The sequence below is a fragment of the Thermus islandicus DSM 21543 genome (genome assembly GCF_000421625.1).
GTDB classification, from domain to species: domain Bacteria; phylum Deinococcota; class Deinococci; order Deinococcales; family Thermaceae; genus Thermus; species Thermus islandicus.
Window position 1 is genome coordinate 215,955 of sequence record NZ_ATXJ01000001.1, and the last position, 215,854, is coordinate 431,808.

The following is a 215,854-nucleotide window of genomic DNA, read 5'->3' on the forward strand; positions in this document are numbered from 1 at the left end:
AGGCCGAGGCCCAGGAGGAAAGGGGTAAGGAGGGCGAGGAGGCGGCCTCTCACCCCGGCGGGGCGGCCGAAGATCAGGCCCAGGGCGTAGGTCAGGGCGGCGAAAAAGCTGCTCCCCGACCAGAGGAGGAGGAGGCCGCTCCCCAGGGTGAGGGGGAAGGCGCCCCGGGTGAGGAAGTCCAGAAGGCTTTGGGCCATCTCCGGGCGGGCGGGAAAGAGGGCCAGGGTGAGCTCCGTAAGGGCCTGGAAGACCTGGGCCCTGAGGAGGGGATTCCCGGAGAGGAGGAAGCCGAAGAGGCCCACCAGGAGGAAGAGGAGGGGCATGAGGGAGAGGAGGGCGTAATAGGCCAGGGCGGCGGCGAAGAAGGGGACGTGGGCCTCCTGGTAGCGCCGGTAGAACCGCCTAAGCAAGGCCCTCCACCTCCTTCGCCCCTTGGGGATCGCCGGCCTTAAGGAAGAGGCGGATGGCCGCCTCCTTGTGCCTTTGGGCCTCCTCCTCTTGGCCGAAGCGGAGGCTCCACTCCAAAAGGCCCCGGTGGGCACAGGCTTGGGCCCTGGGGTCAAGGGAGGCCTCGGCCTCGGCGAGGCTCTCCCGGAGGAAGGCCAGGCTTTCCCCCTTTTCCCCGAGGAGGAGCCGGGTGTAGCCCCGCTCGTAGAGGTTCACGGAGCGGGCCAGGGGGTCAGGGGGAAGGCGGCGGGCTTCCTCCTCAAAGACGGCGAGGGCCTCCTCCAGCCTACCCGCCATGCGGAGAACCATCCCCACCTGGTGGAGCGCCCGGTGGCTCCCCGATTCCCGGTAGAGGGCCCGGTATAGGGCCAGGGCCTCCTCGTGCCTTCCCTGGAAGGCGAGGGCATACCCCAGGGCAAAGCGGGCCTCAGGGGAAGGGTCTCCCTGGAGGAGGGCTTCCGCCTGCTGGAAGCGGCCCCCCTCCATGAGGGCCCAGGCCCGGGCCAGGCGGGTTTCCTCCCTCCGTTTCTTACGTGAACCCTTCCCCACGGCTTTAGCTGGTTTTCCCCCATGCTGGCGCATCGGCACGGGGTGGGATCACGCCCGCTCCTGCCCCTCCCCCAGGGCCACCCACTTGAGGGTGGTGAGCTCCATGGGGCCCATGGGGCCGTAGGCGTGGAGCTTAGAGGTGCTGATGCCGATCTCTGCCCCCAGGCCCAGCTCAAAGCCATCGTTGAAGCGGGTGGAAGCGTTCCAGAGGACCAAGGAGGCGTCTACCTCCTCCAGGAAGCGCCAGGCCGCCTTGGGGTCCTCGGTGCAGATGGCCTCGGTGTGCCGGGAGCCAAAGCGGGCGATGTGGGCGAGGGCCTCCTCCAGTGACGAAACCACCTTGACCCTGAGGACGAGGTCCAGGTACTCCCGGTCCCACTCGTCCTCCCGGGCGGGAACCGCCTCCTTGAGATGGGGAAGGGCCCTAGGGCAGGCTCTAAGCTCCACCCCCTTTTCCCGCATGGCCCTTTCCAGCATGGGGAGGAAGGCCTCCGCCACCTCCTCGTGGACCAGAAGGGCCTCGAGGGCGTTGCATACGGCGGGGCGCTGGGTCTTGCCGTTCAGGGCGAGGCGAAGGGCCATACCGAGGTCCGCCCTCCGGTCCACGTAGAGGTGGTTCACCCCCTTGGCGTGGGCGAGGACGGGAACCCAGGCCTCTCTCTGCACGAGCCGGATGAGCTCCTCGCCCCCCCTCGGGATGAGGAGGTCCAGAAGCTCCAGGCGGCACATCTCCAAGATGGCCTCCCGGTCCGTGGTGGGGACGAGGCTCACCGCCTCCTCGGGGAGGCCCGCCGCCCTCAAGGCCTCATGCCACAGGGCCACCAAAGCGCGGTTGGAGCGGAAGGCCTCCTTGCCGCCCCTTAGGAGCATGGCGTTCCCCGCCTTCAAGGCCACGGCCACCGCCTCCACCGTAGCCCCGGGCCTCGCCTCGTAGACGAAGCCGATGAGGCCCAGGGGCACCCGCATCCTCCCCACCCTCAGGCCGTTTGGCCTTTTGGCCAGGCCCTCTATGCGCCCCAGGGGGTCGGGGAGGCGGGCGATCTGGCGGAGGCCCTCGGTGAGGGTTTTGAGGTCCTTCTCCTTCAGGGCGAGCCGATCCAGCTTGGCCTTGGGGAGACCCGTCCGCTCCGCCTCCTCGAGGTCCTCCCCGTTGGCCCGTAAGACCTCCTCCCAGCGGGCCTCCAGGAGGTCCGCCATGGCGAGGAGGGCCCCGTCCCGGTTCCCCTTGGCGATCTCGGCAAGCCTTCTTCGCGCGCGCTCCGCCATTTCCTGCAGGCTCGTCATGCCTCCTCCTTCAGGGCCAGGTGGTCCCGGTGGACCACCTCCTCGGTGTAGCGGTAGCCCAGGAGCTCCTCAATCTCCGCGCTCCTTCTTCCCCGGATGCGGGCGATCTCCTCCGAGGCGTAGTTGGCCAGGCCCACGCCCACCTCCTCCCCCTCCTCCGAGAGGAGGCGCACCGCCTCCCCCCGGGAAAACCGCCCCCGTACCTCCTTGACCCCGGCGGGAAGGAGGCTCGCTCCCCGCTCCTTTAAGGCCCGCACCGCCCCCCGGTCCAGGACGAGTTCCCCCTTGGGGCGGAGGAGGCCATAGAGCCAAGCCTTCTCCCCGCGGTAGCGCCTTCTGGCGTGGAAATAGGTGCCGAGGGGGGCCCCGGCTAGGGCCTCGAGGAGGGCGCCGGGCCTCCTTCCGGGGAGGAGAAGGGTGGGGATCCCCACCCGGCCGGCGATGCGGGCAGCAAGGAGCTTGCTTTTCATCCCCCCACTCCCCAAAGGGTTGCCCTCCCCAGCATGGCCCAAAACGGCCTCCACCGACTCCACCTCGAGGATGGGCCTAGCCAGGGGGTTTTGCTTGGGGTCCTCCTCGTAGAGGGCGTCCACATCGGAAAGGAGGAGGAGAAGCCCCGCCTCCACCAAGGCGGCCACCCGGGCGGAGAGCTGGTCGTTGTCCCCAAAGCGGATCTCCTGGAAGGCCACGGTGTCGTTCTCGTTGATGATGGGAATCACCCCGAGGTCCAAGAGGGCCCTTAGGGTGGCCTTGGCGTTCAGGTAGCGGCCCCGGGCGGAGAGGTCCTCGGCGGTGAGGAGCACCTGGGCCACGGTGAGGCCGTGGGGCCGGAAGGCCTCCTGCCAATGGGCCATGAGGAGGGGCTGACCGATGGCGGCGAGGGCTTGCTTCAACGGCATGTCCTTGGGCCGCTCCTTAAGCCCAAGGCGCCGCATCCCCGCCGCCACCGCGCCGGAGGAGACCAGGACCACCTCTCGCCCCTCCTGAGACAACCGCGCCAGCTGGCGGGCAATTTCCCCCACGGCGCGCTGGTCCAACCCCTCTTCCCCGGCCAAGACGGCGCTTCCCACCTTCACCACCAGGCGTTTCGCGGAAAGCCCGGGCCGCATTAAGGCCCAGAATAGCACGCTCATCCAAATCTCCTCTGGACCCTGGTAAAGTGGCCCGCGATGGGTCTTGGTTTCAGGACCATCCCCCTTTTACTGGCCCTAGCCCTCTTCCTCGCCGCCTGCACTGGGCCTCTCTCCTATTCCCCTTCCCCCAAAACCTTCGCCCTTAGCCTCTCCCCCACCTCCGTGAGCTTGACACAAGGGGATAGGGCCACCACCACCCTCACCCTGACCCCGCAGAACGGCTTCACGGGCACGGTCTCCCTCTCCCTGGCAGGAGCCCCCCAAGGGGTGAGCCTCAGCCCGCAGAGCGTCCAAGTCCCAGGTGGTCCTGTGACCCAGGACCTCACGGTAAGCGTGGGCCAGGGCGTGGCCCCGGGAACCTACCAGGTTAGGGTCCGGGGCAGCGCGGGGAACCTTACGAGGGAGGCAGGCCTCACCCTTACGGTGAGCGCACCGAGCGCCGATTTCAACCTGACGCTGGAAAGCTCAAGCCTTTCCCTGACCCAGGGGGGTACCGGTTACGTGCGCCTCTCGGTCACCGGCACCTACCCAGGCCAGATCACCCTCTCCCTGGTGGACGGGGCCGGGAACCCCTTCCAGGGGGTAAGCCTTTCCCCCGCCAGCACCTCCGTACCCTCGGCGCCCATGCTGGAACTCACCGCCTCCCCCAGCCTGGCCCAAGGAACCTACAGCCTGAAGGTGCGGGGCTCCGGTGGGGGCCTCGTGCGGGAAGCCCCCTTGACGCTCCGCGTTTCTGCCCCCTCCGCCCAAAACCTCCGCCTGGTCAAGGCCGAGTGGGGGCAGACTGTCCTAAAGGAAAACCTGCGCCTAGTGGCGGGCAAACCCGCTCTCCTGCGGGTCCATCTGGTGGCGACGCCCAACCCCATCTCCCTTGCCCAGGCACTTTCGGGCGCAGTCTACGTGGGAAACGCCTTCCAGGGCAACCTGACCTTCACCTGCCCCAACCCCATCCCCCTCACCACCCAACCGGGAAACCTCGCCACCACCTGCAACGCCACCCTGCCCGAGGCCTGGGTGACCCCCGGGCTTCGGGTGGAACTCCGGGCCGACCCCAACAACCTGGTGGCGGAAAGCGACGAAAGCGACAACCTTCTGACCCTGAACCCCTCCGTGGGCCAGGGAACCGTCCTGTCCCTTACCGCGGTCCCCGTGGTGCACCAGGGGCAGACGCCCACGATACCCAACTTCAGCCAAACGCTCTGGCGTGTCTGGCCACTTAGGGAGATTGCTTCGTTTACCCGCGCGCCCTACACCTTCTCAGGTACCCTCACCCCCTCCGACGCCAACGCCTGGGCCCAGCTCTTGGACGAGCTCCGTGCCTTGCGCCAGGCAGACGGAAGTAGGCGCTACTACTACGGGTTCGTAAAGGTGGGCTACACCTCTGGCATCGCCGGGATCGGCTACATCGGTTTCCCCGTAGCGGCGGGCTGGGACTATTCCCAAAGTGCTCCGGCGGTGATGGCCCACGAGCTTGGGCACAACTTCGGCCGGGAACACGCTCCCTGCGGCACTACCGGAGACCCGTACTATCCCTACGCGGAGGGGAAAATCGGCACCTGGGGGTACGACCTGGCCAGCGGCGCCCTGAAAGACCCGGTTACCTACTACGACCTCATGAGCTACTGCGGTCCTCAGTGGGTCTCCGACTACAGCGACGAAGGGGCCCAAAGCTTCCTGGAAAGCTACCCGCCCTCACCCCAGTCCCTACCCCAAGGGGAAGGCCTCCTCTTCTCAGGTCGCATCCGGGGGGACGAGGTGGTCTTCAACCCGCCCCTCTGGCTCCAGGCAGCCCCCGAAGGAAGGGCCTCCCCTTACCACCTCGAGGTGGACGGCCTCTCGTTTCCCGTCTACCTCCTGGAAGACTCCCAGGGCACCCTGCACTTCCAGGCCTTAGCCCCAACAGGCACCTATCGCCGGGTAGCCCTCTTCCGGGACAGGGTCTTGCTCAAGGAACGGGTCCAGGGTCTAACGCCCCAGGCCGAGCCTCAGGTGGAGCTTCGGGAGGAGGGCCCTTCCCTAGGGGTCCGCTGGCAAGGAGCCCCCTTCCTCTCGGTGCTCCACGTGGCCGAGGACGGAACCCGCACCGCCTTGGGCCTCTGGCACACCGGCGGGGAAGCCCGCTTCTCCCTAGAGGGTCTCCCCCCCGGAGGGGTCTTTGAGGTCCAGCTCTCGGACGGGTTGGTGGTCAAGAGGTACCTCTTCCCCCGCTAGCCGGAAGCGCCCCTCCTCAAAAGCCACCCGCCCCTCCCCCTTGAGCCGCACCAGAAGGGCGAAGAGGCGGGCCTTGGTAAGACCCGGGTGGAAGGGCCTGAGGGCAGCGTGGAGTTCCTCCAGGGTGTGTTCCCGTGCCAGGACCTGAAACAGAAGGGCTTCCAGGCGCCGTTCCCGCACCCTTCCATTATTGACAAGCCCCCTTGGGGCGTGGTATGTTTTAGCTTGGCTTGGGCCCGTAGCTCAGTTGGATAGAGCGGCTGACTACGGATCAGCAGGTCAGGGGTTCGAATCCTCTCGGGCCCGCCAAAGGGTCCCCGGGGCACTCCCCGGGGTCCTGCCTTTGTGGGGGCTACAATGGGGCCATGAGGATCTACACCCGGACGGGAGACGCGGGGGAAACAGGCCTCTACGGGGCCGAGCGGGTGGTGAAGGCCCACCCCAGGGTGGAGGCTTACGGCACCGTGGACGAGGCCAACAGCGCCCTCGGCCTCGCCCGAAGCCTCCTTCCCCAGGGGCACCCGGACCTCCACGAGCTTCTGGAGAGGGTACAAAACGCCCTCTTTGACCTCGGGGCTGACCTGGCTACCCGCATGGGAAGCCCCTACGAGAAGAACATCGCCCGCATGGACGCCGAGGACGTGGAAGGCCTGGAGAAGGCCATTGACCGCTACCAGGAGGAAAGTCCCCCCTTCCGGGGCTTTGTCCTTCCCGGGGGGCACCCGGCGGCGGCAGCGCTTCACCTCGCCCGCACCGTGGTGCGCCGGGCGGAGCGGAAAGTAGTGGCCTTAAGCCGCGAGGAGCCGGTGAACCCCGAGGTCATCCGCTACCTGAACCGGCTCTCCGACCTCCTCTTCGTCCTGGCTCGGGTGGTCAACGCCAGGGAAGGGGTCAAGGAGGAGGAGTGGCTCGTGAAGAAGCGGCGCTAGGGCCAGGGCTTCCCGTAGACCCGGACCTCCGACTGGGGAAAGGCTGTTTCTAAAAGTTCTTTCAAAAACTGGGTGGCGCTCGGCAGAAGCCCGCCGCAGGGGCCCTCCATGTAGAGAAAGAGGTAGCGGGGCCTGCGGGGAGACTGGGAGAAGCCCAGACAACCCTGGTACTCGGGGAAGTACTCGTAGAAAAGCTCTAGAAGGTCCTCCACCAGGTCCCTGGCCTCCGGCAGAGCCTCTATGGAGCTTTGCGGCTTGACCCAGAAGGTCATGGCCTTCACGTTCCCATTATGGCGCTCCGGGGGGTCCGGAGGAGGTTGCTTGCAAAATGATATCATTGTGTTATAATCCCCTCATGGTCCGAGCGGAAGGGCTTTCCAAGCGCTACCGCCACGGGTGGGCCGTGGAGGGGCTTTCCTTCCGGGTGGAACCCGGGGAGGTCTACGCCCTTCTAGGCCCCAACGGGGCGGGCAAAACCACCACCCTGCGCATGCTCGCCACTCTCGTGCGCCCGAACGGGGGGGAAGCCTGGGTGGCGGGGTTCTCCGTCCTCCAGGAACCCCTACAGGTGCGCCGCCACCTGGGCCTGGTAAACGGGGGGATGCGGGTCTACGAGCGGCTTACGGGAAGAGAGGTGCTGGAGTTTTTCGCCGGTTTCTACGGGCTAAAGGGCCGGGCCTTCCGGGAGGCCCTGGACTGGGTGGCGGCCCTGCTGGAAATGGAGGAAACCCTGGACAAAAGGGTGATGGAGATGTCCACGGGCATGCGGCAAAAGGTGGTCCTCGCCCGGGCCATCCTGCACCGCCCCCAGGTCCTCCTCCTGGACGAGGCCACGGCGGGCCTGGACGTCTTCGCCCGGCGGGCCCTTTTGGAGTTTGTAAAGGCCTACCGGGAACTGGGGCATGCGGTGGTCTACTCCACCCACGTCATGGGCGAAGTGGAGGAGGTGGCCGACCGGGTGGGCTTCCTCCACCGGGGACGTCTGGTTTACGAGGGAAGCCGGGACGAGGCTCTGGCCCTGGGAGAGGGAAGCCTGGAACGGGCCTTCGTCCGAAAGGTGCGGGAGGGGTGATGGAGACCATCCTAAGGATTTTCCGAAAGGAGCTGGTCCAGGTCTTTCGTGACCGAAAGCTGGTCTTTTCCACCTTGATCCTTCCTGTCTTGCTGATGCCGGTTTTTACGTTCGGTCCTAGCCTCTTCCTAAACCGGCTCATGCAGGGAGCAGCGGAAAAGGTCCAGGAGGTGGCGGTGGCGGGGCTTCCCCAGGAGGCCTTAAAAGCCCTGGAGGAGGCGCGGCTTAAGCCCGTATCTACCCCGGACCCCGAGGAGGCGGTGCGCCAGGGGAGGTACCCGGCCGGGGTGGCCTTCCGGAATGGGGTTTACCGGGTCTACGGCCGCCTGGCCTCCGGCCTCACGGAAAGCCAGGTGGCCGTGGAGAAGGTCAAGGGAGCCTTGCAGGCCCTCAAGGAGGCCCGGGCGGCCGAGACGCTGAGGCGGGCGGGGTTTTCCCCTAAGGTCCTCTCCCCCTTCGCCGTGGAAGTGGTGGACGCTTCCCCCGAGGGTGAAAGGAGGGCAGGGCTTTTGGGGTTCCTCCTCCCCTTCTTCCTGGTGGTCTTCGTCCTCAGCGGGGGCCAGGTGGTGGCCGTGGACGCCACCGCGGGGGAGAAGGAGAAGGGGACCCTCGAGGCCCTCCTCGCCGCCCCCGTGCCCCTCCTGCAGATCGCCTTGGGCAAGACCCTGGCCACGGTGGCCATGGCCCTCCTCTCGGGGGCGGCGGGCCTTCTGGGCCTGGCCTTGGCTGGAGCCTTGACCGCTCGCTTCGGCGGCCAACTTTCCGGACGAGAGGGTCAGGTCATGGCCTTGGGGGGCCAGGTAAGCCTGGACTGGGGGAGCTTTCTGGCCCTCTTCCTCACCGCCCTTCTCCTAGCCCTCTTCATGGGAGCGGTAATGGTGAGCCTGGGGCTTTACGCCCGGAGCTTCAAGGAGGCCCAGAGCTACGTAGGGCCCCTGCAGCTTTTGGTCTTTCTACCCCTGCTATTCCTGCAGTTTAGGGGTTTCCTGGAGCTAACGACCTGGCACTACCTCCTCCCCCTTTTCAACGTGGCCCTGCTCATGGATGCCCTCCTCAAGGGGAGCGCCACCCCCTTGCAGGCGGGGCTCACGTGGCTTTCCACCCTGGTCTACGGAGGGATGGCCCTGAAACTTGCGGTCCTCGCCTTCGGACGGGAGGACGTGGTCTACCGGAACTAGGAGGATGGGTATGCGCGAGGTAAAGGAGTTTCCGGCGTGGCGGGCGAGCGGCTTTTTGGGGCTTCTTCTCCTCCTTTTGGGCCTTCTCTGGCTCCTTTGGGCAGGAACGGGGCTTTTCCGGGAAAGGGAGCTCTTCTACCTGGGGCACTTTGCACCGGCCCTCCTGACCTGCCTTCTGCTCTCGGCAGGCCTCTTCACGGTCCAGCCCAACGAGGCCGTGGCCCTGGTGTTTTTGGGAAGGTACGTGGGGAGCGTCCGGGAGGAGGGCTTCCACCTCGCCAACCCCCTCGCCCAAAGGAAGCGGGTTTCCCTGAGGGTCCACAACTTCACCTCGGACAAGCTCAAGGTGAACGACGCCCAAGGCAACCCCATTGAGATCGCCGCGGTGGTGGTCTTCCGGGTAGTGGACACGGCCAAGGCCCTCTTCCAGGTGGAAAACTACCAGGCCTTCGTGGCCATCCAATCGGAGGCGGCCATCCGGGCCCTGGCGAGCCGCTACCCCTACGACGCCGAGGGGAAGTCCTTACGGGGAAGCCCAGAGGAGGTGGCGGAGGAGCTGAAGGCCGAACTGGAGGAGCGGCTTCAGGTGGCGGGGGTGGAGGTCCTCGAGGCCCGCCTCACCCACCTGGCCTACGCCCCCGAGGTGGCCCAGGCCATGCTCCGCCGCCAGCAGGCCCTGGCGGTGGTGGCCGCCCGCAGGCTCATCGTGGAGGCGGCGGTGGGGATGGTGCGGGAGGCCCTGTCGGGCCTGGAGGAGGCAGGGCTTTCCCTGGACGAGGAAAGGAAGGCGGCCATGGTGAACAACCTCATGGTGGCCCTGGTCTCCGAGGCCCAGGCCCAGCCGGTGGTGAACGTGGGCACCCTTTATGCCTAATACCCTCCCATGCGGGCTTGGGCCCGGATGGGGGCCCCGGTAGAAAGTCCCCGCGAGGTTTTTGGGCAGGAACCAAAAGCAAAGGGTATAATCCATGGTCCTGGGCTAGGAAAGAGCAAGCGGTGAAGGGGAAACCGGAGGGAAAGAAGGCGTTTTTGCTGAGGCTGGACCCGAGGCTTTACCGGGTGCTGGAGAAATGGGCCCAGGACGAGCTCAGGAGCGTGAACGCCCAGATAGAATACCTCCTCAAGGAAGCGGCGAGGAGAGCGGGGAGGTGGCGGGATGAGGCTAACCCCGAAGAGGGACGGGAACCCTAAGGGGCTCTTTCTGGCCATCTACCTGGCCTCCCTCCTGGCGCTTTTGGCCGTGGCCGCCATGGCCGAGGCCTCCGAGAGACCCTTCTTCCTTGCCCTGGTGGCGGCGGATGGGCTCGTCATGGGGGCCCTCTTCCTCTGGCTTAAGGGCTTCCCGGAAAGACTCTTCTACGAGCTTCAGGGGCCCTTCTTGGGGGTTCACCACCCCTTGGGGAAGCGCCAGGTCCACCGCTCGGAGGTGGCGGCCGCGGGCCTCACGGCCTACGCCCTGCCCCTCTTCGCCTTCGGACCCAAAGCCGAGATGCCTGGCTACTACCGGGTGCGCTTCCACCTCAGGACCCCCGCCTTCCCCCAAGGGCTTCCCGTGGAGGCCTTCGTGGGGGCAAAGCGAGGCGAAGGGGTCCTCCTGGTCCTCAAGGACGGCACGGGCCTCCTCCTGAACCCGGAGGACCCCCGGCCCCTCCTCGCCTGGAAGGAGGGCGGATGAAGGCCCTCTACCTCACCTTCGGTCTCTGCTGGGGCCTGGCCCTCCTGGGCTACGCCCTGGGGGTGAGGCCGGAGACGCCCGCTTACCTGGTCCTGGGAGGGGCCTACATGTGGACTCCGGGCCTCGTGGCCCTCCTCTTCGCCCGGAGGGAAGGACTTTTTCTTCCCCTTTCCTTCCGCCCAAATCGCTTTTGGCTCTTCGCCTGGCTCTTCCCCGTGGCCCTCACCCTCCTCTCCCTCCCCCTAAGCCTTCCCTTCGCCCCCTGGAAGGGGCTGGCCTGGACCCTGCCGGAAGGCCTGCCTAGGCCCCCCGAGGCCGCCTTGTGGGCCCTCGTCCTCCTCCAGGGGCTTTTCGCCGGGGCCACGGTGAACCTCCTCGCCGCCTTGGGGGAGGAGCTCTTTTGGCGGGGCTACCTCTGGGAGAGGCTAAGGGAGTGGGGCTTCTGGCCCGCGAGCCTAGAGATCGGCCTCTACTGGGGGCTCTGGCACGCGCCCCTGATCCTCCTCTTCGGCCACAACTACCCGGACCACCGCCTCCTGGGCGTGGGCATGATGGTCCTCTTCGCCCTGGCCCTCACTCCCGCCCTCCTCTACGCCCGAGAGAAGGGGGGCTCCCTCTGGGCCCCCGCCCTCCTCCACGGCACCCTGAACGCCGTGGCCGGCCTCTCCCTCCTCGCGGTGGAGCGCACCCACGATCTCCTCGTGGGAGTGGTGGGGCTTCCCGGCCTCTTCCTCCTCGCCCTCTTCAACCTTTGGCTCAGGCGGCGGGTATAGTCAGGGAGATGGGCTTTCTCGTGCTTTCCGGACTTTCGGGAGCGGGCAAGACCACGGCCCGGGGGTTTCTGGAGGACCTGGGCTACTTCATGGTGGACAACCTTCCCCCGGGCCTCTGGAAACCCCTTCTGGAAGAGCTTTCCGCCCGGGGGGTGGAGCGGGCGGGGGTGGTGCTGGACGCCCGGGCCCTGGCCTTCTTCGGCGATCTGGAGGGGGCCCTCGAGGCCCTCCGGCCCACCGTGGTCTTCCTCGAGGCCCGCCCCGAGATCCTCCTCCGCCGCTACAACCTCACCCGGAGGCTCCACCCCCTGGGGGCGGGGAACCTGATGCGGGAGATCGGCGAGGAGCGGAGGATGCTCGCCCCGTTGCGGGAGAGGGCCCACCTCGTCCTGGACACCTCCGAGCTCTCCCCGAGGGCCCTTAAAGAGGCCCTGGCCCGGTTTTTGGGGGAGGAGGCGGGCTTCACCCTGAGGCTCCTCTCCTTCGGCTTCAAGTGGGGGCCGCCCCAGGAGGCCGATCTCGTCCTGGACGTGCGCCCCCTGCCCAACCCCCACTACGACCCTGACCTTAAGCCCAAGACGGGCCTGGACCCGGAGGTGAGGGCCTACGTTTTCCGCGAGGAAACCGAGGCCTACTACCGGGCCCTCCTGGCGGTGGCGGGGCTGGCGGCGGAAGGGGCGAAGAGGGAGGGCCGGGCCTTCTACACCGTGGCCGTGGGGTGCACCGGGGGGCGGCACCGGAGCGTGGCCGTGGCGGAAAGGCTCGCCGAGGAACTCTCGGGCCGGTTCCGCGTGGAGGTGAGCCACCGGGATGTGGACCGGGAAGGCTAGGTCCCTCCTGCGCCACCCTGCGTGGCGCTGGCTTTACCCCGGGATGCGGGTCAAGCGCTACGCCCTCCTCGCCGCCCTCGGGGCCCTCCTCCTCGGCCTTGGCCTAAAGGACCTCCTCCCTTCCCTAAGCCTGGACGGGGCCTGGCCCTGGGCCCTCCTCCTTGGGGGGGGGCTTTTGGTAGGCGGGATCTGGGCCATGAACCGCAGCATGCTCTCCGCCTTCACCGACCCCCGCGAGGTGCCGGTGCGGGTCTACGTGCGCCGCCGCCTGGAGGCCGGTCCCCGGGTGGTGGCCTTCGGGGGGGGAACGGGGCTTTCCCGCGTCCTCCGGGGCCTCAAGGAGCGCACGGCCAACGTCGCGGCCATCGTGGCCGTCACCGACGACGGGGGGTCCACGGGCCGCCTGCGCCTGGCCTTCGGCCTCCCCGCGGTGGGGGACCTGGTGGACTGCCTCTCCGCCCTCTCCGACCACCCCGCCCTTCCCCGGCTCCTCGCCTACCGCTTTGACCGAGGGGAGCTCCAGGGGCACACCTTCGGCAACCTCTTCCTGGTCACCCTGAACCAGGTCTCCGGGGACTTCGCCGAGGCCATCCGGGAGGCCAACGCCATCCTGAACCTGAGGGGCCAGGTCCTGCCCGCCACCCCCGAGGCCGTGCGCCTGAAGGCGCGCTTCTTGGACGGGGAGGAGGTGGTGGGGGAGGTGGCCATCCGAAGGCATCAGGGAAGGGTCCGGGAGGTCTGCCTGGTCCCCGAGCCAAAGGAGGTGATGGCGGAGGCCCTCGAGGCCATCCGCAGGGCGGACCTTCTGGTCCTGGGGCCCGGGAGCCTCTACACCAGCGTCATCCCGAGCTTCCTTCCCAAGCCCCTAAAGCAGGCGATCCGCGAGACCAAGGCCCTCCTGGTCTACGCGGTGAACCTCATGACCGAACCCGGCGAGACGGACGGCTACACCGCCTACGACCACTACAAGGCCGTGGCCTACCACCTGGGCCGCAGGCCCGATGCGGTCCTGGTCCACACCGCCCCCATTCCCGAGGCGGTCCTCGCCCGCTACGCCGAGGAGGGGCGCCACCCCGTGGCCTTTGACCCCAGGCCCTTCGCCCTGGACGGGGTACGGGTGGTCCAGGGGGACTTCCGGGAGGAGGGCCCCTTGGCCCAGCACGACCCCAGGAAGGTAGTGGAAGCCCTCCTGAACCTGGTATAACCGTGGGCGTGTTCTTCCTCTTCCAGGACCCTCTGGGCGACGACCACGGCCTCGCCTACCAGTACCCCCAGGCCGCCCTCTACCGTGAGGCAGGGGAGGGCTTCGCCGACCTCCTCGCCCTCGCCGGGGAGGCCCGGGAAGGGCATCTGGTGCTTAAGGTGCGCCTGGCCCGCTACCCCAATCCCCTGGAGGGCCCCTTGGGCTTCAGCCTGGCCACGGTGGCCCTCTTCCTGGACACGGGGGAAGGGGGGGAGGAGGAGCTTCTTCCCAGCCTCCACACCCCCAAGGGCGAGGGGTGGGAGGTGGCCTACCTCCTCACCGGCTTCGGGGCGGAGCGCCGCACCCCTAAGGGCGAAAGGGCACCGGTCCGGGCCTGGCGGGAGGGAGACTGGGTGCTCCTGGACACCGGGCTTCCCCCGGGGCGGTACGGGTTCTACGGGGGAGCGGGCCTCTTTGACCCCTTCGCCCCCTGGTACCTCCGCCCCACCAGCCCAAAGGGCAGCCCTTGGACCCTCATGGCCCCGCCGGGAAGCCCTCCCCTTGTGGACCTGCTGGCGGAACGCCCTCTGGACCAGGTGCGGGCCTACGAGACCGGGGTGCTGCAGCCCCTTAGGCCTCGAGGCCTCTCTTTGCGGCGGGAAAGCCTCCTGGCCTTTGCCCTTGGGGGGGTATCCCTGGTCTTGGCCTTCCTCCTTGGGAAGCGCTAGGGCGAAGCCGGGGTTAGGGGTTCCTGCGCTCAAAAACCTCGCGGGGACTTCGGGGCCCGCATGGGGTGGGATTAAAGGGGCCTCAGGTCCTCCAGGAGGAGCCAGCCCACCCCCGGGGGCAGGGCCTCGAGGCGCGCCACGAGCTCGGCGGCCACGCTCTGGCTTCGGGGCTTCAGGGCCTCGGGAGGCTCCTCGGTAAGGAGGAGAACGGTGACCTGGTAAAAGGTCTGGGTGGCGGTGGGGGTGCCGTCCTCAAAGAAAGGGGTAGGGGGCGGTACCTCGTCCAGGAGGAGCCGGGCTCCCAGGACCTCCCCCGGGAGGAGGGCCTTTGGGTCCAGGGAAAGCCCCTTCGGGTGCCAGAGGTAGCCCTGGAAGAGCCGCACCGCCTGCACCCTTTTAGCCTACCGCTTCCCAGACCTCTCCTCCCAGGAGGTAGCGGCGGGGAAGCCTCTTGGACAGGTGCACGGCCACCTCGTACGGGAGGGTGCCCCGGGCCTCGGCCCAGGCGAGGAGCCCCGTGGGGCCGAAGTCGGCGGAGACCACCTCAAAGACCGCGGAAAGCTCCACGGGCCCAGGGAGGGCCACCGTGGTCTGGTCCATGGAGATCCGCCCCGCCACCGGGCAAAGCTCCCCCGAAGGCCCCTTCACGAAGCCCACCGCCCCCCAAGGCAGCCCGTCCGCATAGCCCACCGGCAGGGTAGCGAGCCACTCCCCGCCCCTCGCCACGTACACCCCCCCGTACCCCACCCGGTCCCCAGGCCTCAGGCGCTTCACCAGGGTGGGCCGGGCCAGGATCCGGAGGGCGGGCCTCAGGCCAAAGCCTGGGACGAGGCCATACAAGGCGAGGCCCACCCGCACGTTCTCCCCCCCGTGGAGGAGGAGGCCCAAGGAGTTCTCCAAGTGGTAGAAGTACCCCTCCCCCAGGGCCCGGCGCACCTCGAGGAAGCGGGCCCTCTGGAGCTCCACAAAGGCCGCGTCCTCCCCCGCCGTGGCCAGGTGGCTGTAGACCCCCTCCACGCGCACCCCCAGGGCCTCCACCGCCTTTAGGGCCGGGAGGGCCTCCTCCCAGGGGAAGCCCACCCGGTTCATCCCCGTGTCCACCTTGAGGTGGGCCCTGGGGGTAAGCCCCAGGGCGCGGGCCCTTTGGGCGAGGGCCCTTGCGGCCTCGAGGGTGGAGAGGGTGGGGACGAGGCCGAGCCGGAGGGCCTCCTCCGCCTCCAGGGGGTGCAGGCTCCCCAAAAGGAGCACCTCCCCCTTTACCCCCCCCTCCCTCAGGGCCCGCCCCTCGGCCAGGGTGGCCACGGCGAAGCGGGCGACCCCCCGGGCCTCCAGGAAGCGGGCGATGGGCAAGGCGCCGTGGCCGTAGGCGTCCGCTTTCAAGACGGGAACCACCTCTCCCCGGGCCCTGGCCTTGAGGAGGCGGTAATTCTCCTCCAGGGCCCCCAGGTCCACCTCCACCAGCGCGCGGGCCTCCATGCTCCCTAGGATAGGCCCCGAGGCGCCGGGACCCCCTGGGGCAGGCCTCTTGCCGGGGGCCCGCATGGGGTGGCCTCAGCGGGCCGTCCAGCCCAGGTCTATGGGGAAGACCGCCCCGGTGATGGCGGAAGCCTTTTCCGAGGCCAGGAAAAGGGCGAGCTCGGCCACCTCCTCAGGCTCTATGAGGCGCCGGACGGCCGCCTGGGCCAGGAAGACCTTCTCCACCACCTCCTCAGGAGGGATCCCCAGGGTCTTCGCCTGGTCCCGGATCTGGCCCTCCACCAAGGGGGTGCGGACGTAGGCCGGGGCGATGGCGTTCACCGTGATCCCGAAGGGTCCGGCCTCGAGGGCCACCGCCCGGGTGAGGCCCACGAGGCCGTGCTTGGCCGAGATGTAGGCGCTTTTAAAGGGGCTGGCCACCAGGGCGTGGATGCTGGCGATGTTCAGGATCCGGCCCCAGCCCCTTCCCTTCATCCCGGGAAGGAGGGCCCGGGTGAGCTGGAAGGGGGCGGTGAGCATCACCTGGAGCATCTTTTGCCAGGTCGCTAGGGGAAACTCCTCCACCGGGGCGATGTGCTGGAAGCCAGCGTTGTTCACCAGGATGTCCACGCCCATCTCCGCCCCCCGCCGGCCCAGCGCCTCCACCCCCTCGGGGTCCGCGAGGTCCGCCTGAAGGTAGACCCCACCGAGCTCCTCGGCGAGCCTCGAGGCGTCCCGCACGTCGTGGACCAAAACCCTCGCCCCTTCCCGGGCAAAGGCCCTCGCGATGGCGAGGCCGATGCCGCTCCCCGCGCCGGTGACCAGGACGGTTTTGCCCTTAAAGCTCATCGCCGCCTCACCCCCGTGAGGGCCCGCACCCGCTCCGGGTCCTCCCGAAGCGCCCTGGCCTCCCCCTCGTAGGCCACCCGGCCGTCGTCCAGCACGTAGACCCGGTCGGCCAGGTCCAGGGCCAGGTGGGCGTTTTGCTCGGCCAGGAGGAGGGAAACCCCCTCTTTTTTCAGGTGCCTAAGGACCTCGGCCACCAGGCGCACCACCAGGGGGGCGAGGCCCTGGGAGGGCTCGTCCAGGAGGAGGAGCCTGGGGTTCAGGAGCAGGGCGCGGCCGATGGCCAGCATCTCCTGCTCCCCTCCGGAAAGCTGTCGGCCCAGGTGGCGCCGCCGCTCCCAGAGCCTCGGGAAGATCTCGTAAACCCGTTCCAGGCTGAAGGGGCCGGGCCGCTTGCCCTGAACCAGGCGCAGGTTCTCCTCCACGGTGAGGTAGGGGAAGACCCGGCGCCCCTCGGGGACGTACCCCACCCCGAGGAGGGCCACCCGGTGGGGCGGTTCGTGGACCGTCTCCCGGCCGAAGACGAGGATCCGCCCCCGCCGCCGGGGGAGGAGGCCCATGACCGCCTTTAAGGTGGTGGTCTTCCCCGCCCCGTTGCGGCCGAGGAGGGCCACGAGTTCCCCCGCCTCCACCTTAAGCTCCACCCCGTGGAGGATGTGGCTCTTGCCGTAGAAGGCGTCCAGACCTGCGAGCTCAAGCGCCCTCATATCCCGGCACCACCTCCCCCAGGTAGGCCTGCTGCACCCGCTCGTCGGCGGCGATGGCCTCGGGGGTCCCCTCGGCCAGGACCTCGCCCAGGTGCATCACCGTGATCCGCTCCGCCAAGCCGAAGACCACCTCCATGTCGTGCTCCACGAAGAGCAGGGTGAGCCCCTCTGCCTCCCGTAAGAGGCGGAGGAGCTCCACCGTGCGCCAGGTCTCCTCGTCGCTCATCCCGGCGGTGGGCTCGTCCAAAAGGAGGAGCCTCGCCCCCAGGGAGAGGGCGAGGCCGATCTCCACCACCCGCTGGTCCCCGTGGGCGAGCTCCCCTACCGGCCGGTCCGCCTTCTCCTTCAGCCTGAGCCTTTCCAAAAGCTCCTCCAGGCGCTCCGCAAGCCACGCCCGGTCCCGAGCCCTAAGCCAGGGGAAGGGGGAGAGGCCCCGCCTGGCCTCGAGGGCAATCCAGAGGTTCTCCCGCACCGAAAGGCCTGGGAAGACCTGGGAGACCTGGAAGGTGCGGGAGAGGCCCAGCCGGACCCGGGCCTCGGGGGGAAGGGGGGTGGCCTCCTGGCCGAAGAGCCAGACCCGCCCCCGGTCGGGCCTTAGGGCCCCGGAGAGGAGGGCGAAGAGGGTGCTCTTCCCCGCCCCGTTGGGGCCGATCACCGCGTGGACGCTCCCCTGGGGCACCAAGAGGCTCACCCCGTTCACCGCGAGGAGCCGCCCGAAGGCCTTGGTAAGCCCTTCCGCCCTCAGCGCCGGTTCCACGCCCACCTCCTCAGGAAGTCCGCAAGCCCCCCGGGGAAGAAGAGGACGGCGAGGATGAAGAGCGTCCCCAGGAAGAGCATCCACTCTTCGGTGACCGAACTCAAGAGCTCCTCCATGACCCGGAAGAGGGCCGCGCCCAGAAGGGGCCCAAAGAAGCGGTACCGCCCCCCCAGGAAGGCCATCATCACCAGCTCCCCCGAGGTGGACCAGTGGAGCATGGAGGGCTGGGCGAAGTTGATGAGCATGGCGAGGAGCGCCCCCGCCGCCCCCACCGCCGCCCCGGAGAGGACGAAGGCCCCAAGGAGGTAGCGCTCCACCTTCAGGCCCAAGAACCTGGCCCGCAAGGGGTTCTCCCTGAGGGCCAGGAAGGCCCGGCCCAAGGGGGAGTCCACCGTGCGCCAAAGGAGGTAGGCCAAGAGGAGGAAGACCGCGAGGACGAAGTAGTAGTAGGCCTCGCTCGCGGTGAGGTCCACCTTAAGGCCCAGGAGGTGGAGGTCCTGCCGGGCGAAGCCCCGGAGGCCATCGTCCCCCCCCGTGACCTCGTTCCACTGGAAGGCGAGGAAGTAGAAGAGCTGGCTGAAGACGATGGTGAAGGTAGCGAAGTAAATCCCCTTGAGCCGCACCACCAGGGGCCCGAGGAGAAGGGCGGCGAGGGCGGCGAGGAGGGTGCCGAGGAGGAGGGCCAAGGGGGTGCTTGGGGCCAGGTGCTTCAGGGTAAGCCCCGCCCCGTAGGCCCCGAGGCCCAAAAAGGCGGCGTGGCCGAAGGAGACCTGGCCGGCGTAGCCCATGAGGAGGTTGAGCCCCATGGCCGCCAGGCCCCAGATGAGGATGTAGCTCCCCAAGGCGGCGTAGCTTCCCAGGGCCTTGAGGAGCCAGGGCAAGAGGAGGAGGAAGAGGAGGGAAAGGGCGAACCTGGCCTTCATTCGAAGAACCCCTCCTGTCCGAAAAGCCCCCTGGGCCTCAGGAGGAGGACCAGGGCCAGGATGATGTAGGGGGCAAACTCGCTGGCCTGGGCCACGAACTGTCCGGCGAGGCCCGAGGCCATCCCCACCAGAAGCCCTCCCAGATAACTCCCCCCCAGGCTCCCCACCCCGCCCAGGATCAGGGCCACAAAGCTCGGCATGAGGAGACCGGTGCCCATGGTGGGGGAAAGGCCGAGCTGCCCCGCGGCCAGGACCCCCGCCAGGCCTGCCAGGTAGACCCCAAGGGCGAAGGCCAGGGTGTAGAGCCGCCGCACGTCCGTTCCCAAGGCGGAGAGCATCTCCCGGTCCTGGGCCCCCGCCCGCAGGTAGAGGCCTAAGGCGGTGAAGCGAAGGAGGAGGAAGACGAGAAGCCCGGCGAGGGCCGCCATCCCCAGGACGAAGGCCCGGTAGCGGGTGAGGAAGAAGAAGGGCGTGCCGGGGAAGAGGGGAGCGGAAAGCCCCTCGGGGATGCGGAAGGGCACCCCCACCGGGCCGAAGATGGCCCGCACCGCCTCCTCCAGGACCAGGGCCAGGCCGAAGGTGAGGAGGAGGCTCTCCAGGGGGTCGCGGGCGTAGAGGGGGCGGAGGAGGAGGGCCTCGAGGAGAACCCCGAGGAGGGCCAGGAGGAGGGGGGCGAGGAGGAGGGCGGGGTAGAAGCCCAGGAGGCCCGCGAGGACGTAGCCCAGGTAGGCCCCCACCACCAGAAACCCTCCGTGGGCCAGGTTGATGATCCGGGTAAGGGAGAGGATGAGGGCAAGGCCCAGGGCCAAGAGGGCGTAGAAGGCCCCGCTCACCAGGCCGTTCAGGAGCTGGAGGAGGAGGAGGTCCATGCTACCCGGGGTAGGCGAGGCGGCAGCCCGTGTCCTTGGGGTCGGGGGCGGCCTCCTCCCCCGGCACCACCCGCACCACCTCAAAGAGGTCGTCCGGGTCCTGCCCCTGGCGCACGTGGCCCACGAAGACCCCGGTCAGGAGCTGGTGGTCCTCCTTGCGGTAGTAGACCCTTCCGGGCTGGAGGGCCACGTTCCGGGGGAGCTCCAGCCCCTCCAGGGCCTGGGCCACCTTGACCGAGTCCAGGCTCTTCGCCTTCTGGATGGCCAGGGCCAGGCTCCAGATGGCGGCGTAGCCGAACCAGCTCCGGGCCGTGGGCACCTTGCGGTACCGCTTCCTGTAGCGATCCACGAAGGTCTTGACCTCCGGGACATTGGGCTGGAGCCAGTACCACTCAAAGGTCCACCAGCCCATCCGGGCCTCCCTGGGGAGGGCGGCGATGTTCTCCCACTCCTGGAGCCCCCCGGCGATGGCCATCTGCTTGTCCAGGCCGAACTGGGCGATCTGCTTGAGGATGGCCACCGCGTCGTCGCCCGCCTGGAAGGTAAGGAGGACGTCGGGCTTGGCCCGGGCCGCCTTGAGGAGGACCGCAGAGTAGTCCGAGGTCCCCAAGGGTACCCGGTCCGCCCCCAAGACCTTGCCCCCGAGCCGCTCTACCACCCGGGTGAAGGCCTCCTGCAGGGACCAGCCGTAGGCGTAGTCCGGGGTGATGATGTACCAGTTCTTGCCGAAGCGCTCAGCGAGGAGGGGGCCGATGGCCCTGGCCTCCATGGTGGCGCTGGTGGGGATGCGGAAGGTGTTCCAGCGGCAGCTCTTTCCGGTGATGTCGTCCGCATGCCCCCCGGTGACGATGTGGAGCATCTTGTACTCGGCGGCGGCCTGGCTTAAGGCCAGGGAGACCCCGCTGGACACCTCCCCCAGGGAGAACTGGATCCGGTCCCGCTCCACGAGCTTCCTCAGTTTCTGCACCCCCAGGTCGGTCTTGGCGGCGGAGTCCTCGGCGAGGAGCTCCAGCCTGCGGCCCAGCACCCCGCCCCGCACGTTCACGTCGTCCACCGCCATCCGGGCCCCCTCCAGCTCGCTCCGGCCCAGGGCGGCGTAGACCCCGGAGAGGGGGTCCACGAGCCCCACCCGGAGGGTCTCCCCCTGGGCCCGGCCAGTGAAGGCCAGGGCCGCCGAGCCCAGGCCCAGCCTCAAGACACCCCTGCGCGTCAGCCTGTACCTAAGCATGTCCACCTCCCATGGTCACCAACGCCCGCCCCACCACCTCGCCCCGGTCCAGGCGCCGGTAGGCCAGGTCGGCCTCCTCCAAGGGATGCCGCTCCGTCACCTCCGCCCCTACCTGGATGGCCCCGGCCTGGGCCAGCTTGAGGAGGAGGGGCATGTCCCTTCGGGGCCTGGCCCCGTAGGAACCCAGGATCCTGAGCTTCCGCCGCACCAGCCGGGTGATCTCCACCCCGGCCTCCACCCCCTGGGGAGCGATGCCCACGGGCACCATCCGCCCCCCGTCCCGGAGGAGGTCCAGGGCCAGGCGGAAGGTCTCGGGGCGCCCCAGGGCCTCAAAGGCCACGTCCGCGCCCCGCCCTCCCGTGAGGTCCCGGACCCCCTTTGCGGCCTCCTCGGGGGTGAAGGCGTGGGTAGCCCCCAGGGCCTTGGCCTTCGCCAGCTTCTCGGGCCTCACGTCCACGGCCACCACGGGGTAGGCGCCGAAGGCGCGGGCCAGCTGGACGATCCCCAGGCCCACCCCGCCCGCGGCCACCACGGCCACGGCCTCTCCCCCCTCGAGCCCCGCCGTCCGCACCGCCCCTAGGGCGGTGAAGAGGGCGCAGCCCAGGATGGCGGCCTCCTCCAGGGCAAGCCCTTCGGGCAGGGGAAAGACGTCCGTGGCGGGAACCACGGCGTACTCCGCCAGCCCCCCCATGGAGTACATCCAGAGGGGAGACCCGTCCCGGCGGAAGAGGCGGGTGGTGCCGTCGTAGAGCACCCCCTTCAGGCGGTTAAAGGCGAAGAACCGCTCGCAGAGGTCCTCCTCGCCCCGCACGCAGTAGTAGCACCCGCCGCAGGGCATGATGAAGCTCGCCACCACCCGCTGTCCTGGGGTTAGGCCCTCCACCCCCGGGCCCACCTGGGCCACCACCCCCGAGACCTCGTGGCCCAGGACGCACGGGGTGGGAAAGGCCACCTCCCCCTTGATCACGTGGAGGTCGGTGTGGCAGACCCCGCAGGCGGCCACCCGCACCAGGACCTCCCCGGCCTTGGGCTGGGGAAGGGGGACCTCCTCCACCTCGAGGGGCCCCCCCACCCGGTTGAGCACCGCTGCCCGCATCACCACCTTTCCACCACCACCTTCCTTTGGGTGTAGAAGAGAAAGGCGTCGGGCCCGTGGGGGTGGAGGTCGCCGAAGAAGGAGTGCCGCCAGCCGGAGAAGGGGTAGAAGGCGAAGGGCTGGGCCACCCCCACGTTCACCCCCACCATCCCCGCCTGCACCCTCTCCCGGAACTCCCGGGCCGCCCGGCCGCTTTGGGTAAAGATGCAGGCCATGTTGCCGTAGACCACGGCGTTGGCCTGGCGGATGGCCTCCTCCAGGGTCTGAGCGTAGGACACGGAAAGCACCGGCCCGAAGATCTCCTCCCGCCCCACCGCCATCCCCGGGGATACCCGGTCCAACACCGTGGGCCCCAGGAAAAACCCAGGCCCCTCCACCCCGCGCCCGTCCAGGGCCAGCCCCGCCCCCTCCGCCAGGCCCCGCTCTATGTAGGCCACCACCTTCTTTCGGTGCTCCTCCCGGATCAGGGGCCCCACCTGCACCCCCTCCTCCCACCCAGGGCCCACCTTGAGCCTCCTCGCCGCCTCCACCACCCGCGCGAGAAGCTCCGGGCCTACCCCACCCACCCCCACGGCCACGCTCCCCGCCAGGCACCTTTCCCCAGCGTTCCCGAAGGCGGAGTTGAGGATGGCGGGAATGGCCTGGTCCAGGTCGGCGTCGGGCATCACCACCAGGTGGTTCTTGGCTCCCCCCGCCGCCGAGACCCGCTTGCCGTGTTGCGCCGCCAGGGCGTAGACCCTCCGGGCCACGGGCTCGCTCCCCACGAACTGCACCGCCCGCACCTCGGGGTGGGCCACCAGGGCCTCCGCCGCCTCCTTCCCCCCGTGCACCAGGTTCAGGACCCCCTCGGGAAAACCCGCCTCCAGAAAGAGCTCCGCCAGGCGGACCGCCCCCAAAGGCGTCCTCTCCGAGGGCTTGAGGACGAAGGTGTTCCCCGCCACCACGGCGATGGGGAACATCCAGAGGGGGATCATCACCGGGAAGTTGAAGGGGGGGAGGCCCGCCACCACCCCCAGGGGGTAGTGGAAGAGGTTCTGGTCCACGCCCCCCGTGACCTCCCGGAGGGTACGCCCCTGGAGGAGGGTGGGCGCGGAGAGGGCGAAGTCCACCACCTCTATCCCCCTCCGCACCTCCCCCCGGGCCTCCTCCAGGGTCTTGCCGTGGTGCAGGGTGACCAGGCGGGCAAGCTCCTCAAAGTGCCGCTCCAAAAGCTCCTTGAAGCGGAACATGAGCCGGACCCGCTCCAGGAGGGAGGTAGCGCTCCAGCTGGGAAAGGCCCGGCTCGCCGCCCGGACCGCCGCCTCCACCTCCTCCGCCCCCGAGAGGGGCACCTCCTCCAACACCTCCCCCGTGGCCGGGTTGTACACCGGCAGGGCCGGACGGGACACCTCCTTCCACTCGCCCCCGATCAGGTTCTTGAGCATGGCCTCTCCGCTGCTTGCCCCTAGCCTAGCCCAGAAAGCCTACCCCGTCATCAGGGGGTCTCCCAAGAAAAGGGGGGCGGGCCTTGGGCTGGACCACAAGGGGTAGCCTGGAGTATCCTGGCCCCAAGGCGCAGGATGGGAAGCCCCACCCGTTCCCTCCAGGTCTGGGCCCGAACCATGGCCCGGCACTACGCCCGGGAGATCCCGGACTACGCCAGGCTCCACGCCGACCTCCTGGAGCGGGACGTGGCCCTGGTCTCCTACGAGTACCTCCTGGCGGTGTGGAAGGAGGAGGACGAGGGCCTCGAGGCCCTGGCCCTGGCCGTGGGGGAAAGGCGCCAGCGCCAGGGGGTTTCCCTGCCGGGGCTCCTGAGGGCCTACCGCCTCTGGGCCAAGGACGCCCTCGAGGCCCTCAAGGCCGAGGCCCCCGGGCTCTTGGTGGAGGCCGCCCCCCGGGTGGCCGAGGTGCTGGACCGGGTGAGCGAGGCCTCGGCCCTGGGGTACCGGCTCGCCCTGAAGGACGCCTGGCCCCTGGGGCCGGTCACCGGGGTGGGGGTGGCCCTGGGGGACGCCGGGGCCCTGGTCTACGCCCCCCGCCACCTCCCCCTGGGGCCGGAGGGGATGGCCTTCGCCCAGGCCCCCGGCGGGGCCCTTCTCCTCCTCCAGGCCCCCTTTAAGGAGGTGGAGCGGGGGCTAAGGGAGCTGGCCCAGTCCCAGGCCGCCGTCCTCTGGGTAGGGGAAGGGCCCCGGGAGGAGGTCCAGAAGGACCTGGAGGAGGCCCTCCTCCTGGGCCCCCTGCTCCGTCTCCCCCCGGGCCTCTACCCCGTGCGCTTCCTCTGGCCCCTGAGCCTGGCCCTGGAGTCCCGGCGGGGCCAGGAGCGGCTCTTGCGCCTGGTGCAGCCCCTGGAGGGGCAGCCGGACCTCCTCAAGACCCTGGAGGCCTACCTGGGGGCGCGGCTTTCCCTCAAGGCGGCCGCGCGCAGGCTCGGCCTCCACCCCAACACCGTGCTGTACCGCCTCCACCGCGCCGAGGAGCTGACCGGCCTCAGCCTGGAGCGGGTGGAGGACCTCTGCCTCCTCCAGATCGCCCTGCAGCTGCGCGAGGCCCTGAACGCCGGCCCTCCAGGCTAGAGGGCGAGGTAGGCCGCCCGCACCCGGGGGTCTTCCCGAAGCTTCCCCGCGCTTCCCTCCAGCACGATCCAGCCCTCCTCGAGGACGTAGGCCCTGGCCGCCACCTCCAGGGAGAGGGCCACGTTCTGCTCCACGAGGAGCACCCCCACCCCCCCACGGGCCACCTCCTTCAGGGCCAGGAGCACCTCCTCGGCCAGCCTGGGGGAGAGGCCCAGGGAGGGCTCGTCCACGAGAAGGATCCGCGGAAAGCCCATGAGGGCCCGGCCGATGGCCAGCATCTGCTGCTCCCCGCCGGAGAGCGTCCCGGCGAGCTGCCGCCTCCGCTCCGCGAGCCGGGGGAAGAGGGCGTAGACCCTCTCGTACCCCTCCTTCTCCCGCCCTGGAGCCAGGAAGGCGGCCCCCAGGCGCAGGTTCTCCTCCACGGTCATCAGGGGGAAAAGCTGCCTGCCCTCCGGCACGTGCCCCAGGCCCATCCGGGCCCGGCGGGCGGGGGAGAGGGGGGTGAGGTCCTCTTCCCCCAAGAGGACCCGCCCCCGCCAGGGCTTGAGGAGGCCCGAGGCCAGGCGGAGGAGGGTGGTCTTCCCCGCGCCGTTGGCCCCGAGGAGGGCCACCATCTCCCCCTCCCCCACCTCGAGGTCCACCCCGAAGAGGACCTGGGCCTTGCCGTAACCCCCTTCCAAGCGCTCCACCCGAAGCCTCATGCCCGCCTCCCCAGATAGGCCTCCCGCACCCTTTCCTCCTGGGCCACCCGCTCGTAGGGGCCCTCGGCGATGACCTCCCCGTAGTCCAGGACCACCACCCGGTCGGCCAAAGCCCGCACCACCGGCATGAGGTGCTCTATGAAGAGGACGGAAACCCCCCGGTCCCGGATCCGCCGAACGAGGGCCACCGCCTCCGCCGCCTCCTTGGGGCGGAGGCCCGCCATGACCTCGTCCAGGAGGAGGACCTTGGGCCTCGTGGCCAGGGCGCGGGCGAGCTCCAAACGCTTGTCCTCAAGTAGGGAGAGTTCCCCGGCCGGGGCCTCGGCCTTGGGGGCCAGGCCGGTGAGGGCCAAAACCTCCTCCACCCAGGCCTCGGCCTCCCTCTTGGGGGTACCCGGCTTGCCGAAAAGGGCCCCCACCAGGAGGTTCTCCCGCACCGTGAGCTCGGGCAGGGGCTGGACGATCTGGAAGGCCCGGCCCAGGCCCAGGTGGGTGCGGGCCTCGGGGGGGAGAAGGGTGACGTCCCGCCCCAGGAGGAGAACCCTTCCGGAGTCGGGGCGGAGGAGGCCGGAGATGAGGTTGAGGAGGGTGCTCTTCCCCGCCCCGTTGGGGCCGATGACCGCCAGGATCTCCCCCTCCTCCAGGTGGAGGCTCACCCCCTTCAGGGCCTCCAGCCCGAGGAAGCGCTTGGCCACCCCTTGGACCTCGAGGACCCTACCCACGCCGACCTCCCAGAAGGCCGAGAAGCCCCCGCGGCAGGAAGAGGATGGCGAGGACGAGAAGCCCCCCGTAGACCACCAGGTAGCCCTCGCGGATCCAGAGCCTTAGGGCCTGCTCCAGCCCCACCAGCACCACCCCGCCCAGGAGGGGCCCCAGGGTGGTGTAGAGCCCGCCGAAGATGGGGATGACCAAGGCCTCCACCGCCCGCCCCAGGTTGAAGGCCTCGTAGGGGTTGAGGAAGAGGGCCTTCATGGCGTAGACCCCTCCGGAAAGCCCCGCCACCAGGCTCCCCAAGAGGAGGGAGAGGAGCTTCACCCGCACCACCTCCACGCCCAGCACCCGGGCCACGGCCTCCGATTGGCGGCAGGCGGCCTGGGCCAGGCGGAAGGGGCTCCGCTCGGCCCAGAGGCTCAAGGCCACGGCGAGGAGGAAGACGGCCAGGGCCAGGTAGTAGGCCGCCAAGGGGGAGGCTCCCCCGAAGGGCGGGGGCACGGGGAGGCCGATAGGCCCCCCGGTGAAGGGGAGCTTCAGGGCCAGGGTGCGGAGCACCTCGCTGAAGGCAAGGCTGGCGATGGCGAAGTAGAGGCCGTGGAGCCTCAAGGTCACGGAGCCCAGGGCCAGGGCCCCGAGCCCGGCGAGGAGGCTCCCCAGGACCAGGCTGGGGAGGGTGCCCAGGTGGGAGACCAAGAGCCCGGCCCCGTAGGCCCCGAGCCCGAAAAAGGCCCCGTGGGCCAGGGAGAGCTGCCCGGTGCGGGCGACCAGGTCCCAGGAGAGGGCGAGGGCGGTGTAGAGGAGGACGAAGAGCCCTGCATCCAGGAGGAAGGCCCGCCAGACCCCCAAGTGGAGGAGGGGGAGGAGGGCGAAGAGGAAAGGGAAGAGGAGGAGCAGGTTCCGCCTCATGCTTGCCTCCAGGCCCGTAGGGTGAGGGCCAGGAAGAGGACCAGGAAAAAGACCGCCTCCACCAGTCCCCCGCCCCCGGGCACGTAGGTGCTCACCAGGGCCTCGGCTAGGGCCAGGGCCAGGGCGGCCGGGATCACCCCCTTCAGGTTCCCGAGCCCCGCCAGGGCCACCACGGCGAAGGCCTTCAGGTTGAAGAGGAAGCCCACCGTGGGGCTGGCGTAGAGCATCACCGAGAGCATCACCCCCGCCACCCCGGCCAAGGCGGCCGAGAGGCCGAAGGCCAGGAGGTAGACCCCCTCGGCCTCAATGCCCAGGAGGCCCGGGGCGAGGCGGTTCTGGGCCACGGCCCGCATGGCCAGCCCCAGGGGGGCCCGGGTGAGGAAGGCGTGGAGGGCGAGGAGGAGGGCCAGGGAGAGGAGGAAGGCCCCCAGGGGCACCGCCCCCACGAAGAAGGGCCCCAGGTGAAAGGCCGCCCCCTGGTAGGGGGGGGCCACCACCCGGGTGTCCGCCCCGAAGAGGAGAAGGGCCAGGTTCTGCAGGAGGATGGAAAGCCCGAAGGTGAGGAGCATCTGGTTGAGCTCCGGGGCTTTGAGGACGGGCCGGATGAGGCCGTAGTAGGTGAGGCCCCCCACCAGGAAGGCGGCCAGGAAAGCGAGGCCAAGGGAAAGGAGGGGGTCCACCCCCCGGGAGGCGAAGAGGAGGTAGGAGAGGAAGGCCCCCACCATGAGGAACTCCCCGTGGGCGAAGTTCACGATGCCCACCACCCCCAGGGAGAGGGCCAGTCCCGTGGCCACCAGGGCGTAGACCCCGGCCATGAGGACCCCGTTGAGGAGGGTTTGCAGCAGGAGTTCCATCAGCGCAGGTAGTAGCTCCCCGGGTAGCGGAGGGGCCTCGAGGCCTTTTCCTTGGGGAAGACGGGGCGGCGGACCCCCTCGAGGTACTGGAACTGGAACCAGATCTCCGGGCCGAAGCCCTGGTAGCGGGTCTTCCCCGTGTCCGAGGGCTCAAAGGCCAGGGGACCGAAGGGGGTGTTCATCCGGAGGCCGGCCAGGGCCTCGGCCACCTTCGCCTTGTCGGCGCTTCCCGCCCGCTCCAGGGCCAGGGCCAGGCTCTTGGCCACCACGTAGCCCATGGGGGCGAAGTACTCCTCCGTGACCTCCCCGTACTCCTTCCGGTAGGCCTCGAGGAACCGCCGGGACTCGGCATTCCTGAGGCTCGGCAGCCAGGCCGTCATCCCCACCACGTCCTCGGAGAGGGGGTTCTTCTCAAAGCCCAGGGGCCAGGAGGGCGGGGCCCCGTAGATGAGCTTAGGCCTAAGGCCCACCTGCCGGGTCTGCGCGGCGATGGGGAGGGCGTCCACATCGTAGCCGATCCAGTAGAGGATGTCCGGGGCGAAGGCCCGGAAGCGGGTGAGGATGGGGGTGAACTGGCCGCTCCCCGTCTTGTAGGGTTCGGCCTGGACCTCGTACCCCAGCTTTTTGAGCTGCTCCTGGTAGACCTTGATCCCCGCCGAGCCGAAGGGGCCGTCCTCGTAGAGGATGGCCACCTTCTTGGCCCCGTGCTCCCGGTTCAAGTACTGGAAGAACTGGAGGGCCGCGGCCACGTTGTGGTAGTCCCAGGGGTGGTAGTGGAAGAAGAGGGGGTAGCCCTCAAAGGCCTGCTCCACCACGGAGCTCGCCGCCCCCACGCAGAGGAAGAGGGGGCCGTACTGCTTTACGGGGCCGGAGAGGGCGAAGGTCACCCCGCTCGCCAGCCCCCCGATGACGATGTCCACCCGATCCACGGTGAGGAGCTTGGTGAGGGCGGGGACGGCCTTGGCCGGATCCGTGCCGTCGTCGGCCACAGCGAGCTCCAGCCGCACCTTGCCCCCGCGGTTGGCCTCGTCCACGGCGAGCTGGATGCCGTTCAAGGCCGCTTTGCCCGCCACGCTGGAGGCTCCCGAGAGGGGCAGGAGGACCCCCACCTTGACCTGGGTCTGGGCCCAGGCCATGCCCGCTAAGAGAACCAAACCCGCTAAAAGCTTCTTCATTCCCTTCCTCCTTTCTTCCCTAGGGCACCTCGCCCTCGGGTTCCTCGCACAGAACCACCGCCTCGCCTTCAATCACCCGCTCCCCCCGCTGGTTCTCGCAGAAGGTTTCCAAGGTTAGAACGTAGCCCCCCTTTGCCCGCTCCCGCACCGCCTTCACAATGGCGGTGGCGGTGACCGTGTCCCCCAGGTAGGTGGGCTTGAGAAAGCGGAGGGTCTGGGAGAGGTAGATGGCCCCCACCCCGGGGAGCCGGGTGCCGATCACCGTGGAGATGAGCCCCGCCACCAGGATCCCCTGGGCGATGCGCTGGCCGAAGCGGCTCTGCTTGGCGTAGGCCTCGTCCACGTGGAGGGGGTTGGTGTCCCCCACCGCCCCCACGAAGAGGGCCACGTGGGCCTCGGAGAGGGTCTGGGTGTAGCTCGCCCGGTCGCCTACCTGGAACCTCATGCCTCCACCTCCTTCAGGAACGCCTCCAGGATGGCCCGGAGCCGGGGGGGGTCCTCGAGGTTCAGGGAGTGGCCCACCCCCTCCAGGACGAGAAGCCTCCCCCGGGGGAAGAAAGCCGCCGTCTCCTCGGCCATGGCCCGGGAGATCAGGGGGTCCAAGGTACCGTAGAGGACCAGGACCGGCCCCCCGTAGGCCCGGCCCGCCCGCCAAAGGGAGAGGGCTCGGGCGTTCCCCTGGTAGTGGGCGGGGTGCATCCTCTGGGCGCAGTCCACCAGCTCGCCGAACCAGGGGGGCCTAAAGGTGGGGGCCATGGCCTCTAGGGCCACCTCCAGGGCCTTCCGGTCCTGCCGGTAGGACTCCAGGACGGGGTAGTAGGCCTCCGGGGTAAGAAGGCCCGAAGGGGGGGCGGAGTTGAGGAGGACAAGCCCCCTCGTCCTCTCCCCCGCCGCCTCCATGGCCACCGCCCCGCCCAGGGAGTGGCCCACGAGGACCGCTTCCTCCGCCCCCACCTCCTCCAGGAAGGCCCGGAGGGCCAGGGCGTAGCCGGGAATGGAGGGGGTGAAGCCCTCGGGGGCGGGGCTTTCCCCAAAGCCCGGGAGGTCGGGGGCGAGGAGCCGGGCGCCTTGCGGGGGGTCCTCGAGGAGGCCCCGCCACCACTCCTTGCAGGCGAAGTTGCCGTGGATGAGGACCACGGGGGTTCCCTTACCAGCCTCCAGGTAGCTAAGCATACACCTCCTCCAGGAAGGCGCGGACCGCGCGGGCGAAGGCCAGGGGGTCCTCGAGGGGGGCGGCGTGCCCGGTGGGAAGGGCCAAAAGCCTCGCCCCCAGGGCCTGGGCCAGGGCCAGGGCGTAGGGCTGGGGGAAGAGGAGGTCCTCCTCCCCGTAGAGGACCAAGGCCGGGAGGCCCAAGGCCCTGAGCCCCGGCCTCAGGTCCTCCAGGGTGAGGAAGCCCAGGAGGAGGCTCTCCTGGGCCCTTTCCCCCGGGGCCTGAACCAGGAGGGCCCGAAGGCCTTCCTCCGCCAGAAGCTCCGGGTGGGCGTTCAGGAAGCGGGTCCCGTAGACCCAGGGGAGGGCCACCCGGAGCCGAAGGCCCCCCCCGCCGGCCCGGAGGGCGTGGAGCCAGCTTTCCACCTTGGCCCGGAGGGCGACGTCCAGGTAAGGGGTGGTGCAGGCGAGGACCAGGGCCCGGACCCGCTCCGGGGCACGAAGGGCCAGGGTCATGGCCACGATGCCCCCGTTGGAAAGCCCCACCAAAACGGCCTCCTTCCAGCCCAGCCGGTCCAGGAGGCCGCGGAGGTCTTCCGCGTGGGTCTCGGGCGTGTAGGCCCCTTCGGGCGCCTCACTCCCCCCTTGGCCCCGCATATCGTAGCGGAGGAGGGCGAAGCCCGTGAGGTGGGGAAGGACCGGGTCCCAGCTCTCCAGGCGCTGAAAGATCCCGTTCAGGAGGACCACCGGGGGGCCTTCCCCCACGACCTCGTACCTAAGCCGCACCATGCCCCTCCTCCCAAAGCCGCTTCAGGGCTTCCTTGTTGACCTTTCCCGGACCGGTTTTGGGGAGTTCCTCCAGGAAGAGGAAGCCCTTGGGCACCTTGTACCCGGCGAGGCGCTCCCTGAGGAAGGCCTTCAGGGCCTCGGCCTCGAGGCGCGCCCCAGGCCTCAGGGCCACGAAGGCCACCCCCACCTCCCCCCACCTGGGGTCGGGGACCCCCACCACCGCCGCCTCCTTCACCGCCGGGTGGTCGTAGAGGGCCCGCTCCACCTCCACCGGGTAGACGTTCTCCCCGCCGGAGATGAACATCTCCTTCCTCCGGCCCACGATGTAGAACCTCCCCCCCTCGTCCCGGTAGGCCAGGTCCCCGGTCTTGAGCCAGAGCCTCTCCCCGTCCCAGGCGAAGACCTTCTCGTTCTCCTCCGGACGGCGGAAGTAGCCCTTCATCACCGCGCTTCCCGAAAGCCATAGCTCCCCCGCCTCCCCCACCCCCGCCTCCTTCCCGTCCTCCCGCACCAGGCGGGCCTTGAGGTGGGGCATGGGGCGGCCCACGCTCTCCGGGTAGGCCTCGGCCTCCTCCAGCTCAAAGGCGAAGCAGTTCACCCCGCACTCGGTGAGGCCGTAGCCCTGCTTGAAGCGCACCCCCTTCCTCCGGAAGGCCTCGCGCACGGGGGCCGGGCAGGGGGCCCCTCCGGAGATAGCGAAGCGGACCGGGGAGAGGTCCACCCCCTCCCAGGCCTCGGCCTCCAGGAGCATCTGGAACATGGTGGGCACGAGGAAGAGGAGGGTGGGCCGGAAGCGGCGGACCAGCTCCAGGTACTCCTCGGCGCGGAACCGCTCCATGAGGACCACCCGCCCCCCCAGGTAGAGGAGGGGGGTGGCCAGGGCGTTCAGGGCGGCGTGGAACATGGGGGTGGCCAGGATGTAGCGGTCCTCCCGGGAAAGCCCCCAGGCGGCGGCGGTCTCCAGGGCGTTCACCCAAAGCTGCCGGTAGGGGATCAGGGCCCCCTTGGGCAGGCCCGTGGTCCCCCCGGTGAAGAGGAGGAGGGCGGGGTCCTCGGGGCCCACGCGGGCCTCCTCCCGAACCTCCTCCCCTTCCTCCAGGGCCTCGAGGGGGAGGGCCTTGGGGTCCAGGGCCAGGGCGGTCTCCCGGAAGCCCTCCCCGTAGAGGAGGATCCTGGGCTCCGTGTAGGCGTGGAGGGAGCGAAGTTCGGGGAGGCTCAAGCGGTGGTTGAAGGGGGTGAGGACGTGGCCTAAAAGGGGCCCGGCGAAGAGGAGGTCCAGGTAGGCCAGGTGGTTCTGGGCGAGGAGGCCCACCCGGTCTCCCCTGCCCACCCCCAGGGCCCGCAGGAGGCCCGCCGCCCGCCGGGCCCGCCCGTAGAGCTCCCCGTAGGTGAGCCACCGCTCCCGGAAGAAGACCGCCTCCCGCTCGGGGTGGTGGGCGGCAAGCCAGGCGAGCCGGTTGGGCTCAAGCATAAAGCCCCCCTTCCAGCCTGAGGACCGCGGCCCCGTAGAAGTACCCCACCCCCGCCGCCGCCAGGGCCACGAGGCTCCCCTCCTTCAGCCTTCCCTCCCGCCAGGCCAGCTTTAGGGAGAGGATGGGGTCCAGCTGGCCCAGGTGGCCGTAGTCCTCGAGGTAGATGGACTGCCCCTCGGCGAGGCCTAGGCCCTGGAGGACCTTTTGGTGGGCGGAGCGCTTCATGTGGAGGAGGGCCAGGTAGTCCAGGTCCGTCTCCCCGTACCCCGCCTCCTCCAGGGCCTCGCGGATCACCGCCAGGAAGGTGGGGATGGAGGTGGCGTCCAGCCTGGCCTTCATCCCCTCGGGGTCCTCCACTTGGAGGCGGAACTCCCCCAGGTTACCCGGGGTGAGGGGAGCCCGGGTTCCCCCCACGGGCACCTTCACCGCCAGGGCCAGCTCGGGGTCCATGCGGTGGGCGAGGCCCAAAAGCTTCAGTCCCGGCCCCTCCCGGGTGAGGAGGGCGGCGGCCCCACCTGCGGCCAGGTCGTAGAGGAAGCGGGTGTGGGGGTCCCGGTAGTCCACCAGGTCCCCGTTGCGGTACCCTCCGGCCACCAGGACCGCCCCCACCTCCTTCCGGGTGGCGAAGAGGCCGCGGGCCACCTCCAAAGCCCCCAGGAAGGTGGCGCACTTCTGGTTGAGGTCCAGGCCCCGCGCCCCCCGGGCCCCCACCCGCTTGGCCAGGTAGGGAGCCGTGGCCCAGACGGGGTAGTCCTTGTGCTCCTCCACCATGGAAAGGATCCAGTCCAGTTTCTCCGCGGGGAAGCCCGCCAGCTTCAGGGCCTCCTCCGCGGCCCAGGCGGCCATCTCCGCCGGGTGGTCTTCGGGCCCGGGGACAGGCTTCGCCCTCAGGCCGAGCTTCTCCCGCACCACCTCGGCGGGAAGGCCCGAGAGGGCCGCCACCTCCTCCGCCCCCATGCGCCCTTTCGGCAGGTAAACCCCAAGGCTTCGCAGGTACATCTACCCCCAGACTAGCGGGAGGGCGTTACACGCCTGTTACACACCCTTCCCCCAAGGCCTGGGGCAGAATAAGGCCATGCCCTACCCCGTGCCCCCCTCGAGGCTCCGCCCGCCCCGCACCGCCCGTGAGGTGCGGCGCCCCCGCCCCCTGCGCCGGGTGGAGGAGGCCTTCCAGAGGAGCCCGGGGGTGGTCCTGGCGGCGGGGCCCGGCTACGGCAAGACCAGCCTGGCGGCGGAGCTGCCCGGGCTCTACGTGGCCCTGGCGGAGGAGGCCAAGGACCCGGCGGTCTTCCTCTGGCACCTCCTCGCCGCCTACCGCGACCGGGCGGAGGTGGGCGAGGCCACCGCCCTCCTGGAAAGCGGGGCCTGGCCGCGGGCCCTGGAGGCCTTCCTGGAGGCCCTGGAAGCCCTCGGGCCCCAGCTTCTGATCCTGGACGAGGCCCACCGGGCGGAAAGCCCCGGGGTCCTCCGGGCCCTGGAGGGGCTTTTGCGCCTGCCCTCCCTGCGCCTGGTTCTCCTCTCCCGGAAGGCCGCCCCCTTCGCCTTCCTCACGGTGCTCTCCGAGCAGGAGCTGGCCTTTGACCCCGAGGAGGCCTGCGCCCTGGCCAAGGCCCTGGCCCCGGAGCTCCCGGCCTTTGAGGTGGAGCGGGCCCTCTCCCTGGTACGGGGCTGGCCCCTGGGCCTCCGGGTGGTCCTCCTGGCCATGCGGCGGGGGCTTAAGCCGGAGCTGGCCCTGGAGAGCGGGGAGGGCCTCCTGGCCTACCTGGCCTACGGCCTTCCCCAGGACCTCCTCCTGCGGGCGGCCCGGCTGGCCCTCCTGGGCGAGGTGCCCGAGGAGGGGGCCAGGGACCTCCTGCCCTACGCCGAGGACCTGCTCCTGGAGAGGCGGGCAGGGCGGCTCGCCTTTCACCCCCTCGTGCGGAGCGCCCTCAAGGCCCTCCTGCCCGAGGCCGAGGCCCGGGATCTCCTGTCCCAGGCGGCCCAGGAGGCCCTGGCCCAAGGGGAAGGGGTGCGGGCAGCGGAGTTCCTCCTGGAGGCCGGGCGCTTTGGCCACGCGGCCGACCTCCTCCTCCGGGAGGGGCGGACCTGGCTGGAGCGGGGCCTCACCTACACCGTCCTCCGCCTCCTGGCCCACCTCCCCGAGGGGGTCAGGCGGGGGCGGACGGGGCTTCTCCTCCTCGAGGCCGAGGCCCTGCGCCAGGCGGGGCGGTACCGGGAGGCGGAGGCCGCCTACCTGAGGGCCCTCGAGGCGGGAGAGGACCAGGCCCACCTCGGCCTGGTCCGCCTCTTCCTGGACACCGTGGAGCCCGCCCGGGCCAGGCCCTACCTGGAGGAGGCCCTGAGGCGCTTTCCCGAGGAGGCCAGGCCCCTCCTGGCGGAGAACCTCCTGAACGAGGGCCGGCCCGAGGAGGCCTGCGCCCTGGGGCTCGCGGGTCCCCGGGTCCTCCTGCGCCAGGGCCGCCCCTGGGAGGCCCTCTCCCTCCTCCGGGAGGCCAAGGACCCGGGCCTGCACCGCCCCCCCCAGAACCACCGGGAGGGAAGCCTCCTCAGGGCCCTTCTGGAGTGCGTGGCGGGGGATGCGGAGGAGGGCCTGCGCTTCGCCGAGCGGGGCCGGTTTGAGGCCGAGGTCCTGGGGAGCCCCTTCGGGATGAGCCTGGCCGAGGCCCGCAAGGGGCACGCCCTCCTCGCCCTCTCCCGCCTCGAGGAGGCCAGGGCCGCCTACGAGGCCGCCTTGGCCCTGGCCGAGGGCGGCCCTTCCCGGCTCAAGGTGGAGGCCTTGGGGGGGCTCGCCGCCCTGGGGAGCCGGGAAGCCTACGGGGAGATGGTCCGCCTGGCCCGGGCCTCGGGGGACCTTTGGGTGGAGGAGTTCTTGACCCTGGCCGTGGCCCTGGCCTGGCTGCGGCGGGGGGAGGCCTTCCCCCTCCCTCCCCTGGAGCTCCTGGACCCCTTCCTCCGGGAGGTGGCCGAGGCCTACCCCTTCGCCGACGGCTGGGAAGGGCTCCTCCTCCGCTACCCCTTCCTCGCTGCCCCCACCCTCTTCGCCCCGCCCCTCCCCCGCCTGCGCCGGGCCCTTTGGCGGCTGGGCCGGCTCCCCTTGGCCTACCACCCCGGGGTGCGCCTGGAGGTCCGGGCCCTGGGGGCGTTCCGGGTCCTGGTGGACGGCAGGCCCGTCCGGTTCCGCCGGGAGAAGGCGAGGCTCCTCCTCGCCCTCCTCGCTGCCCGGGACTTTGAGAAGGAGGACCTCCTGGAGGCCCTGGAGGCCTCCCCGGGGGAGTTCCGCGTCCTCTGGTGGGAGGTGGTGAACGCCCTGGAGCCCGGAAGGCCTAAAGGGGCCCCCCCCTACTTCCTGAGGACCCGCCCCTACGGCCTCCACCTCGAGGCCCCCGAGCTCTACCTGGACCTCCTGGACCCCAAGGCCCCCCTCGCCCTGCCCTTCGCCGACCTGGACCACCCGGTCCTGGAAGAGCGCCGCTGGGAATACCTCCAAAAGCGGCGGAGGGCCCTCCTGCAAAGCCCGGACCCCGAGGGGTGGCTCGCCCTCCTCCGGCTGGACCCCCTGGACGAGGAGGCCTTCGCCCGGCTGAGGGCCAGCCCCCTCGCCGCCGAGGCGGAAGGGCTGCGCCGGGCTGCGCTCCAGGAGCTTGGCCTCTAGGGCGCCGCGGCGAGCTTCCGCCCTTGCGCCTCGTTGCCCTCACCCTCCCGTGGACCCCGCCCGCCCCACCTGGTACCCTAGGGGTTAGGGATGGAGTACGAGACCCTGGCGGTGCTCTCGGGGTTGCCCCAGGACCCCCACGGGGCGGTGGGGCTTCCCATCTATGCGGTGGCGGCCTACGGTTTTCCCACCCTGGAGGAGGGGGCGCGGCGCTTCGCCACCGGGGAGGGCTACGTCTACGCCCGGCAGAAGGACCCCACCGCCAAGGCCCTGGAAGAAAGGCTCAAGGCCCTGGAGGGGGCCCTCGAGGCCGTGGCCCTGGCCTCGGGACAGGCGGCCACCTTCGCCGCCTTGCTCTCCCTCCTCCGCCAGGGGGACGAGGTGGTGGCGGCCAAGGGGCTCTTCGGCCAGACCATCGGGCTTTTTCAGCAGGTCTTCGGCCTCATGGGGGTGAGGGTGCGCTACGTGGACCCCGAGCCCGACAGCGTGCGGGAGGCCCTCACCGAGAGGACCCGGGCGGTCTTCGTGGAGACCCTGGCGAACCCCGCCCTCTTCGTGCCCGACCTCGAGGCCCTGGCCTCCCTGTGCGAGGAGCAAGGCGTGGCCTTCGTGGTGGACAACACCTTCGGGGCGGCGGGGGCGCTGTGCCGGCCCCTAAAGTGGGGGGCCCACGTGGTGGTGCAAAGCCTCACCAAGTGGGCCTCGGGGCACGGCTCGGTGCTGGGCGGGGCCGTGCTTTCCCGGGAAACCCCCCTCTGGGAACGCTATCCCCAGTTCCTGGAGCCCGATCCCAAGGGGCAGGTCCCCTGGGAGGCCCTGGGGCCTAGGTGCTATCCCGAGCGGGTCCGCACCCTGGGACTCTCCCTTATGGGCATGAGCCTTTCCCCCTTCCACGCCTACCTCCTCTTCCAGGGCCTGGAGACCGTGGCCCTCCGGGTGAAGCGGATGGGGGAGAACGCCCGCTTCCTTGCCGAACACCTCAAGGGCCACCCCAAGGTGAAGGCCCTCCGCTACCCGGGCCTCCCCGAGGACCCGGCGTACCCGAACGCCAAGAAGTACCTGGCCTCTGGAGGGCCCATGCTCACCCTGGACCTGGGAAGCCAAGAGGGGGCAAGCCGCTTCCTTGCGGCCCTCCGCCTGCTCAAGGCACCCAACCTAGGGGACGCCCGCACCCTCTTGGTGCACCCCTGGACCACCACCCACAGCCGCCTCAAGGAGGAGGCGAGGCTTCAGGCCGGGGTCACCCCGGGGCTGGTGCGGGTCTCCGTGGGCCTGGAGGACCCCAAAGACCTCCTCGCCCTCTTTGAGGAGGCCCTGGAGGCGGCGTAGATGCCCTACACCATCGGCGAGCTCGCCCGGGCGTTTGGCCTCTCCCCGGACGCCCTCCGCTACTACGAAAGGCTCGGCCTCCTCGCCCCCGAGGGGCGGACGGAAGGGGGGTACCGCCTTTACGGGGAGGAGGCCCTCAGGCGCCTCCGCTTCATCAAGGAGGCCCAGGCGGCGGGGCTTAGGCTGGAGGACATCGCCGGGATCCTCCGCGCCATGGAGGAGGGCCAGCCCCCCTGCTGCCACGTGCAGGAGATGCTGCGGGCCCGCCTGGAGGAGGTGAGGCGGCGCCTTCGGGAGCTCGAGGCCCTGGAGGAGGCCCTGGCCCGCCGCCTGGCCTACGCCCAGGCCCACCCCGACCCCGCCTGCGACGGGAAGGACCACTGCGTCTACCTGGACCCCCTTGACCCTGGAGCAAGCTCCAGGGTCTAGCCTGGGGGCGTGGAGAAGAACCGGTACCGCATCAAGGTGCCCGGGATCCACTGCGCGGGGTGCATCCGCACGGTGGAGCGTGCCCTGGGCCAGGTGGCGGGGGTGGAGAAGGCGCGGGTGGACTACCCGAGGAAGGAGGTCCACGTGCTGGGGGAGGCTTCCCTGGGGGACCTCCTCGCCGCCCTGGAGCGGGTGGGCTACCCGGGGGAGGCCCTGTGACCTACGACCTCCTCATCGTGGGCTCGGGTTCCGCCGGGGTGGCGGCGGCCCTGGAGGCGAGCGCCCTCGGGGCCAAGGCGGCCGTGGTGGAGGCGGGGGTTTTGGGGGGACCTGCGTCAACGTGGGGTGCGTGCCCTCCAAGTACCTCCTCCGGGCGGCCGACGCCTTCCACCGGGCGGGCCACCCCGCCTTCCCCGGCCTCGCCACGGGGGCCCTTGGGGTGGACTGGAGGGCTCTCCTTTTGGGCAAGGAGGCCCTGATCTCGGCCCTCAGGAAGGAGAAGTACCAGGAGGTCCTGGAGGCGGCCGGGGTCCCCGTGCTCCGGGGGAGGGCCCGCTTCCTGGACGGGGAAAGGATGGAGGTAGAGGGGCGGGAAGTCCTCGCCGGGCGGTACCTTCTCGCCACCGGGGCGAAGCCCTTCCTTCCCCCCATCCCGGGCCTCCGGGAGAGTGCCCCCTGGACCTACCTCGAGGCCCTCTCCGCCCCCACCCTCCCCGAAAGCCTCCTGGTGGTGGGGGGAGGGCCCATCGGCCTTGAGCTCGCCCAGGCCTTCGCCCGGCTTGGGAGCCGGGTGGTGGTCCTCGAGGCCCTGCCCGAGGTCCTGCCAAAGGAGGACCGGGAGCTTGCCCGGCTCCTTCGGGGCTACCTGGAGGAGGAGGGCCTTAGGGTCCACACCGGGGTCCGGGTGGAGGCCGTGGCCCGGGAAGGGTCCTTCCGCGTCCAGACCGACCGGGGGGTTTTTGAGGCGGAAAGGCTCCTCGTGGCCGCGGGGAGGAGGCCGGACCTGGAGGGGCTTGGCCTGGAGCGGGCGGGCATCGCGCGGGACGAGGGGGGCTTCCTCCAGGTAGACCCCACCTTGCGCACCACCAACCCCCGGGTCTACGCCGCCGGGGATGCGGCGGGGCTTCCCCAGTTCGTCTACATGGCCGCCCAGTCGGGCCGGGTGGCGGCGCGGAACGCCTTGGGGGTGGAGACGCCCCTGGACCTCGCCGCCCTCCCCCGGGTGACCTTCACCGACCCCGCCCTGGCCGCGGTGGGCCTCACCGAGGAAGAGGCGAGGGCGAGGGGCCTGAGGGCGCGGGCGGCCTTTCTCCCCCTCTCCCTCCTGCCCAAGGCCCTCACCGCCCGCGACACCCGGGGGGGTTTCAAGATCGTGGTGGACGAAGAGGGCACGGTCCTCGGCCTCCACGTCCTGGCCCACGAGGCGGGGGACGTAGTGCAGGAGGGGGTCCTGGCGGTGAAGTACGGCCTCAGCTACCGGGACCTCATAGATGCCTTCCACCCTTACCTAACCCTGGCCGAGGGGGTGCGGCTCGTGGCCCAGGCCCTGGATACCGACCCCAGGCAGCGCTCCTGTTGCGCATGACACCATGCTACCCCGCGAGCGCCACTTGACACGATGGGAATGGGCCTTCTTTTCACTTCCCAAAAGCGAAGCGATGCGTTGAAGGGGATTTTATGGAGCTTCTCACGGAAGAGCCCTTAGGATTGAGGTGTGGTCCGGTGGCGGGTTGTTCTTCTCCTCGCCCTGGGGCTGGCCCTGGCCGTCAACGCCCCCTGGGCCCTGCAGGGGGTTTACGCCCTGGCCTACCGGGCGTCGGTGGGGCGGCTCCCCGCATTGCCGCCCCCGGGGGCCGGGGAACGCCTCCTGGTCCTTTCCCCCCATCCCGACGACGAAAGCCTGTGCTGCGGGGGGCTCATCAGGGAGGCCCTGGCCCAGGGAGCCGAGGTCTTCGTGGTCTGGCTCACCAGCGGGGACGGGTTTGAGTGGGATGCGGCCCTCCTGGACCGCACCCTGAGGCCGGGCCATGGGGACTACCAGGCCCTGGCCCTGAGGCGGATGGGGGAAGCCCAAAGGGCCGCCCAAGCCCTAGGCCTTCCCCTGGACCACCTCTTCTTCCTCTGCTACCCCGATCGGGGGCTCCTGCACCTCTTCCTGGAACGCCGGGCCGCTCCCTACACCTCCCCCTACACGGGGCTTGGCGCCGTGACCTACCCGGGCTGCTTCTCCCCAGGAGCCCCCTACACCGGCGAGGCCCTGGAGAAGGACCTGGAGGGGGTTCTGGACCGGGTGCGCCCTACCCTCCTCCTCGCCCCCTCGCCCCTGGACGCCCACCCTGACCACCAGGCGACCGCCTACCTGGCCCTACGGGCCCTGAGACCCGGGGTGCGGGCCCTCTTCTGGATCGTCCACGGGGGGTGGGAGTGGCCCCTGCCCAAGGGGTACCACCCGGGCCTTCCCCTGGAACCCCCGCCTCGAGGGCGCAGCCTAAGCTGGCGGCGGCTGGACCTGCCGCCCTCCGCCGAGGAGGCCAAGCGCCAGGCCCTCCTGGCCCACCAAAGCCAGCAGCGCCTCCTCTCCCGTTTCCTCATGGCCTTTGTACGCCGCAACGAGCTTTATAGCCCCCTTCCCCTCCCCCGCCACCCCCTGCCGGAGCCCGGGCGCTAAGGGGGTGGCGGGATCCGCAAGGCCCCGTCCGGAGGTATAGCCTAGAGGGATGGGCGAGGAAGAAGAGGAGATCCGCCTGCTGCGCCGGGTGGCCCTGGGGGACGAGGAAGCCCTCCTTGCCCTCTACCGCCGCTACGCCCCGAGGGTTCACGGGCTCGCCCGGCGCATCCTCCGGGACGGGCACGAGGCCAAGGATGTGGTGCAGGAAACCTTCTTGCGCATCTGGAACAAGGCGGAGCGCTTTGACCCCGCCCTGGGCCGGCCCGCCACCTGGATCCTCACCATCGCCCACAGGCTGGCCCTGAAGCGCCTCAAGGCCCTGGAGCCCCTCGCCCTCCTCGAGGAGGACGGGGCGGAGGAGCGCGTGGGCGGGGACGACCACCTGGACCGGATCCGGGTAGCCCAGGCCCTGAAGGCCCTTTCGCCCGAGGAGCGGAAGCTCGTGGAGCTCGCCTACTTCCAGGGCTACGCCCACAGCGAGCTGGCCCTGCTCTTGGGCTGGCCTCTCGGCACCGTGAAGAGCCGGCTCCGCCGCGCTTTGGCCAAGCTGGAGGGGAAGCTCAAATGACCCACCCAGACCCCGACGACCTGGTGCGCCTGGCCCTGGACCTCCTGCCTGAGGGGGAGAGGAGGGGGCTTTTGGCCCACCTGAAGCGTTGTCCCTCCTGCCGCGCCGCCTACCGCGGCCACCTAGAGGCCCTGAGCGCCCTCATCCTCGAGGCCCCCGTGCCCCCCTCCTGGGAGGCGGAGCTAAGGGAGCGCCTCCGCCCGAGGCCCCATTGGGCCCGCAGGCGGGTTCTGGCCCTGGGGCTTGCCGCACTTCTCCTCACCTTCCTGGGGTCCTTTGGGCTCCGGACCTGGCAGAGGGCGCTCGCCGAGAGGCGCTTTTTCGCCCTGGCGGCCGAGCCCGGGGCCCGGCTCATGCCCCTCCTCTCCCCCTCAGGCCGCCAGACGGGCTGGGCCCTGCGCACTGCCCAAGGAGAGGTTCTGCTCCTCCTCAAGTCCCCCCCGCCCCCGGGCCGGGTCTACCAGGCCTGGCTCATCCAGGAGGGGCGCCGGAAGAGCCTCGGCCTCTCCCCCACCCCCCTCCTGGAGCTGGGCCCTCTGCCCGAGGAGAGCCTGGTGGGGGTCTCGGTGGAGCCCCCGGAGGGCAGCCCCGCCCCCACCACCCCCTCGGTGGGCCGGGCGCGGATCTAAGCACCCCGCTCTGGCTTTCGCCAGAGCGGGGGCCCTCCACGTTGCGCAACCGGGTTGCGGGCCCTTAGGCCCAAGGGAAGGAGAGGGAGCCATGAAGGGAGAGGAAGCCACAAGGGGATGGGAAGCGGGACTGATCGCCTCAGGCCTAAGCCTGCTCCTGGAAGCCCTGGGGCGGAATAACCCCCTCACCGGCCTCTACGGGGCCCTGACCCACTTCCTCGGCACCCCCGAGGCCTTCAACCTCCTCCACCGCCTCTTGGGCTACGGGGAGGCGGCCAAGGCCTTGGCCTTCTTGGCGGCCTTGGGCCTCTTCCTCCTCCTGCACCGGCTCCTTTGGGGCCTGCCCTACCTGCTTTTAGCCCTCTACCTGGCCCTAGCGGGGCCTTGGGGCCTCCTTTCGGGGCTTTGGCTGCTGCTCCCCCGGGGCTGGCCTGCGGGCAGGCGGCGGGTCCTGGGGCTCGGGCTTCTGGCCCTGGCCACCCTTCTCTTGGGGCGGAGGCGGGGAAGCTCTCGTAAAGAAAGCGCTCTGCCCCTCCTGGGCCAGGAAGGCCTCTACCAGGTTTCCAAGAACCCCCCCTTCCTGGACCCCGACCTCCGGGGCCGCCCCTACCGTCTGGAGGTGGAACCCCTTGGCCCTCTCCCTGGAGGACCTCATGGCCCTGCCCGCCCGGGAGCTCGTCCACACCCTCATCTGCATCTCCAACCCCGTGGGCGGGGACCTGGTGGGGTGCCTGCGCTGGAAGGGGGTTTCCCTCCCCGCCCTTTTGGAACGGGCCGGGCCTAAGCGGGAGGCCCGCTACCTCCGCTTTGAGGCCGCGGACGGGTACGTGGAGTCCCTGCCCCTGGCCGAGCTCCCCCAAGACGCCCTCCTGGCCTACGCCGCCTTTGACCCCGAAAGGGGGCGGTACGAGCCCTTGTGGCCCAGCCACGGCTACCCCGTGCGCCTCCTGCTTCCGGGCCGGTACGGGATGAAGCAGCCCAAGTGGCTTACGAGGATCCGCCTGGAGGCGGAAAAGACCCTCGGGTACTGGGCCGAGCGGGGATGGAGCGAGGAGGCCCGGGTGCGGCCCATGAGCCGGATAGACTGGCCCCGTCCCGGGGCCTCCCTAAGGGTGGGGGAGGCCCTCGAGGTCCGGGGCATCGCCTTTGCCGGAGGGAAGCCGGTGCTGGCGGTGGAGGTCTCGGTGGACGGGGGGAAGCGCTGGGAAAGGGCCGAGCTCCTCCCCTCCCTGGGACCCTACGCCTGGCGGCTTTGGCGCTACGCCTGGCGCCCGGAGGTCCCGGGGCGCCAGGCCCTCCTGGTGCGGGCCTGGACCCGGGAGGGTCCCCAGGACCCTACCCCGAGGGACCCCCTCCCGGATGGGGCCACGGGGCTCCACCGGGTGGAGGTCGTGGTGCGCTGAGGCCGCCCCGGGGCAGAGTAGCGGGAAGGAAGGGGGGCGAAACCCGAGGCCAAAGGGGGATCCGCTTCACCCCCTTTCGGGGTATTACCGGGTGGAGGTGAGGGTATGGAGCGTAGAGCGTTTTTGCAGGCCGCAGGTGGGGTTCTGGTTTCGGCCTTGGCCGGCCGGGCCTGGGCCCTGGTTCAGGCCACGGGGGAGGGGATCTTCCGCCGCTACCCCGCGGAGTTCACCGGGTTCTCCGTGCCCCCTGGCCGGCCCTTCGCCGCCCAGGGGGTGGGGGAGACGCCCCTTGGCACCTCGGTCCTCATCCGCACCGTCAAGGAGCAGCCCCTCCACTACCACCGGGAGCGGCTGGAGGTGGCTCTGGTCCTCAAGGGAGAGGGGGTTTTGGTGGCCGGGGGCCGGGAAACCCGCATCGCTCCCGGGCAGGTGGTCCTCATCCCCCCCATGACCGCCCACGCCTTCCTCGGGGAGCTGGACCTCCTTTCCCGCTTCAGCCCCAGGCTCATGGGGGACGTGGTCTTCGTGGACCGGGGCCCCGGGCCCCAGGAAGGGGTTCCCCTCCTCCTCACCCCCAAGCCCCCCGCGGTGCCCCAGGACCGGCCCTTCGCCGCCCAAAGCCTGGCCAACCACCCCCTGGGCACGGTGCTGGCGGTGGCCACCCGCACCGGGCAGCCCTGGCACTACCACCGGGCCCGGGACGAGGCCATCTACGTGCTGGAGGGCGAGGGAACGGCCCAGGTGGAGCTCAAGCGGGAGAGGGTGGGCCCGGGGAGCCTCCTCCTGGTTCCAGCGGGGGCCATCCATCAGTTCCAGGGGACCTTGAGCTTCCTTTCCGTCTTCGGACCGGCCCTGATGGGGGATGTGGTCTTCCTATGAGGATCGGCGCGCTTCTCCTCCTCCTCACCGCCTGCGCCCCCATGCCCCTTAGCGCCCCCAAGGCGCCCGGGGGGGCCGAGGTACGGGTAAGCCTCGTGGACTTTGAGTTCCAGCCCAAGGCCCTGAAGGTCCCCCCGGGAACCACCCTGGTCTTCGTGAACCAAGGCCAGGCCCCCCACACCGTGACCGACAACCAGGGCCGCTTTGACAGCGGCGTGCTGGCCCCGGGAGCCGAGTTTCGCCGCACCTTCACCGAGCCCGGGACCTACGCCATCTACTGCCGGATCCACCCCTACATGGTCTTCAGCCTCGAGGTGGGCCCCTAAAGGGGGCGGACGCGGGGCGGGCCCAGGTGCCGCCACCTAGCGGCCCAGGGCCTCCCTCGGCCCCTGGGGCACGTGGCCGTAGGCCTGGTAGAGGGCGTAGGCCTCCCGCAGGTACCCCTTCCCCTCGGGCCGCCCCTCGCGGGCGAGTAGGAGGCCCAGGGCGTAGCGGGCCAAGGGGTTCTTGGGGTCCAGGGCCAGGGCCTGGCGGAACATGGCCTCGGAACGGGCCAGGCCCTCCGGGGTCTTGCGGCGGTCCCACAGGCCCCCCTTGGCCTGCTCTCCCCGGTAGTAGTAAAACTGGCTGCGGACGAAGGCGTAGGGCAGGGGCGCGACCCGGTCCGGGGGGAGGAGCCTGCCCCCCACCCGGTAGGCCTGGATGCCCCCGTCGGGCCCGTAGAGGGGCTCGGCGAAGCGGTACGCGCCCTCGGCCAGGAGGAAGAGGCCCTGGTGGCGGGCCAGGGGCTCGGGCTCCGAGGGGTCCACCAGGTAGTCCCGTCCCTTAAGCCGGAGGACGGCCACGGCGTGCCCCAGGTTGCTCTCCCGGCCCTCGGGGTTCTTCCAGACCATGTAGACCCCCGCAGGGTAGCCCGCCTCCTCCAGGAGGCCCTGGACCAGCACCCCCTGGAGCAAGCACTGGCGCTCCCCCTTGAGGGCGGCGTAGGCGAACTCGTACCCCTCCTCGAGGCTGAAGCGGGGGAGGAGGCGCTTCACCAGGCGGAAGGCGAAGCGGGCCGCCTCGAGGCCCCCCTCCGCCCTCTCCCTGCGGAGCGCCCGCTCCAGGGGTTCACCGAAGGCCCGGGCGTAGGCCCCTTCCAGCCAGGGCAGGAAGGGCGGGGCCCCCTGCACCTCCCGGTAGGAGTCCTGGACGAGGGCTTGGAACGCCGGGCTGTGCAGGGGGAAGGCTAGAGCCGCAGGGACCAGCCCAAGCGATAGAGCCAGAAGAAGACGAACCACCATCCCAGAATATACAGCGCCGACCAGGCCCAGCCCCCCAAAGCGGCCCCGAACCGAAGGGTGAGGGCGGTAAGGAGGGCCCGCAAGGGGGCCTGGAGGAGGGTTTTCAGGGCAAGGGGCAGGGCGTAGGCGAGAAGGGGGTTCGCCCCCAAGGGGAGGAAGGGCCGGAGGAGCCAGCCCGGAAGCCTCTCCAGGAGGAGGAGGAGAGGGGCGCCCAGCCCTAAGGCGAGGAGGAGGTAGGTGGGGGTCCAGTAGGTCTTGTCGGGGGGGAGAAGGGGGCTCCCCGCCAGGCCCAGGGCCAGGCCCAGGAGGCCTAGGGCCAGGGTCCAGGCCCTCCTCCCCTCCACGAGGGCCTCCCCCAGGAAGGTGGCGAGAAGGACAAACCCCCCGGTAGGGATGGCGGAGAGGAGGCCCCTAAGGCCCAAGGGGGCCAGGTAGGTGCGGTTCAGGTGCAGGGGGAGGTTGGCCTCCTCCCGGAAGACCCCCGCCCCCACCCCGGGGATGGGGACCAGGAGGAGGGCCGCCCCGTACCCCAGGAGGAGCAGGAGGGCCAGGAAGAGGCGCCTTAGGGGGGGAAGGTCGTAGAGCCAGGCCCCCACCAGGTAGGCCAGGGCCAAGAGTTGGAGCACATCCAGGGCGAAGACCGGCCGGCCCGCCCGCAGGCTGGTGAGGCCCAGGCCCAAAAGAAAGAGGCCGAAGGCCCTGCGGAGGACGCGCACCTCGTAGCGCCAAGGGGGCAGGCCGCGCCGGAGGAAGCCCCTGCGGCTGAAGGGGATGGCCGCCCCCATGGCCAGGAGAAACCAGGGAAAGACCCAGTCCGCCAGGTAGTAGCTCCGGCCGAAGGGCCCATGGGCCATCCAGGCGGGGGCCCCGGGGGGCAGGTTGTTCACGAGGAGCATGAGGAAGACGGTGAGGCCCCGGAAGGCGTCCAAAGCGGGGTTTCTCATCGCCGGGCCAGAAGGAGCCCCGAAACGGGGCCCAGGGCGAGCCCCCGGCCCTGGGCCAGCCGGGCAAAGGCCGGCAGGACCTCGAGGGTGGCCCGCACGTTGTCGTGCAGGAGGACGATGCCCCCGGGGCGCAGGTGGGCCGCGAGGCGGGCCTCCAGGACCTGAGGGGGCAGGCCCGCGTAGTCCCCGGGGTCGTCGGTCCAGAAGACCGTGGTGAGGCCGAGCTCCCGGGCCACGGCGAGCACAGTGCGGTCGTACCGCCCCCCGGGTGGGCGGAAGTAGCGCGGGCTTTGGCCCGTGAGGCGGAGGAGGACCTCGCTGCAGGCCAGGATCTCCTCCCGGATCGCCTCCTCGGGGAGGCCCGGGAGGCGCACGTGGTGGTAGGTGTGGTTGCCAAGCTCGTGGCCCTGGGCCACCAGGTCCCGCACGAAGTAGGGGTAGGCCTCCGCGTTGCGGCCGATGACGAAGAAGGTGGCCTTGAGGTCCAGCCGCCTCAGGGTGTCCAGGAGAAGAGGGGTAAAGAGGGGGTGGGGGGCGTCGTCAAAGGTGAGGGCGGCGTAGGGCGCCCCGGGGTTCCCGTGGTACAGGACTCCTCCCCGGAAGCCCAAGCGGCTCGCCCGCACCTGCTCGGCCTTCTCCTTGGCCCGGTAAGCCTCGGGGCCCTCCAGGCGGGGACGGTCCTCCAGGACGGGCTCGGGGGGGCGCCTGGGGACGAGGCCCGGGTTCAGCCAGAGCCGGTCGTACCCCGAAGGGGCCTTCAGGGCGAGGAAGTCCCTGACCCGCTCCCGGGGGACGCTGGCGGTGAAGAGGGGGAATCCCGCCGGGCCCGGGTAGGGGCTCGGGTAGAGGGAGAGGTCCACCTCTCCCAGGCCGGGCCTGGCCGCCAGGGCCAGGCTCAGGGCCTCCTGGGCGAGCCTGAGGAGGGAGGGCGGGGAGGCCTTGTCCTTGGGGACCTCCAGGACCAGATGGGCGGCCTCGAGGTGGCCGTTGGAGAGGTAGTTGGCCCGCACCAGCCCCGGCAGGGAAAGGGACAGGGTGGGGAGGGGCTCCTTGGGCAGGGGCTTGGCCGCCCCCGGGCCCTCCACGTAGGGCAAAGGCGCCAGCATTAGGAGGAAAGGCAACATGGCCTAAGTTTAAGGGGACCGCCCGTCTCCCCGCTCAGGGTGGGCAGGAAACCTGAAGGGCGCCTGAAGCCGACCCGGTCCGGGCCCCTTGAGCCCCTCAGCCCCCGAGGCCGCGGAAGAGGAGGAAGAGGTTGAGGGCGAGGACGAGGAGGGCGGCGGCCCAGGCCAGGAGGCGGACGGCCGGAGGGTTGGCCATGGGGCCCATGACGCCGGGGTCCTCGGTGAGGCGGACCAGGGGGAAGAGGGTGAAGGGGAGCTGGAAGGAAAGGACCACCTGGGAAAGGACGATGAGGGCCATGGGCGAGGCCCCGAAGGTAAGGGCCAGGGTGGCGGGGAGCACCGCCAGGAGCCGGGTGACCAGGCGGAGCCGGGCGGGCCTGGCCCGGGCCCGCAGGAACCCCTCCACCACCACCTGGGCGGCCAGGGTGCCGGTGGCGGTGCTGGAGAGGCCACTGGCCAGGAGGCCCACCCCGAAGGCCAGGGCCGCCAGGGGGCCCAGGAGGGGGGCCAGGGTGCGGTAGGCCTCGGCCAGGTCGGCGATGGCCAGCCCCCTTTCGTGAAAGACGGCGGCCGCCACCACCAAGATGGCCGCGTTCACCAGCCAGGCCCCCGTCAGGGCCAGGGCCGTGTCCACGAGGAGGAGGCGGTAGACCCTCTTTCGCTCCTCCCCAAGCCGGGTTTTCACCTGGGCCGAGTGCAGGAAGAGGTTGTGGGGCATGACCGTGGCCCCCAGGATGCCCAGGGCCACGTAAAGCCCCCCGGGGTCCAGGAGGGTGGAATCCGGAAGGAACGCGTGGCGCAGGAGGGCGGTGAGGGGAGGATGGGCCAGGTAGAGCTCCACCATGTAGGCCAGGCCCACCACCCCCACCAGGGCCACGATGGCCCCCTCCACCGCCCGCACCCCGAAGCGCTCCAGGTAAAGGAGGAGGAAGACGTCCAGGACCGTAAGCCAGGCGGCCAGCACCAGGGGGAGGCCCAGGAGGAGGTTCAGGGCCACGGCCATGCCCATGAACTCCGCCAGGTCCGTGGCCACCATGGCCAGAAAGGCGGTGAGGAAGAGGAAGCGCCCGAAGGAGCCGGGGTACCGGGCCCGCAGGTGCTCGGCCAGATCCAGGCCCGTGGCCACCCCCAGCTTGGCCGCCAGGGCCTGGAAGAGCATGGCCATGGCGCTGGACAGGGTGACCACGAAGAGGAGGCCGTACCCGTAGCGGCTTCCCGCCTCGAGGCTGGTGGCCCAGTTGCCGGGGTCCATGTAGCCCACGGAGACCAGGAAGGCAGGACCTAGATACCACCACCAAGGCCGCCTTTTAGGCAGGCCTAATCCCGTCATGCCCCCACTATACACCCTGGGCCAGGGCGCCGCCCACCTTCAGCCTGGCTTCAGCCCTTGGGCTAAACTGAACCCTGGAGGTGCAGCATGGGCAAGCGAGCGTACGCGTGGGCGCTCTTGGCCCTGGGCCTCGCCTGGGGACAGAGCGGGCAGGGCCTTTACAGCCAGTACTGCTCGGGCTGCCACCAGCCGAGCGGCCAGGGCCTCCCGGGGGCCTTCCCGCCCCTGGCAGGCCACGTCCAGGAGATCCTGGCCAAGCCCGGGGGGAGGACCTACCTCATGGACGTCCTCCTCTTCGGCCTGCAGGGCAGCATCCAGGTGAAGGGCCAGACCTACAACGGGCAGATGTCCGCCTGGGGGCCCCAGCTTAAGGACGGGGAGATCGCCGCGATCCTGAACTACATCAGCACCAACCTGGGCAACAAGCCCCCCAAGGGCTTCAAGGCCTACACCGCCGCCGAGATCGCCAAGGAGCGGGCCAAGAAGCTCACCCCGGACAAGGTCTACGCCCTCAGAAAGAGCCTGAAGCTCTAGATGGCCGCCCTGCTCCTCCTGGAGGACGAGGAGGCCCTGGGCCAGACGGTGGCGGAGGCCTTGGCGCGGCACGGCTTCCAGGTCCACTGGGCCAAGGGGGAGGAGGAGGCCTGGTCCCTCCTCCTCGCCCACCCCCTGGACGCCCTGATCCTGGACGTACGCCTGCCCGAAGGCGAGGAGGCGGGCTTCCGCTTCGCCCGGGCCGTGAGGGAGATGGGCCTCCAGAAGCCCATCCTCTTCCTCACTGCCCGGGACGCCCTCGAGGACCGCCTCCTGGGCCTGGAGGTGGGGGAGGACTACCTCACCAAGCCCTTCCACCTGCCCGAGCTCATCGCCCGGGTCCGGGCCCTCCTCCGCCGGGGGGAGATCCGGCCCAAGCGGGTGGAGGTAGGGGAGGTGGCCCTGGAGGTGGAGAGCCGGAGGGTGCTGAGGAAGGGGGTTCCCGTCCCCCTCACGGCCAAGGAGTACCAGGTCCTGGAGCTCCTTCTCCTGAACCCGGGGCGGCTTTTCAGCAAGGAGGAAATTCTGGAGCGGGTATGGGGACCGGGGTACGAGGGGGAGTCCAACCTGGTGGAGGTCTACATCAAGAACCTGCGGAAAAAGCTGGGGGAGGGCCTCATAGAAACGGTCCGGGGCCTGGGCTACCGCGTCCCCGGATGAGCCTCAGGTCCCGCATTGCGCTGCTCACGGGGCTCGTGGCCTTCCTGGGCCTGGCCCTGGGCCTTTTCCTCTCCAGCCTCCTCCTCTCCCGCCTGGCCCTCCTGGAGGTGGACCGCACCCTGCGCCTCCAGGCCCGCACCCTCCTGCAGGAGGCCCTGGCCACCCCGGACCGGCAGGTGCCCCCCGAAGAGGAGGCCGACCTGCTCTTCGGGGACTTCCCCGCCGCCGCCTGGATCTACGAGGGGGGACGGCTGGTCTGGCAGGGGGGCCTGCCCTCCGCCCCGAACCTCCTCAAGGGCCTGGTCCACGAAAGGCCCGTTTCCCTGGCGGGCTGGCGGGCCCTGGCCCTGGAGCGGGGGGGGCTCAGGGTGGTGGTGGCCCAGCCCCTGGGCCTGGTGGAGCGGCTCGCCCTCCTCTACCTGCGCCTGGGCCTCCCCCTCCTCCTCCTGGTGGGGCTTTTGTCTGGGGCCCTGGCCTACCTCCTCCTCCGCCCGGTCCTGAGTCCCCTGAAGCGCCTGGCCGAGGCCGCCCTTCGCTTTGAGCCCATACCCCCCTTGCCGGGCCGGGATGAGGTGGCAAGCCTTGCCCAGGCCTTCGCCCAGTTGCTCAGGACCCTGAAGGAGGAGCGGGCCCGGGAACAGGCCTTCCTGGCCCTGGCCAGCCACGAGCTCAAGACCCCCATCGCCGCCTTTCGGGTGGGCCTGGAAAGCCTCCTGGCCCAAGAAAGGGTGGACCGGGAGGCCCTGAAGCGGCTCAAGGTGCAGGCGGAGCGCCTCGAGGCCCTGGCGGAAAACCTCCTCGCCCTCTCCCGGGCCGGGGCCCAGGACCTGAGGCTGGCCGAGGTGGACCTTTACGCCCTCGTCTCGGAGGCCTTTGACCGCTTCCAGCCCCTCGCCGTGGCCCTGGGGCGGGAGCTCGTCCTGGAAGGGGTCTCCGCCAGGGTGGCGGCGGACGCCAGGCTCCTGGAACGGGCCCTCAATAACCTTGTGCAGAACGCCCTCCTCCACGGCCAGGGCACGGTGCGGCTTCGGGTGGGCCAGGACGCGGAAGGGGCCTACCTGGAGGTGGAGGACCAGGGACCCGGGCCCTCCTCGAGGGCCCGGGAAGGTCTGGGCCTGAGGGTGGCGCGCCAGGTGGCCCTGGCCCTAGGGGGTTCCCTCGTCCTCGTCCCCGGTCCCCCTTTCCGGGCCCGCCTCCGCTTCAGACCAGATTCAGCCTCATTCCCTAGGCTTCTCTCTGGAGCGCCAAGCTCCGGAGGTGCAGCATGAAACGGATGGCGTGGCTCTTGATGGCATCGGCCCTGGCCCTGGCCGCCCCGGCCACCCAGGGGAAGCTCACGGTGAGCGCGGCCTTCCCGCCTAAGGTCCTGCCGCCCAGCACGGTTCTTATCCTGGAGGACGCCAAGGGCATGGCCCTCTGGGAAAGCGGCAAGGGCGTGGCTCCGGCGGCCGAGGCGCTAGAGAAGGCAGCCTACGTGGTCTTCAAGCTCCCCAAGGCCACCTACCGCTACCCCGTGGTCAAGAAGGGCATGGCCCTGGAGGAGCTCGAGGTCAAGGTGGGGAAGCGGGTCTACACCTTGGGCACGCTGCTCAAGAACCGGAACGTGGCCGTGGGGAAGGACGGGAGCCTCATGCCCCTGAAGGCGGCCAAGCCCTCCTCCAAGAAGCCCTAACCCTGGAGTAGGGGCGGTTTACCCAAGTCCCTTCCTGAGGCCGCTGGCCCCCAGCTTGGGGGCCAGCGGCCTTCCTCGCCTATACGCGTGAGGCACCTCGCAGCTCCACATCTATAAGAATGGCGGTCCATCCCCACGTGCGTGGGGACTACCCTTCGCCCTGGCCGCCTGGGCCGGGTGGGAGCTGTGGCAGGCCTACCGGCGTTAAGATGAAAGCATGATCTTACCCGAGGAGATGGAAAAGGCCCTAGAGCGCTTCAAAAAGGTCTATGGTCCCGGCTGGGAGAAAAAGCTCCTTAGCTTGAAGGGCAGACGAGCTGGGAAAATCCGGTACCGCTCCGGCCAGCTCGTAGCGCCGAAATATTCGCCCTCGCAAGACCATATTCAGGTGGGGACTCTCACATGTATGAGGTAGATATCTCCTGGGGTGCACTTTGAGGGAAGCTTGACTCGGAGGCCAGGAGCTTCTGTTCTCTCCCCGCGCCGGGGCGATGTCTAGAGCGCAAGCACGAAGGGAAAGCGCGGACCAAGAGTGGGGCCCTTACCCCTCGAGGCCCGCCTGGGCCTCGGCGAGCCGAAGGACTGCGGTCCAGTCCTCCTCCCCCATCCCCCTCGCCACCCCTTCCAGAAACCGGTCCAGTAGAAGGTGCCCGAGGGGCAGGGGCGTGTGGGTGGTGTCCGCCGCCTGGTGAATGAGGCGTACGTCCTTGAGCCCCAGCCGGAGCTTGAACCCGGGGGGGCTGAAGCGCCTTTCCAGAAGGATCCGCCCGTAGGCCTCGTAGATCGGGGAGCGGAAAAAGCCCCGCACCACCTCGTAAAAGGCCTCCCGCCTCACCCCGTTCCTCTCCACCAGCACGTAGGCCTCGGAAAGGGCCTCCAGCATGCTGGCGATGAGGAAGTTCCCCCCGAGCTTCACCGCGTGGGCCAGGTGGGGGGCCTCCCCCACCTCGTAGACCTCCACCCCCAGGGCCTTGAGGAGGGGCCTCGCCTCCTCCACGTCCGCGGGCGCCCCCGCCACCACGATCCTGAGCTCCCCCTTGGCCGCCGCCTCGGGCCGGCCGAAGACGGGGGCCGCCAGGTAGCGCTTCCCCGCCTGCCTATGCCTTTCCCAGAGGGCGCGGGAGTAGGGCACCCCCAGGGTGCTCATGGCGATGTGGAGGCCCCCCGGGGGAAGCCCCTCCAGGATCTCGGGGAGGACGGCCTCGGTGGCGGCGTCGTCCGCCAGCATGGTGATGACCACTCCCGTTTCCGCCGCCTCCTTGGGGCTTCCCACCGGGATGAGGCCCTCCGCCTCCTTGGGCGTGCGGTTCCAGGCCAGAACCTCGTACCCCGCTTTGGCCAGGTTCTTGGCCATGGGGAGGCCCATGCTCCCAAGCCCCACGAAGCCGATCCGCCGCATACCCCCATCCTACCCCAGGGGGGGCCCTTAAGCTCGGCTTAAGGAAACGCCCCTTGCTCCCTTTAGCCTCCGGGCTTAGGCTCCCCGGGCGAGGAGGCGAGCATGGACTTCACCCCCCTCGAGGCCGCCCACCTCCTGCGCCGGGCCGCCGCCCGGGGCCGGAAGGAGGAGGCGGAGGCCTTGGCCGAGCTGGGGCTCAAGGGGGCGGTGGAGCGGCTTCTCGCCCCGCCTGCCCTCCCCCCCGACCCCGAGCTCCCGGAGAAGCCCGGGGAGGCCTGGGAGCCCCTCACCGCCTGGTGGCTGAACCACTGGCTCACCACCCCCACCCCGGCCGCAGAAAGGCTCGTCCTCTTCCTCCACGGCCACTTCACCAGCGAGCTGAGGAAGGTGCGCTCCCCCCAGGCCATGAGCCTGCAGAACCAAACCTTCCGCACCCTCGCCTACGGCTCCTTCCGGGACCTCCTCTTCGCCGTGGCCCGCGACCCCGCCATGCTCCTCTACCTGGACAACGCTCAAAGCCGCAAGGAGCACCCCAACGAGAACTGGGCTCGGGAGCTTCTGGAGCTCTTCACCCTGGGGGTGGGCCACTACGGCGAGGAGGACGTGATGGCCGCCGCCCGCGCCTTCACCGGCTATTCCGTGGACGAGAAGGCCCTCAAAGCGGGGAAGCCCCGCTTCCTCTTCCGCCGGGCCTGGCACGACCCGGGCAAGAAGCGCTTCCTGGGGAGGGAGGTGGAGGGCGGGGACGAGGTCCTGGAGATCCTGGCCGACCACCCCGCCACCTACGGGCGCCTCGCCCGCAAGCTCCTCGCCTTCTACTTTGCCCCCAACCCCGAGCCCGCCCTCGAGGCCGAGGTGGCGCGGATCCTCAAGGAGATGGGCTTCCGGGAGGCCCTCGCCTACCTCTTCCAGCAGGAGGCCTTCTACCGAGCACGGGGCCTCTTGGTGCGGAGCCCCGTGGAGCACGTGGTGGGCCTGGCCTACGCCGCCTCCTTGCGGGAGGTGCCCAGGGCCTGGATCCGGGCCCTTCCCGCCATGGGGCAGGCCCCCTTCAACCCCCCGAACGTCAAGGGCTGGGAGGGGGGCCGGGCCTGGCTTGGGGACACCGCCCTCCTCGTCCGGCTCAATTTGGCGGCGGGCCTGAAAGGGCCCTTGGACCTTTTTGTCTTCGCGGACGGGGAAGGCCTCGAGGCCCTCGTCCGCCCCGAGGCCCAGCTCCTTTAGGAGGTGAGTGTGGATCGGCGCGAGTTCGTCAAAAGCGGCCTCTTGGGCCTTGCCCTGAGCCAGGCCCCGACCCTTTTTTGGCGCACCGCCCTGGCGGCGGAGGCCGGGGAGAAGATCCTGGTGGTGGTCCAGCTTTCCGGGGGGAACGACCAGCTCAACACCCTGGTGCCCTACCGGCAGGAGCTCTACTACCGCCTGAGGCCGAGGCTCGCGGTGCCTGCCCGGGAGGTGCTGGACCTGAACGGGCGCCTGGGCCTGCACCCCGCCCTCCGGCCCCTCATGCCCCTCTACGAGGCAGGGGCCTTGGCCCTCCTCCCCCAGGTGGGCTACCCCAATCCCAGCCGGAGCCACTTCGTCTCCATGGCGGTCTGGCACACTGCGGACCCCGAGCGAAAGGCGGCCTCGGGCTGGCTCGGGCGGCTTTTGGACCAGGGAGCGGACCCCCTGTGCGAGACCTACCTGGGGGCCAGCACCCCCTTGGCCCTCACCGGGAGCCAGGCCCTGGCCCCCAGCGTGGAGAGCCTGGAGGGCTTTGAGCTGAGGCTCCCTCCTCCCTTGCGCACCCGCTGGGAGGAGGCCCTCCTCCGCCCCAGGCAGGGGGAGGCGGAGGCGGTGCGCCAGGCCTTCCTAAGGCTCAAGGCCACCTTGGCCCAGGTGGGGCGGGCCCGGGGGGTGAAGAACCGGGTGGACTACCCCAACCACCCCTTTGGCAGGGCCCTGGCCGACGTGGCCCGCATGATCGCCGCCGAGCTGCCCACCCGGGTCTTCTACGTCTCCTTAGGGAGCTTTGACACCCACGCCGACCAGCCCAAGCGGCACGAGGAGCTCCTCGGCCTCCTGGCCCAGGGGCTTGCCGCCTTCCACCAGGAGATGCGCCTTCTGGGAAGGGAGCGGGAGGTGCTGGTCCTGGGCTTCTCCGAGTTCGGGAGACGGGCTCAGGAGAACGCCTCCTACGGCACCGACCACGGCAAGGGAGGGCTGATGTTCGCCCTCGGGCCGGTGAGGGGCGGGGTCTTGGGCCCCGAGCCCGACCTCGAGGACCTGGACGAGGGGGACCTCCGCTTTCAGCTGGACTTCCGCGCCGTCTACGCGGCTGCGCTGCGCTTTTTGGGCCTCGAGCCCGCCTCCATCCTGGGCCCGGGCCCAGCCCCCATTCCCCTGGTCTAGGGCCTACCCTTTTTTGGGCTCTTCCGCCTTGGCCTCCGGGGGTTTGGGGGCCTCGGGGGGCTTGGCCTCCTCCTTGACCTCCTCCACCACCCCCTCCATGCTCCGCTTGAACTCCCGTACGGACTGGCCAAGGCCCCGGGCGAGCTCGGGGAGCTTCCGGGGGCCGAAGAGGAGGAGAGCTACCACCAGGATGGCGATGAGCTGGGCCGGACTGTCAATCATGGCGGTTTCATTGTTAGGGGCCAACCTGAACCGAAGCTGAAGTCCCCGCAAGGCCTTGACTGCGGCCTCGGTCCGGTCGCTGGCCCCAAGCTTCTCCAGAAGGCTTTCCACATGGGTCTTAACCGTGCTAGGGCGGATGCCCAGGGCCTTGGCGATCTCTTTGTTGGAAAGTCCGCGAGCGATGAGCCTCAGGATCTCCCGCTCGCTGAGGAGGGGTGCGGCACCGCTCGCGCCAGGGCATTCCCGCGGCCCCAAGGCCAGGCCGCCTCCCCCAGACCCTCCTCCTCGTTCCCCCAGAGGGGATTTCACCTGGGCCTCAGGCATAGCGGCTAGGCTTCCCCCCATGCCGCGCCCTGCCCGCACCCTAGTTCCGCCGCTCCCTTCTGCCCTACCCCTTTGGGCTTTTCTCCTTTTCCTGCTCCTGGGGGCGCTGACCCGGCACCGCGACGCCCTGCCCCCGGACCTTCTCCTCCTGGCCTTTCTCCACGCCCACCGCACCCCCTTTCTGGACAGGCTGGCCCTCCTCCTTTCCCAATCCGCCTCCTTTAAGGCCCTCCTTCCTCTCCTACTCCTTGTTCCCCTTATCCCTCTGGGGCTGACCCGGGCCTACCTGGGGCGGAGGGCCTGGGCCCCTTGGGTGCTGGCCATAGCCGGGGGTGCCTTCTGGACCGAGGTCGCCAAGTGGGCCTTCGCCCGGGAACGCCCCCACCTCTTCCCCTCCCCGATCCGGGAGGCGGGGTACGGCTTTCCCTCGGGCCATGCCGAGATCAGCCTGGCCCTGGTCCTCTCCCTTTACCTCCTCTTCTCCGGGGTCCCCCAACCCCGGGGGAACCGCTTTCGGCCGGCCTTCTGGGTTCTGGCCCTGGGCCTCCCCTGGGCCTTTCTGGTGGGCCTCTCCCGCCTCTACCTCCAGGTCCACTACCCCTCGGACGTCCTCGGGGGCTGGGCCCTTGCGGTAGCCTGGACGCTATGGGTGTGGCGCTGGACGCCAAGTCACTTCTAGAAACCCTCTCCTACCCCGGCCTTTTCGCCCTTCCCCTGGTGGAGACGGGCCTTCTGTTCGGCTTCTTCCTGCCCGGGGATAGCTTCCTCGTCACAGTGGGCCTCTTCGCCGCCGCGGGGCACCTGGCCCTGGGCCCAAGCCTCCTCCTCCTTTTCCTGGGCTCTTTCCTGGGCCATCAGCTGGGCTACTTCTGGGGACGGCGGCTCGGGAGAGGGCTCAAGGCCCGGATGCGGCCCGAGCACTGGGAAAAGACCGAGGCCTTTCTCAGGCGCCGGGGAGCGCTGGCCCTCCTCCTCGCCCCCCTGATCCCCGTGGTGCGCACGGGCATGCCCTTCGTGGCGGGGGCCTTCGCCTACCCCTACCGCCGCTTCCTCCCTCTCTCCTTCCTGGGGACCCTGCTCTGGACGCAGGGGGTGACCCTCTTGGGCTACCTCCTCGGGCGGGCCCTGCCGGGCCTAGACCGCTACCTCCTCCTGGTGGTGGGCCTGGTGGTCCTCGTCTCCCTCCTGCCTGCCCTTTGGGAGGCGAGGCGGCGGTGAGGCGGGCCGTGGCCTGGGGGCGGGTACCCCGGCTAGGAGGAGCGCTTCTTTTGGTACATGGCCCGGTCGGCGGCGGAAAGGGCCTCCTCCAGGGAGGACGTGCCTACGGGGGAGAAGCCCACGGAAACCCCGGGAAAGCGGCGCTTGACGCGCTCCTCGAGGGAGGCCCCGTCCCTAAGCCCCAGGTGAAGGCCCACGAACTCATCCCCTCCCAGGCGGTAGAGGGCGTCCCCCTCCCGGGACTCCTCCCTAAGGGTGCGGGCGAAGCGCTTGAGGTAGGCGTCCCCGGCGGCGTGCCCCTCGCGGTCGTTGACGGCCTTCAGGCCGTCCAGGTCCCAAAGGGAAAGGGCCAAGCACAGGCCTTCCCGCTGGGCCAGGGCCTGGTAGCTCGGAAAATCCCGCTCCAGGGCGCGGCGGTTGGCAAGCCCTGTGAGGGCGTCGGTGAGGGCCTCGCCCTGGACGATGGCTTGCAGGCTTTGGAAGCGGCGGATGAGCCAGTGGACGCTGAGGCCCGCCACCAGGGCCGGCACGCTGCTGGCGGCGAGGAGGAGCCGGCTCTCCAGGCTGGGCCAAGGAGCGAGGAGGAGGATCCCGAGCCCCGCCGCCAGGCCCGGCCATCCGGCGAAGGCGGCCAGAACGTAGATCCCCATGGTCTGGAAGGCCCCGATCGCCAGCCGCCACTCCGAGGGGGCAAGCCCGGGGGCCACGGCCTGGGGAGGGCTCACCAGGGTGTAGGTGGCGGTGAAGACCGCTGTTCCCAGGTGGAAGGCTATCGCGGCCCCTTCCCGTTCCGGGAAGCGCCAAGCGAGCAGGCGGGCCAACGCCAGGGCGCCCCAGTAGAGGAGGGTGGCCCAGACCATGGCCGGGCCCCCGGACCAGAGGACCACGGGGAGCCAGACCGCGGGGACCAGGGCGAGCCGCCAGTAGAGGCGGAAGAGCCAGGACCAGACCGCCCCTTGGGACCTATTCAAGGTTCCGGGAAGCCCCTTCGGGGGCCGCTTCCGCGCGGCCCCGGACCGCCCGAAAGAGCCTTTCCGGCGTGAGGGGGATGTCCAGGTGGACCAGGCCCAGAGCGTCCAGAACAGCGTTGGCGATGGCGGGCGGGGCGGCGATGGCCCCCGCCTCCCCGATCCCCTTGGCCCCCAAGGGGTTCGTAGGGGAAGGGGTTTCCGTGCGCAGGGCCGCCACCTTTGGGGCCTGCTGCGCCCGGGGAAGGGCGTACTCCAGAAGGCTCGCCGTGAGGTTCTGGCCGTAAGGGTCCAGGGCCACCTCCTCCAGGAGGGCCTGGCCCAGGCCCTGGACCACCCCCCCCTGGACCTGGCCTTCCACCAGGAGGGGGTTCACCACCCGGCCCACGTCGTCCACGGCCCAGTAGCCGAGGAGGCGGACGGCATAGGTGTCTGGGTCCACCTCCACCAGGGCCAGGTGCGCCCCGAAGGGGTAGCTTGCCCCCTGGAGGGAAAAGGTCGCCTTCTCCTCCAGGCCGGGCTCGAGGCCCGGGGGTAGCCGCCTGGGGTCGTGGGCGGCCCGGGCCACCTCGGCCACGGGGAGGGCCAGGGGGGTCCCCCGCACGCGGAAGGCCCCCTCTGAAAGCTCCAGGTCCTCGGGGGCCGCCTCCAGGAGATGGGCGGCGATGCGGCGCATCTTCTCCCGCACCCGCTCCGCGGCCAGGAGGATGGCCGACCCCCCCACCTGGAGGGTGCGGCTTCCCCCCGTGCCCTGGCCCAGGGGCACGGCCTGGGTGTCCCCGTGGACCACCCGGATCCGCTCCGGGGGAATCCCCAGGGTATCCGCGGCGATCTGGGCGAAGGCGGTGGCCGCCCCCTGGCCGTGGGGGGAGGTGCCGGTGAAGAGGGTGGCGCTCCCATCGGGGTGGACCCGGACCACCCCCACCTCGTAGCCGAAGCCCGTGACCTCCACGTAGAGGGCGAGGCCCAGGCCCACAAGCCGCCCCGTCCGCCTGGCCTCCTCCTGGAAGCGCCTCAGCTCCTCGTAGCGGGCGGCCTCCAGGAGGGCCTCCAGGGCCTTGGGGTAGTCCCCGCTGTCGTAGACCGCCCCGGTGAGGGTCCGGTAGGGGAAGGGGCCCCGGAGGAGGTGCCGGCGGCGGAAGCGCACGGGGTCCTCCCCCAGATCCTTGGCGGCAATTTCAAAGATTCGTTCCAGGTAAAAGGTGGCCTCCGGCCGGCCCGCCCCTCGGTAGGCCCCGGTGGGGGTGGCGTGGGTGTAGAGGGCGAGGAGCTCCACCTCCAGAGCGGGCAGGGCGTAGGGCCCCTGGAGCATCAGCACCGTCCCCCCGTGGGGAGGTAGGGTGGTGTCCAGGAGGTAGGCCCCGGCGTCGGCCAGGATCCTCGCCCGAAGCCCCAGGACCTCCCCCTCCTCGGAGAGGGCCAGGGCCACCTCCCCCACCTGGCCGCGGCCATGGGTCGTAGCCAGAAAGGCCTCCCGCCGACCCTCCACCCACTTCACCGGCCGCCCGGTCCTCAGGGCCAGGTGGGCGGCCAGCATCTCCTCGGGGTAGAGGTTGAGCTTGGCCCCGAACCCGCCCCCCACGTCGGGGGCCACCACCCGCACCGCCTCCTGGGGCAGGCCCAGGGCCTCGGCCAGGAGGTCCCGCACCCGGTGGGGCACCTGGGTGCTGGTGTAGACCAAAAGCCCCCCGCCTTCCGGCACCGCCAGCACCCCTCGCCCTTCCAGGGGGGTTGGGGCGAGGCGGGGGATGCGGATCCGGGCCCGGACCACCCGGTGGGCCCGGCGGAAGGCCTCCTCCACCTCCCCCGCCCGGAGGTAGCGGCGGTGGGCCAGGTTGGTGCCGAGCTCAGGATGGACCAGGACCCGGTCCTCGAGGGCCTCCTCCAGGGAGGCCACCTGGGGCAAAGGCTCCAGGTCCAGGCCCTCCGCCAGGGCCTGGAGGGCGTCCTCCGCCTGGGCCCGGGTCTCGGCCAAGACCGCGGCGATGGGCTCGCCCACGTAACGCACCACCCCTTGGGCCAGGGCCGGGTGGAAAGCGGCCTTGGCCCCCTGGGGGGCACGGACGGGGACCTTTAAGGGGACCTCCTCCCCGGTATAGACCGCCACCACTCCAGGAAGGGCCAGGGCCTGGGCCCGGCGGAGGCCCAGGATCCTCGCCGAGGCCACGGGGGAGCGGAGGAGGGCCAGGTGAAGGGTGCCGGGATAGGCCAGGTCGTCCAGAAAGCGGCCCTGGCCCCTAAGAAGCTTCTCGTCCTCGAGGCGGCGCAGGGGGGTACCGATGAGCGCCATGGGGACATTCTAAGGCCTTGCGCCCCAGAGCGCAGGGAAAAGGTCTCCCCTGGGAGGCTACCGAGGGGCAGCTTTCTGCAACCCGTGGTAAAGAGACAGAAAGGAGGCCAAAGCCTTCCTGCTGGGGTGGGCAGCCTTACGGGCCGCCCCCCCCCAAAAGGCTTCTCACGCCCTCGGGGAGGGGCTCTTGGGGAAAGAGGGCCCGGAAGCGCCCGGCCAGGTCCTGAAGGAGAGGCCTTAGGCCCTCTTCCCGCAGGGCCTGAGGATAGAGGTCCCGCATCTCCTGGAGCAGGCTCTCCCGGGCCAGGTGGCGGGCCACCAGGAGGCCTTCCCCCGCTAAGGTGGCCGGTTTCCCCCGCTTTAGGCGCTCCGCCTCCTTGCGCACCGCCGGATCGTGCAGAAGGCGGCGGCAGGTAGGGCAGGGGTGGTCCTCACTGGGGGCCTCGCAGATGGGGCAGGGATCCCCCCTACGCCCCTTCAGGAGGGCCAAGGCGGCCCGGGCCACGGGCTCCCTGAGCCCGGGAGGGGCCTCCTGGGCCAGGGCCAGGGCCTTACGGCTAAGCTCGAGGGGAGGCCCTGGGTTGGGAGCCTGGGCCCTCTCCCCTTCCCTGGCCTCGAGGCGGCCCACCTGGAAGCGGATCTCCCTAACCATCCCCGGGAAGCGCTCCCCATAGCGCCTGAGCAAGGCCAGGCGGCTGTAGGTGAGGTGGTGGGCCACCACGGGATCGGAGACTTGGACCAGGAGAACCCCCTTTTCCAGGGCCACCGCCTCCGTGAGCTGGGCGAGCTCCCGCCCCACCACCTCCCGCCAAGCGGCGAGCACCCGTCCCCGCTTGAGCCGCTCTTCTCCCCCTGCCTGCCTCAAGGCCTCTGGGATGACCTGCTTCAGCCGCCAGGGCACAGGACCACCCCCCTTTGCATGGAGCATACCCGCACCCCCTCCGGGGCTAAAAGCCCCGCCAGGACCGCCTGGGGTAGGGTTTGGGCGTAGGCCAGGACCGCCTTCCGCCGGGCCTCGTCCAGCTCCTCGCTCCACTCGTCCACGAGGAGAAGGGGGGGCTCCCCATAGTGCTCGGCCAGAAGGCGGTGCTCCGCCAGGCGCAGGGCCAGGGCCAGGGCCTTGGCCTCCCCCCGGCTGGCGAAGCGGTGGGCCGGACGCCCCGAGAGGAGGAAGACCAGGTCGTCCCGGTGGGGGCCAAGGAGGGTCTGCCCCTTGAGGCGCTCCTCTTCCCGGCTTTCCTGAAGGGCCCGAAGGAACTCCCCCTGGACGCTTTCCTCCAGCCTAAGCCCCGCCTCCCCGGGGGAAAGGGCGCGGTAGACCTCCTGGAAAAGGGGAAGGAAGCGCCTAAGGAAGCGCCGCCTGAAGGCCATGATCTCCTCCCCGTAACGGGCCAGCTCCCGGTCCCACACCTCCAGCCCCTCTCCCCCCGCCTTCAGGAGGGCGTTCCGTTGGCGGAGGGCCTTCTCGTAGGCGGAGAGGAGGGCGGCGTAGCGCCTGGAAAAACGGGAGAGCAGCCGGTCCAAGAAGCCCCGCCTTTCCTCCTTGGCCCCCAGGACCACCTCCACGTCCTCGGGAAGGACCAGCACCGAACCCGGAAGCTCAAAGAGGGCCCTTAGGCCCACAGGCCTCTCGTTGAGGCGCACTTCCCGGCCCTCCGGGGTGATCCTCTGCTCCGCCCGGTAAACCCCGAACTCCGTCTCCACCTCCGCCTGGAGCCAGGCCTCCTGGGCCCCAAAACGCACCAGGTCCCCCAACGCCCCCCGCACCTCCCCACCGAGGACCAGGTGGAAGGCGAGGAGGAGGCTCGTCTTCCCCTGGGCGTTCCCCCCCACCACGGCGAAGAGGCCTCCCGGGGGGAGAAACTCCGAAAAGGCCAGGTTGCGGAAGTGCTTTTGCCGGAAGGAGAGAAGCCGCATCAGAGCCGAACCCTTCGGAAAAGGGTGGGTAGGCCCAGGAGGACCAGAAGGAGGAGCCCGGCCCCAAGGAGGTAGGGCGCCTCGGGGGCCAGGCGGTAAAGCCCTGTGCCCAGAACGGGCCCCAGCATCCGCCCCAGGGCCTGGGCCGAGCTGTTGAGCCCGGCCACCAGGCCCTGCTCCCCTTCCCCCACCGCTAGGGAGAGGGCCGCCGTCACCCCCGGCCCCGCCAGGGCCGCGCCCGCCCCCTGGAGGGCCAGGCCCAGGGTCAGGACGGGAAAGCTGCGGGCCAGGATCAGGACCAGAAAGCCCGCAATCCCTAAGGGAAGGCCCAGGAGCAGGAGGGTCCGCGGAGGCCAGGAAAGCCTCCGCACCACGAACCCTTGGATGAAGACCGCCACCAGCCCGTAGAGGACCAAGGCCTCCCCCACGGCCCGGGCCGTGGCCACCCCGGAAAGCCCCAGGCGGTCTTGGAAGTAGAAGGCCACCGTCTGCTCCAGGGCCACGCTGGAAGTGTTCAGGGCAAACCCCACGAGGAGCAGGGGGAAGACCCTGGGGTCCAAGGGGGAAAGCCTCCCCCCCTCCCCGCTCCCCCGGGGCCGGGATTCAGGAAGGGCGAGGCGCACGAAGAGGGCGTTCAATAGGGCGATCCCCGCCGAGAAGAACACCGGTGCCAGAAGGCCCAAAAGGGCGGCAAGCCCCGCCCCCAGGGCGGGCCCGAGGATCACCGCTAAGCCGAAGGCCGCTCCCAGGAGGGCCATGCCTGCGGTACGGCCCTCCCGCCCGGTCACGTCGGCCACATAGGCCTGGGCCGTGGGCAGGGTGGCGGAGCTGAAGGCCCCCCCGAGGAGCCGCGAGAGGAGGAGGAGGGGGAAGAGGAGGCCCTGGGGCAAAAGGCCTTTCTGCCCCAGAAGGGCAAAGAACCCGAAGAGGAAAAAGCTGAAGGCGAAGCCCAGGATGCCCAAGAGGAGCACGGGCTTCCTGCCCCTTTCGCTCCGCCTGCCCCAGTAGGGGGAGAGGAGGAACTGCATCAGGGCGTAGCCCGTGGAGAAGAGGCCCACCTGGACCTCGCTTAGGCCAAGCTCCCGGGCCAAAGGCCCAAGGATAGGAAAGAGGATGGAAAGCCCCAGGACGCTGTTGAACAGGGTGAGGAAGAGGAGGGCAAGGGGCGACATGGGCCGATTTTAGCCGAAGCGCCCTGTGATGTAGGCTTCGGTCCGGGGGTCTTTGGGCTTGGTGAAAAGGGTCTCCGTGGGCCCAAACTCCACCATCTCCCCGTTGAGGAAAAAGGCGGTATAGTCCGAGACCCGGGCCGCCTGTTGCATGTTGTGGGTGACGATGACGATGGTGACCTGCTCTTTTAAGGTCAGCAGGAGGTCCTCGATGGCCTGGGTGGAGATGGGGTCCAGGCTGGCGGTGGGCTCATCCATGAGGAGCACCTCCGGCCCCACCGCCAGGGCGCGGGCGATGGTGAGGCGCTGCTGCTGTCCCCCGGAGAGGCCGCTCGCCGGGGCCCTGAGGCGGTCCTTGACCTCCTCCCAAAGGGCAGCCCCCTTGAGGGCCCGCTCCACGGCCTCGTCTAGCCGCTTGCGGTCGCGCACGCCTACGAGCTTGAGCCCCGCGGCCACGTTGTCGTAGATGGACATGGTGGGGAAGGCGGTGGGCTTCTGGAAAACCATGCCCACCCGGCGGCGCACCAGGACGGGGTCCACCCCAGGGGCATAGATGTTCTCCCCGTCCAGGAGCACCTCCCCCTCCACCTTGGCCGAAGGGGTCAGGTCGTGCATCCGGTTTAGGGCCCGGAGAAAGGTGGTTTTTCCGCAACCCGAGGGGCCGATGAGGGCGGTGATCCGGTGCCGGTAGAGGGGCAGGCTCACCCCCCCACCCACCCCCACGCCCAGGCGGGTGCCGTAGCGGACCACGAGCTTCCGGGACTCCATGTGCACGTCCAGGGCTTCCTTGACCATCTAGAACCTCCTCCTCGAGGCCCAGCGGGCGAGCAGGCTCGTCAGGGTGATGAACCCGAAGAGCACGAGGCCAGCGGCCCAAGCCTTCTGGTGCCAGTCCTCGTAGGGGCTAATGGCGAAGGCGAAGAGCCTCAGGGGCAGGGTGTCCATGGGCTTCAGGGGGTTGAGCTCCAGGAGGGGGCTGCCGAAGGCGGTGAAGAGGAGGGGAGCGGCCTCCCCGGCCGCCCGGGCGAAGGCCAGGAGGATGCCGGTGATGAGCCCGGCCCGGGCCGTGGGCAGCACCAGGGAGAGGATGACCCGCCAGCGGGGAAGCCCCAGGGCGAGCCCGGCCTCCCGAACCTCCTTGGGCACCAAGGAGAGCACCCCCTCGGTGCTCCGGGCCAGGATGGGGATCATGAGGAAACCCAGGGCGAAGGCCCCGGAGAGGCCGGAGAAGCCCCCCATGGGCTTCACCACGAGGATAAAGGCCAGAAGGCCAAAGAGGATGGCGGGCATCCCGTTCAGGGTGTCCGAGAGGAGCCTCAGGTAGGGGTTCAGGGGGTGGTCGGGGTACTCGGCGAGGAGGATCCCCGCCGCAAGCCCAAAAGGTAAGGCGAGGAGGAGGCCCAGGCCGTCCACGATGAGGGTACCCACGATGGCCTGCCTGAGGCCCCCTCCCGCCTCCCCCGGGGGGCGCATGTCCTTGAGGAAGAAGTCCAGGTTTAAGGCCCCTAGCCCCTGGAAGAGGGCGTAGACCAGGACCAGGAAGAGGACCAAAAAGGCGAGAAGGGTGCCCAGGGCCACGAGGGCCAGCATGAGACGCTCCACCCGGTAGCGCCGCCTTAAGGCCAGGTCCCTCTCCCGGCTCATAGGACCCCCTTCACCAGGCGCTCCTGGCGCCGGAGCACGTAGGCGGCGGTGAAGTTGACCGCCATGGACACCAGGAAGAGGAGGAAGCCCACCCCGATCAGGGCGGAGAGGTGCAGGTCTTCCACCGCCTCGGTGAACTCGTTGGCAATGACGCTAGGCATGGTGGCCGCCCCGCCGAAGAGGGTGTAGGGGAGCTTGTGGGAGTTGCCGATCACCATGGTCACCGCCATGGTCTCCCCCACGGCCCGGGCCAGGGCCAGGAAGGCCCCGGCGAGGATGCCGCCCCGGGCCAGGGGCAGGATGGCCAGGCGCATCACCTCCCAGCGGGTAGCCCCCAAGGCGTAAGCGGCCTCCCGGTGCTCCCTGGGCACCAAGGCGATGGCGTCCCGGGCCAGGGCGGCGGTGTAGGGAACGATCATGGAGGCCAGGATCAGGACGGCGGTCATCAGGCCGTAGCCCGTGGGGACGCCCAGGAGGGGGAGAAGGCCTGGGGCGTGCTCCGCCGCCCAGAGGTAAAGGGGAAGCTGGAGCTTGTCCCTGAGCCAGGGGGCCAGGACAAAGATGCCCCAAAGGCCGTAGACCACGCTGGGCACCGCGGCCATGAGGTCCAGGAGGAAGTTCAGGATCTGGGCGAGCCACCTCGGGGCGTACTCCGCGGCGAAGATGGCCGCCGCCAGGGCGGGGAAGAAGGAAAGGAAAAGGGCGGAGAGGCTCACGATCAGGGTGCCCAGGATGTAGGGCCAGGCCCCGAAGGTCTTCTCCAGGGCCGGGTCCCACTCCTTCCCTAAGGCGAAGCCCAGGAGGCCGAACCGGCCTAGGGCCAGGCTCCCCCCCCGGTAGAGCTCGTAGGCCATGAGGAGGGCCAGGGCCACCACCCCGAGGGCCAGAAGCAGGAGGACCAGGGCGAAGACCCGGTCGCCGAAGTGGGTGTAGAGCCGCTTCATGGGCAACCCCTCTACAAGATAAGGGGTGGCCCCGGGAAAGGCCACCCTCTAGGAAAGGGGCTCTACCGGCCCACGATCTCCTTGCCCAGGGGCTTGCCCTCGTAGGTCACACGGGCGAGGAGGGCCAAGGCCCGCTGCTGGGCCACCGGGGAAAGGGCCCCGTAGGTGAGGGGCTCGTTGTACTTCTGCCCCTCGGTGAGGATCCACCTCACGAACTCCACCAAGGCCCGGGCCTCGGCCTCGGACTTCACCGCCTTGTTGACGGAGAGGTTCTCGTAGAGGAGGAGGTAGGTGAAGCTGGCGATGGGGTAGCCGTCAGGAGCGGCGGTATCGGTGAGGGAGACCCGCATGTCCCCGGGAAGGGGCACGTTGGCCGCCGCCTTCATGGAGGCCAGGTCGGCCAGAACGAAGCGCCCCGCCTTGTTCCGCACCGCCCCGTAGGCCAGGCTGTTCTGCTTGGCGTAGGTGAGCTCCACGTAGCCGATGGCCCCCGGGGTCTGCCGCACCACCCCGGCCACGCCCTCGTTGCCCTTGCCGCCCACGCCCACGGGCCACTCCACGCTGGTGCCCCGGCCCACCTTTTGGGCCCACTCTCGGGAAACCTTGGCCAGGTAATCGGTAAAGACATAGCTCGTGCCCGAGCCATCGGAGCGGTGGACCACGGTGATGGGGAGGGGGGGAAGCTTCACGCCGGGGTTCAGCTCTTGCAGGGCGGGGTCGTTCCAGGTCTTGACCTTGCCCAGGTAGATGTCGGCCAGGACAGGTCCGGTGAAGCGCAGGGGTTCCTTGACCCCGGGCAGGTTGTAGACGGGGACCACCGCCCCCAGGGCGTAGGCGAGGTTGAGGGCCTGGGTCTTGAACCGCTCCCGAACCTCCTTGAGGCGCCCGTCATCCAGGGGGGCATCGGAGGCGCCGAAGTGGACGGTCTGCTCCAGGAACTGGCGGATCCCGCCTCCGGAGCCGATGGACTGGTAGTTGACGCGCACCTTGCCCCCGGTGAGCCTCGTGTACTCGTCGGCGTACTTGGCCATCAGGGGGTAGGGGAAGGTGGCCCCCGCCCCCACCAGGGTGAGGGTCTGCTGCGCCAAGCCTAGGCCCGCCAGGGCCACCCACGCCAGTAGGACTCCTCTTGCTCGCATCGCTCCAACCTCCCACCCGTACTCTGACCCCCCTCTGTCAGGAGAAGGTCAGGGCCCTCGAGACCTGCCAGGTTGTAAAGCCCCCTGCGGATCACCGCGCCCCCAAGGAGCCTCTCCCCCTGGTAGAAGACGGCGCTCTGCCCCGGGGTCACGGCGAAAACAGGGCTAGCCAGGCGGAGGCGCAAGGGGTTTAGGGACTCCACCCGGGCCCTTACCGGGGGCGTGCGGTAGCGCACCTGGACCTCCACCTCCTCGCCGAGCTCGGCGAGGAGGTTCACCCCTTCCCCCTCGAGGCCACCCCAGTAACAGGCCTCCTTGGGCCCCACGTAGACCACGTTCCTCTCCGGGTCCACCCCCACCACGTACCGCTCCAGGTGGGGCTTGGAAAGCCCGAGGCCCTTCTTCTGGCCCACCGTGTAAAGGCTTGCCCCCTGGTGCTCCCCCACCACCTCCCCCGTCAAGGCGTCCACGAGGGGGCCGGGCCTGGGCTTCAGGCGCTCCTGGAGAAAGCCCTTCACGTCCCCGGCCACGAAGCAGAGGTTCTGGCTCTCGGGCTTTTTGGCCGTGGGGAGGCCCGCCCTCTCGGCGAGGGCCCGCACCTCGGGCTTGGTGAGCCCCCCCACGGGGAAGAGGAGGTGGGGAAGGGCCTCCTTGGGGGTGCCCCAGAGGAAGTAGCTCTGGTCCTTCCTTGGGTCAAGGCCCCGAAAAAGGGCCTCCCCCTCCTTCCGCACGTAGTGGCCGGTGGCCACATAGTCCAGCCCGAGCCTCCGGGCCTGCTTGAGCAGGGCCCCGAACTTGACAAAGGTGTTGCACCGGGCGCAGGGGTTTGGGGTGCGCCCCCGGGCGTAGTCCTCGAGGAAGGGCCGGATGATCGCCTCCTCAAAGACCTCCCGGTAGTCCAGGAGGTAAAAGGGGATGCCGAGGAGGTCCGCCACCCGCCTGGCCTCATAGGCGGCGTCCGGGGTGCAGCAGCTCTCCCAGGCCCGGGGCGCCTTCGCCTCCAGGCTCAGGGGGGGCAGGTCGGGCCAAAAGCGCATCATGGCCCCCACCACCTCGTAGCCCGCCTCCTTGAGGAGGAGGGCGGCCACGGAGGAGTCCACCCCCCCGGACATGGCCACGAGAACCCGCCTCATGCCGCCACCCGCTCGCCCAAAGCGGCCTCGGTGCTCCTTATGGCCACCTCCACCATCTCCGGGGTGGGCTCGGCCACGGTGAGGGCCTGGAAGCGGAAGCCGAGCTCCCTGAGGAACCGGGAAAGGGGGTTCTCGTGCCGCGCGGAGAAGTAGAGGAGCTCAAAGGCCAGGGCCGCCACCAGGGGCAGGAAGAGGACCCTCGCGAGAAGCCGCCACCAGAGGACCTCAGGGGCCGGGATCAGGCTGTAGACCAGGACCGAGACCCCCACCACGAAGGCGAGGAAGGTGGTGCCGCACCGGGGGTGGAAGCGGGGCTGGGCCAGTACGTTCTCCACGGTGAGGGGGAGGCCCTTCTCGTAGGCGTGGATGGCCTTGTGCTCCGCCCCATGGTACATGAAGAAGCGCTGGATCTCCGGCAGGCGGCCGATGAAAAGGAGGTAGCCCACGAGGAGCCCCACCTTGAGGAGGCCGGCCAGGAGGTTGTAGAGCACGGGGTGCCGGGCGGGATCTACGAGGAGCCCGGAAAGGAAGCCGGGGAAGACGATGAAAAGGGCAAGGCCGAGGAGGAGGCTCACCGCCACCGTCCCCCAAAGCGCCCCCTTGGGAAGCTCCTCCCCCGCAAGCTCGGCGCTCCGGGCCAGGGCCCGGTAGCTCACGCTAAGGGCGTCCCAAAGGGCCACCACGCCCCGGAGGAGGGGGAGCCTCGCCCAGGGGTAGCGCTCAGCCAGGGCCTTCTCCTCGTGGCGCTCCACGTGGATCTGGCCCTCGGGCAGGCGCACGGCCAAGGCCCAGGCCCAGGGGGCCTTCATCATCACCCCCTCGAGGGCCGCCGCCCCCCCGAGGGTGGCCTTCTGGGCGAGAAAGAGAAGCCACATCCCTCCCATTCTGCCACGCCCCCGTGGTAAAACGTGGGACGTGATTACCCTGAAGCGCGCCACGACCGGCCTGGCCGACGGACAGGCCCCCCTCAAGGTAGCCTGGGTCAAGGAAGGTGCCCTCCTCCCCCAGGGCGAGGCCCTGGACGCCCGCCTCGGGGGGCTTTTGCGGCGGGCCCTGGCCGGGGTGGGGCTTAAGGCGGGGGAGAGCCTCCTCCTCCACACGGAGGAGGGCGCTGTCCTCCTCTTCGGCCTCCTGGAGGACGCCCGCGAAAGCGGGGGGAAGCTCGCCCAGGCCCTCCTCCGGCTCGCCTTCCCCGAGGCCCTGGTGGAGCCCCTGGAGGAGGCCTACCCCCTGGCCGAGGGGCTCCTCCTCGGGGCCTACCGCTTTGACCGGCACAAGACGGAGAAGGAGGCGAAGGCCCTCACCCTCCACCTCCCGGGCGTCCCCGAGGAGCTTCTTGCGCGGGCGGGGAAGGTGGCGGAAGGGGTCTATTTTGCCCGGGACCTGGTGAACGAGCCCCCAAACCTCCTCACCCCGGAGGCCCTGGCGGAGCGGGCCCTGGAGCTTCGCGCCTTGGGCGTGGAGGTGGAGGTGCTGGACGAGAAGGCCATCAAGGAGCTCGGCATGGGGGCCTTCCTCGCCGTGGCCCAGGGCTCGGAGAACCCGCCCCGCTTCCTCAAGCTCCGCTACGCCCAAGAAGGGGCGAGGGCCCGGCTGGACCTGGTGGGCAAGGGCCTCACCTTTGACTCCGGGGGCTACTCCTTGAAGCCCACGGAGGGCATGGCCACCATGAAGGGGGACATGGCGGGGGCGGCGGCCGTCCTGGGGGCCTTCAAGGCCGCGGCCCTCCTGGGCCTTCCCGTGGAGCTAAGGGGCTACATCGCCGCCTGTGAGAACCTGATCTCCGGGCGGGCCTACCGGGTGGGGGACGTGCTCAAGACCCTTTCCGGCAAGACCGTGGAGGTGATGAACACCGACGCCGAGGGGCGCCTCACCCTAGCGGACGCCCTGGCCTACGCTCAACGGGAGGGGGCCGAGCGCATCCTGGAGCTCTCCACCCTCACGGGAGCGGCCGTGGTGGCCCTGGGGGAGGAGGTGGCCGCCCTCTTCGCCACGGACGGGGCCTGGGGGGAGACGGTGCGGGAGGCGGCGCAGAGGGCGGGGGAGAAGGTCTGGCCCATGCCCCTGGAGAGGGCCTACCGGGAGAAGCTGAAAAGCCCCGTGGCCGACCTGAAGAACGTGGGGGACCGAAACGGCGGGGCCATCACCGCCGCCCTCTTCCTTTCGGAGTTCGTGAAGGTGCCCCTCGTCCACCTGGACATCGCCGGCCCCGCCTTCGCCAAGAAGGCCCACGCCCTGGGCCCGGAGGGGGGGACGGGCTTCGGCGTGCGCACCCTCCTCGAGGTGGCCCAGGCCCTCTGATCCCACCCCATGGGGGCCCCGGTAGAAACTCCCCGCGAGGTTTTCGCTAGGAGCACAGGAACCAAAAGCCAAGGGTAGGAACCCCGCCCGGAAAGGTGGGGGGCGGGCCCGGCCACTGGGGTATACTGGACGGTGAGCGCCCATGAGCCCAGCCGAGGTGCAACGCCTGCTCCAGGCCCTCTCCCAGGCCCAGGGCCAAGCCGTCCTGGCTACCCTCATCCGGGTCAGGGGCTCGGCCTACCGGCGGGAGGGGGCCAAGATGCTCGTCCTCCCCGACGCCACCACGGTCTGCAGCCTCTCCGGCGGCTGCCTCGAGCCCGACGTGGCCCAGCGGGCCCTGGAGGTCCTGAGGACGGGTGAACCCCTCCGGGTGGCCTACGACCTGGAGGAGGACACCGTCTGGGGGCTCGGCCTCGGGTGCGGGGGGAGCGTGGAGGTCTACCTGGAGCCCCTCTCCGACCCCCTCCTGAAGGCCTTCCTGGAGGGCCTAGAGGAGGAGTCCCCCAGCCTCCTGGCCACCGTCCTCTCCGGCGGGAAAGGGCGCCTCCTCTACCGCGAGGGGCGCTGGGAGGGGAGGGTGGAGCCGGAGGCGCTGGAGGCCCAGGTGAGGGCCCACGGGGAAGCCCTCCTTCAGGCCCAAACCCCCCGGGCCTGGCTCCTGGAGGTGGCAGGGGCCGAGGTCTTCCTGGACCCCCACGCCCCGCCCCTGGAGCTCGTCCTCTTCGGGGGCGGGCACGACGCCATCCCCCTAGCCGAGCTGGCCCGGCGCTATGGCCTCAAGGTCACCGTGGTGGACCCCCGGTCGGCTTACGTCCACGAGGGAAACTTCCCCGGTTGCCGCCTGGTCCTGGCCCACCCCGAGGGCCTTCCCGAGGGGCTTCTGGGCCCGAGGAGCTACGCCGTCATCATGAACCACCACCTGGAGCGGGACCGCAAGACCCTGGCCTACGCCCTGCGCTCCCAGGCCCCCTACATCGGCGTCCTGGGGCCGCGGGAGCGCTTCGCCAAGCTCAAAGACGCCCTGGAGGCCGAGGGCTTCCGCTTCGGGCCGGAGGCCATGGCCCGCATCCACAACCCCGTGGGCCTGGACCTGGGGGCCGAGGGGCCGGAGGAGGTGGCCCTTTCCATCCTGGGCGAGGTCCTGGCCGTTTCCCGCGGGTACGAGGGGGGCTTCCTGAGGGCCCGGCCGGGGAAGGTGCACAAGTAGTGCACGGCCTCCTCCTCGCCGCCGGGGGGGCAAGCCGCATGGGGGCCCCCAAGCTCCTCCTCCCTGCCCCGGAGGGCACCCTCCTCCTGCGCCTGGCCCGCCTCCTGAGGCAGAACCTGCCCGGGGAGGTGGCGGTGGTCCTGGGGCGGGAGGCCCTCCTCCACCGCCGGGCCCTCTCGGGGCTCAGAGGGGTGCGCCTCGTCCGGGCCCGGCGGTGGCACCTTGGCCTGGCCGAAAGCCTTAAGGCCGGGCTCAAGGCCCTCCCCGAGGGACCGGTCCTCGTCCTCCCCGGGGACCAAGCGGGGGTGGGAGCGGCGGAGCTCGGGGCCCTCCTCGAGGCCTTCCGCGAGCCCGGGGTGCTTTCGGGGCTCAAGGGGGAGGCCCTAAGCCCCGCCATCCTGGGGACGAGGGCCCGGCGGGAGGCGCTCGGGCTCGAGGGGGACCGGGGGGCCAAGGGCCTCCTCCTGGCCCTGGGGGCCCGGGTGGTGGAGCTGGGGCCGGGCCCTTGGAGCCTGGACGTGGACACCTGGGCCGACTACCGGCGGCTCGTGGAGGCCCTGGGCTGGTCCCTCCCCTACCCTCCCCTTCCCCCCAAGGGCCCCCCCTACCCCGCCCTCCTCCGGCGGCCCCCCCTCTTTCGCCTGGGGCCCGCCCTCCTCCTCTACGGCCGCCCCGGGGCCTACGCCGGTCCCCTGCTGGCGGAGCGGGAGGCCCTCCGCCTCCTGGCCCGGGGAGCGGCCACCCTCCTCAGGGAAGGCCTCTGAGGCGGCGGAGGAAGGCCAACAGCTCCTCCCCCGTGCCCGCGGGGAGCAGGGCGTCCAGGTAGGGCAGGGCGGCCTGCATCCCCCGGGCCAGGGGGGCGTAGCCGGGGAGGCCCGCCAGGGGGTTGAGCCAGTAGATCCGGCGCACCCTCCGCCGCAACGCCCTCAGGGCCCGGGCCACCTCCTCGGGGTCCCCTTGGTCCAGGCCGTCGCTCAGGACAAAGAGGAGGCTCCGCCGGCCAAGCCTTCGGCCCTCGGCCTCGAGGAAGGCCCTGAGGCTCTCGCCAAGCCGCGTCCCCCCGGCGAAGTCCTCGGCCAGGCGGCCAAGCCCCGGCAGGGCCTCGCCCGGGGGGAGGGGAAGGAGGGGGGAGATGCGGGTGAGGCGGGTGCCGAAGGCGAAGGCCTCGAGGGGGAAGCCCCGGCCTTTCAGGGCCTGCAGGAGGAGGAAGAGGGCCCGGGCGTAGGGGGCCATGGAGCCCGAGACGTCCAGGAGGACGTAGTAGCGGTAGGGCTGACGCCGGGGCTTCAGGAAGCGGGGGTCCAGGACCTCCCCTCCCGTCCTCAGGGCCCGGCGCAGGGTAGCGGGGAGGGAGAGCCTTTCCCCCGCCCCGCCCCGGCGCCGCCTTCGCACGGGCCGCCGGGGCGGGGGAAAGGCCAGGGCCAGGAGGAAGCGGGAGAGGAGGAGGGCCTCCCCCGGGGCGAGGGCCTCGAGGGGGCGCCTGAGGAGGCGCTCCAGAGGGCTGTAGGCCCCCCTCAGGACCCCTTCCCCCTCCGCCTCCCCCGGGCCCAGGACGGGGAGGCTCCCCTGGGCCACCTGGTGGGGGAGGGCCTTGGGCCTAAGGAGGCCGAAGTAGCGGCGGAAGGCCCGGTCAAAGGCGGGGTAGTCCTCCTTGCGCCCCAGGAGCAAGGCCCGGGAGGCTAGGTAGAAGGCCTCCCCTTCCCAGGGAACGAGGAGGAGGCCCTGGAGCCAGGCCTGGATCTGGCCCTGGCCCGGCCGGACCCCCTCGGCCCGCAGGGCCTCCAGGAAGCCGAGAAGTCCCCGGAGGAGAGCCTCTTCCATCATCGCCTCCCTAGCCTTTGCTTTTGGTTCCTGCACTCCTGGCAAAAACCTCGCGGGGACTTTCCACCAAGGCCCGCATGGGGTGGGATCAGAGGAGAGGGAGAAGCTCCGCCAGGGCCCCCCGCACCCGCTCCACGTCCTCCCTGGCCTTGAGGAGAGCCCCGAGGGCGGGCTCCAGGACCCCGGGCGTCAGGTCCTCCGCCCCCAGGGCGAGGAGGGCGGCGGCGAGGTCCAGGGTCTCCGCCACCCCCGGGGGCTTGAGGAGGCCCAGGCCCCGCACCCGCTGCACCAGGGCCACCACCCTGCGGGCCAGGGCCTCGGGGAGCTCGGGGAGGCGGGCCCGCACGATCCTGAGCTCCTTCTCCAGGGAGGGGTAGTCAATCCAGTAGTAGACGCACCGCCGCCTCAGGGCGTCGTGGAGCTCCCGGGTGCGGTTGGAGGTGAGGAGGACGAAGGGCCGGGCCCTGGCCTTTAGGGTGCCGAGCTCGGGCACCGTGACCTGAAAGTCGGAGAGGACCTCCAGGAGGAAGGCCTCAAAGGCCTCGTCCGTGCGGTCCACCTCGTCAATGAGGAGGACGGCCTCCCCGAGCTCCAGGGCCTCCAGCACGGGCCTTTTCAGGAGGAACTCCTCCCGGTAGACGCTGGCCCGGAGGCGGGCCGGGTCCTTTTCCCCGATGGACTCCAGGAGGCGGATCTCCAGAAGCTGCCGGGCGTGGTCCCACTCGTAGAGGGCCTGCTCCAGCTCCAGGCCCTCGTAGCACTGGAGGCGGACCAGGGGCACGCCCAGGCCCTCCGCCAGGACCCGGGCCACCTCCGTCTTCCCCACCCCGGGCTCCCCCTCGAGGAGGAGGGGACGCCCCAGGCGGAGGGCCAGAAAGAGGGCGACGCTCAGGCCCTCCTCGGCGATGTACCGCCCCCTCTCCAGGAGGGCGGCCACCGCCGCCGGGCTTTCGGGGGAGAAGGCGGGCTTGGGGTCCATGGGGTTAAGGGTAGCACCCCAAGCCTAGGAAAAGCGCCCTCACCCGCCTAAGGCGCGCTCCAGGGCCCGCCGGGCCAGGACCCGGAGGAGGTGGAGGCGGTACTCGGCGCTGGCGAAGCGGTCCTCGGCCAAGGGGACGGGGGGCGTGTAGCCCTGGGTGGCCTCCTTGGGGCCCATCCCCTGCCTCAGGGCCGCCTCCACTCCCTCGAGGCGGAAAGGGGCGTAGGCGGCCCCGGTGGCCGCAAGGCGCACGTCCTTGAGGGCCTCCCCCTCCTTGAGGACCGCGGCCGCCACCCCCACCACCGCGTAGCCCGAGGCGGGGTGGGGGAACTTCTCGTAGGCGAAGCGGTAGCCGGGAAGCCTCGGCACCTCGAGGCCGAGGAGGATCTCCGTGGGGCCGAGGGCGGTCTGGAACATACCCTGGAAGAAGTCCCGGGCGGGGATCCGGCGCTCGCCCTGGGGCCCCCGGGCCCGGAGCTCGGCCTCCAGGGCCAGGATGGCGGCGGGGTAGTCTGCCGCGGGGTCGGCATGGGCCAGGCTCCCCCCGATGGTGCCCAGGTTGCGCACCATGGGGTCGCCGATCACCCGGGCCACCAGGGGGAGGAGGGGAAGGGAGGAGCGGGCGATCTCGGCGTGGGTGGTGAGGGCCCCCACGAAGTAGACCTCCCCCTCCTCGCGGATCCCCTTGAGCTCGGCAAGGCGGCCGATGTCCACGAGGAGGGCGGGGGTGGCGAGGCGGAGCTTCATGGCCGGGATGAGGGAGTGCCCCCCCGCGAGGAGCTTGGCCTCGGGGTTCTCCTCCAAAAGCCTGAGGGCCTCGTCCAGGTTCCGGGGACGGGCGTAGCGGAAGCTTGCGGGATACATGGCTGGCCTCCTAGTCGGCGGCCACGGGAGCCTTGTCCCGGAGGGCGCGCCAGATCTTCTCTGGGGTGAGGGGGAGGTCCAGGTGGCGGATGCCGAAGGGCCTAAGGGCGTCCATCACCGCGTTGGCCACCGCCGGGGTGGCGGCGATGGTGCCCGCCTCCCCCACCCCCTTGACCCCCAGGGGGTTCACCGGGGAGGGGGTCACGGTGGCGTCGTGCTCAATGGCGGGGAGGTACGGGGCCTTGGGCATGGCGTACTCCATGTAGCTGGAGGTGAGAAGCTGGCCGTTTTCGTCGTAGACGGCCTCCTCAAAGAGGGCCTGGCCGATGCCCTGGACCACGCCCCCCTCCACCTGGCCCTTCACCAGGAGGGGGTTGATCTGGTGGCCGCAGTCGTCCACGGCCACGTAGCGGAGGAGCTTGACCTCCCCGGTCTCGGGGAAGACCTCCACCACGGCCACATGGGTCCCAAAGGGGAAGACGAAGTTCTGGGGGTCAAAGAAGGCGGTGGCCTCGAGGCCGGGCTCCATCCCCTCGGGGAGGTTGTGGGCCAGGTAGGCCTGAAGGGCGATCTCCTGGAAGCTCTTGGCCTTCCCCGGCACCCCCTTGACCTGGAAGCGCCCCTCCTGGTACTCCAGGTCCTCGGGGGCCACCTCCAGGAGGTGGGCGGCGATGCGCCTCGCCTTGTCCAGCACCTTCTCCACCGCCCTGACGATGGCCGAGGCCCCCACGGGGGCGCTCCTGGAGCCATAGGTGCCCATGCCGAAGGGGATGCGGGCGGTGTCCCCATGGATGATCTCCACATCCTCCAGGGGAAGGCCCAGAAGGTCGGCCACCACCTGGCTGAAGGCGGTCTCGTGGCCCTGGCCGTGGCTGTGGGTGCCGGTGTAGACCTCCACCTTGCCCGTGGGGGCCACCCGCACCAGGGCGCTCTCCCAAAGCCCCGCCTGGGCCCCAAGCTGCCCCACCACCTTGGAGGGGGCGATGCCGCAGGCCTCAATGTAGCAGGCGAGGCCGATGCCGATGTAGCGCCCCTCTTTCCGCAGGGCCTCCTGCTCCTGGCGCAAGGCCCTATAGCCCACGAGCTCTAAGGCCCGGTCCAGGGCCCGCTCGTAGTCGCCCGAGTCGTAGACCAGGGCGACGGGGGTGGGGTAGGGGAAGGCGTCCTTGGGGATGAAGTTCCGGCGGCGGAGCTCGGCCGGGTCCATCCCGAGCTCGGCCGCGGCCACGTCCATGAGGCGCTCAATCAGGTAGCAGGCCTCGGGCCGGCCCGCCCCCCGGTAGGCGTCCACGGGGGTGGTGTTGGTGAAGACCCCCGTGACGCGGCAGTGGATGGCCGGGATCCTGTACTGGCCGGAGAGGAGGGTGCCGTAGAGGTAGGTGGGCACCGCCGGGGCGAAGAGGGAGAGGTAGGCCCCCATGTTGGCGAGGGTCCTCACCCTGAGCCCGAGGACGCGGCCTTCGGCGTCCAGGGCCATCTCGGCCTCGGTCTCGTGGTCCCGGCCTTGGGCGTCCATCTGGAAGCTCTCGGAGCGCCGGGCCGCCCACTTCACCGGGCGCCCCAGGCGCCTCGCCGCCACCAGGAGGGCCGCCTCCTCGGGATAAGGGTAGATCTTGCTGCCGAACCCCCCGCCCACGTCGGGGGCCACCACCCGGAGCTTGTGCTCGGGGATGCCCAGGATGAAGGCCGCGTGCATGAGGCGGTGGACGTGAGGGTTCTGGCTCGTGGTGTAGAGGGTGTACTCCCCCGTGCCCGGGTGGTAGTCGGCGAGGGAGGCCCGGGGCTCAATGGCGTTGGCGATGAGGCGCTGGTTCCGAAGCTCCAGGCGCACCACCCGGTGGGCCTTGGCGAAGGCCTCCTCCACCGCCTTCTCGTCCCCGATCTCCCAGGTGAAGGCCACGTTTCCCGGAGCCCCGGGGTGGAGCTCGGGGGCCCCGGGGGCCAGGGCCTTCCGCATGTCCGCCACCGCAGGCAGGGGCTCGTAGTCCACCTCCACCAGGAGGGCGGCGTCCTCGGCCTGGGCCCGGGTCTCCGCCACCACCACCGCCACCACCTCCCCCACGTGGTGGACCTCGTCCTTGGCCACCACGGGCCGAGGGGGGATCTTGAGGGTGGGGAGGAGCCAGCCCACGGGCATGGGCCTGACCCCTTCCTGGGCCAGGTCCTCCCCCGTGAGGACGGCCAGGACCCCGGGGGCCTTAAGGGCGGCCTCGGTGCGGACGGCCCGGATGCGGGCGTGGGCGTAAGGGGAGCGCACAAAGGCCGCGTGCACCATCCCCGGGAGGACGAGGTCGTCCGTGTAGGTACCCCGTCCGGTGAGGAACCGGTAGTCCTCCTTCCGCTTCACCGCCTGACCGATATAGGCCATAGGCCCTCACCTCCCCTAGTCCGCCGCCTGGGCCGCCATCCGCTCCGCGGCCCAGCGGATGGCCTCCACGATGCCCTGGTAGCCCGTGCAGCGGCAGAGGTTGCCCTCGAGGTAGTGGCGGATCTCCTCCTCCGTGGGGTTCGGGTGCTCCTGGAGGAGGGCGTAGGCCGCCATGACCATCCCCGGGGTGCAGAAGCCGCACTGGAGGCCGTGCTTCTCCCGGAACCCCTCCTGGATGGGGTGGAGGCCGTTGTGGGACAGGCCCTCCACGGTGAGGACCTCGAGGCCGTCCGCCTGGACGGCGAAGACGGTGCAGCTCTTCACCGCCTTCCCGTCCAAAAGGACGGTGCAGGCCCCGCACTGGGAGGTGTCGCAGCCCACGTGGGTCCCGGTGAGGCCCAGCGTCTCCCGGAGGTAGTGGACCAGGAGGGTCCTGGGCTCCACCTCGTGCCGGTACTCAACCCCGTTCACCCTGACTTGGATCGGCACCCTTTCCATACCGCCTCCCTAGCTCCGCCTCCAGGTTGCGGAAGAACTGCTCGGCCAGACCCTGGGCCGCCCCCTGGAGGAGCCGCCCCCCAAGCCCCGCCAGGGTGCCCATGAGCCGGGCCTCCCCCTCGTAGCGCACCCGGGTGGCCTCCCCCTCGGGGAGGAGCTCCACCCGCCCCTCCCCCTCGGCCCGGCCCAGGGGGCTCTGCACCTCCAGGCCCAGGGTGAGCCCCTCGGGAGGCCTGCGGTCCTTGACCCGCACCCAACCCTGGAAGCGGCCCCGCAGGGGCCCCAGGGCGAGCTCCAACACGGCCCGGTACCGCCCCTCCCCCTCGGGGACCAGCTCCTTGGCCCCGGGCACCGCCCTCACGAGGACCTCGGGGTCCTCCAGGGCCTGGAAGAGGGCCTCGCGCCCGAACGGTAGGGTCTTCTCCCCTTGCAGATGCATGGCCTTCGCCCTTGCCTCCGATTCTAACCCTGGTTTCGCCCCTGCGGTCAAGGCCGGGCGGGACAATGTGGGCTGGGGTACAAACCAGGAGGGCGTCCCGCATCCAAGGGGACCCTCCCGGGCGTAGGGCTGGGGAGCGGCTGGACGAGCTGGGGGAGGGGCCGGATCCCCTGGCCGTCTGGTCCATCCCTGAGCGGCTGGGGGAGGTGGGAGAGAGGCTCAGAACCCTCCTCCCCCTGGACTGGCGGATCCTGGGCGCGGTGGACGGGGAGCTCTTCCGCATGCCCGCAGAGTTTCTCCTGGATGAGGAGCTCCGGGTGGTCCGGGCCCACGGGGCGGACCGCCTCCCCCTCCCCGAGGTCCTGGCCTGGGCCCGGGCAAACCCCGGATAGGACCCGGACGCCCCTTGCGGCCGCCGGAGGCTTCCGGTAAGGTGGGGGCAGATGGCAAACTACCGCGCGATGCTGGACCTCTCGGGCCGGGGAGCTTTGGTGGTGGGGGCGGCCTCGGGGATCGGCCGGGCCTCGGCGGAGGCCCTCGCCGCCTTCGGGGCCAGGGTCCTCCTGGCCGACCGGGACGAGGGGGGCCTCGAGGCCGCCCTCAAGGCCCTCCGCGAGGCGGGGGGGGAGGCGGAGGCCCTTGCGCTGGACGTGGCCAAGCCCGACGCCGGGGAGCGGGCGGTGGGCTTTGCCCTGGAACGCTTGGGCCGGTTGGACGTCCTGGTGGTCACCCCGGCCATCAACGTCCGCAAGCCCCTCCTGGACTACACCGACGAGGAGGTGGACCGGGTGGTGGACCTGAACCTCAAGGCCACCTTCCGCCTCCTCCGGGCGGGGGGGAGGGCCATGCGGGAGGGGGGTGGGGGGAGCCTCATCGCCCTGGCCTCCATCCGGGCCCTGGTGGTGGAGCCCGGCCAGGGGGTCTACGCCGCCACCAAGGCGGGGATCCTCCAGATCGTCCGCGCCCTGGCCGCAGAGCTTGGGCCCCACGGGGTGCGGGCGAACGCCGTGGCCCCCGGGCCCATAGAGACCCCCCTCACCGCCCCCATCCGGGCCCACCCAGCCTGGTACCGGGCCTACGCGGAGAAGACCGCCCTCCTGCGCTGGGGCAGGCCCGAGGAGGTGGCCATGGCCGTGGTCTTCCTGGCCTCCCCCGCCGCAAGCTACATCACCGGGACCCTCTTCCTGGTGGACGGCGGCTGGACGGCGGTGGACGGCCGCTTCACCCCGCCCCTTTGAACCCCGTGGAACGGGCCCTTCTGGCGGCAGAGGCGGTGGAGGAGAAGGAGGTGGTGGACCTCCTTAAGGCCCTGGTGCGGATCCCGAGCCACCACCCGGGGCCCGGAGAGGAGGGGGTGGTGGCCTTCCTCGAGGCCTTCCTCAAGGAGCGCGGCCTCAGGCCCTTCCGCCAGGAGGCGGCCCCGGGGCGGCCCAACCTGGTGGTGGACCTGGGCGAGGGGGAGGGAGGCCTCCTCCTCGAGGGGCACACGGACGTGGTCACCCCGGGGGACGAGGCCCTCTGGCGCTACCCGCCCTACGCCGGGGTGGTGGAGGGGGGAAGGCTTTTCGGCCGGGGGGCCTGCGACATGAAGGGGGGCCTCGCCGCCCTGGTGGGGGCTTTGCTCGCGGTAAAGCGGGCCCTGGGAAAGCTCCCCCGCCCCTTGCGCCTTGCCGCCCTCGCCGACGAGGAAGGCCTGATGCTTGGGGTGAAGGCCTTCGTGAAGGCGGGCCTCGCCCGGGGCTTCCAGGGGGCTGTGGTGGCCGAGCCCGAGGAGATGGAGGTCTGCCTCGTCCAGAAGGGGGCCCTCCGCCTCCGCCTTCGCTTCCCCGGGCGGATGGCCCATGGGGCCATGCCCTACGCCGGGGAGAACCCCATCCCCAAGGCGGCCCGCTTCGTCCTGGAGCTAAAGGAGGTGGAAAGGCGCCTGCAGGAGCGCTTCCCCCACCCCTACCTGGGCCCCCCCTACCTCACCCCCACCCGCCTCCTGGCCACGGCGGGGGAGGGTCAGCTCAACGTCATCCCCGCCGAAGCCGAGGTGGCCCTGGACGTGCGCACCACCCCGGGGGTGGACCACGCCCATCTGGTGGAGGAGCTCGCCGCCCTCGCCGGGGTAGGGGTGGAGGTCCTGGAGGACCGCCCCCCCGTGGAGACCCCCAAGGAGGACCCCCTGGTCCGGGCGGCGGAGGAGGCCCTAAGGCTCCTCGGCCTTCCCGTGCGGCACGGGGGGGTGCCCGGGGCCACGGACGGCACCTTCCTCCGGGCCTGGGCGGGGCTTCCCGTGGTGGTCCTGGGGCCGGGGCAGAAGACCCTGCCCCACCAGGTGGACGAGTGGGTGGACCTGGAGGAGGTGGTCCAGGCCGCCCGGGTCTACGCGGCCCTGGCGGTCCTTTTTGTGAGCTAGGGCCTTTCCACGCTTCCACGGCGTGGTAGGGTGCACGGAAGAGGAGGGGCAGATGCGGCACTGGATCGGTTTCGTGTGGCTTTTGGGCCTGGCCCTGGCCCAGACCCGGGGCGGGGAGCTTAAGGTGGCCGTCTTGGCCGAGCCCCCGGTGCTGGACCCCACGGCCTCCACCAGCCAGGAGATCGCCCGGATGCTCTACGACAACGTCCTCCAGGGCCTGGTGAAGTTCAACGAGAAGGGGGAGATCGTCCCCGCCCTGGCCGAGCGGTGGCAGGGGAGCCCCTCCAGCCTTACCTGGACCTTTTACCTCCGCAAGGGCGTGCGCTTCCACAACGGGAGCCCCTTCACCGCCGAGGACGTCCTCTTCAAGTTCCAGCGGGCCAAGGACCCCAGGTCCGGCCACACCCACCCGGAGTACTACCGGGACATCGCCGCCGTGGAGGCCAAGGACCCCTATACCGTGGTCTTCCGCCTCCGCCAGCCCGACCAGGACTTCCTCTTCAACCTGGCCCGCCCGGACTCGGTGATCGGGCCTAAAGGTCGGGTGGAGGAGCAGAAGACCCAGCCCATCGGCACCGGGCCTTTCCGCTTCGCCGCCTGGGAGCGGGGGGTGGGGGTGCGGCTGGAGCGCTTTGACGGCTACTACGAGCCCGGCCTCCCCTACCTGGACCGGGTCTTCTTCCGCTTCCTCCCCGACCAGAACGCCCAGCTCGCCGCCCTAAGGGCCGGGGACATCCAGGTCATCGGCCTCGGGGTGAGCCCGGAGAACGCCCTGGTCCTGCAAAAGGACCCCAACTTCAAGGTGGTCTCCGGGTTCACCACCACGGAGATCACCGCCGGGATGAACAACAGCCGGCCCCCCTTCAACGACCTAAGGGTGCGCCGGGCCATCCAGCACGCCGTGGACAAGAAGGCCCTGGTGGAGGGGGTGATGCTGGGCTACGGCACCCCCATCGGCAGCCACCGCTCCCCCGGGGAGCGCTGCTACGTGGACCTCTCGGGGCTTTACCCCTACGACCCGGCCAAGGCCAAAGCCCTCCTCCAGGAGGCGGGCTACGGGCCGGGTAACCCCTTGCGCTTCACCTTCACCCTGGCCGCTCCCTACCCCTACGAGAGGCGGCTTGGGGAGGCCATCGCCGCCCAGCTCGCCCAGATCGGGGTGCAGGCCCGGCTGGAGGTGGTGGAGTGGGCCACCTGGCTCTCCCGGGTCTTTAGGGGCGCGGACTACCAGATGACCATCATCGGCCACTCGGAACCCCACGACATCGGCATCTACGCCAACCCGGGCTACTACTTCCGCTACGACTCCCCCCGCTTCCGGGAGCTCTACGCCCGCTACCTCCGCACCCCCGATCCCGACAAGGCCTGCGAGCTGATGAAGGAGATGCAAAGGCTTTTAGCCCAGGACGCCGTCAACCTCTGGGTGATGAACGCCCCCTACCTGGCGGCCATGCGCAAGGAGGTCATGGGCTGGTGGCCCAACCAGCCCACCCCGAGCCTCAACGTGACCCGGGTCTACCTGGCGCGGTAGATGGCGGCCTACGCCTTTAGGCGCCTCCTCCTGGCCCTGGCCACGTGGTGGCTTGCGGGCACCCTGGCCTTCGCCCTGCTCCTCCTCCTGCCGGGCGACCCGGTGCAGGCCATCCTGGGCCTCGAGGCCTCCCCTGAGGCCCGCGCCGCCCTCGAGCGCTCCCTGGGCCTGGACCGGCCGCCCCTGGAGCGCTACGGGCTCTGGCTTTCGGGCCTCCTGCGCCTGGACCTCGGCGAGTCCATCCGCTACGGGAGGCCGGTGCGGGCGCTTGCGGCGGAGCGGCTCCCCCTCACCCTCGCCCTCGTCCTCCTCGGGCTTGGGGGGGCGCTCCTCCTCGCCCTCCCCCTCGCCCTCCTCGCCGTGCGCTCCCAGACCTTAGATCTCGCCCTGAGCGGCTTCATGGGCCTCCTCCAGTCCCTCCCCACCTTTTTCCTGGGGGTGGTCCTCCTCTACGCCCTCGCCGTCCACCTCCCCCTCCTTCCGGCGGGCGGGTTCCCGGGGTGGGAGGACCCCGGGGAGGCCTTCCGTCACCTCCTCCTCCCTGGCCTCACCCTGGCCCTGGCCCGGGCGGCGATCCTCTTCCGCATGGCCCGGGGAAGCCTCCTCGAGGTCCTCTCCCAGGACTACATCCGCACCGCCCGGGCCAAGGGGGTACCGGAGGGGTGGGTCCTCCTCAAGCACGCCCTGAGGCCCGCAAGCCTCCCCCTGGTCACCGTCTTGGGCCTCGAGGGGGGGTTTCTCCTCACGGGGGCGGTGGTGGTGGAGGCGGTCTTCGCCCTGCCTGGGCTCGGCAGCCTCGCCCTCACCGCCCTCGAGGCCCGCGACTACCCCCTCCTGCAGGGGCTTGTCCTGGTCCTGGCGGGCCTCATCGTCCTCTTCAACCTGGCGGTGGACCTCCTCTACGGCCTTCTGGACCCCAGGGTGGAGTATGCGTAGCCCAAGCCTCTTCCTGGGCACGGCCCTCGTGGGCCTCTTCCTGGCCCTGGCCCTCGCCTCCTTCCTCTACCCCGTGGACCCCAACGCCCCGGACTTCCTCCGGCGCCTAAGCCCCCCCTCCCCCAGCCACCCCCTGGGCACCGACCCCTTCGGCCGCGACCTCCTCGCCCGCCTCCTTCACGGGGCCAAAAACGCCCTCCTGGTGGGCGGGATCGCGGTGAGCGTGGGGTTCTTCCTGGGGGTGCCCCTGGGGCTTTTGGCGGGGTACCTGGGAAAGGGGTGGGACGGCGCCCTGAACCTCCTCACCGAGACCCTCTACGCCCTTCCCGCCCTCCTCCTGGCCCTCCTCTTCGCCGCGCTTATGGGGCCGGGCGCGGGGAGCAGCATGCTGGCCGTGGGCCTCGCCATGGTCCCCGCCTTCTTCCGGGTGGCCCGGGCGGGGGCCCTGAGCCTCAAGGCGGCCCCCTTCGTGGAGGCGGCCCTGGCCCTTGGGGCCACCCCCACCCGGGTCCTCCTCCACCACCTCCTCCCCAACCTCCTGGGGCCCCTTTTGGTCCAGGCGAGCCTGGCCTTCGCCGCCGCCCTCCTGGCCGAGGCGGCCCTGGCCTACCTGGGCCTGGGGGTCCAGCCCCCCGATCCGAGCCTTGGCCGGATGCTCCGCGAGGCGCAAAGCTTCCTCCCCCTCTCCCCCTACCCCGCCCTGGTCCCGGGCCTCGCCCTCTCCCTGGCGGTCCTCGGCTTCAACCTCCTGGGGGACGGCCTCCGGGACCTGCTGGACCCCAGGCGCTAGGCCTGTGGCTCGGGGCGGGCATGCCCGAGGGAGCCTCGCTGACCCTCCCCGCGGTTGACGCCTGCCGGGGCAGCCGGTACAATCGGCGCGACAAAGGGGGGGATATGAACCGCAAGTGGCTTTTGGGCTTGATCCTGGTGCTTTTGGGGCTTACCGGAGCGCTGGCCCAGCAGTCCCGGCTGGACGTGGTCAAGGGACGGGGGCGGCTCGTCTGCGGGGTGAACGCCGTCCTCCCGGGGTTCGGCTTCCTGGACCAGAAGACGGGTAAGTACACCGGCTTTGACGTGGAGTTCTGCCGGGCGGTGGCCGCGGCCCTCTTCGGGGATCCCGACAAGGTGGACTACGTGCCCCTGGACGCCCGGGTCCGGTTCCAGGCGGTGCAGAACGGGGAGGTGGACGTGGCCTTCCGCAACACCACGGTCACCGCCAACCGGGACGGTGCCTTAGGCGTGGACTTCCTGCCCGTCACCTTCTACGACGGCCAGGGGGTCATGGTGAAGAAGGGCCGGGCCAACAGCCTCCGGGAGCTCCAGGACGCCACCTTCTGCACCACCCAGGGCACCACCAACGAGAAGAACATCACCGACTACATTCGGACCCAGAGGTGGCGGGGTGCCAAGGTCCTCACCTTTGAGGACGGGGCCAAGGTGATGAACGCCTTCCTCCAGGGGCGTTGCGACGCCTTTACCGCCGACAAGTCCCAGCTGGTGGGGTACCGGGCCACCGCCCCCAAACCCGAGGAGCTCGTCATCCTGAAGGAGACCATCTCCAAAGAGCCCCTGGCGGGCTTCGTGCGGGAGAACGACTCCCGCTGGCGCGATGCCTTGAGCTGGATCGTCTACGCCACCATCCAGGCGGAGGAGTACGGCATCACCCAGAAGAACCTGGAGCAGTTCCTCAAGAGTGAGGTGCCCGAGATCCGGCGCTTCCTGGGCCTCGAGGGCACCTTGGGCCAGGACCTGGGCCTGCCCCGGGACTTCGTGGTGCGGGTGATCCGGGCCGTGGGCAACTACGGGGAGATCTACGACCGCTTCTTCGGGGCCAAAAGCCCCTTCTACATCCCCCGCACCGGCACCCTAAACGCCCTCCAGCGGTACGGGGGCCTCATGTACAGCCCGCCCTTCCGCTAAGCCCCCGATGCCCCGCCTGCGCGACCTCCTCCTCCAGGGTCTGGTCCTGGGCCTCGTGGCCTGGGGCCTCCTCCTCCTCCTGGCCGAGGCCCGGTCCCGCATGGCCGCCCAGGGCATCCCCTTCAGCTTCGCCTTCCTCTCCCAGGAGGCGGGGTTTAGCCTGAGCGAGGGCCTGACCTACGCCCCCGGGGAGGGACTGCGCCCCTTCTACCCCTCGGACACCTACCTCCAGGCCCTCGTGGCCGGCTTCCTTAACACGGTGAAGGTGGCGTTGCTGGGCATCGTAGTGGCCACGATCCTCGGCCTCCTCGTGGCCGCGGGCCGCCTCTCCGCGAACCCCCTGGCCCGGGCCTTGGCCATGGGCTACGTGGAGGCCATCCGGAACACCCCCCTGCTCCTGCAGCTCTTCGTCTGGTACTTTGCCGTGCTCCTCAAGCTGCCCCCCTGGGAAAAGGCCCTTTCCTGGGGCGGGGTGATCCTTTCCCAGCGGGGGCTCGTCCTGCCCCAGGTGGGCCTGGGGGGCGGGGCCTGGGGGCTGGCCCTCGGGCTCCTGGCCTGGTTCCTCTTGAGGCAACGGCCGCTTTGGGCCTGGGGGGCGCTGGCCCTGGGCCTCCTCCTGGGTTGGGCGCTTTTGGGCCCTCCCCTCGTCTATAGCGCCCCAGAGAGGGGAACCTTTGGCACGCGGGGTGGCCTTCTCCTCTCCCCGGAGTTCGCCGCCCTCCTCTTCGGCCTGGTGGTCTACACCGCGGCCTTCATTGCGGAGGTGTTCCGCGGGGCCATCCTGGCGGTGCCCAAGGGGCAGTGGGAGGCGGCCTACGCCCTGGGCCTCGAGGGCCGGGACGCCTTCCGCCTCATCGTCCTGCCCCAGGCGGTGCGCATCGCCGTCCCGCCCCTCGCCAACCAGTACCTGAACCTGGCCAAGAACACCTCCCTGGGGGTGGCGGTGGGCTACCCGGACCTCTTCTCCGTGTACAGCACCGTGGCCAACCAGTCGGGCCGGAGCCTCGAGGCCATCCTCCTGGTCATGGCCGTGTACCTGACCCTAAGCCTCAGCATCAGCGCCGTCGTCAACACCTATAACCGGCGCGTGGCCCTGAGGTGGCGGCTATGAGGCTCCTCAAGGCCCTCTTCGGGACCCCGGGCAACGCCCTGGTCTCCCTCCTCCTCCTGGCCTTCCTGGGCTGGTTGGGCCAAGCCCTTCTCCTCTGGGGCCTAAGGGCGGAGTGGCGGGTGGTGGGGGAGAACCTCCCCTACTTCTTCGTGGGCCAGCTGCCGCAGGAGCGCCTGCCCCAGGTGCTGGGTTTCCTGGGTTCCCTCGCCTTAGCGCTTCTCGGGTGGCTGGGAGGCCTCCAGGTGGTCCGGGTGCCAAGGCCCCGCCTCCTCTTCCTCCTAGGGCTTCTGGGAAGCCTCCTCCTCCTGCCCTGGCCCCCCACCCTCTGGGGGGGCCTCCTTCTCTCCTTCCTGCTCTCCGGGGCGGCCATGCTCCTCGCCTTCCCCCTGGGGGTGGCCCTGGCCTTCGGGCGGCAGGCCCGCCTTCCCGTTTTGCGCCTCCTTGCCATCGCCTTCATAGAGGGGGTGCGCGGGGTTCCCCTGGTCTCCCTCCTCTTCCTGGCCTTCGTGACCGTGCCCCTTTTCCTACCGGAGGGCCTCCGCCTTCCCCAGGTGGTGCGGGCCCTGGTGGCCTTCACCCTCTTCGCCGCCGCCTACCTGGCGGAGAACGTGCGGGGAGGGTTGCAGGCCGTGCCCAAGGGGCAGTGGGAGGCGGCCTTCAGCCTGGGGCTTACCCCTTTTCAAGCGGTGCGCTACGTCATCCTTCCCCAGGCCCTGAGGGCGGTGGTGCCGGCTTTGGTGGGCCAGTACATCGCCCTCTTCAAGGACACCTCCCTGGTGGCCCTCATCGGCCTACTGGACCTCATGGGAGTGGCCCGGGCCGTTTTGGCCAACCCCCAGAACGTGGGCCTGGAGCGGGAGGTCTACCTCTTTTTGGCCCTGGTCTACCTCCTGGTGAGCGGGAGCTTTTCCTACCTGGGAAGGCTTCTGGAGCGGGGCCTCGGCCTGGGGGTGAGGTGATACCCCTTGCTTTGGGTTCCTGCGCTCCTAGGCTCCAAAAACCTCGCGAGGACTTTCTACCGGGCCCCCATGGGGTGCCCGAAGCGGCCTAGCGGTAGTTCCCCGTATGGCCCAAGGCGTAGCGGCCCGGCTGGGGAAAGTAGGCCAGTCCGTGGGGGTGATCCCCCACCGGGATCCTCTTGAGGAGCTTGCCGGTGGCCGTGTCCCAGACGTAGACCTCCTTGTGGTACCGGCCGGAGAGCCAGAGGGTCTTCCCGTCGGCGGACACCCCGCCCATGTCCGGGCTGCCCCCGCCCGGGATCCGCCACTTGGCCAGGCTCCGGCCCGTGGCCATGTCCAGCACCGAAACCGAGCCCTCGTCCCGGTTGGAGACGTAAAACCTCTTCCCGTCGCGGCTCGGGTACAGGCCGTGGGCCCCCCGGCCCGTGGGGGTGAACCCCAGAAGCCTCAGGGCTTCCCCGTCCACCCGCAGGACCCCGCCCCGGTGCCCCTCGGCCACGTAGAAGGTCCGGCCGTCGTCCGCAAGGCGCACGTCCTGGGGCATACCTCCCACGTGGAGCTTCCCCAGGAGGCCTAAGGGCTCGGTCCTGACCTTGAGGAGGTCCCCGCTCCACTCGCAAGCGGCGAGGAAATACCGCCCGTCCTCGCTGAAGTCCAGGTGGTTCACCCCCCGGCAGGGCACCTTGAGCCTGGCCTGGAGCCGGAAGGTCCTCGGGTCGTGGTAGCGGAGCTCCCGGCGGTTCTCCGCCACCACCAGGGCGTGGGCCCCATCGGGGGTGAAGTACAGGTTGTAGGGGTCGGCCACGGGAATGGGCCGCCCCGGACGGCCCGTCTTGGGGTCAATGGGCACCAAGGCGTTCCCTCCCTCGCTGGCCACATAGAGGGTCTTCAGGTCCCAGCTCGGGACCACGTGCTCGGGATAGGAGGGGACGGGGAAGGTGGTGAGGATCCGGTAGGTCTTAGGGTCAATGACCGTGACCGTGTGGCTCTTCTCGTTGGGGACGTAGACGCGTTCGGGCACCCCCTGCACCGCCGGGGCCAGGAGGCCGGCCTGGGTGTGGGCGTAGAGGCCCTGGGCCATGGCCCCGGGGAGGAGGCCGAGGAGGAGAAGGCTCCAGCGCATGGGACCATGCTGGCGGGGCTTGCTGAATGGAAGCTGAAGCGCGAACGCTTCTCGGTTGCAAATATAACTAATCCGAGCGAAATACTTGACTTTTCTGCCCCGCCGGGATACCCTGCGGGCATGCTGCGCTTTGCCCTGCGCCGCTTCCGCGATCACGACGGGCTTTTCCGGGCCCTGGCCTGGGCCTTGGGCTTCTTTCTCCTCTCCGCCTTCCTGTACCGCCATCTGGCCGTCCGGGGGCCCCTCCACGCCGCCTTGGCCGCCAAGGTGATGGACACCGCCATCCTCATCTTCCGGGAGGGCCTCGAGGCCGTGCTCGTCCTGGCCGCCTTGGCCGCCGGGCTCCTAAGGCAGCGGAGCGCCGCCTTCCGCCCCTTGCTGGCCGGAGCGGGCCTGGCCCTCGGGGTCTCCCTCCTCACCTACCTTCTTCTCGTGCGGGCGGTGGGGATGGCCGAGGCCAGCTTCTCCGAGCTCCAGGTCCAGGCGGCCACGGGCCTTTTGGCGGTGGCGGTGCTCCTTCTGGTGATGAACTGGTTCTTTCACCGGGTCTACTGGACCGGCTGGATCAGCCTGCACAACCAAAGGAAGCAGGCCCTTCTCGCCCAGGGAGCCGAGAGGGGGCTATGGCTTCTCGGCTTCAGCGCCGTCTACCGGGAGGGGTTTGAGGTGGCCCTCTTCCTCCAGACCATCCGGCTCAAGGTGGGGGAGGGGGCGGTCCTCTACGGGGCCCTCCTGGGCCTGGCCCTGACCCTGGCCGTGGCCCTCTTCACCTTCGCCCTCCAGCGGAAACTGCCCTTCAAGCGCATGCTGGTGGTCACCGGGGCCCTCATCGGGCTCGTGCTGGTGGTCATGGTGGGGGAAGAGGCCCAGGAGATGCAGCTCGCCCACTGGCTGCCCACCACCCCCCTTCCCCTGGCCGTCCCGGACTGGATGGGGGTTTGGTTCGCCCTCTTCCCCACCCGGGAAACCCTCCTGGCCCAGGGTCTGGCGGCGGCCCTGGTCCTCGGGAGCTACCTTTTCGCGCGGGGCCGGGCCCTGGGGAAGCCCGCCGGCCGCTAGGGTAGCCCCTCCGGCCCCAGGACCAGGGTGTAGTCGGCGAAGGGGCTTCCCGTTCCCTGGACCGCCACGCAAAGGACCCCGAGGCGCTCGGCCAGGGCCTTGGCCCCGGGCAGGTCCCCGTTGGAGAGGAGACAGGTCCGCTGGGCGGGCTCCACCTGGTAGGCCTCGGCAAAGGCCCTAAGGCCGAGGCTCCTGAGCCTTGCGGCCACCCTTTCGGCCCCGGGGCCCCGCACGGCCACGCGCACCGGCCCCTCGAGGCCCGGCCCTTCCTCCTGGTTCAGGAAGTAGGCGCGGACCAGAGCGTTGGCCCCCTCGGGGTCCATGCGCCAGTAGGAAACGCCCCGAAGGTTCCAAAAGCGCCCGGGCAGGAGGAGGCCCAGGACCTTGGGCCGCTCCTGAAGGAAGCGAGCCACCGCCCCCACCTCCTCGGGCCGCAGGTCGGTCCGGACGTTTTCCGAGAGGGCGGACCAGAGCTCGGGCAGGCGGGCCCAGGTCCGGGGGTCCTTGACCTCCTCCAGCAGGGCCAGAAGGAAGGCCTGCTGCCTTTGGACCCGGCCGATATCCCCTAGGGCATCATGGCGGAAGCGGAGGTAGGCCGCCGCTTCCTTGCCCGTAAGCCGATGCCACCCGGGGGCAAAATGGATCTTCAGCCCAGCGGCCCGGTCCTCGTAGTCCATGCGCTCTGGGATGTAAACCCTTACCCCTCCGAGGAGGTCCACCGCCTGTTCCACGGCGAAGAGGTTGACCAGGACGTACCGGTCGATCCGCACCCCGAGCAAGCCCTCCACGGTGCGCCGCGCTAGCTCCGGCCCCCCGAGGGGGTTAGCGCTGTTCAGCTTGCCGTAGCCCCTTCCGGGGATGAGGGCGTAGGTGTCCCGGGGAAGGGAAAGGAGGACCACGCGCCCAGCTTCAGGGTCTAGGCGGACGAGGATCATGGTGTCGGTGTTGCCGTTCCACCCGTAGCTTGGGGTGGCGGGGCCCGCGTAGGTAATGTCCTCGCCCATCACCAGGAGGGTGAGGGAGGCCGCAAGCCCCCCGGAAAACCCCCTGGCCGCCTCCAGGGGAGCCTTCAGGGGAAGCGGTTTCGGGGCGAGCCAAAGCCCCGTCCCAACTCCCACGAGCATCGCCAAAAGCGCGAACGCCGCCCGCCGCCGCACGGTAGGGCCCCTCCGGAGCCCAGGGGAGTATACCCCGGGCTGGGCCCAGGGGCCAGGTTTTAAGCGATTCCTTCGTGTACTACCTCATAGCTCCACCCCAGCCATCTTCAGGGTCAGCGAAGCTACCTTGTGCACCCGGCTACGGGTTAGCCGTTAGGCTACCTTGCGGAGGTTGTGGACCAGCAAGATGAGGTTCACCCGGGCCACCAGACCCCAGTAGGACCGGACCTCTATCCGGTGAAGCCCCAGAGAGCGTACCTTCACGCTAAACCGGGTCTCAATCCAGTTCCTGACCCTCCCCATCTACCCCGTCCCCACCTTTCCTCCCCTGACCCGATAGGGCAGTGTTCTGACCCCCTGGACCCAACGAAAACCCCGGTCCCCCAAGACCGCGGGCAGATCCCCCAAAAGCTCCCTCCCCCAGGTCTCCCGGGCCTTGCCAGGCAAGATGAGCCAGCGGGTCAGCCCCGAAGGGGCTATGTTCTAAAAGAGGTCCCGCTCGTTCATCACCGGCATGCTGCTTCCCCGCAGGGGAACATCTTGCGGACGTATCCGCCAAACGCTCCCAGGGGGCCCACCCCCACTGCGGCCTCAGGGGTCACGGGCGAAGCCGGTAGCTTGCGGTTGAGGCCGTGGATGCGGTGGCCGTGGGCCAGGGGGATGGGCTTGCGGTCCACCCCCTGCAGAAGGCCTTTTCCCCCGGAAAGCCTTAGGGCGAGGTGGGCCAGCAGTTTCTGAGCCCTTTGAAGAACCCGGTAGAAGCGGGACGGGTGGGGCAGGGAGGGGAAGTAGGCTTTCAGGGTGGTCTTGGCGGCCAGTAGCCTTTGGCGAGGTCCTGGCCCTGGAGGAAGAGGGTCACGGCCGAAGGCCGTATCTTGTAGATGGCGAGGGTCAGGAGCTCGGCCAGGGTGGCCTTCTGGTGCTTTTGCTTTTTGGGGAGCTTGAAACCTTGAGCTTGCAGGGCCTTTAGTTCGTCAGCAAGGTACGGGCTATGCCCGTGACCCACCCAGATGTAGGTAGCCACGAGGGTCAGCTCCGCAGGAGCTATCTTGCGGGTTTCTTCGTCAAGAGGGTAAAGGGGGTGCTCGCGGTCGTGCATAGCACCCCCTCTTTTTTTCACACCCTGGGGGCCCAGATCAAGTAGCGCACGAAGGAAATTAGCGTCGCGTCTAGGGGGTCCGTATCCTCGGTCGCCACGGACTCCATCCTTCGCGTAGGAGCGTATATAAGAGTGTATAGTAGTGGCTAGAGTTGGTCAGGTGGGAGAGCGTGGTAAGGAACAGGGTCGCGCACTGGGGTCTTGGCCTTCTGGTGCTCCTGGGGTTTCCCTGCCGGGCCTCGGAGGGGGTTTTTACACCTCAGGGCTCCGCCTCCATTACCTGGAGGCGGGCAGGGGGGAGCCCGTGGTTCTCCTCCATGGCTGGGCCGTGGACTCCAGCATGTGGAGCCGGGTCGTGCCCCTTCTCGCGCAGGAGTTCCGGGTGATCGCCCTGGACTGCCGCAGGCACGGAGGGAGCGCAAAGCCCCACGACCCTGGGGCCTATGGCCCAGAAATGGCCCGGGATGCCCTGCGCCTCCTAGACCATCTGGGGCTACCCCGGGTTCACCTCGTGGGCTACTCCATGGGCGCCCTCCTCCTTGGCCAGGTGCTCGCCGAGCATCCCGAACTCGTCCTCAGCGCGGTCTTTGCCGGTGGAGCCCCGGTGGTGGAGTGGGACCCGGAAGATCTGCGGGCACAGGAGGGCTTTCTGGAAAGCTGGGCAGGAAGCAGGCTATTCCCATGGATGGCGCGCCTCCTCGGTAAGGATCCGGTGGCCCTGGCCTTAGCCCTGCGGAGCCTGAGGGAGCTCCAGGTTTCCCCGGAGGCCCTCGAGGCCTACCGTGGTCTGGCCTTATTCGCTTACGGGAGCGAGGAGTGACCTTCCACGCGGCGCTATGTGGCCCGGGCCCGCGCGGTTTGGCCCCAGGCCGAGGAGGTGGTCCTCCCTGGGGCCGACCATTTCACCACGCCTTCCCGTCCGGAGTTCGCGGGGGCCGTCCTGGCGTTCCTGCGCCGCGCCCGCCAGGGGGCCTTGCCCGAGGGGGCAGGGAGATGAGGGCCTCCTGGCGGTGGGAAATCCTGCTCCTCGCCTGCCTCCCGGCCTGCGCCCCAGGCCCTCTCCGGGAGCTGGCCCCCTGGGGGCAAGAGGCCCCCTTCGTGGGCCTCAACTACTGGAAGGAGGCCCCTCCCCCGATGGCGGTGGAGCGGGTCCGGGAGCTGGGGGTGGGGTGGCTCCGGGCGGGGGGGCACTACCAGGACGAGCGGCCTTGGACCCCCGCCGAGCTCCTGCGGCTCAAGGCCTTCTTGGAGGGCTCGGGGATCCCCCAGGCCGTGGTCCAGCTTCCCCTCCTGGCCCACCGGGAGGCTCCCGAAGAGGTAGGGCAGGAGGCCCGGCAGGTCCTGGCCTACCTGCGCCCCCGGGCCTTCCTCATCGGAAACGAGCCCGACCTCTACCCGAGGCAAGGCTGGACGGGGCTCACCCCGGAGGCCTACGCCGCGGCCTGGCGACGAGTGGCCCTGGCGGTGAGAGCCCTGGCCCCGGGGGTGCCCCTCTGGGGTCCGGAGCTGGCCTCCCTGGAGCACGACGCCTGGCTGGACTCCTTCTTGAAGGTGAACGCGGACCTCCTGGAGGCGGTGACGCTGCACCACTACCCCTTCCAGAGGGCGGAAAGCCCCAAGGCCCTCCTCGAGGCTCCCGAGGCGGCCAGGAAGGCCCTCCAAAGGGTTAGGGAGCGGGTGGGGCGGTGGGTGGCCCGCCCCCTCCCCCTGGTTATAGACGAGTTCAACAGCTCCTGGGACTGGCGGGGGGAGGGCCCCTTCGGGCCTTCTACGCCCTGGAACGCCCTCTACACAGCCCTCGCCCTGGGGACCTATTTGGAGGAAGGCGTCGCGGCTGCCTTTTACTGGAGTCTGTACGATGACGGCCCCCTCTCCCTTTTGGATGCCTCGGCCACACCCCGTCCCGCCTATTTGGCCCTGGAAGCCTTCCGGGGGTACCGCGGCCTGAGGGCTCTGGCCTGCCCCGGAATAAGGGTCTTCCTCCGGCAGGACGAGGAGGCCCTGGTGGAGGTCAACCCTGGGCCGGTGCTGGACCCCGGGGCCTGCACCCCGCCCGCAGCCCTTCCGTCCGGAAGGCTCCCGCTTCCGCCCTATGCCCTCTTGGCCCTGGCCCAGGGGAAGGGCTGGCTTTACCTGGCCCCGGAGGGACGGCGTCTGGACCTGCGCTAGCTGCTTCCCCGTTAGGAAACACCTTGGGGCCCCTGGCCGCACGGGGGGGCCTCCGCGTGGCTGCTTCCAGGGGGCTTCAGTCCCCATTCAGGTGCCCCGCTAGCCTGGGAGCTGGGGGCCCCAGCCCATGCCCTCCCCGGGCGGTTCTTCCGGGGTCAGCCCCTTAGGGGCTACCTGGAAGCCCCTCGGATGGAATCGGCGAAAGGGCTACCTTCCGGGGCGCCCTCTGAGGATGGGAGAGCATGGGTCCCATGAAGGCATGGCTTCGGTCCCTTTTCCCCAAGGTAGCTTCGCTGACTTTGGCGGGGCTCGCCCTGGCCACGGGCACCTCGGTGGGCCCCGGGTCAGCCCCCAAGGGGCTAGGTCCGGGGGCTATCCCCGTTACCGGCGAAGCCCAGATCCTGAAACCCCCCCTTCTCCCGGACCCCGCCAAGACTCCCGGGGATGTCCTCACCCAGGACCCCCAGGTGGTCTGCGTCAAGGGGTACAGCCGGCAGGTGCGGAACGTGCCTCCCGCCCTCAAGCGGGCGGTCTACCGGGCCTACGGGATAGAGAAGGCCCCCGGGGAGGATTGGGAAGTGGACCACCTGATCCCCCTAGAGCTTGGGGGCTCCAACTCCGTCCGGAACCTCTGGCCCCAGGCGGGCTTCACCCGGCCCTGGAACTACCACGTGAAGGACCGCCTGGAGAACGCCCTGCACCACCTCGTCTGCCGGGGAGAGCTTCCCCTCCCCCTGGCCCAGAGGGCCATCGCCAAAGACTGGATCGCTACCTTCCGGGTGGTGTGCGGCGACCCAGAAACGGGGTGCCGGGAGTTTGCAGGGCGGCGGCCAGGCACGGGCTTCGGCCGTGGCCGGGGGGCCTTCCACCTCCCACCGTCCTCCCTGGAGCGCCTCCGGCAGATCGCGGCTGGTTCCCCGTTAGGGGAACGCCTTGGTCAGCCCCGCGTCAGCCCCGAAGGGGCTGCCTTGCGGGGCTATCTTGAGGGGACACCGTGAGGCTGAAGCTTGGAGAGTACGAGCTGGAGTACACCCAGGTGGGCCCGGATCTGAGGGCCCGGGAGGCCTCCCCTTCCGAAGCGGAGACGCGGGCCCTTCTCGCCCTCCTCCCCCTCCTTCGCGCGCAGGGGCTCTCGCCCCTTTCCGTGGAGAGCCGGGCCTTTCTCCCCCTCTCGGCGCGGGGGCGCTTCCTCTTCCGGGTAGCGGACGAGCAGGGACGCCCCGGGGAGGTGGAAGGGCGGCTCTACCGGGGGAGGCCCCGGCTGGACTAGGGCCGGCGCCTCAAGCAGCTTCTCCCCCGCGAAGGCCGCCAACCGGAGCCTCTATCGGAAGCCCACCGCCTTGCCCCCGTAACCGAGGTGGAGCATGCCCGAGGAATACGAGAACCCCGCGGAGAAGGCCGAGGAGCTGGTCAAGGAAGCCTTGGACCAGGGCCACGGCGAAAGTCCCCGCTCCGATGCCACCCAGCGCCCCCGGTGGACGGAGTACCTGGCGGTGAGCACGGCCCTCTTTGCCGTGCTGGCGGCGGTGGCTTCGTTGCTCGCAGGGGATACGGCCAACGAGGCCCTGTACAAGTCCAACCTGGCCACCCTCTCCCAGGCCAAGGCCGCGGACACGTGGAGCGAGTTTCAGGCCGACAGCGTGAAGAAGTACCTGCAGGCCACGCACGCCGAGACGCTGACCCTTCTGAAGGCCCCTCCCGATCGGATTGAGGCAGCGCGGAGGGAGGCCGCGAGGCGGCAAAAGGTCCAGGACCGGCTGAGGGAGGAGGCGACGCAACAGGACAGGGAAACCAGGGCTTTGCTAGAGGAGTCCCGAAGGCTCCTGGCCCAGCATCAGGTGTTTGCCCTGGGCCTGACCTTCTTTCAGGTGGCCATTGGCCTTTCCGCCATCGCCGCTCTGTTGCGGAAGCGCTGGGTTTGGTGGGCCAGCCTCCTTTTGGGGGGCTTGGGGTTGCTTCAACTGCTCCGTGGGCTCCTCAAGATGTTTCCCTGACGGGAAAGCAGCAAGGTGGTCCCGTAGCCGCTGCGCGCGCGACCTAAGGGCGGTTTCCGGGTCCCCGCCATGGATGCGCCCCGGGGCTTCAGCCTCCCTTCAGCTTGGCCCCTAGGCTTTCTCCTGGGAGGTGCGCTATGGCGATCGCGAAGAGGCTTTTCGGAGTCCTAGGTGCGTTTGGAGTGGTCCTGGCCGCCATCTCCATCCTTCCGGCCCTGCCCAAGCCCTTGGAGGAGATGAAGAGCTGGCCCCAGGGCACCCAGTTCGCCCTGGTGGACGCCAAGGGCCAGGTGGTTTGGCAGCCCGGCTCGGAGCCCACCCAGGCCGCCCTGGCCAAGGCCGTGGCCCTTAGGATCACCTTGCCCAACGGCACGAGCTACCTGGTGGCGGTCAAGGTGGTGGGCAAGGGGCAGGGCCTGGGCGAGGTCCAGCTCACCGTGGGGGGCAAGACGGTACCCCTGCCGGAGCTTCTGCACGCCAAGGGCTTCGCCCTGGAAGGGGGGAAGCTGGTCCGGCTGAAGGGGTCGGAGGAAGGCGCGGACCAGGGCAAGAAGGCCTCGGAGGGGTCTTCCGGTACGGGCAAGGAAGCCTCCCAGCCCGGGGCTAAGGGCAAGGGCAAGTAGGTCAGGCCACCCTTTCCGGGGCGGGGCGCTCCCCCGCCCCGGGGGCTTTAATCTCACCTTCCTCGGCCCCCCACCCAGAGCTCACGCGTCCGGCTCTTCGGGCCAGCGGCCTGAGCCTCCCGCCCAGGCCGGACGGCACGGCCTCGGAAGACCGGGCTCAAGCGGCCCCTGGCCGCATCCTCCCTCTCTACGGTCTACGGCCCTGGAGGGCGGCCTCAGCCTTCCCGGCGGAAGAGGGGGCCGGAAAGAAGGGCAGAGAGGGCGAAGACGGCCAGGAGGACGAGGACCTCCTTTAGGTGGCCGGTCAGGGCCTCCCCCCGCCAGAGGCCGCGCAGGAGGGTCACAGCCTGGGTCGTGGGAAGTGGGGCGGCAAGCCGCCGCAGGCTTTCCGTCAGGAGCTCTTGGGGGAAGCCTGCCCCGGAGAGGAACAGGGTGGGGAAGAAGAGGAGGAAGCTCACCCCCTGGGCCATGCGGGCGGAGGTGGAGAGGCCCGCGAGAAGAAAACCGAAGGCGAAGAGGGCGAGGGCGACCAAGGCGAAGGCCAGAGCCACGGCCAGGGGACTTCCCCTAAGGTGGAGGCCGTAGAGGTGCGAGGCGGCGAGCACCATGAGGACCGTGCCGCTTGCGGTCAAGGCGAAGAGGGCGAGGCCCTCGGCCAGGAGGAGGGCGAGGGGGGCAACCGGGGTCACCGCCAGGCGGCGCAGGATGCGGCGCTCCCGGTAGACGGCCAGGTGGATGGGCAGGGAGATCATGCCCACGGTGGCCGCGATCAGGACCAGATAACCGGGGATCGCGAGGTCCAGGACCCCCAGGCCCGTGCGGGGGTCGGGCCGGTTGCCGTAGAGGCTGCCGAAGAAGAGGACCAGCATGAGGGGGTAGGCCAGGACGAAGAAGGCCGCCCAGGGGTTGCGGAGATAAAGCTTGAACTCCACCCAGAAAAGCATGCCGATGCCGCGCATCCCTATCCCTCCTCCCTCTCGCTCTGGCCCCGGAGGGGTCGGCCGGTCAGGGCCAGGAACACCTCCTCCAGGGTGGGGCGCTCCAGGGTGAGCCCCGCAAGGGGGATCCCCCGGGCGGTCAAGGCCTGGAGCACCCCGCCCAGGGCCGCCTCGTCCGCCAGGACCACGGCCACCTGCCCTTCGGCCGGGCCCACCTCCAGCACCCCGGGCAGGCCGCAGAGCCACGCCCAGTCCTCCCCGGGCCGGGCCTCGAGGCGCAGGCGCACCGGACCGGCGAAGCGGCGCACCAGCTCCGCCGGGGTTCCTTGGGCCACCAGCCGGCCCTCGAGGAGGATGGCCACCCGGTCGCAGAGGGCCTCGGCCTCCCCCATCTGGTGCGTGGTGAGGAGGACGGCCTTGCCCTCCCCGCGGAGCTCCCGGATGAGGGCAAAGACCGCGCGCCGGCCCTGGGGGTCTAGGCCGGTGGTCAGCTCGTCCAGGAACAGGGCCTTGGGGTCGTGGAGCAGGGCCAAGGCCAGAAAGAGGCGTTGCTTCTGCCCCCCGGAGAGCCGGGCGAAGGGGGTACGGACCTCCTGCACGAGGCCCAGGGCCTCCAGGAGGGGCCCCACCTCCCGGGTCCTGGGGTAAAAGGAGGCGAAGAGGGCCACGGCCTCCCCTACCCTGAGCCCGTCGGGCAGGACGGATTCCTGGAGCTGCACCCCCACCTCCTGGGCCAAGGCCACGCGCTCGCGCCAGGGGTCACGCCCAAGCACCGAAATCCGCCCCCCATCGGGGCGGCGCAGGCCGACCAGGCACTCCAGGGCGGTGGTCTTTCCGGCCCCGTTGGGGCCCAAAAGCCCGAACACCTCCCCGGGCCCCACCGCGAAGGAAAGGTCGTCCAAGGCTACCTTGGCCCCGTAGGCCTTGCGGAGCCCCTCAACGTGGATGGCCGGCTCCATCCCCCACCTCCTCTCCCCGCCCCTCAGGCCCGTTCAGGTCCGGGGCCAGGATGGCCCGAAGGGCGGCCAGGTGCTCGGCGAAGGCGTGCTGCCCCAGGGGGGTGAGGGCAAGGTAGGTGCGGGGCTTGCGGCCTACGAAGGCCTTGCGGGAGCGCACGTAGCCCGCCTCCTCCAGCTTGAGGAGGTGGGCGCCCAGGTTACCGTCCGTGAGGCCCAAAAGCTCCCGGAGGTAGGCGAACTCTACCTCGGCGCCAGGAGCCAGGGCGCTTAAGGCAGCCATGATGCGCAGCCGGGTGGGCTGGTGGATGAGCTCGTTGAGAGCGCTCATGGCCGGAAGGCGATCCAGAGGTAGAGGCCCGTGCCGAGCAGGGCGCCACCCCCGAGGGCGGCCATGAGCCAGGCGTAGTAGGTGGGGGCAAGCCATCCCCCGAGGAGGGCCAGGGCCGTGAGGAAGAGGCCCAGGAAGGCCTGGCCCCGCCAGAGCCAGAGCCCTTGGACCACGTACCCCGCCATGAGCCCCACCACCAGGAACATGCTGCCCTGGACGGGGCTTGTGGGGTGGGCGAGGAAGAGGAGGAGGGCCAGATAGGTAGCGAAGGCCACCCAGGACCAGAAGAGCCTGAGGCCGTCCGGATGGGAGACGCGGCGGAAGTGCTGCCGGCCCAGGGCGACGCAGGCGAGGAGGGCGAGGAGGTCCAAAACCCACCAAAGGGGACCTGCTAAGGAGGGGTAGAGGGCGCTTGCGGCAAAACCCACGGCCCAGACCGCCCCCCAGATCATGGCGAAGGGGGCGAAGGCGTCCCGGAGTAGGGCTCGCCGTACCCTCTCCCGGGTGCGGTGGGCAAGATCCAGGGCCTGGTGGGGATCCTCCAGCTGCGAGGGCGCTTCCCTGTTCATAGAGTCCTCTGTGGTATAGAGTACTCCCATCCCCCCAGGGCGTCAACCCCGGGCCCGGAGCGGCCTTCCCCTAGAGGCGGAAGAATTCGGGGGGAAGGAGCGCCCTGAGGGCCATCCTCCCGGGCCCCGGCCTCCCCTCAAGCCAGGCGACCCCGCCCTTCTTCAGGAGGAAGCGCCCCTCCAGGGAGTCCTGCACCGAGGCCCCCAGGAGGAGCCCCACCAGAAGGGCCGTGAGGTAGGGCTCGTGCCCTACCAGGGCCACGCGGCCCTCCTTGGGGATCTCCGCCAGGAGCGCTTCCCCCGGGGGCTGGGCCAGGAGGGGCGTGACCCGGGTCCCTCCCTTGGCGAGCTCGGCCAAAAGCTCCGCCGTCTCCAGGGCCCGGCGCTTGGGGCTCGTCAGGACCAGGTCCAGGCTCACCCCCAGGGCCTTTAGGCCCCGCACCACCTTGCGGAAGCGCCGGATGCCCTTCGCCGTCAGGGGCCTGGCGGCATCCGCTTCCTCCCCGGCCCCTTCCGGGAGAGGCGCAGCTAGGGCGTGGCGCACCAGAAAGAGCTCCATCTTATCCCTCCCAGGCCACCTCCAGGCCCAGCCCAAAGGCCTCCCGAAAGAGCCCCTCCTGCTTCTCTGCCTCCAGGCGGTCCACCCAGGGGTCCTCGGAGGCCTTCAGGACCAGGCGCACCCTTTCCCCCACCTCCACCTCTACCCCCCGCACCCGGCCCGAGCGGGTGCGCTCCAGCATCTCCGCGAGGCGCAGGAGGGTGGCCAAGCGTTTGAGGCGTTTCCGGTCCCCCCTCTGGAAGAGGACCTGGTAGGCCCCGGCCTCCGGCTTTCCCCGCCGGTGGTAGCGCACGGGGAGGGCCAGCAGGGCCTGCTCCCGGTGGGTGCAGCCAAAGAGGGGCTCGGCCAGGACCAGATAGGCCCCGTGCTTGTGGTGCTCGCGGTAGCCGAGGCGCATGCCGATATCGTGGAGGTGGGCCGCCTCCAGGAGAAGCCTCTGCTCCTCCGCCCCGTAGCCGTGGAGGGGCTCAAGCCCCTGGAAGAGGCCCAGGGCCAGGGCCTTTACCCTTTCCCGGTGGGCCTCGGAGAAGGGGTAGCGGAGAAAGAGGTTCTCCACGGCGAAGGCCCGGGGGTCCTCGAGGAGGTGCGGCCTAGGGAGGAGGCGGGTGAAGAGGGCCCCCTCCCGGATCCCCACCCCGCTCACCCAAAACCCCTGGGCCCGGGCCCGGTCCGGCTGGAGCCCTGGAAGCTCTGCCCGGGCCCGGAGGGGCAGGGGGAGGAGCTCCTCATAGAGCTCCTCCACCCCCTCCCTGGGCAGGTAATAGCCGTGGAGGAGGTCCAGGGGGTATCCCCGGCGCCTCTGGTGCAGGCGGGCGAGGGCGCGCAGGTTCCCCCCCAGGCCCACCAGGGGAAGGCCCGGCTCCAGGGGGAGGGCCCGGAGGCGGCGGGCCACCTCCCTTTCCAGGGCCCTGACCTCCCCCTTGGCCGGGGGGTCTGAGGGGAGAAAGGCCTCGGTCAGGCGCAAGGCCCCGAGGGGCAAAGCCCTGCCCCAGAGGAGGTGGCGGTCGCTGAGGAGGGAGACTTGGGCGCTTCCGCCCCCCTGGTCCACCACCAGGGCCTCGGGGAGGGGCAGGGCGTTGGCCACCGCCAACGCCCCGAGCCCGGCCTCCTCCTCCCCGGAGAGGACCCGGAGGGGAAGGCCGAGCCTCCGGGCCTCTTCCAGGATCTCGAGGCCCACCCCAAGGGGCGGGTGATCCTCAAGTGCAACCACCTCACCGACCCGGCGCTCCTCGAGGCCTTGGTCCAGGCCGCGGAAAAGGGGGCCCGGGTGGACCTCCTGGTGCGGAGCACCCTCTCCCTTCTCCACCCCGCCTTCCGCGCGCAAAGCCTCGTGGGGCGCTTTCTGGAACACGCACGGGTGGCGGCCTTCCGCCGGGGAGGGGCCTGGGAGGTCTACCTCACCAGCGCCGACCTCATGCCCCGCAACTTCCAGAACCGCTTTGAGCTCCTCTTTCCCGTCCTGGACAGGGAAGCCCGGGGGAAGGTCCTGAAGGCCCTTAAGCGGTAGCTCAAGGACGACCGCAACAGCTTTCTCCTCACCCCCCAAGGGGAAAAAGAGCTATGGCAGGGCAAGCGCGACGCCCACCGCCCCTGAGGGGACCCCTCCGGAAAGAGGGGTGGCCCGTGGGGTAGAGTAGGGGTGAGGAGGTACCCATGCGCCACACCTTGGGTGAGATGCCTGCGGAGGCCCTGATCGGCGGGACCTGGCGGCCCCTACAGGAGCGCTTCCCCGTGGTCTCCCCGGCCACGGGGGAGAGGGTGGCCGAGGTGGCGGACTGCGGGGAGAAAGAGGCAAAGGAGGCCCTAGAGGAGGCAGTGGCGGCCTTCCTCCTCTGGAGCCGCGCCACGGCCTATGAAAGGGCCCGGGTCCTGAGGCGCTGGTACGAGCGCATCCTGGAGCACCAGGAGCCCCTGGCCCAGCTCATGGCCCTGGAGATGGGGAAGCCCCTCAAGGAGGGAAGGGCCGAGGTGGCCTACGCCGCGGGCTTCGTGGAGTGGTACGCCGAGGAGGCGAAGCGGATCTATGGGGAAACGGTCCCCTCCCAGTTCCCCCACAAGAGGCTCCTGGTGCGCTACGAGCCGGTGGGGCCGGTCTACGGCATCACCCCCTGGAACTTCCCCGCGGCCATGGTGACGCGAAAGGTGGCCCCGGCCCTGGCGGCGGGGTGCACCTTCGTGCTGAAGCCCGCGGAGGAGAGCCCCCTCACCGCCCTCTACCTGGCGCGGCTCTTCCTGGAGGCGGGGGGGCCCCCGGGGGTCTTCCAGGTGCTGCCCACCTCGAGGCCCGAGGAGGTGTCCCGGCCCTTCCTGGAGGACGAAAGGATCCGCAAGCTCACCTTCACGGGCAGCACCGAGGTGGGGGTCAGGCTCTACGAGAAGGCGGCGCGAACCTTAAAGCGGGTCTCCATGGAGCTTGGGGGCGGGGCACCCGTCTTGGTCTTCGCCGACGCCGACCTGGAAAAGGCGGTGGAGGAGACCCTTAGGGCCAAGTTCCGGAACGCCGGGGAGAGCTGCGTGGCGGCGAACCGGATCTTCGTGGAGGCCCCCATCGCCGAGGCCTTCGCCGAGGCCTATGCCAGGAGGGCCTCCGCCCTACGGGTGGGGGACCCCCTTTCCGAGGAGACGGACATCGGCCCCCTGGTGAACGAGGCGGCCCTAAGGAAGGTCCACGCCCACGTGGAGGACGCCCTCTCCCGGGGGGCGAGGCTCGTGGCGGGAGGGGAGGCCAAGGGGCTCTTCTTCGCCCCCACGGTGCTTTTAGACGTGAAGCCGGAAAGCCTCCTTTTCCGGGAGGAGACCTTCGGCCCGGTGGCGCCCCTCACCGTGTTCCGGGAGGAGGCGGAGGCGGTGCGGTGGGCCAACGGCTTCCCGGTGGGGCTTGCCGCCTACGTTTTCACCCGGGACCTCTCCCGGGCCTTCCGGGTGGCGGAGGCCCTGGAGTACGGGATCGTGGGGGTGAACGACGGGGTGCCCTCCACGCCCCAAGCCCCCTTCGGCGGGAGGAAATGGTCGGGCCTGGGGCGGGAAGGGGGGAAGTGGGGCCTAGAGGAGTACCTGGAGGTCAAGTACGTCTCCCTGGGGCTTTAGAAGGAAGGAGGTCGGGACGAGGGCCCTCCCTGCCTTCTCCACTCCACCAAAGTACCCTTGACGATACCCCTCACCTGAAGAACGGGGCCACAAGGTACGGGCTTCGCCCGTGACCCCGGAGGCTACCGTAGGGGTGGGCTCCCGGGAGCCTTTGGGGGATATGTGCCCATGCGGGTAATGAACAAGCGAGGCCTAGGCAAGATCCAGGCTTACGCCCACGACTTTCCGCTGGGCCGTCCTTCCTGGCAACGCCCGGAAGACCTGGGGGGGAAGATTGGAAACAACCCATCCTCAGCCTTGGCGGAGCAAGGCTTCCCGTGGGTCCAGTTGAGGGTTGACAGGTCTTTCCTTGGCCTCTAAAGTGAAGGCGGTATGGTTGCCGTGAAGGCCGAACGGCCTCCAAGTTCCTAGAATGCCGGGCGCGGGTGCCTCCCCGCCCGGCGGAAGGAGGTGCCTGTGCGCCCGGTGGTTTTGCTTCCCCGACCCAACCGCTACGACCTCTTGGCGGGCCTTGTGGCCGTGGCCCTTCTGGGAGGCTTCCTCTTGGCCTCCCGCGAGGCGGTGGGGCCTTACCGGCCCGTGCCGATTTCTATAGACCCCGTCCACCTTCCGGAGTACACCCTCAGGACCGCCTTTCGCATGGAGCTCGGCCTCCTTCTCTCCACCCTCTTTGCCCTGGGCTACGCTCCCTTGGCGGCCAAGACGCGCCTCGAGCCCTTTCTCGTGGCCCTTCTTGACCTCCTCCAGTCGGTCCCTGTCCTGGGCTTCGTGGCGGCAAGCCTGGGTGCCCTTTCCACCCTCTTTCCCGGCAAGGCCCTGGGGTATGAGCTGGCCTCGGTGTTTGCCGTCTTTACCTCCCAGGCCTGGAACATGGCCTTTAGCTTCTACCAGTCCCTCAAGACCCTGCCCCGGGAACTGGACGAGGCCGCCCGGCTCTACCACCTCCGCCCTTTGCAACGCTTCCTGCGCCTAGAGCTCCCCTTCGCCCTTCCCGGCCTCGTGTGGAACGCGATGTTGTCCATGTCCGGAGGCTGGTTTTTCGTGGTGGCCTCGGAAGCCATCAGCGTGGGGAAGACCGAGGTGGACCTGCCGGGGGTGGGTTCCTACCTGGCCCGGGCCTTGGCGGAGGAAAACCTTCGGGCCATGGCCTATGCCATCCTGGCCATGCTCCTCACCCTCCTCCTTTACGACCAGCTCCTCTTCCGGCCCCTGGTGGCCTGGAGCGAGCGCTTCAAGTACGAGGAGCGCCCGGGGGAATACCCGGCCAAAAGCTGGGTCTTGGACCTCCTCCGGCGCACCCGGGCCGCGAAGCGCCTAGGGGAAGGGGTTTGGGAGGCCCTTCTGGAGCGGGCCTTGGCCTGGAAGGGCCCGCAGGGGGTGGGAGGCCTAAGGGCCCTTTCCTGGACCCCTCCCGTCTTCCTAGGACTCCTGGGGGTCCTGGGCCTATGGAGCTTGGCAAGACTCCTTTTACCCCTGGGGGTAGGGGAGTGGCTTCGGGCGCTCGGGCTAGGCTTTCTGACCTTTTTGCGGGTCATGGGTATCCTCCTACTGGCGACCCTTCTCTGGGTGCCCGTGGGCGTTCTTCTGGGCCTAAGGCCCGCGCTGGCGGTCCGGGTGCAGGCCCTCATCCAGTTCCTGGCCGCCTTCCCCGCCAACCTCTTCTACCCCTTCGCCGCCTACCTCCTCCTGCGCTATGGGCTCTCCCTCGAGGTCTTCTCGGCCTTTCTCATGGTCCTCGGCACCCAGTGGTACCTCCTTTTCAACGTAGCGGCGGGGGCCATGGCCCTTCCGGGGGACCTCCTCGAGGCGGCCAAGGCCTACGGCCTCAAGGGGAGCCTGCTCTGGCGCAGGCTCCTCCTGCCTGGGGTTTTCCCCTTCTTGGTGACCGGACTGGTGACCGCCAGTGGAAACGCGTGGAACACGTCCATCGTAGCTGAGGTGTTGCGCTGGGGGCCCACCCGCCTGGAGGCCACAGGGCTCGGGGCCTACATCACCCGGGCCACGGAGGCGGGGGATGAAGGGCGGCTTCTCCTCGGCATCCTGGTGATGAGCCTCTGGGTCCTCACGGTGAACCGCCTCCTCTGGCGGAGGCTCTACCGGCTTGCCGAGGAAAGGTTCCGGCTTTAGGAGGCAGGCGATGGCGCTTTTAGAAGCCCGGGACTTGAGGAAAGCCTACAAGGCGGGGGATGGGGAGCACCTGGTCCTGGCCGGGGTGAACCTGGAGCTTCGGGAGGGGGAGATCGTGGCCCTCTTGGGCCGCTCAGGGGGCGGAAAGAGCACCCTTTTGCGCATCCTGGCGGGGCTGATTCCGCCGGACGGCGGGGAGGTGCGCTTTAAGGGAAAAAAGGTGGAGGGCCCGGTGGAGGGGATGGCCATGGTCTTCCAGACCTTCGCCCTCTTCCCCTGGCTCACGGTGCTGGAGAACGTGGCCCTCGGCCTCGAGGCCCGCGGGCTCCCCAAGGCGGAAAGGGAGCGGAGGGCCAGGGAGGCCATCGCCATGATCGGGCTGGAGGGCTTTGAGAAGGCCCTCCCCAAGGAGCTCTCCGGGGGTATGCGGCAGCGGGTGGGCTTCGCCCGGGCCTTGGTGGTGGAGCCCGAGGTCCTCCTCATGGACGAACCCTTCTCGGCCCTAGACCCCCTGACCGCCGAGGGGCTTCGGGGGGATTTCCTGGATCTGTGGCAGGGCAAGGAGCTTTCCACCCAAGGCGTCCTCTTGGTGACCCACAACATTGAAGAGGCGGTGGCCCTGGCCGACCGCGTCCTGGTGCTCCAGGGGAGCCCGGCCCGCGTGGGCCGGGAGATCCCCATCGCCCTGCCCCACCCCCGCGACCCCGGCGACCCCCGGTTCCGGGCCCGGGTGGAGGCCATCTACGAGGTTCTGACCCAACGGGAGGAGGTGGAGCGCCGCTTGGAGGAGGAGCTCCTCCGCCTGCCCCAGGCCTCGGTGGGGGCCCTCATCAGCCTGGCCGAGGCCATCGCCCGCCTCGGCGGCCGGGCCGACCTGCCCCTTTTGGCGGAGGAGGAGGGCCTGGAGGTGGACGACCTCTTCCCCCTCCTCGAGGCCCTGGAGCTTCTGGGCTTTGCCCGCGTGGAGCACGGGGACGTGGAGCTCACCCCGGCGGGCCTGGCCCTAGCCAAGGCAGACCTCAAGGGACAAAAGGTCCTCTTTGCTGAACACCTTCTGCGCCATGTGCCCCTCCTCGCCCGACTGCACCAGGCGCTTCTGGAACACCGCCGTCTCCCGGAGGAGTGGGTCCTAAAAAGGCTGGAGAACCACCTTTCCCCCAAGGAGGCGCGGAGGGTCCTGGAGGTCGCCAGGGAATGGGGCCGCTTTGCCGGGCTTTTGGCCTACGACGAGCGAGCGCGGCGCTTCACCCTCCCGAAAGAGGAAGGCTGAGGGGCGAGGTGGCCTAGCGGTTGCGGCTTGAGCGCACCTTGCGGACCCGCTTGGGCACCAGGTGGTCCTTGGGGATCACGCTGATGGTGCCGTCCACCTCGAGGACCGCCGCCAGGACATCCTTGAGGTCCATGAGGCCGTGTTCCCTCAAGGCGGCCATGAGCTCCTCCAGGTCCACCCCCTCCCGCGCCAGGTGCTCGGGGATGGGCTTGCCCTCGTGGACAAGCAGGGTGGGCTCCCCCAGCATTCCCCGCCTCAAGGGGCTCCGGGAGATGAGGCGGTCCAGAAAGAGCAAGAGGACCGCACCCAAAAGCCCGCCCAAGAGGCTGTTGTCCGGCCCGATCATGGCGTTTTGCACCGCGTTGGAAAGAAGGAGGAGGGTGAGGAGGTCCACGGGGCTCATCTGGCCGAGGAGCTTTTTCCCGCTCAGCCTGAGGAAGACCAAGAGAACGGCGTAAACGATCGCCACCCGGATCAGGGTGAAGAGGACGGTGAGGGGATCGCCTAGGGCTTCGCGCAGGTGGGCTTCCATGGGAGAGCCGCCAGGGGAGGCTTGATCCCGCAAAAAGGGAGGGCCGAGGCCCTAGACGAACGGCCTCAGCCCCCAAAGCCCTGGTTAGGGCCTATGCCCTTTCCCGTGTCCACCCTTTCCCGGATGGTCCTCATGCGCTTCGTGTGCCTCGTGGTCTTCGTTGGCGGGGTGGTCCTCCTTCTCGTCAGGAGGGCCAAGGGAGGCGTCCTCGTCCTTCCCGGGCTTTTCCTTGACGATCTTCCCGTCCTTTAGGGTAAAGCCCTTGGCGTGAAGGAGCTCGGGCAAGGGGACATTCCGCCCGTTCACGGAGAGCTTGACCTCGCCCAACCCTGCCCCCTTCCCCTCCACCGTTACCGACACCAGGTACGACCGCCCGTCGGGCAGGGTGATCCGGAGGGCCACCGCCCGTTGCAAAAGGCCCGGGTCCAGGGAAGCCCCCGGCTGCCAGACCACACGCCCGTCCTGGTCCACCAGGGCAAACTGCGTTCCCGCAGGCCAGGACCCGGTCTGAAGGTCCTGAGGCAAACTGGGCACAAGGGCAAGACCGGCCAAGGCAAGCCCGGCGGTCAACACCATGGGAAAAAGCCGCTGGAGCATAGGGTTCACCCCCTCGGTCCAAGGATACCAAAAAAAGCTGAACGCAGGCTGAAGGCAGGGCGCATGGGACTTTGTGGAGAAGCCCTTTTGGGCGGGGTACTTAGCCCCCGCCGAAACGGCCCAGGGTTAGGCCCACCAAAAACACCAGGAAGCCTCCCACGAGGACCTGAACCACCGTACGGCCCAAGGGGCTTCCCATGTAGTGGTAGCGAATATAGGCGATGGCGAGAAGCTCCAGGGCCACCACCGCGTAGGCCAGGGCCAAGGCGGCCTGGATGTGGGGGATGAGGAAGGGCAGGGTGTGGAACATCCCCCCGAGGAACGTGGCGAGGCCCGTGACGCCCCCCCGCAAGACGGGGTGGCCCCTTCCGGTCACCTTGCCGTCATCGGAGAGGGCTTCGGCCAGGCCCATGGAGAGGGCGGCCCCCAGGGCGGCGGCCATGCCTACCAGGAAGGTGGCGTGGGGGCTTTGCGTGAGGCCGGCGGTGGCGAAGAGGGGGGCCAGGGTGGAAACGGAGCCGTCCATGAGGCCGAGAAGGGCCGGCTGGACCACCTGGAGGACGAAGCGCTGGTCCTTCGCGTTGGGGAGGCGGAATCCCATACCCAAGAGTATAGGCCCGGGCTTTCCTTATTGCAAGTAGGTATCGCTTATATTAAGCCCATCAGGCTGAGGACGAGGAGCCCCAAAACCCAAAGGGCCACCAAGGCGTAGAAGGCGTCCCCTTCCAAAAGGAAGAGGATGGCGGCGAGGGCTACCCGGGCCACGGGGGTGAGAAGGAGGAGGAGAAGGCCCAGGCGCACCAGGGCCTCTGGGCGGCCTTGCCAGGCCTCGAGCATCAGGGCGAAGGGGGACCCGCTTTGGGCCCCGGGCGCGGCCTGGAGGATGGCCCCCACGGGGGCAGCCCCGTGAGCCCAAAGCTCCCCAGCTCCCCCGAGGAGCACCAGGAGGGCCGAGAGGAGGACGCCCCCCCGCAGAACCAAGCTCAAAAGGAGGGCCACGCCTCACCCCCGGAGCCCCTGGGCGAGCATCTCCAGGCCCAGGAGGGCAATGACCCCGCTGAAAAGAAGCCTGAGGCTCCGCACCTTGGCCCCGGGCAAAACCCGGGCTCCCAGGAGGGCTCCGAGGAGAACCCCAAGCACCACAGGAAAGGCCAAGTCAGGGTGGATGTAGCCGTGCCGCAGGTAGACCCCGGCCCCGGCCGCCGCCGTCACCCCGATCATGAAGTTGGAGGTGGTGGTGGAAACCTTATAGGGGAGGCCCATGATCCGGTCCATGGCTAGGACCTTCACCGCACCCGAGCCTATGCCCAAAAGCCCCGAGAGAACCCCGGCAAGCCCCATCAGGAGGAAGCCCGGAACGACCCGGCGCACCGCATAGGGGATAGGTCCCCTTGGGCCAGGGTAGGTTCCCTGAAGGCGAAGGCGTACCGCCAGAGGGTCCGAGGGACCGGGGTCGGCCCGGTCCTCCTGCTCCCGATCCCGTAAGCCCAGGTAGGCAGCGTGGAGAAGCACCAGGCCAAAGACGCCCGCCACCACTTGGTGGGGTAGGAGAGCCGTGAGGGTAGCGCCCACCAGGGCCCCCGAGGTGGTGGCCACCTCCAGGAGCATGCCGAGGCGCAGGTTGGTGAACCCCTCCCGCACGTACGCGGCGGCCGCGCCGCTGCTGGTGGCGATCACCGAGACCAGGGAAGCCCCGAGGGCGAGCTTCAGGTCCACGCCGAAGAGGAGGGTAAGCATGGGCACCAGCACCACCCCACCGCCGAGGCCGGTGAGGGCCCCGATAAGCCCGGCCAGGGTGCTCCCCAGGAAGAGGAAGAGGGTAAAGGCCAGGAAGCTCATGTTCTAAGCCTATACCCCCATCCCGAGCCGGTCGGAAAGAGCATCCCGGGCTAGGCCCTGCTTATCCGGTAATCCCGCCCTGCCCAGCGCCCCTTCTCCGGATAATAAAAGGTGAACTCCAGGCTCTCAGCCCCCTCGAGGTCCAAAAGCACCCCGTGGAGGCCAAAGGGCAAGGGCTCGCTCGCCACATCCCGAACGCGCTGCCAGCCGTTAACCCCCAGGTGCAGGACAAAGGGTTCCCTCTCCTCCACCAGGAGCCCCTCGCCGGGGGCCAGGGCCCCCAGGGGGACCTCCCGCCGGAAGTGGCGCATCCGGGGCCTTCCTCCGCCCCCCAGGTACCGGGCTGCCACCCGCCCCAGGCGCTCGGGAGGTGCCTTGCCCTCCCGCCAGGCCAGGTAGAGCTTCAGGTACTCCGCGTGGGCCCAGAGGAGGGGCTGAGCGCTCCCCGTGGGCTTTCCCGGGAAGAGGTTCCGCTCGGGGATGGGCTCGGCGTCCCAGACCTGCTCGGGGATGAGCCCCCCGCGGCCCGTGCCGCCCGCCATAGAGCGGAGGTAGGGCAAGGGATCGTCTCCCAAGAGGAAGGCGGCCATCCCCCGCTCCCCGGTGAGGAGGGGCCAGGCCCTTCCCTTGCCTCTGCCGTCAAAGGGGCGTCCGTCCTCGTGCTCCCCGTAGCCGTCCTCGGGATAGCGGTGGTAGAAGAAGCCTGTGGGGGTCTCTACCCGAAGAAGGGCGTCGGCGAGACGGAGGGAGTCCAGGACCCTGGCGTCGTCCGGGGGCCTTAAGCCCAAGCGGACGAGCTCCAGAAACTCAAGCCCCACCAGGGCCGCGGGCTCCAGGCTCACCCCTTCCCGGTTTCTCACCTCCACCCGCCCCCTGAGGCCCAGGGGCCCTGGAGGGGAGAGGCGGACGTAGTGGCCCCGGGTAGCGTGGGCCAGGTCCAGCGCGGTGCCCTCCACGTAGGTCCACTCCTCTATCCGGGCGTTCCAGCAGTCGGCGAGGGAAAGGGCGTACTCCGCCTCCGCCCCCTCCAGGAAGCCGTAAAGGGTGGCCGCAGCCAGGGCGGCCACCGTGGCCGCCAGGGTGAAGGGGGAAAGCCCCGGGTTCTCCTCCCAGCGGTCCTGGGGGCTCACCGGCCCCTCGCGGGCGAGGAAGCCCGCCGCCAGGCGCACCATGGCCCGGGCCGCCCCCTCCGGAAGCCCGCCCCGCTCCTTCAGGGCCGCCGCCAGGAGGACGGGGAAGGCGGCCTCGTCCAGCTGAACACCCTGCCAGTAGGGGCGGCCGTCGGGGAAGAAGTTCTGCGCCCAGTGCCCGTCCCCATCCTGCGTGGCCGCAAGGTAGGCCAGGACGCGCCCCACGTCCTCGAGGCGGCCCAGGGCCAGGAGGGCAAAGGCCGCCTCCACCGCGTCCCGGGTCCAGACCAGGTGGTAGCCCCCGGGGTCGTCCCGGGCGTTGCCCCAAGGCACAGAGAGGCTCGCCACCAGGGCCCCGGGGTAGGTGCGGTCCTCGTGGGCCCTGAGGACCAGGAAAGAGCGGCGGGCGAGGGCCTCGAGGGCGGGTTCGGGGCCCTTCAGGTCCAGATCCCCCAGCTCCCTTCGCCAGAGGGCCTCCACCCGCCTTCGCACCCCTTCCAATCCCTCGGCCAAGGCGCCTTTCGCCAAGGTCTTGGCCCCCTCGGGCGTGGAGGCAAAGGCCAGGGCCAGGGTCCCCTCGGCCTCCCGCACCTCCCCCATCAAGGCCACGTTCCCGTCTTCGGCCCGGGGGAAGGTCCAGGTCATGGCCCCGTTCTTGGCGAAGTCCTGCCAGCCGTCGGAGAAGCCCACATATCCGGCGCTTCCCCGCGCGAAGGGGCCCAGAAGGGCGAGGGCCTCCTCTCCCTTCTTCGCCAGTAGGGCCCCCTCCTCCACCCACGCAGTGTTCCCCCAGCCGCTGCCGCCGAGGTGAGGGGCGAGGAGGGGGTAGAGGCAAAACCCCTCCCCCTCGAGGCGGAAGCCCACGAGGAGGGCATCCCGCCCGGGGTCGGGCACGAGGGCGAGGTGGAGGCGGTACCCCTCCCCCTCGTGCACCACCTCCACCAGGGGGGAGGCGGGGTCCTCCTCCAGAATCCGGTAGCGGGCCTCCCGCTTCACCTCGCGCCAGAAGCCCTCCCGAGCCACGATGAAGCCGAGGTCGCGGATCTGGGGCCGCCCCACCGAGGGCCAGAAGACCTCGTTCAGGATGCCGTGCCCCAGGGTGAACCAGAGGCGGCTCGTCCCCAGGGCGGTGCCCACCCGGTCCTTATCGCTCGTGGCCCAGGTGGGGGGGAGGCCGGGCTTGCCGAAGGCTTCCATCAGACCTCCTGGTCCGTGATGAGGAGGGCGTTGGCCGCGGCGATGCGCCGGGGGGGCAGGTCCTCCCCGGCAATAAGCCGCAGGACCGCCTTCCGCTTGGCCTCGCCCAGGGCCAGGAAGAGCACCTCCTCCGCGGTGGCGAGGGCCTTGGGCGTCAGGGTGAGGCGGAGGGGCGGGGGCTTGGGGCTATCCCGCACCACCTCCACCAGGCGGGGACTCTCCAGGGCGGGGTGGCCCGGAAAGAGGCTTGCCGTGTGCCCGTCCTCCCCCACCCCGAGGAGGGCGAAGCCTAAGGGGAGGAGGCCCTCTAGGCGCGCCTCCATGCGCGCCCGGGCCTCCTCCGGGGGAAGGCCCAGGGGGAAGGGAAGGAGATGGTCGGCCTGGGGGCCCAGGGCCTCGGCCACCTGGGCGAGGTTGGTGCCCCGGTCCCCGGGGGGAAGCCAGCGCTCGTCGGAGAGGACCAGGGTGGTCCTGAACCGGATCCCCCGGAGGGCCCGGTAGAGGGGGAGGGGCGTCCTTCCCCCGGCGAGGGCCCCGCTTGAGGCGTGGACCAGGCGCTCCAGGAGCCAGGCCAGGGCGGCCTCGAGGGCTTGCGAAGGGCTTTGGTAGACCGCCACCCTCATTCCCCCACCACCTCGTGCCCGCCAAAGGCGCGGCGCAGGGCGGCCAAGACCCGGAGGCGGAGCCCCGTCTGGTCCTGGCTCTCCAGCCTGGCGAAGAGGGCCTGGGCAACGGCGGGAAGGCTCACCCGCCTCTCCAGGGCCTCCATGAGGGCCCAGCGGGCCTCCCCCGTCTCGGCCACCACGGGGGCGATCCCCTCCACGCCTTCCGCCAGCACCTCGGCGAGGCGGTCCAGGAGGAAGCCCCGGACGATGGTGCCCTGGCGCCAGGCGGCCACCACCTGGGCCGGGTCCAGGCCGAGCTCCCTACCGGCGGCGAGGAGCTCCACCCCCTCGGCGTAGGCCTCCATGAGGCCGTATTCCACGGCGTTGTGCACCATCTTGGCGTAGTGGCCCGCCCCCGGCCCCCCGGCGTGGACCAGGCCGCCCCCCTCGGGGGCCAGGGCCACCAGGTAGGACCAGAAGGCCCTCACGTGGGCCGCCTCCCCCCCCACCATGAGCCCGTAGCCCTCCACCTCCCCGCGAACCCCCCCGGAGACGCCCACGTCCACGAAGCCCACGCCCCGCTCCGAAAGGGACTGGGCCCGGCGCCTGCTCTCCTTGTAGAAGCTGTTGCCCCCGTCCGCCACCCGGTCTCCCGGACGGAGGAGGGGGATGAGGGCCTCCAGGACCCCCTCCACTGCCTCGTGGGGCACCATGAGCCAGAAGAGCCGGGGGTCGCCCGGGGCCCGGGCCAGGGCCTCGAGGCTATCGGCCACGGGGATTCCCGCCGCCGCAGCGCGGGCCCGGGCCTCCGGGCTCGGGTCAAAGCCCGAAACGGCGAGGCCCTTCCCCCTGAGCCTCCGGGCCATGCCGAGACCCATCCTGCCCAAACCGATGAGCCGCATCATTCCCTTCCTCCTAGGGGGAGCCAGGCGTGGCCGGGCTCCAGGATCCCCTGGGCCGAGGCGGGCCCCTCGCTCCCCTCGGGGTACACCTCGGGCTCCCCCTCCTGCCAGGCCCGCAGCACGGGGTCCACGATGGCCCAGGCCGCCTCCACCTCCTCCTCGGAGGGGAAGTGGCCCAGGTCGCCCCGGAAGACCGCGAGGAGGGCCTCCTCGTAGGCGGTGTGCTCGGGCGCCCGCTCGGGGCGGAAGCGGAGGGTGTGGGGCTCGAGGCCCTCGCCCGCGAGGGACCTGCCGAAGAGGGTGAGGTCCAGGCCCACCTCCGGGTTCATCCAAAAGACCAGATACCCCCGGCCCACCTCCCCAAAGCAGCCCTGGGGCACCGCGCTCAGGGCCAGGGCCACGTAGCCCCTGTCCTGGGCTAGGCGCTTGCCGCTCCGCAGGTAGAAGGGCACGCCCTGGAAGCGCCAGTCGTCCACGTAGAGCTTCAGCGCCGCGTAGGTCTCGGTGCGGCTATCCTTGGGAACCCCTTCCTCCTCCCGGTAGCCTCGGTACTGGCCGCGGGCAGCAAAGCCCTTTGCGCCCTCAGGGATGGGACGCACCGCGCGCAAGGCCTCCAGCTTCCTCGCCCGGAGGGAGCCGGGGGAAAGCCTGGCCGGGGGCTCCATGGCCGCGAGGGCAAAGAGCTGGATCAGGTGGTTCTGGAGCATGTCCCTCAAGGCCCCCGCCCTGTCGTAGTAGGCGGCCCGCCCCTCCAGGCCCAGGGTTTCGGCGTAGGTGATCTCCACCCAGTCCACGTGGCCACCCCGCCACACGGGCTCCAGGAAGCGGTTGCCAAAGCGGGTGGCGAGCAGGTTTTCCACCGCCCACTTGCCCAGGAAGTGGTCCATGCGGAAGATCTGGTCCTCCCGAAAGTGGCGGTGGAGGGTCCGGTTCAGGGCCTTGGCCGAGGCCAGGTCGGTGCCGAAGGGCTTCTCCACCACGAGTCTGCGGAAGCCCGTCCTCTCCTGGGCAAGGCCGAGGGCCCCGAGGGCCTCCGCTGCCTGGGCGAAGAGGGTGGGGGGAAGGGCGAGGTAAAAGATGGCGTCCCCCTCGAGGCCCCTGAGGCTCCGCAGTCCCTCCGGGGTGAGCTCCGCCCTGAGGTAGCGCGTGCGCCGGCGGAGGACGGCCCAGGCCTTGAGGTCAGTACCGGGAAGGGCCCTGAGAAAAGCTTCCAGGCGGTCCAGGACCTCGCTCTCGCTCCAGGCTTCCCTCCCCAGGCCTAGGACCTCGAGGCCCTCCACCTCTCCCCGGGCGAGGAGGCGGAGGAGCGCGGGAACCAAAAACCTCCGGGCGAGGTCCCCCGTGAAACCCAGGATCACCAGCCTCACGGGGCCTCCTTTTCCCGGGAAACCGGGGGCCTTTGGCCCCGCAGCCGGGGGCTCTGGGCACAAGCGCCAAGGGACACCTGCCTTACCTCCAGATACACCCTAGCCCCTATCCCTGAAGGGGGGATGAAAGGCGGATTCAGGAACCCTCCTCTCCCCAGGTGGCCAGGCCCTGGGCCAGGGCCTCCCGTACAGATTCCAGAGGTTCGGGGAACCGGAGGAGGCCCTCCCCAGGTCGCCCAGCCTTGCCCAACTCCTCGTCCAGTAGGCGCTCCAGGGCCGCCAAGACTCCCGCGAGCCTCAGGAGCAGAAAGCGCTCTGGGCGGAAGGCCCGGGAACCTCCCAGGGCCAAGAGGGCGTCCTCCTCCGCCCTCCGAAAGGCCTCCAGCGGCACCCCTAGCCTGCGCCCCACCTCGAGGAGGTCCAGAAGGGCCTCGAGGGGGGGTTCTCCCTTGGGGGGTTCCCCGGGCGCTAGGCGGCGCAGCAGGGCCAGGGCACCCCGGAGCTCTGCCCGGAGACCCGAGAGGTGAAACTCCAGGACCTGTCGGTCCGTCTGGCACTTAAAGAGCTCGTAGCGGAGGACGGCGTTCTCCTTAAGGGCGGGGGAGGCCTCCCGGACCAGCTCGGCGTTTTTCTGGCGCAACAACGCCAAGTCCGCCTCGAGGCGGGCCACCTTCTCCCTCAAAAGGTCTATCTCGGTTTCCAGATGCGCCTTGGGCCCCCTCGGGCTCTTGCGGCGGAAGAAGGCCATCCTAACCCACCCCCCTTCGGGCCAAGGGGACGAGGGAAAGGAGGGCCAGGGCCTCTAGGGCCAGGGCGGCCCAAGCAGCATGGGCGGGGGAAAGGGTGTAGAGGTAGCCCATGAGAAGGCTCCCCAGGAGCCAGGCGACGCCAAAGGCCCCGTCAAAGAGGCCGTAGGCCCAGGCCGAACCCTGGGAGAGGTAGCCTACCCCAGCCCGCATCACGCTCTCCTGTAAGCCCAAGGCCCCTCCCCACAGGGCGCACCCCAGGGCCCAGGCCCAGGGACCCCTCCCCATCAGGACAAGGGGTGTGGCCAAGGCGGCCAGGACGGGCACGAGGAAAAGGGTTTTAAACCCCACCCGTTCAAAAGCCAGGCCCCCCAGCAGGGCGAGGAGGGCATCGGTCCCCATAGCCAAGGCAAAGAGGAGGGAGATCCCTGCCGGGGGCGCCCCCAACCGCTCCAGGTGGAAGGCCAAGATCTGGAAGTGAGCGAAGCCCAAGGCGAAGAGGAGGGCAAAGGCCAGGTAGAGGAAGAAAGTCCGAGGAAGGGGTTCCCGTACAGAACGGGAAGGATCCTCGGGCTCGAGCCCCCGGACCCGCCAAAGGAGGAGCAGGGCTAAAAGAGCCGGCACCAGTAGAGCCGCGAAGCCCAGCCGGTACCCCCCTTGGGCTACGGCCAGGGCCACGAAAAGCGGACCGAGAAAGGCCCCTCCCTGGTCCATGAGCTCGTGAACACCAAAGGCCCGGCCCAGGCCCACCTCTTTGCCCACCCGAGCCAGGAGGGCGTCGCGCACGGGAGTCCTCAGCCCCTTGCCCAGCCTTTCCAGGAAGAGAAGGAGGCTCGCGGCGTAGGGGCTCCCTACCCAGGCCAGAGCGGGGAGGGCAAGGAGGTTGAGGCTGTACCCCAGGTAGAGAAGCAGCCAGGCCCGGCGCCCCTCTCCCACCTGCCCCGAGAGCAGGCGGACGGCATAGCCCAGAAACTCCCCTACCCCCGAGACCGCCCCCACCAGGAGGCTCGTAGCCCCCAAGGTTCCCAGGAAGGCCCCGGAGATGCCCCGGCCTCCCTCGTAGGTGAAGTCGGCCAGGAGGCTCACCAGGCCGATGGCCAACACGAAACGCCAAGCCAAGCTCACCGCTCCTCCTTGGGCAGGTAGCGGACCACCTCTACCCGCTCCAGGGTGACGAGCCCCTCCCGCACCAACCGGTCCAAGGTGGGAAGGAAGGCCCGGATCTTGTCCTCTTCGTCCACGATCTCCACCATGACCGGCAGGTCCTCCGAGAGCTGGAGGATCTTGGCGGTGTGGATGCGGGAGTGGGCCCCGTAGCCCATGAAGCCCTTGAAGACGCTGGCTCCGGCCAAGCCGAAGCGCTTGGCCTCGAGGACGATGGCCTCGTAAAGGGGCCTACCCTCGTACCGGTCCGACTCCCCCACGAAAACCCGTAGGAGCTTGGCCTCGCCTGCAAGCCGCATCCCCCTCACCTTGCCTTCCGGTAGAGCTCAAGAAGCTCCCCCATCTCTTCTGGCCGCAGGGGGAGTCCTTCCAGGGCGCGGAAGAGCTCCTCCATGGGATAGGCCACCCGGTGCAGGCGAACCCGGCCCCCCTCGTAGAGGGCGAAACTGGCCCTTTGGTCTCCGTCCAGGGGCTGGCCCGCCGAGCCCGGGTTGACGAAGAGCTTTCCCCCAATGACGCGCACGAAGGGCAGGTGGGTGTGGCCGAAGACCACTACCTCTGCCCTGAGGCTCTCCGCCGCCTCCAGGAGCGCTTCCTCCCCTGTCTCGGGGTCTAGGCGGTAGTCGTAGAGAGGGTCCTGGAGGCTCCCGTGAACCAAGGCGAACCGGGTCCCGTCGGCGGCCCAGACAAGGTAGAGGGGAAGGCTCCGCAGATAGGCCAGGTCCTCCGGCCGTAGCGCGCTCCGTGTCCACGCCAGAAGGGCCCGCGCCAGATGAGCCTTGCGGGGGGCGGCCTTGGGGTCGGTGCCGAAGGCGGCCGCGTGGTCGTGGTTGCCCCGCACCGCCACCGCGCCCACCCGCTTGAGCCAGGAGAGGACCCCGCGGGGGCTCGGACCATAGTTGACCGCGTCCCCGGCGAAGAGGACAGCGTCCACTTTCCCCACCGCCGACACGATGGCCCTCAGGGCCCAGACGTTCCCGTGAAGGTCGCTCAGGATCAGGACGCGCATCGCCTTATCTCCTCCCTCCGCTCCTCGTAGTCCCAAAGGCCCAGCACCCCACCCCACTCCGCCAGGGCTCGGGCCGCCTTCTCCCCGCGGGGGCCTGGGGGGAAAAGGGGCAGGAGATGGGGGAGGCGCAGGACCTCCTTCTCTTCCAGGGCTTCCAGCACCTCCACCCAGGGGAGGGCTTCCAGGAGGTGGAAGAGGGCTTCTGGAGGCCGGGCAGGGTCTTCCAGCCAGGCCCGGCCTGCCAGGGTGAGCCCTAACGAGAAGCCCTGCTGCCGCCAAAGCCCAAGCTCCTCCCCCAGGGCCAAGGTGGCAAGCGGCTCGTCCACCGTCTGTCGCAGAGCAGGGAGGATCCCGGGCCAGCCTAGACCCTGCTCCACCAAGACGAGGGCCTCGTAGAGGTCCTTGGGGCCCACCGGGATCAACCCCGCCTCCACGGCCACCTCCTTCCCTTGGGCTCGTTCCCTGCTGGCTTAGCGGTAGGGGACGACCAGCGGGGCTCGAGGCCCCGGAGGACCCGACGGTAGCGGTCCTGAACCTCCCGCAGGTCCCGGATCCACGCCTCTTCGGGGGCCCGGGGGAACCAGTAGACGCAGGGGCAAAGGCGCCGCCAATCCGCGACCGCAGGTTCCCGGGCCCAAGAGAAGGTGAAGCGGCAGGCGAAGCGGGCCTCCCCCTCGAGACGAAAGGGGACCAGGTAGAGGCAGGCCCTGGGGTGGGCCAAGGCCTCGGGTATGGGGCAGGCCCCGCATACCTCGGGGGTCACCGGGCGCTCCTCCTCGGCGCCGCAGCGCCCCTCGCGGCGGTAAGGGCATACAGGCCATTTCTCCACGGCACCTCCTCAGTGCACCACCAGCACGGCGCACGGGGCGTAGCGCAACACCCGCTCGGAGACCGACCCCAGCATCCAACGTTGCACGGGGGTAAGGCCCCGACGCCCGAGCACGATGAGGTCAAACCCCTCGTCCTCCGCTACCCGGGCCAGGGTTTCCGCCGGGTGACCCACCTGGCTTCGGGTACGCAAGGGAACGCCCACCCTCTCCGCCTCGCGGTTGGCAAAGTCAAAAGCCTCGGCGAGAGGGCCCTGGACCTCCTCCAGTACCCCTTGCAACTCCACCCCGAGCTCAGCGAACTCCGGGGGTCGGACCACCGCCAAGGCCAAGACCTCACCCCCAAACACCCGGGCCAGCTCTAAAGCGGCCAACAGGGCTTTTTTGGCCATCTCTGAACCATCGTATCCTACCAGAATTCTACGAAACATCCTACACCCTCCTTCCCCTGAGGGCATCCCCAAGCGTGAAGAGGCCGCTCGTCAAGGCCCTTGTCTCCGCCCCTTCCCAGGGCTCAGCAACGAGCGGTCCCCAGTACAAGGGGGCGCCTTCCCGAGCCTTCCCCTCAGGGTCACAGGGGAGCCCTGAGGGCTGGCAGAAAGCGGCTTTCCCGGCGCACCCCCGAACCCCGGTCACAGTTCCACCTCCTCCCGAAGCCTTGCCGCTTCCTCCACGCGGTGGTATGGAAGGAAGAAGCGGTTGGCGATCCAGGTGGGCACCACGGCACTGGCGATGACGGCGGCTACCAGAAGGGAGTACTGGTCCTGGTTGATAATCCCGTGGCTGAGCCCATAGAGGCTGGAAATGGTACCGAAGGTGAGACCTGTGGACATCAGTAGGGTGGTGTAGGCGGCGTCCCGCCTTGGGTAGCGAAAGGCCAGGGTAGCGGGATAGACCCCCAGAACCTTGCTGGCCATCTTGGCGAGGAGAAGCGCCAGGAAGCCCCCGAACCCCGCCAAGAGGGCGGAAAGGCTCACCAGGCTCCCCGCTCGCAGGAAGTAGAAGGGGGTAAGAAGGCCCAGGATAAGGGTTCTTAGGCGCCGAAGAAGGCCGTGATCCTTACCCACGCTCTCTGCCAGGACCATGCCAACGAGATAGGCGGGGAGGACGGCTTCCGAGCCACTCCACACCGCCACGGCCCCCAAGGCGAAGAGGACGAGGAGGAGGACCTTGGCCTCAAACTCGTAGGTACCCCCGCCGTAGCGGGCAAAGAGGCGCCGGATGCCTGGAGGGAGGACGAGGAGGCCGAGGAGAAGGACGAGGGCGAAGATCACCGTCCGCCCTCCAAAAGGAGCAAAGAGAAGGCCCAAAGCCAGAACCGTCCCCAGATCGTTCACAAAGCAGGCAGCCAGGATCACCTTGCCGAAGGGGGTCTTATTGAGCCCGAGCTCCAGCATCACCGCGTAGACCACGGCCACGCTGGTGGTGGAGAGAGCGACCCCAGCCAGCCAGCTGGCCTGGCTGGCCCAACCCAAGAGGGCGTGGGCCAGAAGAGCAGCGCCCAAGAACGGCGCGAGGAAGCCCACTAGGCCAATTCCAAAAGCCTCCTTCCAGCTCCGCCTGAGGGTTTCTGGGTCCAGCTCCGCCCCGGCCAAGAAGGTGAGGAGGACGCTCCCCGTCCCTGCCAGAAAGGTCACCCATGGGGCTCCCGTCTGCAGGAGGTCCTTTCCCAGGAGGGACCCCGCCAACACGCCCACCAGGATCTCCGTGAGGGCCACGGAGAGGCGAACCCAGGTGGAAAGCAGGGTGGCCAGCACCGCAAGCCCCAACCAGATCGCCGCTATGCCCCAATCCATCGGGCTTCCCTCCTTTCTCGGGTGGAAAGCCAAAGGCCCCCACCCCTTCGGGTAGGAGCCATCAGCCCAGCGGGCGGTTTAGGCGGGCTCCATCGCCTTTCTTTTTAGGATAGCACACCTTGCCTCTGGAGGCAACACCCTCATGGGCTCACCTCTCCGAAGACCTGGCGTAGGAGGTCCTGTCCCCAGGCGGTGGGCTCGGGAGGCTCGGGACGGAGGCGGTAGGTGCGGCGGCCGTCCGAGAGGCGCTCGGCTTTGAGGAATAGGGCCTTGGGATCCCCCAGGAAGGCGACCGCCAAGGTGTAGAAGTGGGTGACGAAGGCCACCCGCACCCCGTGCTCCACCAGGGCCCGCACCACCTGAGCGCCCAGCTCCGCCCCTTCCGGTTCGTTGGTGGCCCCGAAGCTTTCGTTGAAAAGAAGGAGCGGCTTTCGGGACAGGTGGTTCACCAGATTGTCCATCCGCCGTAGCTCCTCCTCAAACTTTCCCGCTTCTAGGGCCCGGTCCTCTTCCCGCTTGAAGTGGGTGAAGATCCCATCCACCAGGCTGCTCTCAAAGCCCTCGGCCCCTACGAAGAGCCCGGCTTGCATGAGGAGCTGGGCCAGGCCGAGGCTCCTTAAGAAGGTGGTCTTGCCTCCCCGGTTGGCTCCGGTGATGAGGATGGGGTTCTTGTCGTGCGCCTCTAGGTCGTTCCCCACCGCGCGCCCCTGCCTTAGGGCCAAGCCCACGTCGTAAAGGCCCTTGAAGGCTAGGCGCAGGCCCTCCGTCGGGGTAGGGAAGGTCACGGGAAGGCCTAGGGCCTTGAGCCGCTGGGCCAAGCGGGCAGCCCCCAGGAGGAAACCCACCTCGGCCCGCAAGGCCTCAAAAAAGCGGGCTACCTCCTCTACTGCGGCGGCCAAGGCCTTGGCGGCCTCGAGGATCCCCCGCTCCCGAAGCTCGCCGAGGATGCGGGCCCCCGCCTCGTCCCGGGGATGAAGGGTGAGGAGATAGGTCTTGGGCCGAGGAGCAAAGGGCCGCCAAGGCTTAGGCCCCTCCGGGGGGAGAAGGGTATACCCTTGGCCACGGCCCTCCGGGTCCAGGCCCGCCGCCAACCAGACCCCCTTGGGGAAGCGGAGGCCCTCCAGGTGCTCCTCAGCCTCGCGGAAGAAGACAGGGGTTAAGACCTCCCGAAGCCGGGCCTGCAGGCCTCGGAAGGGAGGGCTCGTGAAGGCGGCGCCCTCGAGGTGGCGGAGGAGCTGCTTTAGCCCTCCGAGGAGGGCCTCCATACCCTTGATGGCCCCATACAGGTCGGGCCGATCCCGCCGGTAAAGGCCGTAGGCCTGCCGTCGCTTGGCCACCAGGGTTTCTCCGCACAGAACATAGATTGTTTCCAAGAGGGTCCGCTTCTCCAGGGCCTCCCGCACGGCCCCCTGGCGATAGAGGATTGTGGAGAGGTCCGAGGTGAGGCCCTGGGCTAGGACCTTCCGGGCCACCTCCTCCAGGTAGTTGTCCCCCTCCGCCATGGCCTCGAGGACCGCCTTAAGCCCTAGGTCCTGTTCCAAGTCCTCCCAGGCGAAGGGGAGCGGGAGGTTCAGCCGCAGATCCCGATCGGGAAAAAGAAGCCCTACCCTCACGGGCCACCTCCTGGGCGCCGCTTCAGGCGTTCGCTGAGAAGGGGATAGGTCAACCGGTACTTCTCAGCTAGGGCGAGGGCGTAAGTCCGGCCATCTGGGGGCTTCTCTTGAACGCGGAAGGTGCGGCGGGCAGGATCCAGCGGATCCACCTCCGCCACCAAGCTCTTGGCCCCAGGAAGACGGGCCAGTTCGTCCAGAAAGGTGACGACCACCGCTCGGCACCTCTTGGCCCGGATCCTCTCCAGGACGAACCGCCCGATGAGCCGGGCATCCGTTAAGGCGGCCGAGGCAAAGGGCTCGTTAAGGATGAGGAGTGAGCGCTCCGTGGCCCGCTCCAAAAGGACCCTGAGCCTATGGAGGTCCTCCTCCAGCTTGCTCCTCAGTTCCTCAGGGTTCTCCCGAACCTCAAAGTGGGTGAGGATGCGGTCGGGAAGGGAGAGACGGGCCTGTGCCCCCGGAACGGGAAGCCCAAGGGCAGCCAGATGGTGGACCTGGCCCACCATGCGGGCAAAGGTCGTCTTCCCTCCCTGGTTAGGCCCGCTGACTACCAGGATCGTAGCCCTGTCGAAGCGGAAGCTGTTTTCCACAGGCCGCTTACCCTGGCCCAACAACTTGGCTGCGAGAACCAGGTCAAAGGCCCTCTCGGCGAAGAAGGGGGGGTCCTCGGCAATCTCGGGATAGGTGAAGGGGAGGCCTGCCTCTCGCATAGGAGCGATGAAGTCCAGGTAAGCCAGGAAGAAGCGCGCCTCCTGCTCCAGCCGCAACAGGAAAGGATCCACGAAGCCCGGGTGGCTCCGGACGAAGGCCTCCAAGAGGGCGAAGGCTTTGGGAAAGAGACGGGCCAGGTGATCCAGGATCCACTCCTCCACGTGATTGAGCCAAGGACCCGGCGGAAGAGCGGGCTCCTGCCAGGCGGGCAGGTTCGGGCCGAAGAATGGGCGAAAGGTCTCCACCACCCGCTCCCCGTAGTCGGGCTCTCCCCCATAAGCCCTCAGGGCCAGGCGGCCCTCGTGCACATGGAGGGTGTAACGCAGGGCGGCAAGGGCGGAGCGGACCTCCCTTAGGTCCCGCAGGAGCCGGATTAGATCGGGATTCTTCTGGTAAATCTCCAAATAGTCCCTATATCCTCGGAGGCCCGCCGAACCTGGGGGGTGACGAGCGAAGCCCTCCTCCAAGGCCCTAAAGGCCTCGAGGTAAGCCTCTACCCCCTGTAGGAAGTAAAGGCGCTTCTGCCAGGGGTGGCGGGCCTCTTTGGCCAAGCCCAAACGTTTCCGCAAAGCCTCCATAGCTTGAAAGAAGGCCCGGAAGGCCTGGGCCAAGGGCTGGGCCTCGAGGTCCCGAGCCACCTCTTGGCGGTGGACCACCGCATCCTTGTGCCCTAAGGGAGCGCGGAAGAAGGCTTCGAGATCCAGCCCCGGGTGGGAGGCAAAAAGGCTTACCTCCAGCTCATCTAGAAGGAGGTCTGGAAAGTAGAGCGGGTTCTCCCCCTCCCCCCTCGGGTCTAGGCCCTTATGGTCCAGCAGGCTCGGTCGGAGCGTCAAGGGGTTTTCCATGCCGACCTCCAAAAGCGAAAACCCCTACCGGATCGCCGGTAGGAGTCATCAGCCCAGTGGGCGGTTCAGGCGGACTCCATCGCCTAGCCTTAGTTTAGCCCACGGGGACTCCTCCATCTAGAGGGCTCGGAGGGGAAGAAAGGGCGCGGTGGGCACCGATGGCGAGCACTCGGCCGTGGGGGTTTCGTTCCCTACAGGGTGTTCGCCCCCGGCCCCTAGGTCCCCCCAGGACTCCTGGGAAGGTCTAGAGAGCCTGCTTGGGGACCCTCTGCGGCCCCACCCCAACGCAATGCTGGTATCAACGCCCCTCTTCTCGCAGCGTATGCCGAACGTGCCCACCGCTCCTCCCCTGGCTTGCCTTTCTCGTTCGCCCTTTACGAACTAGCGCGGAAAAGCCAGCCAGGTGGCGAGGTCTCTTGACGAGGCAAGCCCCCCTGGCTAAGCTAAGTTTTGCGTGCGGGGGCGATTAGCTCAGCTGGTCAGAGCGCACGCCTGATAAGCGTGAGGTCGGTGGTTCAAGTCCACCATCGCCCACCAGCTCCAGGACACAAAGCTTTCCCCCCACGCTACCGTGGGGGGAAAGCTTTCGGGGGCCATTGGGTTCCATTTTGGAGTCTTCCCGAGACCCCTTAGTGACCCGGGCCTAGATGCCCCAGCCTCCGGTGGGGAACCTCAGGCCGAGCCCAAAAGCTTGAGGAAGGCCTCCATAAAGGCAGGAAGGTCCTTGGGACCCTGGGCGGTCACCAGGTTGCCATCCACCACTACCCCCGCTTCCTGGTAGAGCCCCCCGGCGTTTTCCAGGTCGTCCCGGATGGAGGGAAAGCCCGTGACCCTCCTCCCCCGGACCACCCCGGCGCTGATCAGCACCCAGCCGGCGTGGCAGATGGCGCCGAGGGGTCGGTTCCCCTCCGCCACCCGCCGGACCAGGGCCAGCACCTCCGGGCTCCGCCTCAGGTAGTCCGGGGCGAACCCCCCGGGGATGAGGAGCCCCAAAAGCTCCCCCGCCTCCTTGGGGGCCACCTCGGCCTTCCAGGCCAACCCGGACTTGCCCCGGTACTCCCGGGCCTCCGGGCCGATGACAAGCGGGGCCAACCCCGCCTCCTGAACCCGGTAGTAAGGGTAGATCAGCTCCCGCTCGTCAAAGAGGTCCGCCAGCAAAATCCCGATGCGCCGCACGCCACACCTCCAGGAACTCCTTAAGGATATTCCCCGTGACCCCCCAGATGTCCACCCCCCGCCAGGGTAGGTGCCAGACCTCCCTTCCCAGGCGCACCTCGCCCCACGGGGTAACGCCGAGGAGCTCCTCCACGGGGGCCAGGAGCACCTCCGCCACCTCCTCGGGGTTGGGCCGCAGGGGGGGAAGGTCTTCCCGGTAGACCACCACGGGCTGGATCAGGAAGCCCTGGGGGGAAAGGGCGGGGCTGAGGAAACCCAAAAGCTCCACCTCCCCTAACCCCACCTCCTCACAGGCCTCCCGCAGGGCGGCCTCCACCACCCCCTCCCCCGGTTCCACGACCCCGCCGGGGAAGCTCACCTGGCCCGCATGGGTGGGCAGGTGGGGGCTCCTCCGGGTGAGGAGGACCCGGGTCCCCAGAAGGGGTACGGCCACCGCAGCCAGCCGGAAGCCCTCAGGCGGCTCTAACCCCTGCGGCAGGCCCTGAGGGAGCGCCTCCTTAAGGCGCTCTCGGGGTCCAGACCCCTCTTGGCGAAAAGCCCCACCAGGTTCCAAAGCGCCTCCTCGAGGTCCCCCCGCTCCAAGGCCCTCTTAAGCCCCTCCTCGTCCCCCTGGTCCAGGCCCCTCTTCTGAAGCTCGTACGCCCGCAGGAGGGTGGGCAGGGTTTTGGGCAGGCGGCAAGGGTCTTCCACCTTGCCCTCCTGGGCCTTCAGCTCGTCCCAGCGGGCCTTGACCTCCTCTGGGGTCTTGGCTTCGGCTTCCCCGAAGACGTGGGGATGGCGGCGGACGAGCTTTTCCACGATCCGCCTCTCCACCTCCCCGTAGGTGAAGGCACCCTCCTCCTCGGCGATGACGCTGTGGAAGGCCACCTGGAGGAGGACGTCCCCGAGCTCCTCGGCCATCTCCTGGGGGTTTCCCTGCAGAATGGCGTCCGCCGCCTCGCTGGCCTCCTCCAGAAGGTAGGGCACCAGGCTCTCGTGGGTCTGGGCCCGGTCCCAGGGACACCCCCCGGGACCCCTCAGGCGGCGCATGACCTCAAGAAGCCGCTCCATGCCCCCCATTCTCCCTCAGGAGAAGCCCCCCTGCCAGGGAGAGGCCCACGAGGAGAAGGGAAAGAGGGTCCAGGGGGGCGGGCTCCAGGACCCAGCCCCCCACACCGGGCGCGGGCAGGCCCGTGGTGCGGGTCAGGAGGAAAAGGGCCAAGAGCGTCCCTACCAGATACCGCCCCGCCCGAAGCCACCGCGCCCCAAGCCGCTCCCCAAGGAGGGGGAGGAGGAGAAGGGAAAGGCCAAAGCCCAGCTCCAGGGCTAGGAGGAGCATGAAGAGAACCCCGTACCAGAACCCCGGGGCCGTCAGGGCCCATGCGGGGTCCTTCACCCGAAAGACCTCCCCGCAAAGCCCCCCGCCCAAAGGGGTATCCCCCAGGCCGAGAAGCTGCAGGAAGAAGGGCAAGACGAAGAATAGGGCGGCGAGACGAAGCACCTTCCCCATCCTACCTGCTCCCCTGATCCCCAGGGAGGGCTTATACCCTTTAACCCTGCGGGGACTTTCTACCGGGACCCGCATGGGGTGGTATTACCCCAGCCCGGGATGGGTACATTTGTCCCCCCTGGCCTGGTTTAGGCTGGGGGTTGGGGTGGGGTCCCCTGCCCAACCCGGAGGTATGCGATGCGGCGCTTCTGGTTTCTCCTACCCGTCCTCGGGCTCCTCGTGGGCTACCTCTTCCTCTTCCGGGGCAACCATGCCTTTTTCGGCACCCGCCTTTTAAACCCCAAGCCCGTAGACTTCGCCCTGGAAGGCCCCCAGGGAACGGTCAGGCTCCGCGACTTCCAGGACAAGCTGGTCCTCCTCTTTTTCGGCTACACGCACTGCCCCGACGTCTGCCCCACCACCCTCCTCGGCATCAAGCGGGTTTACGAGGGGCTTACCCCGGAGGAGCAAAGGCGGGTGCAGGTGATCTTCGTGAGCGTAGACCCCGAGCGGGACACCCCGGAGATCGCCGACCGGTACGCCAAGGCCTTCAACCCCGCCTTCCTGGGGCTCACGGGAAGGCCGGAAGTCCTCCAGGAGGTGGCCCGCACCTTCGGGGTGTACTACCAGAAAACCCAGTACCGGGGCCCCGGGGACTACCTGGTGGACCACACGGCCACCACCTTCGTGATCCGGGGGGGGAAGCTGGTCCTCCTCCTGAGCGGGGATAAGCTGAACCTTATACAAAATCCAGGGTACCTTCCCCGGGTGGTGGCAGACATTAGGGCGCTCTTGTAAGCTACCCCTATGGCGGATTTCAGGGAGGTCTTGGCCAAGGCCAAGGAGGTGGCCGCTTCGGCGGCCCAGGAGGCGGAGAGGCGCCTCCAGGAGCTCAAAGGGAGGCTGGACCAGGACCAGGACGGCCGTCCGGACGTGGTGGAAAGGGCCTGGAAGGAGGCCGAGAAGGCCCTGCACGAGGCCAAGGCCCGCCTAGCCGAGTTGGACCGGGACCAAGACGGCATTCCCGACGGGCTAAAAGAGGTTGCCGAAAAGGCCCGGAGGGCGGCGGAAACCGCCAAGGCCAAGGCGGAGGAGGCGGCCCGCCTCCTTAAGGAGCGCCTGGGGAGGGGAGAGGGGTAGCCCCACCGCGGCTTTACCCTGGGAAAACCGCGGGCCAGGTTCCTGTCCCCCAGGGGCGAGGGAAGGGACGGGGAAGCGGCTACCCCAGGGCCACGTCCAGGGCCATCATCATGGCGAAGCCCGTCATGACCCCGAAGGTGGACACGTCCCCGTTCCCCTCCGCCTGGCTTTCTGGGATGACCTCCTCCACCACCACGAAGACCATGGCCCCCGCCGCCATGGCCATGAGGTAAGGGAGCAGGTCCATCATCTGGGCCACCAGGAGAGCCCCAAGCACCGCGCCCACGGGCTCCACGATGGCGGAAAGCTGCCCGTAGAACCAGGCGAGGCCCGACCCGATCCCCACCCGCCGCAAAGGCCAGGCAATGGCAAGCCCCTCGGGGAGGTTCTGGAGGCCAATTCCAAGGGCCAAGGCAATGGCCCCGCCCAGGGTGGCCGCCCCCGTGGGGTCCAGCCCCGCGGCCCCGAAGGCCACCCCAACCGCCAGGCCCTCAGGGAAGTTGTGGAGGGTGACGGCCAGGATGAGGAGGGTGGTGCGGCGCCAGAGGGCCTTTAGCCCCTCGGGGGCGTCCTTGGGGCCCAGGTGCACGTGGGGGAGGTAGCGGTCCAGGAGGCGGAGGAAGGCCCCGCCCAACAGGAACCCCACCACGGCGGGCAGAAGGGGGTTTTTTCCCTGGGCCTGGGCCATCTCCATCCCCGGAAGGAGGAGGGAGAAGACGCTCGCAGCCAGCATCACCCCAGCGGCGAAGCCCAGCATCCCGTCCAAAAGCGTTCGGCTGGGCTCCCGGGCGAGGAAGACGCTCGCCGCCCCCACCGCGGTGAGCCCCCAGGTGAAGAGGCCGCCCAAGAGGGCGTGGAGCAGAGGCTCGGCCATGTCCCCTAGTTTAGGCTAACCTAAATCCCGGGGCAAGCCCCCCGTGGAGTATCCTGGGATTAGGTATGCTGGATAAGCTTGCACGCCTAGAGGAGGAGTACCGGGAGCTGGAAGGGCTTCTCGCCGACCCAGGGGTCCTGAAGGACCCGAAGCGCTACCAGGCCCTCTCCCGGCGGTACGCGGAGATGGGGGAGATCCTCGCCCTCATCCGGGAATACCGCAAGGTGCTAGAGGACCTGGAGCAGGCGGAAAGCCTCCTCGAGGACCCCGAGCTCCGCGAGGTGGCCAAGGCGGAGAAGGCGGAGCTGGAGGCCCGCAAGGAGGCCTTGGAACGGGAGCTTGAGCGCCACCTCCTGCCCAAGGACCCCATGGACGAGCGGGACGCCATCGTGGAGATCCGGGCCGGCACCGGGGGGGAGGAGGCCGCCCTCTTCGCCCGCGACCTCCTGGAGATGTACCTGCGCTTCGCCGAGGAGATGGGGTTTGAGACGGAGATCCTGGACTCCAACCCCACGGACCTAGGCGGCTTCTCCAAGGTGGTCTTGGAGGTACGGGGCCCCGGAGCCTACGGCACCTTTAAGTACGAAAGCGGGGTCCACCGGGTGCAGCGGGTCCCCGCCACGGAAACCCAGGGGCGCATCCACACCTCCACGGCCACGGTGGCCGTTTTGCCCAAGGCGGAGGAGTCCGACTTCCAGCTCAACATGGACGAGATCCGCATAGATGTAATGCGGGCCTCGGGGCCGGGGGGCCAGGGGGTGAACACCACGGACTCGGCGGTGCGGGTGGTGCACCTGCCCACGGGGATCATGGTGACCTGCCAGGACTCCCGGAGCCAGATCAAGAACCGGGAGAAGGCCCTCATGATCCTCCGTAGCCGCCTTTTGGAGATGAAGCGGGCCGAAGAGGCGGAAAAGCTCCGAAAAACCCGCCTCGCCCAGATCGGTACCGGGGAGCGCTCCGAGAAGATCCGCACCTACAACTTCCCCCAGTCCCGGGTCACGGACCACCGCATTGGCTTCACCACCCACGACCTCGAGGGGGTCCTCTCGGGGCGCCTTCAGCCCCTTCTGGAAGCCCTGAGGCGGGCCGACCAGGAGCGCCAGCTGGAGGCCATGACGGAAGCGTGATGCGCCGGGAGATCCTGGTGGTGGCAGCCATCCTCCTGGACCGACAGGGGCGGGTGCTCCTGGTGGGCAACGACTGGGGCCGAAAGGGCCAGGTGCGCTACACCCTTCCCGGGGGCACGGTGGAGCCGGGGGAGACGGCCCTGGAGGCTTTGGTGCGGGAGGTGCGGGAGGAGACGGGCCTGCGGGTGAAGGGGATAGAACACCTGGCCTACGCCATCCAGGTGGAGGACCGCCGCAAGAACGAGCGCACCCTGGCCCTGGCCTTCCGGGCCAGCTACGAGGGGCTTTTGAACCCCAAAGACCCCGATGGGCACATCGTGGAGGCCCGCTTCTTCACCCTAGAGGAGGTGGCGGCTAGGCTCTCCGGCCACCGCCCCTTGCAGGAGCCCCTTCTGGACTACCTCAAGGGGGAGCGGGGCCGCTTCTACGCCTATTCCGGCTGGGGCCTTCCGGGGGTGCGGGTCTAGGGACCGAGCTTCCGCTTCAGGTAGGCGGTGAGCTCCTCCAGGGCTCGGCGCAGAGCCCGCTGCTCCTCGGCCAGGGCCTCGAGGGGATCCCTTTGGGGCTCGAGGCCGGCGAAGGTCTTGAAGAGGAGGGTGGGGTTGCCGCACCGGGGGCAGGCCACCCCTGCGGGCCGGACCGAGGGGGCGTAGAAGGTCCGGGCGCCGCACCGGGGGCAGAGGAGGTACTTGGCCCCCAAGGCCTCCCCCTTGCGCACCGCCCGAGCCAATTCCAAGGCCTCCTCCCGGGGAAAGCCCAGGAAGTAGTCCTCCCCCACCTGGACCAAGCCCTCCCCAGGGCCCAGGTCCGGCCGCCTCCCCTCGGGGACCTCCCAGGCCAGGCCGTTCCATCGGAAGTGGCGCAGGTGCCTGCGCCCCTCCAGATCCTCCACCTCCACGATGAGCTGGTGGTTCGGATCCTTGGGGTAGTAGTAAAGGCGCACCGCCTGGACCCCGGAGAGGGCCTGGGTGCGGGGCAGGGTGTAGCTCAGGGGGCCCTCACCCCGGACGGGGTAACCCACCAGGCGCTCCACATCGTAGACGGTGAGGCCAGGGCGGTTCTCCTCCCCTTGGAGGAGGCGCTCCACGTACCTGAAGGCGGCCTCGAGGCCCGGGTCCATGGAAACAGTGTACTCCAGAAAACCAGGGGGGTATCCTACCCCCCAAAGTTCCCGCAAAAAGGGCATCAGTCCTCCAAGAGCCCCACAAAGCGGTGGGGGTCGGGGTCCAGCCTAAACCGGTTACGGTCCAGATGGGAAAGAAGCTCCTCCAGGCGCTCCGTGCTCCCTCTAAGGAGGAGGTGGTAAAGGTAAAGCCCCTTGATCCGGGGCACGGGGGCGGGGGCCGGGCCCAGGACCTCCCCCTCCCGGGCCACCCCTTGGAGGGCGTCCCTCAGGGCCAGGGCGGCCTCGAGGGCCCGCTCCTCCTTGCGGTGGCGGACCTCCAGCTTCACCATGCGGACCCTTGGGGGGTATTGCAGGAGCTCCCTAAGGGCCTTTTCCTGCCAGGGGAAGGCCTCCACGCTCCCCTCCAGGAGGCCCTGGTGGGCGGGGTGGTCGGGGGTGTAGGTCTGGAGGAGAAGGAGGGGCCTCCGCCCGGGCCTGAGCTCGGTGAGGGCCCAGAGGAGGCGGTGGTAGCGCTCCGCCGCCCGGAAGTCCGAGTCCAGGAGGAAGCCGTCCGCATAGGGCAGGAGGACCAGGGCGAGCTCGGGGAGGGACGGCCCCCGGAGGAGGGCGGTGGTGGCCACCACCACCCCGGGCTGCCCCTCGAGGAGGGGGCCCAGGTCGTCCTTGGCCTCCTTGGCGTAGCGGAGGACGGGAAGGGCGAGGTGCCGCCTCAGCTCCTCCACCAGCCACTCCAGGCCCGGCCCCCGGGGCTCCAGAAAGGGCGAGCCGCACTCCGGGCACAGGGGGGGCGGGAGCGCCTCGTGGCCGCACTGGTGGCAGAGGAGGCGGCCCTTCCCCTCCCGGTGGTAGCGCAAGGGAAGGGCGCACTGGGGGCAGGTGGGCCGAAAGCCGCAGTCGGCACAGAGGAGAAGGGCGCTAAAGCCCTTGCGCGGGGAAAGGACCACCGCCTGCCTCCCCCTTTCCTCCACCTGCCTGAGGAGGGCGAGGGCCCGCCCGGTAAAGGGGTGGCCCCTTTCCCGCCTCAGGTCCAGGATCAAGACCCTGGGCTTGGGCACGGGAAAGGTGAGGCCAGGCCGGTCCAGGACCTCCACCGCCGGCACCAGGGAGAGGTAGGTGAGGGGCACGCCGAGAAGCCGGGCCCGCAGCTCGGCCAAGGGGGGGATGAAGGCCCGGCTTCCCGCGGGGAGCTTGTAGCTCTCGCTCCCCTCCTCCACCACCACCATGGACCTGGGGGTAAAGGGGAGGAGAAGCCCCCCGTAGGTGGCGAAGACGAGGCCCCGGGGCGCGCGGAAGAGGGCTTCGCGAAGCCAGGGGGGAAGCCCCCCGTGGTAGGGCTTGGCCTCAGGGAAGTGCTCCAGGAAGCGCAGGAGAAGGCTCACCTCGGGGAAGAGGACCAGGTGGTCCCCCTCGGCCACGAGCCCCTTGAGGAGGCGCAGCCTCTCGGCAAACCGCCCCCCGTTCACGCGCCCGGGGCGCTCGGGAAGGGGAAGGGGTTCCAGCCTCCCCTCCGCCCTGGGCCCCTCGAGGGGGGGGCCGTAGCCCACGTAGCCCCCGTCCAGAAGGCGCTTAAGCCGCCTCACCCCCAGCCCGGTGGCCCGGGCCAGGGCGGCCAGGCTTTCCGCCTGGCCCATCTCCCAAAGGCGCCTAAGCGCCTGGTCCAGGTCAGGCTCCGGGTGGGCCTCCTTCAGGGGGAGGAGGACCCTCTTCCCCTCCTTGAAGGCCACCTCCTCCTCCAAGGCCCCCGCCTCCCGAAGGAGGTCCAGAAGCTTCGGGTCAAAGCCCCGGGCCTCCTGCCAGTCCCGAAGGGCCTCGAGGCCCTTGGGCAGGACCTTGGGGTCCGTCCCGGGAAAAAGGCGCACCCGGTGGCGGACCTCGGGAAAGGGGGGAAGGAGGTCCGCCAGGACCTGGCCCAGGGGGGCAAAGAGGTACCGGGCAGCCTCCTCCAGGAAGCGGATCTCCTCCGGGCGCAGGGAGGGCCCGGGGTCCAGGTAGGCGATGGCGTGGCGGAGGCCCATCCCCCCCCGCCCCTCCTCCTCTCCCACCACCACCCCGAGGCGCACCTCCCCCCGAAAGGGTACGGCCACCCGCCTCCCCACGGGCCCCTCCTCCGCCTCGGCCCCCAAGGGGGGCAGGTAGCTCAGGGGGGGGAGGGGGAGGGGAAGGGCCACCCGGAGCGCCCGCATACGCCTAGGATAAGGGCGTGCGCCTGGCCGTGGTCCTCTCAGGGGTGGCCCTCTACAGCGCCCTCTACGCCGCAGTCCCCCTCCTTCCCCTTCTGGAGAGGCTCTTCGGCGCCCCCCCGGGGGCGGCAGGGCCGGGCATGGGCCTCCCCCTCCTCCTCCTCGTCCTCCTCTCCCCCCTGGTGCCTAGGCTTCCCCTGGCCTCGGGGATGGCCCTGGGTGGGGGACTGCTCCTGGTGGGGCTCGGGGGGATTTTGGGGGCCTTGAGCCCGAGCCTCCTCCTCTGGACCCTCTTCCGCCTGCTTCAGGGCATGGGAGCGGCCCTGGTGCCGGCCCTGGCCATCGCCCTGGTGCCCGTCCTCTACCCGCAGAGGGCCCTGGAGATGGCCGGGGTCTACATGGCGGGCAACGTCCTGGGCGGGGGGTTAGGCCGGGTCCTGGCGGGGCTGTTGGCGGAAGGGGTGGGGGTGCGGGGAGCCCTCCTCCTCCTCTCCCTCCCCGCCCTTCTCCTTGGCCTCCTCGTCCTCCACGCCCCCTCCCGCCTACCCCCTCTGGGCCCGCCCCGCTACGACCCAAGGGGCTGGCCCCTCTACCTGGTGGGGGGCATCCTCCTCTTTCTGAACCTGTTTCTGGCCAACCTCCTCCCCTACCGCCTTCTGGAGATGGGCTTCGGCCCGGGACAGGTGGGGCTCGTGTACCTGGCCTACCTCTTCGGCATCCCAGGAAGCGCCCTCTCCGGCCTCCTGGCCAGAAGGCTGGGCGCGGTGGCCACCTTTCGCTTGGCCTTCCTCTTAGCGCTGCTGGGGATGGGGCTCCTCCTCCTCCCGCCCCCGAGGCTGGTGGTGGGGTTTGCCCTCATGATGGCCGCCCTCTTCACCGCCCAAGGCCTGGCCTCGGGGGCCGCGGGGCGGAAGGGGCCGGGGGTGAGCGGAGCCTACGTGGCCAGCTTCTACCTGGGGGGCACCCTGGCGGGTCTCCTCTACCCCCTCTTCCTCCACAGCTTCCCCCTGGCGGTGGGGTTGGGCTTGGCCTTGGGCCTCCTGGCCTTTCTCTTAGCCCCGGTCCGGTAATACCCCGCGAGGTGTTTAGCGCAGGATCCAAAAGCAAAGGGAATATCCCTGATCAGGAAAGGGCCTGCACCACCCGGAGGAAGGCCTCCCCAGGCCTAGGGGTTTCCCCCCCGTCCTTCCAAGCAAAGCGGAGGTCCTTTAGGGGCCCTTCCCCTACCCCCATGCCCCCGGGAAAGAGGCCCCGCAGGTCCAAAGGCCCCACCTCCTCCCCGCCGAAGGCCTCGAGGAAGCGGGCCACCTCCCTTTCGTGGCCGAAGTGGAAGCCGTAGAGCCACCACTCCCCCTTCTCCTCCAGGGCGAAGAGGAAGCGGGGCCTCGGGTAGATTTCGGGAAAATTTCCTGTAAACGGGCGCCTAAGAAAGAGGCCCGCTCTCCCCGGCCTCAAGCGGAGCACGGCCCGGAGGGGAGTGCCCAGGAGGCCAAAGCTTCCCACAAAGAGGCGCACCAGGTCGTAACCCTGGACGTTTTTCACCACCACCCCTCCCGCCTCCACCCTCCGCCCCCCAGGGGTCCGGAAGGCTACCCCCAGGACCTCGGCGGGAAAGAAGAAGGTTTGGGCGAACCCCCCCCGGAGGAGGAGGCCGCCCACCCCTCCCGGAAGCTCCACGGGGGGGAAGGGAGGGTAGAGGCCCGTGCCCTTAAGGGCCTCGTGGACCTCCATAAGCCCGGTCTCTCCCGGGGCCACCAGGTACTGGTCAGCGGCATGGACCTCCACGAGCTCATGGTACGCTCTAAAGGATGCAGGAGCTGGAACGGGAAGCCCTGGAGGCCATACGCGAAGCCCAAGACCTCGAGGCCCTAAGGACCCTCAAGGCCCGGTACCTGGGCAAAAGGGGCGTCCTCACCCAGGAGATGAAGGCCCTGGCCTCCCTGCCCCTGGAGGAAAGGCGCAGGCGGGGCCAGGCCCTAAACGCCCTGAAGGAGGCCCTGGAAAAGGCCCTAGAGGAGCGGGAGCGGGCCCTGGAAGAGGAGGCCTTGAGGCAGGCCCTGGAAAGGAGGCGCCTGGACGTTTCCTTGCCGGGGGTCGCCCTTTTCGCCGGGGGCCTCCATCCCATCACCCTCATGGAGCGGGAGCTCGTGGGGATCTTCCGGGCCCTGGGCTACCAGGCGGTGGAGGGACCGGAGGTGGAGAGCGAGTTCTTCAACTTTGATGCCCTGAACATTCCCGAGCACCACCCCGCCCGGGATATGTGGGACACCTTCTGGCTGGAGGGCGAGGGCCTCCGGCTGACGGGGCCCCTGGGCGAAGCGGTAGAGGGAAGGCTCCTTTTGCGCACCCACACCTCCCCCATGCAGGTCCGGTACATGGTGGCCCACACCCCCCCTTTCCGCATCGTGGTCCCGGGGCGGGTCTTCCGCTACGAGGAGACGGACGCCACCCACGAGGCCGTCTTCCACCAGCTGGAGGGCCTGGTGGTGGGGGAGGGGATCAGCATGGCCCACCTCAAGGGGGCGATTTTTGAGCTCGCCCAGGCCCTCTTTGGCCCTGAGTCCAAGGTCCGCTTCCAGCCCACCTACTTCCCCTTCGTGGAGCCCGGGGCCCAGTTCGCCGTGTGGTGGCCCGAGGGCGGGAAGTGGTTGGAGCTGGGGGGGGCCGGGATGGTCCACCCCCGGGTCTTCCAGGCGGTGGACGCCTACCGAAAAAGGCTCGGCCTTCCCCCCGCCTACGGGGAGGCCACGGGCTTCGCCTTCGGCCTGGGGGTGGAGAGGCTCGCCATGCTCCGCTACGGCGTCCCCGACATCCGCTACTTCTTCGGCGGGAGGCTCAAGTTCCTGGAGCAGTTCAAGGGGGTCCTATGAGGGTGCCCTTCTCCTGGCTGAAGCAGTACGTGCCCGAGCTGGAAAGCCCCGAGGTCCTCGAGGAGCGCCTCGCGGGCTTGGGCTTTGAGACGGACCGCATGGAGCGCGTCTTCCGGATCCCAAAGGGCGTGGTCTTCGCCCGGGTCCTGGAGGCGAGCCCCATCCCCGGCACCCGGCTCACGCGCCTGGTCCTGGAGGCGGGAAGGGCGGTGGAGGTGGTCTCGGGGGCGGGGAATGCCCGGGAGGGGATCGGCGTGGCCCTGGCCCTCCCGGGTACGGAGCTTGGGGACCTCAAGGTGGGGGAAAGGGTCATCCAGGGGGTGCGCTCCTTCGGCATGGCCCTCTCCCCCAAGGAGCTCGGGGTGGGAGAGTACGGCGGGGGGCTTCTGGAGTTCCCAAAGGACGCCCTCCCCCCCGGCACCCCTTTGGCCGAGGCCTGGCCCGAGGAGGTGGTGTTGGACCTCGAGGTCACCCCGAACCGCCCGGACGCCCTGGGCCTTTTGGGCCTCGCCCGGGACCTCCACGCCCTGGGCTACCCCCTGGTGGAGCCTGAGGCCCCCTTTCAGGCGGAAGCGGTGCCCCTCCCCTTCGGCCTCCAGGTGGACGACCCCGAGGGCGCCCCCCACTTCACCCTGGGCTACGCCTTCGGCCTTAAGGTGGCCCCAAGCCCCCTCTGGCTCCAGCGGGCCCTCTTCGCCGCAGGGATGCGCCCCATCAACAACGTCGTGGACATCACCAACTACGTGATGCTGGAAAGGGCCCAGCCCATGCACGCCTTTGACCTGCGCTTCGTGGGGGCAGGGATCCGGGTGCGCCGGGCCCGGGAAGGGGAGAGGCTCGTCACCCTGGACGGGGTGGAGCGCCTCCTCCACCCCGAGGACCTGGTCATCGCAGGGCTAAGGGAAGGGGAAAGCGTCCCCCTGGGCCTCGCGGGGGTCATGGGCGGGGCGGAAAGCGAGGTGAGGGAGGACACGGAGGCCATCGCCCTGGAGGTGGCCTGCTTTGACCCCGTGGCCATCCGCAAAACCGCCCGCCGCCACGGCCTCCGCACCGAGGCAAGCCACCGCTTTGAGCGGGGGGTGGACCCCCTGGGCCAGGTCCCGGCACAAAGGCGGGCCCTGGGCCTTCTTCAGGCCCTGGCCGGGGCCCGGGTGGCCGAGGCCCTCCTGGAGGAGGGGCGCCCCAAGCCCCCGGACCCCATTCCCTTTCGCCCGGACTACGCCAACCGCCTCCTTGGCACCAGTTATTCGGAAGAGGAGCAGCTTTCTGCCCTGAGGAGGCTTGGCTGCCGGGTGGAGGGGGAGGGCCCGTACCTCGTGACCCCCCCCAGCCACCGCCTGGACCTGAGGCTGGAGGAGGACCTGGTGGAGGAGGTGGCCCGCATCCAGGGCTACGAGACCATCCCCCTGGACCTCCCCGCCTTCTTCCCCGCCCCCGACAACCGGGGGGTGGAGGCCCCCTACCGCAAGGCGGAGCGGCTCCGAGAGCACCTTGCCGGCCTGGGCTTCCAAGAGGTCTACACCTACAGCTTCGCCGACCCCGAGGAGGCCTCCCTGTTCCGCCTCCCCCCCTTCCCCTTGCGCCTGCGAAACCCCTTGGCCCCGGAGAAGGCCGCCCTCCGCACCCACCTCTTCCCCGGCCTCCTTAAGGTGCTCCGGGAGAACCTGGCCTTGGACCGCCCCGAAAGGGCCCTCCTCTTTGAGGTGGGCCGGGTCTACGGGGCCGGGGAGGGCCGGGTGGAGGAGAAGACCCACCTGGCGGGCCTCCTCTTCGGGGAGGGGCTGGGGCTTCCCTGGCAGGGGGAGGGGCTTTCGGGCTTCTTCCTCCTCAAGGGCTACCTGGAGGCCCTCTTCCGGCGGCTCGGCCTGGACTTCCGGGTGGAGGCCCACCCCTACCCCTTCCTCCACCCCGGGGTTTCGGGAAGGGCCTGGGTAGAGGGGGAGGCGCGGGGTTTTCTGGGGGAGCTCCACCCGGAGATCGCCCGCGCCCTGGAGCTTCCTCCCGTGTGGCTCTTTGAACTCACCCTCCCCTTCCCCGAAAGGCCCTTCGCCTTCCAGGACCCCTCCCGCTACCCCCTGGCCCTCCGGGACCTGGCGGTGGTGGTGCCCGAGGCCACCCCCTACGGGGAGGTGGAGGGGGTCCTCAGGGAGGCGGCGGGGCCCTACCTGGAGGCGCTCGCCCTCTTTGACCTCTACCAGGGCCCGCCCCTCCCCGAGGGCAGGAAGAGCCTGGCCTTCCACCTCCGCTTCCGCCACCCCGAGCGCACCCTTAGGGACGAGGAGGTGGACGGGGCCGTGGCCCGGATGGTGGCCGCCCTGCGGGAGCGGGGCTGGGGCATCCGGGAGTAGACTCGGGGTATGCTCACCTGGGTAGACCTCCTGGCCCTCTTCAGCCTGGCCCTGGGAATCGCCCTGGGCTACCGGGGTGGCCTCGTCTCGGCCTTTGCGGGGCTAGGGATCCTTCTCTACCTCCTCCTGGCCCAGCTCGGGCTCTCTGGGCCCGGGTGGGGCCTTGGCCTCGGCCTCCTCGCGGGGATGCTCGCCAAAAGCCTCCCCCTGCCCCCCCTCTCCCAGGGCCTCGAGGCCCTCCTCGGCACCCTGGGGGGCTTCCTCCTGGGGCTCTTCCTGGCCTTAAGCCTCTTTGCGGGCTTTCCCTGGGAAGAGGTGGGGGGCACCCTCCGCTACCCCTCCGCCAGCCTCCCGACCCCCGTGTATGAGGCGGTGAGCCAAAGCCCCTTCGCCCGGGAGGCCTTCCGCCTCGTTTGGACCTCTCCGTGGCTCCGGCAGGCCCTCTCCCTAAAGGGCGAGAACCCGCGATAGGGCCAAGAGGGCCTGGTTGATGTCCTTCTTGCGCCCCACCGCATCCCTTAAGGGGGTGAGCTCCACCTCCCCCTCCACCTCCCCCACCATCACCCCGCTCGTCCCCCCGGCCAGGGCCTCCACGGCCGCCGCCCCCAGGCGGCTTGCCAGGATGCGGTCCTTGGCCGTGGGGCTCCCGCCCCGCTGGATGTGGCCCAAGACCGTGACCCGGGCCTCCACCCGCACGTGCTCTTGGATGGCGGCAAGAAGCCCCGCCGCCCCCCCGGGGTAGGCGCCCTCGGCCACCACCACGATGGAGCTGGTTTTCCCCCGCCTCTGGGACTCCAGGAGGCCCTCGGCGATGGCCTTGGGGTCCAGGGGAGCCTCGGGAACGGCGATCACCTCCGCCCCTCCCGCCAGGCCCACGTCCAAGGCGATGAAGCCCGAGGAGCGCCCCATGACCTCAATGAAGAAGACCCGCTCGTGGCTGGCCGCGGTGTCCCGGATGCGGTCTATGGCCTCGAGGGCGGTGTTCACCGCGGTGTCAAAGCCGATGGTGTAGTCGGTGCCGAAAAGGTCGTTGTCAATAGTGCCGGGCACCCCCACCACGGGAATCCGGTGCTCCTCCAAAAGGCGCATGGCTCCGCGGAAGGTCCCGTCCCCGCCGATGGCCACCAGGCCCTCTATCCCCGCCGCCTTAAGCCTCTCGGCGGCCTTGGCCCGGCCCTCCTCGCCCAGGAACTCCTGGCTCCGGGCGGTGAGGAGGACGGTCCCCCCCCGCTGCAGGATGTTGGCCACGTCCCGCACCCCTAGGGGCACCATCTCCCCCTGGATCATGCCGGCGTAGCCCCGGCGTATGCCCACCACCTCGAGCCCCAGGGCGTAGGCCTGGCGCACCACGGCCCGGATGGCCGCGTTCATCCCCGGGGCATCGCCCCCGCTGGTGAAGACGCCGATCCGCTTCATACCTCCTCCTCCACGCTCAGGCGGTAGGCCTCGTTCCGGGGCACCCCCGCCGCCACCAAGGCCCGGAAGAGGGCCTTCCCGGAAAGGCCCTTGGCCTTCAGCTCCCGCAAAACCGCCTCGGCCCTAAGGGCGGGCGGCCCCTTTGGCCCCAGGACCAGAACGAACTCCCCTCTGGGCTCCTGGAAGTGCTCCAGGGCCTCCCCAAGGGTTCCCCGGAAAACCTCCTCGTGGACCTTGCTGATCTCCCGGGCCACGGCCACGGGGTGGTCCTGCCCGAAGGCCTCCAGGAGGTCCTCCAGGGTCTTCCTTAGGCGGTGGGGGCTCTCGTAGAGCACCGCGGTCCTCCCCTCCCGGGCTAAGGCTTCTATCCGCTCCCGCCGCGCCCTCCCCGCCTTGGGCAGGAAGCCCTCAAAGGTGAAGCGGTGGGTGGGCAGGCCCGAGGCCACCAGGGCGGGAATGAGGGCGGTGGGGCCGGGAAGCGCTTCCACCCGCCAGCCCCATTCTAAGGCCAGGCGCACCAGCTCTGCGCCGGGATCGGAAATCCCCGGCGTGCCCGCGTCCGTGGCGTAGGCCACATAGCCGTAAGGGGCGAGGAGCTCCCGCGCCCGTCCCACCGTGTGCTGGTCCAGGCGCAGGGTGGGGGTAGGGATGCCGTAGTGCCGGAGGAGGAGGCCGGTTCGGCGGGTGTCCTCGCAGGCCACCACCTCCGCCTCCCTAAGCACCCGGAGGGCCCGCAGGGTGATGTCCTCGAGGTGGCCGATGGGGGTGGGGACCAGGACCAGGCGCACGCTAGAGGAGGATAGGCCTCAGCCTCCGCACCGCCTCCCGGAAGGGGAACTGGTAGAGGGCGCCCGAGGGGAGGGTGAACTCCAAGACATCGGGGGCCCCGGCAAAAAGGATCCGGCGCAGGACCAGGGGCCCCTGGTCGCTCTCCAGGTGCACGGTAAGGTAGTCGGGCTCCAGGTTGGGTTCGTCCTCCGCCTCCTTGGGGGCCTCCTCCCCTACGCCCTCCTCCAGGCGCCTCAGCGCCTCCAGGAGCTCGGCCTTGAGGAGGCGCACCTCCTCCTCCAGGGCGCCTTGGGAGAAGGCGAGGACCACCTCCTCCCCTTCCCCGTAGGCCCTCAGCCCCGAGAGGGGCTCGCCCCCACCTTCGGGTCCTTCCACCACCTCCAGGGTGCCATCGGAAAGAAGGCGCAGAACCGCGCCGCAGGCCTCGCAGTCCAATAGGTCCCCCGCCTCATACCCCTCCAGGTCCAGGGGCTCGCCGCACACCGGGCAGAGCATGGCCACCCCTCCAAGGGGATTCTATCCCTTCGCGGGCAGGGGACCCCCTAGCCCAGGTAGCGGGCGATGCAGGCCCTGACCTCTTCCAGGGCAGCGCTGCGGTCCCGCCAGCCCGTCACCCGCACCCACTTGCCCTTCTTGGCCTCGAGGGCCTTGTAGGTCTCAAAGAAGTGCTGGATCTCCTGCTTCACCCCTTCGGGGACATCGCCGATATCCCGGATGTGCTCCAGGCGCTGGTCCTCGGCTACCACGCCGATGATCTTGGCGTCCCCGCCCTTCTCGTCCTCCATGAGGAGGAGGCCCACCACCCGCACCTCCACCACCACCCCGGGCAGAAGGGGATAGGTGGAGAGGACAAGCCCGTCCAGGGGATCCCCATCCTCGGCCAGGGTGGAGGGGATGAAGCCGTAGTCCCCAGGGTAAAACTGGGCTCCGGGGAGGACCCGGTCTAGCTTGATCGCCCCCAGCTCGGGGTCGTACTCGTACTTGTTGCCGGAACCCCGGGGCACCTCAATGACCATGTGGACCACCTCAGGAGCGCCCTTTCCCACCGGCAGGCTCTTCAGGTTCGCCATGGCCCCCATTATACGAGGGCCTCAGGACCAAGGCGTCTACCCCCCAAGCGGCGAGGAGGCGGGCCAGAGCCTCCTTCTGGCCGTCCGTCTCGGGGGGAAGGCTCTTCAGCTCCACGTTGATCCAGGCGCCAGGAAAGGCGCGCAAGACCGCCTCGAGGGGGGGTACGTAGGCCGGAAGCTCCCTCGGGGGGACGCCCTCCAGGGCGAAGTCGTGGTGCACCACCAAGACCCCGTCCCGGGTGAGGTGGACATCCAGCTCAAAGCCGTCCAGGCCAAGCTCCAGGGCCTTTCTGAACGCCTCCAAGGTGTTCTCCCGAACCCCTTGGGGGACGCCTCGGTGGCCTAACCGCAGGGGCACGGGGGAAGTATACAATGGGGGCATGGGCAAGTATGAAGCGGCCTTTGCCCAGCTTGGGGAGCGGGCCCTGGCCCAGCTGGAGGGCCCGGGAGGGTTTTTGGCCGTTACGGAGACCCACCTGGTTTTCCTGGACGAGGGGGGGGTGCAGCGCCTGGAGTTGGCGCGCATCCGCCGCGTGGGCCGGGGGGAGGGCCATACGCTTACGGTGCAGGCGGATCAGGGGGCCTTGGAGATTCCTCTCCGGGCCTTCCCCCTGGAGGAGCTCAAGGCCTTCCTCGAGGGCCTGAAACCCCACGTGGCCCGGGCCCGCAGGGCCACCGCAGCCCCTCCTCCCGCCCCTGGCCCCCAGACCCCGCCCCCGGAGCGTGCCCCCACCCCCGAACCCCCCCGGCCTCCCCTCTGGGAGGAGGAGGCCCCGCCCAAGCGCCCTTCCGTGGAGCTGGCCCCGGAGCCCCGGGAAACCCCACCCCCTGCTCCCCAGCCAAGGGGGGGTGGAAGCCCTTTGGCCCTTCCCCTGAGGCTTCTCGCCCTCCTCACCCTGGGCTATACCGTGGCCTTCGTGGCCCTGAACCCCGGGGCCGACCCCTGGGCCCTGGCCGGGGTGGTCCTGGGTGGGCTCGGCCTGGCCCTGACGGAGTGGTCCTTGGCTACCTCCTCGCGGTAGCCCTGCTCGCCCTCTTCAGCCTCTGGCCCAAGCTCGCTCCGGCACCCGGCCCGGTGCGGGTTACGGCCTTCGCCGAGGCCTCCTTCACGCCCCCGCCTCCGGTGCCGGTGAGCCTGAACCAGGCGAGCCTGGAGGAGCTGGAGGGCCTCCCCGGGGTGGGTCCTGTCCTGGCGCGGCGTATCCTGGAAGGCAGGCCCTACGCGCGGGTGGAGGACCTCCTCAGGGTGAAGGGCATTGGCCCGGCAACCCTGGAGCGGCTCCGCCCTTACGTGCGGCCATGAGACCCGCCCTCCCAGGGGTGGGCCTGGGCCTCGGCGGCCTCCTGGGTGCCCTGGTCCTCCTCCACCCCCTCTTCTTAGCCCTAGCCCCCCTCCTCTTCCTCTGGCAGGGGGCTCCCTCCCTCTTGGGCCTCCTTTTGGTCCTGGGGCGGGGCCTCCTCTTTCCCCTTCCCGAACCCCCCTATGGGGTGCGGGTAGAGGGCGTCTTCACCGTCCGAGAGGGGTTCACCCAGTGGGAGGGGCACCGCCTGCGCCTCAGGCGCTTCCCACCTCTGGCCGACGGGGTTTACCGCCTTAAGGGGTACCTGGCCCCCCCGGAGCCCCGGCGCAACCCCGGGGGGCTGGACGAGAGGACCTGGCTCCTGGCCCAGGGGGTCCGGGGGGTGTTTCACGTGGAACGGGCGGAGGCCCTGGCCCCTCTCCCCGACCCCCGGGCGCCCTGGCGAGAGCGGCTCGCTGAGGGCCTCTCCCCCCTGGTCCGGGAAGTGGTGGAGGGCCTGGTCCTGGGGGACAAAGGGGGCCTCGAGGACGCCTACCCCCTCTTCCAGAAGGCGGGCCTCGCCCACCTCCTGGCGGTTTCCGGGCAGAACGTGGGCTATTTGGTGGTGGCCCTGGCCCTCCTCCCCCTGGGGCGGTGGCGCTACCTCCTCGCCCTCCTCCTTCTCCCCCTCTACCTCTGGCTGGCGGGCCCCAGCCCCTCCCTGCTGCGGGCGAGCCTGATGGCGGCCCTCTCCCTCCTGGGACTCTTCCTCGGCCTGGGGGCTGCGGGGGTCTTCCAGGCCTTAGGGTTAGCCCTCTTCCTCCAGCTCCTCCTCCGCCCGGAGGCCATCCTGAGCCTCGGCTTCCAGCTCTCCTACCTGGCGGTGCTGGGCATGGCCCTGGTCCTCCCCGCCTTGGCCCTTCCCCGGGGGGCCCGGGGCTGGCTCCTCGGGGGCCTCGCCGCCAGCGTGGCTGCCCAACTCCCCCTTATCCCCCTTCTCCTCCACCACTTCGCTTTCCTCCCCCTCCTCGCCCCTGTGGTCAACCTCCTCGCCCTGCCCCTGGCGGCCCTTCTCGTGCCCCTGGGCCTTTTGAAGCTCCTCCTCGGGGGGGTTCTGGCGCCCGTGGTGGAGGCCCTGGCCCGAACCCTCCTGGCCCTGGCCCAGGCCGCCTCCCAGGGACCCCTGCTCTGGTGGGGAGAGGTCTCGCCCCCGGGTTTTGTCCTTTACTACCTGGCCCTCCTGCCCCTCTTCCTAGCCCTCTATCAGCGCCTCCCCTGGCGCAAGGCCCTCCTCCTCAGCACCCTGCCCGTCCTCGCCAGCCTCGCCACCGCCTGGCCCAGACCCCTGGACCTCTGGGCCCTGGACGTGGGCCATGGGGACGCCCTCCTCGCCCGCCTGGGCGGGGCCGAGGTCCTGGTGGACGGGGGACGGCCGGAACGGGGGGACGAGGTGGTCCGGGCCCTGAGGGCCCTCGGCGTGGAGGCCCTCGAGGTCCTGGTGGCCACCCATCCCGACGCGGACCACTACGGCGGGCTCCTCCAGGTGGTGGCCGAGCTCCCCGTGGGCCTGGCCCTCCTCTCCCCAGCCTTTCCCCGGGACCACTCCTTGGTGCAGGCCCTGAAGGCCAAAGGGGTCCCCATCCGCTACCCCGGGGCGGGCACACGGCTCAGGGTGGGGAGAGGGGGCCTCGAGGTCCTCTGGCCCGCGGGCCGGAGCGGGGACGACAACCGGGACGGCCTCGCCCTCCTCCTGGACTTCGGCCGGGGGAGAGCCCTCCTCCTGGCCGACCTGCCCGAGGAGGTGGAGGAGAGGCTCTCCCCCGGGCCCGTGACGGTGCTTAAGGTCAGCCATCACGGCGCCCGCACCGGCACCTCCGAGGCCCTGCTGCAGCGCTGTCGGCCCGAGTTCGCCCTCATCGGGACGGGGAACAACCCTTATGGCCACCCCCACCCGGAAGTCCTGGAGCGCCTAAAGGCCCATGGGGCCCGGGTCTACCGGACGGACCGCGTGGGGGCGGTGCGGGTCTCCTTCGGCTACGCGTGGTAACCTAGCCGCTCCAGGAGGGCCTCCAGCTCCTCGAGGGAGCGGTAGTGGATGACCACCTTTCCCCTTCTGCCCCCCACCACCCTCACCGGCAGGCCAAGATGCCGGGAAAGCCCCAGGGAGAGAGGGGAATCCTCCCTGGGCCTCCGCTCACGGGTGAGGCGTTCCCTAAGCGCCTCCGCCTGGCGCACGGAAAGCCCCTTCTGGAGGATCTCCTTTAGGCCCCAGAGCCGGTCCTCCGGCTCCAGCATGAGGAGGGCCCGGGCGTGACCCGGGGTGATCTCGCCCCGGTCCAAGGCCTCCAGGGCCTCCTCGGGGAGCTGCAGGAGCCTCAGGGCATTGGCCACCGTGGAGCGGGCCTTCCCCACCCGCCGGGCCACCTCCTCTTGGGTCAGGCCCATCCCCAGCAAGGCCTGGTACCCCCGGGCCTCCTCCACCGGGGAGAGGTCCTCCCGCTGCAGGTTCTCCACCAGGGAGAGCTCCAAGGCCTCCCGGTCCGTGAGGTCCCGCACCATCGCGGGTACCTCGGCCAGGCCCGCGAGCTCCGCCGCCCGGAAGCGCCGTTCCCCGGCCACCAGCTCGTACCCGTTCCCCTTGGGCCGTACCAGGAGGGGCTGCAGGAGGCCCTTCTCCCGGATGGAGAGGGCGAGCTCCTCCAGGCTCTCCTGGCGAAAACGCCTCCTGGGCTGGGAGGGGTTGGGGCGGATGGCCTCCAGGGGCAGGCGCACCACGCCCCCACCCCCCTTAGGCAGGAGGGCCTCGAGGCCCCTCCCCAGTCCGCTAGCCTTCTTGGACACGGGCGATCACCTCCTCGGCCAAACGGCGGTAGGCATGGGCCCCCGGGGAGGTGGGGGCGTGCTGGGCGATGGTGCGCCCAAAGCTCGGGGCCTCCGCCAGCCGCACGTTCCTAGGGACCACCGTCCAGAACACCTTCTCCCCGAAGTGGGCCCGAAGCTGCGCCTCCACCTGCTGGGAGAGCAGGGTCCGGCCGTCGTACATGGTGATGAGGATGCCCAAAAGCCTCAGGGCGGGGTTGAAACGGTTCCGCACCTCGTCCAAGGTAGCGAGCAGGCCCGCCACCCCCTCCAGGGCGTAGTACTCCGCCTGCACCGGCACCAAGACCCCCTGGGCCGCCCCCAGGGCGTTCAGGGTGAGGGGGGAGAGGCTTGGGGGCACGTCCAAAAGGGTAAAATCATACCCCTCGTCCTTGAGGACCTCGGCCAGGGCCAAGGGGGTTTCGGCCAGCTCCACCGTGGCCCCCACCAGGTCCGGGGTGGCGGGCAGGAGGTGAAACCCGTCCACGGGGTACACCAGGGCCTCGAGGGGCTCCCCTTGGAGAAGCTGGTACACCCCCCGCCGGGGACGCACGCCCAGGCCGCTGGTGGCGTTCATCTGAGGGTCCAGGTCCACCAGGAGGACCCTTCTGCCCGTGCGGGCCAGGTAGGCCGCCAGGTTGATGGCGGTGGTGGTCTTGCCCACCCCCCCCTTCTGGTTCACCAGGGCGATCCGGCGCACCTCGCCCTTAGCATAAGGGTTTTTTTCCCGGAACCCCGGGGCGGCGGGGATAGGTCCGGGGGGTGGGCGCCACCTTGCCCAGCACCACCAGAGTCCGCCCCTCCTCCAGGAAGGGGAGGTGCAGAGAGCGCACCTCTTCCAGGGAACCCCCCAGGAGGCCCAGGGCTCGGGGAAGAGGTTCCAGCTCCTCCGTCACCCTGGGCCCCTTCTGGGCCACCATCCGCCCCCCCACCCGGAGGAAGGGAAGGGAGAGCTCGCAGAGCGTGCAGAGGGGGGCCACGGCCCGGGCCACCACCCGGTGGTAGGCCTCGCGGTGCTCCGGGCGGTGGGCCAGCTCCTCCGCCCGGCCCCAAAGGGGGTAGGCCCCCTGGAGCCCGAGGGCCTTCACCGCCTCCTGCAGAAAGGCCACCTTCTTGCGGGTCGCGTCCAGGAGAACCACCTCCAGCTCCGGCCGCACGATCTTCAGGGGAAGCCCCGGGAAACCCGCCCCTGTGCCCAGATCCAGGACCCTGAGCGGGCCCTCCCATAGGGGAAGCACAAGAAGGGTGAGGGAGTCCAGGAAGTGCTTGGCCACCACCTCCCGCTCCGTGCGCAAGGCGGTGAGGTTGGTCCTTTGGCTTCCCTCCCTAAGGAGCGCGTAGAGGGCGGAAAAGCGCTCCAGCTGAGGCCTCAAGTCCAGGCCCAGGGCCCTTCCCCCCTCTAGGAGGAGGGCCCGTCCCTCCTCGCTCAGGCCGCCCCCCTGTTTCACGTGAAACCTCACCCTCCCCGCCTCAGGTGCACGAGCAGCGCGGTGAGGTCCGAATCCCGGACTCCGGGCACCCGGGCGGCCTCGGCCAGGGTCCGGGGCCGGAAGCGGGCGAGCTTCTCCACCGCCTCGCGCGAAAGCCCCGGCACCCGCGGGTAGTCCAGCCCCTCGGGGAGGGGATGGGCGGCGAGGTCCCGCATCCTTTCCCTAAGCCTTTCCTGCCGCTCTATGTACCCGGCGTACTTGGCCCGGATCTCCACCTGCTCCGCCTCCTCGGGGGCGAGGGGCACAGGGGGAGGAAAGCGCTCGGCGAGGGCCTGGTAGGTGTTCTCGGGGCGCCTCAGCCACTGGAGTCCGGAAACCCCCTCCACCCGGAGGGCCTCGAGGCGCTTGAGCTCCGCCTCCACCCTCTCGTACTTGGCCCGCACCCCCTCCAGGTCCTCCCTGGGCCTCAGGCCCCAGGCCACCGCCAAGGGGACAAGCCGCTCGTCGGCGTTGTCCGCCCGGCAGAGGAGGCGGAGCTCCACCCTGCTCGTCATCATGCGGTAGGGCTCGTCCACTCCCCGGCCCACCAGGTCGTCCACCAGAACGCCCAGGTAGCCGGTTTCCCGAGGGAGGTGGACCTCGGGAAGACCCAGGGCGAACCGGGCCGCGTTCAGCCCCGCCAGCACCCCCTGGGCCGCCGCCTCCTCGTAGCCGGAGGTACCGTTTACCTGGCCCGCCGCGAAGAGGCCGGGGAGGAGGCGGGACTGGAGGCCCCGGGTCAGCTCCGTGGGGTCCAGGCTGTCGTACTCCACGGCGTAGGCGTAACGCTGGATCACCGCCCGCTCAAACCCGGGGAGGGAACGCACCATGGCCTCCTGAAGCTCCGGGGGGAGGCTTGAGGAGAAACCCTGGAGGTAGACCTCGCTGGTGGAAAGCCCGTCCGGCTCCACGAAGAGGAGGTGGCTTTCCTTGTCGGCAAAGCGCACCACCTTGTCCTCAATAGAGGGGCAGTAGCGCGGCCCGATGCCCTCTATGTCCCCGGCGTAGAGGGGGGAGAGGTGGAGGTTCTCCCGGATCAGGAGGTGGGTCCTCTCCGTGGTGCGGGTCTGCCAGGTGGGGAGTCTTGCGGCGTGGGGCCCGGGACTCCCGGTGAAGCTCCCGGGCGGCACCTCCGGGGGGACCACCTCCAGGCGGCCGAAGTCCACGCTGTCGGCCCGGATCCTGGGCGGGGTCCCCGTCTTGAAGCGCCTCAGGGTGTGCCCCACCGCCCTCAAGCTCTGGGAAAGAAACCGGGCCGGGGGCTCCCCCTGGCGCCCGGCGGGCCTGGACCTGCGGCCGTACCAGACCACGCCGGAGAGGAAGGTGCCTCCCGCCACCACCACCGCCTTGGCGGGAAGGACCCTTCCATCCACGGTGCGCACCCCGCATAGCCTCCCCCCCTCCACAAAGAGGGCGGCCACCTCGCCCCGGACCACCTCAATGGGACGCTCCGCCAAGATCTCCTGGGCCTTCAGGGCGTAGAGATCCCGGTCCACCTGGACCCGGAGGCTCTGCACCGCCGGGCCCTTGGAGCGGTTGAGGACCCGGGTGTGGATGGCGGTGGCGTCCGCGGCCCGGCCCATCAGCCCGCCCAGGGCCACCACCTCCGCCACCAGCTGGCTCTTCCCCGGCCCTCCCACCGCAGGGTTGCAGGGCATCATGCCGATCCTCTCCGGGTTCACGGTGACCAGGGCCACCCGCACCCCCAGGGCCGCGGCCGCCCAGGCGGCCTCGAGGCCCGCATGCCCCCCGCCCACTACCAGGACGTCGTACCCCATCCCGCCCTCCACTTTACCGGAGCCCCTGGCGTAGAATGTTCCTCCGGACGACGGGGGTAGCCTTGACGCACGAGGCGGTCTGGCAACACGTTCTGGAGCACATCCGCCGCAACATCACCGAGGTGGAATACCACACCTGGTTTGAAAGGATCCGTCCCCTCGGCGTCCGAGAAGGCGTTCTGGAGCTTGCGGTGCCCACTTCCTTTGCCTTGGACTGGATCCGGCGGCACTACGCCGAGCTCATCCAGGAGGCCCTGACCCTCCTGGGGGCCCAGGTGCCGCGCTTTGAGCTCAAGGTGGTCCCAGGCGCCGCCGTCCAGGAGGACATCTTTCAGGCCGCCGTAAAACCCGAGACGCCGAAGCCCAGGCTGAACCCCAAGTACACCTTTGAGAACTTCGTGGTGGGCCCCAACAACTCCATGGCCCACGCGGCGGCGGTGGCCGTGGCCGAGTCCCCTGGCCGGGCCTACAACCCCCTCTTCATCTACGGGGGCGTGGGCCTAGGGAAGACCCACCTCATGCACGCCGTGGGGCACTCCGTGGCCAAGCGCTTTCCCCACCTCAAGATTGAGTACGTGTCCACGGAAACCTTTACCAACGAGCTGATCAACGCCATTCGCGAAGACCGGATGGCGGAGTTCCGCGAGCGTTACCGCTCTGTGGACCTGCTCCTGGTGGACGACATCCAGTTCATCGCCGGCAAGGAGCGCACCCAGGAGGAGTTCTTCCATACCTTCAACGCCCTTTACGAGGCCCACAAGCAGATCATCCTCTCCTCGGACCGCCCCCCCAAGGACATCCTCACCCTCGAGGCCCGCCTCAGGAGCCGGTTTGAGTGGGGCCTCATCACCGACATCCAGCCCCCGGACCTGGAGACCCGCATCGCCATCCTGAAGATGAACGCAGAGCAGCGGGGGCTGCGCGTGGGCGAGGACGTCTTGGAGTACATCGCCCGCCAGGTGACCTCCAACATCCGCGAGCTGGAGGGGGCCTTTATGCGGGCGGTGGCCTACGCCTCCCTAAACGGGGTGGAGCTCACCCGGAGCGTGGCGGCCAAGGCCCTCTCCGAGATCTTCGCCCCGAAAGAGGTGGAGGTGGACCCGCAGGAAATTGTGCGGGTGGTGGCCGAGCACTTCGCCCTTCGTCCTGAGGACCTCTTAGGGGGTGGACGCCGGAAGGAGGTGGTCCTGCCTCGCCAGATCGCCATGTTCCTGGTGCGAGACCTGACCCGCTCCTCCCTACCCGAGATCGGCCAGCTCTTTGGCGGCCGGGACCACACCACGGTGCTCTACGCCATCCAGAAGGTGCAGGAGCTTTCCGAAAGCGACCGGGAGGTGCAAAGCCTCCTCAGGTCCCTCCGGGAGAAGCTGGGGTGAGGGCTGTGGATAACCTGTGGATAACCCTGTGGATAACCGGCCTCAGCCTGTGGATAACCTTGTGGACAAGCTGTGGAAAACCTGGGGGGCCTCGAGGCCTGTGGATAACCGGCCAGTTATCCACACCTTGTCCACAAGGAAGCCCGGGTTTTCCACAGGGGTTATCCACAGGGCCTTTTCCCTCTAGAAAGGCGTTTTTCCCCCCTTATCCACATATCCACAGCCCCTACTACTACGACTACGGATCTTTTAAAAATCTTAAAGATCTAAATAAAAACCGTAGTAGCAGAGAGGAGGAAGGCAAATGCATGTGATTATTCCGAAAAACCTTCTGGCCGAGGGAATTTCCCTTTTGGAACGGGTAATTCCCTCCCGAAGCTCCAACCCCCTCCTCACCTACTTGGGCCTCTCGGCCGGGCCCGGCGCGTTGCTCCTCTTCGGGAGCAACGGGGAGGTGGACCTGGAGGTGCGGCTTCCTGCGCAGGTTTCCGGCGAGGGCCGGTACCTGGTGCCCTCCCAGCCCTTCTTCAGCCTGGTGCGCAGCCTCCCTGGGGAAGCGGTGGAGCTCTCCCTCCCCCCCGGCGGCGAACCCCTTGGGGGGCAGGGTACGCCTCAGCTTTCCCTCTCCTCGGGGCGCTTTGCCACCCGGCTCAGCGCCGCCCCCACAGAGGGCTATCCCGACCTCCTTTTCCCCAACCCCGAAGGGGGTGAGGGGGATGAGGTGTTTCCCGACCGGGTTCTTCTCCCGGTGGAGGAGCTCCTCAAGGTCCTCGCCCACGTGCGCTACGCCGCCAGCAACGAGGAGTACCGGGCCATCTTCCGGGGAGTGCAGCTGGAGTTTTCCGAAAGGGGCCTCAGGGCAGTGGCCTCCGACGGGTACCGCCTGGCCCTCTTTGACCTGGAGAGGCCGCAGCCCTTTGCGCGCAAGGCGGTGGTCCCAGCCCGGAGCGTGGACGAGATGGTGCGGGTCCTGCGGAGCGCGGGACCGGGCGAGGCGGGCCTGGCCCTGGGCCCGGGGGTCCTGGCCCTCGAGGTGCGGCAGGGGGGCGAGGGGGCGTTGCGGATGGCGGTCCGGCTCATGGAGGGGGAGTTTCCCGACTACGAGCGGGTGATCCCGAGGGAGTTTCCCTCCAGGGTGGCCTTGGAGGTGGAGCCCTTCCGGGAAGCCTTGAGGCGGGTGAGCGTCCTGGCGGACCGTCAGAACCACCGGGTGGACCTCCTCTTGGACGAGGGGCGGGCCCTCCTTTCGGCGGAAGGGGACTACGGCCGGGGACAGGAGGAGGTCCCCGTGGGCTTGGAGGGCGCCCCTATGGGCCTCGCCTACAACGCCCGCTACCTCCTCGAGGCCCTGGGCCCCCTTACGGGTTCGGCCGAACTCCTCCTCTCCGGCCCCAAAAGCCCGAGCCTGATCCGTCCCCTGGGGGGTGGGGGTTACCAGGCGGTGGTGGTGCCCCTGAGGGTGTAAGCTGGGGGGCGGAGGGGGGTGAAGCGTTTCCAAACGCTTTCCGCCCCCTAGGGAGGGTCCCATGACCACGATTGTTAGGGTCGCGGCGCGGGAGGTCCTGGACTCCCGGGGCTTCCCCACGGTGGAAGCGGAGGTGGAGCTGGAAGGAGGCGCCAGGGGCCGGGCCATGGTGCCCTCGGGGGCCTCCACGGGAAGCCACGAGGCCCTCGAGCTCCGGGACGGGGGGAGGCGCTACCTCGGAAAGGGGGTCCGGCGGGCGGTGGAGAGCGTGAACGAGCGCATCGCCCCGGAGCTTATCGGCCGGGACGCCCTGGACCAAGAGGGGGTGGACCGGGCCATGCGGGAGCTGGACGGCACCCCCAACAAGGCCGCTCTCGGGGCCAACGCCATCCTGGCGGTCTCCTTGGCCACGGCCCGGGCGGCGGCCGAGGCCTTGGGCCTTCCCCTCTACCGCTACCTTGGGGGCATCCAGGGGGTCACCCTGCCCGTCCCCCTCATGAACGTCATCAACGGGGGAAAGCACGCGGACAACCGGGTGGACTTCCAGGAGTTCATGCTGGTCCCGGCCGGGGCGGAAAGCTTCTCGGAGGCCTTGCGGATCGGCGCCGAGGTCTTCCACACCCTGAAGGCCGTGCTCAAGGAGAAGGGGTACAGCACCAACGTGGGGGACGAGGGGGGCTTCGCCCCAGACCTGAAGCGCAACGAGGAGGCAGTGGAGCTCCTCCTCCTCGCCATTGAGCGCGCGGGGTACACCCCGGGGGAGGAGGTGTCCTTGGCCCTGGACCCGGCCGCAGGCGAGCTCTACCGGGACGGGAGGTACCACCTGGAAGGCGAGGGGAGGGTCTTGTCCTCGGAGGAGATGGTGGCCTTCTGGGAGGCCTGGGTGGAGCGGTACCCCATCCGTTCCATAGAGGACGGGCTGGCCGAGGACGACTGGGAGGGCTGGCGGCTTTTCACGGAGCGCCTGGGGAACAAGGTGCAGCTCGTGGGGGACGACCTCTTCGTCACCAACCCCGAAAGGCTCCGGATGGGGATTGAGCGCGGGGTGGCCAACGCCATCCTGGTCAAGGTGAACCAGATCGGCACCCTCTCTGAGACCCTCGAGGCCATCCGCCTGGCCCACCGGGCCGGGTACCGGGCGGTGATCAGCCACCGCTCCGGGGAGACGGAGGACAGCTTCATCGCCGACCTGGCGGTGGCGGTGAACGCCGGGCAGATCAAGACCGGGTCCCTTTCCCGCTCCGACCGGCTCGCCAAGTACAACCAGCTCCTGCGCATTGAGGAGGAGCTAGGCCAGGCGGCCCGCTTCTTGGGCTATGGGGCCTTTTAAGCGCACCAAGATCGTGGCCACCCTGGGCCCGGCCACGGACTCCCGGGAGGTCATCCGGGCCCTGGCCGAGGCGGGGGCGGATGTCTTCCGGATGAACTTCAGCCACGGTACCCCCGAGGACCACAAGAGGCGGGCGGCCTGGGTGCGGGAGGTCTCGGAGGAGCTGGGCCGGACCCTGGCCCTGTTGCAGGACCTCCAGGGACCCAAGATCCGCATCGGCCGCTTCCGGGGGGGGCGGGTGGAGCTGAGGCCGGGCCAGCCCTTCGTCCTGACCCGGGCTCCCGTGGAGGGGGACGAGGCCCGGGTCTCCCTCACCTATCCAGGCCTACCCGAGGATGTGGTGCCCGGCCAGGTGCTCCTCTTGGACGATGGGCGGATCCGCCTCCGCGTGGAGCGGGTGGTGGGGGACGAGATCCAGACCCGGGTGGAGGTGGGGGGCGTCCTCTCCGACCACAAGGGCATCAACGTCCCGGGGGCCGACCTCTCCATCCCCGCCCTCTCCGAGAAGGACATCCAGGACCTGGCCCTGGGGGCGGAGATCGGGGTGGACTGGGTGGCCATCTCCTTCGTGCGCACCCGGGACGACCTTCTCCTCGCCCGCCACTACCTGGCCCGCTACGGCTCCCGGGCCCGCCTCATGGCCAAGATAGAGAAGCCCTCCGCGGTGGCCCGGTTTGAGGAGATCCTCGAGGAGGCGGACGGGATCATGGTGGCCCGGGGAGACCTGGGGGTGGAGATGCCCCTGGAAGAGGTCCCCATCGTGCAAAAGCGCATCATTCTCCGCTGCATCGCCGCGGGGAAGCCCGTGATCACCGCCACCCAGATGCTGGAGTCCATGGTCCAGAACCCGAGCCCCACCCGGGCCGAGGCCTCGGACGTGGCCAACGCCATCTTTGACGGGACGGATGCGGTGATGCTCTCCGCGGAGACCGCCGCCGGGGCCTACCCCGTGGAGGCGGTAGCCATGATGAGCAGGATCGCCAAGGCGGTGGAGGCCTCTCCCGAGTTTCTGCACAAGCTCAACGTCCTCAGGCCCTCCCCCACCCCCACCACCCAGGACGCCATCGCCCAGGCGGCGGACGACATCGTGGAGGCGGTGGGGGCCCGGGCCATCGTGGTCTTCACCGCCACGGGGAGCTCGGCCCGCCGCATCGCCCGCACCCGGCCGCAGGTGCCCATCCTGGCCCTGACCCCAAGCCTCGAAGTGCGCAACCAGCTGGCCTTGGTCTGGGGCGTCCTCCCTCACCTGGCCCCCGACCCCCAGGACACGGACGACATGGTGCGCATCGCCCTGCAGGCGGTGAAGGCCCTGGGCCTGGCCCAGGTGGGGGAGCGGGTGGTCATCGCCGCTGGGGTGCCCTTCGGGGTGCGGGGCACCACCAACCTCCTCCGGGTGGAACGGGTGGCCTAGGGGAAGAGGGCCAGGGCGCTCACCACGGGCCTCGGGGAGCCCGGGTAGGGGCTTCGCAGCACCCCCTTTACCCAGAGCTGGGCCGAGCCCCCTCCGTCCATCCGTAGGGCGTTCCAGGCCCCCAGGGCGAGAAGGGCCCGGGCCAGGACCCCAGGCGTGGTGGGCTCGGAGACGAGAAGCCAGAGCCGCCCCTCCTTCGTCCAGGCCACCGCCGCCTGGGGGGCTACCGCCAGGAGGGGCCTGGGGTCCCGGAAGTTCTCCTTGCTGGGGTCGTAAGCGTACCGGCCCTCCTTGAGGAGCAGGGGGCCGCCCTCCATGGCGTAGCGGAAGGGGGGGTCCAGGCGGCCGTAGAGGGAAAGCCGCTCCCCCACGCCCAAGGGAAAGGGCGGGGCCCCCTTGGGGAAGGCCAGGGCCCAGCGCCCTGTTGGAAGCTCCAATGGGGCTGGGAAGAGGGCCTTCACCCGGTCGCCCTCCACCAGGGCCAATTCCTCCCCCTCCTCGCCCGCGGGCCCGGGGGCGGTGTAGGCGGTGTAGCGGGCGCGGGAGGCGTTCACCCCCACCCGGACCCTTTCCCCTCGAGGCCCCACCACCCAGGCCTCAAACCGGGGGTAGTCCAAAAAGAAGCCGAACCCGTCCCAGAGGAGGGCCACGCGGCCGTAGGGGTAGGAGACGGTCACCCCGTCCTGCACCCAGAGCCCGATGGGGGTGCCGGTCCTGGGGTCAAAGTAGCCGCCGTTGAGGACGGCGAGGGCGTTCGGGGCGAGGTCCTTGGGAAGGGCCCTTTGGCCGGGGCTTCCCACGGGGAGGAGCCTCCCCCTTTCCGCCTCCACCAGGTAGAGCCTTAGGGGTTCGGGGACGAAGGCGTAGACCTCCCGGTAACGCACCCCGGGGGCCAGGGCCTCCTCCACCTCGGGGGCAAGGAGGTAAAGGTCCAGGACGAGCCTGGGGGGGTCCCCTAGGGGGAAGAGGCGGTAGCGGAGGAGCCGCCCCGGGGCCTCGAGGCGGAGCTCCGTCCCCTGGGGGAGGAAGCGCACCGCCGCCCTCAAGCCCTCGGGCCAAGGGGCCTTGAGGAGGCCCGGGGCTAGGTATGGGAGGCGCACCCCTAGCCTCCCCCGGCCCAGCCCCTCCTCGGGCGCCCCCAGGTAAAGGGCGGGGAGGTCCAGGACCACGCGGAAGGCCCGGCCCTGGCCTCCGAAGCGCACCCCCACCTCGGGGACGCGGAAGTAGCCCAGGGCCTTCAGGGCCTCCAGGGGGAGGTTTTCCCCCTGGGGCGGGGGGAGGCTGGGCTCCGGAGGCTCGGCCCAGCCCACCCCGGGCACGTAGACCAAGCGGACCCCCTCCCCCTGGTACACCCAGGCCCCCCCTTCCTCCCGGAAAGTGAGGCCCAGGTGCTGCACGGGGAGGAGGGTCTGCCCCAGGGCCAGGGAAAAGAAGAGCAAGAGGGCGAAAGGCCTCATCCTTCCATGAAACCAGGCCGGGGTGAGAAGCGGGTTATCCCTTCACCACGATGAGGGGCCGAAGGCGGGCCACCTTCCTGCCGATCCCTGCCCCCTCCACCGCCTCCACCACCAGGGAGACGTCCTTGTAGGCCTCGGGCATCTCCTCGTCCACCGTGGCCCGGGTGGCGGCCCGGACCAGGATGCCCCTTTCCGCAAGCTCCTTCACCAAGTTTCGCTCCCGGGCCACCCGTTTGGCCTGGTTTCGGCTCATCTTCCGCCCGGCCCCGTGGCAACTGCTTCCGAAGGAGACCTCCATGGCCCTCTCCGTGCCCGCCAGGACGTAGGAGTAGCGGCCCATGTCCCCCGGCACCAGGACGGGCTGGCCCACCTTGCGGTACTCCTCGGGGATCTCCGGATTCCCGGGGCCGAAGGCCCGCGTGGCCCCCTTGCGGTGGACCAGGACCCGCCTTCCCCCGTGCTCCTCAAACTTGGCGTTGTTGTGGGCGAGGTCGTAGAGGACCCTAAGGCCGTGGTCCTTGGGGCTAAAGCCCACCCCCTCAAAGGCTTCCCGGACGAAGTGGGCGATGAGCTGGCGGTTGGCGAAGGCGAAGTTGGCGGCGGCGGCCATGGCCTGCAGGTAGTCCTGGCCCTCGGGGCTCTTTATCGGGGCCGCGGCGAGCTGCTTGTCCACGAGTTCAATGCCGTACCGGGTAGCCGCTTTAAGGAAACGCTCCACATAGTCCTGGCAGACCTGGTGGCCGAGGCCCCGGCTTCCCGTGTGGATGAGGACCGTGATCTGGCCCCTGAAGAGGCCAAAGGCCCGGGCGGCCTCCTCGTGGTAGACCTCGTCCACGTATTGCACCTCCAGGAAGTGGTTGCCGCTCCCCAGGGTGCCGATCTGGGGGGCCCCCCGCTCAAAGGCCCTTTCCGAGACCTTGTCGGGGTTGGCCCAGGGGAGGCGGCCCTCGGACTCAATGAAGCGCAGATCCTCGGGGTCGCCAAAGCCCCGCCGCACAAGCCAGGAGGCCCCCTCCTTGAGGATCTCCTTGAGCTCCTTCTTGCTGAAGCGCACGTCCCGCCGTTCGCTCCCCACCCCGGAGGGTACCAGGCGGTACAGGGCGTCGGCGAGCTCCCGCTGGCGGGGAAGGAGGTCCTCCAGGGCGAGGTGGGAGGCGAGGAGGCGGACCCCGCAGTTTATATCAAAACCGACTCCGCCCGGGCTCACCACCCCGCCCTCCTCCGGGTCAAAGGCCGCCACCCCTCCGATGGGGAAGCCGTAGCCCCAGTGGATGTCGGGCATGGCCAAGGCGGGCTCCACGATGCCGGGGAGGGTGGCCACGTTCATGAGCTGTTGCAAGGAGGCGTAGCCCTCGGCCTCGAGGTCTTTAAGGATCTCCTCCGAGGCGAAGAAGACCGCATCCACCCGCATCTTCCCCTGGCGGGGGATGCGGTAGGTGAAAGGGGCGATCCTCTCCAAGCGCATGGCACCCTCCAAAACAAAACCGCCCGGATTTCCGCCCGGGCTTTCCTCACTCTACCCCGGCAGGTGGTTTGCGTCAAGGCGGTGCACGTCTGAGCGCCGGGGATGGGGTAAAATTCCCCCGTGCCCGGCCTAGGCTTCGCCCTGGAGACCCACCCCGGCCTAAGGCGCCCCAAGAACGAGGACGCCGTGGGCCACCTCCTCACCCCCTGGGGAGGGATCTTCGTGGTGGCGGACGGCATGGGGGGGCACCGCACGGGAGAGGTGGCCTCCCGGCTCGCCGTGGAGACCATCCTGGGGTACCTCAAGGAGGCCGAACCCTCCCCGAAAGCCCTCCTGGAAGCCTTTGAGCGGGCCAACGCCCGCATCTACCAAGAGGCCCAGCGCCCCGAGAACCGGGGCATGGGGACCACGGCCACCTGCCTCCTCCTGGACCTCCCCTACGCCCTCATCGCCCACGTGGGGGACTCGAGGGCCTACCTTCTCCGGGGGGAGGAGTTCGTCCTCCTTACCGAGGACCACTCCTGGGTGGCGGAGAGGGTGCGCCAGGGCCTTCTTACCCTCGAGGAGGCCAGGACCCACCGCTGGCGCAACGTGATCACCAACGCCCTGGGTTCCTTCCCCCAGGCCCGGGTGGACCTCCTGGGCCTCAAGCTCACCCCCGAGGACACCTTCCTCCTCTGCACCGACGGGCTTTCTGGGGTTCTGGAGGACCGCACCCTGAGGGAGGTGCTGCGGAACTTCCCCCCCGAGGAGGCGGCCAGGAGGCTCGTGGAGCTGGCCAACGAGTGGGGCGGCCCCGACAACGTGAGCCTGGCCGTGGTCCGCCTTCCCCGGGACCTGCCCAAGGGCACCCGGCCCTATGCCCTGCCCCTGGAGGCCGCAGGGGGAGCCCCGGTGCGCCTCAAGCTTGGGGAGGAGCCCGAGGCCCTCCCCACCCAGGTGTTGGAGGGGCGCCCCCGGGTGGGTTGGCGGGATGTCCTCCTTATCCTCCTTTGGATCGTGGTGGTGGGGTATATCCTGATGGGCTACTTCAAGAGGCCCTGATCCTGCTAGACTCCTAGGGGTATGGAGCGCACCTTCGTCATGGTGAAGCCGGACGGCTTTCGGCGTGGCCTGGTGGGGGAGATCCTGGCCCGCTTTGAGCGCAAGGGCTTCCGCATCCTGGCCCTGAAGGCCTTGAGGATCCCCCGGGAACTTGCGGAAAGGCACTACGCGGAGCACTGGGAAAAGCCCTTCTTCGGCTCCCTCGTGGCCTTCATCACCTCGGGGCCGGTGGTGGCCCTGGTCCTGGAGGGTCCGGGGGCGGTGGCTGAGGTGCGGAAGATGGTGGGGGCCACCCACCCCAAGGACGCCTTGCCCGGCACCATCCGGGGGGACTACGCCACCACCATAGACGAGAACGTGATCCACGCCTCGGCGAGCCTGGAGGACGCACAGAGGGAGATCGCCCTCTTCTTCCGCCCGGAGGAGCTGCTTTAATACCACCCCATGCGGGCTTGGGGCCGCATAGGGGCCCCGGTAGAAAGTCCCTGCGAGGTTTAGCTTAGGAGGGCAGGAATCAAAAGCAAAATAAGTACCCCACCGCGGCTTTTCTGCGGTGGGGGCCCAAAAGGGGCCTCCTTACAGCCCTAGTTTGGCCCTCCCATGTTGCGAAACCCACGCGCGGACCCTTATTCCCCCTCGGCCGCTTGGGGCGGGGCCGGGGCCCGGAGGCGCTCCCAGGGGAAGTCGTCCAGGGGGTAGAAGCGGTCCGCCTGCTGGGCCAGGCGGTGGGAGGAAAGGGCGTTGAAGGTGGTGTTCTCCACCTGCTTCCCCATGTCCTGCACCACCCGTACCACCTCGGCGAAGTCCCCGTCCCCCGAAACCAGGACGGCCACGTCGTAGGCGTTGACAAAGGCGAGGCGGAGCATGTCAATGGCGATCTGGATGTCCACCCCTTTTTCCACGAACCCGTCCGCCCGCCTCTCCAGCCTCCCCAGGCGTACGGCCACATAGGGTACCCGCTTCAGGTAGTTAAGGAAGCTCTGGTGGGCCTTGGCCGCGGGGTCTTCCGGGGGCAGGGGAGCGTTGTAGTAGTAGGCCCTCAGTAGCCTTCGGCCGGCGGTCAGGAGGGAGATGAACTCCACGAAGTTCAGCCGGTAGTCCGAGCCCAGGTGCTGCACCAACCCCTTGTAGAGGTTGGAGCCGTCGATAAATATGGCCACCCTTTCCATACCGAGCCCGCCCCTTTCCGGGCACCCTCAGTGTAGCCCAAGAGGATGAGACCGTTTATAGCCCACCGCTCCTTTGAGCGGTGGGGAGCGAATATCACCCTATTTCGCCCTTTCGGGCGGGGTTATGCTAACACGAGTCCTCCATGAGTGCAAGATGAGCAGAAGAAAGCTCCTCTAGGAGCGAGATCTGCGCGTTTCCGCGTACACGTCGCGGAAGACCCCGGGGATGGGGGCATGGGGCTTGTGCACCCTCACCCGTACCCCCTCTAGCCGGGGAAAGGCCTGGAGGAGGGTTTGGGCCAGGTGGTCCGCCAGGGCCTCTATGAGGTAAAAGCGGCGGTGGCGCACCGCCTCCTCCACCAAGGCGTAGACCCGGGCGTAGTCCACGGTCTCCTCGAGGCGGTCCCCCTTGCCCTCAAAGGCCACCTCCAGCCAGAGGTCCACCACAAACCGGGCCCCGAGCTCCCCCTCCTCGGGCCTCACCCCGTGCCGCCCGTAGAACTCCAGGCCCAGAAGGGCGATCTCCCCCATCCTTACCCCCAGAGGGCGGTCCACACGGCCAGGGCCTCCCGGTGGGCCCTCACGTCGTGGACGCGGAGAATCCGCGCCCCCTTGAGGACGGCGTAGAGGTGGGCGGCCACCGATCCGAAGACCCGTTTCCCGGGTTCCTCCACCCCGGTGAGCTCCCCGATGGTGCGCTTGCGGGAAAGCCCCACCAGAACGGGGTGGCCTAGGGCCGCGATCTCCTCCAGGCGCTTTAGGAGGGCGAGGTTGTGCTCCAGGAGCTTGCCAAAGCCGAAGCCGGGGTCCAGGAGCACCTGGGGCACCCCGGCCTTCAGGGCCCGTTCCGCCTGGGCCTGGAGGAAGGCCTTCACCTCCGCCACCACGTCCCCGTAGCGGGCGTGGGCCATCATGGCCCTGGGGTCGGGGACGGGCATGTGCATGACCACCGCCGCCACCCCGTAGCGGGCGGCCAGGGCCACCATGCGCTCGTCCCGGAGGCCCGTGACGTCGTTGAGGAGGTGGGCCCCGAGCCTTAAGGCCTCCTCCGCCACCTCCGGCTTCCTCGTGTCCACGGAGACGGGCACGCCCAGGGGGAGGACGGCCTCGAGGACCGGGAGGAGCCTACGCTTTTCCTCCTCGGGGGGAACGGGATCGGCCCCAGGCCGGGTGGACTCGGCCCCCAGGTCCAAAAGGTCCGCTCCCTCGGCCACCATCTCCCGGGCCCGCGCCAGGGCCTTCTCCGGGTCCAGGTAGAGGCCGCCATCCGAGAAGGAGTCCGGGGTGAGGTTGAGGATCCCCATGATCCTGGGCCGGGAGAGGTCCAGGGCGCGGTCGCGCAGCCACAGCACGCCTTGGATTATAGCGGCCCCGGCCCTCCGGGTGGTGCCCAAGGCCGCGGTCTGGTAGGCTTGGGGCCATGCGGCATAGGCCCGGGTGGTTCCTCCGCCTTTCCGCCTACTGGTGCGCCACCAGCTTCAAGTGGTTTCTGGTCCTTCTGGTGATCCTTCCCGCCAGGGTGGCCGAGCTCTCCCCTCCCGAGGAGAAGGCCTCGAGGCTCGGCTTCCTCTTCGGCCTGGGGGCGGTGATGGCCATCCTGGGCCCGCCCCTCACGGGCTACCTTTCGGACCGCCTGGGGCGTAGGCGGCCCTTCCTGCTTTGGGGAAGCCTCCTCACCGCCTTGGCCCTCCTCCTCCTGGTGCACGCCCCGAGCTACGCCCTCCTCCTCCTCGCCTACCTCCTCCTGCAGGTGGCAGACGACTTGGCCACCGGGCCCTACGCCGCCCTCATCCCCGACCTCGTGCCCCGGGGGGAAAGGGGTACCGCTTCGGGGTACATGGGGTTCCTCCAGGTCCTGGGGCAGCTCCTTGGGGGTGGGGTGGGCTTTCTCCTGCCCCTCCCCTCCCAGGCCTACCTGGCGGCCCTCTTCAACCTTCTGGGGGCCGCCCTCACCCTTCCCCTGGTGCCGGACCGGACGCCCAGCCGGCGCACCGTGCCCTTCCTCCCCGCCATGGCCGCCCCCTGGCGGGACCGGGACTTCCTCCTGGTCTACCTCACCCGCTTCCTGGTGATGCTGGGCTTTTACCTGGCCCAGACCTACCTACAATACTTCCTGGCCGATGTGGTGCGGGTCTTTGGGGCCCTGGGGCGCACCCTCGCCGAGGCGCCCTTCCAGGCGGTGGCCCTGCTCGGCCTCCTCATCTCCTTGGGGGCGGCCCTGGCCAGCGTGCCCGCGGGCCGGGCCTCGGACCGTCTGGGCCGGAAGCCTTTCATCTACCTCTCGGGGGCGGGCCTTGCCCTCCTTATGCCCCTGGTCCTCCTCTTCCCCCGCTACGACGCCTTGCTCCTCCTTTCCCTTGGCTTCGGCCTCTTCTACGGGGTCTACCTGGCGGTGGACTGGGCCCTGGTGGCCGATGTCCTTAAGGATCCGGAGACCCACGCCACGGACATGGGCCTCTGGCAGACGGCCATCGTGGTGCCCCAGGTCCTCGCTGGGGCCTTCGGCAGACCCTTGGACCTCCTGAACGCCCGGGGGGAGGGCTTGGGGTACCTGGTGCTCTTCCTTTTGGCTGGGGCCTTCTTCCTCCTCGGGGCCTTCGGGGTGGCCGGGATCCGCCGGGCCCGTTAGGCCCCGGCTTGGACCCCACCGCCCCCCTACACTGGAGCCATGGACCTCAGCCACTTCAAGGACGGCAGGCCCCACATGGTGGACGTGACGGAAAAGCCCGCCACCTACCGCACCGCCACCGCTGAAGCCTTCGTGGAGCTCACCGAGGAGGCCCTGGCCGCGTTGGAGGGGGGCGGGGTGGGGAAGGGGGACCCCCTGGCCGTGGCCCAGCTGGCCGGGATCCTGGCCGCCAAGAAGACCCCGGACCTCATCCCCCTCTGCCACCCCCTGCCCCTCACCGGGGTGGAGGTGAGGGTGGAACTCCAGCGGGAGGCAAGGCGGGTGCGGATAGAGGCGGTGGTGCGCACCAAGGCGGAGACCGGGGTGGAGATGGAGGCCCTCACCGCCTGCGCCGTGGCCGCCCTCACCGTGTACGACATGCTCAAGGCCGCTTCCAAGGGCCTCGTGATCTCCAGGGTCCAGCTCCTGGAGAAGACGGGGGGCAAAAGCGGCCCCTGGCGCCGCCCCGACTAGGGGCGCGGCCCTTCTTGGGGCCGGAGGCGCTCAAGGCCCGTGTAAACGTTCATCCGCTCCGGGCGCAGGAAACCCACCAGGGTGAGGCCGTAGGCCTGGGCCACCGCCACCGCTAGGCTCGAGGGGGCGGAGACGGCGCAAAAGACGGGGATACCCGCCGCCACCGCCTTGACCAAAAGCTCGTACCCGGCCCGGCCGCTCACCAGGAGGAGGTGGTCGTGGAGGGGGAGCTTCCCCTCGAGGAAGGCCCAGCCGATGAGCTTGTCCAGGGCGTTGTGACGGCCCACGTCCTCCCGGAGGGCGAGGAGGCGCCCTTCCCGGTCAAAGAGGGCGGCGGCGTGGAGGCCCCCGGTGGAGCGGAAGAGGCGCTCGGGCAGGGTGAGGAGGAGGGCGGGGAAACCCAGGCGGGCCGGGTCGGGAAGCTCCCCCCGGCCGCAGGCGCCGCAGGCGGCGCTGCGGAAAGGGGGGATCGGGTGGCGTAGGAAGATCTGCAGGACATTCCCCCGCTCCTCCGGGGGGAGGCTTCCGTCCGTGCAGGGGGCCATGGCCAGGATCTCCTTGGGGTCCCGAACCAGGCCCTCGGTGTAGAGGAAGCCCGCCGCCAGCTCAACGTCCTGCCCCGGGGTGCGGAGGATGACCCCGAGGGGGGCCACCTCCTCGCGGTAGCGGAGGCGGAGCTCCAGGGGGGCCTCAACCGCTACCTCGTCCAGGACCTCTCGCCACCCACCCCCCTCGAGGCGGGCCACCTGGACCCTGGCCTTTCCCCTCATGGCCGGAGAACGGGGGGGCTTTCGGTTTCGCCCCGACAGAGGCGGGCGAGGATCTCCTTGTAGGCGGGGATGTGGGCCAGGGGGGAGCGGGCCTTGGGGTCCACGAGGACGTTGCCCTCTCGCGGATCTCCGCGGTGGAGGCGAAGCGGAAGCGGTCCTTGAGCTCCGGGCGCGGGCGGAGGGCACGAAGTAGCGCGCCATCCCGGGCTCCCGGTAGGGGTTCACCACGTGGTTGGACCCCAGGGCCCGCACCGCCTTCTGCACCGCGTAGTAGGTCTCGTTGGGCGTGCCTCGTCTCGTAAGGTAGAAGAAGGCTCCGTCGGGGAGGTGGCGCCTCAGGTAGTCGGCGGCCAGCCCCAGGGCCTCGTCCCAGGACACCCGCCGGAAGCCCCGCTCCCCCTTCCGCCGGAGCATGGGGTAGGGGAGGCGGCCGAGGAGCCGGAGTTCCCGGCTCCGCCTGCCCTTGAGGGCCTCCACGTCCTCCAGGACCCTGGGGTCCAGGGGGGGCAGGGTGTTCAGGCGGAGGAGCCGCAGGCGCACGTTGCCGAGGTGGACCCCGTGGACGGTCCAGTCCTCCAGGCCCGAGGTCCCGAGGGCGCAGCCGTCGCAGACCCCGTCCCTAAGGATCCGCCAGGCGTAGCCCAGGCGGTCCCGGTTCTCCCAAAGGGCCCGGAAGATCTCCTGGAAGTTCTCCAGGTGGGTGAGGGGGAGGTGGCTCGCCTAGAGCTCGGGGGCCAGGCCCCGCCTGGGGGGCGGACATACCCTTTGGGCCAGCTGAAGAAGGGGTTAGGCATCCCGTTCCTCCGGGGTGGGCTTTTCCCCCAGTATAGCCCTAGGGGGCAGGGGGAGCCGGAGCACCTTCCAGGCCGAAGTAGCGCCTGAGGAGCTCCCGGGCCTCCGGGGGAAGGGGGGTGCGCTCCAGGTACACCTCGGCGCCCCGCCGCACCCCTTCCGGGGGCCGGCCTCCCGGCCAGGGGGCCGGGAGGTCCCCACTCCCTCCCTCCCCGCCCGGGGAGAGGAGACCCGCCTCCGGCCCGGAAGGGATCTTTCCCGGCGTGGGGAGGGGCGTTTGGCCCTCCCCGGGGGGCTTCCCCTGCGCGCCTCCTAGGCGTTCCCCAGCGGGGCCTTGGGCCGGGTTGCCGGCGGGGGGCGTTCGCCCCGCTTTTAAGGAGGGGCCCTCCTGTCCCTTGCCGGACGAGGGTGGGCCCTCCTCCCCCTTCGTTCCCTCCCGGGGGGCTTGGGCCCCATCCTTGCCCCTTGGCCCTTCGGCTCCGGGCGCGGGGGCTTCCCGGGGCGGGGCCTTGGCCTCTCCCGCCGGGGAGGCCTCCCTCGCCGAACCCCGGTCCTTCCCGAAGGCGGGGGCCTCGGTGGCCGGGGGTTGCCTGGGCTCAGGCCTTTCCCCCTCAAGGGGTTTCCAGGGGGCCAGGGCGAGGAGGAGGACCAGGAGGTAGGCGAGGAGGAGGCCGGTGGGGAAGGGGGGCGGCTCCATCCGCACCTTTTTGGCCTCCTGCCAGAGCCGCTCCTCCCCGTAGGCCAGGGCCGTGGGGTAGGCCAGGCTCTTCCGGGCGATGGCCCTGAGGGCCCGGCCCTCAAAGGGCCGGGCGGGGAGGAGGAGGGCCAGGGGGGAGGCCAGGGCCAGGCCGGGGTCAAGGAGGCCCAGGAGGGCTAGGCCTAAGGCCAGGAGGAGCCGGTAGCGCCAGGCCAGGCGGCGGGCGTAGAGCCGGTGGAACCCGGGGTCCATCAAGGCCATTATCCCCGAGGGCCCGGGGGTGGGGGCCCCCGGAGGCGAAGGGACTTGGCCCGGTGGGGGCTCAGCGGGGGAGGGTGAGGCGGTAGACCAGGGTGCGGACCTCCTTGGGCTTGAGGGAGACCTCGAGGCGGTACCCCTCGGGCAGAAGGTCGGCCCCGGGGAAGTCCAGGCGGAAGGGCCTGGGGAAGGTTTCGGAGAGGAGGAGGGCGACGGGATAGGGGTAGGGGTTTTCCAGGCGGGTTTCCACCCGATAGGTGACCTCCTTCTCCCCCTCCCCCACCCGTTCCACCCGGCGGGCGAGGCGGGCCTCGAGGTCCCGTCCCAACCAGACCTCCGTCCGCTCCCCCTCAGGGGTGGGCGGCATGGGGGCCTGGCCCAGGAAGAGGCTCCCCTCCGTAACCTCCAGCGTTCCCGGGGCCAGGGGGAAGGGGGCCGGGAAGCGGTAGCCCCGTTCCACGGGGAGAAGCCGGTCGGTGCGGAAGGGGGCCTGGTAACGCAAGAGGCGCTCCGGGGCCACCGCCGCCTTCAGAAAGGGGATCTCGGTGGTGCCGGGGAGGAGCTTCCTGCCCGAAAGCTCGTAGCGGAAGAGGCCGAAGGGGCTCCCTGGGGAGGCCTCCCCCAGGGCGCGGAGGGCCGCCTGGGGTGCCCGGGCCTCCAGAAGGGAGGCCTCCCCGGCGAGGAGGGTGAGCCGCCTCGCCTCCAGGGCCTCCCCCTCGAGGCGGAGGCGGGCCCAGGCGGTGAGGCGCATTGGGGAGAGGGGGCCGCCCTCGAGGGTGTAGAACACCTCCCCGGAAAGCCCCGTGTAGAGGTAGCGGAGCACCGCCTGCCCCTCCCCGCGGTAGCGGAAGAGGACCGCGCCCCCCTGGTAGACCCGTTCGGTCTCCTCCACCCCCAGAAGGCGCAAGGAGCCCTGGGGAATCCGGGAGAGCCTTTCCCCCGCCAGGTACACCCAGGTGGAGGGGGGCAGGACCACGGGCTCCTTGACCTCGGCGAAGCCGGGGTAGACCACCACCTCTTGGGCCAGGGCCGCAAGGCCCAGGAAAAGGAGGGCGAGGGCTTTTCTCATACCCCCAGTCTAAGGGCCAGGGCCTCCACCTCCTGCCGGTCCAGCGGCTCCCCGTGGCCTGGGTAGACCCGCGTCACGCCCAGATCCAGGATCCTGCGCACCGTGCGCCGGGCCAGGGCGTCGTCCTCGTTGATGAGCCTCGGGGGAAGGCCCCCTCGTCTCAGGGCGTCCCCTGCCAGGAGGACCCCCTCCCTGAGGAGGCCCACCTGGCCCAGGGTATGCCCAGGAAGGGCCACCACCCGCCACCCAAAGACCTCCTCCCCCTCCTCCGCGGGCCTCAAGGCCTCCCGGGGAAGGGGGGGGCCGAGGTTGGCGAGCCTTCGCCCCAGCAAGGGGATGGGTAGCGGGGGGCGGGGCTTTTCCCCGGTGAGGTAGGGCCACTCCCGGGGGTGGGCCAAGACGGGAAGGCCAAAGCGCTCCCAGAGGGCCTTGGCCCCGCCGGCGTGGTCCAGATGGTGGTGGGTGAGGAAGAGGAGCTTTGGGGGCAGATTCAGGAGGGGCAATAGGCGCCTTGCCTCCCGGGGGAGGCCCGCGTCCACCAGGAAGTACCCTTCCCCTAGGGGAACGCGGTAGAGGTTGGCGGCGAAGCGCAGGACCTCAGGCCCGCTCACGGACCTGGCCCACCCCCATCTCCAGAAGGGCCTTCCGGATCCCCTCGGCGTCTATGCCCGCCTGCCGGTGGAGGCTCGGGATCGTCCCGTGCTCAAAGAAGCGGTCGGGAAGACCGAGGATCCGGATCTCTGGCCTCAGGCCCATCTCGTTCAAAGCCTCCAGCACGGCGCTCCCAAAGCCCCCCATCCTCTGGTGGTCCTCCACGGTGAGAAGCTTGTAGCGGGAAAGCTCTCTTAGCATCTCCCGGTCTAAGGGCTTGAGGAAGCGGGCGTTCACCACCCCCACCCTGGGGTCGTCCCCCGCGGCCTCGAGGGCGTAGCGGAGCGTCTTGCCGAAGGCCAGGATGTAGGCCTCCGTACCCTCCTTGAGGACCTCCCACTTGCCCCAGGTGATCTCGGGCCAGGCGCCTTCCGGGGCCCGTTCCACGTTGTCCCGGGGGTAGCGGATGGCCACGGGGCCCCCGACCTCCAGGGCCTTCTTGAGCATGGCCCTGAGCTCTAGGGCGTCCTTGGGGGCGGCGATCTGGAAGTTGGGAACCGTCCTCAGGTAGGCGATGTCAAAGACCCCGTGGTGGGTGGCCCCGTCCGCCCCCACGATCCCCGCCCGGTCTATGGCGAAGACCACGGGGAGGTTCTCTATGGCCACGTCGTGGATGGCCTGGTCGTAGGCCCTTTGCAGGAAGGTGGAGTAGATGGCCACGATGGGTTTCATCCCCCGAAGGGCGAGCCCCGCCGCCGTGGTCACGGCCACGTCCTCGCAGATCCCCACGTCCAGATAGCGCTCGGGGTGCTCCAGGGAGTAGCGCACGAGCCCCGAGCCCTCCCGCATGGCCGGGGTGAGGACGAAAAGCCTAGGCTCCAGGTGGGCGAGCTCCGTGACCGCGTCCCCGAAGGCCTGGCTCCAAGAGTAGCCCTTAGAAACCTTCTCCGGCTTTTTGGGGTCAAAGCCCGGGGGGCCATGCCAGTAGATGGGGTCGGCCTCGGCCACCTTGTAGCCCTTGCCCTTCCGGGTGACGGCGTGGAGGAGGGTGGGGCCTTCCAGGGCTTTGAGGTGCTCCAGGATGTGAACCAGGCCCTTGAGGTCGTGCCCGTCCACGGGGCCCACGTAGCGGATGCCCCAGGCGTAAAAGGGGTTTTCCTGGTGCAGGAGGAGCTTGGCCGCTTCCTTGGCCCGGTCCACCAGGCCGAAGAGCTGGGGGGAGATGCGCTCCAGGATCTGCTTGCCCAGCTTCTCGGCGTCCTGGACCCACTTGCGGATCTGCAGCTCCTTGAAGTACTTGTTGAGGGCCCCCACGTTTTCGGAGATGCTCATCTCGTTGTCGTTCAGGACGATGAGCATCTTCTTCTGGAGCTCCCCGATCTTGTTGAGGGCAGCGAGGGCCATCCCCCCGGTGAGGGCCCCGTCCCCGATCACCACCACCACGTGGTAGTCCTCCCCCATGAGGTCGCGGGCGAGGGTCATGCCCAGGGCGTTGGCCAAGGAGGTGGAGGCATGGCCCACGGTGATGGCGTCGTGCTCCGACTCCGAGACCTTGGTGAAGCCGGAGAGCCCCCCCTCCTGCCTCAGGGTGTGGAAGCGGTCCTTGCGCCCCGTGATGAGCTTGTGGGCGTAGGCCTGGTGGCCCACGTCAAAGAGGATCCGGTCCTTAGGGGAGTCAAAGACCCGGTGCAGGGCCAGGATGAGCTCCACCGCCCCCAGGGAGCTCGCCAGGTGGCCGCCGTTTTGCGCCGTAACCCGGATGATCTCGCTGCGGATCTCCTCGGCCAGCTGAAGGAGCTCCTCCAGGGTTAGGGCCTTGAGGTCCTGAGGGGTGTTCACGCGCTCCAGCACCATGGCCACCTCACTGAAAGTTCCGCTCCACCAGGATGCGCCCCTCCCGGGTGCGCACCTCCCCCACCCGGGGGGCGAACCAGACCTCGCGCACGTCCTGGCTCCGGCTGTCCCGGTAGCTTTGGCGGATGCGGTAGATCCGGAAGCTGCCCGCAGGCACGCGCACCTCCCGCTCCTCCAGCACCTCCATCTCGTAGCTTAGGGTCCCCTGGGCGAGGGGTTCCTGGCCGGAGGGGGTGAGGAGCTCCACCCGCACCTCCGTGCTGCCCCCCCAGCGGTAGCCCACGGCGAGGAGGGCCTCCGGGGGGTACTCCAAAAGGGGCGGGGCGAAGGCCACCCGGGCCGAGGGGTCTTGGAAGCCCCAAAGCTTCACCCCGGAAGGCCCCACCTGCCGAAAGTAGATCCGGTCCTCCCCCCGGCCGAAGGCGTGAAAGCGCAGGACCTCCTGGCCCAAAAAGACGGTGGGACCCTCCACCCGCACCCGGTAGGGCGGGGAGGAAAGGGCCTCCCCCTCGGGGAGATAGGCCCACTCCAGGCCAGGGGTGGCCGGGTAGAAGCCGGTTTCCCGCAGGAGGGGGCGGGCCTCCGGGGCCTGGGCGACCTGGGGAGCGCAGGCGGGGAGGACGAGGAGAAGGGCCATGAGGTACCGCCTCATGGTACGGAGTTTACCCCCTGGCCTCCCGTAGGCTGGCCAACACTTGCGGTAGCTCCTCCAGGTGGGCCTCCAGCCTGCGGGCGGCCTCGAGGTCCCCCCGGGCCAGGCCCCCCTGGGGCCGGAGGAGGAGCAGGGCTTCCAGGACCTGGGGCATCGCCTTGGGGGCCTCAGGCCTGGCCCAGCTCCCGCTTGAGGCGGATTAGCTCCTCCTCCACCTCTTTTTCGGCGGAGAGGGCGGAAAGCTCCTTATCCAGGTCCTGGCCGTCCAGCGCCTTTAGGGCCTCGTGCCGGTCCTCCATGGCCAGGATCCGGGCCTCCATCTCCTCAAAGGCCTCGAGGGCCGGGTGCTGGTCCAGGCGGGATTCCAGGCGCCGGACCGCCTCGGCCGCCTCCACGCCCTTTTTCCTGGCGAGAAGCAGCTTTTTGCGGGTCTCGGCCTCGTCAATCTTGGCCTCGAGGGCCTTGAGCTGGGTCATGAGGCGGTCGGTGAGGGTTTTCTGCTCCTCCAGCTGGTGCTTGAAGCCCGCCGCCAGATCCAGAGCCCTTTTCTTCCGCCTCAGGGCCTCCCGGGCCAGGTCCTCCCGGCCTGCCCCCAGGGCCTCCTTGGCCTTCTCCTCCCAGAGGAGGGCCTCCTGCTCGTGGCTTTCTACCTCCCGCTCCAGGCGCTTGGCCTCGGCCATGGCGGCCGCCACCTGCTCCCTGGCCTCCTTCAGGGCCTCCTTCATGTCCAAAAGGGCCTGCTCCAGGATCTTCTCTGGGTCCTCGGCCCGGCGCAGAAGGTCGTTGAGGTTGGCCCGGATGAGACGGCCCATGCGGTCCAGTAGGTTCATGGCTGCCTCCAAGAAGAGTATGCCACACCTGGTCCTTGACCGGAGGATGGTGGAAAGGTAGCCTGGGGTTGCAAGTATGGGCTTATTGCAGCCCCCGATACGGTGTGTTACCGCTTTCTCCAGGCAGCTGGGGGTCTCGGGATGGAACGGGGCTACCACCAAGCCTCCACGCAGGAGATGACCCGCCGGATGGGGGTGAGTAGGGGCACACTGGCCCCCATGGCGCCCGCTTTTTCCTAGGGAGGTCCCCTGGACATCGAGGCCCATGGGCGAGAGCATTTGGAGCGTTGGTATGGTCCATGCTGAAGAAGTGGTGAAAAGCTTCGGCGCCCTGAGGGCCCTAGACCGGGTCAGCCTCTCGGTGCGTCCGGGGGAAGTCTTCGGCCTTCTGGGGCCCAATGGGGCGGGGAAGACCACCTTGGTGCGCATCCTCACCGGGGTTCTCAGGCCCGATGAGGGAAAGGCCCAGGTAGCCGGCCTGGACGTGGTGCGGGCCCCCCACCGGGTGAAGGAGCGGATCGGCTACGCCACGCAGGAGCAGAGCGTTTACCGCGACCTCACTGTGGAAGAAAACCTCCTTTTCCGGGCCAGGCTCTACCGCCCCGGGGAGGCCCAGGCCCTGGCGGAGGAGGCCCTCCTTCGCTTTGGCCTCCGGCCCTATGCCAAGATCCTGGCGGGGCATCTTTCCGGCGGGTGGCGGCAAAGGCTGGCCCTGGCCCAGGCGGTGGTCCACCGCCCGGAGGTCCTCTTCCTAGACGAGCCCACCACGGGGCTGGACCCCCTTTCCCGCCGGAGCATTTGGGACCTAATCCACGAAGAGGCGGGGAGGGGGGCCTCGGTCCTGGTCACCACCCACTACATGGACGAGGCCGAGCGGTGCCACCGCCTGGCCCTTCTCTTTGGAGGGCGGGTCCTAGCCCAGGGCACCCCCCAGGAGCTCAAGGCCCTGGCCCGAGAGCGGGCCCGCTTCCTTTTCGCCCAGGGCCTTTCCTTGGAGGCCCTTCGGGGGCTTCCGGGAGTCTTCGAGGCCTGGCCAAGCGGCGAGGGGGTGAGGCTCATCGCCCGGCCCTCCTTTCCCCTGGGGCCGGGGTTTCAAGAGGTTGAGCCCAGCCTGGAGGACGTGTTCGTCCTCCTCACCAAGGAGGCCCTATGAGCCGCATCCTGGCCCTGGCGCTAAAAGAGCTTTTGCAGATCCGGCGGGACCACGTCCTGCCCCGCCTCATCGTCCTCCTACCTACCCTGATGCTCCTCCTCTTCGGCTACGCCATCAACTTCACCCTGAGGGACATCCCCCTGGTCCTTTACGACGTCTCTAGGGACCGTATCAGCGAAGCCCTTCTCCGTGAACTCACCCGGGGGGGCGTCTTCCGCCTGGCCCTGGAGGCGGAAAGCCCTGGTGGGGTGGTGGCGGCCATAGATCGGGGCCAAGCCCGGGTGGGCCTGGTGGTACCCCCGGGGGCCCTGGAAAAGGTGCGCCGGGGGGAGAGTGTGGCCCTCCAGGTTTACGTGGACGGCGCCGACCCCAACTTCGCCTTCCAGGCCCAGGCCGCCCTGAGGAAGGCCCTCCAGGAGGTGAACGCCCGCATTCTGGTGAGCCGGGCGTTGGCCGGGGAGAGGGTGCTTCCCCCCTTGAGCCCGGAGCTTCACACCCTCTACAACCCGGAGAACAAAACGGCGTGGTTCATGATCCCCGGGATCATCGGCCTGGTGCTCACCATGTTCACCGTGCTCCTCACCGCCCTCTCCATTGTGCGGGAGGCGGAAAGCCGCATGATGGAAAGCCTCCTCGCCTCCCCCTTAAGGCCCCACGAGATGGTTTTGGGGAAGGTGCTCCCCTACCTCTTCATCGCCTTCGGGGTGGCCCTTTTGGTGTTGGCCTTGGGGCACTGGGTCTTTGGGGTGCCGGTGCGGGGAAGCCTGGGGCTTCTCCTCCTGGCCATGTTCCTCTTCGTCCTGGGCTCCTTGGCGGCGGGGGTGTTCATTTCCACCCTGGCCCGCACCCAGGTGCAGGCGGTCTTCGGCACTTACGCCTACGCCTTCCCCACCATCTTCCTCTCCGGGTTTGTCTTCCCCGTGGACGGCATGCCCCGGTTTTTCCAGCTTCTTTCCTACCTGGTCCCCGCCCGCTACCTCATTGAGGTCCTGCGGGGGGTGATGCTTAAGGGGGTGGGGCTTGCGGTGCTTTGGCCCCACTTGCTGGCCCTGGCCCTTTTTTCCGGCCTGGTGCTCTTCCTGGCCTCGGCCCGCTTCCAGAGGCAGGTGGCGGTATGAAAAGGCTTTTCGCCCTTTTCCCCTTTTGCGCCCTGGCCCTGGCCCAGGGGCGCCTCGAGGCCGGGCTCTTTGCCGCCCTCTCGGGGCCCGTCCCGGCCCTGGAGGCCGGATGGGCCCTGGGGGAGGGCGAGGTCTTCGCCCGCCTGGCCCTCCCCCGGGGGGCCTTGGGCTACGCGGGAAGCCTCTCCCTGGGGCCTCTGGGCTTCCTGGCCTACGGCCTCCAGGGGGAGGTGGGCGAGGGGGGCTTGGGCGGGGCAGCCTTCCTGGAGGGCGGGGCCGGGCCCTTGGCCCTGGAGGGGAGGCTGGGCTACCGGCCCCAAAGGGCCTACCCCCTCTTCCCCGAGGAGGGGTTCTTCGGGAGGCTCTTCCTCCGCTACCGCCCCGCCGCCAGCGGGGTGGTGGGCCTGGAGCTCGCCCGCGGCACCCCCCCGAGGCCCCCTTCCTGGGGTCTCCAGCCCGGGTTTTCCTCCTGGCGCCTGGAGGGAAGCTACGCCTTTCGGGAAGGGGCCACCTACACCCTTGGGGCGGGGCTTTCCGGCCTCCCCTACGCCCTTTTGGGCTGGAAGGGGGAGGTGGGGGAGGAGGGGGAGGTCCTGGAGCTTCTCCTGCGCCTTGGGGGGGTGAACCGCCTCGAGGCCGGCCTTTACTTAGGGGAGGCTAGCCTTTTCCTCACCCTCTCCTACCCGTGGGCGGGTAGCCTTTTGGCGTGGCTGGGGGACCTGGGCCTCGAGGCGGGCTACGAGGGGGCCCCCTACGCCTGGGTCCGCTACGCCTGGAGGTGGCCGTGAGGGAGCGACCGCAGCTAAGGAAGGTTTTTGGACTCGTGGCCCTTCTCTCCCTGGCCCTGGCCCAAAGCCCTCAGGAGATCCTCGGCCGGATGGTGCGCAACCTGGATGCGCCCTGGCAGGCGGAGGTCCGGGGGGAGGTCCAGGGCCAGGCGGGGAGGGAGGAGTTCCGGGCCCGGGTCTACGCCATTTCCCGCCAGGGGCTTTTCCGCATTGAGTTCCTCAAGCCCCCTTCCCTGGAGGGCAACTTCACCGTCATCACCGACAAGGAGGTCTGGAACTACCTTTACCTGACCAATCAACTGGTCATCAGTTCCAAGGAGAAGGCCCAGGTCCCCGGCCTGGGCTTCAACCCCGCCCTTTTGGGCAACGCCCAGGCCCTAGCGGAGCGCTTGGACTTAAGGCTCTTGGGCCGGGTCTCCACCCCCCAGGGCCCCGCCTACCGCCTCCTGGGCCAGCCCAAGCCCGGGGAGAACCTGGGGTTCCGGGAGATGGAGCTCTGGGTTCTGGAGGAGGACCCCCGTCCGGTCCGCTTCCTCTTCCGCGACGAGGAGGGTCGGGTTTTGGCCGACCTTCAGGTGGTGGGCTTCCAGCGGGCCAACCTCACCCCGGCCCAGCTCAAGCGTTACCCCAAGGACGCCCAGGTGGTCCGCCGCTAGGTCTCGGCGTAGAGGGGGGTGGAGAGGTACTTCCATCCCCCGTCCGGACTGATGCAGGCCACCCGCTTGCCGGGCCCGAGTTCGCGGGCTACCTGGAGCGCAGCCCAGACGATCCCCCCCGAGCTCATGCCCAAAAAGAGCCCCTCCTCCCGGGCTAGCCTCCGGGCGAGGGGAAAGGCGTCCTCCTCCCACACCTGGATCACCCCGTCCAGGAGGGAAAGGTCCAGGTTCTCGGGGATGAAGCCTGGGCCCATGCCCTGAAACCCGTGCTGGCCCATCTTCCCCCCGGAGAGCACGTTGGAGCGGGCGGGCTCCACGGCGAAGACCTTCACGTGGGGGAGGCGCTCCTTAAGGTAGCGCCCCACCCCGGTGATCGTCCCCCCGGTGCCTGAGCCGTAGACGAAGGCGTCTATGCGCCCTTCCAGGGCCTCGTAGAGCTCGGGCCCCGTGGTCTCGTAGTGGGCCCGGACGTTGGCGGGGTTCTTGAACTGGTCCGGCATGAAGGCCCCAAGCTCCTCCTTGAGCCTTAGCGCTTCCTCCCTGGCCGCCAGCATCCGCCTTTCCGGGTCCGTGAGGACGAGCTCTGCCCCGAAGGCTTTTAGGACCCGCTTCCTCTCCTCGGACATCTGGGCGGGCATGGTGAGGATGAGGCGGTAGCCCCGGCTTGCGGCGATCATGGCCAGGCCGATCCCCGTGTTGCCGCTGGTGGGCTCCACGATCGCCTGTCCGGAGCCCGGCCTAAGGATCCCCTTCTCCTCCGCATCCCGGATCATGTACCAGGCGGGGCGGTCCTTGATGGACCCCCCGGGGTTGAGCCCTTCCAGCTTCACCCACACCTCGGCCATGTCTGGCCCCACCACCCTATGGAGGCGCACCACCGGGGTCCTTCCGATGATCCTTTCCACCCGCATACCCCCACTATAGGTCCTGGCCTTCTGCGGCCAGGGCACGGGGAAAACCTCCCAGGTCCTTTTCCCAAGGACCGGAGTCTGGTAGGCTGAGGGGAGCAAGCCTCTTCGGGGCCCCCACCCCAGGTGAACCCCAGCTTGCGAAAGGACGAGCATGAAGGTAGAACAGGACAAGGTAGTGACCATCCGCTACACCCTCCAGGTGGAGGGGCAGGTCTTGGACCAGGGGGAGCTTTCCTACCTGCACGGGCACGGGAACCTCATCCGGGGCCTCGAGGAGGAGCTGGAGGGCCGCGAGGAGGGGGAGCGCTTCCAGGCCCACGTCCCGGCGGAAAAGGCCTACGGCCCCCACGATCCCGAGGGGGTCCAGGTGGTGCCCCTCTCCGCCTTCCCCGAGGACGCCGAGGTGGCTCCTGGGGCCCAGTTCTACGCCCAGGACATGGAGGGGAACCCCATGCCCCTCACCGTGGTGGAGGTCCAGGGGGAGGAGGTCACCGTGGACTTCAACCACCCTCTGGCGGGTAAGGATCTGGACTTTGAGGTAGAGGTGGTGCGGGTGCGCCAGGCCAGCCAGGAGGAGATCCTCCACGGCCACGCGCACGAGGGCGACCCGACCCACTAGCGCGGGGGTCTTGAACCCGGAGCGCCAAGCCCCTAAACTGGGTGGGCGTGGGCAGGCGCTTCCGCGCCCCGACCCGTCTGGCCCCATCGTCTAGCGGTTAGGACGCGGCCCTCTCAAGGCCGAAACGGGGGTTCGATTCCCCCTGGGGTCACCATGGGCGGCTAGCTCAGCTGGCCAGAGCGCTCGCCTTACAAGCGAGAGGACAGAGGTTCAAGTCCTCTGCCGCCCACCACGAAGGGAAGGCGAAGCCCCTGGGAGGACCCCGGGGGCTTCGCCTTTTTTTGACCTAGGGTTGACCCCCATAGCCCCTGCCCGCTTCCTAGACCGCCGCACTGCCCGGAAGCCCCGCCTGGGTCCTTTGAAGGGAACGCAGGTGACGACCCCCCGTTCCGAAGAACAGGGCAGAGGCGGCATATAGGGAAGGTGGTGGAGACGGGGTGGAGCCCCAGGTCGTAAACGGTGAAGCCGGGACAGCTGGCGTCCCCAAGGAGGCGGTCCACGCACCGGAGGGCGGCCTCGAGGCCCGGATTCATGGAAATCTATCCCCGACGCCTCGCTTAGGGGTAGAAAGGCCCTAGGGCCAGGTGACGCAGTAAGGCTTGAGCACTGCGTACTTCCCGCCCCCGTACCGGGAGAGCATGGCCTCTTGCACCCCCTTCTCGGGCCAGAGGTAGTCCACCACTAAAGGGGCGTCCTCGTTCTCCGCCCCGCCCAGGTTCCACGGTCCCGCCTCCTTGCCCACGGGCCGGAAGTGATCGGGGCCGTAGCCGTCCTGGCTTCCCACCAGCACGTAGAGGCAGACCCTCTGCCCCGGGGCGGGGTTGAAGTACCTCTTCTCCAGCTGCACAATCACCTGCTTGTCCGCCGGGTTGCTCCCCACCACGATCCCGTCGGCGGTGTCCGTGCCCTCGGGGAAGCCCACCCGTTGCCCGTACTGGGGCCAGCCTGCCGCCTTGAGGAAGAGGTCCCAGGGGTGCTCGGGGTCAAAGGCCACCTTGGCCCCCTTGGCGAAGGGGTCGGTGCGGCCCCCCTCCTTGAAATCCAGGTAGACGTTGAGGAGCTGGTGGCTGAAGCCCGCCGGGGCCCCCCAGGGGTTGGTCATCTCCTTGAAGGTGAAGACGAAGGTCCAGGTGGCCCCGCTGTCCAGGACCCGCATCTCCAGGAGGTCAAAGAGCCCCTTAAAGGGAGCGAAGGCCTGGTTCTTGGGGTAGGTGTAGGTTCCGGGGCCGTGCTCGTCCCCCTCGGGATCCTTAAGCACCAGGACCTCTCTTCCGGTCAGGCGCTGGGGCAGGGCGAGGGAGAGGGGGTTGGCGTTGGGGGCGGTGTCCAGAACCTTGCCACCCTTTTCCAGGACCACGGCGAGGCGCAGGGTGTCCCCGGGCTCGGCCTTCAGGGTGGTGTAGGGGATGCGCATCTCCACCACCTCGCCCACGTAGGCCCGCCGCCCCCCGAGGTCGGCGGGGGAACTGGCCAGGACCCAGGCCCCGTCCCGGTAGGCGTAGCGCACCAGCACGGCCTCTCTTTCCCGCACCTGGTCCAGTTCCAGGGTGATCCGCTGTTGCAGGGGGAAGCCCAGGGAGACCCGGCTGCCTTAAAGGCAAGCTTTTTCACCGCTCTATCTCCCTTGGAAAGGGTTCCAGGGGCATGCCCCCATTCTAAGGGGTTTCCGTGGGGATAATGGGGCCATGGCCCTTCTCTTCACCCCCCTAAGGCTTCGGGAGGTTCGGCTCAGAAACCGCCTGGCCATGTCCCCCATGTGCCAGTACTCGGCCACAGGAGAAGGAGGGGTCACGGACTGGCACCTCCTCCACTACCCCACCCGGGCCCTAGGTGGGGTAGGCCTCGTGATCGTGGAGGCCACGGCGGTCCTTCCCGAGGGAAGGATCAGCCCCTTTGACCTGGGCATCTGGTCCGAGGAGCACGTTCCGGGGCTTAGCGAGCTTGCGCGGCGGATCCGGGAGGCGGGGGCGGTGCCGGGGATCCAGCTCGCCCACGCCGGGCGCAAGGCGGGGACGGCCAGGCCGTGGGAAGGGGGCAAGCCCTTGGGATGGAAGGTGGTGGGGCCGAGCCCCCTCCCCTTTGCCGAGGGTTACCCCGTGCCCGAGCCCCTCACGGAGGAGGGGATGGCGCGGGTTCTTCAGGCCTTCGTAGAGGGGGCAAGGCGCGCCCTAAGGGCGGGCTTCCAGGTCCTTGAGCTCCACATGGCCCACGGCTATCTGCTTTCCTCCTTCCTCTCCCCTCTTTCCAACCAGAGGAGCGACGCCTACGGGGGAAGCCTCGAGGCCAGGATGCGTTTTCCCCTGGAGGTGGCCAAGGCGGTGCGGGAGGCTATACCCCCTGAGCTTCCCCTTTTCGTGCGGGTCTCGGCCACGGACTGGGGGGAAGGGGGGTGGGGCCTCGAGGACACCCTGGCCTTCGCGGAGAGGCTCAAGGCCCTGGGGGTGGACCTTTTGGACCTCTCCTCCGGCGGGGTGGTGCCGGGGGTGAGGGTTCCCGTGGCCCCGGGCTTCCAGGTGCCCTTCGCCGACGCCGTGCGGAAGCGGGTGGGGATGCGGACGGGGGCGGTGGGCCTCCTCACCACGCCGGAGCAGGCCGAGACCGTGCTCCAGGCGGGAAGCGCCGACCTCGTCCTCCTGGGCCGCGTGCTCCTTAGGGACCCCTACTTCCCCTTGCGGGCGGCCCAGGCCCTGGGGGCGGAGGTTCCCATTCCGCCCCAGTACCAGAGGGCCTTTTGATACCTCCCGGCCGGTCCCCCAGGGCATGGGGGCCTTTCTATCCCTCGCTTCGCAGAAGCTCCAGGAGGGCCCTGCGGTGCGCCTCGTAGGCCGCCCGGCCCTGGGGGGTGAGGGCCACCCAGGTCCTCGGCCTTTTGCCCTGGTACCCCTTTTCCACCCGCACGTACCCGGCCTCCTCCAGCTTGGCGAGGTGGCTGGAGAGGTTGCCCTCCGTGAGGCCCAGGGCGTCCTTGAGCCAGGAAAACTCCACCTGGGCCCCCTCCCCCAGGGCATGGAGAAGGGCCATGATCCGGAGGCGGGTCTCCTGGTGGATCACCGGGTCCAGCGCCAAAGGAGCACCCCCCCATAGACCAAGGCCAAGAGCCCCACCGCGCCCATCCCCAGGTGAAAGAGGTCAGGGAAGGCCCGGTAGAGGACGAGGTCCACGGCGAAGAGCCCTAGCCCCGCCCAGGCCATTCCCGGGATCCGCCAGAGGGTGCCCAGGTAGGCGTAGGCGAAGGCCACCAGGCTGACCAGGAAGCTTTCCCCCCTAAGGTCCGTGGGCGGGAGGAGGAAGAGCCAGTGGAGGAGGGCAAAGAGGGTGAGCAGGGCCCAGAAGTAGAAGGTCTGGAGCCCCAGGAAGGTCCTCACGCTCACCCCCTGCCGGGCCCCCAGGTAAAAGGAGAGGAGCCCGCCCAGGGGGCCCGCCACCGTCCAGAAACGCCCTCCCACCTCCTTATTCCAGGCCAGGAGAAAGCCTCCCAAGGCCCAGAGCGCGCCCCAGAGCACGAGGGTCCATCCCCCCAGGAGGGCGAGCTTTAGCCGGGCTTCCCCTTCCGTCTCTTCCAAGCTCTTTAAAAGCGTCCGGGCTTCCTCCCGTTTCATGGTCTACCTCCCCCAAAGAGCACCCGAAAGTACCCTCCTCCTCCCGCGAACCCCAGGGGAAGGGCGTACCCGGCGCCGAGGCCCAGAAGCCAGCCCCCTTCCCGCCCCAGGAGCAGGAAAGCCCTGACCCCCAGGTCCAGGAGAAAACCGCCCCCCGCCCGGCTTTCCCCACCCAGGCCTAGGACGGGGAGGAGGTAAGCCCCCTCTCCCTGGGGGAGGAGGAGCCCCACCAGGAAGGCCCCGCCGCTACCCAAAGGCCCACCCCAGGCCTCCCCGCCCAAGGCGATCCCCTGGAAGGTGCCAAACCCCCCGCCGCCTCCCTGGAGGCTGCCCTGGAAGCCCACAAAGCCGTAGCCCAGGGAGCCCGCCAGGGCTGTGCCGAGAAGAAGGCTGAGGCTCAGGACTAGGGTTCTCATGTTTCACCCCCTACAAATAGGTTTGTATCACAGAGTAATCTGCCTGTCAAGAAACTCTCCCGCCCCTTTCCGTTAAACTTTCCCCATGAAGGCCATAAGGGTTCACCAGGTAGGGGGTCCGGAGGTGTTGCGGCTTGAGGAGCTTCCCCTCCCCGAGCCTGGGCCTGGGGAGGTTCTGGTCCGCCTCCAGGCCATCGGGGTCAACTACATTGACACCTACAAGCGGAGGGGCCTTTACCCCATGCCCCTCCCCTTTACCCTGGGGGAGGAGGGCGCCGGGGTGGTGGAGAAGGTGGGGGAGGGGGTGGTGGGGGTGAGGCCCGGGGACCGGGTGGCCTTCGCCAACGTCCAAGGGGCCTACGCCGAGTACCAGGTGGTCCCGGCGGAGAGGCTCGTGCCCATCCCCGAGGGGCTGGACTTCAAGCTCGCGGCGGCCGTCCTCCTCCAGGGCATGACCGTGCACTACCTCCTGGAGAGCACCTACCCCGTGGCCCCGGGGGACCAGGTCCTGGTCCACGCGGGGGCGGGGGGGGTGGGCCAGCTCCTCATCCCGTGGGCCAAGCGGAAGGGCGCCACGGTCTACGCCACGGCCAGCACCCCCGAGAAGCGGCGGCTCTGCCTCGAGGCGGGCGCCGACTACGCCCTGCCCTACGAGGGCTTCGCCCAGGCGGTGAAGGCCCTCTCCGGGGGTGGGGTGGACGTGGTCTACGACGGGGTGGGGAAGGACACCTTTGAGGGGAGCCTGGACGCCCTCCGCCCCCGGGGGATGCTCGTCCTCTTCGGCCAGTCCTCGGGGCCCGTCCCCCCCTTGGACCCCCAGGTCCTGAACCGCAAGGGCAGCCTCTTCCTCACCCGCCCCACCCTCCACCACCACACGGCGAGCCGCAAGGAGCTCCTTTGGCGCGCTGGGGAGGTCTTCCGGGCCGTGCGGGAGGGGTGGCTTCGGGTCCTCATCGGGGCCGAGTTCCCCCTGGAAGGGGCGAGGGAGGCCCACGAGGCCCTGGAGGGGCGCAAGACCGTGGGCAAGGTGCTCCTAATCCCCTAGGAAGCGGGCTTTCCAGGCGCGAAGCCCCTCCTCCGGCAACCCTGCTCCCCGCACGGTGCAGGCCAGGGCGGAGAGGGCCACCGCCCCCCTTAGGGCCGCCTCCAGGTCTTCCCGGGGGAGGGCCCGGAGGTTCTCCCGGCCGTAGCCGCGCCGGAGGAGGAGGGCGAGGAGCCCGGCGGTGAAGGCGTCCCCCGCCCCCACGGTGTCCGCCACGGCCACCTTCTCCCCGGGCACCCGCACCTCCCCCTCTCCCCAGAAGGCCACCGCCCCCTCAGGGCCCAGGGTGAGGACCTTGAGGGGGGTGGGCAGGCGCCGCACCCCCTCCAGGGGGCCTTCGGGGAAGAGGAGGCGGGCGTCCTCCAGGGAGAGCTTCAGGAGGTCCACCCGGGCGAGGAAGCCCTGGATGGCGGCGCGCTCGGCCTGCGTGGGGGGATGGCGCAGGTTGGGGTCGTAGGAGGTGAGGACCCCTTCCCGCAGGGCCTCCCCGAGGAGGGCCTCCACGCCCCCTCGGGTCCGGGCCTCGAGGGCGAACAGGGAGCCGAGGTGGAAGGCCCGGGCCCCCTTCAGGGCCCCCTCCTCGGCGCGGAAGGGGTCGTGGAAGGGGCGGTGGAAGCTGTAAAGGGGATTGCCCTCCCCGTCCAGGCGCACCAGGGCCAGGGGCATGGGCGCGGGATGGCGTGTTAGCCGCGCCTCGAGGCCCCGCCTGGCCATCTCTGCCTCGCTCCAGGCGGAAAGCCAGTCCTGTCCCACCTCCGAGAGGAAGCGCACGGCAAACCCCAGGCGGCGCAGGGCGCTGGCGGTGTTCAGGACCGAGCCCCCCAGGACCCCGGTGAAGCGCAAGGGCGCCTCCTCCTCCAGGACCAGGTCCACCAGAACCTCGCCCACGAGAACCAGCATGCGCCCATTATGGGGGTTTACCCTGAGGGGCGTGGAGGTCTTGGGAGAGGCGTTGCGCCTCTGGCGGGAGGGGCGCTACTTTGAGGTCCACGAGGTGCTGGAGGAGGCCTGGCGGGAGGCGAGGGGGGAGGAGCGCCGCTTCCTCCAGGGCCTCATCCTCCTGGCCGCCGCCCTTCACCAGCAGGGGCTGGGGAAAAGCGGCCTCAGGAACCTGAGGAAGGCCGAGGCCAGGCTCAGGGGCCTCCCTTCCCCCTACCTGGGCCTGGACTGGCGGCCCCTCCTCCTGGAGGCTCGGCGTAGACTTGGGGCGTGAAGGCGGAGGTCTTGGTCTACCGCGGCGGCCTGGTGGAAAACCGGCACCGGGCCTCTTTGGCGGTCTACGGGGAAGGGGGGCTTGTGGCCTATGCCGGGAGCCCCGCCCTGGTGAGCTACCTGCGCTCCTCGGCCAAACCCTTTCAGGCCCTGGCCCTTTTCCTCACGGGGGCGGCGGAGCGGTTCGGCCTGGACGAGGAGGAGATCGCCCTGGCCACGGCGAGCCACGACGGCACCCCCCTGCACGTAGAGGTGGCAGCCCGCTTCCTGGGAAAGCTCGGCCTGGGTCCGGAGCACCTGGTCTGCGGCACCCATCCCCCGCTTTCCAAGGAGGCCCGCCAGGCCTTGGAGCGGGCGGGGCTAGGGCCTACCCCGCTTCACCACAACTGCTCGGGCAAGCACGCGGCCATGCTGGCCGCCGCCCTGGCCCTGGGGGCGCCCACGGAGGGCTACGAGCGCCCCGAGCACCCGGTCCAGGCCCTGAACCGCAGGACGCTGGGGGCCCTCGCCGGTGCCGAACCCCTCCACGCCACGGACGGCTGCAGCGTCCCCACCTTCGCCCTGCCCCTCGCCCGGGCGGCCCGGGCCTTTTACCTCCTCGCCAGGCCGGAGGAGGCCCCCGAGGCCTACCGGGAGGCGCTCCTACGGGTGCAGGGGGCCATGCGGCGCCACCCCCACCTGGTGGCGGGGCCGGGGAGCATAGACACCCTCCTCATGGAGAGGCTGCCCCTGGTGGCGAAGCGGGGGGCGGAGGGCTACTACGGCCTGGCCCTCCTCAGCACCCCGAAGGGGCCTTTGGGCGTGGCCCTTAAGGTGGAGGACGGCTCCGCCCAGGCCCGGGAGGTGCTGGTGGTGGCCCTCCTCCGGGCCTTGGGCCTCCCTCCCGGCCCCACCCCCTGGGACCGTCCCGAGGTGAGGAACCATAGGGGGCTTCCCGTGGGCCACCTCGAGGCCCGCCTCGAGCTCGCCTGGCTCTGACGCTGCCCCAGCTTCCGGGGTACAAGCGGTAGCCCAGGGCGAGGAGGTCCAGGACCTTGTCCGTGGCCGCCTCCTTAAGGGAGGGGGCCATACGCTGGGAAAGGTGGGGGGCGAAGGGGAAGAGGGAGAGGAGGCTGTAGCCCCACACGGGGGCTTTGCGGCCCGTGTCAAAGACCCGGTCCACCCCTTCCATGCGGGGTCCCGGGTGGCGGAAGGGAGGGAAGTCCAGGAGGAGGAGGCCGTCCCCCAGGGCCTGGAAACCCGCCTGGCCCAGGCCCTGGGCGACTTGGGCGAGGGCGCAGCTGGCTCGGGGTGCGGGCCAAGGGGGAGGCCACCAGGTCTGGGGGGCTCTGGTCCCGGAGCGCGTGACCTGCCTGAAGGCCCTCCTCCCAAGGGTGAGGGTCCTCGAGGCCCCTGGGCCTAGCGCACCACCCGCACCTCTACCCCCGGCACCATCCCGAGCCAGCCGCGGTCGGTGGTGAGAACAGGCAGGCGGCGCACCTTCCCAGCGGCCAAGGTGGTAGGTAGGGGCCACCTCGAGGGCGGCAACCCTCCACGCTACCCCTCCTTCCCGTCAACCCATGACGGTTTTAGGCCGCTTCTCAGCCATCCCGCTCGGCCTCCAGCCGCCTCTCCCTCAGGAGCTCCTCGGCGAGGCTCTCCTTGAGGTCGGCGAGCTCCGCCCAGAGCTCCTCTTCCGCCCGCTCCCAGGGGATGAGGACCAGGCGCCCGTCCTCCACCAGGGCCAACAGACGGGTTCCCGGTTCCAGGCCCAGGGCCTTCCGCAAGGGGCGGGGAAGGAGAACCCTTCCCTGGGCGTCCAGGGTGAGCGTGGTGGAGTGTGTGGCCTTCACCGTGTAGCTCATGCTACACCAAACCCTTCAGGAACTCCCGCCCGAGAGGCCCTTCACCGGCTTTTCGTCCGGGCTGGGCCTGTAGGGGGGAGGCGGGCCGATGAAGACACTGGCCCCGTAGCCCCCGGTGAGCGTACGCAGGATGGGGTAGAAGGCCGCCGTCCTCCCCCCTGCCGGTTCGGCACCGGGGCGAGGAGCCCGGCCAGGAGGAGAGCCACCAGGCTCCACTTGACCCGCCGGAGGCCCTACCGCCGCCTAGCAGCCCAGGAGCACCCCAGCCCACCGTGAGCCAAAAGAGGCGGGTACGCAAAACCTCCCGCAGGGCCTGTCCCGCTACACGCCTGTTCTGCTGGCGCAGCGTTTCTACCCCCAAAGGCTCCTGGTCCTGGTCTTTCAACAGCGGATCGTGGCGGGGCTTACCGCCGGGGCGGTCAAGGGCTGAGGGCCCACAAGGCGGCGGAGGCCCTGCGGAGCCCTCAGCCCGCGCGGAGGCCCAGGAGGAGCCCCCCCACAAAGCTGGCCCCGAAGGGGAGGTTGTAGGTGAGCGTGGCCACGAGCCGGTGCCAGAGGCTTTGTAGTCCAGACTGCTGCAGGAGGGGCTCCACGTCCTTTTGGATGCGGGTCCAGTCCACCTCCACGTAGCCGGCCTGGGCCAGGAGCTGGAGGGCGATGAAGAGCAGGCCGAGGACGACGGCAAGGGCGCGCCCCACCTTTTTCAGGGCGTAGCCCACGGCGTACCCTGCCAGGCCGCCAAAGGTGATCTGGCCCAGGTAAGGGGCAAGGTTGGGCAGCTCCACGCCCCTCACCCTAGCCGGGAAGGGACGCTTTCGCAAGGGCAGGGCTTGACTTTCTCCCCGGGGTGTGGGATAGTTAGGAGTCCCGGGAGGACCAACTGGGTTTTCGGGATGAAGGAGAAACATGAAGAAGGGTACCGTCAAGTGGTTTAACGCGGAAAAGGGCTACGGGTTCATCCAGCAGGAAGAGGGTCCGGATGTGTTTGTGCACTTCACGGCCATAGAGGCCGAAGGCTTCCGCACCCTGAACGAGGGGGAGCGGGTGGAGTTTGAGGTGGAGCCCGGCCGGGGCGGCAAGGGGCCCCAGGCCAAGAAGGTGCGGCGCATCTAACCCCACCCCCTTAAGGCCGGTGAAAGGGAAAGGCCCCCTCGAGGGGGCCTTTCCCTTAGGCTAAGGGCATGCGCATCCTGGTCTCCAACGACGACGGCATCTTCTCCCCCGGCATCAAGGCCCTGGGGCTGGCCATGCGGGCCCTGGGGGAGGTCTACGTGGTGGCCCCCGACGTGGAGCGGTCGGCGGTGGGCCACGGCATTACCGTGCGCCATCCCCTGCGCTTCAAGCACACGCAGAGCGCCGGGTTCGGGGAGATCCCCGCCTACCGGGTGGACGGCACCCCGGCGGACTGCGTGGTCCTGGGGGTCCACCTCCTGGGGTGGCCGGACCTCTTGGTCTCCGGCATCAACCTCGGGGTGAACCTCGGCCTGGACCTCACCCACTCGGGCACGGTGGCCGCGGCCCTCGAGGGGGCCTCCTTGGGCATTCCCTCCCTCGCCTTTAGCCTGGACACCTCGGGGGAGGAGCTGAACTTTGCCCGTGCGGCAGAGTGGGCGGTGCGCCTGGCCCGGCGGGTGGCGGAACGGGGGCTGCCCAAGGGGGTCCTCCTCAACGTGAACTTTCCCGCCGGCGCCCCCAAGGGGGTCCTCGTCACCCGCCTCTCCACCCACCGCTTTGAGGACCGGGTGGTGGAGCGCCTGGACCCCGAGGGGAGGCCCTACTACTGGATCGCCGGGACCCCTGTGGGGGAAGAGGAGGAGGGCACGGACCTTTGGGCGGTGCGCCGGGGCTACATCTCCGTCACCCCGGTGAGCCTGGACTTCACCGCCTTGGACTTCCTCCCCGAGCTTGCCCGGTGGCTTGGGGTCCCGGAAGGCCCCTAGAGCAGGCGGACGGGCATCCCCTCCCGGAGGCCCAGGGCCTCCCGGGCGTTACCCCGGTTCACGGCGATCTCCAGAAGCCCCGCGCTTCCTAAGTAGGCCAAGACCTCCCCTTCCGCCGCCTCGCCGAAGGTGCGCAGGACCCGCACCCGCCTCCCCGCCACTTCCACAAAGCTCCCCAAAGGGGCGGCGAGGAGGGTGGTGATGGCGTTGCCGAAGCGGTCAAAGGTGAGGACCTCGCCCCAAGGCCCCGGGCTCAGGGCGAGGGGTAGCCGGAGGAGGCCTTCCGGGGCGACCTCCGGGCCCAGGGCTTCGGGGGGTAGGTCCAGGGCCAGGTGGGCCGCAGCGGGGGCAAAGCGGTCGCGGCCGTGGAAGGTGTGCGCCCCCGGGCGCCAGCCAGGAAGGGGCTCCACGCCTTTGGGCCTGGGCGGGACTACCTCTTCCAGGAGGAAGGCCCGCTTGGGGGGGTCCAGAAGCCAGGCCAGGCTGAAGAGGCCGTTGTCGGGGCCCACGTACCACCGCCTCCCCAAGGCGGCGATGGCCCTTCTCGCCGTGCCCACCCCCGGGTCCACCACCGCCAGGACCACCGCCCCCTCGGGCAGGTAGGGCACGGCCTCAAAGAGGGCGTAGGCGGCCCGGCGCAGGTCCCCCGGGGGCAGGGCGTGGGCCAGGTCGGCCACCCTCGCCCCTGGGGCCCGCTCCTCCAACACCGCCCGCACCACCCCCGCGTAGGGGTCCTCGAGGCCGAAGTCCGAGAGGAAGAAGACGGGCCGCATGGCCTAGAAGCGCCGGAGCCAGGGGGTGGGGAGGAGGGAGAGGACCACCCCGGCCACCACCCAGCCCAAAGCCGTCCCCAGGACCCCCTCCGTGCGGTTCTTGACCCAGAGGAGCCCGGCCCCCAGGAGGAAGAGGAGGAGGGTGGGGCCGGGCACCGCCAGGGCGAAGAGGAGGGCGGAAAGGTAGGGGGAGAGGCTCCGGTAGCGCTCGCGGAAGACCAGGGGAACGAGGCCGCGGAAGAAGGGTTCCATCAGGGCCAGGCCCAGGAAGGCGAGGAGGTGGAGGGGTAGGGTGGAAAACCCGAGGAGGGGGCGCAGCGCCCCGTAGGCGTAGAGGCCCAGGAGCAAGGCAGGCCCTACCCAGAACCCTTCCACCCAGCCCTCGAGGGGCCCCAGGATGGAGGCGAGCCGGGACCGTTGCCAAAGGAGGAGGCCGAGGAAAAGGAGGAGGCCGTAGACCAGGTAGAAGCTTGGCAAGAGCTGGTCCCGCTGGTAGGGCGTGACCAGGGCCAGGCCGTTGCCGAAGAGGACCTTGCCCAGGGCGAAGGCCAGGCCCAAGGCCACGAGCAGGGCCAGAAGGAGGAAGGCGTAAAGGCTTCCCGGCCCCGGCAAGGGGTTCTCCACCACTTCCACGGTGCGCAGGGGCTCAATGCGGCTTTCCCCCAGAAGGACGAGGACCAGGAAGGCGAGGAGGCCCAGGACCCAGGGCCAGGCCCGGGCCAGGAGGAGGCCAGGGAGGTTCTCCAGGCTGGAGAGTTGCCGCAACGCCGCCTGGCCCCGGGCCCAGTCCCCCTGGCCGAAGTAGGCCAAGGCGAGGGTGGCCAGGGCCCGGCGCTGGAGCTCGGGCCTTTGCGCGAGCCCTGGGAGGACCTCCTCCAGAAGGGCTGCCCCTTCCTGGGGCCTCCCCATGAGGAAGAGGAGGCGCCCCTGCTCCAGCCTTTCTTCCAGCGTGGAGCCCAAGGCGGCGAGGCCGAGCTCGGGCCTTCCCGTGGCCAGGTGGAGCCGGGCCAGGAGGAGCCGGACCTCAGGGGTAAGGGGAAGCCCTTGGGCCTCCCTAAGGGCCTCCTCGGGGCGCCCCAGGGCCTCGAGGGCCAGGGCCCGCAGGCGCCTTCCCTCGGGGGTCGGGGGGAGGGCAAGCCTCAGGACCTCCCCGGGCCTGCCCTTCAGGAGCCAGAACCTGGCCCGGAGGAGGGGGGCTTCGGGGTCCTCCCCCAGGCGCTCCAGGTAGGCTTCCGCCTGGGAAAGCTCCTCCTTGTCCAGGTGGATGCGGGTGAGGAGGCGGAGGGTGGGCCGGTGGGCGGGATCGCTCGCCAGGGCCAGCTCGCAGGTAGCCTGGGCGCTTTCCAAGGCGTTCTGCTCGTAGAACCGCTCGCAGCGGAGGTAATACTCGTCCGCTCCCTGGGCCAGGGCGGCCAGCCCAAGGAGCCCAAAGAGCCCCCAGATAAGCCTCATGGACTCCAGTGTACGCCCCCCTTTGCCAAAAGTTTTAGACCGGGTATAATCCCTTTGGGTGAAACCCATGAGAAAGGCCCTAATCCTCTCCTTCCTGAGCGGTGCTTTGTCCTTCGCCCTGGCCCAGGCCTCCCAGGTGGCCTCCCTGGTGGACGGGGGGCGCTTCCAGGAGGCCTACGAGGCGGGCATGAGGCTAGGGACGCCCGAGGCCCTAGCCCTGGCGGCCAAGGCGGCGAGCTTCTACGCCCTGTACCAGGCCAAGGACGAGGAGAAGCGGGCCTGGTTTGAGAAGGCAGAGCGGGCCGCCTCCCAGGCCATCGCCAAGGCCCCGGACTATCCCGAGGGCTACTTTGAACGGGCCCGGGCTCTGGGGCGGCTCGCCCAGTACAAGGGCGTCCTCGAGGCCTTGGCGGAGGGGCTCGCCCCCAGGATCCGGAGCGACCTGGAAAGGACCCTGAAGCTCAAGCCAGACCACGCCGGAGCCATGGTGGCCCTGGCCCTGTGGCACTTTGAGCTGGTGCAAAAAGGCTGGCTGGTGGCCGCCACCCAGGGGGCCGACGGGGGCAGGGTGGAGCCCCTGATGCGGCGGGCCATTGAGCTGGAACCCGACGGCATCATCCACCGGGTGGAGTACGCCCGGGTCCTTTCCGCCTGGGGGAAGAGGGAAGAGGCCAGGAAGCAGCTGGAAATGGCCCTCTCCCTTCCCGCCCGGACCGCTTCTGACCGCTACGACCAAGAAAGGGCCCGCCAGGAGCTTGCCAAGCTGAAGTAGCCCCTACTTGGGGGTAGGGAGGCGGAGGCCGAGCCTCCGCCCGAAGATCCGAAGGAGCCCCGTGGTTAGGGCCCCCAGGAACAAGGCCCCTTCCGGGTAGCTTCCGTGGAGGGCGTAGACCATCAAGGCCCCCACCCAGGCCGCCGAGGCGTAGAGGTCCCCCGCCCGGTAGAGGATCCCCGGCACCTCCCCGGAAAGGACGTCCCGCAACACCCCACCCCCCACCCCGGAAAGGGTGCCCGCCAGGGCCACGCCAAAGGGGCCGAGGCCCGCCTGAAGGCCCCTTTCCGCCCCTAAGGCGGCGAAGAGGCCCAGGCCCAGGGTATCCAGGTAGTGGATGAGGGGTCCCAGGGCGTGCACCCTGGGGTGGAAGCGGAAGACCAGAAGCCCGGTGAGGACCACGCTCCACAAAAGGGGCTCGTTCCTGAGGGCCGTGGGAGGTAGGGTGCCCACCAGGACGTCCCGGATGGACCCGCCCCCCACGGCGGTCACCGTGGCCAGGACCAGAACCCCCAAGAGGTCAAACCCCTTCTCCACCCCCTTGAGGGCCCCGGTGGCGGCGAAGGCCAGGGTGCCGAGCCAGACCAGTCCCTCAACCATCCAAAAGCACCACCGCCCGGGCCTGGACGTGCTGGGGGGCCAGGCCCTCCGAGGTCTTGAAGGCCAGACCGATGCGGTCTAGGGGGAGGCCAAGGAGCCCGGCGAGGCCCTTGGCCAGGGCCTCCCGGTAGGGGTTGAGTTTGGGCCGGTCTAGGGTGAGGACGAGGCTTGCCTGGAGGAGCCGCCCGCCCCGCTTTTCCACCTGGCGCAGGGCCTCCTCCAGAAAGAGGCGGCTTGGGGCGTTCTGCCACCGAGGGTCGGTGTCGGGAAAGAGCAGGCCGATGTCCCCTAGGCCGTAGGCGGAAAGCAGGGCGTCGGTGAGGGCGTGCAACGCGGCGTCCCCGTCGGAGTGGGCCACGGCCCCCACGGGGCTTGGGATGAGGAGGCCGCAGAGGTAGAGGGGCCTGCCCTCCGCAAGAAGATGGCTGTCCTCGCCGTAGCCGAGGCGCATGGGTATACTTTAGGGCATGCCGAGCTTTGAGGAGGCCCTGGCCCTCATGGAGGCTTGGACGGAAAGCGAGTCCCTAAGGCGGCACATGCGGGCGGTGGAGGTGGCCATGCGGGCCTACGCCAGGCGCTTTGGCGAGGACGAGGAGCTTTGGGCCATGGCCGGGGTCCTCCACGACATGGACTACGAGAAGCACCCCGAGGCCCACCCCTACCGGGGGGTGGAGGAGCTGAGGCGCCTGGGCTACCCGGAGGCGGTCCTCGAGGCCATCCTGGGCCACGCCAGCTACACCGGGGTTCCCCGCAGGAGCCTCATGGCCAAGGCCCTCTTCGCCGTGGACGAGCTCACGGGCCTCATCACCGCGGCCGTCTACGTCCGCCCCGACCGATCCATCCTGGGCCTGGAGCTCCCAAGCCTCAAGAAGAAGTTCAAGGACAAGGCCTTCGCCAAGGGGGTGAACCGGGAGGAGATCCGCCTTGGGGCCGAGGAGCTCGGGGTGCCCCTGGACGAGCACATGGACTTCGTCCTCGAGGCCATGAAGCGGGAGGCCGCCCTCCTGGGCCTGGCCTAAAAGAGGTGCAGGACATGCGGGGACTCCTGGCGCGGCTCCTCCTCAACACCCTGGCCCTGTGGCTGGTGAGCCTGCTCTATCCCGGGGTGGCCTTCGCCCCCGGGTCGGGGTTGGCCGACTACTTGGTGGCGGGGGCCATCTGGGGGCTGGCCAACGCCCTCATCCGGCCCGTGTTCCTCCTCCTCACCCTGCCTTTGAACCTCCTCACGCTGGGGCTTTTCACCCTGGTGGTGAACGGGGTGGTCCTCTACCTGGTGGCCCAGGTGACGGCCCTCGAGGTCCAGGGCTTCGCCGGTGCCTTCGTGGGCGCCCTCCTCCTCTCCCTGGTCAGCCTGGTGCTCAACTGGCTCTTCCGGGACTAGCGGTTCTCGGAAACGTACCGGGAAAGCTCCTCTATGAGGATCTCCTGCTCGCTGATGATGGCCTTGACCGCATCCCCGATGGAGATCACCCCCACCACCTTTCCCCCCTCCACCACGGGCAGGTGGCGCACCCGGTGCTCGGTCATGAGGCGCATGGCCTCGGCCAGATCGGCGTCGGGGCCTACGGTGATCACCTCCCGGGTCATGACCTCCTCTACCCGGGTGTCCTTGGAGAAGCGGCCTAGGAGCACAAGCTTGCGGGCGTAGTCCCGTTCGGAAAAGATGCCCAGGAGCCTGTCCCCCTCCATGACCAGCAGGGCGCCGACATCGTGCTCGGCGAGCCTCTTCAGGGCTTCCAGGACCGTGGCCTCCGGGCCTATGGCGTAGACCCCCCTCCTCTTGCGCAACAGGATCTGCCGGACCGTCATGAGCCCCCCTTTCCTTTAGGGGCCCATTATACCAAACGCCCTCCCCCCTTATCGGGCCGTGAGGACCGGACCCACCGCGTGGCGCAGCACCTGCTCGGCCGTGCTCCCCAGCACGAGCCGCCGCACCGGGGCCCCCAGGACGAGGAGGTCGGAGGGGCCTTGCAGGGCTAGGAGGTGCTCGGCGGGGTCCCCGGGGAAGGCCAGGGCCTCGGCGGGGATGCCCTGGTCCTTAAGGTAGGTCTCCGCCTCGAGGGCCCAGGCCCCCGCCCGCACGGGGTCCTCGTGCACGCTCACCACCCGCACCCTAAGCCCCAGGGGCTTGGCCAGGAGGGCCAGGGTGTGCATGGCCCGCACCGCGCTCTCCGAGGCGTTGTACCCCAGCACCGCCTCCCGGATCTCCACGCCCTCCGCCGGGGCCACCACCACGGGGGTAGGGGAGGCCCGGAGCACCCGGTCCACGGTGCTCCCCAGGCCGGAAAAGCTGCCCCCGTGGGCTTCCCCGCTCCGCCCCAGGACCACGAGGTCGGCCATGCGGGCGTGGCGGAGGATGACCTCGTGGGGCAGGCCGGTTTCCAGGAGGGTCTCCACCTCGAGGCCCGCCTCCGCCCCACCCTTGCGGATCCGCTCCAAAACCGCCTCCCCCTTGAGGGTGAGGGCCTTCTCCAGCTCTTCCCGGTAGACGGGCACGGGAATGGTGAGGGCCCCGAAGTCCAAAAGCTCCGGGATCCTTACCAGGCGCACGTCCCGCACGAAAAGGGCCAGGAGCTTGGCGGAGAGCTTGTAGCCGAGCCACTCGGCCAGGGCCTCCGCTCCCCGGGCCTGGGGAGAGCCGTCTGTGGCCAGGAGGAGCCTCATGCCCCCATCTTACGGGGTTCCCCCACAGACCGGGCCAGGAGCCAGGCGGGGAGGATCAGGCCCCCCAGGGCCAGGAGGACCGGGATGACCCCGTAGGCCTCCACGAGGTGGCCGATGGGGGCGTAGAAGAGCCCGGCGAACCCCCAGGTGAAGCCCATGAGGAGGCCCGAGACCGTGGCGGTCTGGCGGGGCTCGAGCTCCTGGGCCAGGGCCACGGCCACGGGGATGCCCGCGTTCATCAGGGCCCCGGTGACCCCCAGGAGGACCAGGTAGAGGGGGTTTTCCGGGGGGAAGAGGAGGAGGGCGAGGTAAAGGGGGAGGCCGAAGGTGAGGGTGCCCACCAGAACGGCCTTCCGCCCCATTCGGTCCGAGAGGGTGCCCCCGAGGAAGGCCCCCAGGGTGGCGGAGAAGCTGTAGGCGGAAAGGGAGAGGGCGGTGTAGGCGTCGGGGATGCCCCGCTGGGCGTACCAGTAGGGCAGGGTGGTGGAGAAGCTCATGAAGACCAGGCTCCGCAGGGTGGCCATGCCCCAAAGCCGGGCCACGTCCCCCCGGAAGACCCGCCGAAAGTCGCGAAGGCTGGCCGGCCTTTCCTGCCGCCTTACCGGGGGCAGGCGGAGGAGGAGGAGGGCCGGCAGAAGGGCCAGGGGGGTGAGCCAGAGAAGGCCCGTGAGCCCGAAGGCCCCCGCAGTGGCCAGGGCCACGATGGGCCCTAGGGAAAGCCCCAGGTAGCCCGCGGAGCCGAAGAAGGAGAGCCAGAAGCCCTTCCTCTCCCGGGGGGCGAACTCCCCCACCAGGCTCGCTCCCGAGGCGTGGAAGAGGGCCGAGCCCAGGCCCGCCAGGCCCAGCACCAGGAGGAGGGCCTCAAAGCGGGGCCAGAGGCCCAAGGACCCCATGCCCAAGGCCACCAAGACCGGGCCCAAGGCCGCCAGGAGCCTGCGGTCCAGGCGGTCGGCCACGAGCCCGGCGAAGGGCTGGAGGAGGCTTCCCGTGAGGGAGTAGACCGACACCAAAAGCCCCACCGTCCCCAGGCCCACCCCGAAGTGGGCCATGAGCTTGGGCAGCAGGGGGGTGAGGAAGTTCCCGAAGAGGTCGTTGACCGTGTGGAGCCAGGCCAGGAGGAGGGGCAGCACCCTCCCATGGTAAACCCCAGGCGGGGGGAGGGTGTGCTAAAATCCCTACGTGCTGCGGGCTTTCCGGGGTAGGCAAAAAAAATGGCGCGCCCGAGAGGACTCGAACCTCTGACCTTCGGCTCCGGAGGCCGACGCTCTATCCAGCTGAGCTACGGGCGCACTCAGCAGCAGTCAATGTAGCACGCGCGAAGGAGGCGGTCAAGTGTTCGGCATCAACAGGCGAGTGGTAACCATCCTCTTCGGCCTCTTAGCCCTGGCCTTCGTGGTGGGGGCCATCCTCCTCTTCACCCCTCAGGCGGGACAGCAAGCCAGGGGCAAGCCGGTGCTCTGGGTCAACGGCAAGGCGGTCTACGAGCTGGACCTCCTCAGGCTCCAGGGCAACGATCCCCTCTACGCCGCCAACCCGCAGGGCCTCCTCAAATCCCTGGTGGACACCCATTTCCTGGAGCAGGTGATCCTCACCGAGGCCCTAAAGCAGGACGCGGCCCGCATCCGGGTGGGGAGCGCCGAGGTGCGCAAGGAGGTGGACCGCATCCGGGAGCAGTTCGGCCTCAAGGACAAGAAGGCCTACGAGCAGTTCCTGAACCAGGTGGGGTACACCGACGCCGAGCTCCGGGCCGAGCTTAAGTCCCAGCTCCAGATCCAAAAGCGGCTGGAGCAGGTTCGCGCCTCCGCCAAGCCCACGGCGGAGGAGGTGGCCTTCTACTTTGAGGTGCACCGGGACAAGTACAAGGGCGAGGCCCGGGTCAAGGCCCGTCAGATCGTGGTGGACGACAAAAAGCAGGCGGAGGAGGTGCTGGCCAAGGCCAAGGCCGGGGAGGACTTCGCCGCCTTGGCCAAGCAGTACTCCAAGGTGGGGGCGGACCAGGGAGGGGCCCTGGGCGCCCCTCCCGGGGAGGCCCAGCCCCGGCCCGTGACCAAGGTGGTCTTCCCCGACAAGGTGGCCGAGGCGGTCTTCGCCCTAAAGGGGCCGGGCCTGGTGGGGCCGGTGGAGGCCGGGGGGCGCTATTACCTGGTCCGGGTGGAGGAGTACCTCCCGGCCCAGGCCCCCACCTTTGAGGAGGTGAAGGACCAGGTGACCAAGGATGCCCAAGAGGCCAAGGGCAACGGCGCCCTCGAGGCCTACCTGGAAGAGCTTCGCAAGAAAGCCCAGGTGCGCTGGGCCGAGAACCTCCCCTACACCTACAAAAACCCGGTGGTGGCCAAGGTGAACGGGAAGGAGATCCTCCTCGCCCAGGTGCTCCAGCCCGTCTTCTCCAACCAGCAGACGGCGGCCCTCATCCAGCAGGGGCTGGGGGAGCTCGCCGTGCAGTTCTTCCTGCCGCAGGCCCTGGAGAACCTCGTGGACCGGGAGCTCCTGGTGGAGGCGGCTAGGAAGAGCGGCAAGCCCTTCATCGGCCCCAAGGAGGAGATCGCCCAGGCCTACCTCCTCTACGCCACCCGGGACGTGACCGCCACCGAGGAGGAGGCCCGCAGGTTCTACGCGGAGAACCCCGCCCTCTTCGCCGTCCCCGCCAGCGCGGAGGTGGTGGGGGTGGTGTTCAAGGCTGAGGCCAAGGCCAAGGCCTTCCGGGAGGCCGCCCTGCGGGGCGGGGACCTTCAGGCCCTGGCCAAGGCCCAGGAGGGGTCGGTGACGGAGTACGGCACCGTGAACCCCAACCAGCTGCCCGCCGTCCTGGACCGGCTGGTCTTCAAGGTGAAGGAGAGCTTTCCCAAAGGCCCCCTGGGGGAGGTAAGCGAGGTGGTGAAGCTCGAGGACGGCACCTTCGCCGTCCTCCTCATCAAGAACCGCAAGCCCGAGGAGCTGAAGCCTTACGAGCAGGTGAAGGAGCAGGCCCTTCAGGGGGTGGTGGGCAGGAAGCGGCAGGAAAGGGCCCAGGCCCTCATCCAGGCCCTGCGCAAAGAGGCCAAGGTGGAAAACCGCCTGAACCAGGTCCTGGCCGAGCTCACCCCCAAGCCGAAGCCCAAGGAGGAGGCTCCCGCTAAGCCCTAGGGGGCCCTTTGGGGTGGGGGAGGCCTCGGGCCTCCCCCTTCTTTTCCTGGTGCAGGCGGCTTTCCCGTTGACACCCGGGCCAGGGCCCGAATAGGATAATGCGGGTTTTCCTTCTGGAGGGGGGTTGATGAAGGCGCTTCTTAGGCTATCGGAGCTCATAGACGCCCTCAACGAGCGGGTTGGGGTCTTGGTCACCTGGCTCGTCCTGCTGGTGACCCTTCTGAGCGCGGCCAACGCTGTGGTCCGCTACGCCTTCCGCTACAGTTCCAACGCCTACCTCGAGGCCCAGTGGTACCTCTTCGCCCTCATCTTCCTCTGGGGGGCGGGTTGGACCCTGAAGCACAACGGCCACGTGCGGGTGGACGTCCTCTACGGCAGGCTCTCCAAGAGGGCGCAGCTTTGGATAGACCTCCTGGGCACCCTCTTCTTCCTGCTCCCCATGGTGGGTCTTGTCCTGTGGCTCTCCTGGCCCATCGTGATGGAGTCCCTGAGGATCCGGGAGATGTCGCCCGACGCAGGAGGCCTTCCCCGCTGGCCCATCAAGCTGGCCGTCCCCATCGGGCTGGTCCTCCTCGCCCTCCAGGGCCTTTCGGAGCTCATCAAGCGCCTCGCGGCCCTGACGGGGCACCTGGAGCTTGCCGCCGAGGCCCAAGAGGAGGTGGTCTGATGTCCTTTGAGCTCATGGCGCCCCTGATGTTCCTGAGCCTGGTGGTGGTGCTGCTCCTCGGGTACCCCGTGGCCTTCTCCCTGGGGGCGGTGGGGCTTGGCTTCGCCCTCTTGGGCATGCACTACGGCTATCTCAACCTGGGCCTTTTGCAAAACATCCCCTTACGCATTTTTGAAACCATGCAAAACCAGCTCCTCCTGGCCATCCCCTTCTTCACCTTCATGGGGCTCGTCCTGGAGCGGAGCGGCATGGCCGAGGACCTTCTGGACACCATCGGCCAGCTCTTCGGCTCCGTGCGCGGGGGGCTGGCCTATGCGGTCATCTTCGTGGGGGCCCTCCTCGCCGCCACCACCGGCATCGTGGCGGCGAGCGTGATCGCCATGGGGCTTATCTCCCTGCCCATCATGCTCCGCTACGGCTACTCCACCCGGCTCGCCACGGGGGTCATCGCCGCAAGCGGCACCCTGGCCCAGATCATCCCCCCAAGCCTGGTCCTCATCGTCATGGCCGACCAGCTGGGGGTCTCCGTGGGGGACATGTACAAGGCGGCCTTCGTTCCCGGCTTCATCCTCACGGGGCTTTACGTGCTCTACGTCCTCCTCACCACCCTCCTCAACCCCAAGGCCGCCCCGGCCCTGCCCCCGGAGGCCAGGCCCTTCGCCGGGTACGAGCGGGGGGCTCTCTTGGGGCTTTTGAGCTACCTGGTCCTGGCCCTTATCCCCTGGGGCCTTTCCCTCCTCAACCTTCCCCCAAGCCCCTGGTTGGACCTCCTCCTCCTCGGCGTAGGGGCCGCCATCACCCTCTTCCTCCTCTGGAGGAACCCCCTTTTTGCCCGGGTCTTCCGGGTCATGATCCCGCCTTTGGTCCTGATCTTTTTGGTCCTGGGCACCATCTTCCTGGGGATCGCCACCCCCACGGAAGGCGGGGCCATGGGGGCGGTGGGGGCCCTGCTCATGGCCCTAAGCCGCCGCCGCCTGAACCGCGAGCTCCTCACCCAGGCCCTCCGGGAAACCGCCAAGCTCACCAGCTTCGTGGTCTTCATCCTGGTCGGCTCCCGGATCTTCAGCCTGGTCTTCTACGGCATAGATGGGGACCTCTGGGTGGCCGAGCTCCTCAAGAACCTCCCGGGGGGCCAGCTGGGGTTCCTCCTCCTGGTGAACCTCTTCGTCTTCTTTCTGGCCTTTTTCCTGGACTACTTTGAGATCGCCTTCATCGTCCTCCCCCTCCTGGCCCCGGCGGTCAAGGCCATGGACATCAACCTCATCTACTTCGGCGTGCTCCTTGGGGTCAACCTGCAGACCTCCTTCATGCACCCGCCCTTTGGCTTTGCCCTCTTCTACCTGAGGAGCGTGGCCCCCAAGAGCGTGAGCACCGTGGACATCTACTGGGGGGCCGTCCCCTTCATCCTCATCCAGCTCCTCATGGTCCTGATCCTCCTCCTCTTTCCGGGCATCGTCTACGCCTTTATTGGCTAGAAGCGGCCAAGGAAGACCCCCCGGCCCCAAGGGCCGGGGGGAGCCTGGCTGCCCCTATACCGCCGGGAAGGCGAACTGCTCGTAGCCCAGCTCGGCCACGGCGAACCAGCGGTACTGCTCCTCCCGGAACTTCTTCCAGGCCGTGTAGACCTTCCTGTAGGTGGCGTCCTTGGCCGCCTCCTCCTCGTACCAGTCAAAGGCCGCCTTCTGGGCCGCCTTTAGGATCTCCGCGGGCCACTTCCGGAGCTTCACCCCGTTTTTGAGGAGGCGCTGGAGGGCCTCGGGGTTGACCTTGTCGTACTTGGCCAGCATGGTGAGGTTGGCCTCGGCGGCGGCCACCTCAAAGGCCTGCTGGTACTCCTTGGGCAGCTTCTGCCACTCCTTGAGGTTTACGTAGAAGGAGAGCTGGGGGCCGGGCTCCCAGAAGCCCGGATAGTAGTAATACTTGGCCACCTTGTAGAACCCTAGCTTCTCGTCGTCGTAGGGGCCCACCCACTCGGTGGCGTCAATGGTGCCCCGCTCCAAGGCCGGGTAGATGTCCCCGCCCGCCAGCACCTGGGGCACCACGCCCAGCCGGCTCATCACCTGGCCCCCGGGCCCGGGGATGCGCATCTTGAGGCCCTTGAGGTCGGAAAGCCCCTTGATCTCCTTGCGGAACCAGCCGCCCATCTGGGCCCCGGTGTTGCCCCCCGGGAACTGGATGATGCCGAAGTCGGCGAAGATGGAGCGGAAAAGCTCCAGCCCGCCCCCATAGTACATCCAGGCGTTCTGCTGCCTGGCGGTGAGGCCAAAGGGGACCGCGCAGTCGTAGGCCAGCACCTGGGCCTTGCCCACGTAGTAGTAGCTCGCCGTGTGCCCCGCCTCCACCGTGCCCTGCTGGACGGCGTCCATCACCTGGAGGCCCGGCACGATCTCCCCCGCCTGGTAGGGGCGGATCAGGAACTTGCCCCCGGTGAGGGCGGAAACCCGCTCCGCCAGGACCTCCGCCGCCCCGTAGATGGTGTCCAGGCTCTTGGGGAAGCTACTGGCCAGCCGCCAGCGCACCGTGGGGCTTCCCTGGGCGAAGACCGGGCCGAAGGCCGCGCTCGCCGCTACGCCGATACCCGCCTTCTTCAGAAAGTCGCGCCGCTTCATTTTGACCTCCTTCGCGGTCCGGGGGGATTATACCCTACCCCGGGGTCGGGTGCGCAAGCCCGGAGCGGCCGGGCTTCACCGCACGTAGAAGTAGGTCTCGGCCACGTCGTAGCGCCTGGCCCCCGAGGCCTCTATGTAGAGGCGAAGCCTTGCGTCCCAGTCGGTGTAGACCCCCTCGAGGCGGACCCTTGCGGGGGGCGGGCCCTCCGTGTAGACCGCCCGGACCCGGTGCAGGCCCCGGGGCAGGGTCAGGGTGTACCGGTAGGCCCCGGGGGGTAGGAGGTGGGTGCCCCGATCCAGGTAGAAGCGGTCCAGCTCGTAGGTGCGCCCGTCGGGGTCTAGGACCACCAGGCTCACCCATCCGGGTTGGTCCAGGGTGAGGAGGAACCGCACCTCCTCCCCCAGGAAGTAGGTGGCCCCCGCGCCCCGGTCCGGCTCAAAGCGCAGGATGGCCCCGCCAAAGTCCAGCCGGTAGGTCACGGAAAGCCCCTCCGGGTAAAGGGTCAGGGTGCAGGCGGAAAGGATGGCCGAAAGGGCCAGAAGGACAAACCGCATACCGCCCTCCTTTCCCCCTTAGCTTAGGCCGGGCAGGGCCTAGGGGGCTTCAGGAAACCTTAAGGGAGCCCGGGCCACGGGGGAAAACCGCCTGCGGTGCACGGGGGAGGGTCCCAGGGCGAGGAGGGCCTCCTGGTGCTCCGGGGTGCCGTACCCCTTGTGCCGGGCGAAGCCGTAGCCCGGGTAGAGGCGGTCCAGCTCGGCCATGATCCGGTCCCGGTGGACCTTGGCCAGGATGCTGGCTGCGGCCACGCTGGGGCTTTGTTCGTCCGCTTTGGGCGGGGCGAGGAGGGGCAGGGAGGTGGAAAGGCGGAGGTAGTCGGTGACCAGGGCCTCCGGGGCGAGGGAAAGCTGCCGTAGGGCCCTCTTTGCCGCGAGGAGGGTGGCCTTAAGGACGCCCAGCCGGTCCACCTCGGCCACCTCCGCCACCCCCAGGGCGTAGGCCAGGGCCGCTTCCCTCACCTTTTCCGCCAGGCGCTCCCTTTCCCGGGGGGAGAGGAGCTTGGAGTCCCGAAAGGGGTAGGTCCCCGGGGGCAGGACCACCGCCCCCACCACGATGGGCCCCGCCCACGCCCCCCGGCCCACCTCGTCCACGCCCGCCACCTTGAGGCCTTGGGCCCAGAACCCTTCCTCCAAGCAGGCCTTCGGGCCGTCCACGGCGGGATTATACGCCCGGGCCCTATAGACTGGACCCATGCGCCCAATCCTCCTCTTCCTCTTCGGGAGCCTGGCCTTGGCCCAGAGCTTCCTGGCCTCCACCCCCTTGGGCAGGGCGGAGGGGGTGTGGGAGGGCGGGGCCATCGCCTTTTACGGCCTCCCCTACGCCGAGGCGGGGCGCTTCCAGGCCCCAAGGCCTCTTCAGGCCTGGCCCCGGGGCGTGGGGCGGGAAAGGGTGGCCTGCCCCCAAGGTCCGGGGCTCACCGCCCGGCTCGGAAGCCCCATCCCGCCCCAGAGGGAGGACTGCCTGGTCCTGAACCTCTACCTTCCCCCCGAGGTCCCGCCTCCCGAGGGCTTCCCGGTCATGGTCTACCTGCACGGGGGCGGCTTCACCTCCGGGGCGGCGGCGGAGCCCCTCTACGCCGGCCACCGCCTGGCCCGGGAGGGGGTTGTGGTGGTAGCTCCCAACTACCGCCTGGGGCCTTTGGGCTTCCTCGCCCTTCCCGCCCTGGCCCAGGAGGACCCAAGGGCGGCTGGGAACTACGGGCTTTTGGACCTCTTGGAGGCCCTCCGCTTCGTCCGGAGGTACATCCGTTACTTCGGTGGGAATCCAGAAAACGTTACCCTCTTCGGGGAGTCCGCCGGAGGAATGCTGGTCTGCACCCTTCTCGCCGTGCCGGAGGCGAGGGGGCTTTTCCACAAGGCCATCCTCCAGTCGGGGGGGTGCGGCTACGCCAGGCCCCTGGAAGCGGACCTCGCCTACGGCGAGGCCTGGGCCAAGGCGAAGGGCTGCGATCCCAAGGACCTCGCCTGCCTTCGGGCGCTTCCTTTGGAGCGCCTCCTCCCCGAGGCGCCCACCCTGGAGGCTGCGGCCCGCTTTCTGGCCCGGCCTGCGGTCTTCCGGGTGGGGCCTTTCAAGCCCCACCTCTCCCCCCTCCTGCCCCAGGACCCCCGGGAGGCCCTAGGGGAGGGGAGGGCGGCGGGCCTCCCCCTCATCGCCGGGGCCAACGCCGAGGAGGTAGCCCTCCCCGCCCTCAACGGGCTCCTCGCCCCCGGGAGCTTTGACGAGGCCAGGAGGTGGCTCCAGGAATCGGGGCTTTCCCCGGAAAAGGCGGCGGAGCTCCTCGCCTCCTACCGGAGGCGCACCCCGGACCCCAAGGCCGCCTGGGGGGAGGTGCAGACCGACCTCACCCTCCTCTGCCCCTCCCTGAAGGCCGCCCGCCTCCAGGCCCCCCACGCCCCCACCTACGGCTACCTCTTCACCTTCCGGGTGCCGGGGTTTGAGGGCCTTGGGGCCTTCCACGGGCTGGAGCTCGCCCCCCTCTTTGGGAACCTCGAGGCCATGCCCTTCCTACCCCTCTTCCTGGGAAGGGAGGCCAGGGAGCGGGCCGAGCGCCTGGGGAGGTGGATGCGCCGCTATTGGACGGGCTTTGCCAGGGAAGGGGAGCCTGGGGGATGGCCCCGCTGGCCCCTCTACCGGGAGGGCTTCGTCCTACGCCTGGACGATCCCGTAGGCCTCCTCCCCGACCCCTACGAGGAGCGGTGCCGTCTTCTGGAGCGGCTTGGGCTACTATAGCCCTATGCGCGCCACCTGCCCCTTGGACTGCCCGGACGCCTGCCGCCTCCTCCTCACCTTGGAGGAGGGCAGGCTGGTGAAGGTGGAGGGCGACCCCCGCCACCCCGTCACCCGGGGCTTCGCCTGCGCCAAGACCTACCGCTACCCGGAACGGGTGAAGGCCAGGCTTCTCTTTCCCCTGCGCCGGGTGGGGCGGAAGGGGGATGGGCGCTTTGCGCGGGTCTCCTGGGAGGAGGCCTTGGACGAGATCGCCGAAAGGCTCAAAAGGGTCCTGGACCAGGAGGGGGGCGAGGCCGTGCTCCCCTACCACTACGCCGGGACCATGGGCCTCATAGAGAACCAGCACCCCCTGGCCTTCTTCCGGGCCATCGGGGCCTCGGAGCTTCTGGAGACCATCTGCGCCACGGCGGGGAGCGCCGCCTGGGAGATGACCTATGGCCCCCGCCTCGCCCCGGACCCCGAGGAGGTCCCCGAGGCCCGCTACGTCCTCCTTTGGGGCATCAACAGCCTCTCCACGAATAGCCACCTCACCCCCTTCCTCAAGGAGGCGAGGAGGCGGGGGGCCAAGGTGGTCCACATAGACCCCTACGAAAACCTCACCTCCCGCTTCGCCGACCTTCACCTCAAGCTCCGCCCCGGCACCGACGCCGCCTTGGCCTACGCCTTGGCCCACGTCCTCTTCCGGGAGGGGCTTGTGGACTGGGATTACCTGGAGAAGGCGGCGGTGGGCCTCGAGGCCTACCGGAAGGAGGCGGAGAGGTGGACCCCCGAAAGGGCCAGCGCCCTCACCGGCCTTCCCGTGGAGGCCATCCTTCGCCTGGCCCGGGAGATGGGGGAGGCCAAGCGGGTCTTCCTCCGGGTGGGCTACGGCATGACCCGCCACCCGGGAGGGGGCAACGCCCTTCGCGCCGTGATCCTTCTTCCCGCCCTCCTCGGGGCCTGGCGCTACCCGGGGTGCGGGGCCATGCTCTCCACCAGCGGGGCCTTCCCCCTCCACAAGCGCTTCCTCGGAGGGCGGCACCTCCTGGAGGGGAGCCATCCCCACAAGGGCTACTTCCGGCCCAACCCCAAGGCGCGGGCCATCAACATGAACCAGCTCGGCACCGCCCTCACCGAGCTCAAGCCCCCCATCCGCGTCCTCTTCGTCTTCAACACCAACCCCCTGGTGGTGGCCCCCAATACGGGGAAGGTGAAGGCGGGGCTAGAACGGGAGGACCTCTTCACCGTGGTCCTGGAGCAGGTGATGACCGAAACCGCCCACTTCGCCGACTACCTCCTCCCCGCCACCTTCTTCTACGAGCACCCCGACCTTTACACGAGCTACGGCCACTACTACCTCTCCTGGAACGAGCCTTTGGCCCCTCCGGAAGGGGAGGCCCGCCCCAACACCTGGGTCTTCCGGGAGCTAGCGAAGAGGCTCGGCCTGAAGGAGCCCACCCTCTACTGGACCGCCGAGGAGGTGGCGGAAAGCCTCCTTGCCTCGGACCACCCCTACCTGGAGGGCATCACCCTGGAGAGGCTCAAGCGGGAGGGCTTCGTGAAGCTCAACCTCCCCAAGCCCTTCCTCCCCTTCGCCGAAGGCCCGGTGCGCTTCAGCCCCCCGCCGGAGGTGATCCCCACCGAGCCCCTGCCGGACTACCCCCTGATCCTCCTCACCCCCCCGGCCCACCGCTTCCTGAACACCACCTACGGGAACGTGGAGGCCCTGGTGGAGGCGGAAGGCGGGGAGCCCAGGCTCCTCATCCACCCCGAGGACGCCGAGGCGCGGGGGATCCAAAGCGGCATGCTCGTCCACATCCGCTCCCCGTGGGGAAGGATCACGAGGAAAGCGGTGGTGAGCGAGGCCCCCATCCCGGGGACGGTGGTCCTCGAGGGCACCTGGTGGGAGAAGTGGGCCCCGGACGGCAAAGGCGTGAACCACCTCACCTCGGAAAGGCTTACCGATCTGGGCGGCGGGAGCACCTTCCACTCCACCCCCGTGGAGGTGGAGTCCCTTAGGCTGGCCTAGGGCGCGAGATTTGCGCCCAGGCTACACTCCTGCTACCCTGAATGGGTGCGCGAGGACCTGCCCAAGAAGCGCTCCCTGGCCCTGGCCGCCTGGGGGGAGGAGGGGCTTCTTTTGGTCCTCCGCCCCCAGGACGACCCCGAGTTCCCCGGGGCCTGGGGCTTGCCGGCGGTGAGCCTGGAGCCGGGGGAGACCCTGGAGGAGGCCGCCCACAGGGTCGCCCAGGAGAAGCTTTCCGCCCGGGTGGCCGGGCCCGGGCCCTTGGCCTGCGGCCACGAGGAAAGGTCCAGCTACCGCCTGGAGCTTTGGGTCTACGAGGCCCGCCTTCTCTCTCCGCCCCAGCTTCCCGAGCCCAAGCCGGGCAGGACCTACTACACCGCCTTCCGCTTCGGGCGCCCTGAGGACCTAAAGGAGGCCGCCAGAAGGGGCTCCTTGTGCAGCCGGCTCTACCTGGCGGTGAAGGGGCTTTGCCCCTGAAAGGCCATGGAAACCCTGCTTTTGGTGAACCTGTTCCACGAGCTCGCCCTAAAAGGGAAGAACCGCCCCCTCTTCCTCAAGCGGGCCAAGGCCCACGTGGCGCGGGCCCTGAAGGGCCTGGGGGCGGCCCTGGAGGGGGAGTGGCCCATGGCCCTCCTCTTCCGCCTGCCCGAGGAGGCCTGGCCCGAGGCCAGAACCCGCCTCCAGGACACCCTGGGGGTGGAGGGCTTCGCCCGGGTTCTCCGCACCCCGGCGGACCTCAAGGCCCTGAAGGGGGCCTTGGAGGAGGCCCTGAAGGGCGAGACCTTCCGGAGCTTCCGCATCACGGCCAAGCGCTCGGACAAGGCCTTTCCCCTCACCTCCCCTGAAGTGGAGCGCCTCCTCGGGGCCTTCGTCCAGGAGAGGACGGGGGCCGAGGTGCGCCTTAAGGGGGCGGAGCGGGAGTTCGTGGTGCGCCTCCTCCCCGGGGCCGCCCTCCTGGAGGTGGAGCGGCGCGCGGGCCTGGGCGGCCTTCCTCCCGGGGTCTCGGGGCGGGTGGTGGCCCTCCTCTCCGGGGGGATTGACTCCCCCGTGGCCGCCTACCGCCTCATGCGCCGGGGGGCGGAGGTGGTCCTCGTGCACTTCCACCCCTTCCCCCTCCTCTCGGGGGCGAGCCGGGAGAAGGCGAAGGCCCTTGCCGAGCGCTTGGTGCGCTTCCAGCACCGCCTCAGGCTCCACCTCGTCCCCTTCAGCGAGGTCCAGCGGCACATCCTGGTGGAGGCTCCTGCGGCCTACCGGGTGGTCCTCTACCGCCGCTACATGCTGAGGATCGCCGAGGCCATCGCCAGGGAAGAGGGCGCCCTGGCCCTGTGCACCGGGGACAGCCTGGGCCAGGTGGCCTCCCAGACCCTGGAGAACCTCCACGCCGTAAACCAGGCGGCTACCCTCCCCGTCTTCCGGCCCCTCATCGGGTGGGACAAGCAGGAGATCATGGCCGAGGCCAAGCGCATCGGCACCTACGAGACCTCCATCCTCCCCGACGAGGAGTGCTGCACCCTCTTCGCCCCCAGGCACCCCGTGACCCGGGCGGACCTGGGGGTGGTCCTAAAGGCCGAGGCCCGCCTGCCCGCGGGGGAGCTCATGGCCCTGGCCCTAAAAGGGCGGGAGGTCTTCACCTACGCCTGGCCGGGAAAAAGGCTCGAGGGCGCCTCTATAATGGAGCATGGACCTGCTTGAGGCCAAGCACCTTTTGGACCTGGGGCGGACCACCCCCCTCGCCCTTCTGGAGGAGGCCCTGGAAAGGGCCCGGGCCTACGAGGACCGGAACGCCCTCGCTTACCTGGACGAGGAGGCGGCCCGTAAGGAGGCGGAGGTCCTCACGGAGGAGCTCAAGCGGGGCCAGGTGCGGGGGCCGCTGCACGGCCTCCCCCTCACCGTGAAGGACCTCTTCCCTGTGAAGGGCATGCCCACCCGGGCTGGGACCCGTGCCCCCCTGCCTCCCCTCCCCGAGGAGGCGGTGGCCGTGCGGCGCCTGAGGGAGGCGGGGGCCCTCCTCTTTGCCAAGGCCAACATGCACGAGATCGCCCTGGGCATCACCGGGGAGAACCCCTGGACGGGGCCGGTGCGGAACGCCCTGGACCCCAGCCGCCAGGCCGGAGGCTCTAGCGGCGGGAGCGCCGTGGCCGTGGCCCTGGGGATTGGCCTTGCTTCCCTAGGCTCGGACACCGGAGGGTCCATCCGCATCCCTGCCGGCTTCAACGGCGTGGTGGGCTTCAAGCCCTCCTACGGCCGGGTGAGCTTGGAGGGGGCCCTTCCCCTCTCCCGCTCCACGGACCACGCGGGCCCCCTGGCCAAGACGGTGCGGGACGCCCACTTCCTCACGGAGATCCTGGCGGGGGAGAGCCTTCCCCTGGAGGGCCCCCAGAACCCCGTCTTCGGGGTCCCCCTGGACTTCCTGGAGGGGAGGCTCGGGACGGGGGTGCGCCGGGCCTTTGAGGAGCTTTTGGAGGCCCTTCCTCGGCTTCGGGCCGGGGTGAAGGAGGTTTCCCTTCCCCTCAAGGGGGTCTACGAGGTCTACACCCGCCTGGTGCGCTACGAGGCGGCCCGGATCCACGAGAAGGCCCTTAAGGAGCACCCCGAGGGCTTCTCCGAGAAGGTGCGGGAGGCGCTTCTCTCAGGTCTTGCCCTCACGGAGAAGGACTACCGGGACGCCGTGGCGGAGCGGGAGGTTCTGCGGTTAGAGCTGGTGAAGGCCCTGAGGGGGGTGGACGCCCTCCTCCTTCCCGTCCAGCCCCTCCCCGCGCCCCCCCTGGGCACAGAGGAGGTGGAGCTGGAGTCGGGGAGGAAGAGCCACCGCGAGGCCTTCATCACCCTCACCCTTCCCTTCAGCCTCCTCGGCGTGCCCACCCTTGCCCTGCCCTTCGCCCGGGTGGAGGGGATGCCCGTGGGCCTGCAGGTGGTGGGGCCCTACGCCGAGGACGGGAGGGTGCTCGCCATCGGGGGCTGGCTCGAGGCCCGGCTAGGTTAGCCACAGGTAAAGGAGGGCTAGGGAGAAGAGGGAGAGGGGAAGCCCGAAGCGGAGGTGCTCCAGGAGGCCCACCCGCACCCCCTCCCGCCCCGCCCCCTCGGCTACGATGAGGTTGGCCACGCTGGCGAGCAGGGTGAGGTTCCCCGCCAGGGTGCTCCCCCCGGCGAGGAGGAGCCAGCCCCGCTCGTCGTGGACCAAAGGCGCGAGGAGGAGGACGGCCGGCACGTTGGAGACCAGGAGAGAAAGGCCCGTGGCGGCGAAAAGAAGCCCCAAGGGATTGGCGGCCAGGGGGAGGAGGGCCTCCGCGAGGCCAAGCCTCCTCACCCCCTCCGTCACCACGAAAAGCCCGCTGAACATCACCAGGAGCTCCCAGTCCACCCTCAAGAAGTAGCGCTCGGAGCGGAGCCTCCGGCTGAGGAGGAGAAGCCCCGCCGCCACTAGGGCCCCCTGGGCCATGGGGTAGCCGAGGAGGAAGGCCAAAAGAAGCCCCGAGGCCACGAGAAGCCCCTTGCGGAGAAGCGCCCTGTGGAGGCGGTAACGCAAGGGAGGTAGAGGGGGCAAGGGCCTTAGGGACCGCACCTCGGGGAAGAGGAGGGCGAGGAGTCCCACCTGCAGGGCGAGGCCCAGGAAGGCCACGGGGAAAAGGGCCCGGAGGAAGTCCAGGTAGCCGATCCCCGAGAGGCTTGCCACCAGGATGTTCTGGGGGTTGCCCGTGGGGGTCATGAGGCTTCCCGTGTTCACCGCCCCCATGAGGGCGAGGAGGTAGGGCAAAGGGTTCAGGCCCAGGCCTCGGGCGAGGCGGAGGACAAGGGGGGTGAGGAGGAGGGCCATGGTGTCGTTGAGGAAGAGGGCGGAAAGCCCCCCCGCTCCGAAGGAGAGGAGGACGAGGAGGGAAAAGGGCGTGCGGGCGAAGCGGAGGAGGCCTTGGGCGGCCAGGGGGAAGAAGCCCGCATAGCCCAGGTGAGCGTTTAAGACCATGACCCCGAAGAGGAAGACGAGAGTGGGGGCGTCCAGGGCCTGCCAGGCCTCCTTCAGGTCCAGTTCCCCGAGGAGCACAAGGAGGCTCGCCCCCACCAGGGCCACCCCGGCCCGGTTCATCCGGTACCCCGGAAGCCCTCCAAGGGCGAGGCCCAGGTAGGTAAGGAAGAGGACGAGGAGGCTAAGGGTTTCCCGAAGGACCATAGAGTCTGGCCGTAAGCCTCCCCTTCACCCGGGGCCACTCCTCCTTGAGGATGCTGTAGAACACGTCGTCCCGGAAGCTCCCGTCGGGAAGCCTGCGGTGCCTTCGCAACACCCCTTCCCGTACCGCTCCTAGGGCCTCCAGGGCCTTTTGGCTCCGCTCGTTTCTCAGGTCCACCTTGAACTGGACCCGTTCCGCCTCGAGGACCTCAAAGGCGTGGCGGAGGAGGAGGTACTTGGCCTCCTTGTTGGCCGGGCTTCCCCAGTAGGGCTTAAAAACCATGGTGCCGATCTCCAGCCTCCCGTGCTCGGGCTCGGGGGCGATCACGGAGATCCGCCCGGCCACCGCTTCCCCTAGGAGGATGGCCCAGTTCACCCGGCCGGGCTCCGCGAGGAGCCCCTCCAGGTGGGCCCGTAGGGCCTCTTCCAGGGGCTCTCCGGCCCTGGGGGCGCGGCTTAGGAAGCGGTAGACCTCGGGGTCAAAGTGGCGGAGGAAGTGGGGAAGGTGGGCGAGGCCAAGGGGCTCCAGGCGCACGTAGCGCCCGGTGAGGACCTCGGGGAAGGTCCACATGGCACCATTATCCTGGAAGGGTGGACCCCCTGGAAGAGGTTTTGGCCCTCCTCAAGCTGCCCCACCGGGGAAGCGCCACCCCCCTCGAGGCCGAGGCCTTCCGCAGGCTCCGGGCCTTCCTGGAGGCGAGAGGAGTGAGGCCCCTGGAGATCCCCTTCCGAGGCGTGCCAAGCTACGGTCCCGAGCTTCTCGCCCTTAGCCTCCTCCTAGGCCTCGGCTTCCTCTCCCCCCTCTTGCCCCTGGCGGGGGCCATAGGCTTCTACCTCTACTTCACGGGCAGGCGGCCCTGGGGGCGGCTCCTGGACCGCCACCCCTCGCGAAGCCTCCTCGCCTGGAAGGGGGAGGGGGAAAGGGCCCTCGTCCTCATGGCCCACGTGGACACGGCCAAGACCCACTTCCTCTACCACCCGAGGCGGGTCAGGGGCTTCCGGCGGGCCTTCCTCCTGAACGCCCTCCTCGCCTTTCTCTCCCCCCTCCTCGCCCTCACCCCCCTGAAGTGGCCCCTAAGCCTCTACTTCCTCCTCCAGGCCGCCCTCCTTCTCCACCGGGAGCTTTCCGCCCCCTACGTGGAGGGAGGGAACGACAACGCAAGCGGCGTGGCCGTGGCCACGGCTCTCTTCCTGGAAACCGTCCCCCCGCCTGGCTTCCGGCTCGGCCTTGCCCTCACGGGATGCGAGGAGGTGGGGGCTCTGGGGGCCAAGGCCCTCCTTCCCCACCTGCCCCAGGGGACGCTTGTTCTTAACCTGGACAACGTGGGCCGGGGGGAGCTCTTCTACGCCGAGGGGGAGGGGATGCTCGGCTACGTCCCCTATCGGGGGCCCCTCCTCGAGGCCGCCCGCAGGACCCCCGGGGCGCGGCCCCTGCGCTACCGCCTGGCCTACTTTGACGCCCTGCCCCTAGCGCAAAAGGGCTTCCCCACCCTCACCCTCGTCCGCCTGGAGGGAGGCGTCCCCCCGGACTGGCACTGGCCCACGGACACTTTCGCCCGTCTGGACCCCCGGGCCCTTGCGGCAACCCTGGGCTACGGCCGGGCCCTGCTTGCCGCCCTTTTTGCAAGCCCGGGAGGGGCCCGCCCTCCCGTTGTGGTACCTTGAGGGCAATGTTCCGCGTGGGCATCCTCACCGTGTCCGACAAGGGCTACCGGGGAGAGCGAGAGGACACCGCCCACCTGGCCCTGCGGGAGGCCCTGAAGGGGGGGCCCTACGAGGTGGTGGCCTACGAGATCGTTCCCGACGAGCCCCCCATGATCAAGCGGGTGCTCCGGCTCTGGGCCGACCGGGAGGGGCTGGACCTCATCCTCACCTGCGGGGGGACGGGCCTGGGCCCCCGGGACCGCACCCCCGAGGCCACCCGGGAGGTCCTGGAGCGGGAGGCCCCGGGCCTCCCCGAGCTCATGCGCCTCAAGGGCCTGGAGAAGACCCCCATGGCCGCCCTCTCCCGGGGGGTGGCGGGGGTTCGGGGCAAGGCCCTCATCGTCAACCTCCCGGGAAGCCCTAAGGGCGCCAGGGAGTCCCTGGAAGCCCTCTTGCCCGTCCTGCCCCACGCCCTCTCCCTGGTCACGGGCAAGGCCTGGCCGGAGGGGGCCCATGGATAGGGTGCCCGAGCCCTCCGTCTTCCTGGTGGTGGACGAGGCCAAGCGCAAGGCGAGGGAGAAGGGCGTAAGGTTTTTAGACCTCTCCATCGGCTCCACCGACCTCCTTCCCCCGAGGGCGCCCTTGGAAGCCCTTCGGGAGGCCCTCGAGGACCCCTCCACCTACGGCTACTGCCTGAAAAGCGGCACCCTTCCCTTCCTGGAGGCGGCCTGCCGCTGGTACGAGGAAAGGTACGGGGTGCGCCTGGACCCCAGGCGGGAGGCCCTCGCCCTCATCGGGAGCCAGGAGGGCCTCGCCCATCTCCTCCTTGCCCTCACGGAGCCCCATGACCTCCTCCTCCTTCCCGAGGTGGCCTACCCGAGCTACTTCGGGGCGGCCCGGGTGGCCTCCCTAAGGACCTTTTTGGTCCCCTTGCGCCAGGACGGCCTCGCCGACCTGAAGGCGGTGCCGGAGGGCGCGTGGCGGGAGGCCAAGGTCCTCCTCCTCAACTACCCCAACAACCCCACGGGGGCCGTGGCCGACTGGGCCTACTTTGAGGAGGCCCTGGCCCTCGCCCGGAAGCACGGCCTCTGGCTGGTCCACGACAACCCCTACGTGGACCAGGTCTATGACGGGGAGGCCCCCTCCCCCCTGGCCCTCCCCGGGGCCAAAGAGCGGGTGGTGGAGCTCTTCTCCCTCTCCAAGAGCTACAACCTGGCGGGCTTCCGCCTGGGCTTCGCCCTGGGGAGCGAGGAGGCCATCGGGCGCTTGGAGCGGGTTAAGGGGGTCATAGACTTCAACGCGTACGCGGGAATCCTCCGCATGGGGGTGGAGGCCCTGAAGACCCCCCGGGAGACCACCCGGGGCTACGCCTGGGTCTACCGGGAACGGGCCTTGGGGATGGCCGAGGCCCTTCGGGGGGCCCTAAGCCTCCTTCCCCCCAGGGCCACCATGTACCTCTGGGGGAGGCTTCCTGAGGGGGTGGACGACCTGGAGTTCGCCCTAAGCCTCGTGGAACAGGGGGTGGCCCTCGCCCCTGGGCGGGGGTTCGGGCCCGGGGGGAGAGGGTTTGTCCGCATCGCCCTGGTGCGGCCTTTGGAGGAGCTCCTCGAGGCCGCCCGGGTCCTGCGGGCGGCCCTCACCCCGTGAAGAGGCTCTAGAGGGGGTAGCCCCGTCCCTTAGCGGTGCGTCGGGCGGGTGTAGCCCCTGGGGTGGCCCTTCCTTAGGCGGAGCCGGGCCGGACCTCCTGTAGCCTGGGGCGTGAGGGCCGGGCGAAGGCCCCTATCCGCCATGGTGCGCGCCAAGCGCCTCTCGGACGGTACCCCCACGGAACCCCTCCCCACGGGGGTCTGGGTGGACGTGGAGGCCCCCACCCCCGAGGAGCTCGCCCGCCTCCAGGAGCGCTACCCCCTCAATCCCCTGGCCCTGGAGGACGCCCGGGAGAAGGGCCATTGGAGCCGGTTTGAGGCCTATCCCGAGCACCTTTTCCTGATCCTCGTGCTGGAGGTGCACCCTTCCGCGCAGGGCAACCGCCTCAACCGGGTGGTCCAGGCCCTCACCGTCATCTCCGTGCTCTTCCTGCCCATGAGCCTTTGGGCCGGCATCTACGGCACAAACTTTGACACCTTTACCGAGTACCACTGGCCCCTGGGGCGGGTCTACTTCTGGGGAGGCCTCGCCCTCATCGGGGGAAGCCTGGCCTGGTGGATGAAGCGCCGGGGGTGGTGGTAGCCCGCCTCACTGCCACCTCGCCTCGGGGGGAAGCCCTCTAAGCCTCCGCAGGACCTCCCCCACCAGGTAGAGGCTTCCCGCCACCACCACGCGGTCCGCAAGCCCGAAGGCCCGCTCCAGGGCCCGCATGGGGTCCTCCTCCACCCAGGCCCCGGGGAAGAGGGGGAGGAGGGCCTGGGGCTCCTGGGCGCGGGGGGAGGCGTAGCGGGTGAGCACCACGGGGCCGAGGCCCCGTAGGGCCTCGGCCATGCCTTGGTGGTCCTTCTCCCGGCTGAAGCCGAGGACCAAGGCGGCGGGCAGGAGGCCGTGGAAGCGTAAGGCCTCCCGGAGGGCGAGGGCGCCTTCTGGGTTGTGGGCCCCGTCCAGGAGAAGCTCCTTACCGCCCAAGGGGAGGCGCTGGAGCCGCCCCGGGTTTTCCGCCCGGGCCACGCCCCGGGCCACCGCCTCCCAGCCCGCCCCGAGGAGGCGGCCCGAAAGGGCGGCCAGGGCCAGATTTTCCGCCTGGTGGGGGCCGAGGAGGGAGGCATTGAGCCTGAGGGCCTCCCCGGTCCTCTCCAGGCGCAGGGTGAAGGCGAGGCCCCCCGCCAAGGCCTCCACCCCCTCTACCTGAAAGTCCTCCCCCAGAACCCAAAGGGGCGTCTCCCGGGCCCTGGCCTCCGCCTTTAGGGTCCAAAGCCCCTCCCCCCGGGCGGCGGTGAGGGCGGGGACGCCCTTTCGCAGGATCCCCGCCTTCTCCCGGGCCACATCTTGGAGGGTGGGGCCCAGGACCTCGAGGTGGTCGTGCCCCACGTTGGTCACCACGGAGAGCGCGGGCTCGGCGGCGTTGGTGGCGTCCAGCCGCCCCCCCATCCCCACCTCCAAGACGGCGAACTCCACCCCCTCCCGGGCGAAGTGGAGGAGGGCAAGGGCGGTGGCGATCTCAAAGAAGCTCGCCCCCAAGGCCTCCGCGTGGGGGCGTACCTCCTCCAGGAGGGCGAGGAGGCTTCCCTCGGGAATGGGCTTTCCCAGGACCTGGATGCGCTCGGAGAAGTCCACCAGGTGGGGGCTGGTGTAGAGGCCCACCTTGAGCCCTGCCTCCTCCAGGATGGCGGCCAAGGCCCGGGCGGTGCTTCCCTTGCCGTTCGTCCCCCCTATGAGGGCCACGGGGTAGGCGGCCTCCGGGTTGCCCAGGCGGGCGAGGAGGCCTCGGATGCGCTCCAGGCCGGGGGCGAACATCCCCTGGCGGGCGAAAAGCCAGGAGAGGGGGTTCATCTAGCCCTTGAGGGCGGCCTTGCACCGGGGGCAGAGGCCCCGGTAGGTGACCTCCACGCTCCGGACCTCCAGCTCAGGGTGGGCCTGCTGGGCCGGGGTCATCAGGTCGGGCAGGGTGGGCTCCAGGTCCACGATGGCCCCACACCCCTCGCAGATGAGGTGCAGGTGGGGGTGGAGGTGGGCGTCGTACCGGGTGGCCTCCCCCGCCCGGGTGATGGGGACCAGGTGGCCTTCGGCCACCAGGGCCTCCAGGGTCCGGTAGACGGTGGCCAGGCTCACCCGGGGCACCAGCTTGCGCACCTCCTGGTAGATCCAGGCGGCGTCGGGGTGGTGATGGGCCCGTTGCACCACCTCGAGGACGGCCTTACGCTGGCGGGTCAAGCGCTTCAGCGCCATCGCCCCCACTATACCCCAAACCGGGGGGAATCTCCAGTTAGGCTATCGGATTTGCCCCAAAAGCTCCCGTCCCCCTTGCTCCAGGATGTCCTGGGCGAGCTCCAGACCCAACTCCTCGGCTTCTGAGGCCTCGCCCTCAATCTCGGCCCGGATGAAGCTCTTGCCGTCGGGGGAGAAGAGGGCCCCTTCCAGGAAGAGGGTGCCGTCTTCCTCCACCTGGGCCAGGGCCCCCACCGGGGCCAGGCACCCCGCCCCCAGGCCCCTCAGAAAGGCCCGCTCCGCCCGCACCCGGTCGTAGGAGGGGTGGTGGTGCAAGGCGTAGCAGAGCTCCTCCGCCAGGTCGTCCCCCTGGCGCACCTCCAGGGCCAGGGCGCCCTGCCCGGGGGCGGGGAGCATGACCTCGGGCTCCAGGAACTGGTCTATGCGGTTCCTGAGGTCCAGCCGGATGAGCCCTGCCGCCGCCAGGACGATGCCGTCGTACTCCCCGTTGCCCAGGGCGGCGAGGCGGGTGTCCACGTTGCCCCGGAGGTCCTTGACCACGAGGTCCGGCCGGTAGGCGAGGATCTGCGCCTTGCGCCGGACCGAGCTCGTCCCCACCACCCCCCCGGGGGGGAGGTCCTCGAGGCGCTTATAGGCCTTGCCCAAGAAGGCGTCCCGGGGGTCCTGGCGCCGGGGGATGGCGGCGATCTTAAGCCCCGGGGGCTCCTCCGTGGGCAGGTCCTTGAGGGAGTGGACGGCGATGTCAATCTCCCGGGAGAGCAGGGCCTCCTGGAGCTCTTTGACGAAGATGGCCTGCTCCCTAGGGCTTGCCCCCTGGTCCCCCCGGGTCCTCACCGTCTTCACCTTGAACTCCGCCTCCGGCCAGCTCTCCTTAAGGCGCTCCACCACGAAGCGGGTCTGGGCCAGGGCCAGGGTGCTGCCCCGGGTTCCCACCACGATGACGCGCATACTTTCCCATACTACACGAGGAGCCCGGAAGGCCTATTCCAGGGCCAGGCCCACGGGGTCCTCGAGGAGCCCCGCCAGGTGGCGGCAGAAGCGGGCGGCCTCCGCCCCGTCTATGAGCCGGTGGTCGTAGGTGAGGCCGAAGGGCATGAGGAGGCGGGGCACGAAGGCCTCCTTCTCCGCGTCCCATACGGGCTTCACCTGGGAGCGGGACACCCCGAGGATGGCCACCTCGGGCCAGTTGACGATAGGGGTGAAGCCCACGCCCCCGATCCCCCCCAGGTTGGAGAGGCTGAAGGTGCCCCCCTGCATCTCCTCGGGGGTGAGCTTCCTCTCCCGGGCCCTCTCGGACAGGGCCTGGAGCTCCCTGGCCAGGGCGAGGACCCCCTTCTTGTCCACGTCCCGGATCACCGGCACCAGGAGGCCGTGGGGGGTGTCCACCGCCACCCCGATGTGCACGTAGTCCTTGTAGATGACCTCCTGCCTTTCCGGGTCAAGGGAGGCGTTGAACTTGGGGTAGGCCCTCAGGGTGAGGGCCAGGGCCTTGAGGAGGAAGGCGGTGAGGGTGAGGCGGAAGCCCCGTTCCTCGGCCTTCTTGGCGTAGCGCTTGCGCAAGGCCTCCAGCTCGGTGATGTCCGCCTCGTCAAAGTGGGTCACCATGGGCACCTGGGCCCAGGCCTGGGCCATGGCCCTCGAGGTGGCCTTGCGCACCCCGCTCATGGGCTCACGGCGCACCGGCCCCCACTGGCCGAAGTCGGGGAGCCTGGGCGCAGGGGGCAGAGGCTCGGAGGGGCGCGGGGTCTCCAGAAGCCCCGCTGCCCGCCGCACATCCTCTTCGGTGATCCGCCCCGCGAGCCCCGTGCCCTGCACCTTCAGGATGTCCACCCCGAGCTCCCGGGCAAGCCGCCTTACCGAAGGGGCGGCGGGGACGAGGCGGCGCTCCCCGGGTTCCGGAGCGGGCGGGGAAGCCGCCGCTACCGGAGGGGGCTCGGCGGGAGAAGCCCCCCGGGAAGAGGCCTGGTCCTCCTTGGCCTTGGGCGGGGCCTCCGCATCTACCGCGGCCAGCTCCAGGAAGGGCTGGCCCGGCCTTACCTCCTCGCCCACCCTGACCAGGACCCGCTTCACCACCCCGCCCACCTCCGCGGGCACCTCCATCACCGCCTTGTCCGTTTCCAGCTCCAAGAGGGGCTGGCCCGGGGCCACAGGGTCCCCCTCCTTCACCAGGACCCCCACCACCGTGGCCTGCGTGACGTTATCCCCCAGTTCGGGAAGCCTAAGCTCCATGCTCCCTCCTCACCGCCTGTGGGGCGGCACCTCCTCCAGGCTAAGCCCAAACCGCTGCCTGGCCTCCTCCAGGACCGCGGCCGCAAGCCCCCCGCCCTCCACCAGGAGGACGAGGGCGGCGTAGGCGATGTGCCGGGCGTCCACCTCAAAGAAATCCCGAAGGGCCTCCCGGGTGTCGGAGCGGCCGAAGCCGTCCGTCCCCAGGGCCAGGAAGGGCCGGTTCAGGTAGTCCCGGACCAGGTTGGGCAGGGCCTTGAGGTAGTCCGTGGCCGCCACCACGGGTCCCTCGTGCCCCTCGAGGGCCTCGGCCACGTAGGGCCTGCGGGGCCTGCCGAGGAGCCAGCCTTCCCTTTCCGCCTCTAGGGCGTCCAGGTAGAGGGCCTTGTAGCTGGTGGCGCTCCAGACGTCCGCCACCACCCCGAACTCCTGGAGGAGCTCCTGGGCCTTCAGGGCCTCGTTCAGGATGGACCCCGAGCCCCAAAGCTGCACCCTTAGGCCTTGCCCTTCCCCGGGGCGGAAGAGGTAGAGCCCCTTGAGGATGCCCTCCCGGATCCGGTCCTTGGGCTCGGGCATGGGGGGGTGGGGGTAGTTCTCGTTGGCGATGGTGAGGTAGTAGAAGGTGTCCTCTCCCTCCCGGTACATGCGCCTGAGGCCGTCCTCCAGGATCACCGCCAGCTCAAAGGCGTAGGCGGGGTCGTAGGCCCTGAGGGTGGGGGCGGCCAGGGCGTAGACGTGGCTTTGGCCGTCCTGGTGCTGGAGCCCCTCCCCGAGGAGGGTGGTGCGCCCCGCGGTGGCCCCCATGAGGAAGCCCCGGGCGCGCTGGTCGGCCGCGGCCCAGACCAGGTCCCCGATCCTTTGCAGGCCGAACATGGAGTAGGTGAGGAGGAAGGGGATGGTGGGGATGCCCCAGTGGGCGTAGGCGGTGCCCGCGGCGATGAAGTCGGCCATGGCCCCGGCCTCGGTGATGCCCTCCTCCAGGATCTGCCCTTCCTTGCTCTCCCGGTAGGTGGTGAGGGTGCCGGCGTCCACGGGGATGTAGAGCTGCCCCTGGGGAGAGTAGATCCCCACCTGGGCGATCAGGGCCTCCATGCCAAAGGTCCGGGCCTCGTCCGGCACGATGGGCACGATGAGCTTCCCGACCACCGGGTGGCGGAGCAGCTTGGCGAGGATGCGCACGAAGGCCATGGTGGTGGAGATGGCCCGCCCCCCGGAGCCCTCGTAGAACTCCTGGAAGAAGTCTTCCCCGGGGACCTCGAGGCCTCCCTGGAAGCGCACCCGGCGCTCGGGCACGAACCCCCCCAGGGCCTTCCTGCGCTCCAGGGTGTACCGCACCTCGGGGGAGTCCGGCCCCGGGTGGTAGTAGGGAAGCTCCCCTAGCCTCTCCTCGGGGATGGGGATCCCCAGGAAGGCGCGGGCCTCCTTCAGGTCCTCGTCGGTGAGCTTCTTCACCTGGTGGGCCACGTTCTTGGCCATGGCCGTGGGGCCCATGCCGTACCCCTTGATGGTGCGGGCGAGGATGACCA

The 215,854-nt window shown here is 69.7% G+C and carries 230 protein-coding genes, 5 tRNA genes, 4 pseudogenes and 2 riboswitches (2 of these 241 only partly in view); of the genes and pseudogenes, 105 read left to right on the forward strand and 134 right to left on the reverse strand.

The window, feature by feature from the left end; all coding sequences use genetic code 11:
• The 4 genes in view from H531_RS0101135 to proB are tightly spaced (at most 48 nt apart) and all read right to left on the reverse strand, a layout consistent with a single transcriptional unit that may run on beyond the window.
• A protein-coding gene (locus tag H531_RS0101135) for a YhjD/YihY/BrkB family envelope integrity protein (RefSeq protein ID WP_022797529.1) crosses the window boundary here: on the reverse strand, positions 1-410 show its 5' portion. Its footprint begins 364 nt before the window's first position; 410 of the gene's 774 nt are visible here — the first part of the coding sequence; it begins with the start codon at positions 408-410; the stop codon falls past the left edge of the window.
• On the reverse strand, positions 403-996 hold the full coding sequence (locus H531_RS0101140) for a tetratricopeptide repeat protein (RefSeq protein WP_022797530.1): 594 nt from the start codon (positions 994-996) through the stop codon (positions 403-405). The genes H531_RS0101135 and H531_RS0101140 overlap by 8 nt, the downstream gene beginning before the upstream one ends.
• Before the next feature lie 48 nt (positions 997-1,044).
• Positions 1,045-2,280 (reverse strand): glutamate-5-semialdehyde dehydrogenase, encoded by a 1,236-nt coding sequence (locus tag H531_RS0101145; RefSeq protein WP_028490575.1) that lies wholly within the window; start codon positions 2,278-2,280, stop codon positions 1,045-1,047.
• Positions 2,277-3,389 carry a glutamate 5-kinase gene (gene proB / locus H531_RS0101150; RefSeq protein WP_022797532.1) on the reverse strand — a complete coding sequence of 371 codons (1,113 nt, stop codon included), beginning with the start codon at positions 3,387-3,389 and terminating at the stop codon, positions 2,277-2,279. The genes H531_RS0101145 and proB overlap by 4 nt, the downstream gene beginning before the upstream one ends.
• Before the next feature lie 186 nt (positions 3,390-3,575).
• Between proB and H531_RS15050 the strand changes: the two genes are divergently transcribed.
• Complete coding sequence (locus H531_RS15050; RefSeq protein WP_281167122.1) at positions 3,576-5,624, forward strand: M66 family metalloprotease; 2,049 nt, start codon at positions 3,576-3,578, stop codon at positions 5,622-5,624.
• Here the strand turns inward: H531_RS15050 and H531_RS12580 are convergent.
• Positions 5,541-5,804: a hypothetical protein gene (locus tag H531_RS12580; protein WP_022797534.1), complete on the reverse strand. Its 264-nt coding sequence runs from the start codon at positions 5,802-5,804 to the stop codon at positions 5,541-5,543. The two genes, H531_RS15050 and H531_RS12580, sit on opposite strands and share 84 nt — an antisense overlap.
• A gap of 52 nt (positions 5,805-5,856) precedes the next feature.
• Between H531_RS12580 and H531_RS0101165 the strand changes: the two genes are divergently transcribed.
• Both H531_RS0101165 and H531_RS0101170 read left to right on the forward strand, forming a co-directional pair.
• Positions 5,857-5,933, forward strand: a tRNA-Arg gene (locus H531_RS0101165).
• Positions 5,934-5,989: 56 nt separating this feature from the next.
• Positions 5,990-6,553, forward strand: coding sequence for a cob(I)yrinic acid a,c-diamide adenosyltransferase (locus tag H531_RS0101170; RefSeq protein ID WP_022797535.1), 564 nt, complete (start codon positions 5,990-5,992; stop codon positions 6,551-6,553).
• Here the strand turns inward: H531_RS0101170 and H531_RS0101175 are convergent.
• The gene (locus tag H531_RS0101175; protein ID WP_211210528.1) at positions 6,550-6,825 is read right to left on the reverse strand and encodes a hypothetical protein; all 276 of its coding nucleotides are present in this window, start codon (positions 6,823-6,825) and stop codon (positions 6,550-6,552) included. The genes H531_RS0101170 and H531_RS0101175 overlap by 4 nt on opposite strands.
• 83 nt (positions 6,826-6,908) lie before the next feature.
• Here H531_RS0101175 and H531_RS0101180 point away from each other — a divergent pair, with 83 nt between their 5' ends.
• The 9 genes from H531_RS0101180 (at position 6,909) to H531_RS0101220 (ending at position 13,992) form a co-directional block, all read left to right on the forward strand.
• Positions 6,909-7,625, forward strand: coding sequence for an ATP-binding cassette domain-containing protein (locus H531_RS0101180; protein ID WP_022797537.1), 717 nt, complete (start codon positions 6,909-6,911; stop codon positions 7,623-7,625).
• Positions 7,625-8,803 carry an ABC transporter permease gene (locus tag H531_RS0101185; protein ID WP_028490576.1) on the forward strand — a complete coding sequence of 393 codons (1,179 nt, stop codon included), beginning with the start codon at positions 7,625-7,627 and terminating at the stop codon, positions 8,801-8,803. Before H531_RS0101180 ends, H531_RS0101185 begins: the two co-directional genes overlap by 1 nt.
• Before the next feature lie 10 nt (positions 8,804-8,813).
• Positions 8,814-9,677 carry an SPFH domain-containing protein gene (locus H531_RS0101190; protein WP_022797539.1) on the forward strand — a complete coding sequence of 288 codons (864 nt, stop codon included), beginning with the start codon at positions 8,814-8,816 and terminating at the stop codon, positions 9,675-9,677.
• Positions 9,678-9,799: 122 nt separating this feature from the next.
• Positions 9,800-9,994 (forward strand): type II toxin-antitoxin system antitoxin, encoded by a 195-nt coding sequence (locus tag H531_RS0101195; RefSeq protein WP_022797540.1) that lies wholly within the window; start codon positions 9,800-9,802, stop codon positions 9,992-9,994.
• The gene (locus H531_RS0101200; RefSeq protein WP_022797541.1) at positions 9,960-10,478 is read left to right on the forward strand and encodes a hypothetical protein; all 519 of its coding nucleotides are present in this window, start codon (positions 9,960-9,962) and stop codon (positions 10,476-10,478) included. The genes H531_RS0101195 and H531_RS0101200 overlap by 35 nt, the downstream gene beginning before the upstream one ends.
• On the forward strand, positions 10,475-11,251 hold the full coding sequence (locus H531_RS0101205; RefSeq protein WP_022797542.1) for a CPBP family intramembrane glutamic endopeptidase: 777 nt from the start codon (positions 10,475-10,477) through the stop codon (positions 11,249-11,251). The genes H531_RS0101200 and H531_RS0101205 overlap by 4 nt, the downstream gene beginning before the upstream one ends.
• 8 nt (positions 11,252-11,259) lie before the next feature.
• Positions 11,260-12,081 (forward strand): RNase adapter RapZ, encoded by an 822-nt coding sequence (rapZ, locus tag H531_RS0101210; protein WP_022797543.1) that lies wholly within the window; start codon positions 11,260-11,262, stop codon positions 12,079-12,081.
• The gene (locus H531_RS0101215) at positions 12,062-13,285 is read left to right on the forward strand and encodes a gluconeogenesis factor YvcK family protein (protein ID WP_022797544.1); all 1,224 of its coding nucleotides are present in this window, start codon (positions 12,062-12,064) and stop codon (positions 13,283-13,285) included. Before rapZ ends, H531_RS0101215 begins: the two co-directional genes overlap by 20 nt.
• 8 nt (positions 13,286-13,293) lie before the next feature.
• Entirely contained in the window at positions 13,294-13,992 is a 699-nt protein-coding gene (locus H531_RS0101220) for a glucodextranase DOMON-like domain-containing protein (protein ID WP_022797545.1), read from the forward strand.
• Between the two features lie 71 nt (positions 13,993-14,063).
• Here the strand turns inward: H531_RS0101220 and H531_RS0101225 are convergent, their stop codons facing one another.
• The 10 genes from H531_RS0101225 to H531_RS0101270 form a co-directional block, all read right to left on the reverse strand.
• Entirely contained in the window at positions 14,064-14,384 is a 321-nt protein-coding gene (locus tag H531_RS0101225; RefSeq protein ID WP_022797546.1) for a DUF3208 domain-containing protein, read from the reverse strand.
• A gap of 4 nt (positions 14,385-14,388) precedes the next feature.
• Entirely contained in the window at positions 14,389-15,468 is a 1,080-nt protein-coding gene (gene alr, locus H531_RS0101230; RefSeq protein ID WP_028490577.1) for an alanine racemase, read from the reverse strand.
• Between the two features lie 75 nt (positions 15,469-15,543).
• On the reverse strand, positions 15,544-16,296 hold the full coding sequence (locus H531_RS0101235) for a 3-hydroxybutyrate dehydrogenase (RefSeq protein WP_022797548.1): 753 nt from the start codon (positions 16,294-16,296) through the stop codon (positions 15,544-15,546).
• Positions 16,293-17,000 (reverse strand): ABC transporter ATP-binding protein, encoded by a 708-nt coding sequence (locus H531_RS0101240; protein WP_022797549.1) that lies wholly within the window; start codon positions 16,998-17,000, stop codon positions 16,293-16,295. Before H531_RS0101240 ends, H531_RS0101235 begins: the two co-directional genes overlap by 4 nt.
• Positions 16,987-17,757: an ABC transporter ATP-binding protein gene (locus tag H531_RS0101245; protein ID WP_211210527.1), complete on the reverse strand. Its 771-nt coding sequence runs from the start codon at positions 17,755-17,757 to the stop codon at positions 16,987-16,989. Before H531_RS0101245 ends, H531_RS0101240 begins: the two co-directional genes overlap by 14 nt.
• The gene (locus H531_RS12585) at positions 17,742-18,680 is read right to left on the reverse strand and encodes a branched-chain amino acid ABC transporter permease (RefSeq protein WP_022797551.1); all 939 of its coding nucleotides are present in this window, start codon (positions 18,678-18,680) and stop codon (positions 17,742-17,744) included. Before H531_RS12585 ends, H531_RS0101245 begins: the two co-directional genes overlap by 16 nt.
• Positions 18,677-19,549 (reverse strand): branched-chain amino acid ABC transporter permease, encoded by an 873-nt coding sequence (locus H531_RS0101255; RefSeq protein WP_022797552.1) that lies wholly within the window; start codon positions 19,547-19,549, stop codon positions 18,677-18,679. The genes H531_RS12585 and H531_RS0101255 overlap by 4 nt, the downstream gene beginning before the upstream one ends.
• Before the next feature lies 1 nt (position 19,550).
• The gene (locus tag H531_RS0101260) at positions 19,551-20,777 is read right to left on the reverse strand and encodes an ABC transporter substrate-binding protein (protein WP_033399212.1); all 1,227 of its coding nucleotides are present in this window, start codon (positions 20,775-20,777) and stop codon (positions 19,551-19,553) included.
• On the reverse strand, positions 20,770-21,873 hold the full coding sequence (locus H531_RS0101265) for a zinc-binding dehydrogenase (protein WP_022797554.1): 1,104 nt from the start codon (positions 21,871-21,873) through the stop codon (positions 20,770-20,772). The genes H531_RS0101260 and H531_RS0101265 overlap by 8 nt, the downstream gene beginning before the upstream one ends.
• A complete protein-coding gene (locus H531_RS0101270; protein WP_022797555.1) occupies positions 21,873-23,297 on the reverse strand; it encodes a CoA-acylating methylmalonate-semialdehyde dehydrogenase in 1,425 nt (474 codons plus the stop codon). The genes H531_RS0101265 and H531_RS0101270 overlap by 1 nt, the downstream gene beginning before the upstream one ends.
• 135 nt (positions 23,298-23,432) lie before the next feature.
• Between H531_RS0101270 and H531_RS15055 the strand changes: the two genes are divergently transcribed.
• On the forward strand, positions 23,433-24,428 hold the full coding sequence (locus H531_RS15055; RefSeq protein WP_022797557.1) for a PucR family transcriptional regulator: 996 nt from the start codon (positions 23,433-23,435) through the stop codon (positions 24,426-24,428).
• On the opposite strand, the gene H531_RS0101285 is transcribed toward H531_RS15055, so the two are convergent.
• The 10 genes from H531_RS0101285 to H531_RS0101330 are packed head-to-tail and all read right to left on the reverse strand — an operon-like array spanning position 24,425 to position 33,188.
• Positions 24,425-25,129 carry an ABC transporter ATP-binding protein gene (locus H531_RS0101285; RefSeq protein WP_022797558.1) on the reverse strand — a complete coding sequence of 235 codons (705 nt, stop codon included), beginning with the start codon at positions 25,127-25,129 and terminating at the stop codon, positions 24,425-24,427. The two genes, H531_RS15055 and H531_RS0101285, sit on opposite strands and share 4 nt — an antisense overlap.
• Positions 25,126-25,851 (reverse strand): ABC transporter ATP-binding protein, encoded by a 726-nt coding sequence (locus tag H531_RS0101290; RefSeq protein ID WP_022797559.1) that lies wholly within the window; start codon positions 25,849-25,851, stop codon positions 25,126-25,128. Before H531_RS0101290 ends, H531_RS0101285 begins: the two co-directional genes overlap by 4 nt.
• The gene (locus H531_RS0101295; RefSeq protein ID WP_022797560.1) at positions 25,844-26,749 is read right to left on the reverse strand and encodes a branched-chain amino acid ABC transporter permease; all 906 of its coding nucleotides are present in this window, start codon (positions 26,747-26,749) and stop codon (positions 25,844-25,846) included. Before H531_RS0101295 ends, H531_RS0101290 begins: the two co-directional genes overlap by 8 nt.
• Positions 26,746-27,603: a branched-chain amino acid ABC transporter permease gene (locus tag H531_RS0101300; protein WP_022797561.1), complete on the reverse strand. Its 858-nt coding sequence runs from the start codon at positions 27,601-27,603 to the stop codon at positions 26,746-26,748. The genes H531_RS0101295 and H531_RS0101300 overlap by 4 nt, the downstream gene beginning before the upstream one ends.
• Positions 27,603-28,778, reverse strand: coding sequence for an ABC transporter substrate-binding protein (locus H531_RS0101305; protein ID WP_022797562.1), 1,176 nt, complete (start codon positions 28,776-28,778; stop codon positions 27,603-27,605). Before H531_RS0101305 ends, H531_RS0101300 begins: the two co-directional genes overlap by 1 nt.
• A 19-nt stretch (positions 28,779-28,797) precedes the next feature.
• Positions 28,798-29,223 carry a MaoC family dehydratase gene (locus tag H531_RS0101310; protein WP_022797563.1) on the reverse strand — a complete coding sequence of 142 codons (426 nt, stop codon included), beginning with the start codon at positions 29,221-29,223 and terminating at the stop codon, positions 28,798-28,800.
• Positions 29,220-29,951, reverse strand: a complete 732-nt coding sequence (locus H531_RS13590; protein ID WP_022797564.1) for an alpha/beta fold hydrolase — start codon at positions 29,949-29,951, stop codon at positions 29,220-29,222. Before H531_RS13590 ends, H531_RS0101310 begins: the two co-directional genes overlap by 4 nt.
• Positions 29,944-30,717, reverse strand: a complete 774-nt coding sequence (locus H531_RS0101320) for an alpha/beta fold hydrolase (RefSeq protein ID WP_022797565.1) — start codon at positions 30,715-30,717, stop codon at positions 29,944-29,946. The genes H531_RS13590 and H531_RS0101320 overlap by 8 nt, the downstream gene beginning before the upstream one ends.
• On the reverse strand, positions 30,704-32,188 hold the full coding sequence (locus H531_RS0101325) for a class I adenylate-forming enzyme family protein (RefSeq protein ID WP_022797566.1): 1,485 nt from the start codon (positions 32,186-32,188) through the stop codon (positions 30,704-30,706). The genes H531_RS0101320 and H531_RS0101325 overlap by 14 nt, the downstream gene beginning before the upstream one ends.
• Positions 32,181-33,188, reverse strand: a complete 1,008-nt coding sequence (locus tag H531_RS0101330) for a 3-oxoacyl-ACP synthase (RefSeq protein WP_022797567.1) — start codon at positions 33,186-33,188, stop codon at positions 32,181-32,183. Before H531_RS0101330 ends, H531_RS0101325 begins: the two co-directional genes overlap by 8 nt.
• Before the next feature lie 76 nt (positions 33,189-33,264).
• Here H531_RS0101330 and H531_RS0101335 point away from each other — a divergent pair, with 76 nt between their 5' ends.
• From H531_RS0101335 to H531_RS0101385, 11 genes are all read left to right on the forward strand, one after another.
• Complete coding sequence (locus H531_RS0101335; RefSeq protein ID WP_022797568.1) at positions 33,265-35,841, forward strand: MalT transcriptional regulator family protein; 2,577 nt, start codon at positions 33,265-33,267, stop codon at positions 35,839-35,841.
• Between the two features lie 90 nt (positions 35,842-35,931).
• Positions 35,932-37,170, forward strand: a complete 1,239-nt coding sequence (locus tag H531_RS0101340) for an O-acetylhomoserine aminocarboxypropyltransferase/cysteine synthase family protein (RefSeq protein ID WP_022797569.1) — start codon at positions 35,932-35,934, stop codon at positions 37,168-37,170.
• Positions 37,171-37,599, forward strand: a complete 429-nt coding sequence (locus H531_RS0101345) for a MerR family transcriptional regulator (RefSeq protein ID WP_022797570.1) — start codon at positions 37,171-37,173, stop codon at positions 37,597-37,599.
• A 9-nt stretch (positions 37,600-37,608) separates the two neighbouring features.
• Complete coding sequence (locus H531_RS12595) at positions 37,609-37,818, forward strand: heavy-metal-associated domain-containing protein (RefSeq protein ID WP_022797571.1); 210 nt, start codon at positions 37,609-37,611, stop codon at positions 37,816-37,818.
• A gap of 130 nt (positions 37,819-37,948) precedes the next feature.
• Complete coding sequence (locus tag H531_RS13395) at positions 37,949-39,184, forward strand: dihydrolipoyl dehydrogenase family protein (RefSeq protein WP_245540643.1); 1,236 nt, start codon at positions 37,949-37,951, stop codon at positions 39,182-39,184.
• A gap of 129 nt (positions 39,185-39,313) precedes the next feature.
• Positions 39,314-40,267, forward strand: coding sequence for a PIG-L deacetylase family protein (locus H531_RS0101360; protein WP_022797572.1), 954 nt, complete (start codon positions 39,314-39,316; stop codon positions 40,265-40,267).
• Between the two features lie 49 nt (positions 40,268-40,316).
• Positions 40,317-40,835: a sigma-70 family RNA polymerase sigma factor gene (locus H531_RS0101365; protein ID WP_022797573.1), complete on the forward strand. Its 519-nt coding sequence runs from the start codon at positions 40,317-40,319 to the stop codon at positions 40,833-40,835.
• The gene (locus tag H531_RS0101370) at positions 40,832-41,464 is read left to right on the forward strand and encodes an anti-sigma factor (RefSeq protein ID WP_022797574.1); all 633 of its coding nucleotides are present in this window, start codon (positions 40,832-40,834) and stop codon (positions 41,462-41,464) included. Before H531_RS0101365 ends, H531_RS0101370 begins: the two co-directional genes overlap by 4 nt.
• 629 nt (positions 41,465-42,093) lie before the next feature.
• Positions 42,094-42,867, forward strand: a complete 774-nt coding sequence (locus H531_RS14175; RefSeq protein ID WP_156860427.1) for a molybdopterin-dependent oxidoreductase — start codon at positions 42,094-42,096, stop codon at positions 42,865-42,867.
• Between the two features lie 105 nt (positions 42,868-42,972).
• On the forward strand, positions 42,973-43,746 hold the full coding sequence (locus H531_RS0101380; RefSeq protein WP_028490579.1) for a cupin domain-containing protein: 774 nt from the start codon (positions 42,973-42,975) through the stop codon (positions 43,744-43,746).
• The gene (locus tag H531_RS0101385) at positions 43,743-44,072 is read left to right on the forward strand and encodes a cupredoxin domain-containing protein (protein WP_028490580.1); all 330 of its coding nucleotides are present in this window, start codon (positions 43,743-43,745) and stop codon (positions 44,070-44,072) included. The genes H531_RS0101380 and H531_RS0101385 overlap by 4 nt, the downstream gene beginning before the upstream one ends.
• Positions 44,073-44,108: 36 nt before the next feature.
• On the opposite strand, the gene H531_RS0101390 is transcribed toward H531_RS0101385, so the two are convergent.
• From H531_RS0101390 to H531_RS0101405, 4 genes are all read right to left on the reverse strand, one after another.
• The gene (locus H531_RS0101390) at positions 44,109-45,026 is read right to left on the reverse strand and encodes a tetratricopeptide repeat protein (RefSeq protein WP_156860428.1); all 918 of its coding nucleotides are present in this window, start codon (positions 45,024-45,026) and stop codon (positions 44,109-44,111) included.
• Entirely contained in the window at positions 44,975-45,973 is a 999-nt protein-coding gene (locus H531_RS12610) for a heparan-alpha-glucosaminide N-acetyltransferase domain-containing protein (RefSeq protein ID WP_022797576.1), read from the reverse strand. Before H531_RS12610 ends, H531_RS0101390 begins: the two co-directional genes overlap by 52 nt.
• Positions 45,970-47,097: a polysaccharide deacetylase family protein gene (locus tag H531_RS0101400; RefSeq protein ID WP_022797577.1), complete on the reverse strand. Its 1,128-nt coding sequence runs from the start codon at positions 47,095-47,097 to the stop codon at positions 45,970-45,972. Before H531_RS0101400 ends, H531_RS12610 begins: the two co-directional genes overlap by 4 nt.
• A 97-nt stretch (positions 47,098-47,194) precedes the next feature.
• Positions 47,195-48,427 carry an Nramp family divalent metal transporter gene (locus tag H531_RS0101405; protein ID WP_022797578.1) on the reverse strand — a complete coding sequence of 411 codons (1,233 nt, stop codon included), beginning with the start codon at positions 48,425-48,427 and terminating at the stop codon, positions 47,195-47,197.
• Positions 48,428-48,514: 87 nt separating this feature from the next.
• On the opposite strand from H531_RS0101405, the gene H531_RS0101410 reads away from it, so the two are divergent.
• The 5 genes from H531_RS0101410 (at position 48,515) to H531_RS14590 (ending at position 51,708) form a co-directional block, all read left to right on the forward strand.
• Positions 48,515-48,961 (forward strand): c-type cytochrome, encoded by a 447-nt coding sequence (locus H531_RS0101410; protein ID WP_022797579.1) that lies wholly within the window; start codon positions 48,515-48,517, stop codon positions 48,959-48,961.
• On the forward strand, positions 48,962-49,621 hold the full coding sequence (locus H531_RS0101415) for a response regulator transcription factor (protein ID WP_022797580.1): 660 nt from the start codon (positions 48,962-48,964) through the stop codon (positions 49,619-49,621).
• Entirely contained in the window at positions 49,618-50,889 is a 1,272-nt protein-coding gene (locus tag H531_RS15060) for a sensor histidine kinase (protein WP_022797581.1), read from the forward strand. The genes H531_RS0101415 and H531_RS15060 overlap by 4 nt, the downstream gene beginning before the upstream one ends.
• A 5-nt stretch (positions 50,890-50,894) precedes the next feature.
• A complete protein-coding gene (locus tag H531_RS12620; RefSeq protein ID WP_156860429.1) occupies positions 50,895-51,293 on the forward strand; it encodes a hypothetical protein in 399 nt (132 codons plus the stop codon).
• Positions 51,294-51,510: 217 nt separating this feature from the next.
• The gene (locus tag H531_RS14590; RefSeq protein ID WP_022797583.1) at positions 51,511-51,708 is read left to right on the forward strand and encodes a hypothetical protein; all 198 of its coding nucleotides are present in this window, start codon (positions 51,511-51,513) and stop codon (positions 51,706-51,708) included.
• 126 nt (positions 51,709-51,834) lie between these two features.
• Here H531_RS14590 and H531_RS0101435 read toward each other — a convergent pair whose 3' ends face one another.
• On the reverse strand, positions 51,835-52,692 hold the full coding sequence (locus H531_RS0101435; protein WP_022797584.1) for an NAD(P)-dependent oxidoreductase: 858 nt from the start codon (positions 52,690-52,692) through the stop codon (positions 51,835-51,837).
• Between the two features lie 102 nt (positions 52,693-52,794).
• Here H531_RS0101435 and H531_RS0101440 point away from each other — a divergent pair, with 102 nt between their 5' ends.
• Both H531_RS0101440 and H531_RS0101445 read left to right on the forward strand, forming a co-directional pair.
• Positions 52,795-53,916 (forward strand): DUF1800 domain-containing protein, encoded by a 1,122-nt coding sequence (locus H531_RS0101440; protein WP_022797585.1) that lies wholly within the window; start codon positions 52,795-52,797, stop codon positions 53,914-53,916.
• 9 nt (positions 53,917-53,925) lie between these two features.
• Positions 53,926-55,083 carry a DUF1501 domain-containing protein gene (locus tag H531_RS0101445; protein WP_022797586.1) on the forward strand — a complete coding sequence of 386 codons (1,158 nt, stop codon included), beginning with the start codon at positions 53,926-53,928 and terminating at the stop codon, positions 55,081-55,083.
• Between the two features lie 3 nt (positions 55,084-55,086).
• Here the strand turns inward: H531_RS0101445 and H531_RS0101450 are convergent, their stop codons facing one another.
• Positions 55,087-55,305, reverse strand: a complete 219-nt coding sequence (locus tag H531_RS0101450; RefSeq protein WP_028490584.1) for a Sec-independent protein translocase subunit TatA/TatB — start codon at positions 55,303-55,305, stop codon at positions 55,087-55,089.
• Positions 55,306-55,368: 63 nt separating this feature from the next.
• Positions 55,369-55,650 (reverse strand): annotated as a pseudogene (locus H531_RS13760) (response regulator transcription factor); the annotation flags it as partial.
• Here H531_RS13760 and H531_RS12630 point away from each other — a divergent pair.
• Both H531_RS12630 and H531_RS0101460 read left to right on the forward strand, forming a co-directional pair.
• Entirely contained in the window at positions 55,649-56,308 is a 660-nt protein-coding gene (locus tag H531_RS12630; protein ID WP_022797588.1) for a phosphatase PAP2 family protein, read from the forward strand. The pseudogene H531_RS13760 and the gene H531_RS12630 sit on opposite strands and share 2 nt — an antisense overlap.
• Positions 56,275-56,847, forward strand: coding sequence for a DedA family protein (locus tag H531_RS0101460; protein ID WP_022797589.1), 573 nt, complete (start codon positions 56,275-56,277; stop codon positions 56,845-56,847). Before H531_RS12630 ends, H531_RS0101460 begins: the two co-directional genes overlap by 34 nt.
• Before the next feature lie 32 nt (positions 56,848-56,879).
• Here the strand turns inward: H531_RS0101460 and H531_RS13595 are convergent, their stop codons facing one another.
• The 11 genes and pseudogenes from H531_RS13595 to H531_RS0101515 all read right to left on the reverse strand — a co-directional run bounded on the left by H531_RS13595 (position 56,880) and on the right by H531_RS0101515 (position 68,926).
• Positions 56,880-57,818: a GGDEF domain-containing protein gene (locus tag H531_RS13595; RefSeq protein WP_022797590.1), complete on the reverse strand. Its 939-nt coding sequence runs from the start codon at positions 57,816-57,818 to the stop codon at positions 56,880-56,882.
• Positions 57,811-60,105, reverse strand: coding sequence for a xanthine dehydrogenase family protein molybdopterin-binding subunit (locus tag H531_RS0101470; RefSeq protein ID WP_022797591.1), 2,295 nt, complete (start codon positions 60,103-60,105; stop codon positions 57,811-57,813). Before H531_RS0101470 ends, H531_RS13595 begins: the two co-directional genes overlap by 8 nt.
• Positions 60,106-60,241: 136 nt before the next feature.
• The gene (locus H531_RS0101475; RefSeq protein ID WP_022797592.1) at positions 60,242-61,006 is read right to left on the reverse strand and encodes a DciA family protein; all 765 of its coding nucleotides are present in this window, start codon (positions 61,004-61,006) and stop codon (positions 60,242-60,244) included.
• A complete protein-coding gene (gene recF, locus H531_RS0101480) occupies positions 60,991-62,022 on the reverse strand; it encodes a DNA replication/repair protein RecF (protein WP_022797593.1) in 1,032 nt (343 codons plus the stop codon). The genes H531_RS0101475 and recF overlap by 16 nt, the downstream gene beginning before the upstream one ends.
• On the reverse strand, positions 62,022-63,194 hold the full coding sequence (locus H531_RS0101485; RefSeq protein WP_022797594.1) for an MFS transporter: 1,173 nt from the start codon (positions 63,192-63,194) through the stop codon (positions 62,022-62,024). The genes recF and H531_RS0101485 overlap by 1 nt, the downstream gene beginning before the upstream one ends.
• 9 nt (positions 63,195-63,203) lie before the next feature.
• The gene (gene pstB, locus H531_RS0101490) at positions 63,204-63,986 is read right to left on the reverse strand and encodes a phosphate ABC transporter ATP-binding protein PstB (RefSeq protein ID WP_022797595.1); all 783 of its coding nucleotides are present in this window, start codon (positions 63,984-63,986) and stop codon (positions 63,204-63,206) included.
• A complete protein-coding gene (gene pstA / locus H531_RS0101495) occupies positions 63,987-64,835 on the reverse strand; it encodes a phosphate ABC transporter permease PstA (protein WP_022797596.1) in 849 nt (282 codons plus the stop codon).
• Positions 64,832-65,779 (reverse strand): phosphate ABC transporter permease subunit PstC, encoded by a 948-nt coding sequence (gene pstC, locus H531_RS0101500; RefSeq protein WP_245540644.1) that lies wholly within the window; start codon positions 65,777-65,779, stop codon positions 64,832-64,834. Before pstC ends, pstA begins: the two co-directional genes overlap by 4 nt.
• Positions 65,780-65,841: 62 nt before the next feature.
• Entirely contained in the window at positions 65,842-66,888 is a 1,047-nt protein-coding gene (gene pstS, locus H531_RS0101505; RefSeq protein ID WP_022797598.1) for a phosphate ABC transporter substrate-binding protein PstS, read from the reverse strand.
• A gap of 71 nt (positions 66,889-66,959) precedes the next feature.
• Positions 66,960-68,051, reverse strand: a pseudogene (gene mnmA / locus H531_RS12640) (tRNA 2-thiouridine(34) synthase MnmA); the annotation flags it as partial.
• Positions 68,048-68,926 carry a DUF1385 domain-containing protein gene (locus H531_RS0101515; RefSeq protein WP_022797600.1) on the reverse strand — a complete coding sequence of 293 codons (879 nt, stop codon included), beginning with the start codon at positions 68,924-68,926 and terminating at the stop codon, positions 68,048-68,050. The gene H531_RS0101515 and the pseudogene mnmA, both read right to left, overlap by 4 nt.
• A gap of 40 nt (positions 68,927-68,966) precedes the next feature.
• Here H531_RS0101515 and H531_RS0101520 point away from each other — a divergent pair, with 40 nt between their 5' ends.
• The 3 genes from H531_RS0101520 to H531_RS13600 all read left to right on the forward strand — a co-directional run bounded on the left by H531_RS0101520 (position 68,967) and on the right by H531_RS13600 (position 72,323).
• Entirely contained in the window at positions 68,967-70,352 is a 1,386-nt protein-coding gene (locus H531_RS0101520) for a leucyl aminopeptidase (protein WP_022797601.1), read from the forward strand.
• Positions 70,353-70,494: 142 nt separating this feature from the next.
• Positions 70,495-71,559 carry an XdhC family protein gene (locus H531_RS0101525; protein WP_022797602.1) on the forward strand — a complete coding sequence of 355 codons (1,065 nt, stop codon included), beginning with the start codon at positions 70,495-70,497 and terminating at the stop codon, positions 71,557-71,559.
• Positions 71,559-72,323: a nucleotidyltransferase family protein gene (locus H531_RS13600; protein WP_028490587.1), complete on the forward strand. Its 765-nt coding sequence runs from the start codon at positions 71,559-71,561 to the stop codon at positions 72,321-72,323. Before H531_RS0101525 ends, H531_RS13600 begins: the two co-directional genes overlap by 1 nt.
• Here the strand turns inward: H531_RS13600 and H531_RS12650 are convergent.
• The 6 genes from H531_RS12650 to H531_RS12655 all read right to left on the reverse strand — a co-directional run bounded on the left by H531_RS12650 (position 72,307) and on the right by H531_RS12655 (position 78,528).
• Positions 72,307-73,380, reverse strand: a complete 1,074-nt coding sequence (locus tag H531_RS12650) for a vWA domain-containing protein (protein WP_169562193.1) — start codon at positions 73,378-73,380, stop codon at positions 72,307-72,309. The two genes, H531_RS13600 and H531_RS12650, sit on opposite strands and share 17 nt — an antisense overlap.
• A gap of 88 nt (positions 73,381-73,468) precedes the next feature.
• Positions 73,469-74,359, reverse strand: coding sequence for an AAA family ATPase (locus H531_RS0101540; RefSeq protein WP_022797604.1), 891 nt, complete (start codon positions 74,357-74,359; stop codon positions 73,469-73,471).
• Positions 74,360-74,398: 39 nt separating this feature from the next.
• Positions 74,399-75,223 carry an FAD binding domain-containing protein gene (locus H531_RS0101545; RefSeq protein WP_022797605.1) on the reverse strand — a complete coding sequence of 275 codons (825 nt, stop codon included), beginning with the start codon at positions 75,221-75,223 and terminating at the stop codon, positions 74,399-74,401.
• Positions 75,224-75,233: 10 nt separating this feature from the next.
• Entirely contained in the window at positions 75,234-77,591 is a 2,358-nt protein-coding gene (locus tag H531_RS0101550; protein ID WP_022797606.1) for a xanthine dehydrogenase family protein molybdopterin-binding subunit, read from the reverse strand.
• A 15-nt stretch (positions 77,592-77,606) separates the two neighbouring features.
• Positions 77,607-78,089 carry a (2Fe-2S)-binding protein gene (locus tag H531_RS0101555; RefSeq protein ID WP_022797607.1) on the reverse strand — a complete coding sequence of 161 codons (483 nt, stop codon included), beginning with the start codon at positions 78,087-78,089 and terminating at the stop codon, positions 77,607-77,609.
• On the reverse strand, positions 78,049-78,528 hold the full coding sequence (locus H531_RS12655) for an SRPBCC family protein (RefSeq protein ID WP_022797608.1): 480 nt from the start codon (positions 78,526-78,528) through the stop codon (positions 78,049-78,051). The genes H531_RS0101555 and H531_RS12655 overlap by 41 nt, the downstream gene beginning before the upstream one ends.
• 65 nt (positions 78,529-78,593) lie before the next feature.
• Here H531_RS12655 and H531_RS14665 point away from each other — a divergent pair, with 65 nt between their 5' ends.
• The 9 genes from H531_RS14665 to H531_RS0101605 all read left to right on the forward strand — a co-directional run bounded on the left by H531_RS14665 (position 78,594) and on the right by H531_RS0101605 (position 87,386).
• Positions 78,594-78,920 (forward strand): hypothetical protein, encoded by a 327-nt coding sequence (locus H531_RS14665; protein ID WP_028490589.1) that lies wholly within the window; start codon positions 78,594-78,596, stop codon positions 78,918-78,920.
• A 51-nt stretch (positions 78,921-78,971) separates the two neighbouring features.
• Positions 78,972-79,766: an SDR family NAD(P)-dependent oxidoreductase gene (locus H531_RS0101570; RefSeq protein WP_022797610.1), complete on the forward strand. Its 795-nt coding sequence runs from the start codon at positions 78,972-78,974 to the stop codon at positions 79,764-79,766.
• 5 nt (positions 79,767-79,771) lie between these two features.
• Positions 79,772-80,929: a M20 family metallopeptidase gene (locus H531_RS0101575; RefSeq protein WP_028490590.1), complete on the forward strand. Its 1,158-nt coding sequence runs from the start codon at positions 79,772-79,774 to the stop codon at positions 80,927-80,929.
• A 52-nt stretch (positions 80,930-80,981) separates the two neighbouring features.
• Complete coding sequence (locus tag H531_RS0101580) at positions 80,982-82,460, forward strand: ABC transporter substrate-binding protein (RefSeq protein ID WP_022797612.1); 1,479 nt, start codon at positions 80,982-80,984, stop codon at positions 82,458-82,460.
• Complete coding sequence (locus H531_RS0101585; protein ID WP_022797613.1) at positions 82,461-83,396, forward strand: ABC transporter permease; 936 nt, start codon at positions 82,461-82,463, stop codon at positions 83,394-83,396. It begins immediately after the preceding gene.
• Positions 83,389-84,186, forward strand: coding sequence for an ABC transporter permease (locus H531_RS0101590; protein WP_022797614.1), 798 nt, complete (start codon positions 83,389-83,391; stop codon positions 84,184-84,186). The genes H531_RS0101585 and H531_RS0101590 overlap by 8 nt, the downstream gene beginning before the upstream one ends.
• Before the next feature lie 104 nt (positions 84,187-84,290).
• Complete coding sequence (locus H531_RS0101595; RefSeq protein WP_022797615.1) at positions 84,291-85,316, forward strand: amino acid ABC transporter substrate-binding protein; 1,026 nt, start codon at positions 84,291-84,293, stop codon at positions 85,314-85,316.
• 7 nt (positions 85,317-85,323) lie between these two features.
• On the forward strand, positions 85,324-86,427 hold the full coding sequence (locus H531_RS12660; protein WP_022797616.1) for an amino acid ABC transporter permease: 1,104 nt from the start codon (positions 85,324-85,326) through the stop codon (positions 86,425-86,427).
• Positions 86,424-87,386 carry an amino acid ABC transporter permease gene (locus H531_RS0101605; protein WP_022797617.1) on the forward strand — a complete coding sequence of 321 codons (963 nt, stop codon included), beginning with the start codon at positions 86,424-86,426 and terminating at the stop codon, positions 87,384-87,386. Before H531_RS12660 ends, H531_RS0101605 begins: the two co-directional genes overlap by 4 nt.
• Before the next feature lie 88 nt (positions 87,387-87,474).
• Here H531_RS0101605 and H531_RS0101610 read toward each other — a convergent pair whose 3' ends face one another.
• Positions 87,475-88,509, reverse strand: coding sequence for a YncE family protein (locus H531_RS0101610; RefSeq protein ID WP_022797618.1), 1,035 nt, complete (start codon positions 88,507-88,509; stop codon positions 87,475-87,477).
• Positions 88,510-88,629: 120 nt separating this feature from the next.
• On the opposite strand from H531_RS0101610, the gene H531_RS0101615 reads away from it, so the two are divergent.
• Positions 88,630-89,568, forward strand: a complete 939-nt coding sequence (locus H531_RS0101615) for an FTR1 family protein (RefSeq protein ID WP_022797619.1) — start codon at positions 88,630-88,632, stop codon at positions 89,566-89,568.
• Here the strand turns inward: H531_RS0101615 and H531_RS0101620 are convergent.
• Complete coding sequence (locus H531_RS0101620) at positions 89,565-90,725, reverse strand: LCP family protein (RefSeq protein WP_022797620.1); 1,161 nt, start codon at positions 90,723-90,725, stop codon at positions 89,565-89,567. The two genes, H531_RS0101615 and H531_RS0101620, sit on opposite strands and share 4 nt — an antisense overlap.
• 153 nt (positions 90,726-90,878) lie before the next feature.
• Positions 90,879-91,824 (reverse strand): annotated as a pseudogene (locus tag H531_RS15300) (transposase family protein).
• Between the two features lie 304 nt (positions 91,825-92,128).
• Between H531_RS15300 and H531_RS12670 the strand changes: the two are divergent.
• The 7 genes from H531_RS12670 to H531_RS0101675 all read left to right on the forward strand — a co-directional run bounded on the left by H531_RS12670 (position 92,129) and on the right by H531_RS0101675 (position 96,610).
• Positions 92,129-92,644 (forward strand): alpha/beta fold hydrolase, encoded by a 516-nt coding sequence (locus H531_RS12670; protein WP_051130677.1) that lies wholly within the window; start codon positions 92,129-92,131, stop codon positions 92,642-92,644.
• Between the two features lie 18 nt (positions 92,645-92,662).
• On the forward strand, positions 92,663-92,821 hold the full coding sequence (locus H531_RS14185) for a hypothetical protein (RefSeq protein WP_022797624.1): 159 nt from the start codon (positions 92,663-92,665) through the stop codon (positions 92,819-92,821).
• Positions 92,818-93,993, forward strand: coding sequence for a GH39 family glycosyl hydrolase (locus tag H531_RS0101655; protein WP_022797625.1), 1,176 nt, complete (start codon positions 92,818-92,820; stop codon positions 93,991-93,993). The genes H531_RS14185 and H531_RS0101655 overlap by 4 nt, the downstream gene beginning before the upstream one ends.
• A 251-nt stretch (positions 93,994-94,244) precedes the next feature.
• Complete coding sequence (locus H531_RS14595) at positions 94,245-94,991, forward strand: HNH endonuclease (RefSeq protein WP_022797626.1); 747 nt, start codon at positions 94,245-94,247, stop codon at positions 94,989-94,991.
• The gene (locus H531_RS0101665; protein WP_022797627.1) at positions 94,988-95,263 is read left to right on the forward strand and encodes a hypothetical protein; all 276 of its coding nucleotides are present in this window, start codon (positions 94,988-94,990) and stop codon (positions 95,261-95,263) included. Before H531_RS14595 ends, H531_RS0101665 begins: the two co-directional genes overlap by 4 nt.
• Before the next feature lie 94 nt (positions 95,264-95,357).
• Positions 95,358-95,987: a DUF4337 family protein gene (locus tag H531_RS0101670; RefSeq protein ID WP_022797628.1), complete on the forward strand. Its 630-nt coding sequence runs from the start codon at positions 95,358-95,360 to the stop codon at positions 95,985-95,987.
• Between the two features lie 137 nt (positions 95,988-96,124).
• The gene (locus tag H531_RS0101675) at positions 96,125-96,610 is read left to right on the forward strand and encodes a hypothetical protein (protein ID WP_022797629.1); all 486 of its coding nucleotides are present in this window, start codon (positions 96,125-96,127) and stop codon (positions 96,608-96,610) included.
• Positions 96,611-96,825: 215 nt separating this feature from the next.
• Here the strand turns inward: H531_RS0101675 and H531_RS12680 are convergent, their stop codons facing one another.
• The 6 genes from H531_RS12680 to H531_RS15065 form a co-directional block, all read right to left on the reverse strand.
• Positions 96,826-97,569, reverse strand: a complete 744-nt coding sequence (locus H531_RS12680) for an ABC transporter permease (RefSeq protein WP_051130678.1) — start codon at positions 97,567-97,569, stop codon at positions 96,826-96,828.
• Positions 97,570-97,571: 2 nt separating this feature from the next.
• Positions 97,572-98,507: an ABC transporter ATP-binding protein gene (locus H531_RS0101685; RefSeq protein ID WP_022797631.1), complete on the reverse strand. Its 936-nt coding sequence runs from the start codon at positions 98,505-98,507 to the stop codon at positions 97,572-97,574.
• On the reverse strand, positions 98,485-98,835 hold the full coding sequence (locus H531_RS12685; protein WP_022797632.1) for a winged helix-turn-helix domain-containing protein: 351 nt from the start codon (positions 98,833-98,835) through the stop codon (positions 98,485-98,487). Before H531_RS12685 ends, H531_RS0101685 begins: the two co-directional genes overlap by 23 nt.
• A complete protein-coding gene (locus H531_RS0101695; RefSeq protein ID WP_022797633.1) occupies positions 98,832-99,404 on the reverse strand; it encodes a hypothetical protein in 573 nt (190 codons plus the stop codon). Before H531_RS0101695 ends, H531_RS12685 begins: the two co-directional genes overlap by 4 nt.
• Before the next feature lie 70 nt (positions 99,405-99,474).
• A complete protein-coding gene (locus tag H531_RS0101700; RefSeq protein ID WP_022797634.1) occupies positions 99,475-99,963 on the reverse strand; it encodes a SixA phosphatase family protein in 489 nt (162 codons plus the stop codon).
• Position 99,964: 1 nt separating this feature from the next.
• Positions 99,965-101,140 carry a Ppx/GppA phosphatase family protein gene (locus H531_RS15065; protein WP_022797635.1) on the reverse strand — a complete coding sequence of 392 codons (1,176 nt, stop codon included), beginning with the start codon at positions 101,138-101,140 and terminating at the stop codon, positions 99,965-99,967.
• Between the two features lie 12 nt (positions 101,141-101,152).
• Here H531_RS15065 and H531_RS13770 point away from each other — a divergent pair, with 12 nt between their 5' ends.
• The 4 genes from H531_RS13770 to H531_RS0101725 all read left to right on the forward strand — a co-directional run bounded on the left by H531_RS13770 (position 101,153) and on the right by H531_RS0101725 (position 106,447).
• On the forward strand, positions 101,153-101,470 hold the full coding sequence (locus H531_RS13770; protein WP_022797636.1) for a hypothetical protein: 318 nt from the start codon (positions 101,153-101,155) through the stop codon (positions 101,468-101,470).
• A 146-nt stretch (positions 101,471-101,616) separates the two neighbouring features.
• Positions 101,617-103,050: an NAD-dependent succinate-semialdehyde dehydrogenase gene (locus H531_RS0101715; protein WP_022797637.1), complete on the forward strand. Its 1,434-nt coding sequence runs from the start codon at positions 101,617-101,619 to the stop codon at positions 103,048-103,050.
• Positions 103,051-103,506: 456 nt separating this feature from the next.
• Entirely contained in the window at positions 103,507-105,177 is a 1,671-nt protein-coding gene (locus H531_RS0101720; RefSeq protein WP_022797638.1) for an ABC transporter permease, read from the forward strand.
• A gap of 10 nt (positions 105,178-105,187) precedes the next feature.
• Entirely contained in the window at positions 105,188-106,447 is a 1,260-nt protein-coding gene (locus H531_RS0101725; RefSeq protein WP_022797639.1) for an ABC transporter ATP-binding protein, read from the forward strand.
• A 13-nt stretch (positions 106,448-106,460) separates the two neighbouring features.
• Here the strand turns inward: H531_RS0101725 and H531_RS0101730 are convergent, their stop codons facing one another.
• The 19 genes from H531_RS0101730 to H531_RS12720 all read right to left on the reverse strand — a co-directional run bounded on the left by H531_RS0101730 (position 106,461) and on the right by H531_RS12720 (position 123,324).
• Entirely contained in the window at positions 106,461-106,979 is a 519-nt protein-coding gene (locus H531_RS0101730) for a DUF421 domain-containing protein (RefSeq protein ID WP_022797640.1), read from the reverse strand.
• 84 nt (positions 106,980-107,063) lie between these two features.
• Complete coding sequence (locus tag H531_RS0101735) at positions 107,064-107,576, reverse strand: hypothetical protein (RefSeq protein WP_022797641.1); 513 nt, start codon at positions 107,574-107,576, stop codon at positions 107,064-107,066.
• Positions 107,577-107,676: 100 nt separating this feature from the next.
• Positions 107,677-108,177 carry a VIT1/CCC1 transporter family protein gene (locus tag H531_RS0101740; protein ID WP_022797642.1) on the reverse strand — a complete coding sequence of 167 codons (501 nt, stop codon included), beginning with the start codon at positions 108,175-108,177 and terminating at the stop codon, positions 107,677-107,679.
• 47 nt (positions 108,178-108,224) lie between these two features.
• On the reverse strand, positions 108,225-108,575 hold the full coding sequence (locus H531_RS12695) for a DUF1634 domain-containing protein (protein ID WP_022797643.1): 351 nt from the start codon (positions 108,573-108,575) through the stop codon (positions 108,225-108,227).
• 3 nt (positions 108,576-108,578) lie between these two features.
• Entirely contained in the window at positions 108,579-109,415 is an 837-nt protein-coding gene (locus H531_RS0101750) for a sulfite exporter TauE/SafE family protein (RefSeq protein WP_022797644.1), read from the reverse strand.
• A gap of 50 nt (positions 109,416-109,465) precedes the next feature.
• Positions 109,466-111,742: a glycoside hydrolase family 15 protein gene (locus H531_RS0101755; RefSeq protein ID WP_022797645.1), complete on the reverse strand. Its 2,277-nt coding sequence runs from the start codon at positions 111,740-111,742 to the stop codon at positions 109,466-109,468.
• Positions 111,742-112,365 carry a 6-phosphogluconolactonase gene (locus tag H531_RS12700; RefSeq protein ID WP_022797646.1) on the reverse strand — a complete coding sequence of 208 codons (624 nt, stop codon included), beginning with the start codon at positions 112,363-112,365 and terminating at the stop codon, positions 111,742-111,744. Before H531_RS12700 ends, H531_RS0101755 begins: the two co-directional genes overlap by 1 nt.
• Positions 112,362-113,249: an NADP-dependent phosphogluconate dehydrogenase gene (locus H531_RS0101765; RefSeq protein WP_245540645.1), complete on the reverse strand. Its 888-nt coding sequence runs from the start codon at positions 113,247-113,249 to the stop codon at positions 112,362-112,364. The genes H531_RS12700 and H531_RS0101765 overlap by 4 nt, the downstream gene beginning before the upstream one ends.
• The gene (locus H531_RS0101770) at positions 113,249-114,616 is read right to left on the reverse strand and encodes a glucose-6-phosphate dehydrogenase (protein ID WP_022797648.1); all 1,368 of its coding nucleotides are present in this window, start codon (positions 114,614-114,616) and stop codon (positions 113,249-113,251) included. Before H531_RS0101770 ends, H531_RS0101765 begins: the two co-directional genes overlap by 1 nt.
• A 136-nt stretch (positions 114,617-114,752) precedes the next feature.
• Positions 114,753-115,364 carry a hypothetical protein gene (locus H531_RS12705; protein WP_022797649.1) on the reverse strand — a complete coding sequence of 204 codons (612 nt, stop codon included), beginning with the start codon at positions 115,362-115,364 and terminating at the stop codon, positions 114,753-114,755.
• 1 nt (position 115,365) lies between these two features.
• Positions 115,366-116,487 carry an MFS transporter gene (locus tag H531_RS12710; protein ID WP_022797650.1) on the reverse strand — a complete coding sequence of 374 codons (1,122 nt, stop codon included), beginning with the start codon at positions 116,485-116,487 and terminating at the stop codon, positions 115,366-115,368.
• Positions 116,484-116,825 carry a DUF190 domain-containing protein gene (locus tag H531_RS0101790; RefSeq protein WP_022797651.1) on the reverse strand — a complete coding sequence of 114 codons (342 nt, stop codon included), beginning with the start codon at positions 116,823-116,825 and terminating at the stop codon, positions 116,484-116,486. The genes H531_RS12710 and H531_RS0101790 overlap by 4 nt, the downstream gene beginning before the upstream one ends.
• Before the next feature lie 5 nt (positions 116,826-116,830).
• Complete coding sequence (locus tag H531_RS12715; RefSeq protein ID WP_022797652.1) at positions 116,831-117,535, reverse strand: metallophosphoesterase family protein; 705 nt, start codon at positions 117,533-117,535, stop codon at positions 116,831-116,833.
• Positions 117,523-117,969 carry a hypothetical protein gene (locus H531_RS0101800; protein WP_156860432.1) on the reverse strand — a complete coding sequence of 149 codons (447 nt, stop codon included), beginning with the start codon at positions 117,967-117,969 and terminating at the stop codon, positions 117,523-117,525. Before H531_RS0101800 ends, H531_RS12715 begins: the two co-directional genes overlap by 13 nt.
• Complete coding sequence (locus H531_RS0101805) at positions 117,954-118,364, reverse strand: hypothetical protein (protein WP_156860433.1); 411 nt, start codon at positions 118,362-118,364, stop codon at positions 117,954-117,956. Before H531_RS0101805 ends, H531_RS0101800 begins: the two co-directional genes overlap by 16 nt.
• 9 nt (positions 118,365-118,373) lie before the next feature.
• On the reverse strand, positions 118,374-118,820 hold the full coding sequence (locus H531_RS0101810; protein WP_342664330.1) for a universal stress protein: 447 nt from the start codon (positions 118,818-118,820) through the stop codon (positions 118,374-118,376).
• Positions 118,821-118,994: 174 nt separating this feature from the next.
• A complete protein-coding gene (locus H531_RS0101815; protein WP_022797656.1) occupies positions 118,995-120,158 on the reverse strand; it encodes a cation:proton antiporter in 1,164 nt (387 codons plus the stop codon).
• A 45-nt stretch (positions 120,159-120,203) separates the two neighbouring features.
• A riboswitch (Fluoride riboswitch) is annotated at positions 120,204-120,264 on the reverse strand.
• A 34-nt stretch (positions 120,265-120,298) separates the two neighbouring features.
• Positions 120,299-121,771, reverse strand: coding sequence for a MutS-related protein (locus H531_RS0101820; RefSeq protein ID WP_022797657.1), 1,473 nt, complete (start codon positions 121,769-121,771; stop codon positions 120,299-120,301).
• The gene (locus H531_RS12720) at positions 121,768-123,324 is read right to left on the reverse strand and encodes a MutS-related protein (protein ID WP_022797658.1); all 1,557 of its coding nucleotides are present in this window, start codon (positions 123,322-123,324) and stop codon (positions 121,768-121,770) included. Before H531_RS12720 ends, H531_RS0101820 begins: the two co-directional genes overlap by 4 nt.
• Positions 123,325-123,356: 32 nt before the next feature.
• Positions 123,357-123,417, reverse strand: a riboswitch (Fluoride riboswitch).
• 367 nt (positions 123,418-123,784) lie between these two features.
• Between H531_RS12720 and H531_RS0101830 the strand changes: the two genes are divergently transcribed.
• A tRNA-Ile gene (locus H531_RS0101830) sits at positions 123,785-123,861 on the forward strand.
• Positions 123,862-123,996: 135 nt separating this feature from the next.
• Here H531_RS0101830 and H531_RS0101835 read toward each other — a convergent pair.
• Genes H531_RS0101835 through H531_RS0101850 form a run of 4 tightly spaced genes read right to left on the reverse strand, consistent with a single transcriptional unit; the run spans position 123,997 to position 125,980 of the window.
• Positions 123,997-124,500, reverse strand: coding sequence for a type 1 glutamine amidotransferase domain-containing protein (locus H531_RS0101835; RefSeq protein ID WP_022797659.1), 504 nt, complete (start codon positions 124,498-124,500; stop codon positions 123,997-123,999).
• Positions 124,463-124,933, reverse strand: a complete 471-nt coding sequence (locus tag H531_RS0101840; RefSeq protein ID WP_022797660.1) for an NUDIX hydrolase — start codon at positions 124,931-124,933, stop codon at positions 124,463-124,465. The genes H531_RS0101835 and H531_RS0101840 overlap by 38 nt, the downstream gene beginning before the upstream one ends.
• Before the next feature lie 29 nt (positions 124,934-124,962).
• The gene (locus H531_RS0101845) at positions 124,963-125,559 is read right to left on the reverse strand and encodes a MazG family protein (RefSeq protein ID WP_028490596.1); all 597 of its coding nucleotides are present in this window, start codon (positions 125,557-125,559) and stop codon (positions 124,963-124,965) included.
• The gene (locus H531_RS0101850) at positions 125,534-125,980 is read right to left on the reverse strand and encodes a hypothetical protein (RefSeq protein WP_028490597.1); all 447 of its coding nucleotides are present in this window, start codon (positions 125,978-125,980) and stop codon (positions 125,534-125,536) included. The genes H531_RS0101845 and H531_RS0101850 overlap by 26 nt, the downstream gene beginning before the upstream one ends.
• Before the next feature lie 186 nt (positions 125,981-126,166).
• Here H531_RS0101850 and H531_RS0101855 point away from each other — a divergent pair, with 186 nt between their 5' ends.
• Together H531_RS0101855 and H531_RS0101860 are read left to right on the forward strand one after the other, a co-directional pair.
• On the forward strand, positions 126,167-126,766 hold the full coding sequence (locus tag H531_RS0101855) for an SCO family protein (RefSeq protein WP_022797663.1): 600 nt from the start codon (positions 126,167-126,169) through the stop codon (positions 126,764-126,766).
• A gap of 9 nt (positions 126,767-126,775) precedes the next feature.
• Positions 126,776-127,108 carry a hypothetical protein gene (locus H531_RS0101860; protein ID WP_022797664.1) on the forward strand — a complete coding sequence of 111 codons (333 nt, stop codon included), beginning with the start codon at positions 126,776-126,778 and terminating at the stop codon, positions 127,106-127,108.
• A 79-nt stretch (positions 127,109-127,187) separates the two neighbouring features.
• On the opposite strand, the gene H531_RS0101865 is transcribed toward H531_RS0101860, so the two are convergent.
• Positions 127,188-127,982 (reverse strand): ZIP family metal transporter, encoded by a 795-nt coding sequence (locus H531_RS0101865; protein ID WP_022797665.1) that lies wholly within the window; start codon positions 127,980-127,982, stop codon positions 127,188-127,190.
• A gap of 65 nt (positions 127,983-128,047) precedes the next feature.
• Here H531_RS0101865 and prfA point away from each other — a divergent pair, with 65 nt between their 5' ends.
• Both prfA and H531_RS0101875 read left to right on the forward strand, forming a co-directional pair.
• The gene (gene prfA / locus H531_RS0101870) at positions 128,048-129,112 is read left to right on the forward strand and encodes a peptide chain release factor 1 (RefSeq protein WP_022797666.1); all 1,065 of its coding nucleotides are present in this window, start codon (positions 128,048-128,050) and stop codon (positions 129,110-129,112) included.
• Complete coding sequence (locus H531_RS0101875; RefSeq protein ID WP_022797667.1) at positions 129,112-129,579, forward strand: NUDIX hydrolase; 468 nt, start codon at positions 129,112-129,114, stop codon at positions 129,577-129,579. Before prfA ends, H531_RS0101875 begins: the two co-directional genes overlap by 1 nt.
• On the opposite strand, the gene H531_RS0101880 is transcribed toward H531_RS0101875, so the two are convergent.
• Together H531_RS0101880 and H531_RS0101885 are read right to left on the reverse strand one after the other, a co-directional pair.
• Positions 129,576-130,232, reverse strand: a complete 657-nt coding sequence (locus H531_RS0101880; protein ID WP_022797668.1) for a hypothetical protein — start codon at positions 130,230-130,232, stop codon at positions 129,576-129,578. The genes H531_RS0101875 and H531_RS0101880 overlap by 4 nt on opposite strands.
• 65 nt (positions 130,233-130,297) lie before the next feature.
• A complete protein-coding gene (locus H531_RS0101885; protein WP_022797669.1) occupies positions 130,298-132,421 on the reverse strand; it encodes a primosomal protein N' family DNA-binding protein in 2,124 nt (707 codons plus the stop codon).
• 17 nt (positions 132,422-132,438) lie between these two features.
• Between H531_RS0101885 and H531_RS0101890 the strand changes: the two genes are divergently transcribed.
• Entirely contained in the window at positions 132,439-133,488 is a 1,050-nt protein-coding gene (locus H531_RS0101890) for an MFS transporter (RefSeq protein ID WP_022797670.1), read from the forward strand.
• A 52-nt stretch (positions 133,489-133,540) separates the two neighbouring features.
• On the opposite strand, the gene H531_RS0101895 is transcribed toward H531_RS0101890, so the two are convergent.
• Positions 133,541-134,203 carry a DUF5639 domain-containing protein gene (locus H531_RS0101895; protein ID WP_022797671.1) on the reverse strand — a complete coding sequence of 221 codons (663 nt, stop codon included), beginning with the start codon at positions 134,201-134,203 and terminating at the stop codon, positions 133,541-133,543.
• Positions 134,204-134,235: 32 nt separating this feature from the next.
• On the opposite strand from H531_RS0101895, the gene pheS reads away from it, so the two are divergent.
• The 3 genes from pheS to H531_RS0101910 are packed head-to-tail and all read left to right on the forward strand — an operon-like array spanning position 134,236 to position 138,107.
• Positions 134,236-135,288, forward strand: coding sequence for a phenylalanine--tRNA ligase subunit alpha (gene pheS, locus H531_RS0101900; protein WP_156860441.1), 1,053 nt, complete (start codon positions 134,236-134,238; stop codon positions 135,286-135,288).
• On the forward strand, positions 135,285-137,636 hold the full coding sequence (pheT, locus tag H531_RS0101905; RefSeq protein WP_022797673.1) for a phenylalanine--tRNA ligase subunit beta: 2,352 nt from the start codon (positions 135,285-135,287) through the stop codon (positions 137,634-137,636). Before pheS ends, pheT begins: the two co-directional genes overlap by 4 nt.
• Positions 137,637-137,645: 9 nt before the next feature.
• The gene (locus H531_RS0101910) at positions 137,646-138,107 is read left to right on the forward strand and encodes a hypothetical protein (protein ID WP_022797674.1); all 462 of its coding nucleotides are present in this window, start codon (positions 137,646-137,648) and stop codon (positions 138,105-138,107) included.
• Here H531_RS0101910 and pfkA read toward each other — a convergent pair.
• The 5 genes and pseudogenes from pfkA to H531_RS12725 form a co-directional block, all read right to left on the reverse strand.
• The gene (gene pfkA / locus H531_RS0101915; RefSeq protein ID WP_022797675.1) at positions 138,084-139,052 is read right to left on the reverse strand and encodes a 6-phosphofructokinase; all 969 of its coding nucleotides are present in this window, start codon (positions 139,050-139,052) and stop codon (positions 138,084-138,086) included. The genes H531_RS0101910 and pfkA overlap by 24 nt on opposite strands.
• Positions 139,049-139,840 carry a 16S rRNA (cytidine(1402)-2'-O)-methyltransferase gene (rsmI, locus tag H531_RS0101920; RefSeq protein ID WP_022797676.1) on the reverse strand — a complete coding sequence of 264 codons (792 nt, stop codon included), beginning with the start codon at positions 139,838-139,840 and terminating at the stop codon, positions 139,049-139,051. The genes pfkA and rsmI overlap by 4 nt, the downstream gene beginning before the upstream one ends.
• Before the next feature lies 1 nt (position 139,841).
• The gene (locus tag H531_RS0101925) at positions 139,842-140,336 is read right to left on the reverse strand and encodes a hypothetical protein (protein ID WP_022797677.1); all 495 of its coding nucleotides are present in this window, start codon (positions 140,334-140,336) and stop codon (positions 139,842-139,844) included.
• A gap of 47 nt (positions 140,337-140,383) precedes the next feature.
• On the reverse strand, positions 140,384-140,911 hold the full coding sequence (locus H531_RS0101930; RefSeq protein ID WP_022797678.1) for an inorganic diphosphatase: 528 nt from the start codon (positions 140,909-140,911) through the stop codon (positions 140,384-140,386).
• Between the two features lie 43 nt (positions 140,912-140,954).
• Positions 140,955-141,269: pseudogene (locus H531_RS12725) on the reverse strand (glycerophosphodiester phosphodiesterase); the annotation flags it as partial.
• A gap of 22 nt (positions 141,270-141,291) precedes the next feature.
• On the opposite strand from H531_RS12725, the gene H531_RS0101940 reads away from it, so the two are divergent.
• The 3 genes from H531_RS0101940 to H531_RS0101950 are packed head-to-tail and all read left to right on the forward strand — an operon-like array spanning position 141,292 to position 144,238.
• Entirely contained in the window at positions 141,292-141,933 is a 642-nt protein-coding gene (locus H531_RS0101940) for a hypothetical protein (protein WP_022797680.1), read from the forward strand.
• Complete coding sequence (locus tag H531_RS0101945; protein ID WP_022797681.1) at positions 141,906-142,214, forward strand: ComEA family DNA-binding protein; 309 nt, start codon at positions 141,906-141,908, stop codon at positions 142,212-142,214. Before H531_RS0101940 ends, H531_RS0101945 begins: the two co-directional genes overlap by 28 nt.
• On the forward strand, positions 142,211-144,238 hold the full coding sequence (locus H531_RS0101950) for a DNA internalization-related competence protein ComEC/Rec2 (RefSeq protein WP_022797682.1): 2,028 nt from the start codon (positions 142,211-142,213) through the stop codon (positions 144,236-144,238). Before H531_RS0101945 ends, H531_RS0101950 begins: the two co-directional genes overlap by 4 nt.
• Here the strand turns inward: H531_RS0101950 and H531_RS0101955 are convergent.
• The 4 genes from H531_RS0101955 to mnmG are packed head-to-tail and all read right to left on the reverse strand — an operon-like array spanning position 144,226 to position 148,309.
• A complete protein-coding gene (locus tag H531_RS0101955) occupies positions 144,226-145,032 on the reverse strand; it encodes a ParB/RepB/Spo0J family partition protein (protein ID WP_022797683.1) in 807 nt (268 codons plus the stop codon). The genes H531_RS0101950 and H531_RS0101955 overlap by 13 nt on opposite strands.
• On the reverse strand, positions 145,016-145,801 hold the full coding sequence (gene soj / locus H531_RS0101960) for a chromosome-partitioning ATPase Soj (RefSeq protein ID WP_051130679.1): 786 nt from the start codon (positions 145,799-145,801) through the stop codon (positions 145,016-145,018). The genes H531_RS0101955 and soj overlap by 17 nt, the downstream gene beginning before the upstream one ends.
• Entirely contained in the window at positions 145,758-146,510 is a 753-nt protein-coding gene (rsmG, locus tag H531_RS0101965) for a 16S rRNA (guanine(527)-N(7))-methyltransferase RsmG (RefSeq protein WP_022797685.1), read from the reverse strand. Before rsmG ends, soj begins: the two co-directional genes overlap by 44 nt.
• Positions 146,507-148,309, reverse strand: coding sequence for a tRNA uridine-5-carboxymethylaminomethyl(34) synthesis enzyme MnmG (gene mnmG, locus H531_RS0101970; RefSeq protein ID WP_281167125.1), 1,803 nt, complete (start codon positions 148,307-148,309; stop codon positions 146,507-146,509). Before mnmG ends, rsmG begins: the two co-directional genes overlap by 4 nt.
• A 50-nt stretch (positions 148,310-148,359) precedes the next feature.
• Here mnmG and dnaA point away from each other — a divergent pair, with 50 nt between their 5' ends.
• From dnaA to pyk, 4 genes are all read left to right on the forward strand, one after another.
• On the forward strand, positions 148,360-149,673 hold the full coding sequence (gene dnaA, locus H531_RS0101975; protein ID WP_022797687.1) for a chromosomal replication initiator protein DnaA: 1,314 nt from the start codon (positions 148,360-148,362) through the stop codon (positions 149,671-149,673).
• A gap of 304 nt (positions 149,674-149,977) precedes the next feature.
• Positions 149,978-151,138 carry a DNA polymerase III subunit beta gene (gene dnaN / locus H531_RS0101980; RefSeq protein ID WP_022797688.1) on the forward strand — a complete coding sequence of 387 codons (1,161 nt, stop codon included), beginning with the start codon at positions 149,978-149,980 and terminating at the stop codon, positions 151,136-151,138.
• A gap of 61 nt (positions 151,139-151,199) precedes the next feature.
• Positions 151,200-152,468 carry a phosphopyruvate hydratase gene (eno, locus tag H531_RS0101985; protein ID WP_022797689.1) on the forward strand — a complete coding sequence of 423 codons (1,269 nt, stop codon included), beginning with the start codon at positions 151,200-151,202 and terminating at the stop codon, positions 152,466-152,468.
• Positions 152,455-153,879, forward strand: a complete 1,425-nt coding sequence (gene pyk / locus H531_RS0101990) for a pyruvate kinase (RefSeq protein ID WP_022797690.1) — start codon at positions 152,455-152,457, stop codon at positions 153,877-153,879. Before eno ends, pyk begins: the two co-directional genes overlap by 14 nt.
• Here pyk and H531_RS0101995 read toward each other — a convergent pair.
• Together H531_RS0101995 and rtcB are read right to left on the reverse strand one after the other, a co-directional pair.
• On the reverse strand, positions 153,876-155,336 hold the full coding sequence (locus H531_RS0101995; RefSeq protein WP_022797691.1) for a phosphodiester glycosidase family protein: 1,461 nt from the start codon (positions 155,334-155,336) through the stop codon (positions 153,876-153,878). The two genes, pyk and H531_RS0101995, sit on opposite strands and share 4 nt — an antisense overlap.
• 34 nt (positions 155,337-155,370) lie before the next feature.
• Complete coding sequence (rtcB, locus tag H531_RS0102000) at positions 155,371-156,801, reverse strand: RNA ligase RtcB (protein ID WP_022797692.1); 1,431 nt, start codon at positions 156,799-156,801, stop codon at positions 155,371-155,373.
• A 120-nt stretch (positions 156,802-156,921) separates the two neighbouring features.
• Here rtcB and H531_RS0102005 point away from each other — a divergent pair, with 120 nt between their 5' ends.
• Positions 156,922-157,845, forward strand: coding sequence for a PP2C family protein-serine/threonine phosphatase (locus H531_RS0102005; RefSeq protein WP_022797693.1), 924 nt, complete (start codon positions 156,922-156,924; stop codon positions 157,843-157,845).
• Between the two features lie 21 nt (positions 157,846-157,866).
• Positions 157,867-158,280, forward strand: a complete 414-nt coding sequence (ndk, locus tag H531_RS0102010) for a nucleoside-diphosphate kinase (RefSeq protein WP_022797694.1) — start codon at positions 157,867-157,869, stop codon at positions 158,278-158,280.
• A gap of 191 nt (positions 158,281-158,471) precedes the next feature.
• On the opposite strand, the gene H531_RS0102015 is transcribed toward ndk, so the two are convergent.
• The 3 genes from H531_RS0102015 to folP all read right to left on the reverse strand — a co-directional run bounded on the left by H531_RS0102015 (position 158,472) and on the right by folP (position 160,366).
• Positions 158,472-159,014: a LabA-like NYN domain-containing protein gene (locus H531_RS0102015; protein WP_022797695.1), complete on the reverse strand. Its 543-nt coding sequence runs from the start codon at positions 159,012-159,014 to the stop codon at positions 158,472-158,474.
• A gap of 174 nt (positions 159,015-159,188) precedes the next feature.
• Entirely contained in the window at positions 159,189-159,545 is a 357-nt protein-coding gene (gene folB / locus H531_RS0102020; RefSeq protein WP_028490600.1) for a dihydroneopterin aldolase, read from the reverse strand.
• A gap of 2 nt (positions 159,546-159,547) precedes the next feature.
• Positions 159,548-160,366, reverse strand: a complete 819-nt coding sequence (folP, locus tag H531_RS0102025) for a dihydropteroate synthase (protein ID WP_022797697.1) — start codon at positions 160,364-160,366, stop codon at positions 159,548-159,550.
• A gap of 68 nt (positions 160,367-160,434) precedes the next feature.
• On the opposite strand from folP, the gene H531_RS0102030 reads away from it, so the two are divergent.
• A complete protein-coding gene (locus H531_RS0102030) occupies positions 160,435-161,643 on the forward strand; it encodes an MFS transporter (protein ID WP_022797698.1) in 1,209 nt (402 codons plus the stop codon).
• A gap of 39 nt (positions 161,644-161,682) precedes the next feature.
• On the forward strand, positions 161,683-162,156 hold the full coding sequence (moaC, locus tag H531_RS0102035; RefSeq protein ID WP_022797699.1) for a cyclic pyranopterin monophosphate synthase MoaC: 474 nt from the start codon (positions 161,683-161,685) through the stop codon (positions 162,154-162,156).
• Here the strand turns inward: moaC and H531_RS14430 are convergent.
• The 8 genes from H531_RS14430 to H531_RS0102075 all read right to left on the reverse strand — a co-directional run bounded on the left by H531_RS14430 (position 162,153) and on the right by H531_RS0102075 (position 169,669).
• Positions 162,153-163,466 (reverse strand): formate dehydrogenase accessory sulfurtransferase FdhD, encoded by a 1,314-nt coding sequence (locus tag H531_RS14430; protein WP_022797700.1) that lies wholly within the window; start codon positions 163,464-163,466, stop codon positions 162,153-162,155. The two genes, moaC and H531_RS14430, sit on opposite strands and share 4 nt — an antisense overlap.
• A 292-nt stretch (positions 163,467-163,758) precedes the next feature.
• Positions 163,759-164,667 (reverse strand): hypothetical protein, encoded by a 909-nt coding sequence (locus H531_RS0102045; RefSeq protein WP_022797701.1) that lies wholly within the window; start codon positions 164,665-164,667, stop codon positions 163,759-163,761.
• A gap of 70 nt (positions 164,668-164,737) precedes the next feature.
• Positions 164,738-165,742 (reverse strand): hypothetical protein, encoded by a 1,005-nt coding sequence (locus H531_RS0102050; RefSeq protein WP_022797702.1) that lies wholly within the window; start codon positions 165,740-165,742, stop codon positions 164,738-164,740.
• A complete protein-coding gene (locus tag H531_RS0102055; protein WP_022797703.1) occupies positions 165,739-166,353 on the reverse strand; it encodes an MBL fold metallo-hydrolase in 615 nt (204 codons plus the stop codon). Before H531_RS0102055 ends, H531_RS0102050 begins: the two co-directional genes overlap by 4 nt.
• The gene (dxs, locus tag H531_RS0102060; protein WP_022797704.1) at positions 166,340-168,187 is read right to left on the reverse strand and encodes a 1-deoxy-D-xylulose-5-phosphate synthase; all 1,848 of its coding nucleotides are present in this window, start codon (positions 168,185-168,187) and stop codon (positions 166,340-166,342) included. Before dxs ends, H531_RS0102055 begins: the two co-directional genes overlap by 14 nt.
• A gap of 7 nt (positions 168,188-168,194) precedes the next feature.
• Entirely contained in the window at positions 168,195-168,839 is a 645-nt protein-coding gene (locus H531_RS0102065) for a hypothetical protein (protein WP_022797705.1), read from the reverse strand.
• Positions 168,840-168,849: 10 nt separating this feature from the next.
• Entirely contained in the window at positions 168,850-168,993 is a 144-nt protein-coding gene (locus H531_RS14195; RefSeq protein WP_022797706.1) for a hypothetical protein, read from the reverse strand.
• Between the two features lie 13 nt (positions 168,994-169,006).
• Complete coding sequence (locus H531_RS0102075) at positions 169,007-169,669, reverse strand: PspA/IM30 family protein (RefSeq protein ID WP_022797707.1); 663 nt, start codon at positions 169,667-169,669, stop codon at positions 169,007-169,009.
• 292 nt (positions 169,670-169,961) lie between these two features.
• On the opposite strand from H531_RS0102075, the gene H531_RS0102080 reads away from it, so the two are divergent.
• From H531_RS0102080 to H531_RS0102095, 4 genes are read left to right on the forward strand one after another with little or no spacing between them, the layout of a single operon-like run.
• Complete coding sequence (locus H531_RS0102080) at positions 169,962-170,822, forward strand: ABC transporter ATP-binding protein (protein WP_022797708.1); 861 nt, start codon at positions 169,962-169,964, stop codon at positions 170,820-170,822.
• Positions 170,819-171,940 carry an ABC transporter permease gene (locus H531_RS0102085; protein ID WP_022797709.1) on the forward strand — a complete coding sequence of 374 codons (1,122 nt, stop codon included), beginning with the start codon at positions 170,819-170,821 and terminating at the stop codon, positions 171,938-171,940. Before H531_RS0102080 ends, H531_RS0102085 begins: the two co-directional genes overlap by 4 nt.
• On the forward strand, positions 171,937-172,728 hold the full coding sequence (locus H531_RS0102090; RefSeq protein WP_022797710.1) for a hypothetical protein: 792 nt from the start codon (positions 171,937-171,939) through the stop codon (positions 172,726-172,728). Before H531_RS0102085 ends, H531_RS0102090 begins: the two co-directional genes overlap by 4 nt.
• Entirely contained in the window at positions 172,725-173,384 is a 660-nt protein-coding gene (locus H531_RS0102095) for an outer membrane lipoprotein carrier protein LolA (protein WP_028490603.1), read from the forward strand. The genes H531_RS0102090 and H531_RS0102095 overlap by 4 nt, the downstream gene beginning before the upstream one ends.
• Here the strand turns inward: H531_RS0102095 and cysK are convergent.
• Positions 173,381-174,295, reverse strand: a complete 915-nt coding sequence (cysK, locus tag H531_RS0102100) for a cysteine synthase A (RefSeq protein ID WP_022797712.1) — start codon at positions 174,293-174,295, stop codon at positions 173,381-173,383. The two genes, H531_RS0102095 and cysK, sit on opposite strands and share 4 nt — an antisense overlap.
• A gap of 151 nt (positions 174,296-174,446) precedes the next feature.
• On the opposite strand from cysK, the gene H531_RS0102105 reads away from it, so the two are divergent.
• The 3 genes from H531_RS0102105 (at position 174,447) to H531_RS0102115 (ending at position 175,146) form a co-directional block, all read left to right on the forward strand.
• On the forward strand, positions 174,447-174,914 hold the full coding sequence (locus H531_RS0102105) for an FKBP-type peptidyl-prolyl cis-trans isomerase (protein WP_022797713.1): 468 nt from the start codon (positions 174,447-174,449) through the stop codon (positions 174,912-174,914).
• Between the two features lie 79 nt (positions 174,915-174,993).
• Positions 174,994-175,068 (forward strand) — tRNA-Glu (locus H531_RS0102110).
• A gap of 1 nt (position 175,069) precedes the next feature.
• A tRNA-Val gene (locus H531_RS0102115) sits at positions 175,070-175,146 on the forward strand.
• Positions 175,147-175,488: 342 nt separating this feature from the next.
• Here the strand turns inward: H531_RS0102115 and H531_RS12730 are convergent.
• Positions 175,489-176,445 (reverse strand): glucodextranase DOMON-like domain-containing protein, encoded by a 957-nt coding sequence (locus tag H531_RS12730; protein ID WP_022797714.1) that lies wholly within the window; start codon positions 176,443-176,445, stop codon positions 175,489-175,491.
• Positions 176,446-176,599: 154 nt separating this feature from the next.
• Here H531_RS12730 and H531_RS0102125 point away from each other — a divergent pair, with 154 nt between their 5' ends.
• Entirely contained in the window at positions 176,600-177,649 is a 1,050-nt protein-coding gene (locus H531_RS0102125) for an NADH:flavin oxidoreductase/NADH oxidase (RefSeq protein WP_022797715.1), read from the forward strand.
• 37 nt (positions 177,650-177,686) lie between these two features.
• On the opposite strand, the gene H531_RS0102130 is transcribed toward H531_RS0102125, so the two are convergent.
• From H531_RS0102130 to H531_RS0102140, 3 genes are read right to left on the reverse strand one after another with little or no spacing between them, the layout of a single operon-like run.
• Positions 177,687-177,980, reverse strand: a complete 294-nt coding sequence (locus H531_RS0102130) for a winged helix-turn-helix domain-containing protein (RefSeq protein WP_022797716.1) — start codon at positions 177,978-177,980, stop codon at positions 177,687-177,689.
• On the reverse strand, positions 177,962-178,513 hold the full coding sequence (locus tag H531_RS0102135; protein ID WP_022797717.1) for a hypothetical protein: 552 nt from the start codon (positions 178,511-178,513) through the stop codon (positions 177,962-177,964). The genes H531_RS0102130 and H531_RS0102135 overlap by 19 nt, the downstream gene beginning before the upstream one ends.
• Positions 178,510-178,929, reverse strand: a complete 420-nt coding sequence (locus H531_RS0102140) for a hypothetical protein (protein ID WP_022797718.1) — start codon at positions 178,927-178,929, stop codon at positions 178,510-178,512. The genes H531_RS0102135 and H531_RS0102140 overlap by 4 nt, the downstream gene beginning before the upstream one ends.
• Positions 178,930-179,014: 85 nt before the next feature.
• Between H531_RS0102140 and H531_RS0102145 the strand changes: the two genes are divergently transcribed.
• On the forward strand, positions 179,015-179,974 hold the full coding sequence (locus tag H531_RS0102145) for a quinone oxidoreductase family protein (protein ID WP_022797719.1): 960 nt from the start codon (positions 179,015-179,017) through the stop codon (positions 179,972-179,974).
• Here H531_RS0102145 and H531_RS0102150 read toward each other — a convergent pair.
• Positions 179,963-180,871 carry a carbohydrate kinase family protein gene (locus H531_RS0102150; protein ID WP_022797720.1) on the reverse strand — a complete coding sequence of 303 codons (909 nt, stop codon included), beginning with the start codon at positions 180,869-180,871 and terminating at the stop codon, positions 179,963-179,965. The genes H531_RS0102145 and H531_RS0102150 overlap by 12 nt on opposite strands.
• Before the next feature lie 31 nt (positions 180,872-180,902).
• Here H531_RS0102150 and H531_RS0102155 point away from each other — a divergent pair, with 31 nt between their 5' ends.
• Together H531_RS0102155 and H531_RS0102160 are read left to right on the forward strand one after the other, a co-directional pair.
• A complete protein-coding gene (locus tag H531_RS0102155) occupies positions 180,903-181,184 on the forward strand; it encodes a DUF309 domain-containing protein (RefSeq protein ID WP_022797721.1) in 282 nt (93 codons plus the stop codon).
• A complete protein-coding gene (locus tag H531_RS0102160; RefSeq protein WP_022797722.1) occupies positions 181,181-182,161 on the forward strand; it encodes an asparaginase in 981 nt (326 codons plus the stop codon). The genes H531_RS0102155 and H531_RS0102160 overlap by 4 nt, the downstream gene beginning before the upstream one ends.
• 602 nt (positions 182,162-182,763) lie before the next feature.
• Here H531_RS0102160 and H531_RS0102170 read toward each other — a convergent pair.
• Both H531_RS0102170 and H531_RS0102175 read right to left on the reverse strand, forming a co-directional pair.
• Entirely contained in the window at positions 182,764-183,027 is a 264-nt protein-coding gene (locus tag H531_RS0102170; protein WP_022797723.1) for an AbrB/MazE/SpoVT family DNA-binding domain-containing protein, read from the reverse strand.
• Positions 183,028-183,491: 464 nt separating this feature from the next.
• Positions 183,492-183,812: an FUN14 domain-containing protein gene (locus tag H531_RS0102175; protein WP_022797724.1), complete on the reverse strand. Its 321-nt coding sequence runs from the start codon at positions 183,810-183,812 to the stop codon at positions 183,492-183,494.
• 121 nt (positions 183,813-183,933) lie between these two features.
• Here H531_RS0102175 and H531_RS0102180 point away from each other — a divergent pair, with 121 nt between their 5' ends.
• The gene (locus tag H531_RS0102180) at positions 183,934-184,140 is read left to right on the forward strand and encodes a cold-shock protein (protein WP_022797725.1); all 207 of its coding nucleotides are present in this window, start codon (positions 183,934-183,936) and stop codon (positions 184,138-184,140) included.
• A 68-nt stretch (positions 184,141-184,208) separates the two neighbouring features.
• A complete protein-coding gene (gene surE / locus H531_RS0102185; protein ID WP_022797726.1) occupies positions 184,209-184,967 on the forward strand; it encodes a 5'/3'-nucleotidase SurE in 759 nt (252 codons plus the stop codon).
• Here the strand turns inward: surE and H531_RS0102190 are convergent.
• The gene (locus tag H531_RS0102190; protein WP_022797727.1) at positions 184,964-185,740 is read right to left on the reverse strand and encodes a (R)-S-adenosyl-L-methionine hydrolase; all 777 of its coding nucleotides are present in this window, start codon (positions 185,738-185,740) and stop codon (positions 184,964-184,966) included. The two genes, surE and H531_RS0102190, sit on opposite strands and share 4 nt — an antisense overlap.
• Before the next feature lie 3 nt (positions 185,741-185,743).
• On the reverse strand, positions 185,744-187,192 hold the full coding sequence (locus H531_RS0102195) for a tetratricopeptide repeat protein (protein WP_022797728.1): 1,449 nt from the start codon (positions 187,190-187,192) through the stop codon (positions 185,744-185,746).
• A 67-nt stretch (positions 187,193-187,259) separates the two neighbouring features.
• Here H531_RS0102195 and H531_RS0102200 point away from each other — a divergent pair, with 67 nt between their 5' ends.
• A complete protein-coding gene (locus H531_RS0102200) occupies positions 187,260-187,964 on the forward strand; it encodes a tetratricopeptide repeat protein (protein WP_022797729.1) in 705 nt (234 codons plus the stop codon).
• Positions 187,965-187,967: 3 nt separating this feature from the next.
• On the opposite strand, the gene H531_RS0102205 is transcribed toward H531_RS0102200, so the two are convergent.
• Together H531_RS0102205 and ispF are read right to left on the reverse strand one after the other, a co-directional pair.
• Complete coding sequence (locus tag H531_RS0102205) at positions 187,968-188,564, reverse strand: trimeric intracellular cation channel family protein (RefSeq protein WP_022797730.1); 597 nt, start codon at positions 188,562-188,564, stop codon at positions 187,968-187,970.
• Entirely contained in the window at positions 188,557-189,015 is a 459-nt protein-coding gene (gene ispF / locus H531_RS0102210; protein ID WP_022797731.1) for a 2-C-methyl-D-erythritol 2,4-cyclodiphosphate synthase, read from the reverse strand. The genes H531_RS0102205 and ispF overlap by 8 nt, the downstream gene beginning before the upstream one ends.
• A 16-nt stretch (positions 189,016-189,031) precedes the next feature.
• Here ispF and H531_RS0102215 point away from each other — a divergent pair, with 16 nt between their 5' ends.
• On the forward strand, positions 189,032-189,583 hold the full coding sequence (locus H531_RS0102215; RefSeq protein ID WP_022797732.1) for an HD domain-containing protein: 552 nt from the start codon (positions 189,032-189,034) through the stop codon (positions 189,581-189,583).
• Between the two features lie 14 nt (positions 189,584-189,597).
• A complete protein-coding gene (locus H531_RS0102220; RefSeq protein ID WP_022797733.1) occupies positions 189,598-189,945 on the forward strand; it encodes a phage holin family protein in 348 nt (115 codons plus the stop codon).
• Here H531_RS0102220 and H531_RS0102225 read toward each other — a convergent pair.
• From H531_RS0102225 to H531_RS0102240, 4 genes are all read right to left on the reverse strand, one after another.
• Positions 189,942-190,373 (reverse strand): CBS domain-containing protein, encoded by a 432-nt coding sequence (locus tag H531_RS0102225; RefSeq protein ID WP_022797734.1) that lies wholly within the window; start codon positions 190,371-190,373, stop codon positions 189,942-189,944. The genes H531_RS0102220 and H531_RS0102225 overlap by 4 nt on opposite strands.
• 48 nt (positions 190,374-190,421) lie before the next feature.
• Positions 190,422-191,228 carry a universal stress protein gene (locus H531_RS0102230; RefSeq protein WP_022797735.1) on the reverse strand — a complete coding sequence of 269 codons (807 nt, stop codon included), beginning with the start codon at positions 191,226-191,228 and terminating at the stop codon, positions 190,422-190,424.
• Positions 191,225-192,358, reverse strand: coding sequence for an MFS transporter (locus tag H531_RS0102235; protein WP_022797736.1), 1,134 nt, complete (start codon positions 192,356-192,358; stop codon positions 191,225-191,227). The genes H531_RS0102230 and H531_RS0102235 overlap by 4 nt, the downstream gene beginning before the upstream one ends.
• A gap of 82 nt (positions 192,359-192,440) precedes the next feature.
• A tRNA-Arg gene (locus H531_RS0102240) sits at positions 192,441-192,517 on the reverse strand.
• A gap of 43 nt (positions 192,518-192,560) precedes the next feature.
• Here H531_RS0102240 and H531_RS0102245 point away from each other — a divergent pair.
• The 3 genes from H531_RS0102245 to H531_RS12735 all read left to right on the forward strand — a co-directional run bounded on the left by H531_RS0102245 (position 192,561) and on the right by H531_RS12735 (position 196,493).
• Entirely contained in the window at positions 192,561-194,351 is a 1,791-nt protein-coding gene (locus H531_RS0102245) for a peptidylprolyl isomerase (RefSeq protein WP_022797737.1), read from the forward strand.
• A 127-nt stretch (positions 194,352-194,478) separates the two neighbouring features.
• Positions 194,479-195,018 carry a TRAP transporter small permease subunit gene (locus H531_RS0102250; protein ID WP_022797738.1) on the forward strand — a complete coding sequence of 180 codons (540 nt, stop codon included), beginning with the start codon at positions 194,479-194,481 and terminating at the stop codon, positions 195,016-195,018.
• On the forward strand, positions 195,018-196,493 hold the full coding sequence (locus H531_RS12735) for a TRAP transporter large permease (protein ID WP_022797739.1): 1,476 nt from the start codon (positions 195,018-195,020) through the stop codon (positions 196,491-196,493). Before H531_RS0102250 ends, H531_RS12735 begins: the two co-directional genes overlap by 1 nt.
• A 54-nt stretch (positions 196,494-196,547) precedes the next feature.
• On the opposite strand, the gene H531_RS0102260 is transcribed toward H531_RS12735, so the two are convergent.
• From H531_RS0102260 to rnhB, 3 genes are all read right to left on the reverse strand, one after another.
• On the reverse strand, positions 196,548-197,627 hold the full coding sequence (locus tag H531_RS0102260; protein WP_022797740.1) for a TRAP transporter substrate-binding protein: 1,080 nt from the start codon (positions 197,625-197,627) through the stop codon (positions 196,548-196,550).
• 75 nt (positions 197,628-197,702) lie between these two features.
• Positions 197,703-198,182 (reverse strand): DUF4384 domain-containing protein, encoded by a 480-nt coding sequence (locus tag H531_RS0102265; RefSeq protein WP_022797741.1) that lies wholly within the window; start codon positions 198,180-198,182, stop codon positions 197,703-197,705.
• Between the two features lie 39 nt (positions 198,183-198,221).
• Positions 198,222-198,839: a ribonuclease HII gene (gene rnhB, locus H531_RS0102270; protein WP_022797742.1), complete on the reverse strand. Its 618-nt coding sequence runs from the start codon at positions 198,837-198,839 to the stop codon at positions 198,222-198,224.
• A gap of 37 nt (positions 198,840-198,876) precedes the next feature.
• On the opposite strand from rnhB, the gene H531_RS0102275 reads away from it, so the two are divergent.
• Genes H531_RS0102275 through H531_RS0102295 form a run of 5 tightly spaced genes read left to right on the forward strand, consistent with a single transcriptional unit; the run spans position 198,877 to position 205,403 of the window.
• Positions 198,877-200,415 (forward strand): carboxylesterase/lipase family protein, encoded by a 1,539-nt coding sequence (locus H531_RS0102275; protein ID WP_022797743.1) that lies wholly within the window; start codon positions 198,877-198,879, stop codon positions 200,413-200,415.
• Between the two features lie 4 nt (positions 200,416-200,419).
• On the forward strand, positions 200,420-202,423 hold the full coding sequence (locus tag H531_RS0102280; protein WP_022797744.1) for a molybdopterin oxidoreductase family protein: 2,004 nt from the start codon (positions 200,420-200,422) through the stop codon (positions 202,421-202,423).
• 57 nt (positions 202,424-202,480) lie between these two features.
• Entirely contained in the window at positions 202,481-202,897 is a 417-nt protein-coding gene (locus tag H531_RS0102285) for an NUDIX domain-containing protein (RefSeq protein ID WP_028490606.1), read from the forward strand.
• Positions 202,898-202,903: 6 nt separating this feature from the next.
• On the forward strand, positions 202,904-204,112 hold the full coding sequence (gene thiI / locus H531_RS0102290) for a tRNA uracil 4-sulfurtransferase ThiI (protein WP_022797746.1): 1,209 nt from the start codon (positions 202,904-202,906) through the stop codon (positions 204,110-204,112).
• Positions 204,099-205,403, forward strand: a complete 1,305-nt coding sequence (locus H531_RS0102295) for an amidase (protein WP_022797747.1) — start codon at positions 204,099-204,101, stop codon at positions 205,401-205,403. Before thiI ends, H531_RS0102295 begins: the two co-directional genes overlap by 14 nt.
• Here the strand turns inward: H531_RS0102295 and H531_RS0102300 are convergent.
• Positions 205,395-206,585 carry an SLC13 family permease gene (locus H531_RS0102300; protein ID WP_022797748.1) on the reverse strand — a complete coding sequence of 397 codons (1,191 nt, stop codon included), beginning with the start codon at positions 206,583-206,585 and terminating at the stop codon, positions 205,395-205,397. The genes H531_RS0102295 and H531_RS0102300 overlap by 9 nt on opposite strands.
• On the reverse strand, positions 206,563-207,153 hold the full coding sequence (locus tag H531_RS0102305; RefSeq protein WP_022797749.1) for a GNAT family N-acetyltransferase: 591 nt from the start codon (positions 207,151-207,153) through the stop codon (positions 206,563-206,565). The genes H531_RS0102300 and H531_RS0102305 overlap by 23 nt, the downstream gene beginning before the upstream one ends.
• Before the next feature lie 20 nt (positions 207,154-207,173).
• Between H531_RS0102305 and H531_RS12740 the strand changes: the two genes are divergently transcribed.
• The 4 genes from H531_RS12740 to H531_RS0102325 all read left to right on the forward strand — a co-directional run bounded on the left by H531_RS12740 (position 207,174) and on the right by H531_RS0102325 (position 210,455).
• Entirely contained in the window at positions 207,174-208,247 is a 1,074-nt protein-coding gene (locus tag H531_RS12740; RefSeq protein WP_022797750.1) for a M28 family metallopeptidase, read from the forward strand.
• A 5-nt stretch (positions 208,248-208,252) separates the two neighbouring features.
• Positions 208,253-208,747, forward strand: a complete 495-nt coding sequence (locus tag H531_RS0102315) for a MogA/MoaB family molybdenum cofactor biosynthesis protein (protein WP_022797751.1) — start codon at positions 208,253-208,255, stop codon at positions 208,745-208,747.
• Positions 208,740-209,873 (forward strand): aminotransferase class I/II-fold pyridoxal phosphate-dependent enzyme, encoded by a 1,134-nt coding sequence (locus H531_RS0102320; RefSeq protein ID WP_022797752.1) that lies wholly within the window; start codon positions 208,740-208,742, stop codon positions 209,871-209,873. Before H531_RS0102315 ends, H531_RS0102320 begins: the two co-directional genes overlap by 8 nt.
• A gap of 141 nt (positions 209,874-210,014) precedes the next feature.
• Positions 210,015-210,455 (forward strand): CorA family divalent cation transporter, encoded by a 441-nt coding sequence (locus tag H531_RS0102325; protein ID WP_028490607.1) that lies wholly within the window; start codon positions 210,015-210,017, stop codon positions 210,453-210,455.
• A gap of 6 nt (positions 210,456-210,461) precedes the next feature.
• Here the strand turns inward: H531_RS0102325 and H531_RS0102330 are convergent, their stop codons facing one another.
• The 5 genes in view from H531_RS0102330 to aceE are tightly spaced (at most 42 nt apart) and all read right to left on the reverse strand, a layout consistent with a single transcriptional unit that may run on beyond the window.
• Positions 210,462-211,706: a bifunctional folylpolyglutamate synthase/dihydrofolate synthase gene (locus tag H531_RS0102330; RefSeq protein ID WP_022797754.1), complete on the reverse strand. Its 1,245-nt coding sequence runs from the start codon at positions 211,704-211,706 to the stop codon at positions 210,462-210,464.
• Positions 211,707-212,102 (reverse strand): manganese-dependent transcriptional regulator PerR, encoded by a 396-nt coding sequence (perR, locus tag H531_RS0102335; RefSeq protein WP_022797755.1) that lies wholly within the window; start codon positions 212,100-212,102, stop codon positions 211,707-211,709.
• Between the two features lie 42 nt (positions 212,103-212,144).
• Positions 212,145-213,050, reverse strand: a complete 906-nt coding sequence (gene hemC, locus H531_RS0102340) for a hydroxymethylbilane synthase (protein WP_022797756.1) — start codon at positions 213,048-213,050, stop codon at positions 212,145-212,147.
• Between the two features lie 33 nt (positions 213,051-213,083).
• Entirely contained in the window at positions 213,084-214,331 is a 1,248-nt protein-coding gene (locus tag H531_RS0102345; protein ID WP_022797757.1) for a 2-oxo acid dehydrogenase subunit E2, read from the reverse strand.
• A 9-nt stretch (positions 214,332-214,340) separates the two neighbouring features.
• On the reverse strand, positions 214,341-215,854 hold the 3' portion of the coding sequence (gene aceE, locus H531_RS0102350) for a pyruvate dehydrogenase (acetyl-transferring), homodimeric type (protein WP_022797758.1). Its footprint extends 1,204 nt past the window's final position; 1,514 of the gene's 2,718 nt are visible here — the last part of the coding sequence; its start codon lies beyond the right edge, outside the window — the gene reads right to left on this strand; the stop codon is at positions 214,341-214,343.

Bases quoted from the DNA above. Each gene is read 5' to 3' on its own strand.
- H531_RS0102265 (WP_022797741.1), bottom strand. From the start codon at position 198,182: ATGCGGTTTGTCCTTCTGGCCCTTTCGGCCATCCTTTCCGCCTGCACC.
- H531_RS0102170 (WP_022797723.1), bottom strand. From the start codon at position 183,027: ATGAGCTACACGGTGAAGGCCACACACTCCACCACGCTCACCCTGGAC.
- H531_RS0102295 (WP_022797747.1), top strand. From the start codon at position 204,099: ATGGACCTGCTTGAGGCCAAGCACCTTTTGGACCTGGGGCGGACCACC.
- H531_RS12715 (WP_022797652.1), bottom strand. From the start codon at position 117,535: ATGCGCGTCCTGATCCTGAGCGACCTTCACGGGAACGTCTGGGCCCTG.
- H531_RS0102150 (WP_022797720.1), bottom strand. From the start codon at position 180,871: ATGCTGGTTCTCGTGGGCGAGGTTCTGGTGGACCTGGTCCTGGAGGAG.
- rapZ (WP_022797543.1), top strand. From the start codon at position 11,260: ATGGGCTTTCTCGTGCTTTCCGGACTTTCGGGAGCGGGCAAGACCACG.
- H531_RS12630 (WP_022797588.1), top strand. From the start codon at position 55,649: ATGCCGCGCCCTGCCCGCACCCTAGTTCCGCCGCTCCCTTCTGCCCTA.
- H531_RS0102225 (WP_022797734.1), bottom strand. From the start codon at position 190,373: ATGACGGTCCGGCAGATCCTGTTGCGCAAGAGGAGGGGGGTCTACGCC.
- H531_RS0101325 (WP_022797566.1), bottom strand. From the start codon at position 32,188: ATGCTTGAGCCCAACCGGCTCGCCTGGCTTGCCGCCCACCACCCCGAG.
- perR (WP_022797755.1), bottom strand. From the start codon at position 212,102: ATGGCGCTGAAGCGCTTGACCCGCCAGCGTAAGGCCGTCCTCGAGGTG.
- H531_RS0101790 (WP_022797651.1), bottom strand. From the start codon at position 116,825: ATGCGGCTTGCAGGCGAGGCCAAGCTCCTACGGGTTTTCGTGGGGGAG.
- pheT (WP_022797673.1), top strand. From the start codon at position 135,285: ATGAGGGTGCCCTTCTCCTGGCTGAAGCAGTACGTGCCCGAGCTGGAA.
- H531_RS0101700 (WP_022797634.1), bottom strand. From the start codon at position 99,963: ATGGAGCTCTTTCTGGTGCGCCACGCCCTAGCTGCGCCTCTCCCGGAA.
- H531_RS12650 (WP_169562193.1), bottom strand. From the start codon at position 73,380: ATGGAAGAGGCTCTCCTCCGGGGACTTCTCGGCTTCCTGGAGGCCCTG.
- H531_RS0101590 (WP_022797614.1), top strand. From the start codon at position 83,389: ATGCGTAGCCCAAGCCTCTTCCTGGGCACGGCCCTCGTGGGCCTCTTC.
- H531_RS0101860 (WP_022797664.1), top strand. From the start codon at position 126,776: ATGGCGGATTTCAGGGAGGTCTTGGCCAAGGCCAAGGAGGTGGCCGCT.
- H531_RS0102045 (WP_022797701.1), bottom strand. From the start codon at position 164,667: ATGGACCCCGGGTTCCACCGGCTCTACGCCCGCCGCCTGGCCTGGCGC.
- H531_RS0102090 (WP_022797710.1), top strand. From the start codon at position 171,937: ATGAAAAGGCTTTTCGCCCTTTTCCCCTTTTGCGCCCTGGCCCTGGCC.
- H531_RS0101470 (WP_022797591.1), bottom strand. From the start codon at position 60,105: ATGGCGCTCATCGGTACCCCCCTGCGCCGCCTCGAGGACGAGAAGCTT.
- H531_RS0101855 (WP_022797663.1), top strand. From the start codon at position 126,167: ATGCGGCGCTTCTGGTTTCTCCTACCCGTCCTCGGGCTCCTCGTGGGC.
- rtcB (WP_022797692.1), bottom strand. From the start codon at position 156,801: ATGCGCTTGGAGAGGATCGCCCCTTTCACCTACCGCATCCCCCGCCAG.
- H531_RS0102145 (WP_022797719.1), top strand. From the start codon at position 179,015: ATGAAGGCCATAAGGGTTCACCAGGTAGGGGGTCCGGAGGTGTTGCGG.
- H531_RS0101910 (WP_022797674.1), top strand. From the start codon at position 137,646: ATGCTCACCTGGGTAGACCTCCTGGCCCTCTTCAGCCTGGCCCTGGGA.
- H531_RS0101540 (WP_022797604.1), bottom strand. From the start codon at position 74,359: ATGGACCCCAAGCCCGCCTTCTCCCCCGAAAGCCCGGCGGCGGTGGCC.
- H531_RS0101440 (WP_022797585.1), top strand. From the start codon at position 52,795: ATGGACTTCACCCCCCTCGAGGCCGCCCACCTCCTGCGCCGGGCCGCC.
- H531_RS0102305 (WP_022797749.1), bottom strand. From the start codon at position 207,153: ATGTGGACCTTCCCCGAGGTCCTCACCGGGCGCTACGTGCGCCTGGAG.
- H531_RS12610 (WP_022797576.1), bottom strand. From the start codon at position 45,973: ATGAGAAACCCCGCTTTGGACGCCTTCCGGGGCCTCACCGTCTTCCTC.
- H531_RS0101320 (WP_022797565.1), bottom strand. From the start codon at position 30,717: ATGGTGCGGCTTAGGTACGAGGTCGTGGGGGAAGGCCCCCCGGTGGTC.
- H531_RS0101235 (WP_022797548.1), bottom strand. From the start codon at position 16,296: ATGAGCTTTAAGGGCAAAACCGTCCTGGTCACCGGCGCGGGGAGCGGC.
- H531_RS0102315 (WP_022797751.1), top strand. From the start codon at position 208,253: ATGTTCCGCGTGGGCATCCTCACCGTGTCCGACAAGGGCTACCGGGGA.
- H531_RS0101190 (WP_022797539.1), top strand. From the start codon at position 8,814: ATGCGCGAGGTAAAGGAGTTTCCGGCGTGGCGGGCGAGCGGCTTTTTG.
- H531_RS0101715 (WP_022797637.1), top strand. From the start codon at position 101,617: ATGCGCCACACCTTGGGTGAGATGCCTGCGGAGGCCCTGATCGGCGGG.
- H531_RS0101265 (WP_022797554.1), bottom strand. From the start codon at position 21,873: ATGCGGGCAGCGGTGCTCAACCGGGTGGGGGGGCCCCTCGAGGTGGAG.
- H531_RS0102230 (WP_022797735.1), bottom strand. From the start codon at position 191,228: ATGAGGCTCCTCCTGGCCACAGACGGCTCTCCCCAGGCCCGGGGAGCG.
- H531_RS0101485 (WP_022797594.1), bottom strand. From the start codon at position 63,194: ATGTCGCCCCTTGCCCTCCTCTTCCTCACCCTGTTCAACAGCGTCCTG.
- H531_RS0101200 (WP_022797541.1), top strand. From the start codon at position 9,960: ATGAGGCTAACCCCGAAGAGGGACGGGAACCCTAAGGGGCTCTTTCTG.
- H531_RS12705 (WP_022797649.1), bottom strand. From the start codon at position 115,364: ATGGCCTTCTTCCGCCGCAAGAGCCCGAGGGGGCCCAAGGCGCATCTG.
- H531_RS0101810 (WP_342664330.1), bottom strand. From the start codon at position 118,820: ATGCCCTCAGGGGAAGGAGGGTGTAGGATGTTTCGTAGAATTCTGGTA.
- H531_RS12680 (WP_051130678.1), bottom strand. From the start codon at position 97,569: ATGCGCGGCATCGGCATGCTTTTCTGGGTGGAGTTCAAGCTTTATCTC.
- H531_RS0101460 (WP_022797589.1), top strand. From the start codon at position 56,275: ATGGGTGTGGCGCTGGACGCCAAGTCACTTCTAGAAACCCTCTCCTAC.
- H531_RS0101370 (WP_022797574.1), top strand. From the start codon at position 40,832: ATGACCCACCCAGACCCCGACGACCTGGTGCGCCTGGCCCTGGACCTC.
- H531_RS0101310 (WP_022797563.1), bottom strand. From the start codon at position 29,223: ATGAGGTTCCAGGTAGGCGACCGGGCGAGCTACACCCAGACCCTCTCC.
- H531_RS0101410 (WP_022797579.1), top strand. From the start codon at position 48,515: ATGGGCAAGCGAGCGTACGCGTGGGCGCTCTTGGCCCTGGGCCTCGCC.
- H531_RS0101515 (WP_022797600.1), bottom strand. From the start codon at position 68,926: ATGTGGCTTCTCTTTCTCGCCCAGAAGGCCACCCTCGGGGGGGCGGCG.
- H531_RS12685 (WP_022797632.1), bottom strand. From the start codon at position 98,835: ATGAGCGCTCTCAACGAGCTCATCCACCAGCCCACCCGGCTGCGCATC.
- H531_RS0101550 (WP_022797606.1), bottom strand. From the start codon at position 77,591: ATGGCCTATATCGGTCAGGCGGTGAAGCGGAAGGAGGACTACCGGTTC.
- H531_RS0101240 (WP_022797549.1), bottom strand. From the start codon at position 17,000: ATGAGGGCGCTTGAGCTCGCAGGTCTGGACGCCTTCTACGGCAAGAGC.
- H531_RS0101655 (WP_022797625.1), top strand. From the start codon at position 92,818: ATGAGGGCCTCCTGGCGGTGGGAAATCCTGCTCCTCGCCTGCCTCCCG.
- H531_RS12620 (WP_156860429.1), top strand. From the start codon at position 50,895: ATGGCGTGGCTCTTGATGGCATCGGCCCTGGCCCTGGCCGCCCCGGCC.
- H531_RS0102345 (WP_022797757.1), bottom strand. From the start codon at position 214,331: ATGGAGCTTAGGCTTCCCGAACTGGGGGATAACGTCACGCAGGCCACG.
- H531_RS0102330 (WP_022797754.1), bottom strand. From the start codon at position 211,706: ATGAACCCCCTCTCCTGGCTTTTCGCCCGCCAGGGGATGTTCGCCCCC.
- H531_RS0101670 (WP_022797628.1), top strand. From the start codon at position 95,358: ATGCCCGAGGAATACGAGAACCCCGCGGAGAAGGCCGAGGAGCTGGTC.
- H531_RS0102030 (WP_022797698.1), top strand. From the start codon at position 160,435: ATGCGGCATAGGCCCGGGTGGTTCCTCCGCCTTTCCGCCTACTGGTGC.
- H531_RS13590 (WP_022797564.1), bottom strand. From the start codon at position 29,951: ATGCTTAGCTACCTGGAGGCTGGTAAGGGAACCCCCGTGGTCCTCATC.
- H531_RS0102065 (WP_022797705.1), bottom strand. From the start codon at position 168,839: ATGAGGCGGTACCTCATGGCCCTTCTCCTCGTCCTCCCCGCCTGCGCT.
- H531_RS0101950 (WP_022797682.1), top strand. From the start codon at position 142,211: ATGAGACCCGCCCTCCCAGGGGTGGGCCTGGGCCTCGGCGGCCTCCTG.
- H531_RS0102200 (WP_022797729.1), top strand. From the start codon at position 187,260: ATGAGAAAGGCCCTAATCCTCTCCTTCCTGAGCGGTGCTTTGTCCTTC.
- H531_RS0101255 (WP_022797552.1), bottom strand. From the start codon at position 19,549: ATGGACCTCCTCCTCCTCCAGCTCCTGAACGGCCTGGTGAGCGGGGCC.
- H531_RS12735 (WP_022797739.1), top strand. From the start codon at position 195,018: ATGTCCTTTGAGCTCATGGCGCCCCTGATGTTCCTGAGCCTGGTGGTG.
- H531_RS12720 (WP_022797658.1), bottom strand. From the start codon at position 123,324: ATGGAAAACCCCTTGACGCTCCGACCGAGCCTGCTGGACCATAAGGGC.
- H531_RS0102300 (WP_022797748.1), bottom strand. From the start codon at position 206,585: ATGGTCCTTCGGGAAACCCTTAGCCTCCTCGTCCTCTTCCTTACCTAC.
- H531_RS0101740 (WP_022797642.1), bottom strand. From the start codon at position 108,177: ATGGGATTCCGCCTCCCCAACGCGAAGGACCAGCGCTTCGTCCTCCAG.
- H531_RS0102260 (WP_022797740.1), bottom strand. From the start codon at position 197,627: ATGAAGCGGCGCGACTTTCTGAAGAAGGCGGGTATCGGCGTAGCGGCG.
- H531_RS0102015 (WP_022797695.1), bottom strand. From the start codon at position 159,014: ATGGAAAGGGTGGCCATATTTATCGACGGCTCCAACCTCTACAAGGGG.
- H531_RS14665 (WP_028490589.1), top strand. From the start codon at position 78,594: ATGTGGGCTGGGGTACAAACCAGGAGGGCGTCCCGCATCCAAGGGGAC.
- H531_RS0102105 (WP_022797713.1), top strand. From the start codon at position 174,447: ATGAAGGTAGAACAGGACAAGGTAGTGACCATCCGCTACACCCTCCAG.
- moaC (WP_022797699.1), top strand. From the start codon at position 161,683: ATGGACCTCAGCCACTTCAAGGACGGCAGGCCCCACATGGTGGACGTG.
- H531_RS12700 (WP_022797646.1), bottom strand. From the start codon at position 112,365: ATGAGGGTGGCGGTCTACCAAAGCCCTTCGCAAGCCCTCGAGGCCGCC.
- H531_RS12660 (WP_022797616.1), top strand. From the start codon at position 85,324: ATGCCCCGCCTGCGCGACCTCCTCCTCCAGGGTCTGGTCCTGGGCCTC.
- H531_RS0101615 (WP_022797619.1), top strand. From the start codon at position 88,630: ATGCTGCGCTTTGCCCTGCGCCGCTTCCGCGATCACGACGGGCTTTTC.
- H531_RS0101865 (WP_022797665.1), bottom strand. From the start codon at position 127,982: ATGGCCGAGCCTCTGCTCCACGCCCTCTTGGGCGGCCTCTTCACCTGG.
- H531_RS0101755 (WP_022797645.1), bottom strand. From the start codon at position 111,742: ATGGAAGCCTTCGGCAAGCCCGGCCTCCCCCCCACCTGGGCCACGAGC.
- H531_RS0102190 (WP_022797727.1), bottom strand. From the start codon at position 185,740: ATGCGGCCCGTCTTCTTCCTCTCGGACTTCGGCCTCGAGGACCCCTAC.
- H531_RS0101925 (WP_022797677.1), bottom strand. From the start codon at position 140,336: ATGCTCTGCCCGGTGTGCGGCGAGCCCCTGGACCTGGAGGGGTATGAG.
- H531_RS0101260 (WP_033399212.1), bottom strand. From the start codon at position 20,777: ATGCTTAGGTACAGGCTGACGCGCAGGGGTGTCTTGAGGCTGGGCCTG.
- H531_RS0101555 (WP_022797607.1), bottom strand. From the start codon at position 78,089: ATGGAAAGGGTGCCGATCCAAGTCAGGGTGAACGGGGTTGAGTACCGG.
- H531_RS0101285 (WP_022797558.1), bottom strand. From the start codon at position 25,129: ATGAGGCTTCGGGTGGAGCGCTTGGAAGGGGGTTACGGCAAGGCCCAG.
- H531_RS0102250 (WP_022797738.1), top strand. From the start codon at position 194,479: ATGAAGGCGCTTCTTAGGCTATCGGAGCTCATAGACGCCCTCAACGAG.
- H531_RS0101585 (WP_022797613.1), top strand. From the start codon at position 82,461: ATGGCGGCCTACGCCTTTAGGCGCCTCCTCCTGGCCCTGGCCACGTGG.
- H531_RS14195 (WP_022797706.1), bottom strand. From the start codon at position 168,993: ATGCCCCAGGTCCTGGAAGCCCTGCTCCTCCTCCGGCCCCAGGGGGGC.
- proB (WP_022797532.1), bottom strand. From the start codon at position 3,389: ATGCGGCCCGGGCTTTCCGCGAAACGCCTGGTGGTGAAGGTGGGAAGC.
- H531_RS0101735 (WP_022797641.1), bottom strand. From the start codon at position 107,576: ATGCTCCAGCGGCTTTTTCCCATGGTGTTGACCGCCGGGCTTGCCTTG.
- H531_RS0102320 (WP_022797752.1), top strand. From the start codon at position 208,740: ATGGATAGGGTGCCCGAGCCCTCCGTCTTCCTGGTGGTGGACGAGGCC.
- H531_RS0102220 (WP_022797733.1), top strand. From the start codon at position 189,598: ATGCGGGGACTCCTGGCGCGGCTCCTCCTCAACACCCTGGCCCTGTGG.
- H531_RS0101435 (WP_022797584.1), bottom strand. From the start codon at position 52,692: ATGCGGCGGATCGGCTTCGTGGGGCTTGGGAGCATGGGCCTCCCCATG.
- H531_RS0102205 (WP_022797730.1), bottom strand. From the start codon at position 188,564: ATGGTTGAGGGACTGGTCTGGCTCGGCACCCTGGCCTTCGCCGCCACC.
- H531_RS0101215 (WP_022797544.1), top strand. From the start codon at position 12,062: ATGTGGACCGGGAAGGCTAGGTCCCTCCTGCGCCACCCTGCGTGGCGC.
- H531_RS0101300 (WP_022797561.1), bottom strand. From the start codon at position 27,603: ATGGAACTCCTGCTGCAAACCCTCCTCAACGGGGTCCTCATGGCCGGG.
- H531_RS0101875 (WP_022797667.1), top strand. From the start codon at position 129,112: ATGCGCCGGGAGATCCTGGTGGTGGCAGCCATCCTCCTGGACCGACAG.
- H531_RS0102215 (WP_022797732.1), top strand. From the start codon at position 189,032: ATGCCGAGCTTTGAGGAGGCCCTGGCCCTCATGGAGGCTTGGACGGAA.
- ndk (WP_022797694.1), top strand. From the start codon at position 157,867: ATGGAGCGCACCTTCGTCATGGTGAAGCCGGACGGCTTTCGGCGTGGC.
- H531_RS0101765 (WP_245540645.1), bottom strand. From the start codon at position 113,249: ATGCGGCTCATCGGTTTGGGCAGGATGGGTCTCGGCATGGCCCGGAGG.
- H531_RS15060 (WP_022797581.1), top strand. From the start codon at position 49,618: ATGAGCCTCAGGTCCCGCATTGCGCTGCTCACGGGGCTCGTGGCCTTC.
- H531_RS12655 (WP_022797608.1), bottom strand. From the start codon at position 78,528: ATGCATCTGCAAGGGGAGAAGACCCTACCGTTCGGGCGCGAGGCCCTC.
- surE (WP_022797726.1), top strand. From the start codon at position 184,209: ATGCGCATCCTGGTCTCCAACGACGACGGCATCTTCTCCCCCGGCATC.
- H531_RS0101205 (WP_022797542.1), top strand. From the start codon at position 10,475: ATGAAGGCCCTCTACCTCACCTTCGGTCTCTGCTGGGGCCTGGCCCTC.
- H531_RS0101610 (WP_022797618.1), bottom strand. From the start codon at position 88,509: ATGCGCTGGAGCCTTCTCCTCCTCGGCCTCCTCCCCGGGGCCATGGCC.
- H531_RS0102050 (WP_022797702.1), bottom strand. From the start codon at position 165,742: ATGAGAAAAGCCCTCGCCCTCCTTTTCCTGGGCCTTGCGGCCCTGGCC.
- H531_RS12585 (WP_022797551.1), bottom strand. From the start codon at position 18,680: ATGAAGGCCAGGTTCGCCCTTTCCCTCCTCTTCCTCCTCCTCTTGCCC.
- H531_RS0101605 (WP_022797617.1), top strand. From the start codon at position 86,424: ATGAGGCTCCTCAAGGCCCTCTTCGGGACCCCGGGCAACGCCCTGGTC.
- alr (WP_028490577.1), bottom strand. From the start codon at position 15,468: ATGGAGGCCCGCGCGCTGGTGGAGGTGGACCTGGGGGCCCTGGAGGAG.
- pyk (WP_022797690.1), top strand. From the start codon at position 152,455: ATGGGGCCTTTTAAGCGCACCAAGATCGTGGCCACCCTGGGCCCGGCC.
- H531_RS0102075 (WP_022797707.1), bottom strand. From the start codon at position 169,669: ATGAACCTACTGGACCGCATGGGCCGTCTCATCCGGGCCAACCTCAAC.
- H531_RS0101570 (WP_022797610.1), top strand. From the start codon at position 78,972: ATGGCAAACTACCGCGCGATGCTGGACCTCTCGGGCCGGGGAGCTTTG.
- H531_RS0101415 (WP_022797580.1), top strand. From the start codon at position 48,962: ATGGCCGCCCTGCTCCTCCTGGAGGACGAGGAGGCCCTGGGCCAGACG.
- pstB (WP_022797595.1), bottom strand. From the start codon at position 63,986: ATGGTCAAGGAAGCCCTGGACGTGCACATGGAGTCCCGGAAGCTCGTG.
- H531_RS0101305 (WP_022797562.1), bottom strand. From the start codon at position 28,778: ATGAAGAAGCTTTTAGCGGGTTTGGTTCTCTTAGCGGGCATGGCCTGG.
- H531_RS0101270 (WP_022797555.1), bottom strand. From the start codon at position 23,297: ATGCTCAAGAACCTGATCGGGGGCGAGTGGAAGGAGGTGTCCCGTCCG.
- H531_RS0101525 (WP_022797602.1), top strand. From the start codon at position 70,495: ATGAGCCCAGCCGAGGTGCAACGCCTGCTCCAGGCCCTCTCCCAGGCC.
- H531_RS14590 (WP_022797583.1), top strand. From the start codon at position 51,511: ATGATCTTACCCGAGGAGATGGAAAAGGCCCTAGAGCGCTTCAAAAAG.
- ispF (WP_022797731.1), bottom strand. From the start codon at position 189,015: ATGCGCCTCGGCTACGGCGAGGACAGCCATCTTCTTGCGGAGGGCAGG.
- H531_RS0102275 (WP_022797743.1), top strand. From the start codon at position 198,877: ATGCGCCCAATCCTCCTCTTCCTCTTCGGGAGCCTGGCCTTGGCCCAG.
- hemC (WP_022797756.1), bottom strand. From the start codon at position 213,050: ATGCGCGTCATCGTGGTGGGAACCCGGGGCAGCACCCTGGCCCTGGCC.
- H531_RS0102195 (WP_022797728.1), bottom strand. From the start codon at position 187,192: ATGAGGCTTATCTGGGGGCTCTTTGGGCTCCTTGGGCTGGCCGCCCTG.
- H531_RS14595 (WP_022797626.1), top strand. From the start codon at position 94,245: ATGAAGGCATGGCTTCGGTCCCTTTTCCCCAAGGTAGCTTCGCTGACT.
- H531_RS0101930 (WP_022797678.1), bottom strand. From the start codon at position 140,911: ATGGCGAACCTGAAGAGCCTGCCGGTGGGAAAGGGCGCTCCTGAGGTG.
- H531_RS0102135 (WP_022797717.1), bottom strand. From the start codon at position 178,513: ATGAAACGGGAGGAAGCCCGGACGCTTTTAAAGAGCTTGGAAGAGACG.
- thiI (WP_022797746.1), top strand. From the start codon at position 202,904: ATGGAAACCCTGCTTTTGGTGAACCTGTTCCACGAGCTCGCCCTAAAA.
- H531_RS0101170 (WP_022797535.1), top strand. From the start codon at position 5,990: ATGAGGATCTACACCCGGACGGGAGACGCGGGGGAAACAGGCCTCTAC.
- H531_RS0101725 (WP_022797639.1), top strand. From the start codon at position 105,188: ATGGCGCTTTTAGAAGCCCGGGACTTGAGGAAAGCCTACAAGGCGGGG.
- H531_RS0101675 (WP_022797629.1), top strand. From the start codon at position 96,125: ATGGCGATCGCGAAGAGGCTTTTCGGAGTCCTAGGTGCGTTTGGAGTG.
- H531_RS0102080 (WP_022797708.1), top strand. From the start codon at position 169,962: ATGGTCCATGCTGAAGAAGTGGTGAAAAGCTTCGGCGCCCTGAGGGCC.
- H531_RS0101580 (WP_022797612.1), top strand. From the start codon at position 80,982: ATGCGGCACTGGATCGGTTTCGTGTGGCTTTTGGGCCTGGCCCTGGCC.
- H531_RS0101450 (WP_028490584.1), bottom strand. From the start codon at position 55,305: ATGATTGACAGTCCGGCCCAGCTCATCGCCATCCTGGTGGTAGCTCTC.
- H531_RS0102125 (WP_022797715.1), top strand. From the start codon at position 176,600: ATGGCCCTTCTCTTCACCCCCCTAAGGCTTCGGGAGGTTCGGCTCAGA.
- H531_RS0101995 (WP_022797691.1), bottom strand. From the start codon at position 155,336: ATGAGGCCTTTCGCCCTCTTGCTCTTCTTTTCCCTGGCCCTGGGGCAG.
- H531_RS0101145 (WP_028490575.1), bottom strand. From the start codon at position 2,280: ATGACGAGCCTGCAGGAAATGGCGGAGCGCGCGCGAAGAAGGCTTGCC.
- recF (WP_022797593.1), bottom strand. From the start codon at position 62,022: ATGCGGCTTCTCTCCTTCCGGCAAAAGCACTTCCGCAACCTGGCCTTT.
- H531_RS0101885 (WP_022797669.1), bottom strand. From the start codon at position 132,421: ATGCGGGCGCTCCGGGTGGCCCTTCCCCTCCCCCTCCCCCCCCTGAGC.
- H531_RS0101845 (WP_028490596.1), bottom strand. From the start codon at position 125,559: ATGGGGGGCATGGAGCGGCTTCTTGAGGTCATGCGCCGCCTGAGGGGT.
- H531_RS0101815 (WP_022797656.1), bottom strand. From the start codon at position 120,158: ATGGATTGGGGCATAGCGGCGATCTGGTTGGGGCTTGCGGTGCTGGCC.
- dnaN (WP_022797688.1), top strand. From the start codon at position 149,978: ATGCATGTGATTATTCCGAAAAACCTTCTGGCCGAGGGAATTTCCCTT.
- dxs (WP_022797704.1), bottom strand. From the start codon at position 168,187: ATGGTGCTGGAGCGCGTGAACACCCCTCAGGACCTCAAGGCCCTAACC.
- pstA (WP_022797596.1), bottom strand. From the start codon at position 64,835: ATGAGCCGGGAGAGGGACCTGGCCTTAAGGCGGCGCTACCGGGTGGAG.
- H531_RS0101685 (WP_022797631.1), bottom strand. From the start codon at position 98,507: ATGGAGCCGGCCATCCACGTTGAGGGGCTCCGCAAGGCCTACGGGGCC.
- H531_RS0101405 (WP_022797578.1), bottom strand. From the start codon at position 48,427: ATGACGGGATTAGGCCTGCCTAAAAGGCGGCCTTGGTGGTGGTATCTA.
- eno (WP_022797689.1), top strand. From the start codon at position 151,200: ATGACCACGATTGTTAGGGTCGCGGCGCGGGAGGTCCTGGACTCCCGG.
- H531_RS0101380 (WP_028490579.1), top strand. From the start codon at position 42,973: ATGGAGCGTAGAGCGTTTTTGCAGGCCGCAGGTGGGGTTCTGGTTTCG.
- H531_RS0101330 (WP_022797567.1), bottom strand. From the start codon at position 33,188: ATGTACCTGCGAAGCCTTGGGGTTTACCTGCCGAAAGGGCGCATGGGG.
- H531_RS0101695 (WP_022797633.1), bottom strand. From the start codon at position 99,404: ATGAACAGGGAAGCGCCCTCGCAGCTGGAGGATCCCCACCAGGCCCTG.
- H531_RS0102085 (WP_022797709.1), top strand. From the start codon at position 170,819: ATGAGCCGCATCCTGGCCCTGGCGCTAAAAGAGCTTTTGCAGATCCGG.
- H531_RS15055 (WP_022797557.1), top strand. From the start codon at position 23,433: ATGGGAAGCCCCACCCGTTCCCTCCAGGTCTGGGCCCGAACCATGGCC.
- H531_RS0102180 (WP_022797725.1), top strand. From the start codon at position 183,934: ATGAAGAAGGGTACCGTCAAGTGGTTTAACGCGGAAAAGGGCTACGGG.
- H531_RS0101385 (WP_028490580.1), top strand. From the start codon at position 43,743: ATGAGGATCGGCGCGCTTCTCCTCCTCCTCACCGCCTGCGCCCCCATG.
- H531_RS0101365 (WP_022797573.1), top strand. From the start codon at position 40,317: ATGGGCGAGGAAGAAGAGGAGATCCGCCTGCTGCGCCGGGTGGCCCTG.
- H531_RS0101730 (WP_022797640.1), bottom strand. From the start codon at position 106,979: ATGGAAGCCCACCTGCGCGAAGCCCTAGGCGATCCCCTCACCGTCCTC.
- H531_RS0101185 (WP_028490576.1), top strand. From the start codon at position 7,625: ATGGAGACCATCCTAAGGATTTTCCGAAAGGAGCTGGTCCAGGTCTTT.
- H531_RS0101340 (WP_022797569.1), top strand. From the start codon at position 35,932: ATGGAGTACGAGACCCTGGCGGTGCTCTCGGGGTTGCCCCAGGACCCC.
- pstC (WP_245540644.1), bottom strand. From the start codon at position 65,779: ATGAAGCGGCTCTACACCCACTTCGGCGACCGGGTCTTCGCCCTGGTC.
- H531_RS0101545 (WP_022797605.1), bottom strand. From the start codon at position 75,223: ATGTATCCCGCAAGCTTCCGCTACGCCCGTCCCCGGAACCTGGACGAG.
- H531_RS0101595 (WP_022797615.1), top strand. From the start codon at position 84,291: ATGAACCGCAAGTGGCTTTTGGGCTTGATCCTGGTGCTTTTGGGGCTT.
- prfA (WP_022797666.1), top strand. From the start codon at position 128,048: ATGCTGGATAAGCTTGCACGCCTAGAGGAGGAGTACCGGGAGCTGGAA.
- folB (WP_028490600.1), bottom strand. From the start codon at position 159,545: ATGGGGGAGATCGCCCTTCTGGGCCTGGAGTTCTACGGGCGGCACGGG.
- H531_RS0101175 (WP_211210528.1), bottom strand. From the start codon at position 6,825: ATGACCTTCTGGGTCAAGCCGCAAAGCTCCATAGAGGCTCTGCCGGAG.
- H531_RS0101750 (WP_022797644.1), bottom strand. From the start codon at position 109,415: ATGAGCTTCCTGGCCTTTACCCTCTTCCTCTTCCTGGGGAGCACCCTG.
- H531_RS0101180 (WP_022797537.1), top strand. From the start codon at position 6,909: ATGGTCCGAGCGGAAGGGCTTTCCAAGCGCTACCGCCACGGGTGGGCC.
- H531_RS0101335 (WP_022797568.1), top strand. From the start codon at position 33,265: ATGCCCTACCCCGTGCCCCCCTCGAGGCTCCGCCCGCCCCGCACCGCC.
- H531_RS0101880 (WP_022797668.1), bottom strand. From the start codon at position 130,232: ATGGACCCGGGCCTCGAGGCCGCCTTCAGGTACGTGGAGCGCCTCCTC.
- pfkA (WP_022797675.1), bottom strand. From the start codon at position 139,052: ATGAAGCGGATCGGCGTCTTCACCAGCGGGGGCGATGCCCCGGGGATG.
- cysK (WP_022797712.1), bottom strand. From the start codon at position 174,295: ATGCGGGTGGAAAGGATCATCGGAAGGACCCCGGTGGTGCGCCTCCAT.
- H531_RS0101400 (WP_022797577.1), bottom strand. From the start codon at position 47,097: ATGTTGCCTTTCCTCCTAATGCTGGCGCCTTTGCCCTACGTGGAGGGC.
- H531_RS0101345 (WP_022797570.1), top strand. From the start codon at position 37,171: ATGCCCTACACCATCGGCGAGCTCGCCCGGGCGTTTGGCCTCTCCCCG.
- H531_RS0102140 (WP_022797718.1), bottom strand. From the start codon at position 178,929: ATGAGAACCCTAGTCCTGAGCCTCAGCCTTCTTCTCGGCACAGCCCTG.
- H531_RS0101295 (WP_022797560.1), bottom strand. From the start codon at position 26,749: ATGAGGCGGAACCTGCTCCTCCTCTTCCCTTTCCTCTTCGCCCTCCTC.
- H531_RS0101940 (WP_022797680.1), top strand. From the start codon at position 141,292: ATGGGCAAGTATGAAGCGGCCTTTGCCCAGCTTGGGGAGCGGGCCCTG.
- H531_RS0102325 (WP_028490607.1), top strand. From the start codon at position 210,015: ATGGTGCGCGCCAAGCGCCTCTCGGACGGTACCCCCACGGAACCCCTC.
- H531_RS0102280 (WP_022797744.1), top strand. From the start codon at position 200,420: ATGCGCGCCACCTGCCCCTTGGACTGCCCGGACGCCTGCCGCCTCCTC.